The sequence below is a fragment of the Blastomonas sp. AAP53 genome, from assembly GCF_000331245.1.
Taxonomy (GTDB): Bacteria; Pseudomonadota; Alphaproteobacteria; order Sphingomonadales; family Sphingomonadaceae; genus Blastomonas.
The window spans coordinates 1-230,686 of record NZ_ANFZ01000009.1; the positions used below are offsets into that span (position 1 = coordinate 1).

Annotated in this window: 201 protein-coding genes and 3 tRNA genes (1 of these 204 cut by a window edge); 87 read left to right on the forward strand and 117 right to left on the reverse strand. The window is 63.5% G+C overall.

Annotated elements, in window-relative coordinates; genetic code table 11:
* Nucleotides 1-134: 134 nt before the first annotated feature.
* Nucleotides 135-1,010, reverse strand: a complete 876-nt coding sequence (htpX, locus tag D618_RS0106945; RefSeq protein ID WP_193746693.1) for a zinc metalloprotease HtpX — start codon at nucleotides 1,008-1,010, stop codon at nucleotides 135-137.
* Nucleotides 1,011-1,147: 137 nt separating this feature from the next.
* Between htpX and D618_RS0106950 the strand changes: the two genes are divergently transcribed.
* Together D618_RS0106950 and D618_RS0106955 are read left to right on the forward strand one after the other, a co-directional pair.
* A complete protein-coding gene (locus tag D618_RS0106950) occupies nucleotides 1,148-1,327 on the forward strand; it encodes a DUF1674 domain-containing protein (RefSeq protein ID WP_026091388.1) in 180 nt (59 codons plus the stop codon).
* A gap of 88 nt (nucleotides 1,328-1,415) precedes the next feature.
* Entirely contained in the window at nucleotides 1,416-2,195 is a 780-nt protein-coding gene (locus tag D618_RS0106955; protein ID WP_026091389.1) for a Coq4 family protein, read from the forward strand.
* A 3-nt stretch (nucleotides 2,196-2,198) separates the two neighbouring features.
* On the opposite strand, the gene D618_RS0106960 is transcribed toward D618_RS0106955, so the two are convergent.
* From D618_RS0106960 to cysD, 3 genes are read right to left on the reverse strand one after another with little or no spacing between them, the layout of a single operon-like run.
* Nucleotides 2,199-2,939, reverse strand: coding sequence for a 3'(2'),5'-bisphosphate nucleotidase CysQ (locus D618_RS0106960; protein WP_017670783.1), 741 nt, complete (start codon nucleotides 2,937-2,939; stop codon nucleotides 2,199-2,201).
* The gene (gene cysN, locus D618_RS0106965) at nucleotides 2,936-4,840 is read right to left on the reverse strand and encodes a sulfate adenylyltransferase subunit CysN (protein ID WP_017670784.1); all 1,905 of its coding nucleotides are present in this window, start codon (nucleotides 4,838-4,840) and stop codon (nucleotides 2,936-2,938) included. Before cysN ends, D618_RS0106960 begins: the two co-directional genes overlap by 4 nt.
* Nucleotides 4,840-5,754 carry a sulfate adenylyltransferase subunit CysD gene (gene cysD, locus D618_RS0106970; RefSeq protein WP_026091390.1) on the reverse strand — a complete coding sequence of 305 codons (915 nt, stop codon included), beginning with the start codon at nucleotides 5,752-5,754 and terminating at the stop codon, nucleotides 4,840-4,842. Before cysD ends, cysN begins: the two co-directional genes overlap by 1 nt.
* Before the next feature lie 85 nt (nucleotides 5,755-5,839).
* Between cysD and D618_RS0106975 the strand changes: the two genes are divergently transcribed.
* From D618_RS0106975 to D618_RS0106985, 3 genes are all read left to right on the forward strand, one after another.
* Nucleotides 5,840-6,898, forward strand: coding sequence for a helix-turn-helix transcriptional regulator (locus D618_RS0106975; protein WP_017670786.1), 1,059 nt, complete (start codon nucleotides 5,840-5,842; stop codon nucleotides 6,896-6,898).
* 133 nt (nucleotides 6,899-7,031) lie between these two features.
* Nucleotides 7,032-9,425 (forward strand): M1 family metallopeptidase, encoded by a 2,394-nt coding sequence (locus D618_RS0106980; RefSeq protein ID WP_040370377.1) that lies wholly within the window; start codon nucleotides 7,032-7,034, stop codon nucleotides 9,423-9,425.
* Between the two features lie 17 nt (nucleotides 9,426-9,442).
* Nucleotides 9,443-9,913, forward strand: coding sequence for a DUF6702 family protein (locus D618_RS0106985; RefSeq protein ID WP_238550610.1), 471 nt, complete (start codon nucleotides 9,443-9,445; stop codon nucleotides 9,911-9,913).
* Between the two features lie 5 nt (nucleotides 9,914-9,918).
* On the opposite strand, the gene D618_RS0106990 is transcribed toward D618_RS0106985, so the two are convergent.
* The 3 genes from D618_RS0106990 to D618_RS0107000 are packed head-to-tail and all read right to left on the reverse strand — an operon-like array spanning nucleotide 9,919 to nucleotide 15,521.
* Nucleotides 9,919-11,526: a family 43 glycosylhydrolase gene (locus D618_RS0106990; protein ID WP_051041336.1), complete on the reverse strand. Its 1,608-nt coding sequence runs from the start codon at nucleotides 11,524-11,526 to the stop codon at nucleotides 9,919-9,921.
* 35 nt (nucleotides 11,527-11,561) lie between these two features.
* Nucleotides 11,562-12,563, reverse strand: coding sequence for an alpha/beta hydrolase (locus D618_RS0106995; protein ID WP_026091393.1), 1,002 nt, complete (start codon nucleotides 12,561-12,563; stop codon nucleotides 11,562-11,564).
* A 57-nt stretch (nucleotides 12,564-12,620) separates the two neighbouring features.
* The gene (locus tag D618_RS0107000; RefSeq protein WP_017670791.1) at nucleotides 12,621-15,521 is read right to left on the reverse strand and encodes a TonB-dependent receptor; all 2,901 of its coding nucleotides are present in this window, start codon (nucleotides 15,519-15,521) and stop codon (nucleotides 12,621-12,623) included.
* A 299-nt stretch (nucleotides 15,522-15,820) separates the two neighbouring features.
* Between D618_RS0107000 and D618_RS0107005 the strand changes: the two genes are divergently transcribed.
* Both D618_RS0107005 and D618_RS0107010 read left to right on the forward strand, forming a co-directional pair.
* On the forward strand, nucleotides 15,821-17,122 hold the full coding sequence (locus D618_RS0107005; RefSeq protein WP_238550650.1) for a pectate lyase: 1,302 nt from the start codon (nucleotides 15,821-15,823) through the stop codon (nucleotides 17,120-17,122).
* Nucleotides 17,119-17,538 carry a cupin domain-containing protein gene (locus D618_RS0107010; RefSeq protein ID WP_017670793.1) on the forward strand — a complete coding sequence of 140 codons (420 nt, stop codon included), beginning with the start codon at nucleotides 17,119-17,121 and terminating at the stop codon, nucleotides 17,536-17,538. Before D618_RS0107005 ends, D618_RS0107010 begins: the two co-directional genes overlap by 4 nt.
* Here D618_RS0107010 and D618_RS0107015 read toward each other — a convergent pair.
* The 5 genes from D618_RS0107015 to D618_RS0107035 all read right to left on the reverse strand — a co-directional run bounded on the left by D618_RS0107015 (nucleotide 17,507) and on the right by D618_RS0107035 (nucleotide 22,639).
* Nucleotides 17,507-19,051 carry a carboxylesterase family protein gene (locus D618_RS0107015; protein ID WP_017670794.1) on the reverse strand — a complete coding sequence of 515 codons (1,545 nt, stop codon included), beginning with the start codon at nucleotides 19,049-19,051 and terminating at the stop codon, nucleotides 17,507-17,509. The genes D618_RS0107010 and D618_RS0107015 overlap by 32 nt on opposite strands.
* Complete coding sequence (locus D618_RS0107020; protein WP_238550611.1) at nucleotides 19,038-20,060, reverse strand: sugar kinase; 1,023 nt, start codon at nucleotides 20,058-20,060, stop codon at nucleotides 19,038-19,040. Before D618_RS0107020 ends, D618_RS0107015 begins: the two co-directional genes overlap by 14 nt.
* The gene (gene kduD, locus D618_RS0107025) at nucleotides 20,060-20,833 is read right to left on the reverse strand and encodes a 2-dehydro-3-deoxy-D-gluconate 5-dehydrogenase KduD (protein WP_017670796.1); all 774 of its coding nucleotides are present in this window, start codon (nucleotides 20,831-20,833) and stop codon (nucleotides 20,060-20,062) included. The genes D618_RS0107020 and kduD overlap by 1 nt, the downstream gene beginning before the upstream one ends.
* A gap of 34 nt (nucleotides 20,834-20,867) precedes the next feature.
* On the reverse strand, nucleotides 20,868-21,506 hold the full coding sequence (locus tag D618_RS0107030; RefSeq protein WP_017670797.1) for an RpiB/LacA/LacB family sugar-phosphate isomerase: 639 nt from the start codon (nucleotides 21,504-21,506) through the stop codon (nucleotides 20,868-20,870).
* Between the two features lie 116 nt (nucleotides 21,507-21,622).
* The gene (locus D618_RS0107035) at nucleotides 21,623-22,639 is read right to left on the reverse strand and encodes a LacI family DNA-binding transcriptional regulator (protein ID WP_026091395.1); all 1,017 of its coding nucleotides are present in this window, start codon (nucleotides 22,637-22,639) and stop codon (nucleotides 21,623-21,625) included.
* A 168-nt stretch (nucleotides 22,640-22,807) separates the two neighbouring features.
* On the opposite strand from D618_RS0107035, the gene D618_RS0107040 reads away from it, so the two are divergent.
* The 3 genes from D618_RS0107040 (at nucleotide 22,808) to D618_RS0107050 (ending at nucleotide 26,572) form a co-directional block, all read left to right on the forward strand.
* Nucleotides 22,808-24,319, forward strand: coding sequence for an altronate dehydratase family protein (locus D618_RS0107040; RefSeq protein ID WP_026091396.1), 1,512 nt, complete (start codon nucleotides 22,808-22,810; stop codon nucleotides 24,317-24,319).
* A gap of 81 nt (nucleotides 24,320-24,400) precedes the next feature.
* Nucleotides 24,401-25,216 carry a 2-keto-4-pentenoate hydratase gene (locus D618_RS0107045; RefSeq protein ID WP_238550612.1) on the forward strand — a complete coding sequence of 272 codons (816 nt, stop codon included), beginning with the start codon at nucleotides 24,401-24,403 and terminating at the stop codon, nucleotides 25,214-25,216.
* 57 nt (nucleotides 25,217-25,273) lie between these two features.
* The gene (locus D618_RS0107050) at nucleotides 25,274-26,572 is read left to right on the forward strand and encodes an MFS transporter (protein WP_017670801.1); all 1,299 of its coding nucleotides are present in this window, start codon (nucleotides 25,274-25,276) and stop codon (nucleotides 26,570-26,572) included.
* 30 nt (nucleotides 26,573-26,602) lie between these two features.
* On the opposite strand, the gene D618_RS0107055 is transcribed toward D618_RS0107050, so the two are convergent.
* The 8 genes from D618_RS0107055 to D618_RS0107090 all read right to left on the reverse strand — a co-directional run bounded on the left by D618_RS0107055 (nucleotide 26,603) and on the right by D618_RS0107090 (nucleotide 35,907).
* A complete protein-coding gene (locus D618_RS0107055) occupies nucleotides 26,603-28,075 on the reverse strand; it encodes a glycerol kinase (protein ID WP_017670802.1) in 1,473 nt (490 codons plus the stop codon).
* Entirely contained in the window at nucleotides 28,065-28,685 is a 621-nt protein-coding gene (locus tag D618_RS0107060) for a 3,4-dihydroxy-2-butanone-4-phosphate synthase (RefSeq protein WP_017670803.1), read from the reverse strand. Before D618_RS0107060 ends, D618_RS0107055 begins: the two co-directional genes overlap by 11 nt.
* Nucleotides 28,682-29,260, reverse strand: a complete 579-nt coding sequence (locus tag D618_RS0107065; RefSeq protein WP_017670804.1) for an NAD(P)H-dependent oxidoreductase — start codon at nucleotides 29,258-29,260, stop codon at nucleotides 28,682-28,684. Before D618_RS0107065 ends, D618_RS0107060 begins: the two co-directional genes overlap by 4 nt.
* Nucleotides 29,257-30,759 carry a glycerol-3-phosphate dehydrogenase gene (glpD, locus tag D618_RS0107070; RefSeq protein ID WP_017670805.1) on the reverse strand — a complete coding sequence of 501 codons (1,503 nt, stop codon included), beginning with the start codon at nucleotides 30,757-30,759 and terminating at the stop codon, nucleotides 29,257-29,259. Before glpD ends, D618_RS0107065 begins: the two co-directional genes overlap by 4 nt.
* The gene (locus D618_RS0107075) at nucleotides 30,759-31,856 is read right to left on the reverse strand and encodes an LLM class flavin-dependent oxidoreductase (RefSeq protein WP_017670806.1); all 1,098 of its coding nucleotides are present in this window, start codon (nucleotides 31,854-31,856) and stop codon (nucleotides 30,759-30,761) included. The genes glpD and D618_RS0107075 overlap by 1 nt, the downstream gene beginning before the upstream one ends.
* 121 nt (nucleotides 31,857-31,977) lie before the next feature.
* Complete coding sequence (locus tag D618_RS0107080; protein WP_026091398.1) at nucleotides 31,978-32,892, reverse strand: aldo/keto reductase; 915 nt, start codon at nucleotides 32,890-32,892, stop codon at nucleotides 31,978-31,980.
* Nucleotides 32,885-33,901, reverse strand: coding sequence for a LacI family DNA-binding transcriptional regulator (locus D618_RS0107085; RefSeq protein ID WP_017670808.1), 1,017 nt, complete (start codon nucleotides 33,899-33,901; stop codon nucleotides 32,885-32,887). The genes D618_RS0107080 and D618_RS0107085 overlap by 8 nt, the downstream gene beginning before the upstream one ends.
* Nucleotides 33,898-35,907: an alpha-glucosidase gene (locus tag D618_RS0107090; RefSeq protein WP_017670809.1), complete on the reverse strand. Its 2,010-nt coding sequence runs from the start codon at nucleotides 35,905-35,907 to the stop codon at nucleotides 33,898-33,900. Before D618_RS0107090 ends, D618_RS0107085 begins: the two co-directional genes overlap by 4 nt.
* A gap of 178 nt (nucleotides 35,908-36,085) precedes the next feature.
* On the opposite strand from D618_RS0107090, the gene D618_RS0107095 reads away from it, so the two are divergent.
* Nucleotides 36,086-38,425 carry a TonB-dependent receptor gene (locus tag D618_RS0107095; RefSeq protein WP_026091399.1) on the forward strand — a complete coding sequence of 780 codons (2,340 nt, stop codon included), beginning with the start codon at nucleotides 36,086-36,088 and terminating at the stop codon, nucleotides 38,423-38,425.
* 229 nt (nucleotides 38,426-38,654) lie between these two features.
* Nucleotides 38,655-39,080, forward strand: a complete 426-nt coding sequence (locus tag D618_RS0107100) for an SRPBCC domain-containing protein (protein ID WP_026091400.1) — start codon at nucleotides 38,655-38,657, stop codon at nucleotides 39,078-39,080.
* A 96-nt stretch (nucleotides 39,081-39,176) separates the two neighbouring features.
* Here the strand turns inward: D618_RS0107100 and D618_RS0107105 are convergent, their stop codons facing one another.
* Nucleotides 39,177-40,403, reverse strand: coding sequence for an MFS transporter (locus D618_RS0107105; RefSeq protein ID WP_017670812.1), 1,227 nt, complete (start codon nucleotides 40,401-40,403; stop codon nucleotides 39,177-39,179).
* Nucleotides 40,404-40,530: 127 nt separating this feature from the next.
* Here D618_RS0107105 and D618_RS0107110 point away from each other — a divergent pair, with 127 nt between their 5' ends.
* Nucleotides 40,531-41,622: a putative sulfate exporter family transporter gene (locus tag D618_RS0107110; protein ID WP_017670813.1), complete on the forward strand. Its 1,092-nt coding sequence runs from the start codon at nucleotides 40,531-40,533 to the stop codon at nucleotides 41,620-41,622.
* Here the strand turns inward: D618_RS0107110 and D618_RS20025 are convergent.
* The 3 genes from D618_RS20025 to D618_RS0107125 all read right to left on the reverse strand — a co-directional run bounded on the left by D618_RS20025 (nucleotide 41,619) and on the right by D618_RS0107125 (nucleotide 43,826).
* Nucleotides 41,619-41,978, reverse strand: coding sequence for a hypothetical protein (locus D618_RS20025; protein ID WP_017670814.1), 360 nt, complete (start codon nucleotides 41,976-41,978; stop codon nucleotides 41,619-41,621). The two genes, D618_RS0107110 and D618_RS20025, sit on opposite strands and share 4 nt — an antisense overlap.
* The gene (locus D618_RS0107120; protein ID WP_017670815.1) at nucleotides 41,978-43,177 is read right to left on the reverse strand and encodes a molybdopterin-dependent oxidoreductase; all 1,200 of its coding nucleotides are present in this window, start codon (nucleotides 43,175-43,177) and stop codon (nucleotides 41,978-41,980) included. The genes D618_RS20025 and D618_RS0107120 overlap by 1 nt, the downstream gene beginning before the upstream one ends.
* Nucleotides 43,178-43,265: 88 nt before the next feature.
* The gene (locus D618_RS0107125; protein WP_017670816.1) at nucleotides 43,266-43,826 is read right to left on the reverse strand and encodes a YkgJ family cysteine cluster protein; all 561 of its coding nucleotides are present in this window, start codon (nucleotides 43,824-43,826) and stop codon (nucleotides 43,266-43,268) included.
* A gap of 156 nt (nucleotides 43,827-43,982) precedes the next feature.
* On the opposite strand from D618_RS0107125, the gene asd reads away from it, so the two are divergent.
* Nucleotides 43,983-44,834 (forward strand): archaetidylserine decarboxylase, encoded by an 852-nt coding sequence (asd, locus tag D618_RS0107135; protein WP_017670818.1) that lies wholly within the window; start codon nucleotides 43,983-43,985, stop codon nucleotides 44,832-44,834.
* A gap of 20 nt (nucleotides 44,835-44,854) precedes the next feature.
* Here the strand turns inward: asd and D618_RS0107140 are convergent, their stop codons facing one another.
* From D618_RS0107140 to D618_RS0107170, 7 genes are all read right to left on the reverse strand, one after another.
* Nucleotides 44,855-45,937, reverse strand: coding sequence for a YihY/virulence factor BrkB family protein (locus tag D618_RS0107140; protein ID WP_017670819.1), 1,083 nt, complete (start codon nucleotides 45,935-45,937; stop codon nucleotides 44,855-44,857).
* Nucleotides 45,934-46,155, reverse strand: coding sequence for a hypothetical protein (locus tag D618_RS0107145; RefSeq protein ID WP_017670820.1), 222 nt, complete (start codon nucleotides 46,153-46,155; stop codon nucleotides 45,934-45,936). Before D618_RS0107145 ends, D618_RS0107140 begins: the two co-directional genes overlap by 4 nt.
* Nucleotides 46,155-50,411, reverse strand: a complete 4,257-nt coding sequence (locus D618_RS0107150; protein WP_017670821.1) for a translocation/assembly module TamB domain-containing protein — start codon at nucleotides 50,409-50,411, stop codon at nucleotides 46,155-46,157. Before D618_RS0107150 ends, D618_RS0107145 begins: the two co-directional genes overlap by 1 nt.
* Nucleotides 50,411-52,531, reverse strand: coding sequence for a BamA/TamA family outer membrane protein (locus D618_RS0107155; protein WP_017670822.1), 2,121 nt, complete (start codon nucleotides 52,529-52,531; stop codon nucleotides 50,411-50,413). Before D618_RS0107155 ends, D618_RS0107150 begins: the two co-directional genes overlap by 1 nt.
* A gap of 265 nt (nucleotides 52,532-52,796) precedes the next feature.
* Nucleotides 52,797-55,220, reverse strand: a complete 2,424-nt coding sequence (locus tag D618_RS0107160) for a DUF2309 domain-containing protein (protein WP_017670823.1) — start codon at nucleotides 55,218-55,220, stop codon at nucleotides 52,797-52,799.
* A gap of 30 nt (nucleotides 55,221-55,250) precedes the next feature.
* The gene (locus D618_RS0107165) at nucleotides 55,251-56,816 is read right to left on the reverse strand and encodes a proton-conducting transporter membrane subunit (protein ID WP_238550613.1); all 1,566 of its coding nucleotides are present in this window, start codon (nucleotides 56,814-56,816) and stop codon (nucleotides 55,251-55,253) included.
* A gap of 109 nt (nucleotides 56,817-56,925) precedes the next feature.
* A complete protein-coding gene (locus D618_RS0107170) occupies nucleotides 56,926-57,855 on the reverse strand; it encodes a LysR family transcriptional regulator (RefSeq protein ID WP_017670825.1) in 930 nt (309 codons plus the stop codon).
* 302 nt (nucleotides 57,856-58,157) lie between these two features.
* Here D618_RS0107170 and D618_RS0107175 point away from each other — a divergent pair, with 302 nt between their 5' ends.
* Nucleotides 58,158-59,123, forward strand: a complete 966-nt coding sequence (locus tag D618_RS0107175) for a hypothetical protein (RefSeq protein WP_152414584.1) — start codon at nucleotides 58,158-58,160, stop codon at nucleotides 59,121-59,123.
* Nucleotides 59,124-59,126: 3 nt separating this feature from the next.
* On the forward strand, nucleotides 59,127-59,528 hold the full coding sequence (locus D618_RS17970; protein ID WP_017670827.1) for a metalloregulator ArsR/SmtB family transcription factor: 402 nt from the start codon (nucleotides 59,127-59,129) through the stop codon (nucleotides 59,526-59,528).
* Between the two features lie 48 nt (nucleotides 59,529-59,576).
* On the opposite strand, the gene D618_RS0107185 is transcribed toward D618_RS17970, so the two are convergent.
* The gene (locus D618_RS0107185; protein ID WP_017670828.1) at nucleotides 59,577-59,780 is read right to left on the reverse strand and encodes a hypothetical protein; all 204 of its coding nucleotides are present in this window, start codon (nucleotides 59,778-59,780) and stop codon (nucleotides 59,577-59,579) included.
* A gap of 51 nt (nucleotides 59,781-59,831) precedes the next feature.
* On the opposite strand from D618_RS0107185, the gene D618_RS0107190 reads away from it, so the two are divergent.
* Nucleotides 59,832-62,036, forward strand: a complete 2,205-nt coding sequence (locus D618_RS0107190) for a PAS domain S-box protein (protein ID WP_152414585.1) — start codon at nucleotides 59,832-59,834, stop codon at nucleotides 62,034-62,036.
* A gap of 321 nt (nucleotides 62,037-62,357) precedes the next feature.
* On the opposite strand, the gene D618_RS0107195 is transcribed toward D618_RS0107190, so the two are convergent.
* Genes D618_RS0107195 through D618_RS0107205 form a run of 3 tightly spaced genes read right to left on the reverse strand, consistent with a single transcriptional unit; the run spans nucleotide 62,358 to nucleotide 65,680 of the window.
* On the reverse strand, nucleotides 62,358-63,974 hold the full coding sequence (locus D618_RS0107195) for a bifunctional 3-(3-hydroxy-phenyl)propionate/3-hydroxycinnamic acid hydroxylase (protein WP_051041287.1): 1,617 nt from the start codon (nucleotides 63,972-63,974) through the stop codon (nucleotides 62,358-62,360).
* Nucleotides 63,975-63,984: 10 nt separating this feature from the next.
* Nucleotides 63,985-64,845, reverse strand: a complete 861-nt coding sequence (locus tag D618_RS0107200; RefSeq protein ID WP_343207521.1) for a fumarylacetoacetate hydrolase family protein — start codon at nucleotides 64,843-64,845, stop codon at nucleotides 63,985-63,987.
* A gap of 13 nt (nucleotides 64,846-64,858) precedes the next feature.
* Nucleotides 64,859-65,680: a VOC family protein gene (locus D618_RS0107205; protein WP_026091405.1), complete on the reverse strand. Its 822-nt coding sequence runs from the start codon at nucleotides 65,678-65,680 to the stop codon at nucleotides 64,859-64,861.
* Nucleotides 65,681-65,902: 222 nt separating this feature from the next.
* Here D618_RS0107205 and D618_RS0107210 point away from each other — a divergent pair, with 222 nt between their 5' ends.
* From D618_RS0107210 to D618_RS0107230, 4 genes are all read left to right on the forward strand, one after another.
* Entirely contained in the window at nucleotides 65,903-67,366 is a 1,464-nt protein-coding gene (locus tag D618_RS0107210) for a carotenoid oxygenase family protein (RefSeq protein WP_017670833.1), read from the forward strand.
* Nucleotides 67,367-67,395: 29 nt separating this feature from the next.
* Entirely contained in the window at nucleotides 67,396-68,871 is a 1,476-nt protein-coding gene (locus tag D618_RS0107215) for an aldehyde dehydrogenase family protein (protein WP_026091406.1), read from the forward strand.
* 510 nt (nucleotides 68,872-69,381) lie between these two features.
* Nucleotides 69,382-71,706, forward strand: coding sequence for a TonB-dependent receptor (locus D618_RS0107225; RefSeq protein ID WP_152414586.1), 2,325 nt, complete (start codon nucleotides 69,382-69,384; stop codon nucleotides 71,704-71,706).
* A 141-nt stretch (nucleotides 71,707-71,847) separates the two neighbouring features.
* The gene (locus D618_RS0107230) at nucleotides 71,848-72,609 is read left to right on the forward strand and encodes an IclR family transcriptional regulator C-terminal domain-containing protein (protein ID WP_017670836.1); all 762 of its coding nucleotides are present in this window, start codon (nucleotides 71,848-71,850) and stop codon (nucleotides 72,607-72,609) included.
* 283 nt (nucleotides 72,610-72,892) lie between these two features.
* Here D618_RS0107230 and D618_RS0107240 read toward each other — a convergent pair.
* The 6 genes from D618_RS0107240 to D618_RS0107265 all read right to left on the reverse strand — a co-directional run bounded on the left by D618_RS0107240 (nucleotide 72,893) and on the right by D618_RS0107265 (nucleotide 78,751).
* Nucleotides 72,893-72,968: transfer RNA gene (locus tag D618_RS0107240), tRNA-Lys, on the reverse strand.
* A gap of 141 nt (nucleotides 72,969-73,109) precedes the next feature.
* Entirely contained in the window at nucleotides 73,110-74,231 is a 1,122-nt protein-coding gene (gene rodA / locus D618_RS0107245) for a rod shape-determining protein RodA (protein WP_017670838.1), read from the reverse strand.
* A gap of 1 nt (nucleotide 74,232) precedes the next feature.
* Nucleotides 74,233-76,152 carry a penicillin-binding protein 2 gene (gene mrdA / locus D618_RS0107250; RefSeq protein WP_017670839.1) on the reverse strand — a complete coding sequence of 640 codons (1,920 nt, stop codon included), beginning with the start codon at nucleotides 76,150-76,152 and terminating at the stop codon, nucleotides 74,233-74,235.
* Between the two features lie 13 nt (nucleotides 76,153-76,165).
* Nucleotides 76,166-76,681 (reverse strand): rod shape-determining protein MreD, encoded by a 516-nt coding sequence (mreD, locus tag D618_RS0107255; protein WP_017670840.1) that lies wholly within the window; start codon nucleotides 76,679-76,681, stop codon nucleotides 76,166-76,168.
* On the reverse strand, nucleotides 76,678-77,694 hold the full coding sequence (mreC, locus tag D618_RS0107260; protein ID WP_017670841.1) for a rod shape-determining protein MreC: 1,017 nt from the start codon (nucleotides 77,692-77,694) through the stop codon (nucleotides 76,678-76,680). Before mreC ends, mreD begins: the two co-directional genes overlap by 4 nt.
* 13 nt (nucleotides 77,695-77,707) lie before the next feature.
* Nucleotides 77,708-78,751 (reverse strand): rod shape-determining protein, encoded by a 1,044-nt coding sequence (locus D618_RS0107265; RefSeq protein ID WP_017670842.1) that lies wholly within the window; start codon nucleotides 78,749-78,751, stop codon nucleotides 77,708-77,710.
* A gap of 176 nt (nucleotides 78,752-78,927) precedes the next feature.
* Between D618_RS0107265 and mutL the strand changes: the two genes are divergently transcribed.
* Both mutL and D618_RS0107280 read left to right on the forward strand, forming a co-directional pair.
* Nucleotides 78,928-80,727, forward strand: a complete 1,800-nt coding sequence (gene mutL / locus D618_RS0107270; RefSeq protein ID WP_026091408.1) for a DNA mismatch repair endonuclease MutL — start codon at nucleotides 78,928-78,930, stop codon at nucleotides 80,725-80,727.
* A 642-nt stretch (nucleotides 80,728-81,369) separates the two neighbouring features.
* The gene (locus D618_RS0107280) at nucleotides 81,370-81,882 is read left to right on the forward strand and encodes a hypothetical protein (protein ID WP_017670845.1); all 513 of its coding nucleotides are present in this window, start codon (nucleotides 81,370-81,372) and stop codon (nucleotides 81,880-81,882) included.
* 12 nt (nucleotides 81,883-81,894) lie between these two features.
* On the opposite strand, the gene D618_RS0107285 is transcribed toward D618_RS0107280, so the two are convergent.
* From D618_RS0107285 to D618_RS0107325, 9 genes are all read right to left on the reverse strand, one after another.
* The gene (locus tag D618_RS0107285) at nucleotides 81,895-82,359 is read right to left on the reverse strand and encodes a MaoC family dehydratase (RefSeq protein WP_040370413.1); all 465 of its coding nucleotides are present in this window, start codon (nucleotides 82,357-82,359) and stop codon (nucleotides 81,895-81,897) included.
* Nucleotides 82,360-82,401: 42 nt separating this feature from the next.
* Nucleotides 82,402-83,610, reverse strand: a complete 1,209-nt coding sequence (locus D618_RS0107290; protein WP_017670847.1) for an ectonucleotide pyrophosphatase/phosphodiesterase — start codon at nucleotides 83,608-83,610, stop codon at nucleotides 82,402-82,404.
* Nucleotides 83,607-85,166, reverse strand: a complete 1,560-nt coding sequence (locus tag D618_RS0107295) for an alkaline phosphatase D family protein (RefSeq protein ID WP_017670848.1) — start codon at nucleotides 85,164-85,166, stop codon at nucleotides 83,607-83,609. Before D618_RS0107295 ends, D618_RS0107290 begins: the two co-directional genes overlap by 4 nt.
* 96 nt (nucleotides 85,167-85,262) lie before the next feature.
* On the reverse strand, nucleotides 85,263-86,363 hold the full coding sequence (ychF, locus tag D618_RS0107300; RefSeq protein WP_017670849.1) for a redox-regulated ATPase YchF: 1,101 nt from the start codon (nucleotides 86,361-86,363) through the stop codon (nucleotides 85,263-85,265).
* Nucleotides 86,364-86,435: 72 nt separating this feature from the next.
* The gene (locus tag D618_RS17975) at nucleotides 86,436-87,320 is read right to left on the reverse strand and encodes a hypothetical protein (protein WP_017670850.1); all 885 of its coding nucleotides are present in this window, start codon (nucleotides 87,318-87,320) and stop codon (nucleotides 86,436-86,438) included.
* Nucleotides 87,317-87,886 (reverse strand): aminoacyl-tRNA hydrolase, encoded by a 570-nt coding sequence (gene pth, locus D618_RS0107310; protein ID WP_017670851.1) that lies wholly within the window; start codon nucleotides 87,884-87,886, stop codon nucleotides 87,317-87,319. Before pth ends, D618_RS17975 begins: the two co-directional genes overlap by 4 nt.
* Nucleotides 87,887-87,946: 60 nt before the next feature.
* Nucleotides 87,947-88,558 carry a 50S ribosomal protein L25/general stress protein Ctc gene (locus tag D618_RS0107315; protein ID WP_017670852.1) on the reverse strand — a complete coding sequence of 204 codons (612 nt, stop codon included), beginning with the start codon at nucleotides 88,556-88,558 and terminating at the stop codon, nucleotides 87,947-87,949.
* A gap of 119 nt (nucleotides 88,559-88,677) precedes the next feature.
* Nucleotides 88,678-89,595: a TraB/GumN family protein gene (locus D618_RS0107320; protein WP_017670853.1), complete on the reverse strand. Its 918-nt coding sequence runs from the start codon at nucleotides 89,593-89,595 to the stop codon at nucleotides 88,678-88,680.
* Nucleotides 89,596-89,650: 55 nt separating this feature from the next.
* Complete coding sequence (locus D618_RS0107325; protein WP_017670854.1) at nucleotides 89,651-91,987, reverse strand: patatin-like protein; 2,337 nt, start codon at nucleotides 91,985-91,987, stop codon at nucleotides 89,651-89,653.
* A gap of 125 nt (nucleotides 91,988-92,112) precedes the next feature.
* On the opposite strand from D618_RS0107325, the gene radA reads away from it, so the two are divergent.
* The 7 genes from radA to D618_RS0107360 all read left to right on the forward strand — a co-directional run bounded on the left by radA (nucleotide 92,113) and on the right by D618_RS0107360 (nucleotide 100,205).
* Nucleotides 92,113-93,492, forward strand: a complete 1,380-nt coding sequence (gene radA / locus D618_RS0107330) for a DNA repair protein RadA (RefSeq protein ID WP_017670855.1) — start codon at nucleotides 92,113-92,115, stop codon at nucleotides 93,490-93,492.
* A 12-nt stretch (nucleotides 93,493-93,504) separates the two neighbouring features.
* Nucleotides 93,505-94,008, forward strand: a complete 504-nt coding sequence (locus tag D618_RS0107335) for a CvpA family protein (protein ID WP_017670856.1) — start codon at nucleotides 93,505-93,507, stop codon at nucleotides 94,006-94,008.
* Nucleotides 94,009-94,028: 20 nt separating this feature from the next.
* Nucleotides 94,029-94,448, forward strand: coding sequence for an iron-sulfur cluster scaffold-like protein (locus D618_RS0107340; protein ID WP_040370416.1), 420 nt, complete (start codon nucleotides 94,029-94,031; stop codon nucleotides 94,446-94,448).
* Nucleotides 94,393-96,234, forward strand: a complete 1,842-nt coding sequence (locus tag D618_RS0107345) for a monovalent cation:proton antiporter-2 (CPA2) family protein (protein ID WP_238550614.1) — start codon at nucleotides 94,393-94,395, stop codon at nucleotides 96,232-96,234. The genes D618_RS0107340 and D618_RS0107345 overlap by 56 nt, the downstream gene beginning before the upstream one ends.
* Before the next feature lie 89 nt (nucleotides 96,235-96,323).
* Nucleotides 96,324-96,602 (forward strand): hypothetical protein, encoded by a 279-nt coding sequence (locus D618_RS0107350; protein ID WP_017670859.1) that lies wholly within the window; start codon nucleotides 96,324-96,326, stop codon nucleotides 96,600-96,602.
* 123 nt (nucleotides 96,603-96,725) lie between these two features.
* Entirely contained in the window at nucleotides 96,726-99,449 is a 2,724-nt protein-coding gene (gene secA, locus D618_RS0107355) for a preprotein translocase subunit SecA (protein ID WP_017670860.1), read from the forward strand.
* Nucleotides 99,450-99,455: 6 nt separating this feature from the next.
* A complete protein-coding gene (locus D618_RS0107360; protein WP_017670861.1) occupies nucleotides 99,456-100,205 on the forward strand; it encodes a sulfite exporter TauE/SafE family protein in 750 nt (249 codons plus the stop codon).
* A gap of 78 nt (nucleotides 100,206-100,283) precedes the next feature.
* Here the strand turns inward: D618_RS0107360 and D618_RS0107365 are convergent.
* Together D618_RS0107365 and D618_RS0107370 are read right to left on the reverse strand one after the other, a co-directional pair.
* A tRNA-Asn gene (locus tag D618_RS0107365) sits at nucleotides 100,284-100,358 on the reverse strand.
* 93 nt (nucleotides 100,359-100,451) lie between these two features.
* Nucleotides 100,452-101,240, reverse strand: a complete 789-nt coding sequence (locus tag D618_RS0107370) for an NAD kinase (RefSeq protein ID WP_017670862.1) — start codon at nucleotides 101,238-101,240, stop codon at nucleotides 100,452-100,454.
* Nucleotides 101,241-101,523: 283 nt separating this feature from the next.
* On the opposite strand from D618_RS0107370, the gene D618_RS17980 reads away from it, so the two are divergent.
* The gene (locus tag D618_RS17980) at nucleotides 101,524-103,002 is read left to right on the forward strand and encodes a GGDEF domain-containing phosphodiesterase (RefSeq protein ID WP_238550615.1); all 1,479 of its coding nucleotides are present in this window, start codon (nucleotides 101,524-101,526) and stop codon (nucleotides 103,000-103,002) included.
* Nucleotides 103,003-103,025: 23 nt separating this feature from the next.
* Here the strand turns inward: D618_RS17980 and mfd are convergent, their stop codons facing one another.
* Together mfd and D618_RS0107390 are read right to left on the reverse strand one after the other, a co-directional pair.
* Nucleotides 103,026-106,523, reverse strand: a complete 3,498-nt coding sequence (gene mfd / locus D618_RS0107385; protein WP_017670864.1) for a transcription-repair coupling factor — start codon at nucleotides 106,521-106,523, stop codon at nucleotides 103,026-103,028.
* 47 nt (nucleotides 106,524-106,570) lie between these two features.
* Nucleotides 106,571-106,837: a succinate dehydrogenase assembly factor 2 gene (locus tag D618_RS0107390; RefSeq protein WP_017670865.1), complete on the reverse strand. Its 267-nt coding sequence runs from the start codon at nucleotides 106,835-106,837 to the stop codon at nucleotides 106,571-106,573.
* Between the two features lie 101 nt (nucleotides 106,838-106,938).
* Between D618_RS0107390 and recG the strand changes: the two genes are divergently transcribed.
* On the forward strand, nucleotides 106,939-108,996 hold the full coding sequence (gene recG, locus D618_RS0107395; RefSeq protein WP_017670866.1) for an ATP-dependent DNA helicase RecG: 2,058 nt from the start codon (nucleotides 106,939-106,941) through the stop codon (nucleotides 108,994-108,996).
* Nucleotides 108,997-109,002: 6 nt separating this feature from the next.
* On the opposite strand, the gene D618_RS0107400 is transcribed toward recG, so the two are convergent.
* The 8 genes from D618_RS0107400 to D618_RS0107435 all read right to left on the reverse strand — a co-directional run bounded on the left by D618_RS0107400 (nucleotide 109,003) and on the right by D618_RS0107435 (nucleotide 116,565).
* On the reverse strand, nucleotides 109,003-109,341 hold the full coding sequence (locus D618_RS0107400; protein ID WP_026091410.1) for a PilZ domain-containing protein: 339 nt from the start codon (nucleotides 109,339-109,341) through the stop codon (nucleotides 109,003-109,005).
* A gap of 108 nt (nucleotides 109,342-109,449) precedes the next feature.
* Nucleotides 109,450-110,673 (reverse strand): tyrosine--tRNA ligase, encoded by a 1,224-nt coding sequence (gene tyrS, locus D618_RS0107405; RefSeq protein ID WP_017670868.1) that lies wholly within the window; start codon nucleotides 110,671-110,673, stop codon nucleotides 109,450-109,452.
* A 48-nt stretch (nucleotides 110,674-110,721) separates the two neighbouring features.
* A complete protein-coding gene (gene dmeF / locus D618_RS0107410; RefSeq protein WP_017670869.1) occupies nucleotides 110,722-111,717 on the reverse strand; it encodes a CDF family Co(II)/Ni(II) efflux transporter DmeF in 996 nt (331 codons plus the stop codon).
* Between the two features lie 112 nt (nucleotides 111,718-111,829).
* Nucleotides 111,830-112,735, reverse strand: a complete 906-nt coding sequence (locus D618_RS0107415) for a hypothetical protein (RefSeq protein ID WP_017670870.1) — start codon at nucleotides 112,733-112,735, stop codon at nucleotides 111,830-111,832.
* A gap of 97 nt (nucleotides 112,736-112,832) precedes the next feature.
* Nucleotides 112,833-113,642 (reverse strand): DUF1295 domain-containing protein, encoded by an 810-nt coding sequence (locus D618_RS0107420; RefSeq protein WP_238550616.1) that lies wholly within the window; start codon nucleotides 113,640-113,642, stop codon nucleotides 112,833-112,835.
* Nucleotides 113,639-114,214 (reverse strand): lysophospholipid acyltransferase family protein, encoded by a 576-nt coding sequence (locus tag D618_RS0107425; protein ID WP_026091411.1) that lies wholly within the window; start codon nucleotides 114,212-114,214, stop codon nucleotides 113,639-113,641. Before D618_RS0107425 ends, D618_RS0107420 begins: the two co-directional genes overlap by 4 nt.
* A 181-nt stretch (nucleotides 114,215-114,395) precedes the next feature.
* Nucleotides 114,396-114,722, reverse strand: coding sequence for a DUF167 domain-containing protein (locus tag D618_RS0107430; RefSeq protein WP_026091412.1), 327 nt, complete (start codon nucleotides 114,720-114,722; stop codon nucleotides 114,396-114,398).
* A 22-nt stretch (nucleotides 114,723-114,744) separates the two neighbouring features.
* A complete protein-coding gene (locus D618_RS0107435; protein ID WP_017670874.1) occupies nucleotides 114,745-116,565 on the reverse strand; it encodes a DUF885 domain-containing protein in 1,821 nt (606 codons plus the stop codon).
* Between the two features lie 296 nt (nucleotides 116,566-116,861).
* On the opposite strand from D618_RS0107435, the gene D618_RS17985 reads away from it, so the two are divergent.
* Nucleotides 116,862-117,269 (forward strand): response regulator, encoded by a 408-nt coding sequence (locus tag D618_RS17985; RefSeq protein ID WP_017670875.1) that lies wholly within the window; start codon nucleotides 116,862-116,864, stop codon nucleotides 117,267-117,269.
* A 48-nt stretch (nucleotides 117,270-117,317) separates the two neighbouring features.
* Here the strand turns inward: D618_RS17985 and D618_RS17990 are convergent, their stop codons facing one another.
* The gene (locus tag D618_RS17990; protein ID WP_017670876.1) at nucleotides 117,318-118,406 is read right to left on the reverse strand and encodes a PAS domain-containing protein; all 1,089 of its coding nucleotides are present in this window, start codon (nucleotides 118,404-118,406) and stop codon (nucleotides 117,318-117,320) included.
* Between the two features lie 53 nt (nucleotides 118,407-118,459).
* On the reverse strand, nucleotides 118,460-119,197 hold the full coding sequence (locus tag D618_RS0107450; protein ID WP_040370379.1) for a Crp/Fnr family transcriptional regulator: 738 nt from the start codon (nucleotides 119,195-119,197) through the stop codon (nucleotides 118,460-118,462).
* A 367-nt stretch (nucleotides 119,198-119,564) separates the two neighbouring features.
* Between D618_RS0107450 and D618_RS0107455 the strand changes: the two genes are divergently transcribed.
* A complete protein-coding gene (locus D618_RS0107455; protein WP_238550651.1) occupies nucleotides 119,565-121,250 on the forward strand; it encodes a class I adenylate-forming enzyme family protein in 1,686 nt (561 codons plus the stop codon).
* Nucleotides 121,251-121,296: 46 nt separating this feature from the next.
* On the opposite strand, the gene D618_RS0107460 is transcribed toward D618_RS0107455, so the two are convergent.
* Nucleotides 121,297-122,040: a hypothetical protein gene (locus D618_RS0107460; protein WP_017670879.1), complete on the reverse strand. Its 744-nt coding sequence runs from the start codon at nucleotides 122,038-122,040 to the stop codon at nucleotides 121,297-121,299.
* Nucleotides 122,041-122,181: 141 nt separating this feature from the next.
* Here D618_RS0107460 and D618_RS17995 point away from each other — a divergent pair, with 141 nt between their 5' ends.
* Genes D618_RS17995 through D618_RS0107490 form a run of 6 tightly spaced genes read left to right on the forward strand, consistent with a single transcriptional unit; the run spans nucleotide 122,182 to nucleotide 128,364 of the window.
* On the forward strand, nucleotides 122,182-122,826 hold the full coding sequence (locus tag D618_RS17995; RefSeq protein WP_152414587.1) for a hypothetical protein: 645 nt from the start codon (nucleotides 122,182-122,184) through the stop codon (nucleotides 122,824-122,826).
* Between the two features lies 1 nt (nucleotide 122,827).
* Nucleotides 122,828-124,135, forward strand: coding sequence for a DUF4350 domain-containing protein (locus D618_RS0107470; RefSeq protein WP_017670881.1), 1,308 nt, complete (start codon nucleotides 122,828-122,830; stop codon nucleotides 124,133-124,135).
* A complete protein-coding gene (locus D618_RS0107475; RefSeq protein WP_017670882.1) occupies nucleotides 124,132-125,088 on the forward strand; it encodes a MoxR family ATPase in 957 nt (318 codons plus the stop codon). Before D618_RS0107470 ends, D618_RS0107475 begins: the two co-directional genes overlap by 4 nt.
* Nucleotides 125,085-126,407, forward strand: a complete 1,323-nt coding sequence (locus tag D618_RS0107480) for a DUF58 domain-containing protein (protein WP_017670883.1) — start codon at nucleotides 125,085-125,087, stop codon at nucleotides 126,405-126,407. Before D618_RS0107475 ends, D618_RS0107480 begins: the two co-directional genes overlap by 4 nt.
* A gap of 35 nt (nucleotides 126,408-126,442) precedes the next feature.
* Nucleotides 126,443-127,435: a stage II sporulation protein M gene (locus D618_RS0107485; protein WP_238550617.1), complete on the forward strand. Its 993-nt coding sequence runs from the start codon at nucleotides 126,443-126,445 to the stop codon at nucleotides 127,433-127,435.
* A complete protein-coding gene (locus D618_RS0107490) occupies nucleotides 127,435-128,364 on the forward strand; it encodes an RDD family protein (protein ID WP_017670885.1) in 930 nt (309 codons plus the stop codon). The genes D618_RS0107485 and D618_RS0107490 overlap by 1 nt, the downstream gene beginning before the upstream one ends.
* A gap of 86 nt (nucleotides 128,365-128,450) precedes the next feature.
* Here the strand turns inward: D618_RS0107490 and D618_RS0107495 are convergent, their stop codons facing one another.
* From D618_RS0107495 to D618_RS0107510, 4 genes are all read right to left on the reverse strand, one after another.
* Nucleotides 128,451-128,786: a hypothetical protein gene (locus tag D618_RS0107495; protein ID WP_017670886.1), complete on the reverse strand. Its 336-nt coding sequence runs from the start codon at nucleotides 128,784-128,786 to the stop codon at nucleotides 128,451-128,453.
* An 85-nt stretch (nucleotides 128,787-128,871) separates the two neighbouring features.
* A complete protein-coding gene (locus D618_RS0107500) occupies nucleotides 128,872-130,422 on the reverse strand; it encodes a carboxyl transferase domain-containing protein (protein WP_017670887.1) in 1,551 nt (516 codons plus the stop codon).
* Between the two features lie 45 nt (nucleotides 130,423-130,467).
* Nucleotides 130,468-131,040, reverse strand: a complete 573-nt coding sequence (locus tag D618_RS0107505) for a peroxiredoxin (protein ID WP_017670888.1) — start codon at nucleotides 131,038-131,040, stop codon at nucleotides 130,468-130,470.
* A 107-nt stretch (nucleotides 131,041-131,147) separates the two neighbouring features.
* Nucleotides 131,148-131,909, reverse strand: coding sequence for a hypothetical protein (locus D618_RS0107510; protein ID WP_017670889.1), 762 nt, complete (start codon nucleotides 131,907-131,909; stop codon nucleotides 131,148-131,150).
* Between the two features lie 109 nt (nucleotides 131,910-132,018).
* On the opposite strand from D618_RS0107510, the gene lipB reads away from it, so the two are divergent.
* Together lipB and D618_RS19855 are read left to right on the forward strand one after the other, a co-directional pair.
* The gene (gene lipB, locus D618_RS0107515) at nucleotides 132,019-132,732 is read left to right on the forward strand and encodes a lipoyl(octanoyl) transferase LipB (RefSeq protein ID WP_017670890.1); all 714 of its coding nucleotides are present in this window, start codon (nucleotides 132,019-132,021) and stop codon (nucleotides 132,730-132,732) included.
* A 2-nt stretch (nucleotides 132,733-132,734) separates the two neighbouring features.
* On the forward strand, nucleotides 132,735-133,052 hold the full coding sequence (locus D618_RS19855; protein WP_193746695.1) for a hypothetical protein: 318 nt from the start codon (nucleotides 132,735-132,737) through the stop codon (nucleotides 133,050-133,052).
* A gap of 15 nt (nucleotides 133,053-133,067) precedes the next feature.
* Here the strand turns inward: D618_RS19855 and queC are convergent, their stop codons facing one another.
* The 13 genes from queC to D618_RS0107590 form a co-directional block, all read right to left on the reverse strand.
* Nucleotides 133,068-133,751, reverse strand: a complete 684-nt coding sequence (gene queC, locus D618_RS0107525; RefSeq protein ID WP_017670892.1) for a 7-cyano-7-deazaguanine synthase QueC — start codon at nucleotides 133,749-133,751, stop codon at nucleotides 133,068-133,070.
* Between the two features lie 174 nt (nucleotides 133,752-133,925).
* Nucleotides 133,926-134,339, reverse strand: coding sequence for a hypothetical protein (locus tag D618_RS0107530; protein ID WP_238550618.1), 414 nt, complete (start codon nucleotides 134,337-134,339; stop codon nucleotides 133,926-133,928).
* Nucleotides 134,340-134,506: 167 nt separating this feature from the next.
* A complete protein-coding gene (locus D618_RS0107535) occupies nucleotides 134,507-135,403 on the reverse strand; it encodes an Hsp33 family molecular chaperone HslO (RefSeq protein WP_017670894.1) in 897 nt (298 codons plus the stop codon).
* 372 nt (nucleotides 135,404-135,775) lie between these two features.
* On the reverse strand, nucleotides 135,776-136,195 hold the full coding sequence (locus D618_RS0107545; protein WP_017670896.1) for a SufE family protein: 420 nt from the start codon (nucleotides 136,193-136,195) through the stop codon (nucleotides 135,776-135,778).
* A 52-nt stretch (nucleotides 136,196-136,247) separates the two neighbouring features.
* Nucleotides 136,248-136,487, reverse strand: coding sequence for a hypothetical protein (locus D618_RS0107550; RefSeq protein WP_017670897.1), 240 nt, complete (start codon nucleotides 136,485-136,487; stop codon nucleotides 136,248-136,250).
* Between the two features lie 51 nt (nucleotides 136,488-136,538).
* The gene (locus D618_RS0107555; RefSeq protein WP_017670898.1) at nucleotides 136,539-136,808 is read right to left on the reverse strand and encodes a hypothetical protein; all 270 of its coding nucleotides are present in this window, start codon (nucleotides 136,806-136,808) and stop codon (nucleotides 136,539-136,541) included.
* 31 nt (nucleotides 136,809-136,839) lie between these two features.
* Nucleotides 136,840-137,100 carry a hypothetical protein gene (locus D618_RS0107560; protein ID WP_017670899.1) on the reverse strand — a complete coding sequence of 87 codons (261 nt, stop codon included), beginning with the start codon at nucleotides 137,098-137,100 and terminating at the stop codon, nucleotides 136,840-136,842.
* Between the two features lie 31 nt (nucleotides 137,101-137,131).
* The gene (locus D618_RS0107565; RefSeq protein WP_017670900.1) at nucleotides 137,132-137,455 is read right to left on the reverse strand and encodes a hypothetical protein; all 324 of its coding nucleotides are present in this window, start codon (nucleotides 137,453-137,455) and stop codon (nucleotides 137,132-137,134) included.
* The gene (locus D618_RS0107570; protein ID WP_017670901.1) at nucleotides 137,455-137,775 is read right to left on the reverse strand and encodes a hypothetical protein; all 321 of its coding nucleotides are present in this window, start codon (nucleotides 137,773-137,775) and stop codon (nucleotides 137,455-137,457) included. Before D618_RS0107570 ends, D618_RS0107565 begins: the two co-directional genes overlap by 1 nt.
* Nucleotides 137,776-137,808: 33 nt before the next feature.
* Complete coding sequence (gene pspC, locus D618_RS0107575; RefSeq protein WP_017670902.1) at nucleotides 137,809-138,216, reverse strand: envelope stress response membrane protein PspC; 408 nt, start codon at nucleotides 138,214-138,216, stop codon at nucleotides 137,809-137,811.
* Entirely contained in the window at nucleotides 138,213-138,515 is a 303-nt protein-coding gene (pspB, locus tag D618_RS0107580; RefSeq protein ID WP_017670903.1) for an envelope stress response membrane protein PspB, read from the reverse strand. Before pspB ends, pspC begins: the two co-directional genes overlap by 4 nt.
* Before the next feature lie 4 nt (nucleotides 138,516-138,519).
* Entirely contained in the window at nucleotides 138,520-139,215 is a 696-nt protein-coding gene (gene pspA, locus D618_RS0107585) for a phage shock protein PspA (protein WP_017670904.1), read from the reverse strand.
* A 125-nt stretch (nucleotides 139,216-139,340) separates the two neighbouring features.
* Nucleotides 139,341-139,541: a hypothetical protein gene (locus D618_RS0107590; protein WP_017670905.1), complete on the reverse strand. Its 201-nt coding sequence runs from the start codon at nucleotides 139,539-139,541 to the stop codon at nucleotides 139,341-139,343.
* 162 nt (nucleotides 139,542-139,703) lie between these two features.
* On the opposite strand from D618_RS0107590, the gene pspF reads away from it, so the two are divergent.
* From pspF to D618_RS0107605, 3 genes are read left to right on the forward strand one after another with little or no spacing between them, the layout of a single operon-like run.
* Nucleotides 139,704-140,756 carry a phage shock protein operon transcriptional activator gene (gene pspF / locus D618_RS0107595; protein WP_017670906.1) on the forward strand — a complete coding sequence of 351 codons (1,053 nt, stop codon included), beginning with the start codon at nucleotides 139,704-139,706 and terminating at the stop codon, nucleotides 140,754-140,756.
* Nucleotides 140,757-140,767: 11 nt separating this feature from the next.
* Complete coding sequence (locus D618_RS0107600) at nucleotides 140,768-141,577, forward strand: hypothetical protein (RefSeq protein ID WP_152414589.1); 810 nt, start codon at nucleotides 140,768-140,770, stop codon at nucleotides 141,575-141,577.
* 48 nt (nucleotides 141,578-141,625) lie between these two features.
* Nucleotides 141,626-142,789, forward strand: coding sequence for a cupin domain-containing protein (locus D618_RS0107605; protein ID WP_017670908.1), 1,164 nt, complete (start codon nucleotides 141,626-141,628; stop codon nucleotides 142,787-142,789).
* Nucleotides 142,790-142,796: 7 nt separating this feature from the next.
* Here D618_RS0107605 and D618_RS0107610 read toward each other — a convergent pair whose 3' ends face one another.
* Nucleotides 142,797-143,339 carry a pseudouridine synthase gene (locus tag D618_RS0107610; RefSeq protein WP_017670909.1) on the reverse strand — a complete coding sequence of 181 codons (543 nt, stop codon included), beginning with the start codon at nucleotides 143,337-143,339 and terminating at the stop codon, nucleotides 142,797-142,799.
* 97 nt (nucleotides 143,340-143,436) lie between these two features.
* Here D618_RS0107610 and D618_RS0107615 point away from each other — a divergent pair, with 97 nt between their 5' ends.
* The 4 genes from D618_RS0107615 to D618_RS0107630 all read left to right on the forward strand — a co-directional run bounded on the left by D618_RS0107615 (nucleotide 143,437) and on the right by D618_RS0107630 (nucleotide 146,907).
* Nucleotides 143,437-144,570, forward strand: a complete 1,134-nt coding sequence (locus D618_RS0107615) for a zinc-binding dehydrogenase (RefSeq protein WP_017670910.1) — start codon at nucleotides 143,437-143,439, stop codon at nucleotides 144,568-144,570.
* A 197-nt stretch (nucleotides 144,571-144,767) separates the two neighbouring features.
* Entirely contained in the window at nucleotides 144,768-145,268 is a 501-nt protein-coding gene (locus D618_RS0107620) for a glycine zipper 2TM domain-containing protein (RefSeq protein ID WP_017670911.1), read from the forward strand.
* 160 nt (nucleotides 145,269-145,428) lie between these two features.
* Nucleotides 145,429-145,983, forward strand: a complete 555-nt coding sequence (locus tag D618_RS0107625; RefSeq protein WP_017670912.1) for a GNAT family N-acetyltransferase — start codon at nucleotides 145,429-145,431, stop codon at nucleotides 145,981-145,983.
* A gap of 168 nt (nucleotides 145,984-146,151) precedes the next feature.
* A complete protein-coding gene (locus tag D618_RS0107630) occupies nucleotides 146,152-146,907 on the forward strand; it encodes a hypothetical protein (RefSeq protein WP_017670913.1) in 756 nt (251 codons plus the stop codon).
* Nucleotides 146,908-146,913: 6 nt separating this feature from the next.
* Here D618_RS0107630 and D618_RS0107635 read toward each other — a convergent pair whose 3' ends face one another.
* From D618_RS0107635 to D618_RS0107650, 4 genes are read right to left on the reverse strand one after another with little or no spacing between them, the layout of a single operon-like run.
* A complete protein-coding gene (locus tag D618_RS0107635; RefSeq protein WP_081590486.1) occupies nucleotides 146,914-147,885 on the reverse strand; it encodes a DUF481 domain-containing protein in 972 nt (323 codons plus the stop codon).
* A gap of 36 nt (nucleotides 147,886-147,921) precedes the next feature.
* On the reverse strand, nucleotides 147,922-148,398 hold the full coding sequence (locus D618_RS0107640; protein WP_017670915.1) for an RNA pyrophosphohydrolase: 477 nt from the start codon (nucleotides 148,396-148,398) through the stop codon (nucleotides 147,922-147,924).
* Between the two features lie 17 nt (nucleotides 148,399-148,415).
* Nucleotides 148,416-149,150 carry a hypothetical protein gene (locus D618_RS0107645; protein ID WP_017670916.1) on the reverse strand — a complete coding sequence of 245 codons (735 nt, stop codon included), beginning with the start codon at nucleotides 149,148-149,150 and terminating at the stop codon, nucleotides 148,416-148,418.
* On the reverse strand, nucleotides 149,147-150,124 hold the full coding sequence (locus D618_RS0107650; protein ID WP_017670917.1) for an alpha/beta hydrolase: 978 nt from the start codon (nucleotides 150,122-150,124) through the stop codon (nucleotides 149,147-149,149). Before D618_RS0107650 ends, D618_RS0107645 begins: the two co-directional genes overlap by 4 nt.
* A 162-nt stretch (nucleotides 150,125-150,286) precedes the next feature.
* On the opposite strand from D618_RS0107650, the gene D618_RS0107655 reads away from it, so the two are divergent.
* Nucleotides 150,287-151,489, forward strand: a complete 1,203-nt coding sequence (locus D618_RS0107655; protein ID WP_081590456.1) for a cellulase family glycosylhydrolase — start codon at nucleotides 150,287-150,289, stop codon at nucleotides 151,487-151,489.
* A gap of 105 nt (nucleotides 151,490-151,594) precedes the next feature.
* On the opposite strand, the gene bfr is transcribed toward D618_RS0107655, so the two are convergent.
* The 3 genes from bfr to D618_RS0107665 form a co-directional block, all read right to left on the reverse strand.
* The gene (gene bfr / locus D618_RS0107660) at nucleotides 151,595-152,074 is read right to left on the reverse strand and encodes a bacterioferritin (RefSeq protein ID WP_017670919.1); all 480 of its coding nucleotides are present in this window, start codon (nucleotides 152,072-152,074) and stop codon (nucleotides 151,595-151,597) included.
* A gap of 148 nt (nucleotides 152,075-152,222) precedes the next feature.
* Nucleotides 152,223-152,393 (reverse strand): (2Fe-2S)-binding protein, encoded by a 171-nt coding sequence (locus D618_RS19335; RefSeq protein ID WP_081590487.1) that lies wholly within the window; start codon nucleotides 152,391-152,393, stop codon nucleotides 152,223-152,225.
* Nucleotides 152,394-152,476: 83 nt separating this feature from the next.
* Nucleotides 152,477-153,706: a DUF418 domain-containing protein gene (locus D618_RS0107665; RefSeq protein ID WP_017670920.1), complete on the reverse strand. Its 1,230-nt coding sequence runs from the start codon at nucleotides 153,704-153,706 to the stop codon at nucleotides 152,477-152,479.
* A gap of 917 nt (nucleotides 153,707-154,623) precedes the next feature.
* Here D618_RS0107665 and D618_RS0107670 point away from each other — a divergent pair.
* The 6 genes from D618_RS0107670 to D618_RS19340 all read left to right on the forward strand — a co-directional run bounded on the left by D618_RS0107670 (nucleotide 154,624) and on the right by D618_RS19340 (nucleotide 159,923).
* Nucleotides 154,624-155,187, forward strand: coding sequence for a TetR/AcrR family transcriptional regulator (locus D618_RS0107670; RefSeq protein WP_017670921.1), 564 nt, complete (start codon nucleotides 154,624-154,626; stop codon nucleotides 155,185-155,187).
* Nucleotides 155,188-155,336: 149 nt separating this feature from the next.
* Complete coding sequence (locus tag D618_RS0107675) at nucleotides 155,337-156,251, forward strand: haloalkane dehalogenase (RefSeq protein ID WP_040370433.1); 915 nt, start codon at nucleotides 155,337-155,339, stop codon at nucleotides 156,249-156,251.
* 40 nt (nucleotides 156,252-156,291) lie between these two features.
* Nucleotides 156,292-157,200 (forward strand): YghX family hydrolase, encoded by a 909-nt coding sequence (gene yghX, locus D618_RS0107680; RefSeq protein ID WP_026091421.1) that lies wholly within the window; start codon nucleotides 156,292-156,294, stop codon nucleotides 157,198-157,200.
* A gap of 148 nt (nucleotides 157,201-157,348) precedes the next feature.
* The gene (locus D618_RS18000; protein ID WP_017670924.1) at nucleotides 157,349-158,782 is read left to right on the forward strand and encodes a cytochrome ubiquinol oxidase subunit I; all 1,434 of its coding nucleotides are present in this window, start codon (nucleotides 157,349-157,351) and stop codon (nucleotides 158,780-158,782) included.
* Nucleotides 158,779-159,780 (forward strand): cytochrome d ubiquinol oxidase subunit II, encoded by a 1,002-nt coding sequence (gene cydB / locus D618_RS0107690; RefSeq protein ID WP_017670925.1) that lies wholly within the window; start codon nucleotides 158,779-158,781, stop codon nucleotides 159,778-159,780. Before D618_RS18000 ends, cydB begins: the two co-directional genes overlap by 4 nt.
* Entirely contained in the window at nucleotides 159,780-159,923 is a 144-nt protein-coding gene (locus D618_RS19340; RefSeq protein ID WP_017670926.1) for a DUF2474 family protein, read from the forward strand. Before cydB ends, D618_RS19340 begins: the two co-directional genes overlap by 1 nt.
* A 6-nt stretch (nucleotides 159,924-159,929) precedes the next feature.
* Here the strand turns inward: D618_RS19340 and D618_RS0107700 are convergent, their stop codons facing one another.
* Nucleotides 159,930-161,216: an aminotransferase class V-fold PLP-dependent enzyme gene (locus tag D618_RS0107700; protein WP_017670927.1), complete on the reverse strand. Its 1,287-nt coding sequence runs from the start codon at nucleotides 161,214-161,216 to the stop codon at nucleotides 159,930-159,932.
* Nucleotides 161,217-161,230: 14 nt separating this feature from the next.
* Nucleotides 161,231-163,558 carry a TonB-dependent receptor gene (locus D618_RS0107705; RefSeq protein ID WP_040370438.1) on the reverse strand — a complete coding sequence of 776 codons (2,328 nt, stop codon included), beginning with the start codon at nucleotides 163,556-163,558 and terminating at the stop codon, nucleotides 161,231-161,233.
* A gap of 303 nt (nucleotides 163,559-163,861) precedes the next feature.
* Between D618_RS0107705 and D618_RS0107710 the strand changes: the two genes are divergently transcribed.
* The 3 genes from D618_RS0107710 to D618_RS0107720 all read left to right on the forward strand — a co-directional run bounded on the left by D618_RS0107710 (nucleotide 163,862) and on the right by D618_RS0107720 (nucleotide 165,955).
* Nucleotides 163,862-164,263, forward strand: a complete 402-nt coding sequence (locus D618_RS0107710; RefSeq protein ID WP_238550619.1) for a phosphate-starvation-inducible PsiE family protein — start codon at nucleotides 163,862-163,864, stop codon at nucleotides 164,261-164,263.
* Nucleotides 164,264-164,324: 61 nt separating this feature from the next.
* Nucleotides 164,325-164,882, forward strand: coding sequence for a phosphoribosyltransferase family protein (locus D618_RS0107715; protein ID WP_017670930.1), 558 nt, complete (start codon nucleotides 164,325-164,327; stop codon nucleotides 164,880-164,882).
* A gap of 50 nt (nucleotides 164,883-164,932) precedes the next feature.
* On the forward strand, nucleotides 164,933-165,955 hold the full coding sequence (locus tag D618_RS0107720; protein WP_017670931.1) for an adenosine deaminase: 1,023 nt from the start codon (nucleotides 164,933-164,935) through the stop codon (nucleotides 165,953-165,955).
* Between the two features lie 14 nt (nucleotides 165,956-165,969).
* Here the strand turns inward: D618_RS0107720 and gpmA are convergent, their stop codons facing one another.
* Both gpmA and D618_RS0107730 read right to left on the reverse strand, forming a co-directional pair.
* Nucleotides 165,970-166,656, reverse strand: coding sequence for a 2,3-diphosphoglycerate-dependent phosphoglycerate mutase (gpmA, locus tag D618_RS0107725; protein ID WP_017670932.1), 687 nt, complete (start codon nucleotides 166,654-166,656; stop codon nucleotides 165,970-165,972).
* A 94-nt stretch (nucleotides 166,657-166,750) separates the two neighbouring features.
* Nucleotides 166,751-168,073 (reverse strand): cytochrome P450, encoded by a 1,323-nt coding sequence (locus D618_RS0107730; protein WP_152414640.1) that lies wholly within the window; start codon nucleotides 168,071-168,073, stop codon nucleotides 166,751-166,753.
* 341 nt (nucleotides 168,074-168,414) lie between these two features.
* Between D618_RS0107730 and D618_RS18995 the strand changes: the two genes are divergently transcribed.
* The 6 genes from D618_RS18995 (at nucleotide 168,415) to D618_RS20030 (ending at nucleotide 173,431) form a co-directional block, all read left to right on the forward strand.
* On the forward strand, nucleotides 168,415-169,215 hold the full coding sequence (locus tag D618_RS18995) for a hypothetical protein (protein WP_051041296.1): 801 nt from the start codon (nucleotides 168,415-168,417) through the stop codon (nucleotides 169,213-169,215).
* A gap of 71 nt (nucleotides 169,216-169,286) precedes the next feature.
* Entirely contained in the window at nucleotides 169,287-170,279 is a 993-nt protein-coding gene (locus D618_RS0107740) for an LLM class flavin-dependent oxidoreductase (protein ID WP_017670934.1), read from the forward strand.
* 5 nt (nucleotides 170,280-170,284) lie between these two features.
* Entirely contained in the window at nucleotides 170,285-170,995 is a 711-nt protein-coding gene (locus D618_RS0107745; protein ID WP_017670935.1) for an RNA pseudouridine synthase, read from the forward strand.
* The gene (gene arfB, locus D618_RS0107750) at nucleotides 170,988-171,395 is read left to right on the forward strand and encodes an alternative ribosome rescue aminoacyl-tRNA hydrolase ArfB (protein ID WP_017670936.1); all 408 of its coding nucleotides are present in this window, start codon (nucleotides 170,988-170,990) and stop codon (nucleotides 171,393-171,395) included. The genes D618_RS0107745 and arfB overlap by 8 nt, the downstream gene beginning before the upstream one ends.
* 25 nt (nucleotides 171,396-171,420) lie before the next feature.
* Entirely contained in the window at nucleotides 171,421-171,903 is a 483-nt protein-coding gene (locus D618_RS0107755; protein ID WP_017670937.1) for a GAF domain-containing protein, read from the forward strand.
* 193 nt (nucleotides 171,904-172,096) lie between these two features.
* Complete coding sequence (locus tag D618_RS20030) at nucleotides 172,097-173,431, forward strand: RcnB family protein (RefSeq protein ID WP_017670938.1); 1,335 nt, start codon at nucleotides 172,097-172,099, stop codon at nucleotides 173,429-173,431.
* 3 nt (nucleotides 173,432-173,434) lie between these two features.
* On the opposite strand, the gene D618_RS0107770 is transcribed toward D618_RS20030, so the two are convergent.
* From D618_RS0107770 to D618_RS0107785, 4 genes are all read right to left on the reverse strand, one after another.
* Entirely contained in the window at nucleotides 173,435-174,292 is an 858-nt protein-coding gene (locus tag D618_RS0107770; RefSeq protein WP_238550620.1) for a hypothetical protein, read from the reverse strand.
* A gap of 236 nt (nucleotides 174,293-174,528) precedes the next feature.
* Nucleotides 174,529-175,635: a phosphotransferase gene (locus D618_RS0107775; protein ID WP_017670940.1), complete on the reverse strand. Its 1,107-nt coding sequence runs from the start codon at nucleotides 175,633-175,635 to the stop codon at nucleotides 174,529-174,531.
* Nucleotides 175,636-175,743: 108 nt separating this feature from the next.
* On the reverse strand, nucleotides 175,744-176,223 hold the full coding sequence (locus D618_RS0107780; protein ID WP_017670941.1) for a DUF1465 family protein: 480 nt from the start codon (nucleotides 176,221-176,223) through the stop codon (nucleotides 175,744-175,746).
* A 126-nt stretch (nucleotides 176,224-176,349) separates the two neighbouring features.
* Entirely contained in the window at nucleotides 176,350-176,547 is a 198-nt protein-coding gene (locus tag D618_RS0107785; RefSeq protein ID WP_026091422.1) for a DUF465 domain-containing protein, read from the reverse strand.
* Nucleotides 176,548-176,757: 210 nt separating this feature from the next.
* Here D618_RS0107785 and D618_RS19355 point away from each other — a divergent pair, with 210 nt between their 5' ends.
* Nucleotides 176,758-176,913 (forward strand): YdcH family protein, encoded by a 156-nt coding sequence (locus tag D618_RS19355; RefSeq protein WP_193746709.1) that lies wholly within the window; start codon nucleotides 176,758-176,760, stop codon nucleotides 176,911-176,913.
* A gap of 107 nt (nucleotides 176,914-177,020) precedes the next feature.
* Here the strand turns inward: D618_RS19355 and D618_RS0107795 are convergent, their stop codons facing one another.
* Nucleotides 177,021-177,977: a DUF5694 domain-containing protein gene (locus D618_RS0107795; RefSeq protein ID WP_343207522.1), complete on the reverse strand. Its 957-nt coding sequence runs from the start codon at nucleotides 177,975-177,977 to the stop codon at nucleotides 177,021-177,023.
* Nucleotides 177,978-178,278: 301 nt separating this feature from the next.
* Here D618_RS0107795 and ptsP point away from each other — a divergent pair, with 301 nt between their 5' ends.
* The 7 genes from ptsP (at nucleotide 178,279) to D618_RS0107830 (ending at nucleotide 186,611) form a co-directional block, all read left to right on the forward strand.
* On the forward strand, nucleotides 178,279-180,561 hold the full coding sequence (gene ptsP, locus D618_RS0107800; protein ID WP_017670945.1) for a phosphoenolpyruvate--protein phosphotransferase: 2,283 nt from the start codon (nucleotides 178,279-178,281) through the stop codon (nucleotides 180,559-180,561).
* Nucleotides 180,562-180,726: 165 nt separating this feature from the next.
* Complete coding sequence (locus tag D618_RS18020; protein WP_152414591.1) at nucleotides 180,727-181,608, forward strand: RodZ domain-containing protein; 882 nt, start codon at nucleotides 180,727-180,729, stop codon at nucleotides 181,606-181,608.
* A 201-nt stretch (nucleotides 181,609-181,809) separates the two neighbouring features.
* The gene (locus D618_RS18025) at nucleotides 181,810-182,730 is read left to right on the forward strand and encodes a hypothetical protein (RefSeq protein WP_017670947.1); all 921 of its coding nucleotides are present in this window, start codon (nucleotides 181,810-181,812) and stop codon (nucleotides 182,728-182,730) included.
* Nucleotides 182,666-183,676 carry a tRNA lysidine(34) synthetase TilS gene (gene tilS, locus D618_RS0107815; RefSeq protein WP_017670948.1) on the forward strand — a complete coding sequence of 337 codons (1,011 nt, stop codon included), beginning with the start codon at nucleotides 182,666-182,668 and terminating at the stop codon, nucleotides 183,674-183,676. The genes D618_RS18025 and tilS overlap by 65 nt, the downstream gene beginning before the upstream one ends.
* A gap of 116 nt (nucleotides 183,677-183,792) precedes the next feature.
* Nucleotides 183,793-185,748 carry an ATP-dependent zinc metalloprotease FtsH gene (gene ftsH / locus D618_RS0107820; RefSeq protein WP_026091425.1) on the forward strand — a complete coding sequence of 652 codons (1,956 nt, stop codon included), beginning with the start codon at nucleotides 183,793-183,795 and terminating at the stop codon, nucleotides 185,746-185,748.
* Nucleotides 185,749-185,780: 32 nt separating this feature from the next.
* Nucleotides 185,781-186,164: a hypothetical protein gene (locus tag D618_RS19005; RefSeq protein WP_017670950.1), complete on the forward strand. Its 384-nt coding sequence runs from the start codon at nucleotides 185,781-185,783 to the stop codon at nucleotides 186,162-186,164.
* A 63-nt stretch (nucleotides 186,165-186,227) separates the two neighbouring features.
* Nucleotides 186,228-186,611, forward strand: coding sequence for a hypothetical protein (locus D618_RS0107830; protein WP_152414593.1), 384 nt, complete (start codon nucleotides 186,228-186,230; stop codon nucleotides 186,609-186,611).
* A gap of 57 nt (nucleotides 186,612-186,668) precedes the next feature.
* Here the strand turns inward: D618_RS0107830 and D618_RS0107835 are convergent, their stop codons facing one another.
* The 4 genes from D618_RS0107835 to D618_RS0107850 all read right to left on the reverse strand — a co-directional run bounded on the left by D618_RS0107835 (nucleotide 186,669) and on the right by D618_RS0107850 (nucleotide 189,132).
* A complete protein-coding gene (locus D618_RS0107835; RefSeq protein WP_017670952.1) occupies nucleotides 186,669-187,646 on the reverse strand; it encodes a nitronate monooxygenase family protein in 978 nt (325 codons plus the stop codon).
* A 40-nt stretch (nucleotides 187,647-187,686) separates the two neighbouring features.
* Nucleotides 187,687-188,460 (reverse strand): thioesterase family protein, encoded by a 774-nt coding sequence (locus D618_RS0107840; protein WP_017670953.1) that lies wholly within the window; start codon nucleotides 188,458-188,460, stop codon nucleotides 187,687-187,689.
* A gap of 99 nt (nucleotides 188,461-188,559) precedes the next feature.
* A tRNA-Val gene (locus D618_RS0107845) sits at nucleotides 188,560-188,634 on the reverse strand.
* A gap of 120 nt (nucleotides 188,635-188,754) precedes the next feature.
* Nucleotides 188,755-189,132 carry a response regulator gene (locus tag D618_RS0107850; protein WP_017670954.1) on the reverse strand — a complete coding sequence of 126 codons (378 nt, stop codon included), beginning with the start codon at nucleotides 189,130-189,132 and terminating at the stop codon, nucleotides 188,755-188,757.
* Nucleotides 189,133-189,330: 198 nt separating this feature from the next.
* Here D618_RS0107850 and D618_RS0107855 point away from each other — a divergent pair, with 198 nt between their 5' ends.
* A complete protein-coding gene (locus tag D618_RS0107855) occupies nucleotides 189,331-190,230 on the forward strand; it encodes an N-formylglutamate amidohydrolase (protein ID WP_017670955.1) in 900 nt (299 codons plus the stop codon).
* 292 nt (nucleotides 190,231-190,522) lie between these two features.
* Nucleotides 190,523-190,915: a hypothetical protein gene (locus tag D618_RS18035; protein WP_017670956.1), complete on the forward strand. Its 393-nt coding sequence runs from the start codon at nucleotides 190,523-190,525 to the stop codon at nucleotides 190,913-190,915.
* 9 nt (nucleotides 190,916-190,924) lie between these two features.
* On the opposite strand, the gene D618_RS0107865 is transcribed toward D618_RS18035, so the two are convergent.
* The 5 genes from D618_RS0107865 to uvrA form a co-directional block, all read right to left on the reverse strand.
* On the reverse strand, nucleotides 190,925-191,824 hold the full coding sequence (locus tag D618_RS0107865) for a hydrogen peroxide-inducible genes activator (RefSeq protein ID WP_040370380.1): 900 nt from the start codon (nucleotides 191,822-191,824) through the stop codon (nucleotides 190,925-190,927).
* A 352-nt stretch (nucleotides 191,825-192,176) separates the two neighbouring features.
* The gene (locus D618_RS18040; RefSeq protein WP_017670958.1) at nucleotides 192,177-193,661 is read right to left on the reverse strand and encodes a TolC family protein; all 1,485 of its coding nucleotides are present in this window, start codon (nucleotides 193,659-193,661) and stop codon (nucleotides 192,177-192,179) included.
* Nucleotides 193,661-194,761 carry an HlyD family efflux transporter periplasmic adaptor subunit gene (locus D618_RS0107875; RefSeq protein ID WP_017670959.1) on the reverse strand — a complete coding sequence of 367 codons (1,101 nt, stop codon included), beginning with the start codon at nucleotides 194,759-194,761 and terminating at the stop codon, nucleotides 193,661-193,663. Before D618_RS0107875 ends, D618_RS18040 begins: the two co-directional genes overlap by 1 nt.
* Nucleotides 194,748-196,472: an ABC transporter ATP-binding protein gene (locus D618_RS18045; RefSeq protein ID WP_152414594.1), complete on the reverse strand. Its 1,725-nt coding sequence runs from the start codon at nucleotides 196,470-196,472 to the stop codon at nucleotides 194,748-194,750. The genes D618_RS0107875 and D618_RS18045 overlap by 14 nt, the downstream gene beginning before the upstream one ends.
* A 336-nt stretch (nucleotides 196,473-196,808) precedes the next feature.
* Nucleotides 196,809-199,742 (reverse strand): excinuclease ABC subunit UvrA, encoded by a 2,934-nt coding sequence (gene uvrA / locus D618_RS0107885; protein ID WP_017670961.1) that lies wholly within the window; start codon nucleotides 199,740-199,742, stop codon nucleotides 196,809-196,811.
* A gap of 197 nt (nucleotides 199,743-199,939) precedes the next feature.
* On the opposite strand from uvrA, the gene D618_RS0107890 reads away from it, so the two are divergent.
* Nucleotides 199,940-200,392: a hypothetical protein gene (locus D618_RS0107890; protein ID WP_026091426.1), complete on the forward strand. Its 453-nt coding sequence runs from the start codon at nucleotides 199,940-199,942 to the stop codon at nucleotides 200,390-200,392.
* A gap of 33 nt (nucleotides 200,393-200,425) precedes the next feature.
* Here the strand turns inward: D618_RS0107890 and D618_RS0107895 are convergent, their stop codons facing one another.
* The 4 genes from D618_RS0107895 to D618_RS0107910 form a co-directional block, all read right to left on the reverse strand.
* On the reverse strand, nucleotides 200,426-201,802 hold the full coding sequence (locus tag D618_RS0107895) for a HAMP domain-containing sensor histidine kinase (protein WP_017670963.1): 1,377 nt from the start codon (nucleotides 201,800-201,802) through the stop codon (nucleotides 200,426-200,428).
* Complete coding sequence (locus D618_RS0107900; RefSeq protein WP_152414595.1) at nucleotides 201,799-202,752, reverse strand: hypothetical protein; 954 nt, start codon at nucleotides 202,750-202,752, stop codon at nucleotides 201,799-201,801. The genes D618_RS0107895 and D618_RS0107900 overlap by 4 nt, the downstream gene beginning before the upstream one ends.
* A 108-nt stretch (nucleotides 202,753-202,860) precedes the next feature.
* On the reverse strand, nucleotides 202,861-204,054 hold the full coding sequence (locus D618_RS0107905) for a hypothetical protein (protein ID WP_017670965.1): 1,194 nt from the start codon (nucleotides 204,052-204,054) through the stop codon (nucleotides 202,861-202,863).
* Nucleotides 204,055-204,154: 100 nt separating this feature from the next.
* Entirely contained in the window at nucleotides 204,155-204,472 is a 318-nt protein-coding gene (locus D618_RS0107910) for a hypothetical protein (protein WP_017670966.1), read from the reverse strand.
* A 152-nt stretch (nucleotides 204,473-204,624) separates the two neighbouring features.
* Here D618_RS0107910 and D618_RS0107915 point away from each other — a divergent pair, with 152 nt between their 5' ends.
* The gene (locus tag D618_RS0107915; protein ID WP_152414596.1) at nucleotides 204,625-206,910 is read left to right on the forward strand and encodes a hypothetical protein; all 2,286 of its coding nucleotides are present in this window, start codon (nucleotides 204,625-204,627) and stop codon (nucleotides 206,908-206,910) included.
* Here D618_RS0107915 and D618_RS0107920 read toward each other — a convergent pair.
* From D618_RS0107920 to D618_RS0107930, 3 genes are read right to left on the reverse strand one after another with little or no spacing between them, the layout of a single operon-like run.
* Nucleotides 206,907-208,370: an efflux transporter outer membrane subunit gene (locus D618_RS0107920; protein WP_017670968.1), complete on the reverse strand. Its 1,464-nt coding sequence runs from the start codon at nucleotides 208,368-208,370 to the stop codon at nucleotides 206,907-206,909. The two genes, D618_RS0107915 and D618_RS0107920, sit on opposite strands and share 4 nt — an antisense overlap.
* Entirely contained in the window at nucleotides 208,367-211,570 is a 3,204-nt protein-coding gene (locus D618_RS0107925) for a multidrug efflux RND transporter permease subunit (protein WP_017670969.1), read from the reverse strand. The genes D618_RS0107920 and D618_RS0107925 overlap by 4 nt, the downstream gene beginning before the upstream one ends.
* A 4-nt stretch (nucleotides 211,571-211,574) precedes the next feature.
* Nucleotides 211,575-212,771 (reverse strand): efflux RND transporter periplasmic adaptor subunit, encoded by a 1,197-nt coding sequence (locus tag D618_RS0107930; protein WP_026091428.1) that lies wholly within the window; start codon nucleotides 212,769-212,771, stop codon nucleotides 211,575-211,577.
* 285 nt (nucleotides 212,772-213,056) lie between these two features.
* On the opposite strand from D618_RS0107930, the gene folE reads away from it, so the two are divergent.
* A complete protein-coding gene (gene folE, locus D618_RS0107935) occupies nucleotides 213,057-213,671 on the forward strand; it encodes a GTP cyclohydrolase I FolE (protein WP_017670971.1) in 615 nt (204 codons plus the stop codon).
* Between the two features lie 46 nt (nucleotides 213,672-213,717).
* Here the strand turns inward: folE and D618_RS0107940 are convergent, their stop codons facing one another.
* Entirely contained in the window at nucleotides 213,718-214,194 is a 477-nt protein-coding gene (locus D618_RS0107940; RefSeq protein WP_017670972.1) for a peroxiredoxin, read from the reverse strand.
* Nucleotides 214,195-214,415: 221 nt separating this feature from the next.
* Between D618_RS0107940 and ahcY the strand changes: the two genes are divergently transcribed.
* The 9 genes from ahcY to trxA all read left to right on the forward strand — a co-directional run bounded on the left by ahcY (nucleotide 214,416) and on the right by trxA (nucleotide 230,666).
* Nucleotides 214,416-215,834, forward strand: coding sequence for an adenosylhomocysteinase (ahcY, locus tag D618_RS0107945; protein ID WP_017670973.1), 1,419 nt, complete (start codon nucleotides 214,416-214,418; stop codon nucleotides 215,832-215,834).
* Between the two features lie 143 nt (nucleotides 215,835-215,977).
* Complete coding sequence (locus D618_RS0107950) at nucleotides 215,978-219,175, forward strand: amidohydrolase family protein (protein ID WP_152414597.1); 3,198 nt, start codon at nucleotides 215,978-215,980, stop codon at nucleotides 219,173-219,175.
* 131 nt (nucleotides 219,176-219,306) lie between these two features.
* Nucleotides 219,307-221,655: a PAS domain-containing sensor histidine kinase gene (locus tag D618_RS0107955; RefSeq protein WP_017670976.1), complete on the forward strand. Its 2,349-nt coding sequence runs from the start codon at nucleotides 219,307-219,309 to the stop codon at nucleotides 221,653-221,655.
* Entirely contained in the window at nucleotides 221,652-222,113 is a 462-nt protein-coding gene (gene tsaE / locus D618_RS0107960; RefSeq protein ID WP_017670977.1) for a tRNA (adenosine(37)-N6)-threonylcarbamoyltransferase complex ATPase subunit type 1 TsaE, read from the forward strand. The genes D618_RS0107955 and tsaE overlap by 4 nt, the downstream gene beginning before the upstream one ends.
* On the forward strand, nucleotides 222,110-223,096 hold the full coding sequence (locus tag D618_RS0107965; RefSeq protein ID WP_017670978.1) for a phosphotransferase: 987 nt from the start codon (nucleotides 222,110-222,112) through the stop codon (nucleotides 223,094-223,096). Before tsaE ends, D618_RS0107965 begins: the two co-directional genes overlap by 4 nt.
* Nucleotides 223,097-223,125: 29 nt before the next feature.
* On the forward strand, nucleotides 223,126-223,821 hold the full coding sequence (locus D618_RS0107970; protein ID WP_017670979.1) for a nucleotidyltransferase family protein: 696 nt from the start codon (nucleotides 223,126-223,128) through the stop codon (nucleotides 223,819-223,821).
* Nucleotides 223,814-226,789 (forward strand): double-strand break repair protein AddB, encoded by a 2,976-nt coding sequence (addB, locus tag D618_RS0107975; RefSeq protein ID WP_017670980.1) that lies wholly within the window; start codon nucleotides 223,814-223,816, stop codon nucleotides 226,787-226,789. Before D618_RS0107970 ends, addB begins: the two co-directional genes overlap by 8 nt.
* Nucleotides 226,786-230,244, forward strand: coding sequence for a double-strand break repair helicase AddA (addA, locus tag D618_RS0107980; protein WP_017670981.1), 3,459 nt, complete (start codon nucleotides 226,786-226,788; stop codon nucleotides 230,242-230,244). Before addB ends, addA begins: the two co-directional genes overlap by 4 nt.
* 95 nt (nucleotides 230,245-230,339) lie before the next feature.
* Complete coding sequence (gene trxA, locus D618_RS0107985; protein ID WP_017670982.1) at nucleotides 230,340-230,666, forward strand: thioredoxin TrxA; 327 nt, start codon at nucleotides 230,340-230,342, stop codon at nucleotides 230,664-230,666.
* Between the two features lie 4 nt (nucleotides 230,667-230,670).
* On the opposite strand, the gene D618_RS0107990 is transcribed toward trxA, so the two are convergent.
* Nucleotides 230,671-230,686 carry the final stretch of an inositol monophosphatase gene (locus tag D618_RS0107990; protein ID WP_152414598.1) on the reverse strand. The gene runs 779 nt beyond the window's last position, so only the last 16 of its 795 coding nucleotides appear in the window; its start codon lies beyond the right edge, outside the window; the stop codon is at nucleotides 230,671-230,673.

Genomic DNA, 230,686 nt, shown 5'->3' on the forward strand with positions numbered 1-230,686 from the left:
GGGGGGGGGGGGGGGGGGGGGCCAGCGGGGTCGTAATACCGATTGGACGCCGTGCCATCCCGCTTCCCCTCCACCCCCGACCTGCGGCCGGCGGTCCCCCTCCCCGAGACAAGCTCGGGGAGGATTTTTGTGATTCACCCACGCCCTAGGGGATCGAGCGCGCTGCCCTTGCGGCGGGGCGGGGGAACAGCGCCCTGTTCCCGCGCGATCGCCTCCAGCGTGGCGATGCGGTCGCCGGTGTCGGGATGGGTTGAGAACAGCGCGCGCACGCCCGAAGGCACGATGTAGAGCTGTGCCGCTGCCGGATTGCGCTCGACCACCGGGTTGCGGATTGCCTGCGCATGGCCCGAAATCCGCGCCAATGCCGAGGCGAGCGCGAGCGGCTTGCCGCTGATTTCCGCGCCGCCACGATCCGCGCCGAACTCGCGCGTACGGCTGATCGCCATCTGCACGAGCATCGCTGCAAACGGCGCGACGATCACGGCGAGGATCGACGCCCAGGGGTTGCGGTTGTCATCGCGGAAGAACAGCCCGAAATTGGCGAGCATCGAGATCGCCCCGGCGATGGTTGCGACCATGGTCATGATCAGCGTGTCGCGGTTCTTCACATGCGCGAGTTCATGCGCCATCACGCCTTCGACCTCGTCGCGGCTGAGCATGTTGAGCAGTCCGGTCGTGGCAGCAACTGCAGCGTTTTCAGGGTTGCGGCCAGTGGCGAACGCATTGGGCGCGGCCTGATCGATCACATACACGCGCGGCATCGGCAGTCCGCCGCGCTGCGCCAGCCTGGCGACCAGGTTGTAGAAATCGGGGTGGCTCTGCGCGTTCACCTCGACCGCGTTGTGCATCTTGAGCACGATCTTGTCGGCATTCCAGAAGGTGAACAGGTTCATGCCTGCTGCAAATAGCAGCGCGATCACGGCGCCGCGCGGCCCGCCCAGCGTAAAGCCCAAAGCCATGAACAGCGCGGTCAGCGCCGCCAGCAGCATGGTCGTCTTCATTCCGTTCATTTGGGTCGAGGTCCTTCAAAAGCGTTGCTGGCGCACCGCTTCACATTGTGGCGTGCCAGCCCCATATGCCCCTCAACAATGTAGGATCGCAGGGGCCGTTTTCAATCGCGCAGCCCTTGCCAGCCAAGGGAAAACCGATGACCGATACCCCCCGCGCGACGCGCCGTCCGGACCATGTCAAGCCGCCCGCGCACTGGGGCAAATCGGAGCCCGTTCCTGCTCCGCAGCCGATCAATGACGAGCAGGCGGAGGAAGCCGCGCGCGGCCCCACGCGCTTTGGCGACTGGGAGCTCAAGGGCATCGCCATCGATTTTTAAGGTGTTGGCAGCAAGGGTGACATGACTTTGGGCATGGCGCGTGTTATTGACACGGCTGTCAGTGGCCTGCCGACCATGAGGTGCATCGATGTCCGAGCCTGTTTTCCGCCATCCTGAACGGCCTGTGCCGAAGTTTCGCCCGTTCAAGGCAATGCACCACTTCCGCAAGCTGATCGCGGACAAGGAAGACACCGAGCAGGTGTTCCACATCTTCCAGAGTCTGCCGCGGATGGGGCTGGTCGATGAAATCAGGTCCTTTGTGTACAGCGATTACGGCCAGCAACTGCGCGCCAGCGAACCCTATCTGCCCGATCTGCTCGACGACCATGACCGGCTGCGCGCAATGCCTGCGGGCAGCGTCGCGCATGCCTATGTCGATTTCATGGAGCGCGAAGGGCTGTCGGCTGCCGGATTGGTCGAGGAATATGACCGCTTCCAGGGTGGGCGGCGCTTTGGCGACATGATCGAATGGTATGTCAACCGGCTGCGTGACACGCACGATCTGTTGCACATATTGACCGGCTTCGGCCGCGATTCATTGGGTGAGGCATGCGTGCTGGCGTTCACCTACGGCCAGAACCCGGCGCCGGGCAACATCTTCATCGCCTATATGGCCGCGCTCAACATGACGCGGTCAGTCCGCAGCGATGCGCCGGTGTTCAAGGCCGTGGGCGAGGCCAAGCGGCTGGGCAAGGCCTGTCCGCGCATCGCCGAACAGTCGATCGCGGCGCTGCTGGCCGAACCGCTTGTCGCTGCGCGTCAGCGGCTCAGGATCGCCAACCCGCATTATTACGGGCTGGCGCATGACAGGCTGCGCGCGCGGGGGATCGATCCCTACGACCTGCTGGGCAAGGCGCAACCTGCCTGACAGTCAAACCGGCAGCGACCGCATCGCCGCGAGCACCCGCTCGGCCCAATCCGGGCGGCAGATCAGCAGGTCGGGCATATAGGTGTCCGCCTGATTGTAGACGAGCGGTGACCCGTCCGCCCGGCTGACGTGCAGGCCGTGCGCTGCAGCAACCGCGACAGGTGCGCAACTGTCCCACTCATATTGTCCGCCGGTATGCAGGTAGATTTCGGCATCGCCGCGCACCACCGCCATCGCCTTGGCGCCTGCGCTGCCCATCGGCAGCAGCTCTGCGCCCAGCAGTTCCGCCACCGCCAGCGCCTCGGGGGCGGGGCGGCTGCGGCTCACCAGCATGCGCGGAATCGGCGCTCCGGGGGGCAGGGGCTGGGGCTGGTCGCTGCGCAGCACGACATCCATGCCCGGCAGCGCCACCGCACCGATGCTGGCGACGCCTTCGATCGCCAGCCCGACATGCACTGCCCAGTCGGCGCGCGCCTCGCCATATTCGCGCGTGCCATCGACCGGATCGATGATCCAGACGCGGCTGTGCGAAAGGCGCTCGGAATTGTCCTTTTCCTCCTCCGACAACAGGCCGTCATCGGGCCGCTGTTCGCGCAGCGCATGGCACAGGAACTGGTTCGCGGTCTGATCGCCCGCCTTGCCCAGCGCCTGGCCGGTGATCAGCCCGCAATCGCGCACCTGCAACAGGATGCGCCCGGCGGCGGTCGCGAGCTGCGCGGCGAGTTCTGCGTCGGTCATGCTCATTTGAGTGGCATCAGCTGGCGGATGATGAATTCGGCCGCCTCGGCCGGGGTCATCTCGACCGTATTGACGCGGATGTCGGGATTTTCGGGCGGCTCATACGGGCTGTCGATGCCGGTGAAGTTCTTGAGATTGCCCGCACGCGCCTTCTTGTAGAGGCCCTTGACGTCGCGCGCCTCGGCGACCTCGAGCGGGGTGTCGACGAAAATCTCGACGAATTCGCCTTCAGGCAGCATCTGGCGGACCATGTCGCGTTCGGCGCGGAACGGGCTGATGAACGCGGTGAGCACGATCAGCCCGGCATCGGCCATCAGCTTGGCGACCTCGCCGACGCGGCGGATGTTCTCGATCCGGTCGGCCTCGGTGAAGCCCAGGTCGCGGTTGAGGCCATGGCGGACATTGTCGCCATCGAGCAGGAAGGTGTGGCGGTTCATCACCGAGAGGGTCTTCTCGACCTCGTTGGCAATGGTCGACTTGCCCGATCCCGACAGCCCGGTGAACCACAGGACCTTGGCCTTCTGGTTCTTGAGGTCGGCGTGCACCTCGCGGGTGACGTCGGTCGCCTGCCAGTGCACATTCTGCGCGCGGCGCAGGCTGAAGTGCAGCATGCCGGCACCCACAGTGCGGTTGGTCAGCTTGTCGATCAGGATGAAGCCGCCAAGCGCGCGGTTCTGGGCATAGGGCTCGAACACGATAGGCTTGTCGGTCGCGATCTCTGCCACGCCGATCGCGTTCAACTCCAGCGTCTTGGCGGCAAGCTGTTCCAGCGTGTTGACGTTGATCGTGTATTTGGGCTGCTGCACCGTCACGGATACCGTCTGCGTACCCAGCTTGAGCCAGTAGGAGCGGCCCACCAGCATCGCATCGTCGTCCATCCAGACGATTGTCGCCTCGAACTGGTCAGCGGCCTGCGGAGGGTTGTCGGCGGTCGCGATGACGTCACCGCGCGAACAGTCGATCTCGTCCGCCAGCGTCAGCGTGACCGACTGGCCCGCCACCGCCTCGTCGAGATCGCCATCCAGCGTCACGATGCGGCTGACCGTGCTGGTCTTGCCCGACGGCAGGACGCGCACCGTGTCACCCGGCTTGACCGAACCGGTGGAGATCAGGCCTGAAAACCCGCGGAAATCGAGATTGGGCCGGTTGACCCATTGCACCGGCAGCCGGAACGGTTTGTCGGCATCGAGCGAGGACAGCACCTCGACCGTCTCGAGATGGTCGATCAGCGTTGGCCCCGAATACCATGGCGTGTTGTCCGACCGGGTGGTGATGTTGTCGCCCTTGAAGCCGCTGATTGGCATCGCGGTGAAGCTCTCGATGCCGATGCTCTGCGCGAACGCGCGATACTCGGCGACGATCGCGTCGAACCGGGCCTGGTCATAGTCCACCAGGTCCATCTTGTTCACCGCCAGCACGATGTTGCGGATGCCGATCAGCTGGCACAGATACGAATGCCGCCGCGTCTGGACGAGCACGCCCTTGCGTGCATCGATCAGGATCACGGCGAGGTCTGCGGTCGATGCTCCGGTGACCATGTTGCGGGTGTATTGCTCATGCCCCGGGCAGTCCGCGACGATGAACTTGCGCTTTTCGGTGTTGAAGAAGCGATAGGCGACATCGATGGTGATGCCCTGTTCGCGTTCGGCGGCAAGGCCATCGACCAGCAGCGCAAAATCGATCTCCTGGCCTTGCGTGCCGACCTTCTTGCTGTCGCTTTCGAGCGCGGCGAGCTGGTCCTCGAAGATCATCTTGCTGTCGTACAGCAGCCGCCCGATCAGCGTCGACTTGCCATCGTCCACCGACCCGCAGGTGATGAAGCGCAGCATCGTCTTGTGCTGGTGGACATCCAGATACGCGTCAATATCCTCGGCGATCAGGGCTTCGGTCTGGTACACGGCGTCCATCAGAAATAGCCCTCCTGCTTCTTCTTTTCCATCCCCGCACCGCCGGCATCCTTGTCGATCACGCGGCCCTGGCGTTCGGATGTGGTGGTGAGCAAGGTCTCCTGGATCACCTCGCTCAGGGTGCTGGCGGTGCTTTCGACCGCGCCGGTGAGCGGGAAACAGCCCAGGGTGCGAAAGCGGATCGAGCGCTCGGTAATCTCGGGCGTTCTGCCCAGCACCTTGGTCAGTCGGTCGATATCATCGGCCATGAACATCTGGCCCTCCCATTCGAAGGTCGGGCGGACGGCGGCAAAATACAGCGGCACGATCGGCACGTCGTTGAGCTGGATATACTGCCAGATGTCGAGCTCGGTCCAGTTGCTGATCGGGAAGACGCGGATGCTCTCGCCCTTGTTCTTGCGCGCGTTGTAAAGGTTCCACAGTTCGGGGCGCTGGTTCTTGGGGTCCCAGCTGTGCGAAGCGGTGCGGAACGAGAAGATGCGCTCCTTGGCGCGGCTCTTTTCCTCGTCGCGCCGCGCGCCGCCAAAGGCTGCGTCGAAGCCGTGCAGGTCGAGCGCCTGTTTCAGCCCTTCGGTCTTCCACATGTCGGTGTGCAACGGGCCGTGATCGAACGGGTTGATCCCGCGCTCGGTCGCTTCCGGGTTCTGATAGACCAGCAGCTCCATGCCGCTCTCGCGCGCCATCCGGTCGCGCAGCGCGTACATGTCCTTGAACTTCCACGTGGTGTCGACATGGAGCAACGGGAACGGCGGCGGCGAGGGGTAGAACGCCTTGCGCGCCAGATGCAGCATCACCGCGCTGTCCTTGCCCACCGAATAGAGCATCACGGGCTTGTCCGCCTGCGCCACCACTTCGCGCATGATGTGGATCGCTTCGGCTTCAAGGCGCTCGAGATGGGTAAGGCTGCGGGTCATCGCGACAGGCTCCATGATTGCTGATGGTGCATTGGCACAGCAACCTGGGTCTTGAACCTCCCATATGGGAGGGTATAATCCCGCTATGCGATTTGATGACGGTCTGGTTCAGGCGCTGCACGAAGGCCTTTTCGATACACCCCTGTGGGACGGGTTTCTGACGCGTCTGCGCGCTGTGTCCGGAGCCGGTTTCGTGATGCTCGCCATCCGCCCGAAGGGCCAGGTCGAGCTGTCTGCGCTGGCGGCTGGTGATGGGCCAATTGCCGATATGCGAAACATGCTCGCCACTGCCGCGCTGCGGGAAGGGCGTTGCTATGCTCTGGAGGAGCTGTTCGATCAGGTCGATCCGCGCGAGCGCGACCGGTTGCGAGAGACTTTGGGAGCGGATCGGATCACCGCGCTGCGGGCCGTCCGCGTGACCGAAGCCGGCGGGGTGGATGGCTGGCTGGTCTGCGCGGGCGGGCGTTCGCTGGGCTCTGCCGCAGGGGCATTGTTGCTGGGGCTGGCGCCGCACCTTCGGATTGCCCTTCGCAATTTCGCCGCGCTGGAGCGCGAGCGCTTTCGCTCGGCGGTGACCGGAGAGGCGGTCAATCGGCTCAAGATCGCCTGGCTGACGCTCGATGCGCAGGGACGGATCGTCGAATCGAGCGACAACATGGAGCAGATGTTCCAATGGGGCACGCTGCTGCGGCGCGGGCGTTATGACCGGTTGCAGCCCGCGTCTCCCGCGATCGACCGGCAGCTGACCGGCTATCTCAAGCAGGTCGCAGCGGGCAAGGCGATGCGGCCGCTGGCGATCAACCTGAGCCAGGACCCGTGGCTCGACATGCTGGTCGCTCCCTTGCAGGGCGAGACGATCTCGGGCCACCGCTCGGCCACGGTGATCGTCTATGTCAGCGGCGACAGGCGCAGCCAGGCGGATCGGTGCGAGCAGCTCGTCGACCTGTTCGGCCTGCTGCCCAGCGAAGCGCGGCTGGCGTGGTTGCTGGCGCAGGCGACCAGCATCGCGGATGCCGCAGCGACTCTGGGAATCACGGTGGAAACCGCGCGCAACTATTCGAAGAAGATCTACGCCAAGACCGGCGCCAGCGGCCATGCCGAGCTGGTGCGGATCGTGATGACCAGCGTGCTGGCGCTCAGCTGACCCACACGCGAGGCTAAGGCGCTGCAATTAATCGCAAACCATAACGCCGGACCATTGACGGCCATGCGATAGTATCACATGCAAGTGGTCTGTTATCTTTCAGGGGCAACAATGCCCCGAAAAGGGGGTCGTCTTGCGTCGTATTTCCGGAGTTTCCGCTTCTCTTCTGGCGCTCGCCGTCAGCGCCATCACCATGCCTGCGCTCGCCAGTCCGGTCGAACAGACCAAGGGCAATTACGAGGACAAGTTCCGCCAGCTCGAGGGCGAGGAATGGCCGACGCCCACCGATTACCGAAATGCCTCGGGCGCTCCGGGCTATCGCTACTGGCAGCAGAAGGTCGATTACGACGTCCAGGCGCGCCTCGACGAAGCCAAGCGGACGGTGAGCGGCTCGCAGACGGTGCGTTATCAGAACAACTCGCCCGACGCTTTGCCCTATCTGTGGCTGCTGCTCGATCAGAACGACTACAAGCGCGATTCGATCGCGGCGATGACTGAGACGGTTTCGGGCGACAAGATCAGCTTGGGCGAGGTCCGCCGCATCCAGCGCATGCGCGAATGGGAAGGGGGCTTCACGATCTCCGCCGTGCGCGACGCGTCGGGCAAGTCGCTGCCGTTCACCGTGGTCGACAGCCTGTTGCGCATCGATCTGGGCCAGGCGGTCGCGGGCAATGGCGGCGAGACCAGCTTCTCGATCGAATGGTCGTTCCCGATGGTCGAGAACAAGGTCGTCGGCGGCCGTTCGGGTTATGAATGCTTCACCCAGCCGGGCGAGGACGGCAACTGCATCTTCGAAGGCGCGCAGTGGTTTCCGCGGCTCGCGGTCTATTCGGACTATGAAGGCTGGCACAACAAGGCGTTTCTGGGATCGGGCGAGTTCACGCTGGAGTTCGGCGATTATCGCGTTGCGCTGACGGTGCCCGCCGATCATGTCGTTGCCGCCACCGGCGTGTTGCAGAACCCCGACCAGGCGCTGACTGCGGCGCAACGCCAGCGGCTCGAACAGGCCAAGACCGCTACCAGCCCGGTCTATGTCGTCACCCCGCAGGAGGCCGTGGCGGCCGAGCGCGGCAAGGCTTCGGGTGAGAAGACCTGGGTGTTTGCTGCGACCAACGTCCGCGATTTCGGCTGGGCCTCGTCGCGCAAGTTCGCCTGGGACGCGCTGGGCGTGAAACAGGATTATGCCGATCAGCCGCTGGTGATGGCGATGAGCTTCTTCCCCAAGGAAGCGCGCCCCCTGTGGGATGCCTATTCGACCAAGGCGATTGCGCACACCATTGACGTCTATGGCAAGTTCGCCTTCCCGTACCCCTATCCGGTGGCGCAGTCGGTCAATGGGCCTGTCGGCGGCATGGAATATCCGATGATCACCTTCAACGGCCCGCGCCCGGTGAAGGACAAGAAGACGGGCAACCTCACCTATACCGAGCGCGCCAAATACGGGCTGATCGGCGTGGTCATCCACGAGATCGGCCACAACTGGTTCCCGATGATCGTCAATTCGGACGAGCGCCAGTGGACGTGGATGGACGAGGGGCTGAACACCTTCCTCCAGTTCCAGGCGGAGAAGCTGTGGGACAAGGACTATCCCGTGCGGCGCGGCGAACCCAAGGACATCGCCGAGTACATGCTGTCGACCAACCAGATGCCGCTGATGACGCAGTCGGATTCGGTGCTGCAGTTCGGCGCGAACGGCTATGGCAAGCCCGCCACCGCGCTCACCATCCTGCGCGAAACCATCCTGGGCCGCGAGCTGTTCGACCGGGCTTTTCGCGAATATGCCGAACGCTGGCGCTTCAAGCACCCCACGCCGTATGATTTCTTCCGGACGATGGAGGAGAGCAGCGGCGTCGATCTCGACTGGTTCTGGCGCGGCTGGTTCTATTCGACCGACCATGTCGACATTGCGCTCGACAAGGTGGTGCGTGCGACGCTCGAGCCCGCTGATGCGACCGCTGCGGCGGCTGCTCGCAAGAGGCTGCGCGATGGCGAACCCGGATCGCTCACCGCCCAGCGCAACGCAGGCCAGCCCACCGTGATCGAGCGCGACCCGGCAGTGCGCGATTTCTACGACAGTATCGATCCGCTTGATGCGACCGCTGCCGACAAGCGCAAGGCCGCCGAGGCTTACGCAGATCTGACAGCGGAGGAAAAAGCCGCGCGGCAGGTGACCGACAATTTCTACCGCTTCAGTTTCGCCAACCGCGGCGGCCTGGTGATGCCTGTGATCCTGAAAATGGACTTCACCGATGGCACAAGCGAGACGGCACGCATTCCGGCGGAAATCTGGCGCTACAATCCCAGGAACGTGACCTGGCAGTTCGTCACGCCCAAGACGCTTACGCGCGCCGAGGTCGATCCGTTGTGGGAGACCGCCGATGCCGACCGATCAAACAATGTCTACACAGGCCAGATCGACCCCAGGACGTTGAAGATCGACACGCCCGAAGAGGGCAAGAACCGCATGAAGGATTCGGACATGAAGGTGCTGCCCGATTCCCTGCGCACCATCGATGCGCCGAAATGAGGCGGTTTGCGGTGATGATGGCGGCACTGGCGTCGGTGACGCTGGTGCCGCAGGCGCACGCGCACCGAGGCCACGACGCGATGAGCGTGGTCACGCTGCTGCCCGATGGCAAGGTCACGGTGTCGCACCGGTTCGAGGCGCATGATCTGGAGCCAGCGCTGGCGGAAATCGCGCCCAATGCGCAGACCAGCCTGGATGATCCCGATGCGATTGCCGAGCTGAAGACCTATCTGCTCGCGCACTTCTCGGTGAGCGCGGACGGCATCGCGGTACCGTTGACCGTGGCGTCGGTCGAGGTCGGCGTGCGCGATGTCCGGGTGGATTATGCGGGAACGGTGCAGGGCAGGCCCAAGGCGGTCGCGGTCAAATCCACGATTCTGCGCGATATCTACCCGCGCCAGGTCAACCAGGTATCGGTTCGGCGCGGGCAATATGTGCAGACGCTGCGCTTTTCCGGCGACGAGGTGAAGACCGTCGCGCTGCCCTGATCGCGCTAGTCGTCGAGCGCCGTGAAGCGGAAATCGCGAAATTTCGCCTCGCCTGGGCCTGCGGCATAGAGGCCCGGACGCAGCATCAGGAAGCCGCCGCGCACATTGTGGTGATAGCCTGACACTTCCATGCCGCGGTCGAACTTGACCCAGGTCTTGCCGCCATCGCCCGAGGTGTGGAAGCTGACGATGTGCTTGCGGTTGGTCACGCGGATGCGCATGCGGCTGCCATGCGGGTTGGCGGGGCGCGCGCGCTCGATGCCGTATTGGTGGGTCACGAACCGTTCTGCATCGAAACCCAGGCCTGCATAGAGCTTGTCGTCATAAAACAGCACAAGGCCCGCCGTTCCGCTGGGCGCCAGTTCGATATCGCATTCGAACCGGTAAGACGTGTCGCCTGCCGTCACCAGCAACGGCGATCCGGTGGAGGGGGCCAGCCCCTTGCCCTTGAGAAACAGGGTGTTGTTCGCGACCCGTGCACGTCTCACCTCGTCGGGATCGGGACGGAAGAACGACCATTTGGTCCCGATCTGCAAAGCTGCAAAATCGTCCGAAAGCGCCACTCCGTGCGGCAGGATTGCGCCGCCTCCGGGCTTGGCCAATGGCCGCGACAGATCGCCGCCAGTCATCTTGAACCAGCCGTCTTGGGTCCATTCGACCGGATCGAGCAGGCACTGGCGACCCAGCGTCCAGAAACCATTCTCGAAGCCGTGATAAAGGCTCCACCAGCTGCCATCGGGCGCTTCGACTAGGCTGGCATGGCCGCGCGACCACCAGGCTTCGCGGATGTCGGTGGTCCGCACCAGCGGGTTGCCGGGATGCTGCTCCCACGGGCCATGGATCGATCGCGAGCGGGCTGCGATGACCATATGGCCCGTGGGAGGCCCCGCTGTCCCCCCGACGGCGGTCAGCATGTAGAACCAGTCGCCAATCCGGTGGATCTTCGGGCCTTCGGGCGCGAAGCCTTCGACATCCCACTCCTGCGGATAGCGCCAGGGATCGTAGACATGCTCGACCTCGCTCGTGACGCGCATCCCGTCATCGGACAGCCGCACCCGGTCTCCGCCCGACAGGAACAGCCAGCGCGATCCATCCTCGCCCACCGCATGGCAGGGGTCGATATGCTTGTGCAGGCCCAGCGGAGCGGGATCGCTCCACGGCCCATCGATATGGTCTGCCCAGATCACGAAGATGTCGTTCTGAGGACTGGCCTTGACCGGAATGTAGAGAAAGTATCGCCCCTGATGCTTTTCCAGGCTGACCGCCCAGACCGAACCGATGTTGCGGGTGAGCGCCGGCTGACGCGGCTGCCAGTTCACCAGATCGCGCGAGTGCCACATCAGCAGGCCGGGATAGGATTCGAAGCTGGAAAAGGTGAGGTAGTAATCCTCGCCGTCCTTGAGGATGGCCGGGTCGGGGCGATCGCCCGACAGTACGGGGTTGAGAAACGTACCATTGCCCAGATCGGCGATGCGCTGGTTGTCGAGACCCCGGCGCCAGCCTGGGGAGGGCGTGTCTTTAGAAGACTGCGGCGCCGGGGAGAGGCTTGCGGGCAGAGATGTTGCAAGCCCCTGTGTGGTGAGACCCAGGGTCGCCAGCGAGGCCGAGGCCATCGCCGAGCGGCGGGTCAAGATCGGTACGCGGCGCATCACAGCGCCAGCCCAGTGGTGCGGGCCCAGGCGCGCCACAGATCGGGCCAGACCTCGACCGGCTTGCCGATCGCCTTGCGCAGGCCGAAGCCGTGGCCGCCATGTTCGAACAGGTGCGTTTCGACACGGATGGCCCTGGCCTTGAGCGCCGCGCGCAGCAGCAGGGCGTTGTTCACCGGTACCGCGTCGTCATCCTCGGCATGCAGCAGGAAGAACGCAGGCGCATCGGCGGGCACGTTGAGGTGCGGCGAATGCGCGGCTTCCAGAGCGGGGGCAGCAGCCTTGCCGATCAGCAGCTCGCGCGATCCGACATGCGCATCGGGCGCGGTCATGGAGATGACAGGATAAATCGGCGCAGCGCTGTGCGGCTTGGCCGAGAGCCGGTCGAGGTCATCGACAGGGGCATAGACCGGCGCAGCAAAGCGTGTGGCGAGGTCCGCGCACAGATGGCCGCCTGCGGAGAAACCCATCGCGGACACCCGCTCGGGGTCGATGGCGAAGTCGCCGGCGCGCGCGCGGATCAGCCGCATCGCGCGCTGCGCGTCGGCGAGGGCCACGTCCGGCCCCGCCGCCCAGCCTTCGCCCGGCAGCCGGTAGAACAGCACGAAGGCCGTAAAGCCGCGTGCCGCCAGCCAGCGGCCCATCTCATAGCCTTCCTTGTCGACCACCACCCAGCGATAGCCACCGCCCGGCGTGATCAGCACCGCCGCGCCATTGGGCCGGTCGGGCCGGAAAACCGCGAGGCGCGGAACGCTGATGCCGTAAACCGCGCGATCGGTGACCAGCCGGTCGGTCGAACGCTCCTGCACCGTTTCGGTGAGCGGGCGGGCAGGGGCTCCGGGTGCGCCTTTGGGCCACAGGTCGATGGTCTCTGCAGGCTGAGGCAGTCCCGGCGGCAATGCGCCACCCGGCACCTGCGGCACGGCGGTCTGCGCCCAAGCGGTGTTTGCCAGCCCCAAAGCCAAAGGAGCCGCCATAAGGGATCGGCGGTCGATCTTCATGGCGGCTCCTCTTTTCAGTTCAGCGAGAACAGCGGCGAACCGCTGCCCCGGTTGGCATCAGTATTTGAAGCGTGCACCCAGGAAGAAGGTGCGACCGAAATGGTTGTTCTCGTAGTTCCGGTCGGCTTCCAGATCGGTGAAGCGATAGCGATAGGTGTCGGTCAGGTTGTTGCCTTCCAGCGAGACTTCGACCCACTCGGTCAGCTTGTAGCGGATCGAGGCATCGAGGTTGAACTGGCTGCCGAAGCCCTCGAGCACGTTACCGGTGCCGCTCGCGCCTTCATGCCAGCGGCTGCGATACGTGCCCATGACGCGGGCAGAGAACTTGCCGTCGTCATAATAGAAGGTGCCGTTGAACGACCGCTTGGACACGTTGGCAAGCGTACTGGTGACGTTGACGTTGTTCAGAGGTCCCAAGTTGCCATTGGGCAGTGACGCGACCGTGATCGGGCCCTGAAGCTGATAATCGGCGTTGGAAGAGATAAATGTGGCGTTGGCCAATACGCCGAAATTGCCGAGGAAGCCATCGGTGAAGATGGTGAAAGGAATCTGGGCTGAAAACTCCCAGCCCTTGAGAGTTGCGCCTTCACCGTTGACCGTAGTGGCCAGAGTCCAGCGATCTTCCAGCAGTTGTCCGGGATTGAGCGCCGCGGGCGAACTGGGGCTGAGTGCCGAAGCGGGCGCGCCTGTCTCCGCAAAGGTCAGCCCGGTGATGGAGGCACTGCGGGTAAAGGTTGCGATATCCTTCTTGAACCATGCGACCGACAACACCGCCTGGGGTGCAAAATACCATTCTGCCGCGATGTCGTAGTTGGTCGCGCGGAATGGCTCGAGGAAGGGGTTGCCCGAGCTGACACGGTAGTTAAAGCCATCCGCCGTACCTCCCGGCGTCAGCGCGCCGAGCGTCGGGCGGGTAATGACCTCAGCAGCGGCCAGGCGGACGATGACGTTTTCCACTGGAAACAGCGCCAGGTTGGCCGAAGGCAGCCAGTCGTCGTAGCTACGTTCGACCGTGGACTGCACCCCGCTGACCAAGCCGTATGACGACTGTTCGGTCTTCACATAACGCATGCCCGCATTGAGGGCATATTCCAGGCCCAGCAACTCGCCCTTGGCATCGACCTGCAGATAGCCACCCTTGGTGGTTTCCTGCACGCCGCGATTGTTGCCCACGTCAAGCCTAAGCGGCCGGTCGTACAATTTGGTGAAATCTGCTGCCGCAGCCAGATTGGGTACCAGCCAGGCGTTGGTGTTACCCGAAGGCTGGCCGGCCTTGCCAAGGTTGAACAGCTCGGACAGCTGCGGCGTGGCCTGGAAGCCGTACACGGCGGTCGGGCCGAACAGGCTGGTCGGCGAGCAGGTGATCGTGCCCAGCACCCGGTCAAGGCCGCCATTGCCGCACACTGCGGTGTCGCGGGTGAAGGCGACGGTATCAAAATTGAACCGGCGCCACATGGCACCTGCCTTCACTGTGAAGCCTTCACCAACATCCCATTCGGTGCGGAACTGCAGCGTCTTGAAGCGGTTTTCGATTTCCGAAGGCCGGTCGCGGATTTCGGCCAGCTGGAACACCGCAGGGTCGGTCACGCTGGTCCCGAAGGTCAGCTTGGGCGCCTTCATGTTGGTATAGTCGTAGCTATAGCCCTGCGCGTCACGGTCATCGAACACGATGGTGGTTTCCACAGGGATATCGGCATTGGACTTGGAAATGCCGCCCAGCAGCGTGAAGCGCAGATTGTCGGTGACGTCCTGATCCCAGCTGCCGCCAACCTGATAGAATTCGGTGGTGCTCTGGCGCAGGTAATGCTCGGTCCGCACCCACGCATCGTTGAGCGTGGCCGAAATCATGTTGTTGTTGGCGTCGTAGACCGGGTTGACCACGTCGATCGAACGCTCGTTCGAGCGCAGCAGAACTTCTCCCCAGCGTTCGCGGCGATCGCTGTTGAAGCGCGAGAACAGACCGTCGATCGAGAATTTGGTCATGTCGGTCGGGGCGAACTGGATCGATCCGGTGATGCCCAGGCGCTCGCGGTCGTGCTTGACTTCGCCATAGCGCGGAATGCGCGGGTGGAACGAAAGGGCAGCCTGATCGCACACGGCGCTGGGGCGATACGTGCCGCCGCTGTTGGGACGACCTGCCGCATTGGTCGCGCTCTGCTGGAAACAGGAGGTGCCGTTCACCGAGTCAAACCGTGCCTGTGCCCAGCGGACGGTGTTGTTGCCCAGTTCCAGCACCTGAGTCTTCTGGTAGGCCGCCGAAAGCGACACGCCGAAGGTGCCGGCATCGTTGCGCCAGCTCAGCAATCCGGCAAGGCGCGGGCCGAAATATTCGGACAGGTCGTTGTAGCTGGCAACTGCCGATCCGACGGCGGTGAAGCCTGCCTTGGCGGCCAATGGGTTGCCCGTGTTCAGATCGACCACCGCGCCCAGCGAACCTTCGTCCAGGCTGGCTTCGGCAGTCTTGTGGACGACGATCGAGCTGAACAGTTCGGAAGCGAACACGTTGAAATCGAACGCGCGGTCGCGGTTGGCCGACGCGCCGTCGGTCGACGTGGCGACGGTTTCTAGGCCATTGACGCGGACGCGTGTGAACTGGCTCGAGAGACCGCGCACGGTGATCGCGCGGCCTTCACCGGCGTCTCGCGAGATCGAGATGCCAGGAATGCGCTGCAGCGATTCTGCCAGGTTCTGGTCGGGGAATTTGGCGATGTCTTCGGCGACGATCGCGTCGATCGCGCCCACCGATGTCCGCTTGAGGTTGATCGCGGCTTCGAGCGACTGGCGGAAACCGGTGACGACGATTTCGTCTGCGGCAACCTCATCCTCAACCGTGGTCGGCTGGTCGCTCTGTGCGACTTGCGCCTGCGCGGTACCGGCGGCGCCCAGCGCGCATCCGGTCAGCAGTGCTGCCTTGAAAATCGAAATGCCTGAAAAACGCTGCGTATGCTGACTGCGCATGATAAATCCCCTCCTGATCGCCTTTTTCAAGGCAATTGCTACCGGTGTCAAAGGAGAAGATGCGTCCTGCATCCAGCACTCTTCGACACCCCGACTCCCGACCGCGTATGCATTGGCAAAGCCAGGCATCGCTGTTCTTTCCGCTTCCCCGAATCGTCTGGCATGCTCTGCCAGTCGATCACGGTAACCGGTGTCATTATGTATTGCCCTCAAGCTGCGGCTCTGTCAATAACGATGACAACGGGAGAGAAACGATGCACAAGACACTGCAAAAAGCCGTGATTACGGGCGCTTTTGTCATGGCCAGCCTGGCTCCGGCGTGGGCCGAGCCGCACGCTGGCGATCCGACCAAGGGTGGCGCTGGCGGACGAATCATCCGCGTGACCACCCTTGAAAAGGATGGCCCCGGATCGCTCGCCGAAGCTCTGCGCACCAGGGGCAAGCGCACCGTCGTGTTCGAAGTTGGCGGCGTGATCGACATGGGCCGCAGCACGCTGGAGATCACCGAACCGTTTCTCACGATCGCCGGGCAGACCGCACCTTCGCCGGGCATCACCATCATCAAGGGCGGCCTCGATGTGCGCACGCACGATGTCGTCGTCTCGCACCTGCGCGTGATGACCGGCGCCGATGGCCAGGCGCGCATGTCCGGCTGGGAGGCCGACTCGTTTTCCACCGTCGCGGCGCGCAATATCGTCGTCGAGCATTGCAGCTTCCTGTGGGGCGTCGACGAAAACATGTCCGCTTCCGGCCCGCGATTCACCGGCAAGACGGTGGCCGAATGGCGCGCTGGCACCAGCCACGATATCGTTTTCCGCGATAACCTGGCTGCCGAGGGGCTGGCTGTTTCCAGCCACCCGAAGGGCGAACACAGCAAGGGCTCGCTGATCCACGATAATGCAACGAATATAACGTTTTACCGCAATGTCTGGGCGCACAATGTCGAGCGGTCGCCGCTGGTCAAGGGTGGCGCGCAGGTGAGCATGATCAACAACCTGATCTACAATCCGGGGCACCGCGCGGTGCACTACAACCTGATGAATCTCGAATGGCTGGGGCAGGACTATGTCACCGGAGAAATCACCGCGATCGGCAATGTCATGCGCGGCGGCAATGATACCAACGAGGGGCTGCCGTTCCTGATGCTGGGCGGCGACGGCGACCTTGCCTATTTCGGGCAGGACAATCGCGCGGTCGATCGCCATGGCAACCCGCTGCCGCAGTTCGGCCGCTATGGCGAAACGCAGGCGAAGCTGGTCACCGCCCAGGCACCGCTCGCCAATGTATCACCGTATCGCATCCTGCCATCGGGCGAGGTCGAAACATCGCTGCTGCAGACCGCCGGCGCGCGTCCCTGGGACCGCGCGGCAGATGACATTCGCGTGCTGTTCTTCGTCGCCGAAGGGCGCGGCGACATCATCGATGATGAAAGCGAGGTTGGCGGATACCCGAAGATCGCCCCGACCTCCGCGCCGTTCGTCGCGGCACAGTGGGACCTTGAGACGATGACGCCGAAGTCTGGCCGCTATCCGGGCCAGAAGGGCGGGGCGCAGGAATCGCTGTCCACGCGCGACCGGCAGATGCGGCAGGATCGCAATTGAGCGTCCTCGCCGCCCTGCTGCTCGCGGCCGCGCCGCCGATGGCGGTGATCGACGAGTTGGATACGCTGCGCCGCGAACCGCCGCCGCACGGCGCCATCGGCATGAGCAGCGCGTGGCGGATCAGCGACCATGTGCCGCAGCCGCGGCGCATGGAATTCCGGCGCCGCACGCTCGATATCGGCGCGGCGATCGGCGAACACCCGATCGCGCACGACGAGGTCTATTACGTGCTCGATGGCGAAGGGGAGGTCGTCTCCGATGGCCAGCGTGCGACGCTGAAGCCCGGCATGACCGCGTATCTGTATGATGGGGCGGTGGTCGGCATCTGGCAGAAGGGCGACAAGCCTCTCGCCCTGATCATCGCCTATCCGGTGAAGGAACCGGTCAGCTGCCAGGCTGAATGTAAGGCGCCGTAGCCCACAATTGACGCTCGAAGCCGCGCGGGTCGTTGATGGTCGCCGCGCTGCCATCGCCAACCACCAGCGTCGCACGATCGGGCAGGGCATAAGCCTGCCAGTCGGCCAGCCCCGGTGCGCCCGTCTTCGCCAGCCCGGTGAACGCCTGCATCATCACATTGCGCGTTCGCCGTGCGGCTTCGTCGACGCCGCTCATGCTGCCAGGCGCGTCGAGCGTACCGAAAACATAGGGGATGTCGTCGGTGTGCGCTGCGCCGCGCAGCGGATCGATGGGCGAGGGGCGGTCGAGCTGGTACACCCAGGTGTCGCGTGCTCCGGCAAGGGCGCGGGCATCGGCCTCGATCACCTGTCCCGGCCACGACCGGCCCGCCGTGGTCGCGGCGTAGAAGATCTGCTCGGCCGTCCAGTCGGGGTACTGCGCGCGATATTGCGCGACCACCCAGTCGATATCGAGATCGATCTTGACCTCAGGCATGATCCGCGCCGCCAGATTGTCCCAGTTCAGCCCTCGCAGCTTTGGTCCGCGCGGATCGATGAAGGAGCGCGTCTCGTCGCGTGTGTTGCCCAGGATCATCGGGATGCCCAGCGATTGCGGTGCGGCATCGGGCCAGAACGGATGGCGCGACAGGTTGGTCATGTCGAGCACCGGGCCGAAATACAGCGACCCGCCGATCACGGGATCGGTCGCGGTCAGCGCCTCTAGGATGCGCTCGCTTGGCGCGGTGCGCAGGCCCTCGACATCGTCTGCCGCCAAGCCCATCGCCGCCATCAGCGCGCGCGTGCGGGCCCAGGCGTTGATCGGGCCGCTGGCAGTGACCTGCTGCCCGCTCATCGTGGCCGCACTGTGGAACAGGCCCTTGGCGGCGGGCATCGCCATCAGCGTGGCAATCTTCGCGCCGCCGCCCGACTGGCCGAACACCATCACCCGGCCCGGATCGCCGCCAAACTCGCGGATATGGTCGCGCACCCATTGCAACCCCAGAATGATGTCGAGCTGGCCCAGGTTGCCGCTATCGGCAAAGCGCGCGCCAAAGGGCTTGAGCCATGCATAGCCGAAGGCGTTGAGCCGGTGGTTGATCGTGACGACCACGACGTCCCCCGCAGCGGCCAGCGTATGTCCGTGCGTGAGCGGATCGGTGACCGTGCCGTTGGCATAAGCCCCGCCGTGAAAATATACCATCACCGCGCGCCCCGCCTTGGGGTTCGCATCTGGTGTCCAGACGTTGAGGAACAGGCAGTCTTCGGACTGGGCATAGTCCTGACTACCGCGCTGCGGTGCCACCGGAGCAAAACTCTGCGCGGTCAGCTTCGGTCCCTGCCACGGTTCACCGACAGCCCGCTCGAAGCGCGCCGCACGGCCATAGCGGATACCCTTGAAGGCGATGACGCCATGCTCGCGAAGGCCGGTGTAGCGCCCGACCCTGGGATCGCCTGCCGTGGCCAGCGCCGGGCTGGCGATCAGGACCGCGCCTGCGCCCAGCAGGCCACGGCGGGTGACGTCAGCGGCGGACATCGCCGCCGACGGCTGAAAATCCGGCCAGTTCGTCAGGCCGGATCAGGCAGAAATCGCCGGGCAGCGAATGCTTGAGCGCCGCGAGCGCCAGCCCGCATTCGGCCATCGCCTGCTCGCCTGCGCCTTGCAGATACTGGTGCAGCACGCCTGCGGCGAAGGCATCGCCGGTACCGATGCGATCGATGATGCCGGTGACGTCGATCTCCGAGGTCTGGTGCTTGCCCAGCCGGGTATCGACCCGCGCCGCGATCCGGTGATGATCGCTGCTGACGATATGGCGCGCAGTCGAGGCGACCAGCTGCAGATTGGGGAAGGCATCGAATGCGGCATCCACCGCCTCGCGTCGGCGCTCTGCGCCGTCGCCGGAGAAGGTCTTGCCCAGCAGCAGCGAGATGTCGCGGTGGTTGCCGATCAGCACCGTGGCTGCACCGACCAGCCGGGTCAGAATGGTGCGGGGGTCGCTGTCCCAGCTTTCCCACAGCTGCGCGCGATAGTTGCCGTCGAGACAGATCGGTACGCCTGCCGCCTGCGCCGCCGCGATGGCGGCATCGGCCAGCGTGACGCCCTTGGGGCCGAGGGCAGGGGTGATGCCCGACATGTGCAGCAATGCCGCGCCTTCCAGCGCACCTGCCAAGTCGAGAGCATCGGGTTCACACAGCGCGAAGGCAGAGCCCGCCCGGTCATAGGTGATCGACGAAGGCCGCAGTCCTGCGCCAGCTTCCATGAAGTACAACCCCATGCGTCCGGGTGCGCGGGCGATAAAGCGCGTATCCACGCCAGCAGCGCCCAGATCCGCCCGCGCCTTGTCGCCCAGCGGCGAGCTTGGCAGCAGGGTAACCATGCGCGCATCATGGCCGAGCGACGCCAGCGCAGCGGCGACATTGGCCTCTGCGCCGCCCACCACCATGTCGAGCGTCTGCGCCTGCACCATCATCCGCGCAGCTGGAGGCGCGAGCCGCAGCAGCATCTCGCCGAAGCAGACGACGGCACCCTTCATGTCGGACGTCATCACCGCGCGAGCCATCCGCCATCGACCGCGAGCACATGGCCCTGCACGTAATCGGCGGCGTTGCTCGCCAGGAATACGGCAGCACCGCCGATGTCGGCAGGGTCGCCCCAGCGGCCTTCGGGGATGCGCTCCATGATCTGACGGTTGCGGGTTTCATCGGCCTGCAACTGGGCCGTGTTGTTGGTGGCGATATAACCGGGCGCGATCGCGTTGACGTTCACGCCCTTGGCCGCCCATTCGCACGCCAGCAGCTTGGTGAGGCCCGCAACGCCGCTCTTGCTGGCGGTATAGCTGGGCACGCGGATACCGCCCTGGAAGCTCAGCATCGAGGCGATGTTGATGATCTTGCCGCGACGCCCCGTGGCCTCGCGTTGCGCGATCATGTGCCGACCCGCCGCCTGGCTGAGGAAGAACACCGATTTGAGGTTGGTGTCGATCACCGCGTCCCAGTCTTCCTCGGTAAAATCGACCGCATCGGCGCGGCGGATGATACCGGCATTGTTGACCAGAATATCCAGCCCGCCAAGCTCTTCCAGCACCTGCGCAACAACATCGGCGACCGGCGCGATGGTGCCGAGGTCGGCCGAGACCAGCGCGCACCGGCGACCCAGCGCGCGCACCTTGGCCGCAGTATCGTCCGCCGGCGTCCGGCCAACGGCGGCAATGTCTGCGCCCGCCTGCGCCAGCGCCAGTGCGATACCCTGGCCGATGCCGGTGTTCGCCCCTGTCACCACCGCGACGCGGCCCGAAAGGTCGAAGAAGCTGTTGGTCATGTTCGTCCTCTCCCCGCTGGCGGGGTCATGCTGTTCAGGCGGTCAGTTCGCGCAGATAGGCGGCAATCGCCTCGTCCTGGCAATTGGCATAGAAATATTCGGCAAAGCGCTCGCCTGCGACCGCAGCCTTGAGCAGGTCCTGGTCGACCGTCTTCAGCACGGTGAGCATGTCGTGGCAGGTCGCCGCCTTGAGGTCCTTCAGGATGCCGCGATTGGTCGCCATGATCGCAGCGCGCTCCTTGGGATAGCCCAGGCCCCGCTCGCCTTCGAACAGCTTCTTGTACACGTCCTGGAGGTTCAATTCGGCGGCCCAGCCAAAGCCCTTGGCATAGGGCATCGAAATGGCGTTGCCGTCATTGATCTGGCCGAACAGGAAGGCGTCGGTCGGGTCGATGACCAGGCCGCAGAACACGCCGGGCATGGCGTTGCACGCCAGCATCGATCCCATGCCGGTGCCGCAACCGGTGACGACAAAATCGGCCGCGCCCGAATTGAGCAGGATGCCGGTCAGCAGCCCGTTCATCACGTAGGTCAGCGACGCGGAATCCTCGGCGGTATACATGCCGTAATTGAACACCTCATGGCCCAATGGCTCAGCGACAGTGGTCAGGGCTTCGTGGATGATGGCGTTCTTGGCAGCCTGGCTGTTCTCGGTGATCAATGCGATCTTCATCGGGTCTCTCCTGTCCGGGCGTTTGTGCTCCGGATTGTCTCTGGTGAAGTGTTAGCCTGCTTGGTAACCGGTGTCATAAAGGCATGCAAGTCCCATTTGCCGGGGAGCCCATCAGGTCAGGCTGACGCAACCGAGGCTCTTTCGATCAGGTCGGACAGGAAATGCGAAGGCTGTGTGCGTGCTGCGGCGGGATCGATCAGCTTGATGGCGGCGGCCTTGGCCATCAGCTGGATCGGCCATCGCACGGTTGTCATCGGCGGCCAGATGTGGGCGGCAATCGCGGTGTCATCGAACCCGATGATCGACAGGTCTTCCGGTACCGAAAGGCCAATGCTGCGCGCAGCGTGCAGCACGCCTGCCGCCATTTCATCGTTGCTGGCAAAGATCGCGCTGGGGCGGGGGGAGGCGGCGAGCAGTTTTTCGCCTGCCGCAATGCCGGTCTCGAAGGTGTAGCTGCCCTCGGCCATGATCGCCGGGTCCATGGCGATGCCCGCCGTCTGCAACGCGTCGCTGTAGCCCAGCGCACGTTCGGCAGCCGATCTGAAGCCTTTCGGTCCTGCAACAAAGCCGATGCGGCCGTGACCGCGACCGATCAGATAGGCGATGGCCTTGGCCACCGCCTCGCGATCGTTCGATGCGACCATATGCGCGTCTTCGTCGAGCCGTACCGAACCCATGCGAACATAGGTCACCCCCAGTTCGTCGCAAAGCTCGGCCAGCGCGTCATTCTCTGAAATCGGCGGCAGAAGCAGCACGCCGAAAAGCCGTTGCTGCTCAAGGAACGTGCGCACATCATCCAGCATGTCGGGCGACCGGCGATTGACCGGGCGGACGACAAGCGCGAATTCGGTTTCGCGGATCGCCGCCAGAATGCCTTCCTGAACGCCCAGCACCATCTGCGCATTGGGGTTGTCGTGGATCAGCCCGATCAGGAAATTGCGTCGCAGCGCCAGCGCCCGCGCCTGAGGGTTGGGCACATAGCCCAGGTCCGCGATCACGGCCTCGACCTTTTCGCGGGTTGCGCTGTTGAGCAGCGGCGAACGGTTGATCACCCGGCTCACGGTTTTCTTCGAAACTCCGGCGATCCTCGCGACATCATTGATCGTGGGCTTGCCCTCTTTTGCCTTGTTCACGCGCTGATCTGCCCTATCGCCCAACTACACCGGTGTCAGTGCAGCAATTGTCCTAGCCGCAACTCCAGCCCTTAGGCAATCCCGCCATCGTTGACACCGGTTACCATCGCGCTATGCCTTGACAGAACGGACACAGAGAATCGCTGTGCGCAGGAGAGAGAGCCCAACATGACCCCCGCCAGGTCCGCTGCCATGCAGGTCCATGCCGCCGACACGGTGGCCGTGGCGTTGCGCGACCTGCCAGCAGGCGAGACGCTTCAAATCGGTGGGCAGACCGTGACACTGACCGACGATATTGCGCAGGGCCACAAGTTCGCGGTTGCAGCCCATGCCATCGGCGCTGCGGTGGTGAAATATGGCTTGCCGATTGGCAGCGCCTGCATGCCCATCGCGCCGGGTGATCATGTGCACACCCACAATCTGAAGACTGCGCTCGCAGGCGAATTGGCCTATGCGCCGGGACCTGCTGCCGCCGAACGCGTGGCGCAGCAGCCCGCAGGCCCGCTCTGGCAGGGCTATCGCCGTGCGGATGGCCGCGCGGCGACACGCAACGAGATCTGGATACTCCCCAGCGTCGGTTGTGTCGCGCTGACAGCTGAACAGATCGCGCGTGACGCCAATACTCGCCATGGGGAGTTGATCGCGCAGGGGCGCATCGATGGCGTGCATGCCTTTGCGCATCCGCACGGTTGTTCGCAACTGGGTGACGATCTGGCCGCTACTCGCACCCTGCTCGCGGGGCTGGCGCTCCATCCCAACGCGGCGGGCGTGCTGTTGCTGGGGCTGGGCTGCGAATCGAACCAGCTGGCCGGGATCGTGGCAGAACTTCCGGCTGCTGCGCAGCCGAAGGTGCGATGCCTGTCGACCCAAGGTGCGGGCGACGAAATGGCCGAAGCTGCCACGATCATCGATGCGCTGGTCGCCGATGCTGCATTATGCCGACGCGAGCCTCTGCCGCTTGGCGCGCTGGTGGTGGGGCTGAAATGCGGCGGCTCCGATGGTTTTTCTGGCCTGACCGCCAACCCCTTGCTGGGCCGTTTCAGCGAGGCGCTAGCCGCAGCAGGCGGCACGCCGATCCTGACCGAAATTCCGGAAATCTTCGGTGCAGAGCAGGCACTTCTCGAACGCGCGGCCGATGCCGAAACGTTCGAGCAGGCCGCCGCCTTGGTCAACGGGTTCAAGCGCTATTATCTGGATCAGGGCCTGCCGGTGTCGGAAAACCCTTCGCCCGGTAATATTGCAGGCGGCATCACGACACTGGAGGAAAAGTCTGCCGGCGCAGTGCAGAAGGCCGGTACCGCCTTGCTCACCAGTGTGCTGGGCTATGGCGCGCAGGCGCTGCAACCGGGTCTCGCGCTGCTCGAAGCGCCCGGCAATGACGCGGTGTCGTCCACCGCGCTGACCGCGGCAGGTGCCACCCTGGTGCTCTTCACGACCGGTCGCGGCACGCCGCTCGGGTTCCCTGCGCCAACGGTGAAGATTGCCTCGAATCGGGCGCTGGCCAAGGCCAAGCCGCACTGGATCGATTTTGACGCGTCTGCCGTGCTGGAATCCGACCCGGCAGAGGTCGACGCTGCGTTTCTGGCGCATTTGCTGACGATTGCCAGCGGGCAGAAAACGGCGGCCGAACGCGCCGGGCAGCGCGCGATCGCCATCTGGAAAAAGGGAGTGACGCTGTAGCAAGGTTCCTTGCGAAAACGCGGCCACTTGCGAATGACACCGGTTTCCTTTACGCAGCCGGTTACGAGAAGGACTTGAGGGATGGGGATGGATTTGACGGTGGATTCAAGCGTGGATGCAGTGGCGCAGGCCTTTGTCCGCGCGCGGCGAGACGCGCAGGCGCTGAGCCTCTATCCGGGCGTGGCGCCCAGCGCGCTCGACACCGCCTATGCCATACAGGATCGGGCAATCCATATCGACGGACGCGACGTGATCGGCTGGAAAGTCGGCCGCATCATGCCGCCGCTGGATGAAGACCTGGGCGCGAACCGGCTGGCCGGGCCGATCTTTGCCGACCATGTTGTCGATTCGCAACCTTCCGACGTGCCCGATATGCCGGTCTTCGACGGCGGTTTTGCAGCAGGCGAGGCAGAGTTGCTGCTGCACGTCGCGCCCGGTTTTTCAGGCGTTGTGCCGACCGACGATGATGGCACGCGGGCCATTCTGGACGATGTCCGGCTGGGTATCGAAGTCGCCAGTTCACCTTATCCCGGCATCAACATCGATGGGCCCCCCGTGACGATTTCGGATTTCGGCAACAATGCCGGCATGGTGCGCGGCGCCACACTCACCGGTTGGCGCGAGGCAGATCTGTGCGCGATTGTCGTTCGCAGCGAGATCGATGGCGTGGAGGTGGGCAAGGCGACCGCCGCGACGATGCTCGACGGCCCTTATGGTGCGGTGCGGTTTCTGCTGGGCAATCTGCTGCAGCGCGGTTTTGATGTGACGCAGGGCCTGTGGGTTTCCACAGGCGCGATCACCGGCGTGCACGAAATCGCTCCCGGTCAGTCGTTCCGTGCGATCTTCGAAGGCTGCGGCGAAGTCAATTGTCGCGTGGTTGCCGCACAGCCGCGCTGAGGTTTTTCATGAATCGGCGGAACGGCAACAGCCGCGCGCACACCTGGGAGAGGGACAATGGTTGATACCGCCGCACAAGTGACACGGCCTCCGGCGCTGGATGCCGCTGCGGGCAGGGCAGGGCGTTATCGCTGGGTCATCGTAGGCCTGCTGTTCGCCGCCACCGCGATCAACTATATCGACCGCCAGATGATCGGGGTGCTCAAGCCCACTCTGGTCGCCGAGTTCGGCTGGACCGAAAGCGACTTTGCCAACATCGTCTTCTGGTTCCAGGTTGCCTATGCCATCGGCTATATTGGCTTTGGGCGCATCGTCGACGTATTGGGCGCACGACTGGGCTATTCGATCGCGATCGTCATCTGGACCATGGGGCATATGGCGCATGGGCTTGCGGCCGGGGTGACCAGCTTTGCAGCGGCACGCTTTGGCTTGGGCATCGGCGAGAGCGGCAACTTCCCCGCCGGCATCAAGGCGGTGACCGACTGGTTCCCGCAGCGCGAGCGCGCCTTCGCCATCGGCCTCTTTAACGCCGGGGCGAATGTCGGCGCGATCATCACGCCGCTGCTGGTGCCGGCGCTGGTGCTGTGGTTCGGCTGGCGCGAGGCCTTCTACATCACCGGCATCTTCGGCCTGGTGTGGCTGGTCGCCTGGTGGGCCATCTATCGTCACCCGTCCGAGCACAAGAGCGTCTCTGCCGCCGAACTGGCGTGGATCCAGCAGGATCCCGCAGATCCTGTCGAACAGATCGGCTGGAGCCGCCTACTGACGGTGCGCGAGACCTGGGCCTATGCGCTGGGCAAGTTCCTGATCGATCCCATCTGGTGGTTCTTCCTGTTCTGGCTGCCGGGCTATCTGTTCGAACGCTATGACATGGACTTGAAGACCTTTGGTCTGCCGCTGGCCGCGATCTACCTGATCTCCGATGGCGGTTCGATCTTCGGTGGCTGGATGTCGTCGCGATTGATCAAGGCGGGCAAGACCCCCAATTTCGCGCGCAAGACGACGATGCTGCTGTGCGCGCTGGCGGTCACGCCGATCTGGTTTGCGCAAAGCATCGACAGCGTCTGGGGCGCGGTATTGATCATCGGCCTCGCAACAGCGGCGCACCAGGCTTTCTCGGCAAACCTTTACACGCTGCCGTCGGACGTTTTCCCGCGCGGTGCGGTGGGCTCCGTGATCGGCATCGGCGGCACCGTTGGCGCTTTGGGCGGCATGGGCATGGCGCTGTTCACCGGCTATATCCTCGACAGCACCGGCAGCTACGAAATCCTGTTCGCGATCTGTGCGAGCGCCTATCTGCTGGCGCTGCTGGTGGTGCACCTGCTCAGCCCCAGGCTGGAATCGGCCAAGGTCTGACCGGGCTTCAAGACCGGGCTGGGGCCTGCCTCAGCTCGGCTTGAGATTGAGCGCGGTGGTCCACAGCTTCAGCCTGCGATCGCGGGTGGCAGGTTCCATCTGCGGTTCGAAGGTGTGGATCGGCGATACCATGGTCTTCGCATCCTCCAGCGAGGCATAATGCCCGGCACCGATGGCCGCCAGGATGGCCGCGCCGCGCGCCGTGGTTTCGACATCGGTCGGGCGCTCGCACGGGATATCGAGGACATCGGCAATGTCCTGCGCGATCCAGTCGTTGGCGCTCATCCCGCCATCGAGCCGCAGCACCGACCAGCCCGCGCCATCGGCAGCAAACGCCCGTCCCAGATCGTGGAAGACATTGGCGACCGATTCGAGCGATGCCCGCACGATGTGCGCGCGCGTGGTGGCGAACGACAGGCCACTGATGCTGCCGCGCGCATCGGGCATCCAATAAGGCGCGCCCAGGCCTGAAAGGGCAGGGACCACGACGACATCGCCGCTATCGGGCACAGAACGAGCCAGGGCCTCGCTCTCAGCGGCATTGCCCAGCAGGCCGATGCTGTCGCGTAGCCATTTGACGAGGCTGCCCGCGACGAACACCGATCCTTCGAGCGCGAAGCTGCGCACACCGCCGACCTCGCACAGCACCGTGCCGAGCAGCCGGTGTTCGGATGTGGGCGGGGTCTGGCCCATGTTGGCCAGGATGAACGCGCCGGTGCCCAGGGTGGCCTTGGTCTGGCCATGCGCAAAACAGCCCTGGCCGATTGTGGCGGATTGCTGGTCGCCTGCAAGCCCGGTGATCGGGATCGCCGCGCCGAACAGCTCGGGCCTGGTCGTGCCGAATGCGCCGGTGCTGGGTACGATCTTCGGCAGCGCGCCGCGCGGCACGCCGAACAGATCGCACAGGCCTTCATCCCAGCTGTTGCCGGTGAGGCCAAACAGGCTGGTGCGGCTGGCGTTGGAGACGTCCGAGATGTGCAGCCCGCCGGTGAGGTTCCACACCAGCCAGCTTTCGACCGTACCAAAGGCCAGCCGATCGCCAAGCTGGTCAGCACCTTCGATGTTGCGCAGCATCCACGCCATCTTGGTCGCGGAAAAATAAGGGTCGAGCAACAGGCCGGTGGTGGACTGAACTGTTGGTTCGTGGCCGGCTGCGCGCAGTGACTGGCACTGTTCGTCGGTGCGGCGGTCCTGCCACACGATCGCGCGGCCAAGCGGTTTGCCGCTGGTCTTGTCCCAGGCGACGACCGTCTCGCGCTGGTTGGTGACGCCGATCGCCGCGATCCGCTCCGCGCCGCCGGCGCGCTCGATCATCGCATGCGTGCAGGCCAATGTACGCTCCCAGATCTCGGCCGCGTCATGCTCGACCCAGCCGGGCTGCGGATAATATTGCGTGATATCGCGCTGCTCGGTGGCGATCCACTTGCCAGCAAGCGTGTAGAGCATCGCGCGGGTCGAGGTGGTGCCCTCGTCCAGCACCAGGATCAGCTGGTCATCCGCCATGCGCAGGGGCCTTGTCGTTCTCGTCGGATTCCAGCAGGTCGCCGATATCGGCCACCGCCAGGCCGAAGCGTGCGACCAGATCGGCGATGTCGGCGGGGCGCGCCATTTCGCCATCGTCGCGCATGATCGCGCAGATCACGGCGGCATCGCCTGCGCCTGCACGGCGGGTGAGTTCGACCGCAGCCTCGGCAGCCGCAGGGCGCTCGCTCACGCCCCCGCCAGCGCAGATCAGCGGGAAGATATGGCCGGGCGAGACGATGTCGTCGGCCGTCGCATCGGGGGCCACTGCAGCCTTGACGGTCTGCGCGCGGTCGGCAGCGGAAATGCCGGTGGTAACGCCCTCTGCGGCCTCGATCGAGCGGCCCAGGGGCCTGCCCGACTGACGATCGGTGCCCGGGTTCATCAGATCGATTCCCAGACGGATCGCGCGGTCCTGTTGCATCGCGAGGCAGACAAGGCCGCGTCCGTGCGTCGCCAGAAAATTGACCGCTTCGGGCGTGGCGTGCTGCGCGGCGACGGCAAAGTCCATGTCGCCACGGCGATAGCGGTCGCCGGTGATGATGATCACCTTGCCCTGCTTGAGCGCGTCGACGGCGGCTGCGATACTCATGCGGCGGGCCGCGCCATGGCGCTGAGGCTGATGGCGCCCTGCACGACCTGCTGACCGACCATGTCGAGCTGCATGCGCGCACGATCGTCCAAGCATTCGCCATCGGGGGAGTACAGGCCCGCATAGGTGCGGATCGTGGCGCCCATCGGCGTCGGCCAGCCGCGCAGGGCATGGACGATCGAACGCAAGGTCTGCATCGTGCTCATCGTGGCCTGATCGCCATATGCGGTTGCGATCAGCCCCACCGCGCGGCCATCGAGATAGGGCCGCTCATCCTTCGACAGGTCTTCCAGATAATCGAGCGCGTTCTTGACGAGGCCCGAAATCGTGCCGTGATAGCCTGGCGCTGCGAGCAGCAGGCCATCGGCGCTGCGTACCGCTTCCACCAGTTCACGGCCCTCTGCGCCCGCATGCGCGCTGCTGCGATAATGCGGCAGCGCAGCCAGATACGCACCGTCGAACAGCTGCACGTCTGCCCCTTGCGCGGCAGCACTTGCCATTGCGGTACGCAAGGTGAGCTCGGTGGTGCTGCCGACCGAAACGGTGCCGCCAATGGCGACGATGCGGGGTGTCATACTGTGAGTTCCTCTGTAAAAAATCGGTCGAGTGCCTGGGTCTGTTCGGGGGAAAGATGCAGCCCCAGCTTGGTGCGTCGCCACAGCACATCTTCGGCGCTGGTCGCCCATTCGCGGGTCACCAGATGGCGCACCTCGGCCTCGGTCAGGCCATGGCCGAAATGCTGCCCGCACTCGGCCAGTGACTGCGCATCGCCCAGGAATGTTGCGGCGGTCGTCCCGTAGGTCCGGATGAGCCGCTCTGCCCAACCGGCTTCCAGAAACGGGTAGCGCGCGTGCAGCGCTGCGATCTGTTGCGGTACCGCCTCGACGCCGAATTCGCCGCCGGGCAGGGGCCGGGTGTGGGTCCAGTGCGCACCATGCAGCGCCGAAATCCGTTCGCCCATGCGATCGACCGCCTCCTGCGCGAGGGTGCGGAAGGTCGTGATCTTGCCGCCAAAGACCGAGAGCATCGGCGCGCCCTCTTGGGCATCTGTAACGTCGAAGCGATAGCCACGCGTCGCGGCCTCGGGCTTGCCCGATCCGTCGTCGACCAATGGCCGCACGCCCGAATAGGTCCACACGACATCTGCTGGCGTGACGGGCTTGGCGAAGAAGCGGCTCGCGCCTTCGCACAGATAGGCGATCTCCTCGTCGCTCGCGACGATCGGCTCGCCTGCCACATGGTCGCGGTCGGTGGTGCCGATCAGCGTGAAGTCCTGCTCATAGGGGATCGCAAAGAAGATGCGCCCATCGGGCAGCTGGAAGAAATAGGGGTGCGGGTGATCGAACAGCTTGCGCACCACGATATGCGATCCGCGCACCAGCCGGATCGATTGCTTGGGCGTCTCGCCACTGCGCCCAAGAATGCCCAGGACCGAAGGTCCCGCAGCGTTGATGACCGAGCGCGCGGTGAACGGCCCCTGGGGCGTTTCGATACGCCACAGGTCACCCATGCGATCAAGCCGGGTGACGGGGCAGCGGGTGCGGATGTCCGCACCATGATCAGCGGCATCGCGCGCGTTCAGCACCACCAGCCGTGCGTCATCGACCCAGCCGTCAGAGTAGACGAAGCCATGGACGAATTCGGCCTTGAGCGGTGCGCCTGCGGGGTGGTCGTCGAGCCGGATCGTCTCGGTTGCGGGCAGCTTCTTGCGCGCGCCGATATGATCGTACAGAAATAGGCCGAGCCTGAGCAGCCAGCGCGGGCGCAAGCCTTTGACCCAAGGCAGCACGAAACGCATCGGCCAGATGATGTGCGGCGCGATGGCCCACAGGATTTCGCGCTCGCCCAGTGCTTCGCGCACCAGCCCGAACTCGTAATGTTCCAGATAGCGCAGACCGCCATGGATGAGCTTGCTCGAGTTGGACGAGGTGCCGCTGGCGAGATCTGCCGCTTCCAGCAGCAGCACGCTGGCGCCGCGTCCGGCGGCATCGCGGGCTATGCCCGTGCCGTTGACGCCGCCGCCGATCACGGCGACGTCATACACGGTGGCGGAGTTAGGCTGCCTCTGGTCCATCAGATGTCGAGCGGTCCGTGCTGGATGTGCGGCAATACGTAGCGCGCGAACATATCGGCTTCCTGCACGTGCGGATAGCCCGAGAGGATGAACGCGTCGATGCCTTCTGCCTGATAGGCGCGCAGCTTGGCGAGCACCTGATCGGGCGTGCCGACGATCGCCGCGCCGCAACCCGAACGGGCACGACCAATGCCAGTCCACAGATTCTCTTCGACAAAGCCGTCGCCATCGGCCGCGCCGCGCAGCTCCTGCTGGCGCTGCACGCCGTAGTTCTTGGCATCGAGCGACTTTTCGCGGATCGCCTTGCCGGCGTCATCGTCGAGCTTGGACAGCAGTCGGTCGGCATAGGCGCGCGCTTCGTCCTCGGTTTCGCGGACGATGACATGCGCGCGATAGCCGAACTTGAGCGTGCGGCCGAACTTGGCGGCACGTGCGGTCAGATCAGCGATGTTCTCGCGCACCTTGTCCATCGTGTCGGGCCACATCAGATAGACGTCGCAGGCTTCGGCGGCGCACTCGCGCGCTTCGTGGCTCAGGCCGCCGAAGTAGAAGGCGGGGCACTTGCCGGAGATCGTCGTGACACGCGGCGGATCGAGCTTGAGCTTGTAGAAATCACCCTGGAAGTCGAGCGCCTCGCCGTTGAGCAACGTACGCACGATCTTCATGATCTCGGTCGCACGGGTATAGCGGGGTGCGGATTCGATCTTCTCGCCGGGCATGTCGGACGAGATGATGTTGACGTTCAGGCGCCCGCCGGTGCCTGCGGCATTGGGGCCCAGGATACGATCGAGCGTGGCGATCCGCCGCGCCAGCTGCGGCGGCCAGTCCTCGCCCATGCGTGTCGCCCAGAGCAGCTTGATGCGGCGCACCTGTGTGGCGACGGCGGCTGCGAACGCTGTGGTGTCCAGCCCCAGTGCATAGCCCGAAGGCAGCAGGATGTTGTCGAACCCGCCCTCTTCGGCGCGCAGCACGATGTTGCGGCAATGCTCCCAGCTCGATTGCAGATAGGGGTCGGGCACGCCGAGAAATTCATAGTCATCGTCGCACAGCGCCGAAAACCAGGAAATCTCGCATTGTTGGTCGGTAGGTTGAGTCATGTGTTTGTTCCTATGGGCTGGGCTGGCGCGGGGACTTCGACAAGCTCAGGCTGATCGGAGTGGTTTGGAATGCTGCTCCAACCCCGCTCATGCTGAGCTTGTCGAAGCATCCGGCACGGCATCAGGGCAGCGGAACGCCGCGGGCTGCGACCAGCACCGCGTACCAATCCTGCCGCGTCCAGCGGACCTTGAGCGCGCTTGCGCCCTCGGCAATGCGCTCGGCCTGCTGCGACCCGATGATGGGTACGATGCCCGCCGGGTGCGCCATCAGCCAGCTATAGGCCGCAACGCTGCGCGAGACGCCCTGCGCTTCGGCGACCGCGTCGAGTGCTGCGGCGACGGCCTGGTCGCGCGGGCTTTCCGGTGCAGCCAGGCGACCGCCGCCCAATGGCGACCATGCCATCGGGGTCAGGCCCAGCATCATGGCCTGATCGAGCTCGCCGTTTTCAAAGCAGTCGATCCGCAGCGGGCTGATCTCGGGCTGGGTGGTGACGATCTTCTCGGCAAGGAAATGGTCGAGCGCTGCAATCTGCGGCATCGTGAAGTTCGACACGCCGATGGTGCGGATCTTGCCCGACGACACCGCATCGTCAAGCACGCGCGCGGTTTCCTGCGGGTGCGCCAGAATATCGGGGCGATGGATCTGCCACAGGTCGACCATGTCCACCTTCAGGCGGCGCAGCGAATCATCGATTGCCTTGCGCAGATATTCCGCGCCCTGGTCATAGGGCAGGGGGGGCAGGATGCCGCCCTTGGTGGCCAGCACCATGCGGTCGCGCAGGGCCGGATCAGCCGCGATCACTTCACCCAGCAACGCCTCGGCATCGCCAAAGCCACCTTCGCCGTTGAACCCGTAGATATCAGCGGTATCCAGAAACGTGATGCCTGCATCCAGCGCGGCATGGACCAGCGCGGTGGCCTGCGCCACGGTACGGCCGTTCTCGGCAAAGCGCCACATGCCCCAGGCAATCGGGGAGACGGCAATATCGCTGCGGCCCAGGGGACGGAACGCAGGTGGCAAAGGCAATTCACTCATAAAAAGTCCTGTGTGGGGGCGCTACGGAGGCGCGTTCGATGAGGGTATGGGGAAGGCGGCGATGCGCGATGTCGCCACCGGCAATCAGGATTTCGGTCGCGGTGCGCGCCAGTTCCGCCATCGGCTGGTGGATGGTGGTGAGCGGAGGCCAGACGGTGCGCGCGAGCGTGGTATCATCGAACCCGGCAACCGAAAGCTCGGCGGGAACCTCCATGCCACGATCATGTGCCACGGCGAGCACGCCTGCGGCCATGTCGTCGTTCGACGCGAAGATCGCGCTGGGCCGCTGCGGCAGATCGAGCAGCATCCGCCCGCCACGCACGCCCGAATCGAAATCGAATTCGCCATCGCACACCAGCACCGGGTCAAACGGCAGCCCGGCACGGTCGAGCGCACGGCGATAGCCGAACAAGCGGTCGTCCGAGGCCATATGATTGGGGTGACCCTTGATGAAACCGATGCGGCGATGCCCGGCGTTGATCAGGTGCGTCGTCATGTCATCGGCAGCCAGCGCGTCGTCCATGAACACCGAACTCGTCAGCGCGTGATTGGTGCCCGGCGATATGCGCACGAACGGCACGTCAAGCGCTTCCAGCGCGCGCAGCACTGGGTCGCAATCGGTCACCGGCGACGACAGGATGATGCCATCGACATGCGTTTCGGTGACAAGACCGCGCACCTGTTCACCCACTTCCGGATCGGCAACATCGACCGGCTGGGCCAGCAGGCGAATGTTGTTGGAGCGGCAGAAATCCCAGCAGCCGGTCTGGATCTGGAACATGTAATAAGGGCTGTGGTTGTCGTAGATCAGCGCGACCTGGTTCGACTTTCCGCCCGACAGGATGCGCGCGGCGATGCTGGGGCGGAAATCGAGCGAACGCATCGCCTCTTCCACCCGGTCGCGGGTCTGCGCGCTGACATAGGGGTGGCCGTTCAGCACGCGGCTGACGGTCTTCACCGCCACGCCAGCCTTGGCCGCCACGTCCTTGATGTTGGCCCGTTCACTCATCCTTGCAGCACTCCGTTCAGCCCCGCGAACAGCGCGGCATGGGCGCTGTCGGGGCGATAGAAGACTGGCGGCTGACCTATAGGCGCGGCGATCCGGTGCAGGCCCGGCGCATAGTCCACGCCGCTCCACACATGCCGCCACACGCCTGCGCCGGGAAGCACGACCGACCGGTCGACCGCGCCTTGCTCGATCACTGGTGCCACCAGCAGATCGGCACCGTAGAGAAACTGGTCCTGCACCGTAAAGAGGGCAGGATCGTGCGGGTAATGCAGGAACAGCGGGCGCTGAGCGGGCAGGCCGGATTGACGCGCCTCGTGGCAAAGATGGCGCACATAGGGCGCCAGATGCGCATGCACCCGGCTCCACTGCGCAAAGCAGTCGAGCAGCTCGGGCGTGCTGTCGTACTGCAGATTGTCGTCGGGGCGGTTGCCCTCGTGGCTGCGCATGACCGGCGCGAACGCCGCCAGCTCGCACCAGCGCTGCATCAGCTCTTCGGTGCGGATGTTGCCGTGGAGCGAGGTGTAACCGCCGCAGTCCGAATGGCTATAGGCATTGCCGACCAGGCCAGCCGACAGCGCGCCGGTGATCACCGTGCCGATACCGTCGTGCCGGGTGAAATCGACCGACTGGTCGCCCGCCCAGAGCAACGGACAATGCGCCTGCACGCCGGAGAAGCCTGCGCGCATGAAGAACACCGCGTCGCCCGTCCGGCCCCGGCTTTCGACCGCGCGCGCGTTGACCTCGGCCCAGAGAACCGGCCACAGATTGTGCGCCTCCATCGGGTCCGATCCATCGGACAGGCGCAGGTCGGTGGGCAGATACTCGCCGAAATCTGCCATCCAGCCATCGATACCGATATCGAGCATCTCGCGGCCCAATATGCGTTCGGCAAACCAGGCGCGGGTATCTTCGCGGGTGAAATCGACGACGCCGCAATCGAACTCGCCGAAATCGACGAGGTGCACATCATCGCTATCGGTGTGCAGACAGAAGTGTCCGCCCGCGCGGCCCTCTTCGTACAGTTCGCCATCGACCGCGATATAGGGGTTGGCGTACACCATGAAGCGGATGCCGCGCGCGTGCAGATCGGCAATCCGGTCCTTCAATGCCGGGTAGCGTGCCGCGCTGCGGTCGCCCGAATGCCAGTCCCAGAACAGGCGGCGACCGAATGTCGTTTCGCGCACTCCCGCCCAGTCTTCGCACCATACGGCGGAGACGGCGGTGCCTGCCTCGATGAACCGTTCGAGCCGGTCGAAACTCGATGCACCCGACTTCAGCCCGACAATCGCGCCGCCGATCGCCCAGTCGGGCAGTTTTGGCTGGCGGCCGAAGCGCTTCGAGAGCTGCGAGACCAGCCGCAGCGGGCCATCATCGACGAACAGTTCGAACGCGGCAGTGCTGCTCCAAACCTCGACCCGGTGCGCCGCAGGATCGGTGAAATCGAGCACGCTGTAGCAGCTGGCGTCGAGGTGCACGGCGAGCCAGCGCGAGGTCAGGAACGTCGGCTGGGGATAATTGGTGTTCCAATAGTCGCCGCCCGCCATGCCGTCGGCGTCCATGATGCGGGTCAGCTCGGTCGACTTGTCGCGGCCGACGCCGGGCTCGCTCGTCCAGATCGGGAAGGCGCGGCCATTGAGCGCGAGATAGCTCATCTGCTCGCCGCCACCCCAGACGGTTTCGCCGGACACGGCATGAAAATGCACGGTCAGCCGGTCATAGCCAGGCAGCAGGCTGGAGATGGTCAGCCTGTGGCCGCTGACCGTGATGCGCAGGGCAGGGGTGTCGCCGTCGAGCAGATCGACCCCGGCCTCAGTTTGCGCCCAACTGGTCGGCGCGAGCGCGTCGCTGGGCGAATCCATGATGCTGAAATTGCCGCGTACCATCACGACTTCAGGGTTGCCGCGGGCCATGACCACCGCAGGACAATCCCGGCGATGCTGCAGCACGAGCTGCTCCCCCAAAAGGAGGTCGAACCCGTCATTTTCGGCTTCGAGCCGCAGTTTCAAAGCGTTATTCCTCACCTGAATGCGCCACTGTGACTATTTGGTCGCAACCGTCGTTCGTTTTTCTGACACCGCTTGACATATCGAGACAGTCATAGCAGATCAAGCGCCAATCGCGGCGACCATACCAAGGGGCAACAAGCCCCCGCTACGACCGCTAAGTCTCGCAGGGAGAGGTTGAATGAAGTTCACGAAGTATCCGTCCGCACGCGCTTTGGCGCTGTCTGCCACCGCACTGTCGCTCGGCCTGGCCATGCCTGCCCATGCGCAGGAAGCCGCTGAAGAAAACACCGGCGGCATCACCGAAATCGTCGTGACCGCACAGAAGGTCGCGGAAAACGTGCAGGACGTGCCGATCGCGATCACCGCGATCACCGCCGACCGGCTCGAATCTTCGGGTGTCACCAGCCTTGAAGGTCTGACCCAGCTGGTTCCTTCGGTCACCTTCCGCAAGGGCACCACCAGCGCCAACAGCGCTATCGTCATGCGCGGCGTGGGCACCATCACCTTCTCGGTTGCAGCCGAACCCAGCGTCTCGACCGTGGTTGATGGCGTCGTCCTCAGCCGTTCGGGCCAGGCCTTCATGGACCTGGTCGATGCCGAGCGTCTTGAAGTGCTGCGCGGCCCCCAGGGCACATTGTTCGGCAAGAACGCGTCGGCGGGCCTTGTCAACATCATCTCCAAGGGCGGCACCGAAAGCTTCGAAGCCGAAGCGCGCGCCGACATCTTCGAGGGCGACGAATATCGCCTGCGCGCCGCGATCTCCGGTCCGCTGGCCGAAGGCCTGACCGGTCGCATCACCGGCTTTTATGGCAGCTTCGACGGCAACATCACCAACATCAACGGTGGTCGCCGCGAACAGATCAACGGTTACGAGCATTACGGCGCACGCGGCATTCTCGACTATGACAATGGCGGCTCGCGCTTCCGCTTCATCGCCGATTATTTCGAAGCCGACGATGATTGCTGCGCCGATGTCACCGGCGTCAGCCGCGGGGCGGTGCTCGACGCCGAACTCGGCCTGCCCGGCGGCATTGCGCGCGGTGTCGACCAGCGTTTCGTCAACCACAACCTCGTCACCCGCACCGCCGACAAGCAGTGGAGCCTGACCGCATCGGGCGATTTCGATGTGTTCACCAGCCATGTGCTCAGCGTCGTCGCGGGCTATCGCAACTGGGAAAACATCGAAATCCGCGAGGGTGACTTCCTGCCGCGCGCACTGGTCGGTACCGGCGAATTGCACGACAATGGCGCGGTCCGCACCGAGCAGCTTTCGCTCGAAGTGCGTCTGGCGTCGGACCAGTCCAAGCCGTTTTTCTACCAGGTCGGCGGTTTCATCTGGGGTTCGGACAACGAACAGGATTTCACCCGCCGCAACATCACCTGCGCCACATCGACCCTGCCGATCGATCCGATCACCGGTGGCCGTCCGTGCAACGTGAATGACCGCACCAACACGCTGTTCCCGACTGCAACCTCGTTCAGCGACGTGAAGTCGCGCAACTACGCGATCTTCGGCCAGGCCACCTATCGCCTGACCGAGCAGCTCGCGCTGATCGGCGGCCTGCGCTACACCTGGGATGAGCTCGATTTCGTCCATACCCGCGCGCCGGGCGTCAACGCGACAACGGGCCTTCCGGCTACCGGCCCCGGCGTCTCGGGTGCACCGGCTGGCGGCACGATCGCCTCGGGCGGCAACGGCACCAACACTTCGCGCGGGCAGATCAGCAACGGCAACCTTTCGGGTCGCGCCGCACTGCAGTTCAAGCCATCGGAAGACGTGATGCTCTACGGAAGCTACACCCGCGGCTACAAGGGCCCGGCGTTCAACGTGTTCTTCAACCACACCGCGCCGACCAACGCGATCCCGATCGACGAGGAAACCTCTGACGCGTTCGAGATCGGCATCAAGTCGCAGTTCCTCGACAACCGCCTGCAGATCAACGCCTCGGCGTTCACCGTCACCTATGACGGCTTCCAGGCGAACAACTTCGTGCTGCTGAACGGCGCGGTCGTTTCAAACCTGACCAATGCCGGTTCGGTGAAGAGCGAAGGCTTCGAAATCGATCTGCTCGCGGTGCCGGTCGATGGCTGGACGCTGCGTGCGAGCGGCGCCTATGCCGATGCGACGGTCAAGCGCTTCAACCCCAACCCCGCCACCAACGCGCCGGATGCCCGCAACGGCACCCAGCTGCCGCTGGCGCCCAAGTTCACCTGGACCATCGGCACCAGCTACGAGCGTGATCTGGGCGCGGTGAAGGTCTATCTCGACACCGACTTCCGCCACGTCAGCCGCCAGTTCTCCGACCTCGGCGAATCCGGCCCGATCGCGGCTTATGGCATCTGGAACGGCTCGATCGGTGTCTCGGATCCAGAAGACAACTACCGCATCAGCTTCCTGGCGCGGAACATCACCGACAAGGCCTACGCGCTGCTCAACGTGAGCGCCGGCCAGCGCCTGCAGATTCCGCGCGATGCGGACCGCTATTTCGGTGTTAGCTTCCGCGCACGTCTGCGCTGAGGGTTACGACGATAGCATAAGCCCTTCGGGTCACAGGGCAGATATGGGGGCTCCGGGCGCAACGTCCGGGGCCCTTTTTCTTGCCTCAAATTCTCCCCTCGCTCTGCCGGGCTGGATCGCGGATGATAGAAGTGATGGTGCACTCCTCACGGATGCGACACCTTCCTCTCGCGCCCCATCTCGAGTATCGTGGCTCGGCGAAATGGCCTTGAACGATGGAGGAAAACGCATGCCCGCTGAGCAGATAAGTGTCGTTACGACGGTCCCTGTCGCACCCGAACGGGCCTGGGCGCTTTATACGGACGCGGATGCGGTGACCCGATGGAATTTCGCATCTGACGATTGGCAGTGCCCCTCGGCGAGCATCGACCTTCGTGTCGGCGGAACGCATGTGGCCCGGATGGAGGCCAAGGACGGAAGTTTCGGCTTCGACTTCACAGGCACCTATGAGGAGGTCGATATGCCTCGGTCCCTCACGTTACGGCTGGACGATGGGCGCAAGTCACGCACGACTTTCGCGCCATCAGATGGCGGGACGACCGTTGAAACGACGTTCGATGCAGATGATGCTGCCCCGGTCGAGATGCAACGCGATGGCTGGCAAGCGATCCTGAACAATTACGGCAAGCTCGTCGCGCAAATGTCGCAAGGCTGACGGTCGCGTGCCTTGGGTGCCTCCCGACGGAGGGTGACACTTGGCAAGCGGCAATATTTGTTCTCGCCTTCAGTGGCCAACGGCCACGATGCATCGTTACTCCGCCGCCAGCTTCAGCTTCGGGATCATCACCTGGATGAACGCCAGCGCGACCAGATACGCGCTGCCGCAGATCGCGAACAAGGGCACGTATCCCATGCCGCTGCCCAGCGAATAGCCCGCGAACTCGATGATCGCGGTGCCCGACAAATTGCCCGCGACCGCGCCCAGCGCGATCACGCTGGCGACGCGGGTGGCGGGGATGATGTCGGCGGTCATGCCGAAGACGTTGGTCGAAAAGCCCTGATGCGCAAACAGCCCCAGGCCGATCAGCACCGCCGCGATCCACGGATTGCCGGTGGTCAATGCCAGCGGCATCGCGAGCACGACGAGTGCGTAGAACAGCATCGAGGTCTTGCGCGCGGCGTTGACGGTCATGCCTTTGCTTAGCAGGATCGGGTACAGTCCGCCCGAGGTGATCGCGCCCAGCGCGGCCAATGTGAAGATGATCGCGATCGGCCAGCCCAGGTCGCCTTGCGCCATGCCGAACTGCCGGTTGAAGAAATCGGGCATCCAGAACAGCACGAACCACCACACTGCATCGATGCAGAATTTCGCGCCGATCACGGTCCAGGTCCTGCGGTCGGAGAGCAGGGTTCCCCATGGCACGCGCGCGCGCTCGGGCAGGTCGCCCAGCGGCTTCAGGTTCTTGGTGCCGTACCACCAGCCCGCGAGCCAGACAAAGCCCAGGGCCCCAGTGACCCAGAACGCGGCCTGCCAGCCGAAGGCGAGCGCAAACGGCGGGATCAGCAGCGGGGTGATGATAGCGCCGATATTGGGCGCGGTGTTGATCAGGCCAATGGCGAAATTGCGTTCCTTCACCGGCAGATACATCGCCGCAGCCTTGAGGCCGGCAGGCGTGCTCACCGATTCGCCTGCCGCCAGCACGATCCGCGCGGCAACGAACTGCTGCACCGTCTGCGCCAGCGCATGCGCCATGCCGGCGGCGCTCCACACAATCACCGCGATCGAATAGGCAACGCGCACGCCCAGCCGGTCAACGAACCAGCCGACGAACAGCAAGGTGCCCGCTGCGGCAATCTGGAAGGAGGAGCCGAGATGCGCATAATCCGCGTCCGACCAGCCGAACTCGGCCTCCAAAGTGGGCTTGAGCAGCGCCAGCACCTGCCGGTCGACATAATTGAGCGCATTGCCCAGGAACAGCAGCGCCACCAGCGCTATCGCCGCGCCGCGCGCCACGCCCTGCTGTTGTGCCTCATTCATCGCGATCCTCCCGGTAGTGCGCACTTGTGCCGCGCTTCTTGCTTGCACGATAGCCGCTCGCGAGCGTAAGAAAAGCGTTATATGACACCGAAGGACATACTTTTGGGCTGGTTGGGTGGAGGGACGCGTGAAACGGCAGGATATTGACTGGGATTCGCTGCCCGCAGCCGGCGACCTTTTCGGCGAGATGTACCTTGCCGAAACCACGCCCAAGCCAGCACCTGATACGTCGAAGCCGCGCGAAACGGTGTTCCAGGGCCTGGTGATCTGCGCGATTGCCGCTGCGGCGGCGGCCTGGCTGTCGGAACATTACAACTTCCCGATCATCCTGCTGGGCCTCCTGATCGGGCTGTCGCTGAGCTTCGTCGCCAAGGACCCGCGCAGCCATATGGGGCTCGATTTCGCCTCGCGCACCTGCCTGCGCTTCGGCGTGGTGCTGCTGGGGCTGCAGGTGACCTTCGCGCAGATCGGATCGCTGGGCGTTCAGCCTTTTGCCGCGCTGGCGGGGATCATGACGGTGACCTTCCTGTCGGGAATCGTCGGCGCGCGGCTCGTCGGGCAATCGCATTACACCGGCATCCTGGCCGGTGGCGCGACCGCGATCTGTGGCGCGAGCGCGGCGATGGCGCTCTATGGCATCATCGGGCGCGAGCGGGTCAACCAGTCGCAGTTTGCGATCACCCTGGTTGTCGTGTCGCTGGCGAGCGCGCTGGCGATGTCGCTCTATCCAATATTGGCCGAATATCTCGACCTCACCGACGAGCAGGCAGGCTTCCTGATCGGCGCGTCGATCCACGATGTCGCGCAAGCGATCGGTGGCGGTTATGCGTTCTCAGAAGCGGCGGGCAGCTATGCGGCGATCGTCAAGCTGTCGCGTGTGGCGATGCTGGCGCCGGTGGTCATCATCACTGGGCTGGTGATTGGCGGCGCGAACTCGGCGGAGGGCGACCCGCTGTGGAAGCGGCTGGCGCTGCCATGGTTCATCGTCGCGTTTTTCGGCGTAGTGCTGCTCAATTCACTGGTGAGCATTCCAGCCCCGGCGCGCGACATTGCGCTCAGCGGTTCCAAGGGCCTGCTGCTGATCGCGGTGATCGCGACCGCGATGCGCAGCCGCCTCGATCTGCTGATGCAGACCGGCATCCGTCCCGCGATCCCTGTGGCGATTGCGACGCTCGTCAGCCTGATCGCTTCATTCGCGGCGGTGATGCTGATTGCCTAACCGAAGCGGTCGTTCAGGATCTTGGCGATGACCTCGACCTGATCGGGCTCGATCGGCGCGCTATAGACCTTGACCATCTTGGTCACCTCATCGTGCCAGAATTTCTCGCCCATGCCGGGCGGCTGGGTGGTGATGTATTCGAGCGAATGGCAAGCCGAACAGTTGTTCACCACCGCCTCCGCTCCGGCATCGGCCAGCGCTTCTGGCACAGTCTCTTCGGGCAACTGGTAGCTCACTGGCTCCATGCTCATGCCGATTGGGGCAGGGCCATCGCCGCGCTGATAGACCGTCAGCGCCGCGCCGCCTGCGGCCACGGCAAGCAGGCCAAGCCCGATGACCAATCCCTTGCTGCGCATCACACCGCCTCCAGCATCGTTGTTTCAGACACGTTGCGCATATAGCCCGCCGGCTGCCAGCTCGCCTCGAGCGGCTGGATCTCGCCGCTCACCGTCTCGGCGCGCACCCGCACCGGGTAACGGCCTGCAGCGAGCGTGAGGCCGAATTTCCATTCGCGGAAGGAATAGCGCCCCAGATCCTCGCCCAGCTTCGCGTCCTGCCAACTGCGGCCATCATCGGGCGAGACCAGCACGCGATTGACGGGGTCGCCTCCGGAAAACGCAATGCCGCGCAGTTCGGTGGCCTTGCCTGCTGCAACCTGCGCGCCATCGGTGTGGCTGGTGACGAACGAGCGGACGTTGAACCGCGCGATGGGCAGGGTCTTGTCCGGCTTGGTGCCGGGCTCGACGCAATTGCAGTCATTATCGGGGATGCGATAGGCGGTCTTCATCCAGTACCCATCGAAATCCTTGTCGACGACGTTGATTTCATTGAGGTGCTTCACCCAATAGGTGCCGAAATGGCCCGGCACCACCAGTCGCAGCGGATAGCCGTTGAGGAAGGGAAGCTCTTGGCCGTTCATCGCATAGGCGACCATCACCTCTCCATCACTTGCATGGTCGAGATCGAGTGCCTTGACGAAATCGGCGATGCCATCGGCGGGTGGATTGTCGAGACCGTTGAAGGTGACTTGGGCCGCACCTGCGCGCACCCCCGCCTTGGCGAGCAGGTGCTTGAGCGCCACGCCCTGCCAGCGCGCATTGCCCATCGCGCCGTTGCCCAGCTGTCCTCCGGCGACGCGCGGCGTGACAAAGCCACGGCTGTTGCCCGAACACTGGTTGACCGCGACGACCTCGCTCACCGGAAAATCGCGGCGCAGCGCGTCGAGCGAAAGCTCGAGCGGCGTGTCGACATGCCCGCCGATGCTCAGACGGAAGCTGCGCGGGTCGATCTCGGTCGGCAGGCCCGAGAGGTGATAGCGGACGAAAAACGCGTCATTGGGGGTCAGCAGCCCATCGTTGAACACCGAAAACGGCGTTTCCAGCTGCGGTGGGCGGCTGGTGAGCAGGATCATCTCGCGCTTGCCGGGCATTGTGACCAGTGGGCGTTCTCCGTTGCCGAAGGGCAGTATGATGCGTCCGCCGCTCGTCTTCGCTGCCGCGCCGATCAAGGCGACTCCTGCGCCCGCCACGAACAGCCTCCGGTCAATCCCGCTCATCATCCCACTCCTGCATTCCCTGGCGCCCGTTTTACCGATCGCCGATCGTATGTCCACCGTTAGCCATACGATGGTGGCGAGTGCAAGGTTACAGCGGGGGCAGGAAGGCTGAATAGCGCTCGCGCCATGCGGCCACCTCTTCGGCGTGGTCGGGGGGCGGGGGATCGCCCGACAGGACCAGCCGGGCGACGTCATCCTCCGGGTGCATCAGCATCCGTTTCGATCCATCGCTGAACCACACGGCGACCAGCTGGGTGCACAGGATATCGAGCACGCGCGCCGCCAGGCCGCTGGCGATGGCATCGCTGCCGGGCAGGGTCCGGATGTTGATCGCCACACCTTCGAAGCAGTTGCGCGGGGCGCGCTCGAAATTGATCGAGATCAGCAGGCCACTCCTGTCGGGGCGCGCCTCGTCTGGCAGCTGCGCCACCCTGCGCCAGGCGCAGAACCAGGTTCGGCAGATCGTTGGCCGCACCGCATGGATGCTGCATCCTTGCGGCCCGAGCTGCGGGCAGGGGGTTCCGGCAGGCTTCGCAAAATCGGGCGTGTCGACCTTAAGCGTCACACAGCACGCGACGCAGCCGCCGCAGTCGCGCTCTGGCAGCACAGGCCCCAGAAGCAGCGTTTCCAGATCCGTGTCGCGCGTCATGCCGCTGCACTGTGGCGCTGGCCCGCTGCGAATGCAAGCGCGCGGCGGTGGAGGGATCCGACCGCCTGCAGCACTATCGCCTTCGGCTGATCGACATTTTGGTGCCTTCGCGCACGATCATTGATAAGCCCGGCCCATCACGACCGAAGGAATAGCATGTCTGACCGCCTGAAAATTCTGTTGCAACACGGCCTGCCAAAGCAATTGCTGACGCGGCTCGCCGGAAGGGTGGCGCAGGCGGAAGCTGGCGCGACGACGCAGCAGCTCATCCGCTGGTTCGCCAGCCGGTACAAGGTCGACATGACAGAGGCAGCCAACCCTGACATCGCTAGCTATGCCAGCTTCAATGCGTTCTTCACGCGTCCGCTCAGGGCAGGCGTGCGCCCCATTGCAGACGCGGATTTCGTCAGCCCGGTCGATGGTGCGATCAGCCAGCTGGGCGCGATCGACGATCATCACCTCGTCCAGGCCAAGGGACATCGCTACACCATCACCGATCTTGTCGGCGGCGATGGCGCGCTGGCCGAACAGTTCCGCCATGGCAGCTTTGCCAACCTGTACCTTTCGCCCCGGGACTATCATCGCATCCACATGCCCTGCGATGGCCGGCTGCTGCGCATGATCCATGTTCCCGGCGCGCTGTATTCGGTGAATCCGGTGACCGCGCGCGGCGTGACCAACCTGTTTGCGCGCAACGAGCGCGTGGTGTGCGTGTTCGATTCCGCTGAATATGGTCAGTTCGTGATGGTACTGGTCGGTGCGACAATCGTCGGCAGCATGGCCACCACCTGGCATGGTGTCGTCAACGGGCGGCGGACCGGCAAGCTGGCGCAATGGAATTATGCGGATCAGCCAATCATGCTGAAAAAGGGCGACGAGATGGGCCGCTTTCTGCTGGGCTCGACGGTGATCATGCTGTTCAAGCCCGGAACCATCGATCTCAACCCGGCCTGGGCTCCGGAAAGGCCGGTGCGCCTGGGAGAAATGATGGGCATGTCGCCCCGCTGACGCCAGGGGTCGGCTGGTGCTTACCGGCTAGCCTGGCGGCGCGAACGCTTTTCGAGAATGGCCCGCGACGCCTCGTCGAGCGCGACCGTGTCGGCCAGCACCGCACCGCGCTGGCCGATCGGGCGATCGGCTCCGACGGTGGAATCGCAGAAGGTCTGGCGCTCGGTTTCGGCGTTGAATTCCGCGCCGATCAGGACCGAATAGGCCGACAGGAACAGCCACATCTGGAAGATGACGATGGTGGCGAGCGATCCGTACGTCGCATTGTAATTGCCGAAGTTGGACGCGTAAAAGCCGAATCCCACGGTAATGCACAGCCATAGCAGCGTCGAAGCGACCGAACCCAGCGAAAGCCAGCGCCATTTGGCGGCGCGACGATCGGGCGCATAGCGAAAGAAGATCGCGAAGGTGACGCTGACCAGCATCGCCGCGACCACCCAGGTCAGCGTCTGCGCCAGCATCAAAGCTCCATTGCCGATATACCCAGCCAGAAAATTGCGCGCATAGCTGAACAGCGAAATCGACACGAGGCCGACGATCGCGATGCCCGCCATGCCGAGGGTGATCGTGACCGCGACCCAGGTGGTGCGGAAAAATCCCCGCGTCTCATGCTCTTCGTAGATGATGTTAAGCGCGCGCATCATGGCGGTCGCTGCGCGCATCGCGCCATAGGTGGAAAACAGCAGCGCAACGAGAAGGCCCAGGCCCTGCTGCGCCTTGTTGGTGGTCACGATCTGGAGCAGCTGCTCGCGCAGGATCGTAAGGACTTCGCCCGGAACGACATCAGTCAGCAGATCAAGGCTGTCGGCCACTGTGGCGGGATCGGCGATCAGGCCGTAGAGCAGAACGATCACTGCGATCAGCGGCACGAAAGCGAGGAACGCGAAGAACGCAACCCCGGCGGCCAGCAGCGCCAGGTTGTGGAAATCATTCATCACGAACACCCGCCTGGCGATCGCCCACCAGGCCCTGGGGGGCATCTGAAGCGGCGAAAGCGCGGTCGCACCGGGGACATCTTGCGCCATCTGGCTCGCAAGTTCGGGCGTGGCGCGCTGGATCAACTCTGCATCAGCCTGTGCGGGAGGTGGATCGGCCTTTGTCATTTCACGTTGTCCGTTACGGTCTGCTCCTGCTCGGCAGCTGCTTTGTCAGCCTCACGCGCGGCGGAGAGCTGCGCATTAGCTTCGGTTTCGATCTGGCGAGCCTTCTCGCTCAATTCGCGCGATCGCTGATCGAACTTTTCGTCGAAATCGGGTTCTGCCGAACACCCCGCCAGCAGTACGAGGAATGCGCCGATCATCATGCCCAAGGCGCTGCGCATCAATAATCCTTCCGATACTGGACGTTGACGTTCGATCCGCCAAAGCTGCCCACCTGGCTCAGCACCGACAGCGCCTTGCTCAGGCTGATCTCGATCTGCGTGGCGGTAAACCCGCGCGTATCGGTGATGATTTCGACATAGACATCGTTCGAAATATACTGGCCCACGGCCAAGGATGTCCCGCGTCCGGTATCCTCGTCCGCCCCCAGGATCCTGAGCCGATCGATGCCCGATGCCGATTGCAGCACGCCCAGCGGATTGAGACCGCCGCTGCCGCCGCGCAGGGAATTGAGCGACGCCGCCAGCTGCACGGCCTGAATAGGCGTGAGCTCACCGATCGAGTTGCCGAACAGGATGCGCGCCATCACCTCGTCCTGCGGCAGCGAGGGCGTGGAGGAGAAGGCGATGTCCGGGTTCTCCCCGGTGCCGGAGACGTTGATGTTGACCGTCACGTCGCCTGCCTCGCCGCTGGCGCGCAGGTTGATGACCGGGTTGGTGGCACTGCCGCCGTTGAACCGCAGGCGCCCTTCTTCCAGATCGAACGAGCGTCCGGCAAAGCCCAGGGTACCGCGCACCAGTTCGATACCGCCGGTGATCTGCGGACTGCCGGTCGTACCGCCCACACGGATATCGGCCGCCCATTCGGAATCCAGCCCCATGCCCGAGACGTAGATCTGGTTGTCGGCAACCACCTTGACGTCAAGCCGCCAGTTGCTGGGGACGCCCGAAATCGGCTCCGGATCGCCGGTGATGCGTTCCCGGCCCAGCGCGGGTTTGCGGCGCACGCCGGTGAGCTTGGCGACTTGCGCCGAGCCCTGCCGCACGATGCGATAGCGCGTCTCGGGCAGGCGGATCGTGCCCGAGATCAACGCTGGTTGGCTCGCGCTGTTGACGATGGTGAGCTGACCAGTGGCGGTCGCCGCCAGATCATTGCCCTCGGCCAGCCGCGCATTGTCGAGGTTCAGAGCCAGCTGGATGGGGAAGCCCTGCGCCGAGCTCAGCGAGACAAAACCTTCGCCGCTGATCGTGCCGCTGCCTGCGCGCGCCGTCAGCTGTTCGACCTGAAGCCGATCGCCGGTGAAGTTGCCGCGCACCCGCATGTTGGTGAGCCGGGTCCCGTATTGCTCGTTCTCATAGGTCAGGTTGTTGGCGCGGATGATGCCGGTCAGCTGAGGTTGCTGCACCCGTCCCGAGAAGTCAGCGGCAACGCCGATCGCGCCGGACAGGCTCTGGTCGGGCAGCGCCGCGAGCGAGAACAATGTGTCGGCGGGGCCGTTATAGCGCAGGCCACCAGTGAGCGGAGCCGCCAGCAACCGGGTGGTCCAGCTGCCCGCGCCGGGCGCCAGTGGATTGAGCGCCACCTGCAGACGCCCGATCACCGCGCCGCGTCGGCGGATGATGGCGCGCGCATTGCCGCCATCGGGCTGCAACCGCCCAACCACGCTCATGTCCACTGGCTGCGAGACCGATGCCAGGCTGGTGCGAGTGAAATTGTCGATCGCCAGCCGCGCGTCCGCCTCGGGGAAGCTGTCGGCACCGGCTTGGCGGAAGTCGAGACTGCCCGTCGCGGTTCCGCCCAGACCCAGGCCCGGCATGATCGGGTTGATCAGCGCCAGGTCGACATCGCTCAGGCGGGCGTTGATATCCATGCCCGCGCCATAGCGACCGGCCAGCTGGATGGTGCCCCGCGACAGGTCGATGGTCGTCGGCATCAGACGGTATTGTGCCGCTTCAGGAATGATCCGCGCGGCCTTGCGCGTCCTGAAATCGATGCCGTTGGCGCGGCCGTCCAGCGCGACGCGCCACAGTTGGGGGGCCAGCGCGGCATTGGCGGCAAAACGGAACGGGAAGCTGTTGCGTCCTTCTGCCATCACCCGCGCGCTGCCCTGACCGTCGCGGTAATCGACCTTGGCGCGCGCCGCAGCAATCTGCAGCTGGCCCATCCGGGTGCCGGCGATCTGGATATCGGCAACGACCTGCGGCTGTTCGGTCAGTACAATGTCCGCTGCGACGATCGCCCGGCCAATGACTACCCCGGCAGGGCCGGGCAGACGAGCATCATTGGCGTTCATCGCAAGCACGGCGCGTTGAAATGCGCCCGATGCCGATAGCGCCACATTGCCGGAAACCCCCGCGCCATCGGCGACCAGCTGTCCGGCAAACGGGCCTGCCGCCGTCTGGTTGATCCTGCCGGTGATGCCGATATCGGCAAACCGGGTGCCGGGGTTGACGGCAACCGTCAGCGGGCCGTTGCCGGTAAAGACATTCACATCGGCAGTGAACGCGCCATAATCGGTATCACCAGTGCCGGTAACGGCATAGCTGGCGCCATCGCCGCGAAGGGTGGCAACAACGTTGGACATGCCGACACCCAGTCCGGGCCTTGCGGCGGTCACGGTGGCAACGGGACGGGTCACGGTTCCGGTGACGGCGACCGTCAACGGTCCGTACTGGTTCGAACTGCCGCGGGCATTGAAGCGGATCTGGCCATCGGTCGAATAGGAGCCGCTGCCATCCGAAAGCCGGAAAGACGGCGCAGCCACGGTCAGGCGGGTCACCCGGCCGATGCCGTCACTGCCATAGCTGACATTGGCATTGATCAACGAGTTGCCGCCGAGGAATTCGCGAAGCCCATCGTTGAGAATCTGGCTCGAACGGGCGCGGATGCTGCCCGCCAGACGGAAGCCGCCATTGCCGGTGGCTTCCAGGTCTATATCGGTCGACAGGTTGAAGATGCCGACGCTGTCGACACGGTAGCCATTGACGCGGCCATTGAGCGCGCCTGTGTAAACGCCGGTGTTGAGGTCAGCGAGGATGACCGCCGTCGCATCGATGCGATCGGAGCGCATCCGCATATTGTCCGACATCAGCCGGGCGTTCGAATAGGCAAGGTCGCCATCGAGCCGGACGTTTTGCAACAGGCCGCCTGCCGCTGCATTGAGCCCTGCAATCCGGCGCGCGCGAGCGCTCACCGGGATCATCCACGCATCCTTGTCGAGCCGCGCTGCGCCGTTGGCGGTGAGGCCTATCACCGCCATGTCGTTGAACCCCAGCCGTGCTGCGGTGATTTCATAGGCGATCTGCGGCGCGGAGAACGCGCCGTCCAAGGTCAGATTGGCCGCGATGCCTGCACCGCTCAGGTTCTCGGCGATCGTGCCGGGCTGCAACAGCCGGAAGGCAATCGCCAGATCGCGCATCCGGCTCTCGCCCAGATCGACCAGACCATTGGCGTCGAACGCGAAATTGGCGTTGCCGATGTTCGCTGAAATATCGAAGCGTCGGTCGTTGGCGGTCGTCTTGATGTCGATCGCAGTTTCGGGCTCGAACAGCGCGCTGGGCTGTGCGGCAAGCAACAGGGCAGGGCGCAAGTCGCCGCGCGCGGTGAACGTGCCGTTGCGCGCCGTCAGCGCGACATCGGCGAGAGACTGCCCGCCCAGCGTTCCGGTCAATGCACCGTTCCAGGCATCCCAATCGCCCTTGCCGCGCAGATCGACGCGCATCGGCTCGGCGACGCCGGTCAAACCGGCGATGAGGCCCTGCGCAGGCGCGTCAAGGTCGAGAGCGAGATCGAGGGTGTTGGTTTCCGGTACCGCGCGCAGATCGACGACCAGCGTCTCGCCACCGACAAAACCATTGCCGGCCTGGGTTGCCGCACGGGCAGTGACGACGGCGGTGCGGTCGGCAATATGGACCTTGCCAGCCAGTGACGCGCGATGGCGCTGGCCGGTAACCGACTGATCGATATCGATCTGGCGCAGTTGCAGGTCGGCGATGTCGATGTCGAGATCGGGCAGCAGCGGCTCGTCGGTCGGTGGTGTCTCGTTGAACGCGGGCAGGCGGCGCAGGCGCATCTGCGGGACGACCAGCGAGCGGATATCGACATGGCTGTTCACGAACGCGAACGGTCGCCAGTCCACCTCGACCAGCGGAGAGGACGCAAACACGCCCTGCGGATCGCGCAGCGTCAGATCGCGCACCCGCATCTGGCCATAGAGCGAGCCCTCGATCGAGCCGATGCCGATGTTCAGGCCGTTTTCGAACTCCATGCCCGCGATCTGCTTGGCGACGAAACGCTTGCCGCTGCTGCTGTCCAGCCAGATGTATGCAATGGCCAGCAACGCGACGATCGCGCCCAGCAGAACCGCGACACCGATGGCAATCCGGCGCAGCCAGTTCGTGCGCCGGGCAGGGGGCTCGGTCGCCTCAACAGGGGGTTCGGCAGCCGGCTCGGGCGTCATGTCGATCGGGTCCGCCATCAGAATGCCTGTCCGATCGAGATGTAGATCGCGACGCGCGATTCACCCGGTCGCCGGGCGATGGGGGTCGCAACATCGAGCCGCATCGGGCCGAAGTTGGTATAGAAACGCCCGCCCACGCCCACGCCATAGCGCAGGTCGCTGAAGCCCGGGGTCGAGCTGGTCGAAACCTGTCCTGCATCGACGAAGCCGACGATGCCGTAGTTGCCGAAGCGATAGCGCACCTCTGCGGCTGCCTCGACCAGACTGCGCCCGCCGATCGGGCGGTTTTCGGGATCCTTGGGTCCCAGCTCCTGATAGCCAAAGCCGCGCACCGATCCGCCGCCACCGGCGTAATAGCGCCGCGAAGGCGCGATATCGGGACGGTCGGCACCGAAGATCGATCCCACGCGCGCGCGTCCGGCGATGACGATGCTATCGCCGACCGGATAGTAGCCGGTGCCTTCCAGCAGGCCACGCCCGTAGAACAATGTCCCGCTGCCCAGCGAGGCCTCTGGCGACACCTGCGCCGACAGGCGGAAGCCGCGCGTCGGGTCCAGCAGATCGTTCGAGCGGTCCCAGGTGATCTGGCCGGGCAATGCTGCGACGTAATAGGTGCGGCGGTCGCGCTCGCCCAAAATGAAATTGAAATCCTGCTCGTTGGTGCCGAGAAGTTCAAAGCCGTAGCTGTAGGTCAGCCGCTTCTGCCAGATGGGGGTGCTGTAATAGGAAACGCGCCCTGCCAGTCTGCCGGTGAATGATTCATACGCGGCAAAGTCGCTGCGCAGCGCCGACAGGCTCAGTTCCACCGCACGGTCGCGCCGTCCGGCATTCGATCGGCGGAAGGTGGCGGATGCGCCCTGTTCCTGCGTGCCGGCAGTGACGCTCGCGATCAGCGCGCCTTCGGGCGGGAACAGGTTGCGATGGGTCCAGCTGCCCTGTGCGCGGATGCCTTGCCCGGTGCCATAGCCCGCATTGGCAGCGAGCGTGCGCGCCGGGCCAGCGGCCTGTTCGACCGCGAGGTTGGCATATTGGGTGCCGTCGGGAGCGGTGGTGTCCGATGGTTCGGGCTGCACCGCGACCAGCGAATAGAGCCCGGTGGCGACCAGCGCCTTGCGCAGGTCATCGACCAGGCGGCTGTCATAGAGGTCACCCTTGTCGAAGCGGGCGAGCCTGGCGATGTGATCGGCCTCGAACACCGTCGTGCCGCTGGTCAGGATGTCGCCAAAGCTGCTGCGCGCACCGGGCATGACGGGCAGGGTATAGTCGCCGCGCCGGGTTTCGGGATCGAGCAGGATATCGCGCTCGCCCACCCTGGCAAAGGGATAGCCGTATTGCGGCAGGGCGACGCTGATATTGGCCTCGGCGGCCAGAACCCGTTCGGCATCGATCGGTTCGCCCGTCGCGGGAACGAAGTTGCGCGAAATCAGGTCTTCAGGTTCGACCGGAGGCGCATTGAAGGTGATCGATCCAAGCCGATAGCACGGCCCCGGCGAGGCGGTGAGCACGACGACAATCGGACCCGTGCCGCTCTCGGGCATCTCGATCGCCCCGTTGACCGTCGCATCGAAAAAGCACTCGCCGATCAGCAGATCGGCCAGCAGCTGCTGGTCTTCCAGCATTCGCGCAGAAACCATCGCGCCGTTGCTGGCCTTGCCATCGCCATCGTCCAGCGCTGACAGTTCCTCGAACCGCGACCGGACCGATCCGGGGTCGGCAGGCGCTGGTTCGGCGTCAGCAGGGGCCTCCGCTTCGCTCAGTCCTTCGATCCGATAGCTGTATCGTATCGATTGCGAGGCGGCTTCATCGGCCTCGGTATAACGGCTGTCATCGAACGGCTCGACGTCGAAGCTGTTGATCGGCCCCAGGGGTGTTGCGATTTCCGGATCGTCGGCGAGCGGCGCGATCAACGTCTCGTCTGCGTTTGTGGCGGTGGCGGTCCCCGGCTGCCGTCCGGCCTCGCGCTCCAATTGGGCTTGTTCCGCATCCCATTGCTCGACCGTGCCCAAAGGGGCTTCCGGGTCTATGGCCGGGATCGTGGCGTCGAATTCCTCATCGGTGATGATCGGATCGGCCTGTGCGTCATCAGAGCGCCCGCTGGCCGCTCCGTCTTCACGGCTTGCAGGGGCCTGGGGATCCATCTGCTGAGCTATTGCTGGCAGGTTGCTCGCCGAAGCCCATAGAACAACGCACCCCACCGAGCGCAAACGCAAAGACATTCAAGAATCCTGAACTCGGCGCGACAAGCACATCGCACAACATTCTTCTGAATGGTTCAGGACGCCAAAAGGTCCACCTACATAGGTTAAAATTTTTCCACAGGGTCGATTGCGCCCAATTCTTCGCGGTCGCCGCGCCGTGCGCTGCAGGCTGTGGCGCTTGATGAAACGCGCGGTATCGCGTGTTTCAGGCGGCCAGATCGCGCTCGATCGCCACTTGGCCATCGCTGTCGACACGCTGCCAGTGCAGATTGCCGGCATAGCGCCAGGCAAACTGGCCCGCGTCGTCCAGCGCCATCAGGTGAAGCCAGCGGTTATCGAACAGCGCACGCACTCCCGGGTGCCTTTCAAGGATTGCGGTCATGGCCTCCACCGGAGCCTCGATGCACACGGTCAGCCGCAGCGGCTCGTGCACCAGCTCGCTGCCGTCATGCACCGACTGGTGCGGTAGGCCGGCCCGCATGGTGCCGCCATAGCCTTCCACGACGCCGATGCCGCCGATGACATTGTGGATCAGCTTGTTGCCGCCGCCGAACACTGCAGGCGCGACCGCCGACCCGTAATATTGCAGGCTGATCCAGCTGGCGACCACGACGGGTGCAGTCATGATCAGCTCCAGAACGCCGAAGTCCTGGTCCTGCCGCCAATCATAATCGTGCAGGAAGGCACGCCCTTGCAGGCTGTTGCCACGGGTGCGCGCGCGTGGTGCGGCGATGAAGGCCTTGCATCCTGCCAGCGCCCATTCTGGACGAATTTCCGCCCAATCGCGGCTGCGACGGGTCACTCTTGCGGCAGACGCGGCACGCGGCAGGCGCAACGCGCGTTCGCCCCGGGCCACCAGCCCGGCGCTCGCCAGCCATGCGCGCGCGCGGACCAGATCGGCAGCATGGGCTGGCGAGGGGTGATCGCCCTCGTAGATCAACACAGCGTCGGTGGTGGTATCGTGCAATGCGGCCAGGAACAGTGTTCCGTCAGGCACCACGATACCCGCCGCGCCGAGCCCGACGCGCACCGCCGGATCGTTGAGCAGGCTGGCGAGCAACCGGGCGTTGACCTCGCCCGAATATCCACCGCAAGCCCCGCAGTGCAGGCCGCTGGCATGCGGATTGTTGACGACATTGGCACCATGGCCGACCAGCAGCACCAGCGGGGCAAAATCGCGCGTCAGCGACATCGCGCGCAATATCGAGATCGCCGCAGCGATGCGGTCTTCCAGGCTCAGCGCGGGATGGGGGCGCGGCATCGGATCATGCGGCAACTGCTTGCGTTTGAGGCCCAGCCCGTCGCGCAGCAGCTTGCCGAAATAGACCGGGCCTGCCGCCTCGACAAAGGCGAAGGACGATACCGCTGCGAGCTTGAACCGTCCCCACGCCCGCCGCGCGCGTGACAGATAGCGTGCGGCGCGGTCTTGCGCTTCGTGCTCGGGACCACCCGAACAGCTGGTGAGCCGAGCGTTCAGCAATACCGGCAGGCGGTGTTCCGCGACATCCGACGCAAAGCGCCGGTGCGATGCGCCAAGCCCGAAGAATCCGGCAAATCCAAGGGTGCGGATGCCCGGATCGATCGCCTCGAGCGAGCGGCGGAACACCTCCGAGCGCACGTCGATGCAGAACGCCGCCTGCAACAGCGCAGGCGAAGTATCGCCAGCCAAGCTGCTCGCTGCCAGCGTCTGCCCGATATCGCGCTGGCCCGCGCGTTCCGCCGCTTCCTGCAGGATGGCGTCAATGATCTGATCTGCGTCTGGCTCGACCGGGGCGGCATGCGCTGCCACCACATGTGTCCAAGCGTCGATGATGCTGTCGCGATGCTGGGTGAACAGCGCCTCTTCCCACATCAGCCGGATGCACAAAAAATCAGTAAGCGCGCTGTCATGCTCACCCGCCAGCTCGGCCTGCCACAGCCGGAAGCGTGCAAACTGAGCCCAGCCGCCGAGGCTGGTCAGCAGCGCGTGGAAATAGGTGGGCATTGCATTGGCGGGAAGCGTCAGCCGACTGGCGCTCGCAGCCATGGCATCGCGGGGGCTGTCGGGGGCATCGGCGACAAAGGCGGCAAAACCCTTCAGGCCGACGATTTCCGGCGTCAGGTCATGCGTCGCCACCGCTTGCCAGGCGCGCCACGCGCATTTGCCGCGCGGCGCGGCCCACAAAGCCTGACCCTCGTCGCTCCATGCGCCCGCCCAGCTGCCAAAGCGTTCGGCGATGACCGCAGGCCAATCGATTCCCGAGACGCGGGCGGCCAGATCGGCGATCGTCGGCAGCGGATCGGCACGCACATGCGGGCGCTGTGCAGCCAGCCTCAGCTCTGCGACCGAAGCGGGGCGCGGGGTCGCGGTGCTGGCCGCCAGCGCGGCTGCCAGATCGGCATCGCTGATCGCGCCGCTGGCGATCCGTTCTCGATACCAGCTGCGCGGCATCGTCACCGCAGCGTCGCTGACCCGGGCGAGCAGCGCACCTGTCGCCGCCAGATCCAGCTCGGCTTGCCCGAGATAGGGATTGACCGCCACGCTCGATGCCAGCGGCCAGGCAGGCGGGATGGCACGTGCGGCAGCATCGGCCAGCGCGGCGATATCCGGCCCTGCCGGGGTGGGCTCGATCAGGTGTGTGTGTGTCACGGCAATCTCCTCATGGGTCGGCAGGGGGGGTCACAGCGTGCGCCGCAGCGCCCAGCCGCTCAGCAGCCGGTCGAACAGCGCGTTGGCATACAGGCCGTTGGACAGGTGGACCCGCAGGCCCGCCGCAGCCGGGTGATAGGCCCACAGCGGGAACATCGACTGGGCAAAGGCAACCAGGCCAAAGCTTACCACCGCCAGAACGATCAGCACCCATTCCAGCGGGCCGGGGGCAGGGGCGGCGGGCAGGGTCCCCAACATCAACCGATCGGCCAGAATATGCAGCATGAAATAGCCCAGCGACGCGACCAGCGAATATGCGACCATGCGGCGCATCAGCGCGACCGGGGCCGCGCCTGCCAGCCCTTGCGCCAGCAGATAGGCGACGCCGAAGATCAGGATGGCTCCCAGCGCGTTCGATTGGGGCGACTTTTCCTGAAAGTCGAACGCCCAGCCCATCGCGACATAGATGGCAATGGCAGCGATAAAGGCGCTGGTCACCGCCGCCGTACCGGGAATGGCGACCGGTCCCGGCCGCCGCAACGCCGCGATCCGCTCGACCGCGCCGCCCGAAGCGAGGAAGCTGTGCGCCTTGTACAGCGAGTGGGCAATGATGTGCAGCATGGCCAGCGGGAACAGCGCCAGGCCGCATTGCATGATCATGAAGCCCATCTGCGCGACGGTGGACCAGGCCAGCGAAGTCTTGACCGCCGGCTGGGTGAGCATCACCAGCCCGCCGAACACGGCGGTAAACCCGCCCACCATCACCAGCCCCGCCATCACCGAAGGCGACAGCAGCAGGACATCGGCAAAGCGGATCAGCAGGAAGCCGCCGGCATTGATGACCCCGGCATGGAGCAGGGCGGAGACCGGCGTCGGCGCTTCCATCACCTCGGTCAGCCAGCCATGCAGCGGGAATTGCGCTGATTTGAGGGCGGCAGCGATCGCCAGGCCGAACACCGCCAGGGTCACCCTGGCATCACCTTCGCCGGATCGCGCGGCATCGAGGATGCTGCCGATGTCCCCGGTGCGATACAGGGTCGCCAGCAGCACGGCAGCGCCAATCAGCGCGCCATCGGCGACCCGCGCGGTCAGGAATTTCTTGCGGGCGGCGCGCCGGGCAGCGGCGCGGTGCGGATAGAACAGCAGCAGGCGGTGCAGGCACAGGCTGGTGGCGACCCACGCCAGCACCAGCTGCACCAGATTGCCCGAAAGCGCGAACAGCAGAACGCTTGCCAGCGTGAACGCGAGCCAGGCCTGGAAAAAGGCGCGGCGCGGCTCTTCGGCCATATAGGTGCGGGCAAAGCGCAGCACGATCCAGCCGATAAAGGCCACCAGCACCATGATCGGCAGGCTGACCGCATCAAGCCGGACGGAAAGCCCTGCGGTCTGCCAGACCAGAAGATCGGTGGTGACCGGCCCGACCTGCACGATGCGGACGATTGCTGCTACGCCCAGCGCCAGGCAGGCGAGGGCGCCGGCTTCCAGTGCCATTCCGGTCAAGCGCGCATGACGGTCTCCAGCAAGCAGCGCCACCAGACCCAGGCCGGCAAAGGTGGTGATCGCCAGAGCGAGGCAAATCGCGATGTCCATTGTCATTTCCGTCTCCGTGCCGCCCCGTCGGAGGCGAAGCGATCGGCTGCGGATACCGCCAGGCACTCGCTTCGGAAAATTCAATGAAACTAAGATAAGGTTCTCTAAAACAGAACTAGCCGATTTTGGCGATCTCCAGCAGCTGGTCGACGAGGGGATGCGGAAAGCGCCGCGACTGGGTCATCGCGTAGAAGGATTCGGTCAGGCCGGGGATCACCATGATCTCGTGCAGCAGTCCCGCATTCAGTTCGTCGCGGACCACGATCGGCGGCACCACACCGATGCCGGTGCCGGCGCGCAGCAACAGGCGCAGCATCGCCATGTCGTCGGCCTCCGCCACGATGTTGGGCAATATCCCCAGCCGATCGACCATCAGGTCGAAATCTGCACGCACGCCGCTATCCTTGGCCGGGACCACCAGCCGCATGGTCAGTAACATGTCGCGCAGTGCCATCCGCGTGACATCGACACGCTGCGGCCCGATCAGGCTCACCGGCGCCTGATCGACAAGGTGCGCAACCCAGTTCGTGGCACTGTCGCGAAAGGGCAGGCGGTTGGTCAGCAACACGTCCAGCTCGTGCGCCTCCAGTGCCTTGACCAGGTCGCGTGGCGAGCCGGAGCGGATGACCAGATGGACATCGTCGCGACCGACCATGGGGGCCAGAAAACGCATCTGAAAGTTGCGGGACAGCGTGGAAAGCGCGCCGACGCGCAGGTGCCGCCGGTTTGCACCACTGCCGCCGGCAAAGGTCGCCATCATCTCGTTGGCGGTCTCGAACATGCTATCGGCATAATTGAGCGCCACCCGGCCGGCCTCTGTCAGTTCCAGCCTGCGTCCTCGCCGCTCAAACAGCTGATGGCCCATGCTTTCTTCCAGCAGGCGGATCTGGGTCGAGAGCGCAGATTGCGAGACATTGAGCCTGCGCGCCGCGTTGGTCAGGTTGCCATCATGCGCCACGGCATGGAAGTAGCGAAGGTGCTTGAAGTTGAGGTGCATCGATGCGGTTGCCTCACGCAATTCATAAAATACGAACGATATGTCCATTTTATTGAATTTCCGCGAAATCCGCAATCCGTTTAGGCGATCCCTGGTCAACGCCCGATACGAGGTTCACCAACATGGAAGCACGCCCCGAACAGCCTGATCTCCCCACCCATTCCCCTCAGGCTGAACATGGCGGCACCCCTGACCGGATGTCCGCAGGTCCATCCGGTCAGGGGTCATCTGGCCGTCATCGCCCCGCGCTTTCGATTGTCGCCGGTCCCAAGCTGACGCTCGGCCAGACAAGCAGGCCAATGCCTGAAGACTGGCAACAGGCGCTGGGCCAGATTGCCGGTTGGTTGGATATGGACATCCAGATGACACCCGTCCGGCCAGCCGGCGATCTGCGGCGCGCAACTGCATGGGCCACATCGATTGCGCCCGCGCCTTGCGTCTTTGCGCCATGGCAGACAGCCTCGCCGGTGGGGCTTCAGGGCAATGCCAGGACAGCGCTGCCGAACGCTCATTGGGTGGCGAGCTATCTGTGCGATCACGGCGCCGACAAACCCTTGAAAGGTCGCAGGCTGGACGTGATGCTGATGTCGCCGTTGCCAGCGGTCTGCATCAGGGATGATGCGTGCGACGCGCCCATGCCGCGCCCCGTCGTCATGCAGGCGATGCTGCAGGCGGCGCAGCGTGAAGGTCGCCGGCGTGTCGCCATCGTGGTCGATTCGCAGCGCCGCAATCCGATGGTGCGCCGACTGCTGCTGACTGGGCGCGCAGCGTCACGCGACGAGCAGGAAATCGAGGTTCTCTCCATCGAGGAGGCCTTGTGCCATCTGGTGCGGCACGCCGGACGCTGGGATGCCATCATGGTCATGCCCGATCTGCGCAGCCTGATCTTTGCCATGCTGGCAGAGACCACCGGCATCTGGAGCCCCTGGCCGATGCTGTGGCATCAGCGGGGACTGCGCAGCATCGCCAGCGAAGTGCTAGACGATAGCGATGCAGTTCTGCCGCTCAACGCGCCGCTGCTGGTCCAGGCCCTGGCGCTGGCGGCCGCAGATGCGGGGCTGGGCCGTGTCGCGCAGCGTCTGCTGCAGGGCGCTGCGCGTGTCTGGGATCGCGGTATCGTCACCCAGGGCAGGGGGTCGCCCGCACCTTATGTCACCTGCGTGAGCGATGACGAGTTTATCATGCAGCTATGCCGGGACAGGCAGGGGATGCCACGCAATCCCATGGAGTGGCGCGCAATTGCCACAGCCCAGCCCGCCGTTCGGCGCAGCGCCCGCCCGGGCCTGCGCGTCGTTTCCCTCGATGCAGGCCAATAGCCCATGCCAAGCCGCACGATTGTCGCCAACGAACTTGCCACTGTGCTGCGTCAGATTTCGCATCCAGACCGCATCCGGTTGATCCAGAAGCTCCGCGTCGGTGACCAGACCGTCAACGAAATGGCCGCAGCGCTCGATATCACCCCCACACGCCTGTCCCAGCATCTGGCGGTGCTGCGGGCGATGGGACTGGTGGATATCAGGTCGATTGGCCAGAGTCGGTTCTATCGGCTGACTCAGCCGCAACTGGCGTTGTGGCTCATCGATGGCATCGATTTCATCGCGCACCGCATCGGCCGGGTCAGCCAGAGCGATGTCGAGCATGCCAAGCAGCTGTGGGAGGCCGATTGCGCAGACCCTGTCAGCCCGACCGAGCACGACGGCGTCGCTTCCATCGCAGTATGATGCAAATCCATCGCCGTTCTTGCGGCACGTGAGCCATGGCGCCCACAATCAGCGCGGCGAGCGCTGACCCACCCTGACAGGAGCGTTCAGCTGTCCGGGTGGGCTGCACCGCGCCTTGGAATCGCCCATCGTCTTCAGCATCCGTCGCCATGGCGCGACATCGGCCTTGACCATGCAGCGCCTGATCGGCCGCACTGGCGCTACGGCGCGAATGCCGCCATCGCCGGCGCTCCCCAACACGCGAAAAAACACGGCAGCCCGTGTGCGATTTTACCAAATTGTTCTGCAATCCGGTGTGTCCGCATGTCAGGAGCGGTGCTTGTCACCCGTCGAGTTCGAACAGCAGCAGGTCTCTGCCTCGAAAGCGTCTGGGAATTCAGCGGCTGTTCGGTCTTCCAACTCTGCAGCGCGACCGTTACCGTGGCCCATGGCATCCTGATTTCAGCGCGCCGAGAAAATGTGTTTCGAACCTTAGAAGAAAGCCATCGCATGAAGGACGTTATCGGGATTTCAAGCGAACGCCTTGGCCGGATTGTTGAGGACGCAGCCAGCGAAGTCTATCTGTTCTCACCCGACGATTACCGCTTCATTCTGGTGAACCGCGGTGCCCGGGAGAACCTGGGTTTTTCGATGGAAGAGCTTCGGAACCAGACGCCTTGGAACATCAAGCCCGAGATATCGCAAGAGGCGTTTGTGCAACTCGTTCAGCCATTGGTGTCCGGCGAAGTGCCCCAGCTCGACTTCGAGACCGTCCATCAGCGCAAGGACGGCTCCCGCTATGATGTGGCGATACAGCTGCAGCTGATCGAAGCCGACAGCGGATCCGTATTCTATGCCGCCGTGAAGGACCTGCGCGAGCTTCGGCAAACCCAGGCGGCGCTGCAGGAGAGCACCCGGAGACTGGACGCGATCCTCAGCAACACCACCATGGCCATCCTGATGATGGACGAACGCCAGCACTGCGCCTTCATGAATGCGGCTGCCGAAAAGTTGACGGGTTTCACATTCGCCGAGACCCAGGGCAAGACCCTGCATGAGGTGGTGCACCACAGCTATCCGGACGGGCGGCATTTCCCGATCGATGAATGCGCGATCGACCGTGCCTTTCCGGAAAACAACCAGACCCAGGGCGAAGAAATCTTCATCCACAAGGACGGCAGTTTCTACCCTGTCGGGTTTACCGCATCGCCGATGAAGGACGAGCAGGGCACCACGATCGGCACGATCATCGAAGCTCGCAACATCGCGCAGGACCTGGAGGATCGAGCCGCCAGAGAGGCGTTCAACCAGACGTTGAAGGATAGCGTGGAGGCGGCGCTCCGCGAAAGGAAAGTGATCGAGGCGCAGCTGGTACAGTCACAGAAGATGGAGGCTGTAGGCCAGCTGACCGGGGGCATTGCCCATGATTTCAACAATCTGCTTCAAGTCATCGGCGGCAATCTTCAACTTCTGGAGAAGGACCTGGCGGGCGACGAGCGCAAGCTGCGGCGCGTGGAAAATGCCTTGGCAGGGGTGCGCAGGGGGTCAGATCTTGCCTCGCAGTTGCTGGCGTTCGGCAGGCAGCAGGCCCTGAGCCCCAAGCCCGTCAACATCGGCCGCCTCCTGCGCGGCATGGACGACATGCTGCGCCGTGCACTGGGCGAAGCTGTCGAGATCGAAACCGTCATTTCCGGCGGGCTGTGGAACTGTCTTGCCGATACCACCCAGGTCGAGAATGTGATCCTGAACCTTGCGATCAACGCACGCGATGCGATGGAGGGCCGGGGCAAGCTGACGATCGAAGCCGGCAACGCCTCGCTGGATGAGAGCTATGCGGCGCAACATTCCGAGGTCAGCGCAGGACAATATGTCATGCTTGCCATCACCGATACCGGCGGAGGCATTCCGAAGGACATCCTGGAGAAAGTGTACGATCCGTTCTTTTCGACAAAGGCGCCGGGGAAAGGGACCGGACTGGGGCTGAGCATGGTCTATGGCTTCGTGAAACAGTCTGACGGCCATGTGAAAATCTACAGCGAGGAAGGAGAGGGGACGACGGTTCGAATCTATCTGCCGCGCACCCGTCAAAAGGAAGAAGTTACAGTCCCCGAAACGCGTTCGACCCCGCATGCCGCTGCCAATGAGGTCATTCTGGTGGTGGAGGACGACGACGCCGTCAGGGCAACCTCGGTCGCGCTACTCACAGACCTTGGCTACACCATCCTGGAGGCCAGCAATGCCGCCGACGGCCTGGCCATCGTCAACAGCGGGGTCCATATCGACCTTCTGTTCACCGATGTCGTCATGCCGGGCGAGCTCAGGAGCCCCGAACTGGCCCGCCGCGCCAAGCAGAAGCTGCCGGCGCTCGAGGTCTTGTTCACGTCCGGGTATACGCAGAACGCGATCGTCCACGCGGGTCGTCTCGACGACGGCGTCGAGATGATCGCCAAGCCTTTCACGCGCGAACGGCTCGCCAACAAGATCCGCGCCGTGCTTGATCTTCGCAAAGACCCTGACGCTCAGGCCTGAGGCCTCGCCAGCAATGCGCCGGACACCGGAGGCGCGGCGGCAGGAGGCCGGACGTCCAGCGTCTGTGAAGTTGCACGCCTGAACGGCCCACATTCCTGCGGCGAGCTTGGAGCCGTTGCGCAGGGACGAATTCCCGCCAACCCCGGCGATACAGTTCCACAGGTCTTGCACGTGGGGCTGACCTCTCGCCGGGTCTCTGGGCATTTCGGGTCAAATGTTGCCTACCTGCAAGATCGACTACCGCCTAGAAGCGGCTGTGGAAACGCCGGTACCTCGCCAGCCATTCGGCCTTTGGCGCGCAGTGATGCCAGTTCAGGTTCGTCACAGCATCAAGGTATAAAGTCTCGATGCTACGGCATCCATGTCTGCAGCCACAAATGTCGTCAAGACATACCGGTCTGGACGGACCAACAGGACACGATTGCGGTCCCCGCCCGCTGCTGTGAGTAGAATGTCTTTAGCATCGACAATCACGTCGTGTCCGCCACCAACCACTGCGCTACCCGAGGATGATACAAGCACGCTCTTGGGGTTCAGTTTCGCAAATATCGGGTTGCGCTGTTGATCAAAGGACGCCTTGACCGCCTCATCAAAGAAAATGATCGAAAACCCGTCACCCAAGACATCATCGAGCAATGCCTGTGTACCGTTAGACCGCAAAACCAGGGGTTGAGGCAGCAGGCGGCCCACCAGAGTATGGCGCGCGCCGCGCTTGTCCGGAATTATGAAGCCTTCCTCGAACCGCGGCTTGGGTTTATATTTCATCTGTGCGAAGTAATCGCGGCATCGCGGCCACAACCCCATGATCCTGAAGCCTGTCTGGATGAAGTGCCCAACGGCGCGGTTGCGAGGCCCCATGATCCGCCCCATGCGCAGCGCCAACTGGATCATGTCGCGCACATGTTCGCGGCGTTCGCTTTGATAGCTTTCCAAAAGCCGCGCAGGTGAACGCCCCGCTGTTACCGATGCAAGCTTCCAGGCCAGATTGTGTGCATCGCGAATACCGCTATTCATCCCCTGCCCAGCAAAAGGCGGCGTCAGGTGACAGGCGTCACCCGCCAGAAAGACGCGTCCCACGGACCATTTTGGCGCCAATCTTGCGTGGAAGGTATAAACCGTCTTGCGGCAAACACGACTGTTGGGATGCGCGCCATGAGCCGCCAGCAAGGCATTCACGGATTCCGGTTCAACAATCGCTTCCGGGTCTTCGCCGGGTAGCAATTTGAATTCGAACCTGCGCGTCTGGTTCGGCCCGGGAAGCGCGATACAGGGGCGCGCAACATCGCAGAAAACAAGCGTTTCCTTGCTTTGCGTCGGCGAACTATCCAGATCGACGATCAGCCATTCTTCCTGAAACGTTTCACCGTCCAAACTCAACCCTAGTGCGGAGCGCACCGCGCTGCGCGCACCATCTGTGCCAACCAGATAGTCGCACCGCACCGATCGGTGTGCGCCGGTTTGATCGACCAGTTCGACAGCGACGCCAGTCTCATCCTGCTTGAAGGTCCTTAGTTCGCAGCCGAACCACGTTTCGACACTCGCAGAATTGGCAAGTGCATCGCGAAGCTGGGCTTCGAATATCGGTTGGCGAAACGCGTTTCGGCGCGGGTAGCCATATGGCTGTTCGCTGGGCTCGACCTTCAGGAACAGGCGGCCTTTTGGCGTATAATATTCCGATCCATAACCGGCGACAATTTCGGTCAACACCGTGTCTATCACGCCTGCTGCTTGCATTGTCCGCAAGGATTCGTCGTCGATGGAGACCGCGCGTGGCTCCTGGACTGTCGTTGCGTTGCGCTCCACCAGCAGCGCGCGGGTGCCATAGCGTGACAGCAGATTGGCCAGCGTCAGCCCGGTCGGTCCCCCGCCGATCACTATGACAGGATAGTGATCGGCAAGTGGCCCCTGGGAGGCGTCGTTTGAACTTCCGGCGGACATGGGCTTTTTCTTAGGCTTCGGCGTGAACCGGGTTGATCAGCAGGCCAATGCCCGGAATGTCGACTTCCACGGTATCCCCCGGCTTGAGCCACAATGGTGGCTGGCGCTTTGCGCCGACACCCCCCGGTGTGCCGGTGACGATCACATCACCAGGAGCCAGGTGCGTGAACGTGGAGATATAGGCGATGAGCTGCGGTATTGGAAAAATCATGTCAGCCGTTGGCTGAGACTGCACAACGGTTCCATTCAGCCGCGTGGTGACTGATAGCGTTGCAGGGTCGGGAATTTCGTCGGGCGTCACCAGCCAAGGACCAAAAGCGCCGGTACCGGCAAAGTTCTTGCCAGGGGTAAATTGCGTCGTGTGCCACTGCCAATCGCGCACCGATGCATCGTTGTAACAACTGTAGCCGGCGACATGCTGCAAGGCGTCTGCTTGGGCTATATTCTTGCCCGCCTTCCCGATCACAACGGCCAGCTCGCCTTCATAGTCCAGCATGGTTGATACCTTGGGCATGATGATGGGCTCACCATGGCCCATCTGGCTATCGGCAAAACGGACGAAAATGGAGGGGTAGCTGGTCTTCGCGCGACCAGTTTCCTGCCTGTGGCTTTCATAGTTATGCCCAACGCAAAAGATCTTGCCCGCATTGCCGATGACGGGCGCAAACGTCAGGTCTTGCAGCGGGATCCGAGGGGCCTGTGGCGCAGCCAGCTTCACAGCTTCCATCGCGTCGGCCGCAATCACCGCCTTCAGATCGGGGAAGCGCTCCTGCAGAACCGCTCCGATATCGATCAGAAATTCGCCTTCGACGATGCCATAACTTGCCAGGCCGCCGATGCGGACACTTCCCAATTTCATCTTTTTCTCCAAAAATAGTAGTGCTTTAGCTGCGAAGCAGGCCCTGGCCCCAGCTGTTCAATGTGCGCTGTTCGTGCGGCCATTTGCCAACCGGCCGGTCATGCGCGACGGTTTCAAGCTCGGCGGAGATTTCCACCCAGTTGCCATCGGGATCATGGACAAACAGAAACAGGTTGTTGCCGGGACCATGCCGTCCTGGCCCCCACTGGATCGCGATATGCTCCGACGCCATGTGGTCGCCCCAGTCTCGGATCATGTTCCAGTCTGTGGTTTCGTAGCAGTGGTGATCGAGCCGGTCCTGTGCGGCCTTGAACACGGCAAAGCTGTGGTGCTCATCGCTGCACCGCAGGAACGACGTTCGCACACCACCTTCGCTGTCAACAACATCGTCTGACAGGGTGAAGCCGAGCGCATCGATAAAGAAACGCACGATCTTTTCAGGGTCGCGACTTGCAACCACGACATGCTGCAACCGAGCAGGCATGCCATCCGCGACAGGACCGCCGTCAGGATTGTCCTGCGCAACGCCAAACACCAGCCGGTTGCCATCGGGATCGACCGTCTCGATCGCATCGGCCAGCAATACTGACGCGACCTCGTGAAACATGGCGCCCGCATTGCGAATTCTGTCTTTAAGACGCTCCAGTTCGTCCCTGTCGGGCACTGCGAAACCCGCACTGACGAGGGATCTGGCCGGGCCCTCGAGAAAAATCAGGTGACGCTCGGGGCCACGGGCGATGATGGCAGCACCACAAGGTTGAAGGCGATAACCCATGGCCCGTGCGTAGAAGTCGGCTGTCTGATGCGGATCGGGGCTGGCCAGGGCAAGATAGCGCAGGCTCGCCACAAGTGTATCAAGTGGGCGGCCCCACCGAACGGGCGCAGAAGACATACCTTGCTCCACAGACAGAAACCGACGAACGCATCGATTTTCACAACATAATTCCTACATATCCGGAATTATGTTGTCAATCGACGATTGTTCGGTTTATGTCTGCCGCGTGCTGACGGCTTCCATGCCAGCCGCGATAATAGCATGCTCCCAAGGCGGGGCAGATCGGAGAGGTATATGACGGTCAAATTTCCTTCGACGCCGGACTTTGTCGGGGCGCTTTATGCGCCCTCGCGATTTGAAGGCTCCATTCGCGATCTGGAGGTTGAGGGCGAGATTCCCGCCGAACTCAACGGCACGTTCTTTCAGGTTTCGCCAGATCCTGCCTATCCCCCCATGCTGGGTGACGACATTTTCTTCAACGGTGATGGCGCGGTCACAGCCTTCCGGTTTGCTGGTGGCCATGTCGACATGCAGAGGCGATATGTCGAAACCGACCGCTTCAAGGCGCAACGCGCAGCCCGCAAATCACTGTTCGGGCATTACCGCAATCCCTATACCGATGATCCGTCCGTCGCAGGGCTGAGCGGCGGAACCGCCAACACGAACATTGTGCCATTTGCCGGCAAGTTGCTGGCACTCAAGGAAGACAGTCTTCCGGTCGCGATGGACCCCGATACCCTGGAAACAATCGGCAACTGGGACTTTAACGGCCAGATCGGCAACACGCCGTTCACCGCCCATCCCAAACGCGACCCAAGCAATGGCAGCCTGCTCGCCTTCGGGTACGAAGCAGGCGGCCTGGCGTCGCGTGACGTGGTCTATTACGAGTTTTCTGCCGATGGCACCAAGCGGCGGGAAATATGGATCGAAGCACCCTATGCCAGCATGATCCATGACTTTGCGGTCACACCGAATTTTGTCGTTTTCCCGATTGTGCCGATCACCGCCGATGGCGACAGGATGGTCGCAGGCGGGCAGCACTTCGAATGGCAGGACGATCTGCCATTTCAATTCGGCGTCATGCGCCGCGATGGCGATGGCAGCGACATCCGCTGGTTTACGGCGCCTGCCTGCTTCCAGGCCCATGTGCTGAATGCGTTCGAAGATGGTCACAGGATTCATCTCGATATGCCAAGCTCCAGCGGCAATATCTTTCAGTTCGTCCAAAAAATCGGCGCGCCTGCTCCCGCACCACACACATTCCATTTCGAGCTCACGCGCTGGACCTTCGATCGTGCCTCAGACGGTCGGGATGCGACGCGGCAGACCCTGTATGATGCGCCGTGTGAATTTCCCCGCTGCGATGATCGTGTTGTCGGCCTTCCTTATCGTCACGCCGTGATGCTCGGCTGTGACATGAGTTTGTACGCGATAGATCGCCTGGGTCCGCCGCCATGGCAGTTCTTCAACCAACTGGTGCACATCGATGTTGTCGCCGGCACGGCTGAAACCTGGTGCGGCGGAGATGCAGAATGCTTCCAGGAAGCCACGTTCGTGCAACGTGGTGAAAACGCACCGGAAGGAGATGGCTACATACTGGCCCTCCTCAACCACCTCGAAACACACACGACGGAACTTGTCATCCTGGATACGCAGCGCGTTGATGCAGGCCCGGTTGCGCGGGTAAAGTTGCCGGTGCGCATGCGAATGAGCCTGCATGGCAATTGGGTCCCCGGCAAGAACATCGCGGCCGCCTAGCCCCGCCAATCCCATTCGAAAGGCCAACAATGACCACTGAATTTTTGCCGTACAAGGACATGGATGGGCAGTTTATTGCCGGGCAATGGCGCGCAGGACGGTCCGGAAAAGTGCTGCCCAACCATAACCCTTACGACAGCGGCCTGCTGGGCGAGATTTCGCTCGCAAGCGAGTCCGATCTGGACGAAGCCTACCAGGCCGCCGCTGCCGCGCAAAGAAGCTGGGGCAAGTCGCTGCACAGCGAACGCAGTGCGCTGTTCCTCAGGGTTCTTGCGATCCTTGATCAGCGCAAGGACGAAATCATCGGCTGGATCGTCCGCGAAACAGGATCGACCCTCCTCAAGGCAACCGCCGAATGGGGTGCCGTGCGCGCGGGGACAATGGAAGCTGTTGCGCTTCCTTCGCGCGTTGAAGGCAAGATCATGCCGATCGACGTTCCGGGCAAGCAGAGCTTTGTCTATCGCGAACCGCTCGGCGTTATCGGCGTCATCAGCCCTTGGAACTTCCCGATGGTTCTATCCAACCGTTCGATCGCGCCCGCACTGGCGCTGGGCAACGCCGTCGTGGTCAAGCCGGCAGAGGATACGCCTGTTACCGGCGGCCTGTTGCTTGCCAAGATCTACGAGGAAGCAGGGCTTGCAGCGGGCCTGCTCAACGTCGTGGTAGGCGATGTGGCGGACATTGGCGATGCGTTCACCCTTCACCCCATTCCCAAGCTGATCTCATTCACCGGATCGACGCGGGTCGGCAAGCGGATCGCCGAGATGGCGGCAACGGGCACCCGGCTCAAGCACGTCGGGCTTGAACTGGGGGGCAACGCTCCATTTGTGGTGCTAGATGATGCTGATCTTGACCTCGCGGTAGGAGCAGCGGCCTTTGGGCGCTTTCTGCATAACGGGCAGATCTGCATGAGCACCAACCGGATCATCGTCGACGCCAGCATTTTCGATGCGTTTGTCGAAAAGTTCGTTGCACATGTGAAGACCTTCAAGACCGGCGATCCCAGCGACCCTGACACGGTGATTGGCCCGCTGATCAACGGCAAGCAAAAAGCCGCAGCATTGCGTAACATCGCTGCTGCCCGTGCGGCGGGTTTCACCGAGGTGCTGGGAGGAGAGGCGGACGGCTTGATGGTTCCGCCACATATCTTCGTGAACGTCCCCAACGACAGCCCATTTGCGCAAACCGAACAATTTGCGCCGATCGCTCCGATCATCCGGGCAGCCAATGAAGACGATGCGTTGCGGCTGGCGAACGAAACGGAATTCGGCCTGTCCAGTGCAGTTTTTACGCGCGATGTTGCTCGCGGTGTGCGCTTTGCACGTGGAATCGAAGCCGGCATGACCCATGTCAACGATATCTCGGTTCTCGACAGCCCGTTCAACATGTTTGGCGGGGAAAAGAACTCCGGAATCGGACGCTTCAATGGCGATTGGGTTATCGCTGAGATGACAACCGATCACTGGATTACGGTGCAGGATGGAGCACGGCACTACCCGTTCTGATCAGTCCCTGTCCGCGCTTGTGGCTTCGTCGAGGATCGGATGCATGACCGGCGCAGGGTCTGGATCGCCGAAACCAGCCATGAGACCATAATCCGCAAGTTGCGGGCATTGCGGCAACGCGCGGCGCGTTTGCAGGACACCGAAGGCCTCCGGACACTGTGGAGAATAACCCGCGCAGGATAAGCCTGCGCGACCATGGCTCGCAGCGGTCCTAGCGCTCTGGACGGGTAACACCAGCGCGGGATCGTCGCACCGCGCGCTTGCGCATGCGTTGGTGCCAGCACAGCTGCAGACTGGTCATGTCCAGCAAGACCTTGCCGATCTCCCGACATTCCATCCAGCTGGATTTGGGTGTGCACCAGCGCCGTATGGAGGCTCTTCGTTCCTCGGCCGAAATTCAAAAATGACGCCCTGTTTCTCCGAAACGCCAAATTTGTGTTGCATATTTCCGGATATACAGGAATATGGTCATTATAAATGAGGGCCAGAAAGGTTATCAGGGGAGGCATCATGAGCATTCAAATTTCCAGAACCGGGTTAAATTCCTCGTGCGCTGCAATAGCGATATTCATGGCCTCGCTATCGATTGCGCAGGCACAAGACGCATCGGGCACACCGATGGCGGCCAGCGCGGATGCGGCGGAACCAGAGGCCGGATTGAGCGAGATCGTGGTTACGGCAGAGCGGCGTTCCGAAAATTTGCAGAAGACTGCTTTGGCGGTCAGCGCTGTTGACGGCGCTGCGCTTCAAGCAGCCAACATCTCACAACCGCAGGATCTTTCGAAGCTGATCCCGGCGTTGAAGCTCTCCAGCAGTGGTGGCAACGGCACGCAGGTGACGATCCGTGGCGTCGGCAACTTTGCCGGGAACGCCTATTCCGAACCGGCGGTCGCAATCAACCTTGATGGCGTATATCTGGCCCGTTCTGGTGGCCCGAACGGCCTGTTCTACGATCTCGAACGTGTTGAGGTTCTCAAGGGACCGCAGGGCACGCTCTACGGCCGCAACGCGACCGCAGGCGCGATCAACGTGATTGCGCGCAAGCCCACTGACACGCTGTCCGCCGAAGGCGCATTCACTGTCGGCAACTACGATCTGGTACGAGGGGAGGCTGCCGTCAACGTGCCGCTCGCAGAAGGCGCAGCGCTCCGGGTCGCTGGCATTTTCGTGCGCCGGGATGGCTATATGTCGGACGGCTACAACGATGACCGAAGCGAATCCATCCGTGCCCAGCTGCAGCTTGACATGACCGATCGGCTTTCGGTGTTGCTGTCTGGCGATTACGTGCACGTGGGTGGCAATGGCACCGCCGGCGTCTTTGCGCCTTTTCTCAATCCGGATGATCCTTATCTGGGGCCGACACGGGACGGCACCAACGCCATTCTGACTGAAGCGTCCCTGGCCATCAGCCGTGGTGGGAACCCCAATCTTCTGCCCAAGGTGCGTGATGATGGTTTTGTCGACATGGACAACTGGGGGGTTTCTGCAACGATAAGCTATGATCTGGATGGTGTGGATCTGACGGTCATTCCGGCTTATCGTCGCAGCGATAACAGCTATTTGCATTATGCAGCCGGCTTCCCGATCACGGCGAGCGAATTGTCGAAGGCGACTTCGGTTGAAGTGCGCCTGGGATCGTCCGACGCTTCGCCGATCAAATGGCTTGTCGGGGGCTATTATTTTGACGAGGCGCTGAATTTCGATCTGTTCGCCAATCAGGGCGTTGCCTTCAACCGAACTGTCCCGGACCTAAAGACACGCAGTTACGCGGCCTTCGGCCAGCTGACGTACAGCATGACGGACACTTTCCGCGTGACGGCCGGGGGCCGCTATACCAACGAGCGCAAAACGCAAAGCGGCGTGAATGGCGGACCGTTACCACCCGTACCGGCCGGGTTCCCTGGTCCTGCGGTGGCATTCTACAACCTTGCATGCGCGCCCTATGATGCTGCTGCGAGCACATGCTTTGGCGCGTTGGATGGCGTCGTCAGGGACAGCAAGGTGACCTGGAAGGCGGGCGTGGAATATGATGCCGGCGACCGATCGTTGCTCTATGCCAACGTGGCAACCGGCTTCAAGGCAGGCGGGTTCTACGCGTCTTTGACACCCAACACGTTCAAACCTGAAACGCTGACTGCCTACACGGTGGGATCGAAAAACCGCTTTCTGGACAACACATTGCAGTTGAACCTTGAAGCGTTCTACTGGGTCTACAAGGACAAGCAGATCACGCATCTGGGCCCCATTCTGCCAGGCGGGTTTGGTTTGATCACCGAAAATGCAGGCAAGGCAGACATCTATGGTGCCGAGATTGAGCTGCTGTGGCAGCCTGTCGCAAGTGACCGCTTCAGTGCAAACCTGCAGTACCTGAACAGCAAGTACAGTGATTTCACGTACAGGCAAAGCACGGCAACAGGCGTGCCGAACACGGCCTGCGTGACGACGCCAATTGCAGGCGCTCAGGCTGTTCAGGTGGATTGCTCAGGGCGGGTTGCATCGCTCTCACCCAAATGGACGCTGAATGCCAACTACGTCCATATTTTCGAATTGGGCGATGGTTCATCGGTTGATGCGCAAATGGGCACTCAGATCCAGAGCGGCTACTGGGTAGGCGAAGAGTATCTCGCCGGCCAGTTCCAGAAGGCATCGATGGTTTCGAATGCGTCGCTGACGTGGCATGTGTCGAATGATCGTTTTTCTCTGGCGGCCTTCGTCGACAATATCGAAGACCGTGCCATCAAGGCGGCGTCGTTCGTGCAACCGGTGCTGGGAGCGTCATTCGCGCTGCTTCGTGCACCGCGCACTTTCGGCTTGCGCGGCAACTTCAGGTTTTGATCCTTCAACCCATCTCAGAACTGGAATGCACAAGGCTGGGGGGCGAGGTGATTTCACGCCTTGCCCCTTTTGCTCTTCTGGCATTAAGGGAAGCGTCGATGCCTGAGGTGGCGGCAGGCTTGTGACGTGAGGTGAACTGAAATGGCTACCGCCGATCGTGTGCTGTCCATTTTGGGCCTTTTCACGGTCGAAAGACCGGAATGGACGGTCGATGCAGTCGCTCTTGAGCTTGGCCTGTCGGGTAGCACGGCGTATCAATATGTTCGAAGTCTTGTTGATGCAGGACTGCTCGTCAGCCAAAAGGGCGGGCGCTACATGGTCGGGCCTGCGATCATCGAACTCGACCGCGTCACCCGCCGTTTTGATCTGCTGGGAAATGCGGCGCGCGACACGCTCGAAGCGCTGACTGCAAGCGTCGATGCCGAGGCGATCGGGCTGTTATGCCGAATATATCGCCTGAAAGTGATGTGCGTCGATCAATGCGTTCTGCGTCCACCAAGCTTCGCGATCAGCTATGAGCGCGGGCGCCCCATGCCACTCACTCGCGGGGCAGCATCCAAATGTATCCTGGCCCATCTTAAGTCGCGGGCGCTGCGGAAATTCTACGACAGTGAGCCGCAAGCCGTTCGTGACGCCGGCCTGGGCGAAGATTGGGAAGCGTTCAAACTTGCAATCAGGGATCTGAGAAAACAACCCGTACTTGCGACTCGAGGAGAGCTTGACCCCGGTCTTATGGGTATTTCGGCACCGGTGTTTGACGCTGAAAATGTTGTCATCGGCAGTATTGGACTGGTCGTTTCTGCAGCTGATTTTGCCGATCAGTCAAAAATTGCTGTGGTGAGCACATCTGTGGCAGCAGCTGCTTTAGCTGTTTCCAAGCGGTTGAAAGACAGCTCTGAATGATAAGGCCTTAGAGTTACAAGCATCGCCCTGCGTCGCAGACCTGGCAACGATTGACGCCAAACTGCGGCGGGACGACCTGAAACAAGAACCTTCCATCGCTGCTGATCGTCTGGAGCTTGAACAATTCGTTGTCGCGGTAAAGCTCTGCCTGCCACCCGGGAGGCGCACCTCCGACCATGTCCGTTCGATCCATCCGCCCGGCAGCATTGAGGCGATCTCGACCAATCGCTGGCAATGTCGCCGAGCTAACCGATAGCTCAGTCCATGTTATGAATGTTAAAAATGGTGGACGCACTTGGGCTCGAACCAAGGACCCGCTGATTAAGAGTCAGCTGCTCTACCAACTGAGCTATGCGTCCATCCATAAGCAGCGGTTCGAATCGGCCGCCGCCGGGAGAGCGCTGCCTATATAAGATTGGAGCGCGATGAAAAGACCTTTTTTGCGCCGTGCGGCACAAAACATAGGTGCTGCCGTTCCAATCCGTCACTCGGGGGCAGGCCTAGCTAACGACGCGGCCCGCGCTGCTGCCACTTTGCCGGTTGTTGCGGTCGATCGCCATCAGCATTCCCATGCAAATCATCACGGTCATCATCGATGAGCCGCCATGGCTGATCAGAGGCAGGGGGATGCCGATCACCGGGGCAAGGCCCATGACCATCAACAGATTGATCGCCACATAGATGAATACGGTGGTCGCGAGGGTTGCTGCCGCAATGCGCTGGAACCGCTCCGTTGCCGCCAGCGCCACGCCCAGCCCCCACCAGGTGAGCAGGATGAAGCCGACGATCAGGAACAGGCCGCCTGCCAGGCCGAATTCCTCGGCAATCAGGGCGAAGACGAAATCGGTATGGCCTTCGGGAAGATAGTTGAGGTGCACCTGCGTGCCGTTGAGAAACCCCTTGCCGAAGATCCCGCCCGAGCCGATGGCAATTTTTGACTGGGTGATGTGATAGCCAGCGCCCAGAGGATCCGAGGCCGGGTCGAGGAAGGTCATGGCCCGGTTGCGCCAATGATCAAACCCGTAGATCAGGAGCAGCGGCACGCTGACCACGCCGGCCAGTCCACCGATGGCAAACAGCCGGATCGGTGTTCCCGCCAGGAACATTGCCACTGCGCCGCTGGCCAGGATCGTGATGGCGGTCCCCAGGTCCGGCTGCAGGATCACCAGTCCGGTCGGAACCAGGATCATGATCACGGGAGGCCAGATTCCACCGAGCTTGCGCACTTCGCTGGGCGGGACCAGCTCGTAGAATCGCGCCAGTGCCAGCACCAGCGCCGGCTTGGCGAGTTCTGAGGGCTGCAGGCGGATGATGCCCAGATCGAGCCAGCTCTGCGCACCGCCTGCAACATGGCCTACCAACTCTGTGAGCAGCACCATGATGATGGCCACCCCATAAGCCGGAAAAGCCAGATGCCGGTACCACGACAAGGGCAGGCGGGACATCACCAGCGCCACGGTGAACAGGACGGAAAAGCGGATCGCATGGCTGAGCGCCCATGGACTGGCATTGCCGCCCGCCGCCGAATACAGCACGATCACGCCCAGCCCTGCAATCAGCAGCAGCAGCGTGATCGCGCGCCATGGCAGATCAGCAATCGGGCGGGGAACGATGCTGAGCATGTCAGTCTGCTTCGCCTTCGGCCGGCGCTTCAGGCACCAGACCCTCGGCGCGCGCCCGGAACGAGGCGAATTCGCTGGCCATGCGTTCGGCGATGTTGCCGCCCCAGCCGGCTTCCAGCGCGAGCAGGCTGTCCATCGCCTTTTGCGGATCGAACATATAGGTCATGAAATCCTTGGCGACGGGCGCTGCGGCGCGCGACCCGCCCAGGCCATGCTCGATCACGACGGCAGCGGCATAGAGCGGCTGCTCGACGGGGGCAAAGCAGACAAACAGGCCGTGGTCGCGGTATTTCCATGGTACGCCAGCGCCGCCACGGCTGCCTGACCCGAAACCGCGCACCTGTGCGGTGCCGGTCTTCCCCGCCATCGCAATGCCATCCAGCGGCAGCTTGCTGCGTGCGGCGGTGCCCTGGCTGACCACCTGCGCCATGCCCTGTTGCGCGATGGCGAGATGTTCGGGGGAAAAGGGCAGGGTAGGGGCGATCTTGTCGTTGGGGATCAGGTGCGGATAAAGCTTGCGGCCCGAAGCGAGCCGCGCGGTCATCACCGCCAGCTGCAGTGGATTGACGATGACATAGCCCTGGCCGATCACCGCATTCAACGAATCCGACGCGGTCCAGCCCTGCTTGTACTTGCGCATCTTCCATTCGCTGTCGGGAATGGTGCCATAGCGCTGGTTGAGCCCGGCGAGGTCGAATTCCTCGCCCAGCCCCATTTCGCGCGCGACCATGGCAATCTTGTCATAGCCGAGGCGATGCGCCTGCGCGTAGAAATAGGTGTTGCAGCTCTTTTCGATCGCGCGGGTCATGTTGACCGGCCCGTGTCGTCCCAGGCACTGGTAGAAGCGGTTCCCCAGACGATAGCCACCGGGACAGTTGACGGTTTCTTCCGGGTCCACGCCGTTTTGCAGGCAGGCGACTGCCGCCATCGGCTTGAGCGTCGATCCCGGTGGATAGAGGCCGCGCGTCGCCTTGTTGAGCAGCGGAACGCGCTCATCCTGCGACATCATGGCGTATTCCAGTCTGCCGATGCCGTCCGAAAAGCTGTTCGGGTCGAAGCTGGGCATCGATGAGAACGCCAGGATGCCGCCGGTCTGGCAATCGATCACCACCGCCGCACCCGATTCGCGCCCCATGCGGCGAGCAACGAATTCCTGCAAGCCGCCGTCGATGGTGAGTTTCAGCGGCTTGCCCGGCACGTCTTCTTTCACGCCAAGTTCGCGCACGATCTTGCCGCGCGCGGTCACCTCAACCTTGCGCGCGCCGGGCTTGCCCTCAAGCCGTTCTTCGTAATATTTCTCAAGCCCGTCCTTGCCGATCTTGAAACCGGGCGTGATCAGCAGCGGGTTCTTGCTCTGCTCGTACTCTTCGGCATTGGCGATGCCGACATAGCCCAGCAGATGGCCGACCGCAGCCCCGGTGGGATACTGGCGCGAAAAGCCGCGTTGCGGGGCGACGCCCGGAAGATCGGGAAGCCGGACCGAAAGCGTCGCGAAATCCTCCCAGGTCAGCCCTGCGGCCACCGGTACGGGCTGCAACCCCCGGGCGTCCTTCATTGCGACGCGAAGGTCGTCGATTTCGTCGGGCGTCATGCGCAGAATGGTGCCCAGCTGGCTGATCGTCGTGTCGACATCGCGCACCCGTTGCGGGATCAGGTCGACCCGGAAGTCCGCCTTGTTGTTCGCCAGCGGCTTGCCGTGCCGGTCGATGATCCAGCCCCGGCGCGGCGGAATGAGCGTCAGGTTGACCCGGTTGCTCTCCGACAGCATCTTGTAGCGCTCGTTCTCGACGATCGAGATATACGCCATGCGGCCTGCCAGGACGGTGCCCAGCAGCCCCTGCGCACCACCGATCAGCATCGTTCGGCGATTGAACGTGATGTTCAGCGAATTGCGGGTGATGAGCTTGCCGGGTCGTCTCATGGCTTGCCTGCCGTCACCGCTTGAGACGGATATGGTCGAGCCGCGCGACCAGGCGCAGCACCAGCGGATAGGTGAAGATCGCCAGGATCATCTGGGGGAACAGCACCGAGATGCGGGTGTCATTGACGAGAAAATTGTTGATCGCAAGGCCTCCTGCAATCGCGAATATAAGGCACACGGTGGCAATGAACCAGTCCTGCCAGTAATTGCGCCAGATATATCGCTGTTCGATGAGGTCGAGAGCAATCAGGATGATCGACCACAGCAATACTGCGCTCCCCACCGGCTGCCCGCTGAGAATGTCGTCAAACATGCCGAATGGAACGCCAGCCCACACCGGCCAGAGACCAGGCCGAAGGATCTGCCAGCAGATCAGCACGACCAGGCCGAACGGCGGGAGAACCGGAGCAGAGGCCACAATCGGCAACAGCGGTGCCATGGATGCAGCCATTACCGACGCAATGGGCACGGCGGCCTTGCGGAAGGCGGAAGGCTCGCGGTTGAGCCGGGCCCGGTAAAGGTCGTTCATCGCGCAGCCGGACCTTGCACGGGAACAGAGGCTTCAGCCTGGTCTGGGGCGGACGACGTCGGGGCTGGAGCGGTTGCTGGCGGCTGCGTTTCACGCTGACGTGGCGCTGAGAGCGGCGATGCGGGCGATGAATCCGCCGGCGGCAGCCCGCTGGCTTCCGGATAGGCCAGCTCGGGCTCGTACATCTCCTGCACGATCACGAAATCGGTGCCAGCAGGGTTGGCAAGCAGCTTGCCGATGGCGCCATCATTGGTCAGCTTCTCGATGATCGCCACCGGCACGTTGGGCGGATAGATGCCGCCATTGCCCGATGTAACCATCACATCGCCCACCTTGAACGGATTGATGCCGATATCGATCAGCTTGATGTCCACCCGGCCATCGCCACGCCCTTGCGAGAACGCCACCGTACCGTCACGCGCGCGGCGCACCGGCACGACGTTCTCGGCATCGCTGAGCAGAAGCACGCGCGAGGTGTTGGGTCCGGTTTCCAGCACCCGGCCGATCAGGCCACGCTGGGCGCGCACCGGTTGGCCGCGCTGCACGCCCTGGCGCGACCCGACATCAAGCGTGGCATAGCGGCGGCTGCTGGAGGCAGAGGAGTTGATCAGACGCGCGGTCGCGACAGGGCGGCCATCCTGCTTGATCAGGCCCAGCAAGCGGCGCAACTCGCGGTTTTCCTGGCGCAGAGCGCGCGCTTCGATCAGCCGCATCCGGTTGCGTTCGACCTCGCGCTGCAGCGCGGCGTTCTTCGATCCCGCATCGAAATAGGCTGCGACTTCGCGCCAGCCGTTCTGCGTCCCCACCCGCATGCCGGTCAGCAGCCGGGCAGGCGGCGCGGTGACCTCTGCGGTCATGCTGCGCACCGCAGAAAAGGCGGCCGGATCGAAATAGGACAAGGCAAGCAGAAGCAGACCGGCAAACGCGCCCGTAAAGGCCAGCAAATAGCCGGTGAAGATCTGCAGTTGCGCCTTGCGGGAGAACCCGGGGCGCCGGTTCCGCGGCGGCGCCATACTGTGTGCGCCCTTAGGCGGTCATCAGCACGCCCCGGAAGATCGGATCTTCCATGGCGCGGCCGGTGCCGATGGCAACACAGGTCAGCGGATCTTCCGCAACCGAAACGGGCAGGCCGGTCTCTTCGCGCAGATGTGCATCCAGACCCTGGATCAGCGCGCCGCCGCCGGTGAGCACGATGCCCTGGTCGACGATATCGGCGGCCAGTTCGGGCGCGGTGTTTTCCAGCGCGATGCGGACGCCCTCGACGATCGTGCTGATCGGTTCGGACAGGGCTTCGGCGATCTGGCCCTGGTTGATCGAGATTTCCTTGGGGATGCCGTTGACGAGGTCGCGGCCCTTGATCTGGATGGTGTGGCCAATGCCGTCTGCCGGCGCGACGGCGACGCCGAAGTCCTTCTTGATGCGCTCGGCGGTGGTTTCACCGATCAGCAAATTGTGGTGACGACGGACGTAGGAGACGATCGCTTCGTCCATCTTGTCGCCGCCGGTGCGGACCGAGGTGGTATAGGCCAGGCCGCGCAGTGACAGCACCGCAACTTCGGTCGTGCCGCCGCCGATATCGACGACCATCGATCCGATCGGTTCGGTGACCGGCATGTCCGCGCCGATGGCAGCGGCCATGGGCTCTACGATCAGCATCACCTGGCTGGCACCGGCGTTCGATGCCGCATCGCGGATCGCGCGGCGCTCGACCGAGGTGGAGCCCGAGGGAACGCAGATCACGATCTCGGGATAGCTGAACATGCTCCGCTTGCCGTGGACCTTCTGGATGAAATACTTGATCATGTGCTCGGCCACTTCGATGTCGGCGATGACACCGTCACGCAAAGGGCGGATGGCTTCGATCGAATCGGGGGTCTTGCCCATCATCATCTTGGCGTCGACGCCAACCGCCTTGACCCGCTTGATACCGTTGATCGTCTCCAGCGCCACCACCGACGGCTCGTTCAAGACGATGCCCTGATCCTGGACATAGACAAGCGTGTTCGCAGTGCCCAGATCGATCGCCATATTGTGCGAACCGAACCGGAAGAGTTTGGAGATGAACGACATGCAGACTTTCCAAATATCAGGAGCCAGACAGGGCGGACAAAGCGGTGATCCGGATGGATTTTGCGCGAAAGTCCTGAGGGCGGAGGCTAACCCGGGGCACCCGGACATACCAGGCATGAAAAATGCGGGGAACTCGGGAGTCGCGTCCAAGCCGCGCTTGGGCTAGGACCGGGGGCATGTCAATACGAAGGCTTCCAAACGCCCTGATAAACCGGATCGCAGCAGGCGAAGTGGTGGAAAGACCAGCCAGTGCGTTGAAGGAGCTGGTCGAGAACGCAATCGACGCCGGAGCGGACCGGATCGCCATCTCTCTGGAGGATGGCGGGCTGGGTGCGATCGAGGTAATCGACAACGGCTGCGGCATGTCCTCCGACGACATCGCTCTTGCGTTGGAACGCCATGCGACCTCGAAACTCCCCGACGATGCGATCGAACTGGTCTCCACTTTGGGCTTTCGCGGCGAGGCCTTGCCCAGCATCGCCAGCGTCGCGCGGCTCTCGATCGCCAGCCGCACGGCGGACGGCGATGGCTGGCGGAGGGTGGTCGATCATGGTGATGTCGTTGAAGACGGCCCCGCCTCGCTGCCGCCCGGAACACGCATCCGCATGGACAGCCTGTTCGGCCGCGTGCCGGCGCGTCGCAAGTTTTTACGTTCTGCGCGCAGCGAATATGCGGCGTGCAATGATGTGGTGAAGCGTCTGGCGATGGCGCGGCCCGACATCGCCTTCAGTCTCGAATCAGACGGCCGCAGGGTGTTTTCGGTGCAGGCGGGCGAGGCGCGGCTGACGCGCATAGCCTCGCTCACCGCGCGCGGCCTCGCCGACAATGCCGTGCTGCTCGATTTCGAGCGCGAAGGCGTGCGGCTGACCGGGGTGGCGGGGCTGCCGACCTACAACCGGGGCGTTGCAGACCACCAGTTCCTGTTCGTGAATGCGCGCCCCGTCCGTGACCGCTTGCTGGTGGGCGCGGTGCGCGCGGCCTATGCCGAGATGCTGGCGCGCGACCGGCATCCGGTGGTGGCGCTGTTCCTCGATGTCGTGCCGCAGGATGTCGATGTGAACGTGCATCCGGCCAAGACCGAAGTGCGCTTCCGCGATGCCGCGATGGTGCGCGGGATGATCGTTTCGGGGTTGAGGCGCGCGCTCGACGAGGGCGGCTTCCGCGCGGTGCAGCGTCCGGCGGAAGGCGCTCTCTCGCGCTGGCAAAGCGAGCCGGTCGCGCCGCCGCCGCTGCCCGAGCGCGACATGTTCAGTCCCGCACCGATGGCGCTTGCGCCGACGGAGGCGCCTGCCTGGCTCGCCGCTGCCGGGGTGGCCGAACGCAGCCAGCCGTTAATGGCGGCAGCGCCCCTGGGCCGCGCCGAGCCTTCCCATGCGCCGGTGCCGATGGCGGAACGCTATCCCTTGGGCATCGCGCGCGGGCAGATCGCCAAGACCTATATCGTCGCCGAGGCCGAGGACGGTCTGGTGATCGTCGACCAGCACGCCGCGCACGAGCGACTGGTGCTCGAACGGATGCGCAAGGCGGCGGGCGGTGGCCGCGTCGCCAGCCAGGCGCTGCTGCTGCCCGAAGTGGTCGAGTTGGACGAGACCGCGTGCGACCGGATCGATGAGCGCGCCGCCGAACTTGCCGATTTCGGGCTGGAGGTCGAACGCTTCGGCCCGGCGGCGGTGCTGGTCCGCGCGGTGCCTGCGATGCTCGGCGGCGGTGATGTGCACGGCTTGGTGCAGGACATCGCTGATGAACTCGGCGCGTTCGATGCGGCGCTGTCGCTCAAGGAGCGGCTCGATCTGGTCGCCTCGACCATGGCATGCCACGGATCGGTGCGGGCAGGGCGCGTGCTCTCGGTCGCCGAGATGAACGCATTGCTGCGCGAAATGGAAATCACCCCGCACTCTGGTCAATGCAACCACGGCCGCCCAACCTGGGTCAAGCTGGCGCATGGCGATATCGAGCGGTTGTTCGGGCGGAAGTGACAGTCTCAAGCAACTTGCAAGTGTCGCGTCCCTATTATGGCACGCTAGGTGCTGAGGTATGTGAAAGATACGCCAATCTGGATTGGTACGCGCGGTTTGCGGCTATCGATGTTTTGGCTTATCAATAGCGGATGGCTGTAGGTCTAATCTTGGCATGTGGCGCTTTGGCAGCGATCATCGCTTTTTTCACGATTCATAGATTTAAACGCACGGGGTTACGGGTCGGCGCTGTCATCGCTTTGTCGATGTTACCTATTCTACCTTATTCTGTCTGGTTCGCCCTGCTTCCTTCTGCCCAGGAGGGAACTGACTGGGGTTGGTGGTTGACGGGGTTGGTGATGACGTCTCCGCTTCTGATGTCATGGGTAATGGGTATTTTTATCGGCATTTTCCTGAGGAAAGTTTCTGCACGATAATCCTGCGGGAATAGTAGATTGCTTCTCCCCTCCCGCTTGCGGGAGGGGCAGGTTCAGCTTGCTGAACCGGGGTGGGCCGGGAGCACGACGGGTCGCAGGCCCACCCCGACTTCGGCTGCACCTCAGCCACCCCTCCCGCATGCGGGAGGGGAGAGGTGTGAGGCTTTAACCTCGACTGTCCCCGCGCTATACGCCCTCCAACATTCCCCGATCCCGGAGCTTCCCCATGCGCATCGCCCTCCTGTTCCCGCTCGTCCTGCTTGCCGCGTGCAGCAGCGAAATGCCTGCCGATGACGAACTCGTCACGCTCGACGCCGGTACCGGTGCCCAGCAAGGCAGCGTGTCGGCATCGGCGGGTGGGGCCACGTCTTCGTCCATCACCGGCGTGCAGGCGGTCGATGCCGAAGGGCCGAAGCTCGAACCGTTGCTGTCGAGCGCGATCAACGCGGCGGGGCTGGATAGCGGATCGTGCCGGTTCGGCCCGGCTCAGGGTGCGTTGCCGGTGCTGGTGGCCAGCAAGACCGGCGGCAAGGGCATAATGTCCATTGCGGGCAAGCAGATCGATGTGACCGCGTCCGCCACGGTAGCGGACACGGGCGGCAGTTTTGCAGGCCAGGGTGTCACGCTCATGGTGTCAGCCTCAGGCAAGGACGCCGCAGGCAGCACCGCCACGATGCAGGTCAGCGATGCCGACGGGCCGGCGTTTGTCTATCGGGACGGCTTCTGGGCCTGCAACTGAGGCCCAGACGCGTCAATCCTCGATCGGCGCTTCCGGGTTGCGCACCTTGATCAGGCCGTTGCTGCGCATGGTCATCACCGGCTCGTCATTCTGGTTGAAGATCGTGAGGTCGGATTTGAACAGCCCCATGTCCGGGCGGTTCTTCGATCGGCGCTTTTCGATGATCGTGGTTTCGACGCGCAGCGTGTCGCCGGGGTAGACGGGCTTGACCCAACGCAGATTGTCCATGCCGGGCGAACCCAGACCGGCCTGGCGGCTGGTCTTCATGTTCTCGACCAGCATCGCCATCGTCATCGCACATGTGTGCCAGCCGCTGGCGGAGAGCCGTCCGAAGTGCGTCTTCGCCGCGGCTTCGTCATCGAGATGGAAGGGCTGAGGATCGTATTTCTGGGCGAAATCGATCACCTCATCACGGGTGACATCATAACGGCCGAATTTCGAGGTCGAGCCGACCTCCAGGTCTTCATAATAGATCATGGACATGAGTTTTGATCCGCAACCTTGGCTTTGCAAGCAAAATCAGCGGGCGATCAGCGGCGCGAGCGTGTCGGCGTTGCCGTCTGATGGCAACGGAGCGAAGCCGGTGAGGGCTGCAAGCAGCGGATAGACATCGACATTGTCGAACACGCCCAGATGATCGGTCGGCTTGATCGAAGGGCCAAACGCCATGAACAGTGCGTGCATGTCTGGATGCGTGGGGTCATAGCCATGCGCGCCGCCCTTGACCGGATAGGGTGGGGTGCCCGAGAGGATCGTCCAGCCATTTTCGGCGATGCAGATGATCGCGGCGACCCGCGGGTTCTGCCCGTAATGCAGGTGCTGGGGCAGCGCTTCCTTGCGATGGCAGGTCATATGCGGATGCGGTTTCAGAAAGGCAGCGGCAACCCGCTCATCGGTGCCCGCCGCAGGTTCGATGGCGGCATAGGGGCCGGTTTCCACCGGGATGTAGCTGGCGCGGTCGATCAGTTCTTCCAGCTGGATCACGCGGGTTTCGGCGGTTTCGGCCATGCCGTGATCGGCGGTGATGACGAAGTTGGCGCGCACCCCCATCGCTTCCACTCCGCGCACGACATCGCCGATGCGCGAGTCCACATCGGCAATGGCGGCATCCAGTTCGGGCGAGCGACCAGGGCCAAAGCGGTGCCCGGCGGTATCGACGGTGTCGAAATACATCGTGACGAGGCGCGGACGGATTGCTGGCGGGCGGCGCACCCAGTCGAGTACGGTGTTGACCCGCTGCGCATTGCCGATGGCCTGATCGAACCGCATCCAGTCGCTCGGACGAACGCCGTTATGCGCCACTTCGCTGCCCGGCCAGAACATCGTCGCGGTGCGAAGGCCGGCCTTTTCCGCCGTGATCCAGACGGGCTCGGCCTCGATCCACCAGAACGGATCAAGCGCCTGTTTGGCATCGCCCATGCTGAACATCTGCCCGGGGCGGGTCGGGGCGATCATCGAATTGCCGACAATGCCGTTGCGGTCGGGCCGCTTGCCGGTGACTATGGTATAATGATTGGGGAAGGTCTTGCTGGGGAAGCTCGGCCGCATGGCTGTTGCGACCCCGCGCTGCCGGAACTCGGCCAGATTGGGGGTCAGACCGCGATCCAGATAATCGGGCCGCATTCCATCGATCGAAATCAGGATCGTAACCTCGGGCTCGGCGTCTTGCGCCATTGCCGGAGCGGCAATCGTCAGTGCCAGCAGGGCCGCAATCAGCCGGGCGATCATGCCGAAAGACCGGTCATTTGGGCACCGGGCGTGCCGTGGGCAACCTCTGCAGTGGCCCGGCGCTTCATGATGTTGGGGCGCAGTGACACCTTGTCGACGACCTGGAAATGGCTGAGCCAGGCATCCGGCGTGACCTCGCAGACCACATAGCCGCGCTGATCGTTGAGGAACTTGAGCTCGGGATTGTTCTTCATCATCTGCTCGCTGCCATAGCGAAGGTCCGATCCATCGCCGCCGCTGCTGATCGAGGTTGCGACGATCTCGGTGCCAACGACCTTGTCGTTATGAACCAGATCGCCGACGAAGTTCTGGTGCTCGTCTCCGGTCAGCACGATCACGTTGCCCAAGCCCGCCATGCGCGAGAGCATCCGCTGGCGCGGAACTTCATAGGCGGCCCAGCTGTCCATGTTGGCGATGCGCGTGTCTTCGTTGGCGGCGCGGCGACGGTCGAGGCTCATCATCATGATCTGCTGACCAAGGCAGTTCCAGCGCGCCTGATTGCGTGACAGGTTCTTCGCCAGCCACGCTTCCTGCTCGGCGCCCAGGACCTGCGCGGTCTTGTCGCCCACGCCCTCGCACAATGGCTTGAAGCCATCGTCGCAGGCCTGGTCGCTGCGGTAGGAGCGGGTGTCGAGCAGCTGGATCTCGGCCAGATTGCCAAAGCGCGCCGTGCGGTGGAACTGGCCGGTGCCGAAGCGCGGCATGTTGGCGCGGCGGATGGGCATATGCTCGTACCAGGCCTGCAATGCAGCCGCGCGGCGCAGTTCGAAAGCCTCTGCCGGAACGCCCCTGCCGCCGCTGATTCCCGCGACCCAGTTATTTTCAATCTCGTGATCGTCGAACGTCGGAAAGAAGCTGTGGGCTGCGTGCGCGCGCTGCAGATCGGTGTCGGTCTTGTACTGCGCGTAACGCTGGCGATAGTCGGCCAGATCATACAGGTTCTGCCCGACATGCAGCCGCACCGGCACCTGCAGACCACCGCTGAAATAGTTGGCGCGGGTCGGGCTGCCGCCATATTCGTAGATATAGTCGCCATAATGGAAGACGAAATCGAGCTCTTCGCGTGCCAGATGGTTGTAGGCGCCGAAATAGCCATCTTCGAAGTTCTGGCAGCCGACCACGCCGAATTTCAGCTTGTCCATGGTGGCACCCGCCAGCGGCAGCGTTCGCGCTCTCCCTGAGAAGCTGCGCTCGCCGCCGGCGGTGAAGCGATACCAATAGGGCCGGTTGGGCTGGAGTGCTGACACCTCGACATGCACTGAATGCGCCGTCTCGGGCCGGGCGATGACCTCGCCCTTGCCAACGATCGTCGCAAAACGGTCATCGCTGGCGACTTCCCATTCGACCGCCATCGGGGTCATCGGCATGCCGCCATGCGGATCCAGCGGTTCGGGCGCCAGCCGCGTCCAGATCACGAAGCCGTCAGGCGAAGGATCGCCCGAAGCAATGCCCAGCGCGAACGGGAACGTCCGAAATACGCTTTGCGCGCGCAAAATGCCCGGCGCGCCGATCACGGTGAGCGGAGCGGCGGCAATGAACAGGCGGCGGGAAAGCATCGGCAAGTGTCCTTCAATCGGCAGCGGCGTCAGCCGCCTTGCCCGGTTTATCTGACAGGCTGATGACGGCCTGCCAAGCAGTAGCCCCGCCAGCGGTCAGACGTTGAACTTGAAGTGCAGTACGTCGCCGTCGTGGACGACATATTCCTTGCCTTCCTGGCGCAATTTGCCCGCATCGCGGGCGCCGGATTCACCGTTCAGGGCAATATAGTCGTCGAACGCGATGGTTTCGGCGCGGATGAAGCCGCGTTCGAAATCGCTGTGGATCTCGCCAGCGGCCTGCGGTGCCTTGGACCCCACCTCGACCGTCCACGCGCGCGCTTCCTTGGGGCCGACGGTAAAGAAGGTGATGAGGTGCAGCAGGTCGTAGCCCGCGCGGATGACGCGGGCGAGGCCGGTTTCCTCCAGCCCCAGATCGGCGAGGAATTCCATCCGCCCTTCCATGTCCATGGTGATCAGCTCGGCCTCGATCGCGGCGGAGACGACAACGGCTTCGGCGCCTTCGGCCTTGGCCTTTTCGAATACGCGCGCGCTGAAGGTGTTGCCGTCGGCTGCGCTGCCTTCGTCGACATTGCAGACGTACAGCACCGGCTTTGAGGTGAGCAGCTGCGCCTGCGCCAGCACGCGTGCTTCTTCCTCGTCGGCAGGCTCGGTCAGACGCGCAGGCTTGCCTTCGCGCAGCAGCTCGAGCGCCTTGCCCAGCACCGATGCGCCAATCTTCGATTCCTTGTCGCCCTGCTGGCCGCGCTTGACGAGGCCGGGGACCCGCTTTTCGAGGCTTTCCAGATCAGCGAGCAACAGTTCGGTCTCGACCGTCTCGGCGTCCGAGATCGGGTCAACCTTGTTCTCGACATGCTGAATGTCGTCATCCTCGAAGCAGCGCAGAACATGGACGATGGCATCGACCTCGCGGATGTTGCCGAGGAACTGGTTGCCGAGGCCTTCGCCCTTGGAGGCGCCACGCACCAGCCCGGCAATGTCGACGAACGCGAGCTGGGTCGGGATGATCTTCTGGCTGCCGGCGATGGCCGCAAGCTTGTCGAGGCGCGGATCGGGAACGGCCACATTGCCGACGTTGGGCTCGATCGTGCAGAACGGATAGTTCGCCGCCTGTGCCGCCTGCGTCTCGGTGAGCGCGTTGAACAATGTGGACTTGCCGACATTCGGCAGCCCGACAATACCGCATTTGAAACCCATAAATATCCCAGCCTGAAAGATGCGTCAGCGCGCGCTGATCCTGCCAGCGCGAACTTTGGCTGCGCCCTAGCGCTAACGCGTCGGCAATTCCAGTGGCAGCGTGGCGGGGGCGTCAAAATGCGGCGCCGCCAGCAGGGCAGCGCCCAGCCACAGGCCCAGCACGAAACTCATGCCCGAACCGACCAACGGCACCGGAAACCAGCCAAAGGCGGGGGCGAGCACAATGGCAGTGCTATACAGCGCGAGCGAAAGCGCTGCGCGGTCGCAGGGCCGCGATCGCCAGACGACAAGGGGCAGGGCGGCCAGCGCCGTTACCGCCACCGCCGCCAGCGCGGGATGGACCGTCAGCGCCAGCATGATGATCTGCTCGACCTCTGGCACCGGGCCCAAGGGGTCGGGACTGAGCGTGGCGATGGCCGCCAGGGCGATCATGACGAAGCCCTGGGCCAGCGCGCTGGGCGCTTTGCCCGGCCACAGCCAGGCGAGACTGGCCAGTGCAAAGCCCCAGGCCTGCGACGCATCGGGCTGTACCGTGAGAACGGCCGCAACGACAAGTGCGATCGCCTGGGCCACACGGTTGCCGTGGCCCATTCGGGCGAGGGCGACGATGACTGCAGGCAGCATGATGGCTGCGCCGTGGATGAACAGCGGGCCGATTGTCAGCCAGCGGTGGATGCCCAGTTGGTCGGGGCCGACGAGCGTTGCGAGGATTGCAGCAGCGCCGCCAAGGGCGATGAATGTCCAGCCCTTGCCGCGCGGGCGAGCGCGCACGATCGCCAGTGCAAGCAGGGCCCCCACGGCCCAGGCGGCGAGGTTGAGCGCCCAGCGCAGGGCAGGGATGCCGATATTGGCCATCGTCACCGCGCCGCTGACGACGGCGATCAGCGACACAGCTGCGAATGCGAGAATGAACCGGCGACCGGAACGACCGGATCGCGGCTCTGCCGTCGCGATCATTCCTGCAGTCGCAGCGCGACGTCGTTCATGAAACGCGCGTCGTCATCGTTCGCCAGCCAGGCCGCCTCGGCAGCCATCGCGCCCAGCATGTCGGTGAGGTCATCAAGTTCGGTCTTGTGATAGTTGCCCAGGACATGGCCGGTGACCCGGTCCTTGTTGCCGGGGTGGCCGATGCCGATGCGCACGCGGCGAAATTCGGGGCCGATATGCTGTTCGGTCGAACGCAGGCCGTTGTGCCCGGCGGTCCCACCACCGCGCTTGACCTTCACCTTGAACGGGGCAAGGTCGAGTTCGTCATGGAAAAGGGTGACGGCCTCGGGCTCCAGCTTGAAGAAGCGCATCGCCTCTCCCACTGCCTGGCCGGACTTGTTCATGAAGGTGGCGGGTTTCAGCAGCAGCAGCTTCTCGCTGCCCAGTCGCCCTTCCTGCGCCCAGCCCTGAAAGCGGCGCTTGGGGGGCTCGAAACCGTGGACATCGGCAATCGTGTCCAGCGCCATGAAACCGACATTGTGCCGGTGCATCGCATATTCCGCGCCGGGATTGCCAAGGCCGACCCAGATTTGCATGAAAGGAAACTCCGTCTCCCAACCCTCTCCCCACACGGGGGAGAGGGCGAGAAGAATGGATTATTCGCCGGCTTCGTCAGCAGCTTCGCCGTCGCTCGACTTGAGCGCCGAGGGAGCAACGATCGTGGCGATGGTGAAATCGCGGTCGGTGATCGCGGAGCTCGAGCCCTTGGGCAGCTTCACGGCCGAGATGTGGATCGAATCGCCGATTTCGGTGCCGGTGACGTCGATTTCAATCTCGTCGGGAATGTTGGTCGCATCGCAGACCAGTTCCAGCTCGTGACGCACCACGTTCAGAACGCCGCCGCGCTTCAGGCCCGGCGAGGCTTCTTCGTTGGTGAAGACAACCGGAACGGCGACTTCGACGGTCGCGCCCTTGGTGATACGCAGGAAATCGACGTGCAGCGGGCGATCGCTGACCGGGTGGAAGGCGACATCCTTGGGAAGGGTGACAACCGTCTTGCCATCGATTTCGACCTCAACGATCGAGTTCATGAAGTGACCGGTGCCGAGCAGCTTGTTCAGCGCACGTTCTTCGATGTGGATCGCTTCAGGGTCTTTCTTGTCGCCGTAAATAACGGCGGGTACACGGCCTTCGCGGCGGAGTGCACGGGAGGCTCCCTTGCCTGCCCGATCACGCAGCTGGGCCGACAGGGTAAGCGTATCGCTCATGGACTGTCTCCAGATTTTGGGTGTTCGTTCAATTCCCCAGCCACGCCTCCAGGGATGACCATGGCTTCGGGGAACGCGGGCCTATACGCGCAGACCTGCGCAAAAGCAAGCGTTCCCGGCTATTGCACGCGGGTGACCGTGAAGCCGCGCGCTTCGAGCATCGCCTGCACGCTGTCTTCGCCCGCCAGATGCGCGGCGCCCACGGCAATGAACGGGCGTGCGCCCAGGCCGATCAGGTCGGTGATCTGGTTGGCCCAGTCGCGGTTGCGCCGCACCAGAATCTGCTCGCGAATGGGCTTGCGCTGCAACAGTCCGCGGTTGGCGGCTTCGGCCAGACGCTCGCCATCGCCCTCGAGCCAGGCTGTGACCATGTCGCGATAGGCTTGCGGCGCGTTGTCGGCGTCGGCCACCACGCTGGACAGCATCGCGCGCTGTTCCTCTTCGGCCAGTTCGTCGAAATAGGAGAACTGGCGGGCGGCTGTTTCCAGCCCGATCACAGGCTTGTCGCGCTTGCGATAGCGCTTGGCCAGTACCCGCTCGACACCCGCTTCGCGCACCATGGCAAGGTTGGCGGTCGCGGCCCCCGCGAGCGAAAGCGCGGCTGCCCATGTCTCCAGGGTCTCGAACCGGGCAGGGGCGAGGCGACTGGCCGCCCGCAGCTGCTCTGCCCGATCGCGCAATTCGGGTGCCAGCCGGTCTGCAAGCGGCGGCTGGCCGGGGCTGTTGCCCAGTTGCTGGAACGTTTTCGTGATCTCGGCGGGCTGTTCCAGCCCGACGACTTCAAGCACCAGCCGGTCGCTGTCGTCCATCGCCCGCTTCATCTTCGGGCTGATCCATTTGATGTTGGGCGGCAGCGCATGAATACCGCCAAACAGCCACGCTTCGCCCTGCCGCCCCTGGACGTGCCACAAAGCCGGCGTGCCCTTTTTTGGGCCATCCCAGGCGGCGAGCCCGGGCTCCAGAAACGGAAAGCCGCTGCAGGCCTGGATCAGCACAAGCAACGGCAGCAACAGCCAGCGGACAAGGGAAGCATTCATGCTGCCCAAATTAGGGACGCCCCGCTGAAATGGCCAGCCCGCATCGGCACGCTGCCTATTGGCCCAATGCTGCTTCGATCTCCGCGCGGATGCGCGGGACCAGCGTTGCGTCGGTGGTCAATGTCGTCTGCTCTTCATCGCAGATCGCCAGAAACGCGCGGCGTTTGAAGTCGGCCAGGACATCGGGCGGGAAGGCGGCACCCGGCGGCATCGCCGATGCAATGATGTCGATCAGCCGCTCTGCTCCGTGCAGACGGCCCCAGAGATAATCGTTCTCGCGATAGGCGCGGCTGAAGAATGCGCCGAAGCTGTTGAACTCTATGCCCTTCAATGTCGCTTCTGCACCGCCCTGGCGGATCGACTGGCAATCGTCGGGCGAGATACGGTCGACCTTGATCGGGTCATACTCGTTCTGCCCTTCGCCCTGCAGCAGCGGCAACGTCGCGATATCGTAAAAGGGAAATCCCAGATACGCGAGCAGCATCGAGCGGCGGCTGGCCTTGGGCAGCAAGGCGAGGGCTGCTGCCAGCTGCTCGTCGACGATGGCATCGGCACTGCGCAGATCGCGCCGGCTCGCCAGTTCCGCGATGGCCATGCCCGGAGCATCGATGGCGCCCGCTGCGATGTCGGCGAAATTCTGCCCCAGATGGTCAGTTGTCTCGCGGTCAAGATAGTGCGACAGACAAGCGTAGAGCGTGTCGTGCATCGCCACAACGGCTTCGGGCGGCGTTCGCCCCGATTGGGCGATATCTTCGCCCAGCCGCCGTGCCAGAAAGCGCAGGCGGCGAATGCGAAAGCCCAGATCCTGCGTGCGGAAGAACAGGATCGCCTGCTCGCTGGCACCGCCGCCCTTGGCGGAGAGCTTGTCGAGCCCGGTGCGTGCCAGCTCCTGGCGGATGGCATCGCGCAACCGCTCGGCATACAGCGCCTTGGGCCCGCGATGGGCGCGGCGCAGCGTGTCGACGATATCCTCGACGATGGTCGCGAGCTTCAGTTGGCCATAAGAGGCATAGGCAAAGCCCGCCATATGGGCGGCGCGGTCCTGCGCCTTGTTGCGCCATGCGGTGAGCCGTCGGGGCGTGGGGCTGTCCAGAAACAAAGTGTAGCCGAACAGCTTGCCCACGGTCTCTTCGACATCCGTCCGCAACGAATCGGTGATGCTGCGCATCTGCCGGACTCGCGCCGAACGTCGCTCGATCCCCTCCAGATTGTCGCGGATCGGCTGTTCGCGCGGAATGTCCGAAATCGCACCGAAGATCGTCGAGAAAAAGCCCGGCAGCCGCTCGCCCGTCGCATCGCGTTCGCGCGCCTGGTCGAGCCCGCCTGCGACATCGGGCTTGGGATCGATATAGACGAACCGGCGGTCGATCTCGCGATGCGCGGGACGGTTGCGCAGCGCGTCGATCGCCTGGGCAAAGGGGGCGTTGGCAAGGACGGATCCATCGATCAGGATCGCGCGCTCGGCCTGGCCATCGGCATATTGCTGCGGAAACACCCTTGCCAGAAACGCCTCGCGTCCGGGCCAGAGTTTTTCGCGCCGCGTTAGCATCCGGTCCATCTCGGCGACGTTGAACGGCGGAAAGGCACCGGGAAAGCTCGCGGTCGCGCGCGCGGCGAACACCAGCTCGGCCGGATCGGCCAGTGCGTCATCGCGCCCGCGCAGGTAGCGAAACCCAATCGAGAGGCGGTGTTCGGTCTCCACCACCTCGGCCGGGCTGTTGAGCCGCAGCCGCTCGAGATGGCCCTTGAAGTCGGTGACGGTGACGAACAGGTCGAGCGGCTGGCCCAGCGGCAGCAGGCGCGGCCCCGCAGGCGCAGCGGCCATGGCCTCCATGGCGTCATACAGCAGCGCGGAAAAACCGGTGCCGCTGAACGGCGGCGCGAACCAGCGTGCGCGCACCAGCCGCGACAATTTGGTCCGTACCTCGCTGCGCGCCTCTGCTGCGACGCTGCGGTCGAGCGCGCCACCGGGCCGGCGCAGCAGCAGCCACACCAGCGGCTGCGCCCAGAATTTGGTGAAGCGCGAAAAGGGCCGCGCATCGGGATCGAGCAGTTGGTCGATATCGGCGCATTCCAGCCACAGCCGAGTGAGCGGTTCGAGCGACTGGCCGCTGGTCAGTGCCTGCGCCAGGAAGACACCGTTGATGCCGCCGGCGCTGGCGCCTGCGATGATATCGGGCAGCAGGCGCAGCTTGACCTCGCTCTTTTCGGCAAAGGTTTCGAACAGCGCGCGATACACGCCCTGGCTTCCGCTCGCGGGAGGTTCGCCTGCATGGAAACTGCGGCTGGCCCGCGTCGCGCGCCAGATCTCCTTGGTGATGCCGTGCATGTAGACCGCCAGGCTGATGCCGCCGTAGCAGACCAGGGCAAGGCGGAGTTCCTTCTGACGCATGTTCCGGCGCGGACCTTCGGTTCAGTCTTTCGAGGTTAATTCGCCGTCACGCTATCGATGTTACGCCTGATGGCAAGTGCAAAGCCACAATTGCGTTCCAGTTTTGTTCGGGCTATGCGGCGATCATGGCTAAACCGCGCAAAACCTATGTCTGCCAGGCCTGTGGCAGCGTTTCCAACCGCTGGCAGGGCCAGTGTCCCGATTGTGCGGAATGGAACACCATGGTCGAGCAGTCTGCCCCGACGGCGTTTTCCGCGCGGCATGACCTGCAGACCGGCGGCCAGCGGATCGCACTGGCGCGGCTCGACGCGGTGGTGAAGCTGCCGCCGCGCATTTCGACCGGCATTTCCGAATTCGACCGCGCATTGGGTGGCGGGCTGGTGGCGGGGTCTGCCACCTTGATGGGCGGTGATCCGGGCATCGGCAAATCGACACTGTTGCTGCAGGCATCGGCCAACATGGCCAAGGCAGGGCATTCGATCGTTTATATCAGCGGCGAGGAAGCAGCCGACCAGGTGCGGCTGCGTGCGCTTCGGCTGGGGCTCGCCGATGCGCCAATCGATCTGGCGTCAGCGACATCGGTTCGCGACATCCTGACCACTTTGCGCAGCATGGACGCGCCGGTGATGCTGGTGATCGATTCGATCCAGACGATGCACAGCGACCTGATCGAGGGCGCGCCCGGCACCGTCAGCCAGGTGCGCGCCTCGGCGCAGGAGCTCATCCGCTTCGCCAAGGAAAGCGGGTGCGCGGTGATGCTGGTCGGCCATGTCACCAAGGATGGCAGCATCGCCGGCCCGCGCGTGCTCGAGCACATGGTCGACACGGTGATGAGCTTCGAGGGCGAGCGCAGCCACCAGTACCGCATCCTGCGGTCGATCAAGAACCGCTTCGGCGCGACCGACGAGATCGGCGTGTTCGCGATGGAAGAGGAGGGCCTGTCCGAAGTCGGCAACCCTTCCAGCCTGTTCCTGAGCGACCGGGATGCGCAGATGCCGGGGACGTCGGTCTTCCCCGCGCTCGAGGGCACCCGTCCGGTGCTGGTCGAGATCCAGGCGCTCACCGTGCGATTGTCCAGCGGCGCGACACCTCGCCGGGCGGTCGTTGGCTGGGATTCAGGCAGGCTGGCCATGGTGCTGGCGGTGCTGGAGGCGCGTTGCGGCCTGAGCTTTTCGACCGCGGAAGTCTATCTCAATGTCGCAGGCGGCTATCGCCTGTCCGATCCTGCCGCCGACATGGCGGTGGCGGCTGCGCTGATCTCTGCGCTGTCGGAGCGGCCACTGGGCAGCGCGACGATCGTTTTCGGCGAACTGGCGCTGTCAGGCGAGCTGCGCCCGGTTGCGCATGCCGGATTGCGGCTGCGCGAGGCGGCCAAGCTGGGGTTCGAAAAAGCGCTGGTCCCTGCGAGCGTCACCGCCAAGGGAAAAGCCGAGACCGGCGGAATGCGGCTGACATCCTATACCCGGCTGGCAAATCTCGTTGACCAACTGCTGGGTCGCAACTAGCCAGCGGACGACATGACCGCATTCGATATCCTTGTTCTGACGCTGCTGGCCGGTGGGGCGATTCTGGGCTTCCTCAACGGCTTTGTCTATGCGGCAGTCTCGCTGATCGCCTGGGTGGCAGGCATCTTCGCGCTGCGACTGTTTCATGGCCCGGTCACCGCATTGCTCAAGGAACCGGTGGGCAATGACAGCGGCGCTGCTGCGCTGGCTTTGGTCGGGCTGTATCTGGGGGTCTATCTGATCGGCAAGCTGATCGCGTCCTCGCTACGCAGCCGCACGCGCAGATCGGTCCTCGGCCCGATCGATCGGGTGCTCGGCTTCGGTTTCGGCGCGGTAAAGGGATTGATCCTGGCGACTTTGGCCTATCTGCTGGTCACGATGCTGCACGATATCGTCTGGCCGGGCGAGGGGCAGCCGCAGTGGGTGACCGACAGCCGCACCTTCCCGCTGCTCAATGCCAGCGGCACCGCTTTGGTCGACCTGTACGATTATCAGCAGTCGCTCGGCGATGAGTGAGCAGGACTGGCAGCACCCTGGTGGCTAACGTCCTTTACACCCCCCATATCCTGGCGCTGGCGGTTTCGCTGGCGGACTGGCCGCTGGCGGACGACCTGCCGCATCAGGCAGAGCTGCGCTCGCAAAGCTGCGGGTCGGTGGTCCGCGTTGGCCTCCGCCTTGATGAGGCAGGCCGGGTCGCGCATTTCGGCGTGCGGGCGCAGGCCTGCGCGCTGGGCCAGGCGTCGGCGGCGATCCTGGCTGACCGGGCGATCGGGCAGGGGCGTGACGCGCTGATTACTGCACGCGACGCTCTGACAGCCTTTCTGGCAGGCGATCGGACCGACCCCGGTGACTGGCCGGGCATCGACCACATTGCCAGCGCCTTGCCTTATCCGGCGCGGCATGGTTCCATCCTGCTGCCCTGGCGCGCGATTGTCGCCGCGCTCGACCAGCCCTGATCGGACGCATCACATCATGGAACATGGCGGCGATATCTTCCTGTCGGGTACCGTGCTGCTCGCGGCCGCGCTCGCCTTTGTGCTGCTGTTTCGCAAACTGGGGCTGGGCGCGGTGCTCGGCTATCTGGTCGGTGGCATCATCATCGGCCCGGACGTTCTGCAGCTGGTGGCCGATCCCGAGCTGATCGTCGGCTTTGCCGAGATCGGGATCGTGCTGCTGCTGTTTCTCGTCGGGCTGGAGCTTGCGCCTTCGCGGCTGTGGCAGCTCAAGCGCGACATCTTTGGCCTGGGATTTGCGCAGGTGGCGCTGTGCGGGATCGCGCTGGCATTGTTCATCTATTTCGTCACCGGATCGACCTGGGGCGCGGCGCTGGCGCTCGGCCTGCCGCTGGGTCTGTCGTCGACCGCACAGGTATTGCCGTTGCTGCAGTCGCAGGGGAGGCTGAACACCCCGACGGGGGAGCGCGCGTTTTCGGTCCTGCTGTTCCAGGATCTGTCGATCGTCCCGCTGCTGACCATTGTGGCGGCACTATCGCGCGCGCCGCAGACCGGGCCGCAGACGCCGGGCTGGCTGCTGGCGCTTTATGCCATCGCCGCAATTGCCGGGCTAGTGGTGGCGGGGCGATACGGGCTTGCGCCGCTGCTCAAGCTGATCGGCAAGGTGGCGGAACGCGAGCTGTTCATCGTCGCCGGGCTGTTTGCGGTGTTCGGCAGCGCAGCGCTGATGGACTCGATCGGGCTTTCGGCGGCACTGGGAGCCTTCATCGCCGGCGTCATGCTCGCCGATTCGCCGTTCCGGCACGAGCTGGAAGCCGATATCGACCCGTTCCGTTCGATCCTGCTCGGCCTGTTCTTCCTCGGCGTCGGGATGATGCTTGATATCGACGTCATCCTGGCCAACCCGATGTTCATCGTGGCGATGGCGGCTGCGCTGGTGGTGATCAAGGTCGCCATCATCTTCGGCCTCGCCAAGGCGTTCGGCATGGAAAACCGCGCCGCGTTCGTGCTTGGCCTGTTGCTCAGCCAGGGCGGTGAATTCGCCTTCGTGCTGTTCGCCGAAGCGCAGGCAGCACTGTTGATCGAGGCAGAGGCGGCGAGCCGCTTTGGCGCGATCGTCACGCTGTCGATGGCGACGACGCCGTTCCTGATGCTGATTACCCGCCTGTTCGGCGGGGTGCGGGGCTCTGGCACCGAGGACATGGTCGATCCTGAACAGGCGCGTCAGTCCAACGCCATCGTCATCGGTCACGGCCGCTTCGGCCAGGCGGTCGCGCAGATCTTCGCAGGCGCGAACATCTCGGTGACGCTGATCGACATCAATCCCGACCAGATCAGGCTGAGCGGCGAATTTGGTCGCAAGGTGTTCTATGGTGACGGCACCCGTATCGATCTGCTCCGCCGGGCGGGGGCGGAAGCTGCGGGCGCACTTTTGTTCTGCATGGACGACAAGGAATTCGGTCCTGACCAGATCGCGCCGATCGCGCATGCCTTTCCCGAAGCGCAACTGTTTGTCCGCGCCAACGATCGGCGGCAGCTGCTGGCGCTCAAGCATGCCCCGATCGCAGCAGCCCAGCGCGAGCTGTTCGAATCCTCGGTCAAGCTGGCGCACACCGCCTTGCTGCGCACCGGGATCGACCCGATCGTCGCCGACCGGGTGGTGGAAGAGTTTCGCAAGCGCGATTGCGAGCGGCTCGAACTGCAGATGGAGCAGGGCAACATCCGCGCCGGAATGCATCTCAGCTTCGGCGCAGCGGATTCACAAGCCTTTGATCCGCAATCCGATTAATGACCGGATGCGGGCCGCGTCGTGCAAAACCATGGACGAACGCGCCGTCAGTGCCTATGTACCGGGCTCTTCAGGATAATCATGCTCACGTGAAACTGCTTCTCGCCTTGCTCGCTCTGCTCACCGGGTTTTCGGTGACGGATGGCGTGCGCATCGCGAACCCCGCGATGGCGCAGGGCAATGGTGTGGTCCGCGACTCGCAGATTGCAGGCGACGAAGGCCCGGTTGCGGTTGGCGCTGCGATCTATCTGGTTGCAGCATTGGCACCGCCGGTTCTGGCGCTGGTGCCGTCGCAGCATTGGTCGATCAGCTCTGCGACTGCAGCGGCGCCTGTCACCGTGCATCGCGGTGACCGTTCACGGCAATAAGCTGGTTCTTCGCAGCGCGATTTGCTCGTGCGGCCTCTCCTCGCCTGTTCCAGGGCATAGCCGATAGCGGTGCAGACTGCATCCCGGCGTTCATACCTCCCCAAATTTCAAGGAATTCCCGCCATGCTCGGCGCCATTGCCAAATCGCTTTTCGGTTCCGCCAACGATCGTTACGTCAAGGGCCTGCTCAAGGTCGTCGACAAGATCAACGCCTTCGAGCCGCAGATATCGCCGATGTCCGACGATGAGCTTCGCGCCCAGACGCAGAAGTTCCGGGACCTGCTCGCATCCGGCCAGACGCTCGACGACATTCTGCCAGAAGCGTTTGCGACCGTGCGCGAAGCCTCGATCCGTACGCTCGGCATGCGGCACTTCGATGTGCAGATGGTGGGCGGTATCGTGCTCCATCGCGGCGAGATCGCCGAAATGCGCACCGGCGAAGGCAAGACGCTGGTCGCGACGCTTGCCTGCTATCTCAACGCGATCGAGGGCAAGGGCGTGCACGTCGTCACGGTCAACGATTATCTCGCCGCGCGCGATGCCGAGTGGATGGGCCAGGTCTACCGGTTCCTGGGGCTCACCACCGGGGTGATCGTGCCGAATCTGGGCGAAGCGCAACGCCGTGATGCCTATGCGGCCGATATCACCTATGCCACCAACAACGAACTCGGCTTCGATTACCTGCGCGACAACATGAAGCACGAGCGCAACCAGATGGTGCAGCGCCCCTATAACTTCGCCGTCGTCGACGAGGTCGATTCGATCCTGATCGATGAGGCCCGAACCCCGCTGATCATCTCGGGCCCGACCGACGACAAGTCCGAGATGTACATCGCGGTCAACGCGATCGTGCTGAATCTCGACGACAATGATTACGAGAAGGACGAAAAGTCGCGCTCGGTGATCCTGACCGAGGACGGCACCGAAAAGGCCGAACGCCTGCTCGAAGAGGCCGGCCTGCTGGAAGGCAGCAACCTCTACGACGTCGAGAACACCCAGATCGTCCACCATCTCGACCAGGCGCTCAAGGCCATCGTGATGTTCAAGCGCGACATCGACTATATCGTCAAGGACGACCAGATCGTCATCATCGACGAGTTCACCGGTCGCATGATGGATGGCCGTCGCTGGTCGAACGGCCTGCACCAGGCGGTCGAGGCCAAGGAAGGCGTGCAGATCAAGCCGGAAAACCAGACGCTGGCCTCGATCACCTTCCAGAACTATTTCCGCATGTATCCCAAGCTGTCGGGCATGACCGGCACGGCATCGACCGAAGCGGCAGAATTCTTCGACATCTACAAGATGAACGTGGTCACCATTCCGACCAACAACCCCATCCGCCGCATCGATGAAGAGGACGAGTTCTACAAGAACACGACCGACAAGTTCCAAGCGATCGCCAAGGGGATCCGCGAGAAGAATCTGATCGGCCAACCTGTGCTGGTCGGCACCGTCTCGATCGAGAAATCGGAATTGCTGTCCGAATATCTGAACCAGGAAGGCGTACCGCACAGCGTGCTGAATGCCCGGTTCCATGAACAGGAAGCGCGCATCGTGGCGCAGGCCGGGCGCATGGGGGCGGTGACCATCGCCACCAACATGGCAGGCCGCGGCACAGACATTCAGCTGGGCGGCAATGTCGAATATCGCGTCGACGACGAACTGCGCGACATGCCCGAGGGGCCTGAGCGCGATGCGGCGATCGAGCGGATCAAGGCAGAAGTGGCTGCCGAAAAGGCGCAGGTTCTCGAAGCCGGCGGCCTGTTCGTGCTGGGCACCGAGCGGCACGAAAGCCGCCGCATCGACAACCAGCTGCGCGGCCGTTCGGGCCGTCAGGGCGACCCCGGCCTCTCGCGCTTCTACCTGTGCCTCGAAGACGACCTTTTGCGCATCTTCGGACCCGATACGCTGTTCTCGCGGATGATGAAGAACAACCTGGCCGATGGCGAGGCGATCGGTTCGAAATGGCTGTCCAAGGCGATCGAGACCGCGCAGCGCAAGGTCGAGGCGCGCAACTATGACATCCGCAAGCAGGTCGTCGAATATGATGACGTGATGAACGACCAGCGCAAGGTGATCTACGAGCAGCGCGCCGAGATCATGGACGCCGAAGCGGTGGACGATGTCGTGTCCGACATGCGCAGCGACACCGTCAACGCCATCGTCGGCGAAGCCTGCCCGCCGGGCACCTATCCCGAGCAGTGGAATGTCCTTGGCCTCAAGGCGAAGCTGTCCGAAGTCCTGGGGCTCGAACCCGATATCGATGCCTGGCTGCAGGAAGACGCGGTCGATCCCGAGCTGATCGAGCAGCGGGTACGCGAGATGGCCGAAGCCAAGGTGGAAGCCAAGGCCGGCGAGATCGAGACCGGCATGTGGCGCTCGATCGAGAAATCAGTGCTGCTGCAGAGCCTGGACCATCACTGGAAGGAGCATCTGGCGACGCTCGATGCACTGCGCCAGGTCGTGTTCCTGCGCGCCTATGCGCAGAAGACTCCGATCAACGAGTACAAGCGCGAGGCCTTCGGGCTGTTCGAACGGATGCTCGAAGTGATCCGCGAGGATGTCACCGGCACGATCATGAATCTCGAGCTGCGCGAGCCTGAGATGCCCGCGCTGCCCGAACTGCCCGATTTCCTGACAACGCACTTCGATCCGTTCACAGGCGAGGACAACAGTGCCGATATCGACGGCGGTACGCTGGGCACGGTGGCGACGACTCTGCCGCCGCGCCAGTCGCCAATGCCGGAAGCGTCGGGCGATCTGTTCAACGCGGAGATCAGCCGCAATGCGCCGTGTCCATGCGGATCGGGCCGCAAGTACAAGCACTGCCACGGCAAGGCGGCCTGATAGCCCATGTGGGGGCTGGCAGCGGGTTTTGCGCTGACCGCTTTGCTGTATGCTTCGGTCGGCTTTGGTGGCGGATCGACCTATAACGCGCTGCTGGTGCTGGCAGATACCGATTATCGGCTGCTGCCGGCCATCGCCTTGCTGTGCAACCTGATCGTGGTCACGGGCGGAACCATCCGCTTTGCAAGGGCAGGGCAGGTGCCATGGCGACCGCTCTGGCCGATCCTTCTGCTGTCTGCGCCATGTGCCTGGGCGGGCGGGCAGCTGCCCGTCGACAAACCCCTGTTCGTTGCGCTGCTGGGCTGTGCGCTATTGCTGGCGGGGCTGCTGATGCTGGTGCAGCAGGAACCAAAGGCCGAAGGTACGCCCAACCCGCTGGCGTGGATCGGCATTCCCATCGGCATGGGTGTGGGCTTTTTCAGCGGGATTGTCGGCATCGGCGGCGGTATTTTCCTCGCCCCCGTGCTGCATCTGCTGCGGTGGGCGAGCGCCCGCCAGATCGCCGCGAGCGCCAGCGTGTTCATCTTGGTCAACTCGCTGGCCGGGCTTGCCGGGCAACTGATGAAGCAGAACGCTGCAGCCACGCCCGCTGCCATCGCAGCCTATTGGCCATTGTTCGTGGCAGTTCTGATCGGGGGGCAGATCGGCAGCCACGCTGGCGTGCGCGTGCTTCCGCAGCAGATCATACGCACCGGAACAGCCGCATTGATCCTGTATGTCGCCGCGCAGCTGTTGTGGCAGCGGTTTGGCGGATGATGGTGAAGTCTGATGGGCCGCACTGGGCGGGCACGGGCTAAGCGAGACGTTAAGACCGTCGCTGCCGATGAAAGAAGCTGGCTCCCCGAGTAGGATTCGAACCTACGGCCAAGTGATTAACAGTCACCTACTCTACCGCTGAGCTATCGGGGAACGCGCTCTGCCCGGTGGAACACAGGGTGTTCGTCTCGGGAAGCGCGCCTATAGCACCGGGTTTTTTGGTTTGGCAAGCGTCTGGTTGCAGGTTCAGACGATAAATTGTTCGGCAGAAATCCGGTCGTCGAGGCTGTGGCCCGGATCGAACATCAAGGACAGGCGACGGTTGGGATCGATGGCGATCTGGATATCCCGGATATCGCGGACTTCACGCTGGTCGGCGACCGCGCTGACCGGGCGCTTGCCCGGTTCCAGCACCCGAAATGTGATCTGCGACGAATCGGGCAGCAGCGCGCCCTTCCACCGGCGGGGGCGAAACGGGCTGATCGGGGTCAGCGCCAGCATGCCGCAGCCCAGCGGCAGGATCGGCCCGTTGGCAGACAGGTTGTATGCGGTCGATCCGGCGGGTGTCGCAACCAGCACGCCATCGCACACGAGCTCGCTGATTCGCACCGCGTTGTTGACGCTCACCTCCAGCTTGGCGGTCTGGCGCGTTTCGCGCAGCAGCGACACCTCGTTGATCGCCGGATAGGTGATGCGCTCGCCCGACATCGTCGTCGCGGTCATCGACAGCGGCAACACTTCGAACGACTGCGCGCGGTCCAGCCGGTGCTGGATGCTGTCGCCGCTGCGCCACAGGTTCATCAGAAATCCGACCGTTCCCAGGTTCAGTCCGTACACGGGCACGATCCGCCCGCGTTCGAGCATCTGGTGCAGCGTCTGCAGCATGAAGCCGTCACCGCCCATCACCACGACGATGTCGGCGTCTGCCATGTCAGCCCATTCATAGGCCGCGAGCATTTCGCGCGCTGCCTTGCGTGCCCGCTCGGTCGGCGACACAGCCAGCGCGATTTTGCGATCGATAACCGAATTGGTCATGTAAAAATGCGCCTCACAGGATATTGCACTGGGTCTTAACGGATGGATGCTATCGCGCCAATCATTCTTGAAGATAGCGACGACGTGGCAGTGCAGGGCAGCGGCCATGCGATGAACGGCCGCAGATGATGGGAATTGGGGGCAGTCTCTGACCAGCGACGGATATCAACGGCTGCCGACCTGGTGCAGCATGACGACGGGTGTCGTTGCCCCCGCCTTGGCCGCCGCCCTGAAAGATGCGGGCTTTGCGGAAGGTGCAGGCGGGCAGGCCGATTTGCGCATCTTGGATTTGCGGGGTGACGGCGCACAGGCCGTGCCGCCTCGGCCCGCTGCGTCGGGCGAAATGGGCCTGTTGCTGTGTGACCCGGATAGTCTGCAACATCTGCCGGCGGTTCTGCCGGGTATCACCCATGTGCTTGTCTCTCCCGTTGGCGACCGCGTGCTGCGGTTGCAACTGGACTTGATCCATCATCAGATCCAGCAAGGCGCGGTGCCGTCGCCGGATCTGCACCAGCGCATTGCGGCATTTGCTGCGGCGGGCGAGGGCAGGCTGCACGCGATGCTCATCGGATTGCGGCGGATGTCTGCGATCAACGCGACCTATGGTGCTCCGGTGGGGGATGCCGCGCTGGAAGCCGTCGAACAACGGCTCACGCGGCAGGCGGCGCGGCTTTCCGGCGGCGCCTCGCTCACGCTTCGCCTGTCAGGCGGAGATTTCCTGGTCGCGCATATCATGCCCGAGGAGCGGGTGGGCTGGCAGGTGATGGCCGAGCGGATGCTGCGCCTTGTGTCAGATCCGCTCGATGCTGCCGGGCACCGGTTGAGGCTGACGGCACGTGCTGCACTGGCGGTCGCGCGCGCCGATGAAGACCCGGTATCGCTGCTCGACCGGCTTTCGACAGGCCTTGCGGTTGCGCGTGAAAGCCCGGCGGACCCGGTGCGCTGGGCCGACCGGCAATCGGACCATGCGCCGCAAAGCGGCTATCGGCTGGAACAGGAAATTGTTCAGGCGATCGAACGCAACGAGATCACGGTGCTGTTCCAACCCCAGTTCTCGGTGGTGTCAGGGCGGATTACCGGGGCCGAGGCATTGGCGCGCTGGCAGCATCCGCAGCATGGCGAGATCGGGGCAGGGACTCTGTTTGCCATCGCTGACAAGGCGGACTTTACCCGCGCGCTGTCGCGTCACATCCGTTTGCGGGCGATGGAACATGCGTCGTTTTGGACTGGTCCGCTGGCTGGCCTCAGGCTGTCGCTCAACGTCACCGCCGAGGACCTTGGCGAGAGGGGCTTTGCCCGGCGCGAGCTGGCGATGATTGCTGCATCGGGCTTCCAGGCCCGGCGCCTGACGCTGGAGATGACCGAACAGGCCTTGGTTGCCGACCTGAAGCGCGCTTCCGCCCGATTTTCCGCACTCCGCGAGGCGGGCGTCCGGATCGCGGTGGACGATTTCGGCACCGGCTATTCCAGCCTGCTCTATCTCAAGCGGCTTCCGCTCGATTATCTCAAGCTCGACCACGCGATGACGCGCGACATCGGCGGCGCGGAGGCTGACCGCATCATTGTGCGGTCCATCGTTGCGATGGCCAAGGCGCTGAACCTCAAGGTGATCGCAGAGGGCGTCGAGAGCGAGCAACAGCTGGAGGCGCTGCGCGAAGAGGGTTGCGACTATTTCCAGGGATTCCTGCGTGGCAAGGCCATGGAGGCCGATGTGTTCGCGCAGTTTGCAAAGGATGCTCTCTCCCCGTCAGGAGAGAGATAGCAGACACGGGCATGGGCCGTGGGCTAGCCCGCCTTCGCCTTCTTCTTCACGATCCCCGCCAGCCCCTTGGAGAGCTGGATCAATCCGTTGATCCGCGATGCCGGATCTCCCCATACGCGCTGGATCATCAGCTTCTGATCAGGACGCAGCTTGGCGACGCCATTGAGCCGATCCACATAAGCGAGCAGCCCCGACACGTCGGGGAAGCTGTCGTTGTGGAAGCTGACCAGCGCGCCACGCGCGCCGACATCGATCTTCGAAACACAGGCGGTGATGCAGTTGAGCTTGATCTCGATCAGCTTGATCAGATTGGTCGTCGCATCGGGCAGCGCGCCGAACCGGTCGATCATCTCTGCGGCAAACGATTCGATCTCGGCGCTGTTTGCCAGATCGTTCATGCGGCGATACAGCGCCATGCGCACCGCGAGGTCGGGGACGTAATCTTCCGGTATGAGGATCGGCGCGTCGACCGTGATCTGCGGCGAGAACTTCTGGCGCGGCAGGTCGAGCGACAGGCCGCCGGCCTTTGCCTCCAGGATCGCCTCTTCGAGCATCGACTGGTAGAGTTCGAACCCGACCTCGCGGATATGGCCCGACTGTTCGTCGCCAACCAGATTGCCCGCGCCGCGAATGTCGAGATCGTGGCTGGCGAGCTGGAAGCCCGCACCCAGGGTATCAAGGTCGCCGAGCACCTTGAGGCGCTTTTCCGCCGTCTCGGTCAGCACCCGGTTCTCGGGCGTGGTCATATAGGCATAGGCGCGCGTCTTCGACCGGCCCACGCGCCCGCGCAGCTGGTAGAGCTGCGCGAGGCCGAAGGTGTCGGCGCGGTGGATGATCAACGTGTTGGCGCTGGGAATGTCGAGTCCGGATTCGACGATCGTGGTCGACAGCAACACGTCGTATTTGCGGTCGTAGAACGCGCTCATGCGCTCCTCGACCTCGGACGGGGCCATCTGGCCATGCGCCATGATATGCCGAATTTCGGGGACCTCGTCGCGGATGAACTCGCCCAGCTTGTCGAGATCGCTGATACGCGGCGCGACGAAATACGACTGGCCGCCGCGATAATGCTCGCGCAGCAACGCTTCGCGCACCACTACCGGGTCCCAGGGCATCACGTAGGTCCGCACCGCGAGCCGGTCGACCGGCGGGGTCTGGATGACCGAAAGCTCGCGCAGGCCGCTCATCGCCATCTGCAGCGTGCGCGGGATGGGGGTTGCCGTCAGTGTCAGCACATGGACATTGGCCTTTAGCGACTTCAGCCGCTCCTTGTGGACCACGCCGAACCTTTGTTCCTCGTCGATGATCACCAGCCCCAGCCGCTTGAACTCGACCGATTTGGCGAGCAGCGCGTGCGTGCCGATGACAATGTCGGTGGTGCCGTTGGTCAGGCCTTCGCGGGTCGCCTTGGCTTCGCCAGCGGTGACCAGCCGCGACAGGCGGCCGATGATCAGCGGGAAGCCCTGAAACCGCTCGACGAAATTGGTGTAGTGCTGGCGCGCGAGCAGCGTCGTCGGCGCGACGATCGCGACCTGCATTCCGGCCATCGCGGCGACGAACGCCGCGCGCATCGCGACCTCGGTCTTGCCGAAGCCGACATCGCCGCACACCAGACGGTCCATCGGCTTGCCCGAGGCCAAGTCGTCCAGCACCTCGGCGATGACGCGCTCCTGGTCCTCGGTTTCCTCGTACGGAAAGCGGTCGGCGAAGCTGGCGTAGCTGCTGGTGTCGAGTTCGGCGACATCGGCCACGCGCAAGGCGCGCTCTGCCGCCGTCTTCATCAGCTCGCCGGCAATCGCCTGGATGCGTTCCTTGAGCTTCGCGCGCCGCCGCTGCCATGCCTCGCCGCCCAGCTTGTCGAGCGCAACGCCATCGCTTTCGGAGCCATAGCGGGTGAGAACGTCGATATTCTCGACCGGCACGTACAGCTTGTCGCCGCCGGCATAGGTCAGCCATACGCAGTCATGCGGACTTTTGCCGACGGGGATCGAGACCAGCCCCTCATAGCGGCCGATGCCATGGTCGATATGCACCACCAGATCGCCCGCCGAGAGCGACTGCAACTCGGCAAGGAAGGCATCGGCGGACTTGCGCTTCTTGCGCCGCCGCACCAGCCGGTCGCCCAGCAGATCCTGTTCGGAGAGCAATTCATAGCGGTCGGTGGCAAAGCCGTGGTCCTGCGGCAGCACGACCATCGATGCCATGCCGGTGGCTGCCTGGCCCAGCGCCTCCTGCCAGCTGTCGGCCAATGCCATGCGCGCGAGGCCATGGTCCTTGAGAAGGCCGAGCAGACGGCTGCGCGAGCCTTCCGAATAGCTGGCAATGATCGCGCCCTTGCTGGCGGCGCGCAAGGAATCGATATGCGCGGCGGCGGCGGCGTAGACATTGTCGCCGCGCGCACGTTCGGCCCCGAAATCACGCGCGGAGCGATAGGCGAGGCCAAGTACCGTCGCCGACTCCGGCTCGTCCTGACCGCTGACGAGGTGGATCGGCGCTTCGGCCGCCTGCGCGCGCCATTCCTTGGGCACCAGATACAGCGCGGAAGGCTTGAGCGGGCGATAGCTGCCGGTCTTGTCCTCGTTCCCGCGCGTCCGGTTGGCGTGATAATCGGTAATGCTCTCGAACCGCTGATCGGCGGCGGCATCCGCGCCTGCATCACGCAGCACGATGTCGCCATCGTCGAGATGCTCGAACAGCGGCACCAGCCGGTCCTCGATCATCGGCAGCCAGTGTTCCATCCCCGCCAGTCGACGCCCGTCGCTGATCGCCTGGTACAGCGGATCCGATGTAGCGTTGGCGCCGAAGGCCTCGCGATAGGCACTGCGGAACCGCTTGATGCTGTCGGCATCGAGCAGCACTTCGGAGGCGGGCAGCAGGATGTGCCGCTCTACCCGCTCGGTCGAGCGCTGCGTGCCGGGATCGAAGGCGCGCATCGAGTCGAGCTCGTCGCCGAAGAAATCGAGCCTCAGCCCGCTGTCCATTCCGGCGGGGAAGATATCGATGAGGTTGCCGCGGACTGCAAACTCGCCTGAATCGGCGACGGTATCGGTGCGGGCATAGCCCTGCCGCACCAGCTTCTCGATCAGCGATTCGCGCGCGATCGTCATGCCGGGCTTGAGCTCGGCCCCAACCTGCCGCACGCGGAACGGGGTCAGCGTGCGCTGGGTGACCGCATTGGCGGTGGTGACGAGAAGCTGCGGGCCACCGGCGGGCTGTTGCAGCGTCCACAGCGCCTTCAGCCGCCGTGCGGTGATCCCCAGCGAGGGCGAGGCACGGTCATAGGGCAGGCAATCCCATGCCGGAAACTCGATCGCCTCGATGTCCGGTGCATAAAAGGGCGCGGTTTCCGCCACCGCATGCATCAGCGCATCGTCGGGAGCGATGAACACCACGCGCCCGGCCTGCTTGCGCGCTGCAGCAGCCCGCGCCAGATCGGCCAGCAGCAGCGGCAGCGCGCCAGGCGCCACGCCAGCCAGCGTCAGCGGGCCTTTCGCCTGCAATATCCTGCTGATGGTATCCACGCGCGTGCCGCCTTGCAAATTAGTGAAGTGGTTGTTTATTCAGGGTTTCAGCGCGGGATATCGATGAAGTCGAGCTTGCGCATCAGGTCCATCTGCACCCCGGCAAATTGTGCAGGAACTTCCTGCGTGCCGATCGCCCAGGCCATGATGTCCACGTCCTGCTCCTCGATCAGCGTTTCGAACCAGGTCAGCTCTTCGTCCGACCAGTCGTTGCCGTAGCGATCGAAGAAACCACCGATCATGAAGTCGGCCTCGCGGGTGCCCCTGTGCCAGGCGCGGAAGCCAAGGCGGCGCAATCGGGTTTCGCGGTCCATGCCAGATGTTCCTTTGCTTGCGGGGTAGGCCGTGCCTGCCTAAGACGAGGACAGGAATTCAGCCAGCGGACCGATTTGCGGCCGCATTTTTTGCGATAGCCATGCGCCCCCAGATACTCAACCCCGCATTCGCCGAGATCGAGAGCCTGAAAGGCGTCGGTGCAAGCCTGCAAAAGCCGTTTGCTCGGCTGGGAATCGCGCGGGTCAAGGACATGGCCTATCATCTGCCGACCGGCTTCATCCGCAGGCGTGCGGTGGCAACCGCAGACGAGGCCGGGACCGGCGAGCAGATCATCATCGCGCTCACCGCCACCGGCTATCGCAGCAGCCCGGGACGCGGGCCGACGCGGGTGATTGCCGAGGACAGCATCGGCAACCACATCGCGCTGGTCTATTTTGGCGGCAATCCGGGCTGGGCCCGCAAATTGTGGCCGCTGGGTGAGACCCGGCTGGCGGCGGGCAAGCTCGAGATCTGGGGCGAGGCGTGGCAGATCGTCCACCCCGATCATGTCGTGGCACCGGAGGATGCCGACCAGATCGGCGAGGCGGAGCCGGTCTATCCGCTCGCTGAAGGTCTGGGGCAGAAGCGCGTCGCGTCGCTCGCGGCGCAGGCGTTGTCGCTGATGCCGCCGCTGCCCGAATGGATCGAGCCGACGCTGAAGGCCAAGCAGGACTGGCCCGACTGGCACACCGCGCTCGCATCGGCGCATCAGGGCATGGACGAATTGCCCCGCGAACGGCTGGCCTATGACGAGATTTTCGCCAACCAGCTCGCGTTCGCACTGATCCGGCAGAGCAACCGCAAGCGCAAGGGGCTGGCGCTGCAGGGCGATGGCCATCTGCGCGATGCGCTTCGGCTGCCCTTTGCGCTGACGGGGGCGCAGCAGCGCACGATCGGCGAGATTACCGGCGACATGGCGCAGGACGTGCCGATGCTGCGGCTGCTGCAGGGTGACGTTGGCGCGGGCAAGACCTTGGTTGCGGTGATGGCGATGCTCAACGCGGTCGAATGCGGCGGCCAGGCGGCGTTGCTGGCCCCCACAGAGATACTCGCGCGGCAGCATTTCGACACCATCTCGCGGATGCTGTCGGGTCTGCCGGTCAGCATCGCAGTGCTCACCGGGCGCGACAAGGGCCGCGCGCGCGAGGCGACGATGATGGGGCTGGCCGATGGATCGATCCAGATCATCATCGGCACGCACGCGCTGTTTCAGGACGCGGTGAAGTATCGCAATCTGGCGCTGGCGGTGATCGACGAGCAGCACAAGTTCGGCGTGTCGCAGCGGCTGATGCTGCAGGAAAAGGGCAGGGCGACCCCGCATCTGCTGGCGATGACGGCAACGCCGATCCCGCGCACGCTGACATTGAGCCATTATGGCGAGATGGATGTCTCGCGGCTCGACGAATTGCCGCCGGGCCGCCAGCCGATCGAGACGCGTGTCATCGCCGACGAGCGCTTGTCCGAGATCGTCGATGGGCTTGCGCGGCATATCGAACGTGGTGGGCAGGCCTATTGGGTGTGTCCTTTGGTGATGGACAGCGAGACCAGCGATCTGGCCGCCGCCGAAACGCGCGCGGCGCAATTGGGCGAGCGCTTTCCCGGCAAGGTCTCGCTGGTCCATGGCCAGATGCCATCAGAGCGCAAGGATGCGATGATGGCGGATTTTGCCAGCGGCAAAACCGCTCTGCTGGTTGCAACGACCGTGATCGAAGTCGGCGTCGATGTACCCAATGCCACGTTGATGATCATCGAGGCGGCGGAACGCTTTGGTCTCGCCCAGCTGCACCAGCTGCGCGGCCGCGTGGGGCGGGGCGACCAGAAGTCAGTGTGCGTGCTGTTGCGGGGCAATGCATTGAGCGAGACGGCACGCGCGCGGTTGGCGCTGATGCGGTCGAGCCAGGATGGCTTTCACATCGCCGAAGAGGATCTGCGGCTGCGCGGAGGCGGTGAACTGCTGGGTACGCGCCAATCGGGCGATGGTGCATTCCGCATTGCGACGCCTGAACAGGTGCAACGCCTGATCCCTACGGCATCCGATGATGCCCGGCTGCTGATGGACCGTGACGGCGGGTTGGATAGCGAACGCGGCGAAGCTGCGCGGGTGGCGCTCTATCTGTTCGAACGCGATTACGGGGCGAAATTGCTGAGGGGCGGCTAGCCGACGTCAGCGCCGCGTAAACGGCGGTGCCGTCGCGCCCAGCTGTTCGACCATCTGGTTGAATTCGTTCAGGCGGATAACCCGTTCCAGCTGGAACCCGCTGCGTCCGCCCAGCGACCAGATCAGGTGCGCTTCGATCCTGCCGATGACCGGCAGCCGCACCGTGATGCGCTCGCCCTTGGCCAGCGGCATCTCGCCTTCGGTCATGAAGCCGTTGGCAGAGATATTGACGATATGCGTCTTGATGTCGCCCACATGGCGATGTTCGGCGATGGTTGCGTGACTGACCACATGGCGCGCCGCATGGCGCTTTTCCACGACGGCAAGTTTGGCTCCTCTGGACATTTTGACCACCCGTTTGTGCATGATTGCGAAGGCTACAATCGGTCAAAAGTACGAACAAAGTGTAAATCCCAAGGAGACCTCACGCTTTGTCCTAGACAATGGTTCAAGCTAGTCTTGCGCCAGCACCAATCCATGCTTCTTCTGTCCAAGGCTCAGTTTGTCACCCGGTCTGACAATATGATCGAAGGCCAGAATTTTCTCGCCGTTAACCCTGACGGCACCCTCTTCGATCTTGCGCTTGGCCTCCTTGTTCGATGCCGTGAAGCCCAATGCGCTGGTGGCCTGAACAATGGACATGCCATCGGCAGACACGTGGATCGAAGGCAAATCGCCGCCGGCCTGGCCCTGCTCGAAGGTTGCGCGGGCAGTTTCCGCCGCAGACTGCGCGGCTTCGGCGCCGCGGCACAGCGTCGTGGCGGCGTCGGCCAGTATCTTCTTGGCCTCGTTGATTTCCGAGCCCTCAAGCGCTTCCAGCCGGGCGATTTCGTCGAGCGGAAGATCGGTGAACAGGCGCAGTCGCACGCCGACGTCCTTGTCTGCCGTATTGCGCCAGAACTGCCAGTAATCATGATGGGTAAGCTGGTCTTCATTCAGCCAGACCGCACCACCCACCGTCTTGCCCATCTTGCTGCCGTCAGCGTTGGTGAGAAGCGGCGTTGTCAGCCCGAAGACCTGCGTGCCATCGACGCGCCTGGCGAGATCGACGCCGTTGACGATATTGCCCCATTGGTCCGATCCGCCCATCTGCAGACGACAGCCAGCCCGACGTGACAGCTCAAGGAAGTCATAGGCTTGCAGGATCATGTAGTTGAATTCGAGGAACGACAGCGACTGCTCGCGATCCAGGCGCAGCTTGACCGAATCGAAGCTCAGCATGCGGTTCACCGAGAAGTGCTGACCGATGTCGCGCAGGAAGGGGATGTATTCCAGCCTGTCGAGCCATTCGGCATTGTCGAGCATGATCGCATCGGTCGGACCATCGCCAAACGTCAGGAACCGTTCGAACACGCGCTTGATCGACGCGACGTTCGACGCGATCAGATCGGTGGTCAAGAGCTTGCGGGCTTCGTCCTTGAAGCTGGGGTCGCCGATCTTGCCGGTACCGCCGCCCATCAGCACGATCGGCTTGTGGCCGGCCTTCTGCAGCTGGCGCAGCATCATGATCGACACAAGATGACCGACATGCAGCGACGGCGCGGTGGGATCAAAGCCGATATAGCCCGGCACGATCTGCTTGGCCGCCAGCGCATCGAGCGCGGCTGCATCGGTCAGCTGGTGAATATAACCGCGCGCGTCAAGCAGCGCCAAAAGATCGGATGTGTACTGGCTCATGATGGCCGCGCGCTTAGCATCGTTGGGCGCGTGCGAAAAGGTCGCTTGTCACGCGTGCGCAGGAGTTTCGGCCGCGCAGCGCCGGTCGTCGCACGGAATGATCTCGAAGGTGCAGTGCGACAGGTTGGCGATATCGCCGAGCAGCGCGCGGTAATGGCCCGGCGGGCGCGGATTGTGGGTGGCGAGCGACACGATCAGCGCCAGATGCCCGGTGCCGACCTGCCACAGGTGCAGATCGACCACGCGATTGTCGGCATCGGCCTCGATCCGCTGGCGGATGGCACTGGCAGTGGCAGGGTTGGCCTCCATGTCGAGCAGGACGCGCGCCGATTGCCGCATCAGCCCTGCCGCCCACCACAGGATGACCACCGCGCCGATAATGCCCATCACCGGGTCGAGCCATGCGAGGCCGAGCCACAGCCCGCCCAGCAATGCGGCCAGCGCCAGCACCGATGTCAGTGCGTCGGTCAGCACATGCACATAGGCTGCGCGCAGATTGTGATCGTGATGATGGTCGCCATGATCGTGATGGTCATGATCGCCATGATGGTCATGAGCGGCATCGTGATCGTGGTGATGATGGTCGTGCCCGCCCAGCATGAACGCGCTGGCGATGTTGACGGCCAGCCCGATGACCGTGACGATGATCGCGGCGGAATAGTCGATGGTCACAGGCGATGCGAGGCGGACAGCCGATTCCCATGCCATCAGCAGCGCGATGACTCCCAGCAGCAGCGCGCTGCCGAAGGCCGTGAGCGATCCGACCTTGCCGGTGCCCATCGAAAAGCGGCGATCATCGGCATGGGTGCGAGCGAAATGATAGGCGAAGCCGGCCAGGCCCAATGCGGCGACATGGCTGCCCATGTGCCAGCCATCGGCAAGCAGCGCCATCGATCCGGTCCACCAGCCGCCTGCGATTTCCGCGACCATGGTGACGGCCGTGAGTGCGACGACATACCAGGTGCGTCGTTCGCTTTCCGCCTCGCGCTGTCCGGCGAAGACGTGGTCATGGGTCAGTTTTTCGAGCGCGGCATCATGATGCATGGCGTTTCCAGATGACAGGGGAGGCATCCAGGCTGCTTCGTCCCGGTTAGCCGCCTATTTCTGTCAGTCCAGCAGCGTCAGCGCAATCCCCTGCTGCGGATGGTTGCCGCGCTCAGCCTTCGGCCAGGGCCTTGAGCAGGGCGCGCTCCAAAGGATCCAGCGCGCCATCGGCATCGACCATGGCCTGCAACCAGTCCTGTTCGCGCTCCGAAAGGTCAGGCTCCGACGCTGCTTCGGGCTCGGGCGTGCGCGCTGCCGGAGCCGAATCGACGAGAGAGCTGGCCATCCGCCCGAAAAAGCGGCCGACGCTGGAAGAGGTGTCCGCCATGAAGGCATGCAGTCGCGCGGCGTCCCGATGGCTCAGCGCCTCGAAACGCTGGTCGGTGAGCAGATGCAGGCTCAAGGCCTGGACGAACAACGTCTGCCATTCAGGCGCATTCTGGCCGTGTAATGTCGCGTTCTTGATGTCGAACAAGAGTTCGGCCTCGGCCCGGTTAATGTGCGCAGGCGCTGCGCCGCCCGCGGCATAGAGCACCCGCCGCAGCAGGCGCACTTCGGCTGTACCGATGGTGCCCGGCGCCAGGCCGTTACCGCAGCGGGTGGGGCCTTCGCCGTGAAGGACTGCGTGGCGGATCTGCTCGAGGGCATAGAATTTGAGACTGTCGGGTACATTTTCGGCGCGCTCGATCACTTTCACCAGCAGCTCGAGTTCGGCCAGTGTATCGACCCTGCCGTCATGGTCGATCGCCTGCATCAGCCAGGCGGCGTTGCCTTCGCTGACATAGCCGCGGGGCTCGGCCTGTTCGACGAGATAGGCGGTGATGGCCTCGACGAAAAAGTCGACCCATTCGGCGCTGGGGGCGGTGCTGGTGCGGTTGAGTTCGAACAGGATGCCCGCTTCCTGCGGCGTGATCTGGCCATCGGGCCAGACCACCCGGCGCAAGGCCAGCGTTTCATCCGGGCCAAGGCTGCGCGCCTGCGCGATCATCGCGGTCACATCATCAAGGGGCTTGGTCATGGTTTCGCATCGCCTGCAGCTGTCGAAGGCTGTCAGCGTTAACCCCAAGGCCTTAAGATGCGGTAATCAACCCACAGCCAAGCATCCTTGCGTGGCTTCAACCGCGTTTGGGCGGCATGGGAAAAAAGGGCGATGTGCGTGCGATATAGTCCGCATATTCCGGGCGGGTCTTCTTGAGCCCGCGCTCCAGCATCGCTGCACCGCTCCACTTGATCAGCGTGAAGTTGAGGAACACCGGCCCGATCAGGCTGGCAAAGCCGATATCCCATCCGGTGGAGAACGCCACTAGCCAGATGCCCCACCAGGTGCAGGCATCGCCAAAATAATTGGGGTGGCGGGTGTAGCGCCAAAGGCCGGTGTTCAGCACCTTGCCCTTGTTGGCGGGGTTGCCACGGAACTGTTCCAGCTGCCAGTCGCCGATGGTTTCGAACGCGATGCCGATCAGCGCGATGATACCGCCCAGATAGGCAAGAGCCCCCAGCTCGCCGCCCCGCCAGATCCCCAGCTGCGCAGGCAGGCAGACCATGAACAGCAAGGGGCCTTGCAACAGAAACACCTGCAGCAGCGACGTCTTGGCAAAGCTCCAGCCCTTCTTGTCCCTGGCCGAGGCAATGATCTTGGCATAGCGTGGATCTTCGCCATTGCGGCGCCAGCGGATGAACAGGTGCAGCCCCAGCCGCAGGCCCCAGATCGCGGTCAGTGCCAGCAGCACTACCGCTGCGGGTGAGGCAGCGCCGCTGAGCCAGAACGTCGCTGCGGCCAGCAGCACCATGCCCATCGGCCAGACCGCATCAATGAACGAGACATCCTTGATCGCCACGGAGACGCCCCACAGCACGATCATGACGCCAAAGATCAGCGCCAGGTTGTGCAACAGCAGGGGGATGGCGTCGGTCACAGGGGTCACAGGCGGCTGTCCTTGATGATGTCGATACCCGCGCGGTCGGGGTGGCGCGGGGTCACGCTCTTGTAAAATTCCATGATGGCCTTCATGTCCTCGGCATAATCGCCGGTCGGCATGATGGCAGGGCCCAGACCACCGACCTTGCGTCCATAGTCCATCAGCCCGCACACCAGCGGCACGCGCGCGGCCAGCGCGATCTGGTAAAAGCCGGTGCGCCACTGGCGGACATTGCCGCGCGTGCCTTCGGGTGCGATCGTCAGCATGAACTCGTCGCGGCGGGCGAATTCCTCGACCATCTGCTGCACCTGACCGCGGTTGTAGCTGCGCTCGACGGGAACGCCGCCCATGTCGCGCATGAACCGCCCCAGCGGCCAGCGGAACAGCGACGTCTTGGCCATGAAATGCGCCTTGATGCCAAGATCGCCGGTCAGCCCCAGGAAATACAGAAAGTCCCAGTTGCTGGTGTGCGGCGCGGCGATGATGACGAAACGGCGCGGCTCTGGAACAGTGCCCTCGGCCCTCCAGCCTCGGCTGCGATACAGCATCAAGAGCAGGCGCCGGACTACGCGCGACAATAATGTGGGCGGACGGTCGTCCGTGCGCGGCGGCCAGCCTTCGTGCTCAACATCCATGATCTGAAAAACCCGCCCCCGTCTGATCGCTCGCGTCAGCTACGGCGCGAAGAGTGCAGAAGATGCGGCAAACAGGCAAATGTTATTGATGCAGGTTAGGGCGTGATCGGGAATTGGCTGATTGTCAGTGTCCGCACACGGCGGACAGGCGGGCCATCAGGGCAGGGGCTTCGCCTGCAATGTGCACTTGTTTGTTGCGCCCGGTTTCGCCAGAGTGGATCGTGACCTCGCGCTTGCGCAGCGACAGTTCAGCCGCGAGCAGATCGACCAGAGCAGCATTGGCTGCTCCATCCGATGGAGGGGCTGCGATGCGGACCAGCAACACCGCCCGTCCCTCTGCATCGACGCCCATGCCCGCAATCTGGCTGCGTGTGGCGCGAGGGGTGGCGCGCACACAAACCAGAACCCCGCCCGGCGCGGCACGCCAGGGCGGGGTTTCTTGATCGGACAAGGCGGATGGCCCCGTCAGCCGGTCAGCCCTTGCTGGCCAGGATCCACCGGTTGATCTTCTCTTCCAGGACGCTCATCGGCAGCGCGCCGGTGTTGAGCACCTGGTCGTGGAATTCGCGCGGATCGAACCTGGCACCCAGTTCCTTCTCCGCCTTGGCCTTCAGCCGCTGGATGGTCAGCGCCCCGATCTTGTAGGCCAGTGCCTGGCTGGGGATGGCAATGTAGCGCTCGACTTCGGCGGTGGCGTCGGTTTCGCCCATCGACGAGTTGTCGAGCATGTACTTGATCGCCTGTTCGCGGGTCCAGCCCTTCGAGTGGATGCCGCTGTCGACCACCAGACGCATCGCACGCAGCATCTCGTCATCCAGATGGCCAAAGCGCTGATAGGGGTCGGTGAACAGACCCATCGGATAGCCGAGCTTTTCGGAATACAGCGCCCAGCCTTCGACATAGGCGGTGTTGCCGCCAAAGCGCATGAACGCGGGCAGGGCCTCGTTTTCCTGCGCCAGGCTGATCTGGAAATGGTGCCCGGGGGCGCCCTCGTGCAGGTACAATGTGGTCATGCCCGGGGTCGTGCGGCTGGGCAGGTCATAGGCATTGAAATAGAAGATACCGGGGCGAGAGCCATCAGGATTGCCCGACTGATAGCTGCCGCCTGCCTCGAACTTCTCGCGGAATTCCTCATAGGGGCGGATTTCCAGCGACGTCTTGGGCAGGATCTTGAATTGGGTTGCGATGACCGCATCAACCTTCTTGCCAATGTCGTAATAGCCCTGGGTCAGCGCCTCGCGGCTGGGCATCTTGAACTTGGGGTCGGTGCGCAGATAGTTGAAGAACTCTGCCAGCGTGCCCTTGTAGCCGACTTCGGTCTTGATCGCTTCCATCTCGGTGAGGATGCGCTTGACCTCGCTCAGGCCCAGGTTGTGCACTTCATCCGCGGTCAGCGGCAGGGTGGTGGTCTGCTCGATCAGATAGGCGTACAGCTTGTCGCCGCCCTTCATGTACTTCAGGCCCACGCCCTCGCGGGCATCCTTCAGGTAGTCATCGGCCAGATAGTCGCGCAGCCGCTTGTAGGCGGGGTAGATGTCATCGGTGATGACCTTGCGATATTCGGCGGTGAAGCGCGCCTTGTCCGCCTCGCTGAACTCGGCGGGGAACTGCTTTGTCGGGCCGAAATAGGGCGAATCTTCGGGCTTTTGCGCCAGCTGGGTGTCGAGCTGCTCGATGACGTTGCGGATCGTCATCTTGGTTTCCACGACGCCGGACGCCTGGCCCTGCTTGAAGCGATCGATCGACCGGTCGAGCAGAATCACGAACTCCTTGTGACGCTTCAGATTGTTCTCGTAATCCAGCACGGTCTTGAACGGCGCGGTGCCGGTGCCCGATGCGAAATTGGGGTAGAAGGTGTGAAAACCGAAAAAGTGGTTGATCGGGCGCACGGCGGTCAGCGGCAGATACTCGGGTGACAGGCCCTTGATCACATCCTGCTGGTTGCGCTCGAAAATGTCATAGCCGATCTGGTTCGTCGTCGTCAGCCTGGACCGGTCGATCTTCGCCAGCGCGGCCAGATTGTCTTCGGCCGCCTTGCGCTCTGCATTGTAGAATTCATCCGTGACATAATCACCCAGGCGATCGGCATAGCGCAGGTCGCCGCGGAACAGCCCGCCCAGCGGGTTGCGCTCCAGCTGTGCTTCGTCATCGGCCGCAAACAGCGCATTCAATCGCGCATCTTCGGATTGCGATGTAGCCTCGGTTGCAGTCTGGGCATGGGCTGGCGAAAGGCTGAGCGGTGCTGCAAGGGCGGCGCTGGCCAGCAGCAGCATGGTCTGGCGAAATGACGACATGATAAAGGAACCTTCCCGGTCTTATAAAACGCGCGCCTTGCCGCTGATCGATGCGATAAGCGCGAATACCGGGGCGCTATCATGACGTTAACCGTGCGGCAATCGTGGCCTTATGATGCTGGTCGAACAGCTGGATACGTTGGTGGAAATGGTGTCTGGCCCAATCGGATGAATCGAGCCGTTCGATTAACATGCATCAACTTATCGATGAAACTTTATAGCGAACTGGTGGTTTATTGTTCCGAGAGCCGCCCAAAGGGGGCGCCACCCTCTGAAGAAGTGAAACCGTTACCGCCATGAACGCCCGTATCCTTATTGTCGAAGATGAATTCCTGGTAGCGCTCGACATGCAGGTTGGGCTGGAGGACGCAGGGCATGAGGTCGTGGGTGTTGCCGATGACTGGAAATCCGCCATCCGGCTGGCCGAAAGCGGACCGAGCGTCGCATTGGTCGATATCAATCTATGCGATGGTGCCACCGGCCCCTCCATCGGAGCATGGCTGGGTCAGGAAATCGGCTGCACGGTGATCTTCGTGACCGCAAACCCGCGCCAGATCGACATCCCCATTCCCGGTGCGCTGGGCGTGATGATCAAGCCGGTCGATAGCCGGCAGGTCGTCGAGGCCGTGAGCTTTGCCGTGGCTGCCCGCCTGGGCAAGCCTTCGCCGACTCCGCCGCCGGGGCTGATGCTGCTGGCTTCCTGACGCGGCCCCAAAGCTTACTTCACAAGATTGCAAAAATGGCCGTTTCGATCAGACGGGAGCGCCCTCGGCTCGCTTGAGCCGACTGGCTGAAATCCGCATATCCACGCGCAACCCCTCCGCAAGCCAGTGCCGCTCGATAGCCCCGGCCAATTGCTGGGTGACGGCAAGCTGCACCAGCCGTGTTCCAAATCCGGTCTCGTTGGGTTCGCCTTGCAGCGCGGGACCCTTCTGCTCGATCCAGTCGATCAATACGTCATTGCCGTTCTGCGCGATCTCGATGGCGACCGTGCCCAGGTCAGACGAAAGCGCGCCATATTTTGCCGAGTTGGTGGCAAGTTCGTGAAACACCAAGGCCACCGGTGTTGCACTGCGGTCGTCGATCTCGGGGTTGTCTCCCGTCATCGTCAGCCGGCCTGCGCCTAGAGCGGGGTATGCGCTCAATATCTCGCCCAGCAACCCGTGGAGTGTCGAGGCGACGGCAATCGGACGGGATTGTTCGCTGTGCGGACGAGCAAACTCGTGCGCCCGGCCCAGCGCTGCGATGCGATCCTGCAATTCGGCGGCCATCGGGCGCAATTGCGGGTTCTGGCGGGCCGACATGCCGATCAGCCCATTGATGACGGCGAAGATATTCTTGATCCGGTGGCTGAGTTCGCGGCTCAGGACCTCGTTTTCCTCCATCATCATCTTGGATTCGTGAATATCGGTGCAGGTGCCGATCCAGCGCACGATCTTGCCTTGCTCGTTCTTCAGCGGCAGTGCCCGGCCCAGGGTCCAGCGATATTCGCCGCTGTGATGGCGAAGCCGATAGGTGACTTCGTATTGATCGCCGGTCTCGAGCGCATGCTGCCACACCCTGCGGGAATGTTCCTGGTCATCGGGATGGAACATGCCGTTCCAGCCTTCGCCATCGGTCGATCCTTGCGGGACGCCGGTAAATTCGTACCAGCGGGCATTGTAATAATCATGAAAGCCATCGGGCAGCGTCGACCACACCATCTGCGGCATGGCATCGGTCAGGATACGAAAGGCAGAGTTCATACGCTGCAGCGTGTCGCGCGTCGCAACAACGCCTTCTTCATCGGCAGCCTGCGCACCAAAGCCAAAGGCGCGCGACAAAAAATCGAGTTCAGACATCAAGGTGCTTTCTGGCAGGCAATTTCGAGCGATAGCGACTGGCGTTCATAGGGTTACGCCTTGGCGGCGGGAAACCAGCTGGAATCGATGGCGCTGAAGCGATCCACAAACCGGGCCAGCTCGATCAACCGGGGTTCATCGACCAGTGTCAGCGTGCTGCGGTTGCGCGTGATCAGCTTTTCTTCGGTCATCTGCCGGATCAAGCGGTTGACGTGCACCTGTGTGAGGCCAACCGCATCACCCAGATCGCTCTGCGTCAGCGGAATGCGAATCACCGGATTGTTCTCGCCGCTCACGGCACGCATCCTGGCGGCGATCGACAGGAACAGGTTGGCAAGGCGCGCCTTTCCCTCGCTTCGGCCGAGCGCGCGCAGCCGATCGGCAAGATCGATGCTTTCCATCTGACTCATGGCAAAGAACAGCGCGGCGAGCCGGGGATGGGTGTTGAATGTGTCGCCCAGAGCGCTGCGCGGAAAGCGGCAGACAACCACGTCGGTGGCTGCAACGATGCTGGATGCGGCATCACGAAAGGCTATGCCTGAGGCGCCGATCAGGTCGCCTGAAAAGTGGAAACGCAAGATCTGGCGTTTTCCGGCCGGCAATCGCGTTTCCGACAGCGCCCAGCCGTGGTGCACGATCAGCAATTCTGAGACGTCATCACCCTCCTGCCACAGCGTGCTGCCGGAATGATATTCCCGGGGTTCACGCTCCAGATGCGCAATCGCATTCATCTCGGATGGGGTAAGGTCGAGATACCTGTTCAGCCGGACGACGAAACAACTGTCTGACATGGCCGGGCTCCTGCAACAAAAGATATCCGGCAGGCCTGCCAGGATATCCCGTAAATCACTATCGGTCTGGTCCCCGGGAGCCCCGCTTTAGGGCTGAAGAGGTTTATTATCTAGCAAATTCAGAATATTAACATATGTTACACCTGCTAAAAAGCAGGCTTCGCCTACTTACGCTTCACCCCTCAAAACGATCCTGAAAATCAGCCATTGCGCGACGCGAGCAATTCCATAGGGTTAGGGCAATTCATAAAAACTGCATCGAGAGGATCGCCGCATCATGACGCTCACCGAGAGCTTGTCCGACCCCGAAACCGAAGCTGCAAAAGCCGCTGCCCTTGACTGGAGCGCCCCTGCCGGCTGGCCCGCGATGTCGCTGGAGCAGATAGAAGGCATGCTGTGCGCGCCGGGGCAGCCATTCGAGATCGAGACGATCGCGATCGATGGCGTTGCCACGCGCTGCTGGAAGAATGCGCCGCCCAGTCTTGCGGCGCTGGCGCAGGTCGCACGCGCGCATGGCGACAAGACTTTTGTGGTCTATGAAGATGAGCGGGTCAGCTACGATTGCTGGTTCCGCGCGATGGCGACACTGGCGCACCACCTGCAGGCTGTGGGGATCCGCAAGGGGGACCGGGTGGCGCTGGCCATGCGTAACCTGCCCGAATGGCCGGTGGCGTTCTTTGCCATCGTGAGCATCGGGGCAATCGCCGTGCCGCTCAACGCCTGGTGGACTGGGGCCGAACTGGCCTATGGCCTGGCCGATTCCGGCGCAAAGCTGCTGATCGCCGATGCCGAGCGGCTCGATCGGATCACTCCGCACCTCGGCGATCTGGCTGCGCTGGAGGCGATGCTGATCAGCCGCAGCACCGGCGATCTGCCGGCGACGGCATCGCGGCTTGAGGATGTGGTCGGCACGCCGACTGCCTATGCGGCGCTGGAGGCAACCGACCTGCCAGTGGTTGCCATTGCGCCCGACGACGCGGCGACGATTTTCTATACGTCGGGTACCACCGGCAACCCCAAGGGCGCGTTGGGCAGCCATCGCAACATGACGACGAACATCATGACCTCCGCGTATGCCGGGGTCCGTGCCTCGCTGCGTCGGGGCGAGGCTCCGCCCGCGCCCGAGCCTGCGGTGATGCTCACCGTGATTCCGCTGTTCCATGTCACCGCCTGCAGTGCAGGCATGACCGGCATCATGTTCGGCGGATCGACCATGGTCTTCATGCACAAATGGGATGCGCAAAAGGCGCTGGAGATCATCGAGCGCGAGCGGGTGACTGCCACCGGTGGCGTGCCGACCATCGCATGGCAGCTGATCGAGCATCCCGATCGCGACAAGTACGACCTGTCATCGCTCAAGTCGATTTCATACGGCGGCGCGCCGTCCGCGCCCGAACTGGTCCGCAAGATCCGCGAAGTCTTCGGAGCGCTGCCCGGCAACGGCTGGGGCATGACGGAGACGATGGCGACGGTGACCAGCCATACCGCCGAGGATTATCTCAACCGCCCCGACAGCTGCGGCCCGGCGGTGCCGGTGTGCGACCTCAAGATCATGGACGCCGATGGCGTCACCGAAATGCCGGTGGGCACGGTGGGCGAGCTATGGGCGCGCGGGCCGCAGATCGTGAAGGGCTATTGGAACAAGCCCGCCGAGACCGCCGCCACCTTCGTCGACGGCTGGGTGCGCACGGGCGATCTGGCGCGGGTCGATGAAGAGGGCTTTTGCTATATCGTCGATCGCGCCAAGGACATGATCATCCGTGGCGGGGAGAATATCTATTCGTCCGAGGTCGAAAACGTCCTGTATGACCACCCGGCGGTCACCGACGCCGCGCTGATCGGGCTGCCACACCGGACGCTGGGCGAGGAGCCCGCAGCGGTGGTCCATCTGGCACCGGGCACCACCGCCAGCGAAGCCGAACTCCAGGCGTGGGTGCGCGAGCGGCTCGCCGCGTTCAAGGTGCCGGTGCAGATCGTTTTCCATCCCGAAACACTGCCGCGCAATGCGAACGGAAAAATCCTGAAAAAGGACCTTGCCGGGCTTTTCGTCTGATCGCGTGATCCGGGCCCCGGACGGTTCCGGGGCCCCGAATCGCATGTCAGGCAAAGACGCTGGCCAGCTGTTCGCTGCTCGCACCTTCCTTGGTGCCGCGCAGTTCGATGTACACGGCCGCGATCCCCGCCGAGCCGACAGCAGCGCTTGCGGTGCTGATCAGCGCGCTGCTGACCACCGTCAGTGACGCGCTGATCATCGAGATGACGCCGATGGGTATCGCGATGATGAAGCTGAACACGAAGAACACGACGATGAGGCCCAGCAGTCTCAGCCGTGATCCCTTGGTCAGCGCCGAACTGCGGCTGAGTGCCTCGAAAACGCCCAGATTTTCAACCATCAGCGCGGGCACGGCCACCATCCACATCAGGTAGAGGATGATGCCCGGAATGATGAACAGCAAAAGGCCCAGGCTGATGCCTATGGCAACAACGATACCCAGCCCGATCAGCGGTAGCAGTTTCGACACTGCTCGCCCGACGCATTCGCCGAAATTCACTGGCCGACCGGCAAGATCGTTGGCGGATGCCACAATTAGCGAGGCCTGGAGGATGATCGAGAGGAACAGGAAGACAAAATAGCCTATGATGCTGCTGATAATGCCCCCAGGGTTGGAGAATAAGGTGGTGGGGTCCGCAGGTGCAGCAGGCACGACCATGCCGACCCCCAGTTGCGGCAGGCCGACAATCAGCAGCGAAAGCCCTAGAAACAGGGCGGGATTGCGCGCGATCACGCCGAAGGTGTTTGAAAACACATTGGATATGCTGAATTCGGTAGGTTGGCTGGCCATATCGTAACTCCCGGTTGATTGTCCCAAGCGACCGAATCTTGTCTTGGGGACCAGCCTAACATCTGCACACAGGCCGTCCAGTGCGCTTGGTGACCGCAAATCGCCTTGCTCCGACGCGGTGGTTCTGCGATCAAACCGGCTGTGACTGCTGGCCCAGCCCTTTCTGCACCCCGCCGCGACGGTTTTGACGCGGCCTTTGATCAGGTGCGCGGCGATGGCGATATTCAGTTCTCCGCTGCCTTTGCCAAACCTCCCGACCCGCCACCCGAATGGTGGGGCGATGTCACCCGCTGGCTGGGTGAGGCGCTCGAACCGCTGGCACGGGCTCTGGCCTGGGCTTGGCCGTGGCTCAGCAAGCTGCTGCTCGTCGCGCTGGCCATTGGCGTGGTGGCGCTGCTCTGGGTGATCCTGGCCCCGTACATTGCCGATTGGCGTGAACGCCGCGCCGCTGCCGTGCCGGACTGGGCGCCGGACCAGGCACTTGCACGGGCGCTGCTCGAAGATGCGGACAGGCTGGCTGCCGAAGGCCGGTTCGATGAAGCAGCGCATCTGCTGCTCTACAGGTCGATCGAGGACATTGCAGCGACGCGTCCCGATCTGCTGCGGCCTTCGACCACCGCGCGCGAGATCGGCGCGTTTGAAGCGTTGTCGCAACGTGCCCGACAGGCATTCGGTGTGATCGCAGGCCATGTCGAGGCGAGCGTCTTTGCCCGCCGGCCGCTCGACCGCAACGCGTGGGACAGTTCGCGCGAAGCCTATCGCGCCTTTGCCCTGGACGGTGGCTGACATGGCTGGCGGTGAAGGCTCCGGTCCTTTCGCGCGCGGCACCGTGCTGCTGATGATCGCCATCGGCTTTGCCGCGTTTCTGGCACTGCTTTATGCGATCGGCGCGGGCGGGGCGCTGCGGCCCGGCAACAACGGCGAGGCGCATGGCGCATCGTCGAGCGCCATCGGCTATTCGGCGCTGGGCCGCCTGCTGGAGAAAACCGGCACCCCCGTCCGCTACGGGCGTGCGCCGGGTGCGCTGCAGCAGCAGGACCTGCTGATCGTCACGCCGCAGCTGTCGTCCGACCCCAAGGAACTGGCGGCCCTGGTCAACCAGCGCGCCTTTGCCGGCCCCACCATCATCATCCTGCCCAAATGGCACGTGACCCCTGCGCAGGGGTTGAAGACCGGCTGGGTGCAGCTTGAATCCCCGTTCACCGCGCTGCAGGCCCCGCAGATATTGTCGCAGATGCTCGCGGTGAGAACCCGGCTGGAAGGCATGGACGACCAGGACGGAACACTTCCGTTTGTCCAGTCAGCCAAGCCCGAGGAAAAGGCGAAGATGATCAAGCAGGCGCTGAAATCACGCGTTACGATCAGCGGTGCCGGGTTGAAAACGGTGCTGGCCGATCCGCAAACGGGTGGCGCGCGCGTCGCGGTCATCGAGGATGGAGGCTGGTATCCCTCACTCGATCCCGGTGCGTCGACCGATCCTGCGCCAGAGGTGCAGCAGGGGCGCTATCCGGTGGTCATCGTTGCCGATGCCGATCTGATGAACAATCTGGGGCTGGCCAACCGCAAGTCGGCGGCGCAGGCGTTGCAGATCATCGATGCGGCCTGGTCGGGCGGCGGGCAGGGCGTGGTGTTCGATCTGACGCAGAACGGGCTGGGCGCGTCGGAAAATCTTCTCTCGGTCGCGTTTCGCCCGCCGTTTGTCGGCGCGGTAGCCAGCCTTGTGCTGGCGGCGATCGCCTTTGGATGGATGGCATTCTTCCGCTTCGGCCCGCCCTTGGTCGATGAACGCCCTTTCGGCTTCGGCAAGACCGCCCTGGTGCGCGGCAGCGCCGGGATCGTGCGGCGGCTGGGGCGCGATCATCTGACGGCGGATGCCTATGCCGATCTGCTGCGCGACCGCGCGGCGCGCGCACTGGGCCTGCCGCCCTCGCTGCCGCCGGACGAGGTCGATGCGCGGCTGGCTCTGGTCCCGGCGGATGATCAGGGGCAGGGCTACGAAACGCTGATTGCCAATATGCGTGCTGCGCGCGACCGGCCCGCCATCGCGGCTGCCGCGCGCGCGCTCTATCGATGGAAAAAGGAACGGATGGGATGAACATGGCCGATATCAATGCGCTGGGGGACCGCATCCGCGCCGAAATGGGCAAGGCGATCATCGGCCAGGACGAAATTGTCGAACAACTGCTGATCGCTTTGTTCTCATCGGGCCATGTGCTGCTCGAAGGCCCGCCGGGTACCGCCAAGACCTTCATGGCGCAATGCTTTGCCGCGTGCCTTTCGCTCGATTTCGGGCGCATCCAGTTCACGCCTGATCTGATGCCGGGGGACATTGTCGGGTCGAACCTGTTCAACTTCCAGACCAGCCAGTTCACGCTGACGCGCGGCGCGATCTTTACAGATTTGCTATTGGCCGACGAGATCAACCGTACCCCGCCCAAGACGCAGGCAGCGCTGCTCGAGGCGATGCAGGAGCGTAGCGTGACGCTGGATGGCACGCGCCATGCGCTGTCGCCGCATTTCATGGTGGTCGCGACGCAGAATCCGATCGAGCAGCAGGGCGTCTATCCGCTGCCCGAAGCGCAGCTCGACCGCTTTCTGTTCAAGCTGCTTGTTGGCTATCCCGATGCCGAGCAGGAGGCCCGCATTGTCGCCGAATATGGCAAGCGCAGCGGCATGCAGCGCCCGCAGGCGTTCGATATTCAGCCGCAGGTGACGTCCGACGAACTGACGGCGGCGCGCGCTGTGGTGGCAGAGGTCAGGCTGGTCGACGAGGTGGTCGCCTATATCGTTCGGCTGGTGCGCGCGACGCGCGAGACGGCGGACTTCGAAAGTGGCGCAAGCCCGCGTGCGGCGATCATGCTTGCCAATGCGGCGCGCGCGCGGGCGGCGCTGCTGGGGCGCGACTATGTGATCCCCGATGACGTCAAGCAGCTCGCGGCATCGGTGCTGCGCCACCGCACCTTGCTGTCGCCCGCCGCGGAGATCGAGGGCCGCCGGGTCGAGACGATCGTCGCCGATCTGGTCGAACGGACCGAGGCGCCGCGTTGATCGGAGCCTATCCCACGCTGCGCGCCGGTGTGCTGATCGCCGGTGGTGCGCCGCTGGCGATGCTGCTGGCAACAGCCGCGCCCGGGCTGTGGGCGCTGGGCCCGGCGTGGTCGGCAGCGATGCTGCTGCTGGCGCTGCTCGACGCGCTGGTCGCCGGGCGCGCACGCGATATCCGGTTGATCGTGCCCGCGAGTAGCGAATTGGGGCACGATGTCGTGATCGGCCTGGAGGCAGCGCTCTCGTCGCGGGTGCAGATCCGCCATGTAGAGGCGAGCGTCTCGGTGGAAAGCCGGATCGTGCCCGGAGGAAACGGGTTTGCAACTTTGCAACTCGATGGCGGGGCAAGGCTTTTGCATGGCTATATCGCGCTTCATCCGGTGCGGCGTGGGACGCTGGTCATCGAGGCTCTCTGGCTGCGCTGGCAGGGCCCACTGGGGCTGGGCTGGCGGCAGGACCGACGCGCAAGTGGTGAGAGCATCGCAATCCTGCCCGATATCGCTGCGGTGCGCGCGCCTGCGCTGCAAGTCTTCATCAAGGATGCGATCTACGGCATTCTGGCGCGGCAGAGCCGCGGGGAAGGCAGCGAATTCGAGGCATTGGTCGAGTATCAGCCGGGGTTCGACCGCCGCACGATCGACTGGAAAAGCTCCGCGCGCCACTCCAAGCTGCTGGCGCGCGAATATGATACCGAGCGCAACAACCAGATCGTCTTTGCGCTCGATTCAGGCTCGGACATGTGCGAGCCGGTGGCGGGGCTTCCGCGCATCGACCGGGCCGTGTCGGCGGCGTTGCTGACCAGCTATGTTGCGCTGAAGGCTGGCGATCAGGTGCGGTTGTTCTCGTTCGCCGCCAGGCCTGAACGCGCGACACCGTTCGTTTCAGGCAGCCGCAACTTCTTTCGCCTGCAATCCGAAGCCGCTGCCATCGATTACCGTTTCGAGGAGAGCAACTACACGCTCGCTCTGTCGACGCTTGCCGCACAGCTGCAGCGGCGTTCGCTGATCGTCGTGTTCACCGATTTCACCGACCCGACGAGTGCCGAGCTGATGCTCGAGTCGGTCGGTCGGCTCATCGACCGGCATCTGCTGCTGTTCGTGGCGATGGAGGACGAGGAGTTGCTGGGGATTGTCGATCAACCTCCCGACACCAGCGAGAAGGTGGCTGAAAGCGTTGCGGCGGCGAGCCTGCTGGCACAGCGGCGGCTGGTGATCACGCGGTTGCGGCATCTGGGCATCGAGGTCATCGAAGGGCGGCATGACGAAATCGGGACGCGGCTGATGAACGCCTATCTCAAGATCAAGCGCCGGGGGCAGCTGTGAACGGCGCGGTGTTTTCCCCTCAGGGCGAGCGGGCCGTGGCCGACGCCGTGCTGCGCAGCGATCGGTTCCGGCTGGAACGCGAAGCCGATTGGGCGCGGATCGACGCCATGGTCACCGCGATGGAAAAGGGCAAGCTCAAGACCCTGTCCGATGATGACGTCATGGCGTTGCCGGTGCTGTATCGCAACCTGCTCTCCAGCCTGTCAATCGCACGCGAAAGCTCTCTCGATGCAGGGTTGATCGCCTATCTGGAATCGCTGACACTGCGCGCGTATTTCATCGTCTATGGCACGCGCACCACCTTTGGTGGCTGGTGCCGAAGCTTTTTCGGCGGCGGGCTGAGCCGCGCGGTGCGCGCAACCTGGGGCGATATCCTGATTGCACTGGCTGCGATGGTCATCGGCGCGCTGCTGGGCTTCTGGCTGGTCGATGCCGATCAGCAATGGTATTTCCGTCTTGTGCCCGCACAGTTCAGCGACGTACGGGTGCCCGGTGCCTCGCGCGAGGCGTTGCTCGGCACGCTGTTCGGCAAACAGGAGGCAGACGGGCTTTCGGTATTTGCCGCATACCTGTTCAACAACAATGCGCAGGTTGCGATCATGGCCTTTGCGCTGGGCTTTGCCTTTGGCGTGCCGACGCTGCTGCTACTGGTTTACAACATGGTGGGGTTGGGCGCGATGCTGTGGGTGTTCGCCTCGCGCGGGCTGACAGCAGAGTTCATCGGATGGCTGTCGATCCACGGCACCACCGAATTGCTGGCGATCCTGCTGGCGGGAGCCGCCGGGCTGCATATCGGGCGGGCGCTGGCCTTTCCGGGGCGGCGCAGCCATCTGACCGCCTTGAGCGGGGCAGGGCGGACGGCCGCGCAGGTCATGGCGGGTGTCATCGTGATGCTGATCTGCGCCGGTCTGCTCGAAGGCTTCGCGCGCCAGCTCGTCCAGTCGACGGCGCTGCGCTATGCGATCGGCTATGGCGTGCTTGCGGCCTGGCTGACCTATTTCTTCGCCTTCCGCCCGAGGCGCAGCTGATGGTACAAGGGGCGAGCATTGGCCGGTCTCGGGGCAGCGATGCCAAGCTGCAGCGGACGCTGGTAACGCCGGAAGGCGTCGCGTTGGATATCGCGGTTGCCCCCGCCAGTGCGCGCATCGGAGCGTTGTTCATCGATTTGACTGCCTTGTTTGGCTTGTTCCTCGGTTTCGTGCTGACCATCCTGCTGCTCGCCTGGGCCTATTCGCGTGCGGGGCTGCCTTCGGTTTCGGATGGCGTGATGAACTTCCTGTTCGTGCTTTTCATCATCGGCACGTTCCTGGCGCGCAACGCCTATTTCCTGTTCTTCGAGCTGGGCCAGCGCGCTGCGACCTGGGGCAAGAGATCGGTCGGCATCCGGGTGGCATCACGCGATGGTGGGAGGCTGACGGCAGAGGCAGTCATTGCGCGCAATCTGCTGCGCGATATCGAGATGTTCCTGCCGCTGATGTTCATGACATCGGGCGGGGTGCAGGGCACGCTCAGCGAGTTTGCAGCGTGGTCTGGCATCATCTGGGTCGGCGTTTTTCTGGTCTTTCCCCTGCTCAACAAGGACCGGCTTCGCTGCGGCGACCTCATCGCCGGCACCTGGGTGGTAGCAGCGCCCAGGGCAGCCCTGGGCAGCGTCGTAGCCGGTGGTGGGGGCTCCATGGTGCAGGCCGCAGAAGGCCTTGCGCCTGATCGCTACCGGTTCGACGACGCAGAGCTGTCAGTGTATGGCGAGTATGAACTGCAGATGCTGGAACAGGTGCTGCGAACCGCCAATGCCGAGACGATGAAGACTGTTGCCGTCACCATCTGCACCAAGATCGGTTGGACGGCACCAGTCGATGATGAGCAGGCGTTCCTCCAGGCCTATTACACCCAGTTGCGCGCCCGACTGGAACGGGGCATGCGTTTTGGCCGCAGGCGGGCTGACAAGAACGCCTGAGGCGGATACGCCAAGCGCGCCGGGCTGCTGGCCCAGCGTGATGGTGATTGACGGGTCAGGTTAAGCGGGTGCAGCCAGCCCTGGCGTCAGCGGACGCCGATCAGTCCGGTGACGTCTTCCGCAGGGGGCGGCATCTGGGCGCGCATTGCACCGCGTGGATCGCCCAGGATGGCGCGGGCCACCTGGCGCGCGAAGACATCGAGCGACTGAGGCAGCTCAGCTGCGCCGCTGCTTTTGGCGAGCTGCGTCATCGCGCCGCCGGTCGCATTGGGGCGATTGATCAAATTGATCACGCCGTCATTTGCTGGCTTGGCAGGTGCAGGGTCGGTGTCGCGCGGGGCGACATCGTTCACCTGATAATTTGGCCGGATATATACCGTCCGCATCGTCGGCGAGCCCGGAGGGTCTGAATTGTTGATCATGATATGTTGGTCCTAAACAGGAGGTCCCGAACACCATGGCACCAAGGGCGTTAACCCGTGCTTCAAAAGACTGGCGTATGCGATCTTAAGCATGATTACCGCTTAATTTCTGCCGCGCCCCGCTCACGCGTGCCCAGGCCAGATCCGCAAATTCGCACAGCAATGGTCGCGTATCGCGCGGATCGATGATGTCTTCCACCGCAAAATGCTCGGCACTGCGGAACGGGCTGCGCACCTTGTTCAGCCGCTCGCGGATGGCGGCGAGGTGGGCTTGCGGGTCCGCGCTGGCCTCCAGCTCGGATTTGTAGGCGACCTCGACGCCGCCATCGATCGGCAGCGAGCCCCAGTCACCGCTGGGCCAGGCGAACCGATACTGGAAGCGTTCGGCGTTCGACATCGCAGAGCCTGCAATGCCATAGGCGCGGCGGACGATGACCGATGCGAGCGGCACGCGCGCGCGATAGATCGCGTTCATCGCATTGACGCCATAGCGGATCGTGCCCGCGCGCTCGGCATCCGCACCGATCATGAAGCCCGGATTGTCGACGAGATGGACGATCGGCAGATGGAACTGGTCTGCCAGCTTGACGAAGCGCTCGGCCTTCTCGCTGGTCCTGGCCTCCCATGAGCCGCCCAGAAAGCTGGGGTCGCTGGCCAGCACCGCGACCGGCCAGCCGTCCAGCCGGGCAAAAGCGGTAATGACCGCGCGGCCCCAGCGGCGACCCATTTCGAAGACGCTGCCATGATCAAACACCTGGGTCAGCACGCGGCGCATCGCATAAACCTGCGCCGGATCGCGGGGGACAACGGAGAGCAAAGCCTCTTCCCGGCGATCGACGGGGTCCGTGCAGGGCGTGCGTAGGGCCAGCGTATCGACCGATGAAGGCAGATAGCTCAGAAACCGTCGTGCGACCGCGAACGCTTCGGCCTCGCTCGCAACCTCTTCGTCCACCACGCCATTGCGGCAGTGGATTTCAGTGCCGCCCAGCTGTTCCTTGTCCACCGTCTCGCCGATCGCTGCGGCGACCGCAGGGCCCGCTGCAAACAGCTGCGACAGGCCCTTGACCATCACCGAATAATGGCTGGCGACGGTGCGCGCCGCGCCCAGCCCTGCGGTCGGTCCCAATGCGAGCGCCACGACGGGCACGGTTTCCAGATTGGTGACGATATGGTCCCAGCCGGGCACCATCGGCACATAGGTATAGCCCATGGTCTCGAGCGTCTTGACCGAACCACCACCGCCGGTGCCGTCGATCATGCGGATCAGCGGCAGGCGCAACTCGTGCGCCATCGCTTCGCACTGGACGAACTTGCGGTGCAGCGCGGCATCGGCAGAGCCCCCGCGCACAGTGAAGTCATCGGCGCTGGCAACGACCGGACGGCCATCGATGTCACCGCGTCCGAAGATGAAGTTGGAGGCGGCAAGGTCTACAAGGTCGCCTTGCGCGTCATAGCTGCCACGCCCTGCGATCTTGCCGATCTCGCGGAAACTGCCGGGGTCCAGTACGCCGTCGAGCCGCGCGCGAGCGTCCATTTTGCCGCGCGCGTGCTGGCGTGCGACCTTTTCTTCTCCGCCCATTTTGTCTGCCAGCGCACGGCGCCGATGCAGCTCGTCGATCTCTTCCTGCCAACTCATGGCGCAACGCTAGCGCGCCATGCGAGCCAGGTCACGCGGGAAAGATCAGCCCTTTTTCTTGGCCATCGACTGCACCGCGCCCAGCGTCAGCTTGACGTGATCGCGATAGTCCATGTTGTCATGGACAAAGGTGATGCGGCCATTGGGAGCGACCACCATGCTGGTCCGCCCCGTCATGCTCGGGCGACCGGCCAGGCCGACGCCGTACGCCTGGATCATCTGCGGGGTGGCCTGGGCAACGGTGAACTTGCTCTGGCAAGCTTCGGTCGAGAACTTCTTGAGTTCGTCGATCCCGTCCGCTGACAGGCCGATCACGGTCGCGCCGGCTTTCTTGAATTCTGTCATGCGGGTGGCGAATTCATGCGCCTCTGCGGTGCAGCCGCTGGTGAACGCCTTGGGGAAGAAATACAGAACAACCGGGCCTTTTTTCAACTCGCTGGCCAGGCTGAGCTTGTACGCCTTGCCCGCTTTTGCGCCGGTGGTCGTGAACATCGGGGCCTTGCCGCCGATTGCGACCTTGCCGGCATCCGCGGCGAGGGCAGGGGCTTGTACAAGCATCGCGGCAGACCCTGCGGTCATGGCGAGAACGGCGAGAGGAAGAGCAACCTTGGCGCGCATGACTGTGACCCCTTATGTCAGTGATAGTGGCAACTTAGGGGCTGTCAGCGATATTTCCAGAGCGTGTCGCTGTGTTTTGCAGGCAAACCGGGCGCTGCAACGCACAATCAGCTGAATTCGCGTGCGACATCCTGGGCATCCGGCCCTGCAAGCTGGCGGTAGAGCGCTGCATTGACGCAGACCATCAGCACGGTCAGCAGCATGCTCAGCACGGCATCGACAAGCGTGGTCAGCGTGTCGGCGATCTCTGCCGAAAGCGCGAGGCGAATGATCAGGCCAAAGACAGTAACGCTGGTGATATAGACGAAGAACGCCGTGATGCCGACGACGATCACGAACAGCAGGATGCGGCCGCTGTTACCCTTGGTCAGCGCCCAGGACCGGCGCAGCGGGACGTTGATGCTGTGCTTGCGTTCGGCCACCATGACCGCGCCTGCGACGATCAGCTTCACGAAGATGTAGATGCCGGGCAGGATGAAGGCGAGAGAGCCGAGAAAGGTCAGAATCCCGCTCAGCACGCCCATCGCATAATACGGCAGGATGATCGTCAGGCCACGCCGCATGGCCTCTGAGACATTGGGGTTGCTGCGATCGAGCATCAGCACCAGCATGACGATGCTGGCAAAGCCGTTGAGCAGCCCGATCAGCACGATCCAGACGATATTGTCCGAATAGAACTGTTGCAGGTTCTGGTAGATCACCTCGAAGGTCGCATCGGCCGGCGCCGCAGGCTGCGGGGAAAAGAACGCAAAGGCCAGGCTGGGCAGCAGGATGAACACGCCCGCCACACTGAGCAGCAGCTCGCGGTTGGCGCGAAACAGCTGCATCACGTCGTTCCAGCAGGCGGAAAGATCAAGCTTGCGGGTCATGGCGGGATTGGCCTCACGGACTAAAGCGACTAAAGCCGTGCGCTAAACGGCACAGCGGCACGGCGCAAGGCATTTGGCACGCGACGGCCGCTGCAGAAGGCAGGGCGCGATGGCATTGGCAGGTGGTTTGGCAACGACAGCGGCAGCGGCAGGCACAGGTGCGCCCGAGTGGCGCGTGACGCCCGGCCACACCGCCTATCCGGACGCGCTCGCCGAGATGGAGGCGCGCAACCAGGCGATCGAACGCGGCGAGGCCGGCGAGCTGCTGTGGCTGCTCGAACATCCGCCCCTCTACACCGGCGGAACCAGCGCCGACCCGGCGGAATTGCTCAGCCAGCAATTCCCGGTGTTCGATACCGGGCGCGGTGGGCGCTATACCTATCATGGGCCGGGCCAAAGGGTCGGCTATGTGCTGCTCGATCTGCGCAGGCGCGGCAAGGATGTGCGCTGTTTCGTCCATGCGCTCGAAGGTTGGGTGATCGCTGCGCTCGCCGATCTGGGTGTGTCGGCGCGGCGGGCCGAAGGCCGCGTGGGCATCTGGACCGATACGCTGAATGGCCAGGAGGCCAAGATCGGTGCGATCGGCGTGCGCGTGCGGCGCTGGGTGACGATGCATGGCTTTGCGGTCAACGTGAACCCCGACCTTTCGCACTTCGGCGGAATCGTGCCCTGCGGCATTGCCGAATATCCGGTGACCAGCCTGGCAGATCTAGGAATTTCCGCGTCGATGGCTGATCTGGACGCGGCGCTGGCGCGCCACGCCGATGCCTTTCTTGCAGCGCTTGGCGGGGCATGCCAAAGCGCTGACGAAGAAAAGGAATGACGATGATGCTGAGGGTTGTGAAGATCGGGGCGACGATGGCGCTGGCGGGGCTGGCACTGGCCGGTTGCGAAAAGAAGGCCGCCGATGGCGCCACCGTCGCGCAAGGCAGTGCGCCGGTTGGCACGATCAGCGACGAAATGCCGAATCTGGAACTGCTGCCCAACGATGCGGCGCTCGCAGATCCGGCGGATGTGCCACTGGTGCCCGGTGCCAGCCCTGCTGCGCCGCCTGCCCAAGCCGAGGCATCAGCTCCGGTTGCACAAGCCGCTCCACCACCCGCACCCGCCGAACCGGCGCTGGAAGGTTCGATCGCCGAGTAACGTGCGGCTGCGCGGTCAGTCCGCGTAAACGGTCGGATCGATCAATCCGGCATCGGCAAAGCCCTGTTTGCGCAGGCGACAGCTGTCGCAAAGGCCGCAGGCGCGGCCATCGGGCGTGGGGTCATAGCACGACCAGCTCATTCCCGGATCGAGCCCCAGCCGCGCGGCTTCGGCTGCGATCTCGGCCTTGCCCAGAAACTGCAACGGCGCGTGGATGGTGAACGGCTCGCCTTGGTCGCCCGCCTTGGTGGCAAGATCGGCCAGTCGCTCGAAGCCCTGGATGAATTCGGGCCGGCAATCGGGATAGCCCGAGTAATCGAGCGCGTTGACCCCGATGAAGATATCGCGCGCGCCCAGCGCTTCGGCCCAGCCCAATGTCAGTGACAGGAAGATAAGGTTGCGTGCGGGCACATAAGTGACAGGAATATCCGAGCCCACCCCCGTCTTGGGGACGGCGATGTCATCGGTCAGCGCCGATCCGCCGAACTGGCGCAGGTCGAGCGGCAGGATGATGTGCCGCACTGCGCCGATATGCGCTGCGATCGTCTTCGCCGCCTCGATCTCCACCCGGTGGCGCTGGTTGTAATCGATGGTCAGCGCCGCGACAGCGAAGCCCGCCTCCTGCGCGCGCGCGGCGGACACCATGGAATCAAGGCCGCCTGAAAGCAGGACGACAGCGGTTTTCTGCGGATCGGTCATGCGGAGGACGCATATTGCGCTGCGGCATCTGTCGCAAATCAAAAAATCGGGCCGCGCGGACAGGTCCGGCGGCCCAGGAAGGTCTTGCGACCTGAATGGAGGAAAGCGTACCGAATCCGGCACGTTCTCCTTCTACCCCGGTTGTGGTTAAGAAACCGTGTACCTCTGAAAGGACTATCCGCCGCAGGCTCCGGCGTAGCGGGCTTCCTTGGCAAAGGCGAAGGGCGAGTTGTGGGCAATGCCCTGCGAGTCGATCTGGATCAGGCCACGACCTTCGTACTTGATCGTGGTCCGACCCGTCCCGCCGCCGGGGCACCGATAGGTCACGGTCACCTCGTCGGGCTCGTCGGAAACCACAAAGCGGCTGCATTGCAGATCACGGTGCTGCAGTTGCAGCAGCTTGCGGATGTCGCGCACGCACACTTTGTCCGCATCGGCGCCGCCGCGTTCCTTGAGGTTCCACAAGCCGGGCTGCAGCTTGTTGAGCATCGCCAGCTCCGGGCCCTGGGCGGGCGCGGCCACAGACGCCAGGCCGAGCGCCGCGGCGGGCAGCATTAACCATTTCAGATGACGGGGAAATGCGATCATGCGGGTAACCTTATCGTTGGCCCCTGCTGTCTTGGGCAGCAGGAACAGTCAATCGTGTGCGACCCGATTCAGGTTTCTTGCCCCAGGCAATATTATCGCTTTATGCAAAGATGATGGCGAAATCACTTGGCAATTATGGCGGGTTTGCGGCCCGCCGTCAGCCGTGATCACACAGCGGCGGGCGGCTCGATGTGAAAAGCGCGCGAGCAGAAGGCGCAATCGACCACGATCGTGCCGGTATCGCCGACCATCTCGGCCTGCTCTTCGGGCGGAAACCGACCGATGACGTCGCGGATATGGTCGAGGTTGCAGCGGCATCCCTTGACGAGCGCCACGCCATCCTCAGCGCGCACTTCGTCCTCCTCGTGGAACAGCCGCCACAGCAGGTCGCGCCCGGTGAGCTCGGGGTCAAGCAGTTCGGAGTGCTTCAGCGTGCTCGACAGGACGGACACATGTTCCCATTCAGGATGATCAAGTCGCACGTGCAGCCGCTCGCGGCCTTCCTCGCCCTCGGGCAGGTGCTGCACCAGATAGCCCGCGCTGCGGCAGCCGGTGGCATCGCTCTCGATCGCGATGCGGATCAGCGTCGGTACCTGCTCGGACTGGCTGAAATAGCTCTCGCACGCCTGTGACAGCGAATCGCCGTCCAAGGGCACGATGCCCTGATAGCGGCCCTTGCCGAAGCTCTGGTCGAAGGTCATCGCCAGATAGCCCTTGCCGAACAGCGCGAACAGCGAGGGATTGGCGCCCAGCCGGGCGAGCCGTTCGGCATCGAAACGCACATGCCCGCGCAGCTCTCCGCCGCGATAATCGACCACCAGCAGCTCGATGATGCCGCCCTCGGTCTGCGCCTGGATGGTCACTTGGCCGCCATCCTGCTTCATCAGCGATCCGATCAATGCGGCCAGCGTGATCGCCTCGGCCAGCACCAGCTTGATGCAGGTGGGATAATCATGCGCGGCAAGAATCTCGCGCAACACGCTGTCCAGCCGCACGAAACGGCCGCGCGCATCGCGGGCGGGGAGGGTGAAATGGACGGGCAGGGCTTCAAAAGGTGAGGTCATGCGCCGCTATATGGTGCGGGCAGGGGCTGGCGTCAAACCTGCGTTCCGAATGCCCACTCCGTCATTCCCGCGCACGCGGGAATCCCGCTTGGTCGCCAATGTTCGCGCTAAAGCGGGACCCCCGCATGCGCGGGGGTGACGTCAATGTTGTGTTGCTACAAAGTCCTAAGGACGCCCACCGCATCATCGCTCGCGCCGCGTGGCATAAAGCCATCCAATCAAAACAACTGCACCAAAGATAAATGCAGTGACAGCGATCGTTTGCAGCTTATCAGGTCGATGGTCTGCCAGTCCCCGCAACACGAAAAGTGCAGCAAAAATCAATAACCCGGCTCTGATGTACCTTGATCGTTGCAGCAAAGTCCCGATAACCTACCCCGTATACCGCCCCGCCGTTTCCCTGATCAGCGCGATCATGTTCGGGATGCCCTGAGTGCGATTGGACGAGAGCTGGTTTTTGAGGTCGAACGGGGCCAGCGCGCCTTCGATGTCCGCGCTGGCGACGTCGGCCGGCGCCTTGTCCTGCACGCTCAGCAGTACGAGCGCGATGATGCCCTTGGTGATCGCGGCGTTGCTGTCGGCGAGGAAGTGCAGATCGCCCTCGTCGGTGCGGGTGGGATAGACCCAGACCGAGGCGGAGCAGCCGCGCACCAAGGTGGCGTCGGTCTTGAGCGCATCGGGCATCGGATCGAGCGTTTTGCCCAGATCGATGATCAACCGATAGCGATCGTCGGCGTCGAGGAATTCATATTCTTCGGCCAGATCGGCCAGTTGGGGGGCTGTGCTGCTCATGGGCCGCAGATAGGGGCGCGGCGGGGGAAAGTCACCCCGCCGCGCGCTTTTGTTAAAGCTCGACCCCGGCAGCAATCGCTTCGAGCTTGCGGATGCGTTCCTTCAGGTCAGCGATCTCGATCCGCGAATGGGTCGAGGGCGATCCGCCGTCATGCAGCGGTCCGTGCGATTCAATCTCGTGGCGCTTGAACGCCAGCCATTCGCGCCAGCCGCGCAGCACGGTGGAGGAGACGAGGGCAATGCTCAGCAGGGCGCTGGTTGCCACGGTCATGTAGAGATAGGCGCTTTCCATGATATTACCCTTTACGGCCCCCGCCGCCCGGTTGATGGTTCATGCGCCGCGTCAGCGGTCGCGCAGTTTCTCGATTTCAAGGCTGAGGTCGCTGGTCTGGCGTTGATCGGTAATCACGCGCTCCAGCACCTGCACCCGCTCCTTCAGTCCGCGTACTTCCTCGCGCAGGCGCGCAGCCTCAGCGGTGTCGGCAGGCCGGGCGAGCTGCTCATTGCCATGCTCGTCTTCCAGAATGCCGTGCTGGGCTTTGTACCTTGCCTTCAGGACATTGCCGATCATCACGATCAGGACGATGCCGATTACCATTTCAAACGGGTTCATGATGCGATTTCCCTCAAAATCTCAGAACGTCTCAGGTCAATTGCTTGGTCCGCAGGTTCTCGATCTGCTGGGCCAGGTCGTCGCGGCCCCGGCCATCGGTAACGATGCGTTCCAGCGTGCGCAGGCGCTGTTCCATCCGGTCATCGACGGGCGGTCTTGCGACCGCTTGCGCCTTGGCCAGTTCGATCTGCAGTTCCAGCGTCTTGCGCTGATGCTTCGTCCAGATCGCCAGGCCGCCGAGCATGAACGGGGCCAGCGGGATCAGAACCAGAAGCGCGTCGAAATCGAACATTGGTATGCCCCCAGGTGTTAGAGTGTCAGTGTCAGTTCGCGCGCTTGTCGCGCAGGGCTTCGATTTCATGGGTCAGGCGGTGGGAGTCATCAGTGACGATGCGCTCGACATTGCCCAGACGGTCCTTGATCGATCCCAGTTCGGCGCGCAGCTGAGCATTTTCCTGGCTCAGCAGCTTGATCCGCTCGACCGATTCCTGGTCGGTCTTGGGATAGACCGGCTTGCCCCAGCTGTTTTCCAGCGGATAGCCGTTCTTGATCCGCAGCCAGTTGTTCACAAGAACGCCGATCGTGATGATCAGTATGCCAGCTGTCAGCGCAGGGCCCAGTGCTTCAATCAATGCAAGCTTGTCCATCACGCGCGGTCCTTCTGTACTCTCAGGCGTTCGATTTCGTCCGCCAGGCGGCTGCTCGAACTGTTGGCGTCGGTAGCAATGCGTTCCAGCACCGCAATCCGTTCTTCCAGCCGTCCGATCTTGCCGGTTAACTGCTCGTTTTCTGATGTGAGCAGCGATATTTTTCGATCAGCGTCAGGATCTGTTCGTTCAATGACTTTACCGGTCCACTGATCTTCGAGGGGATAGCCATGCTTGGCGCGGATCCAGGTGGTAAACACCCATGCGCTCATCGAAAGCATGACAATCGCGATAACAAAACCTGGTCCACCCCAGCTCATGACAATCTCCTGAAACCTTGTTTCTGTTCTCGTTCAGCGCAGGCTTTCGATCTCGTCGGCCAGCCGCGTGTTCTTGGCGGTGTAGAACAGTTCGACATCAGCCAGGCGACGGTCGATCTCGCGGAACCGGGCCTTCACATCGCGAGCGGTGCGGGTCGGCGACTGGCGTACACCCTGCCAGAACTTCTGGTCCTGATCGTCGGTGTAAAGGTGCGCCGGCTTCTTCTCAGCCAGAAAGCCCATTCCGAGATAGCCAATCAAGGCCCAACCGGTCATCAGCGTGAGCAGGATGGCGGCAACGCGGATCCACACGACATCGATCCCGGTGTAATCGGCGATGCCAGCGCACACGCCCATGAACTTGCCGTTCTGCTTGTTGCGATAGAACTTGGTCTTGCGCGGTGCGGGGGCGTCGTTGCGATATTTGTCCAGGCGGCTCATTTCCTTACCCTTTCCTTCAGCAGGCGCTCAACCTGTTCCAGGGCGTAATCGTCCTGGTCATCCGAACTGGTCAGTCGCGCCGGGCGCCAGTCGGGGTTGTCGGCGGAGATGATCCGCTCGACCGTATCCATGCGATCGTCGAGGCGACGGGCCATCGCGTGCAGCTCTTCCAGCAGGTTTTCATCCGAGCTGGTGAGCGTCGCTGCGGTCTTCCACTTGGTGATGTAGTGAAACACCAGCCAGGGCAGTCCGATGAAGAGCATGCCGACGATGAAGATGGGGACGAGGATCTCTTCCATCGGATCAGCCCTCCTTCTTCATGGCGCGTTTCATCGCCTCGAGTTCTTCGTCGACCTTGTCCGACTGCGCGAGAGCGGCAAATTCGTCGTCAAGGTTGCGCTGGCCCAGCGCCTTGCGCTCGCCGCGCTCGTCCTCGGCCATGCCCAAAGCATCGGCGCGGCCTTCGGCCATGTCGACGCGGCGTTCGAGCAGGTCAAAGCGGCTGAAGGCTTCGCGGACCTTGTCGCCATTGTACATCGTGCGCAGCTTGACGCGGTTCTCGGCGCTTTCGAGGCGGCTCATGATGTTGTTCTGGCGCATGCGGGCCTCGCGCAGCTTGGCCTGCAGCTTGGCAATGTCCTGCTCCGACGCGCGCAGCGCATCATCGAGCACGTTGATTTCGACATTGAGCTGATCGGCCATATCGGCAGCCTTCTTCTTTTCCAGCAGCGCGGCGCGGGCCAGGTCTTCGCGGTCCTTGGACAAGGCGAGTTCTGCCTTGTCGGTCCAGTCAGCCTGCAGCTGCTCCAGCTTGTTCACGTGCCGCTTCATTTCCTTCTGGTCGGCGATGGTGCGCGCGGCAGAGGCGCGGACTTCGACCAGGGTTTCTTCCATCTCGAGGATGATCATCCGGATCATCTTCGACGGGTCTTCGGCCTTGTCGAGCAGCTCGGTAACATTGGCGGCAATGATGTCGCGGGTTCGAGAGAAAATTCCCATGGCGAAAACTCCGTTCGTTAAGGTCGGGTGGACCGGATCCTGATCCACCTTACCCCCTTTTGCATGGCAGTTGAAAGAGATTGGCCGGGACGGGGCAAGGGGGGTAAGCGTCCCGGCCAAATCCGTCAGGCGAGGTACCGGACGGAAACGATTTTGCCGGCATCCCTGTCGTGCTGAACAGGCGAGGCCGCGGCCTCGATGCTGGCGAAGGCGGTGAGGAACAGCGTGGTGACCAGCATCAGTGCAGCAACCGTGGTGATCAGCGTCGACTTGAAGACGCCGTCTTCCTGTGCCGTCTGATCGTTGGTTTGGTTCGCGTAACGCACTGTCTTTCTCCCATGGACCGCTGTGTGTCGGTGTTGCCAATAGCGTTGCAGGGTGCGTGCCAAACTGAAAAACACTGCAATAACAATGTTTTGCAAAATTCAAGGCCGTTGGACGTTGGTTAGGATTGCCATGAGTTGGGATTTTGCACTATCTCTTGGGCCATGCAGAGGGCCAGTCAGTTCATCGGGGAGTCAGGGGCGTTTCTGGATGCGGTCGAACGCGCCAGCCGTGCTGCCATGCTCAACCGACCGGTGCTGGTGATCGGCGAGCGCGGCACGGGCAAGGAACTGATCGCCGAGCGGCTCCATCGCCTGTCCTCGCGCTGGGATGGTCCGCTGATCACATTGAACTGCGCCGCGCTCCCCGAAACGCTGATCGAAGCCGAGCTGTTCGGCCACGAGGCAGGCGCCTTCACCGGCGCAACCCGCGCGCGCCAGGGCCGGTTCGAGGAGGCCGATGGCGGCACGTTGTTCCTCGACGAACTCGCAACCTTGAGCTCCGCTGCGCAGGAACGGCTGCTGCGCGCGGTCGAATATGGCGAGATCACCCGCATCGGCTCTTCGCGCGCGATCAAGGTCGATGTGCGGATCGTCGCTGCCACCAACGAACATCTGCCCGAACTGGTCGAGCAGGGCCGCTTCCGCGCCGACTTGCTCGATCGCCTGTCGTTCGAGGTGGTCACCCTGCCGCCGCTGCGCGTGCGCGAGGGCGACGTGATGGTGCTCGCCGATTTCTTCGGGCGGCGCATGGCGGCGGAGCTCGACTGGCCCGATTGGCCGGGCTTCGGCGCGATGGCGACCGAGGCGATGAAGCGCCACAGCTGGCCGGGCAATGTCCGCGAACTGCGCAACGTCGTTGAACGCGCGGTCTATCGCTGGGACGATCCCGATCGTGCGGTGGACCATATCGTGTTCGATCCGTTCGAATCGCCCTGGAAGCCGCAGCCTTCCAAGCGCCCTGCTTCTGCGCAATCGCCCTGCGATGACGTGATCGATGCGGCGCTGGCGGACTCCGGGGTGCGCGCGACGCTCGACCAGACGATGAACTTCGATAACGTCGATGATCTGCGCGGCGCGGTCGACGCACACGAAAAGCGCATCCTGCAGGCAGCATTGGCACGTCACCGCTACAACCAGCGCCAGACCGCCAAGGCGCTAGGCCTGAGCTATGACCAATTGCGGCACTGTTTGAAGAAGCACGATTTGTTGAACTAGGAGGCCCTGGAATGCCACGTGTTTTGTTGCATATGGTGCTTATGGTCGCCCTCGCTATGGTCTTGAGCGGAACAGCAAGCGCAAAGCCCGATAAACAAGAAGAAGTTGCAACACGCGAGGCTGAGAAAACAGGCGCACTGATCTATGCTTATGATCAGGCTGCATGGCGCAGCACCGACATGTTCATGGCTGAGATGCAGTCAAAAATGCCGCCGAACATGCGTGGCTATATCGTTGTTCCAGAGCAGGGCGGTAGGCTGCGCGCGATCTATTATGCCGAGGATGGCGGCAAGATGGTCGCGATCCGATCCTACAGCGTTGCAGGCAAACGATCCATCCGGCCCTTGAATTCCGAAGCCGGATCACCGTTATCCGCGCTGACGTTGCGAATGATCGCCGCGCGAGATGCAGCCTTGAGGTATGCTAGCGACAATATGCTTCCCATTTGTGCCAAAGCTTCACCTAATACAGTGGTGCTTCCGCCAGATGAAAATGACCGTATCGTTGTGTATATTCTGACTCCCCAGGAACAAAATGTGCAGTTTCCAGCGGGAGGGCATTATCGGTGGGTATTCGACAATCAGAACCAACTGATCTCGCATCGAAAATTGTCTGAAGGTTGTGGGCTTATCAAGGTCCAACAGCAGGGGTTTGGCATCATCATCATCGAACATAAAATGGATGAACACCCCACCGAGATACACGCGTTTCTGAGCCGGTTGATCCCCTTTCCTCTGACGATCGTCACGCCCAAGAGAGATGTCTGGTTCGCCACCAACGGCAAACTTGAATATACCTCCCGGCTCAAACCGGAGGAGTAACGCGCAAAATGCTGGACGCGGCGGCGCTCCGCTGAAATGGGGGGGGGCATGAAACTCACCCATTTCGACCCCGCCGCATTCCTTGCCCAACATTGGCAGCAAACGCCTTTGCAAATTCGCAATCCGTGGGATGACTGGCAGTGCCCGGTCGAGCCTGACGAGCTGGCGGGGCTTGCCTGCGAGCCCGAGGTGGAATCGCGGTTGGTGGTGCAGACGGGCCCGGAAATCTGGGCGCTCAAACAGGGGCCGTTCGATGCCGAGCGGTTTGCGGTGCTGGAGGGCAGCCCATGGACGCTGCTCGTGCAGGCGGTCGATCATCATGTGCCCGAGGTTGCCGCGCTGCTTTCGCAATTTCGCTTCGTGCCCAATTGGCGGATCGATGATGTGATGGTCAGCTTTGCCAGCACCGGGGGCGGGGTGGGGCCGCATTTCGACCAGTATGACGTGTTCCTGATCCAGGGACGCGGGCGGCGGCGCTGGCGGGTGGGGCAGATTTGCGACGAGGCGACCCCGCTGCGGCCGCACCAGGAGCTGAAGCTGCTCGCCGATTTCGAGGAAAAGGCGGTGTACGACCTGGGACCGGGCGATATCCTGTACGTTCCGCCCGGCGTTGCGCATGATGGCATGGCGCTCGACGATGATTGCATGACGCTTTCGATCGGCTTTCGTGCGCCGTCGCGCGCCGAACTGGTCACCGGCTGGAGTGATCATGTCCTCGATCAGTTGACCGACGATGATCGCTATGCCGACCCGGGCCTTGCCGCTCAGGACAATCCCGGAGAAATCACGGCGGAGGCGCTGGACCGGTTACAGGCAATGGTTCTCGAAGCTCTGGGTGACCGCGAACAGTTTGCCCGCTGGTTCGGTGCCTCAAACAGTACGCCGAAATATCCCGATATCGACTGGAAGCCCGAAGAGCCTCTGGCGCTGGGCGATGTTCGCGGTGCACTGGACGAAGGCGTGCCGGTGCTCCGCAACCCTGCCAGCCGCTTTTCCTTTGTGCGGGAGGGAGAGGGCGTTGTGCTGTTCGTCGATGGCGAGACGTTTGAGTGTCTTGCAGAGGTCGCAGATCTGGCTGCAGACATTTGTGGTGCTGACGAGATGACAGTCGAAGGCGCGACGCCTGCCATGGTCGACCTGCTGCTCGCGTTGGCGAACATGGGCAGCATTGCCTTTGCCGGTGACGAGGACGACTGCGATGACGAGGGCTGATTGGGGTTCAGTCCACGTCGAGCGCGCGCCATTGGCCCAGTGAAAGCCCGTCGAGCGACCATGGCCCCACCTGCCAGCGCACCAAGCGCAGCGTCGGCAGGCCCACCGCCGCCGTCATCCGCCGGACCTGCCGGTTGCGGCCTTCGCGCAAGGTCAGGCTGATCCAGGCATCGGGCACCGTTTTGCGAAACCGCACCGGGGGGTCGCGCTGCCACAGTTCGGGAGGCTCGATTTTCCGTGCGTCTGCCGGCCTAGTAATGCCGTCCTTCAGCAAAACGCCACTTCGCAACTTTGCAAGAGCATCCTCAGAAGGCTCGCCTTCCACCTGGACGAGATAGGTCTTGGGCAGCTTGAACTTCGGGTCGGCGATGCGCGCCTGAAGCCTGCCATCGTCGGTCAGCAGCACCAGCCCCTCGCTGTCAGAATCGAGCCGCCCGGCGGGATAGACGCCGCGCACATCGACGAAATCCGCCAGTGTCGGCCGCGCGCCATCGCCGCTGAACTGGCAGATGACGCCATAAGGTTTGTTGAACAGGATCAGCCGGGGCACGTTTGGGGCACTTTCTGCGGGCCATGGGTGGCAATGTCGTGCAAGGCTTGGCACAGGGGTGCATTGCATAACAACCCCAATAGAGAGAGGTCCCACTATGACGCTTCCGTCAACCTATCTGCAGATGATCTCCACCGTCAGCGCCGAGGGCGAACTGACGATGGAGCTGGCTGAAAAACCCATGCCCGAGTTGGGCGACGATGATGTCCTGATTCGCGTCGAGGCAACGCCGATCAACCCGTCCGACCAGGGCGTGATGTTCGGCTGGGCCAGCATGGCCAAGGCGGCATCGTCAGGCAGCGGCACCGCCACCAAGCTCACCGCGCCGGTCTCGCCGCAGGGCATGGCCGTGATGAAGGCGCGTGTCGGCCAGGAACTCACCGTCGGCAACGAGGGCGCAGGTACGGTCGTGGCGGCCGGATCGGGTGAATATGCGCAGAGCCTGATGGGCAAGGTCGTCGCGGTGATGGGCGGCGGCATGTACGCGCATTACCGCAAGGCGCCTGCGATGATGTGCCTGGTGCTGAAGGATGGCCATACGGCCCGCGAAGGCGCTTCGTGCTTCGTTAACCCGCTGACCGCGCTGTCGATGGTTGAAACCATGCGCATGGAAGGGCACACTGCGCTGGTCCACACCGCGGCTGCCTCGAACCTGGGCCAGATGCTCAACCGCATCTGCGCCGCCGATGGCGTCGAACTGGTCAACGTCGTGCGCAAGCCTGAACAGGCGCAGCTGCTGCGGGACATGGGCGCCAAATATGTCGTCGATTCGAGCAGCGAGAGCTTCAAGGCCGATCTGATCGACGCGATTCACGCAACCGGCGCAACGCTGGCGTTCGATGCCACGGGCGGCGGCGAGCTGGCGTCGAACATCCTGGCAGCCATGGAAGCTGCCGCTGCCAGGACTCCCGGCGCCTACAGCATCTATGGTTCGGTCAAGCACAAGCAGGTGTACCTGTATGGCGGGCTTGATACCTCGCCCACCGTGCTCAACCGCGCCTATGGCATGGCCTGGGGCGTTGGCGGCTGGCTGCTGCCCAACTTCCTCGCCAAGGCGGGCGGCGATGTCGCGATGCGGCTGCGCGCGCGGGTGGCTGATGAGCTGACCACGACCTTTGCCAGCCATTATACCGATGAACTGTCGCTGGAGCAGGCGCTGCAGGCGGATGTCGTGGCGCGCTATTATGCCAAGACCACGGGCGAAAAGTTCCTGATCTGCCCGCAGGCATAAGCGGTTCCGGCGGGGGCGGGCGGGCACTTCGGTCTTGCCCGCCTCCGCTACATGCCCATATTGGTCGCGTAGCGGTTGTTCAACAAACCCTGCTGCAGGATGAACGACCACTCCACAATCCGTTCAGTTTCGCTCCCTTATACATGAACACAACAGATGGCGAATCGGCGCTGTCTCGGTCTCAAGGGAGACAGATTATGAAGAAGTTCCTTCTTGCTGCTGCCGCCGCCGGTGCAGCCACCCTTTCAGCTGCGCCTGCCATGGCAGCCCCGCTGACGCATTCCGCCCCCAGCGCCGCCGCTGCCTATGGCATGACCCATGAGGCGCCCATCGCTCACCAGTACAGGGGTCGCTACGACAACGACTGGCAGCGCCGCGGCTATGGCAACGATCGCGGATATGACCGCGCATATGATCGCGGCGGCCGCTACAATGATCGCTATGACGACCGCTATGATCGTCGCGCCGTGCGCGGCTGGAACGGCCAGTCCTGGCGCGGCAATGACGGCCGCACCTATTGCCGTCGCGACAATGGTACCACCGGCCTGCTGATCGGCGGTGCCGCAGGTGCCCTGGCCGGCAGTGAAATCGCAGGACGCGGTGACCGCACCGTCGGCGCGATCATCGGCGGCATTGGCGGCGCGTTGCTGGGCCGGTCGATCGACCGCAGCGGCAACAACGGTTACAGCTGCCGCTAACGAGCTTTCGCCCACGCCCTCTTGCAGGGCGAGGTGAACGGGGAGACCCCTCTCCGCCGACGGGCGGGGAGGGGTTTCGCTTTGGGGGCGTAGCCTTGCCAAGTGTCGGCCCTGTGCTATCCCCTGAGGCCAGAACGGCCACAGGCGAGGGAGCGGCGCGATGATCAATGGACCCATATTGGTAACCCAACGCCTGATCCTGCGCCCGCCTGGCCCCGAGGATTTCGAAGCCTGGGCCGAATTTTCCGCAGATGAAGAGACGATGCGCTATCTGGGCGGGGTGCAGCCGCGCGCGGTAGCCTGGCGCGGCCTATGCGCGATGGCAGGAGCCTGGCACGTTCGCGGTTTCGCCATGTTCTCGCTCGTCACGCGCGACACTGGCGAATGGATCGGACGGATCGGCCCGTGGCAGCCCGATGGGTGGCCGGGTACCGAGGTCGGCTGGGGTGTGATGCGCAGCCATGCCGGCAAGGGCTATGCGCTCGAGGCAGCGGTGGCCACGATCGATTATGCGTTCGATCTGCTGGGCTGGGACAATGTGATCCACACGATCGACCCGGAAAATGCCGCGTCGATTGCGCTTGCCGAACGGCTGGGATCGCGCAACCAGGGGCCAACCCGGCTGCCCGAGCCGTATCAGGATTTTCCGGTCGATTGCTATGGCCAGAGCAAGGCCGAGTGGCAGGAAAACCGGCGCAAATTTGTCCGGTTCTGAAACGGTTAGCCTGAAAATCCCGTTTTGGGACACAGTTGATCGCGATTAGCCTGCGGTTAACCCTCTTTTGGCAGGACAGTGTCGTGCCGACACAGGCATGGCTAACGTAACGCTAACAGCTTCTCTGCCAATGAGGGGCAGACTGCCGACCAATTGAGGATATGAGCCATGGCTAGACCTTCGTTCGCGATCACGCGCAATCTGCTGGTTCTGGGCGGAGCCGCGCTGGCGCTGGCAGCCTGTCAGGACGCAAACGACAAGGCGGCTCAAAGCGAAGACGCAGCCCTGCTCGCCGATGCTGCTGACCCCGCGATGAAGGGTGCGCTGGAAGACCAGATCCTGGTCGATCCTGATCTTGTGGACAAATCGAACCGCAATGCGGTTCTGGCCGAGGGCAGCGATGGCTCGGTCCCGTCTGCAGGCGCGCCCAAGGGGCAGCTCGCAGCGACGGAAAAGGCCGCTGCAGCGGCCATCGGACCGCGCGGGCTGATGAAGGCGCCCGAGCCGACCAAGGTGTCGGCAGAAGAGTGCAAGGATTGCAATCAGGGCAGCACATTGGGGGCCAAGGCTGCGCAGCAGACGGGCGTTTGCCAGGGCAAGCTGGACTATGCGATGGGCTGGGCGAGCCGGATGCCCGCCGATTTCGCGGTCTACCCGCGTGCCAATGTCAAGGAAGCCGCTGGCGTCGACAAGGGCCAGTGCAACATCCGCGTGGTCAATTTCACCACGCCCGCCGCGCTGAAGAACGTTGTCGATTTCTATTACACCAAGGCCCGCCGGGGCGGCTATTCGGCAGAATATCAGCTGCGCGGTGCCGACCATGTGCTCGGCGGCACCAAGGGCGATGCAGCCTATGTGCTGTTCCTCAAGCCGATGGCCAATGGCGGCACCGAAGTTGATATCGTCGCCAATGGCGGAGGCTGAGCGGCGCTAGAAGCCGTAGACCAGCGTCAGCCGGCTCGTCGTATCGGTCGGAGCACGGCCCAGCGCCGGACTGGATTCATACTGGACCGTGTACGACAGGCGCGCCTTGAGCTTGCCGATCAGTTGTGAATCGAGCGCGGCGACCGAAAACAGCGTGCTGCGCTCTTCATCGACATAGGCGCTTGCCGCCTCGGTGAGCTGAATGGTCGGCGTGAGCTTCAGCTTGATATCGACCGATGCCAGCCCCGCGACCACGGATTCGTTCATGCCCGTGACCAACCGCGTATGCCGCACCGCCGGGCCGGCCTTGACGTTGAGCTTGGCATTCTCTCCGGTCAGAACACTGTAGCCGACGCCACCGGACACGCTGTAACGGGCGTGAAATCCTTGAAAACGGTCCTGTTCGAACTGGCCCAGGCCATAGACATAGCCGCGCTCGTTGAACTTGTAGTTCGGTTCGGCGCTGAAACGGTATTGTTCGCGCACCACGATGTTGCTGGTTTCCTGATAGTCTGCCCGGCCAAGGAGCCCCAGTCGCCAGTCCTCGCCCTCGACGGTCAACTTCAGCCCGGCGGCCAGACCGATCCCGGGGGCGTTGCCGGTGGTGGTGAAGGCGCCCAGTTCACCTTCGCCGGTATATTTGGCCGCCGATGCGCTCTTGGCCTCCTCAGCAGCGATTGCGGGCTTCGCCTCGGCGGTGACAACCGGGGACTCGGTTTGGGCCTGTGCCTGCGCCTGCCGAGGTTGCGAGGACGCGTTGGTGTTGCGGAAAGCGGCGACTTGCGCATCGATCGCTTCTGCTGATTGCGGGTAGGCTTGCTTGGCAATGCGGACAACCGCCTCAAGCCCTGCCGCATCGCCCGCACGCAGCGCGGTATCGACCAGTTCGCTTACCCCGGCAGGGGTTTGCGCCGCCAAAGACGGTACGCCAACGCTCGACAGGGCAGTCGCGCCTAATACGGCACGGAAGAAGGTCATTTCGGGCGCGTCCAATCGTATCAATGGGCGCAAAGCTTAGATCAGCGGGCGGAACTCTTCCACCACTGCACGATACAGTCGTCGCTTGAAAGGCACGATCAGTCCCTCGAGGCTGTCGGGATCGGCCCAGCGCCACGAACGAAACTCCTGATGGTCGGTTTCGATGTTGATGTCCTGGTCGGTTCCCATGAAGCGCATCAGGAACCACATCTGACGCTGCCCGCGATATTTTCCGCCCCAGATCCGCCCCATCAGGTCTGATGGCAGATCGTACAGATGCTCCTGCTTGGAGCGGGCAATGACTTCGACCAGCGTGGCGGCAATGCCGGTTTCTTCGCCCAGTTCGCGATAGGCGGCCTGTTCCGGCTCTTCGCCCGGATCGATCCCGCCCTGCGGCATCTGCCATGCATCGGCGCTGCTATCCAGCCGCTGGCCGACAAACACCTTGCCGTCATTGTTGACCAGCATGATGCCCGCACACGGACGATAGGGAAGACTGTCAAATTCGTTCATGCTGCACGCCTTAGCGGTCAGGGCGTGCCAAAGGCAATGGAGCAATCACCAGTTGCCGCCTTGTCGCGACAGAATGCGATCGAGCGAAAGCGGCTCATGATCGCAGGGACCATGTCATCGGTGATGGGTGGCCGGTCATGGGCAAAGCCTTCACCGCGCTCGGCATATTGTAATACAACGATATTCTGTTCGTCGCGCAGCAGCAAGGCAATGAACTGTTCGCCACGACCCGATTGCGCGCCGGGGTAGCCGCCTGCCGCCGTCGATCCGCAGCCGTTGCTGGACAGATTGTACTCCGTGCCATCACCCAGCCTGCCGCTGGCAATGGTCCGAGAGAGGTTTGCAACTTCGCAACCCTTGCCGGTATTGAAGAACCGCTGCTGCATATCGGCGGTGGAGACCGGCGCGGCGCCTGCCCCCTTGAAGGCTGACAGGGTGATCATTCGCGACCAGTCTTCCACCGTTGCGCCCTGGGGAACGAACTCGAGGATCATCTGCCGGTCGTTTTGCGCCTCGTATACAGGTTCGAACGTATCGAACACGCGGAAGGACACGGTCTTGTCGAAGACAGGCGCGGAAAATGCGCAGCACCCGTCCGTGCCCTGCACGCGCTGCTTGCGATATTCCTTCACGACATCAGCGAAGTCGGGGGCGTTGCGGACCTTGGGGGTGCTCTGCGCCGCCAGCGGGGCGGCCAGCAGGCCGCCCAGCGTCAGGGCCCCGAGCGCCAGCAGGCCCGCAAGCCGCCTCACCGTGCCAGCATGGCCTTCATGCCGCGGAAAATGGCGTCGCAATCGTCCTGTGCGCTGGGCACGCCCTTGCGCAGGCAGATGAATCCATGAATTGTTCCCCGCATTTCCATATAGGTCACATCGACCCCGGCCTTGATCAGCCGCGCGGCGAAATCACGGCCCTGATCGCGCAGCGGATCCAGCCCTGCGGTGACGAGCAGCGTCGGCGGCAGCGTGGCGAGTTCACCGTGGATGCAGTCATTGCGCGGATCGCCGGGGGTTGCGGCATAGCTGTCGCCAAACCATTTCATCGCCTCGGCGGTCAGCAGATAGCCTTCAGCAAATTCGGTGAATGATCCGCCAGTCTGGCTAGAATCGACCACGGGGTAGAGCGGAGCCTGGGCGATGACCGGCACGGCGGCAGGCTTGGCCATCAGGGCTTGGCTGACCACGATGGTCAGGTTGCCACCCGCGCTGTCGCCGGTGAACACCAGCCCAGTGATGTCGAGCCCCAGTGTCTTGCCGTTTTCTGCCAGCCAGCGTGCAGCCGCCTCGCAATCTGTCGGCGCTGCGGGGAAGGGGTGTTCGGGCGCCAGGCGATAATCGACCGCAACCACCGGCAGGTCCATCTTGGCGGCCAGTTCGGTGCAATACGGGTGATGTGTTTCCAGATCGCCGATCACGAAGCCGCCGCCGTGAAAGAACATGATGGCCGGACCGGCTTCGCGGCTCTCGCGCGCATCATAATAGCGCAACGGAATATCGCCCGCCGGTCCCGGGCAGGTGAGATCGCGGACGATCGCAAGTTCGGTCGGGTCGGCATCGGCAACAAACCGCATCATGCGATAGGCATCGCGGGCATCGGCGAGCGGCATCTGATCCATCGGCGGTGCGCCAGAAGCCGCCATCATGGCCAGCAGCATCGCCACATCGGGCCGCACAAACGGCGCGCTCATGGTGCTGGTATCACGCTCGATCTCGATGGTGTCGCTCATTGCAGGACGGTCCTCTTCCCGTTGTTTAACCGGGAGGTTAACGCGTTGGCTTCGGCTGGTCCATCGACAAATTATCCAGCTCATCAGAGCCGGAATCCCCATCGCACGCGCGCTTCTGGCGGGTCATTGCGGGTTCAGCTTCGGCACTTTAGCGTCGCCATCATGACCGATGTAACGCCTGAGCCCGCCCCTGCCCCACCGCTGATAGAACCTGTTACCCGCCGCGCGATGATTGCGGGAGCAGGGGCTGCGACCATCGTTGCAGCAGGACAGGGTGTGGCGCAGGCCGTGCAGCGTGCCCCGGATCCGTTGCCGGCCACACCGGTTCTACCGCCACGAATGCGCGGGCTGAACCTTGAGCTTTCGCCCGGCAGCCTGTCGCCGGCGATCTCGCGAGAACTCGCCAGCTGGGGCATCAATGTGGTGCGGATCAATTTTTCCACCGATATCGCCAGCCACATGACCACGGACAAAACCGTGGTGAAGCCGACCCGTACCAATCCGCTTGCGCCCTACCGGCTGGGTCTGGCGATGCTCAAGCAGTTCACCGCCGAATGCGCGCGGCAGGGGGTGGGCGTGATCCTGGGAGCCGCAGGAATCTACGGTCGTGACAGGGTCAACCTGGACGACAGTACGGGCGCTTCCTTTCGCAAGGAGATCGGCGCCAGCCTGATGCAGTTCTGGAATGCCATGGCGCGTGAGCTGCGCAACGATCCAGCGATCGTCGCCTATGACGTTCTGGGCGAACCCAACTACACCTTGCGCCGCGATGTCGATGGTGCGGTATGGTACGAACAGCTGATGCCAGAGGCGATCCGGCAGATCCGTGCGATCAATCCGCATATCTGGATCGCCGTGATGCCCTGGCCATGGGGCTTTGCCAATCGCTACGGGTCGATGCCGTTGATCGATGATCCGGCAATTCTATACTCGTTCCACTTTTACGCCCCGCATAGCTACACGCATCAGGGCATCGGCACGATCGCACGCGGGACCAGCTATCCGGGCCGAATTCGGGAATTCGAAGCCTCGCCCTTGCGCCAGTGGAACAAGGCGGCGCTGGTCGAAGCGATGCAGCCGGCGCTAGATTTCGCCAGGCGGCACCAGGTTCGGCTGATCAACGGCGAATTCGGCGTCGTGCGCTGGGCCGCCGGGCGCGAGCGCTGGCTGGCTGACATGCTGTCGGTGCTGGAAGACAATGGCGTCGATTGGTTCTTCCACACATACAACACGTGGAATGGCTGGAACCCCAGCTTCGCGGCGGACGCACCCGGTATCAGCGTCCATCCGACTCTTTATGGGGGGGTAAACTCTCCGTCGCATCAGCTGCTGCGGCGACACTGGCGCAAGAATATCGGGGTGTGAGCCAGACTGTGCCCGCCAGGCGGCGCTTGGTCGCCAGGTGGGGGATGGTTGCAACACCGCGCGCCAGCCCGTTTTGCGGGCGGCGCGCTGTGTTGCGCATTCGGATCAATCCTCGATCGCGCTCGACTGCAGCTGGATGTAGTTTTCCATGCCCATGCGCGCGATGAGATCGAACTGCGCTTCGATCGTATCGACATGCTCTTCTTCGCTGCGCAGGATATAGGCCAGCAGATCGCGGGTGCCGTAATCGCGGACGGACTCGCAATAGGCGATGCCTTCCTTGAGCAGCGGGATCGCCTCGTTTTCCAGCGCGAGGTCGGACTTGAGGATTTCCTCAACCGTCTCGCCGATCTTCAGGCGGCCGAGCAGCTGAAAATTGGGCAGGCCATCGAGGAAGAGGATGCGATCCGCCAGCTTGTCGGCGTGCTTCATCTCGTCGATCGATTCCTCATATTCGTATTTCGCGAGCTTCTTGATGCCCCAGTTGGCGAGCATCTTGGAGTGGAGGAAATACTGGTTGATCGCCGTCAGCTCGTTCTTGAGCGCGTCGTTGAGAAATTCGATGACCTTCGGGTCGCCCTTCATGGTGATGCTCCTGTAGCCGCATCGCGTGCATGTACGCGATGCGGTCGTGATCGTTCAGGCGCTCAGAATAGGGGATTTGTGGCCAGAATGGAAGAGGGGGTCGGCCCTGAAATCATTGAAATTTTTAGGAAAAACATGTAGGCTATTGCTATGCGCTCGCAGTTTCCCGCGTGATAATGCTTTGCGCGAACGACAGGCACTGGCCACACTTAGGACGCCGACCGAGCCGGGCGTAGACCTCTGCCGGACGGGCTGCGCCATCGCGCAAAGCGTCCTTCAAGTCCTGTTCGCGTATCGCATTGCAGATGCAAACAACCATGGGTCTCTCCTGTTGCAGCAGAGATAGCGATATTGAGAACGCATCGCAACAGTCTTTTTGCGAATTTATCGCAATTCGGTCCATCAGCGGCGCATTGGTTGCAGGCTTCGTCGTGCCAGCGAGCGCCACAGCCACTCCGCAGGGCCGAATCTGTATCGCTCCAGCCAGGGCTTGGACCACAGCAGCATGATTGCCCAGGCGCTCAATACAAACAGCATGGCGCCTGCGCGGCTGACCGTTCCAAACAGGCCGAGGCCCCAGCCATAGAAGATGAAGGTCATGAGCAGGCTTGTGCCCAGATAATTGCTGAACGCAGCGCGCCCGGCGGCGGCCACGCGCGCGACAAGCGGGCTGTCGCGGTGCTGACCGATCAGCCAGAGCAGTCCCGACGCCCAGCCGATCGTCAGCACGATGCGGAAAGGGAAGGAGAACGAGAAGAACGCGGCGAAGGTGATGACGGTGTCGAAGCCGCTGGCAATCACCCACGCTGCCAGTCCGATCATGGGCAGCAATCCGATGGCAAAGGCACGGACTGCGATCTTGGCGTAGATCGCCGGAGCCCAGATCCCGAGAATGAAACCGCTCTTGAGCATCGCCATGCCCACCAGCATCATCGCAAGCGTATCGATCGTGAAGAACATCAGCGTGTTCACCAGCGATTCGGCGAATATGCCCAGATGCTCGTGCATGATGGGCAGCCACCCGCCGCGATAGAGCTCGAGGCTTTCGGTGACCTGGTCGGTACCGGGCTTGCCGAAGCTCGCGAGCATCTTGGCGGTGCTTTGGACCATCTCGGGATCGGCGCCAGGGGCGGCAGCCTGAATCGATTGCCACCAGCCGCCCGCCACGATCAGCGACGCGAGGAGGAAATACAACAGATACAGAATGACGGCCCAGCGCAGCAGCTGCTTCACGTCCTTGTTGATGAAGAACAAGGCGAACGTGCCGCAGATGGCATAGGGGACAAGAATATCGCCCCACCACACCAGGATGAAGTGCGCCGCACCGATAACGAACAGCCAGGCCATGCGGTTGAGGTGGACTGACTTGGCGTTCTGTCCTGACGCTTCGGCGCGCTGGATCACCAGCAGCATGCTCGCTCCGAACAGCACGCTGAACAGGCCGCGCATCTTGCCGTCGAACAGCACGAAGTTGACCGCCCAGACGCCGGCGTTGAGTGGGTCCGTTCCGCCCCAGGCCGCCGGATTCACATAGGCTGCATCTGGCATCGCAAAGCCGACGATGTTGAGCAGCAAAATGCCCATGACGGCAAAGCCGCGCATGGCATCGAGCGATAGATGGCGGTCATTCACTGTCACGTCGCAAGCCCCCTCATGCCAGCCCATGGATGCGCGTGTGCGATTGGACCCGGGCCAGGCGAGTTAGCTTTGTAACACACTGCGCGATGATGGCAACGCACCGTCTGTCCCAGAGACGAGGGTAGGGGAGGGGCATGGCGTTTGTCATCTGCCCCCATCCGTGCCGCCCGATCCAGCGTGTTTCGCCGCGCAGACTGAGCGGTCCAGCGGCCGACGCGCTGGTCCAGCAGCAAACCTTTCGGTCTAGACTTCGTGCGCCGAAACCGGCTCCGAGTGACCCAGTCGGAGGTCTAAATGCGTCTTTTCGAGGGGTGGCAAGGCCTCCCTGGGCGCCAAATCATGCCCCTCTGGACCAGCCGGTCGGATACCAAATCGTTAATGGACCGATCGGATCATCCGCAGCGCGCTTAATGGACCGGTTAGGCGACAGTCGTCATGCCTTGGTCCCGGTAACAGATGGTTCACCCTCATTAACGGATAAATGGCTCGATTTTATCAATTATTAACCATAGTTAATGCCAGAAAATATGCCATCGGATCAACTGCTTGAGTTTGATATCTTATGACCTTTCGAGGAAGGGGCGCCGCTACCGCGCTCAACAACGATCAAATCGTGAAGGACCGCATGGTCCATTAACCAGATGTAGAGGGCAAGTTTCCCAAAAGTGAACGGCGATCGGGCACCTGTTTCGCCTGATGATGACGCCGCAGGAAAAGGTTAACGAAAAATGTTGACATTTTCGGGTTTCAAAAGGCCGGGATCGGGCCTCGGCAAGGGCAAGAAGAGCGGCAAAACAGGGCTCGCTTGACAGTCCGAGGCCCATCGCTAGACTGCTCGGTCTATGTTGGCTTTTCTTCTCGATCAAAACCCCGTTTCTGGCGCCTCAGGTGGCCATGATGGCTCTGGGCAGATGCATCCGACGCGGTCGCGGCTGATCACCGTGGCGACGCGGCTGTTTCAGCAGCGCGGCTATCATGCGATCGGGCTGTCCGAAATTCTGGCCTTGTCCGAGACGCCCAAGGGTTCGCTCTACCACCACTTTCCCGGTGGCAAGCAGGAGCTGGCAGAGGCCTGTATCCGCCGGAATGCGGAATCATCGATGGCCGCCCTGGACAGGGTGTCTGCTACAGGGCTCGATATCATCGGGTTTTTGCGCAACCTGTCCGATGTCACCGAGGCGTGGCTGCAGCGAACCGACTGGCTTGATGGGTCCCTTCTGGCGGCCATCGGGCAGGAGCAGGGCGGGGCGAGCAGCCCATTGGGCGAGGCCGTGCGGATCGCCTATCAGCGGATTGAAATGCGGCTGGCACGCTGGCTGATGGCCGAAGGCGTGGCCGTGGCGCGTGCGCGCGACATGGCCGCGACCATCATCGCCTCGCAGGAAGGCGCCCTGGTGCTCGCACGCAGCCGCCATGATGCGACCCCCGTGCGTCTGGTGACGGACATGCTGTGTGCCATGGTCGATCGTGGATAGCCCGGTTTGTCGAGCTTTTGACCAGCTGGACTGGTTGGTCCAGTCAATCAAATAGGCTGGCATCTGCGCTTCTGGCGGCTACACTCCCCTTCACAGACGCACCGCCGATTGCAGGCGCAATGCGCTGGCTGACACAGGAGAGCCCGGCGATGATCCAAGCCCTGCGGACCCCGGATACGGCATTCGATGCCGTTCCAGACTTCGACTATCCGGTCGAATATGCCGAGGATCTGCCCGGCTACGAAGGACTGCGCGCCGCCTGGATCGATGCCGGACCGCAAAATGCCGACCGGGTGTTTCTGTGCCTGCACGGCGAGCCGAGCTGGCCATTCCTCTATCGCCGGATGATCCCGGTCTTTCTGGCGAGCGGCGCGCGGGTGATCGCGCCCGACCTGTTCGGCTTCGGCCGATCGGACAAGCCGGTGCGGCAGGAGGACTTCAGCTTCGACTTCCATCGTGACCATCTGTTGCGGCTGGTCGAGCGGCTCGACCTTCGCAACATAACGATGGTCGTGCAGGATTGGGGCGGGCTGTTGGGGCTGACGCTGCCCGTCGATCCGGGTTTCGCCGCGCGGCTCTCAAGGTTCCTCGTGATGAACACGGGGCTGGGGCAGGGGGAAAGCCCCGGTCCGGGCTTCGAGGCGTGGAAAGCCTATGCGCTGTCCACCCCGGATATGCCGGTTGGCCGGATCATCGCGCGGGGCACGCCGCATCTGACCGAGGCGGAGATCGCCGCTTATGATGCGCCCTATCCCGGCCCGGAATACAAGGCGGGTGCGCAGGTGTTTCCCGCATTGGTGCCGGTGCGCCCCGACATGGCTGGCGCCAAGCTTGGCAAGGCGGCGGCGCAATTCTGGCGCGAGGACTGGACCGGAGAGAGCTTCATGGCGGTGGGCGCGGCCGATCCGGTGCTGGGCACCGAGCCGATGGCGCGGCTGCGCTCGCTGATCCGGGGGTGCCCCGAGCCGTTGGTCATTCCTGATGGCGGCCATTTCGTTCAGGAATGGGGGGAACAAATCGCACGCGCAGCGCTTGCAAGCTTTGGCGATCTGCCCGCCGAATGATAGCCTGTCCGGGCTATTGTGCAGCATCAAGGATGACCCGATGACAGACCCAGCCGCCCCGCGCCGGATGCGCGCAAGCGATTTTCACCCGCATATCCTCGAAATTTTCGATGGCTATGTGCACGGCAAACTGACCAAGCGCGAGTTCATCCAGCAGGCCGGACGCTATGCCGCTGCAGGGGTCACCGGGCTGATGATCCTCAACCAGCTCAGCCCCGATTACGCGCTGGCGCAGCAGGTCGCGCCGGATGATGCGGCGATCAAGACCCAACGGGTCGAGTATGCCAGCCCCGAGGGCCATGGCAGTGTACGCGGGCTGATGGCCTGGCCCGCCAAGGCCAAGGGCAGGTTGCCGGCGGTGCTGGTGGTGCACGAAAATCGGGGGCTCAACCCGTATATCGAGGATGTTGTGCGGCGGCTCGCCAAGGCTGGCTATCTGGCGCTCGGCCCCGATGGGCTGACCTCGCTGGGCGGCTACCCCGGCACAGATGACGAGGGGCGCACGATGCAGGCCTCGCTCGATCCGGCCAGGCTGATGGAGGATTTCTTCGCCGGGTTCGAATTTCTGCGCGGCCATGAAAGCTCGACCGGCAAGGTCGGCGTCACCGGCTTCTGCTATGGCGGCGGCGTGTGCCATGCGCTGGCGGTGGCCTATCCCGATCTCGCCGCTGCTGCCCCGTTCTACGGGCGGCAGGCGCGCCCCGAAGAGGTGCCGACGATCAGGGCACCGCTGCTGATCCATTTCGCCGAGAATGACGAGCGGGTCAACGCGACCTGGCCCGCCTGCGAGGCCGCGCTCAAGGCGAACGGCAAGTCCTATGAGGCGCATTTTTACCCCGGCACCAGTCACGGTTTCCACAACGACACGACGCCGCGCTACGACGAGGCGGCGGCCAGGCTCGCATGGGACCGGACGCTGGCGTTTTTCGGAAAGCATCTGATGGCATAGGATGGCCGCCAGCATGGGGGCGGCCTTGGACAATGTGTCTCATTGCCGGTATCGTTGCACTGTCATAGAAGCGTGACAGTCGCACAGGGCCGGCAATGTTCTGAGATGCCGTGTCCAGGGCGACCTTGCGAGACAGGAGATCGCGCCGATGTTCGACGGTTTTGACGCGCTGCTGCTGGCGCGGATCCAGTTTGCCTTCACGGTGAGCTTCCACTTCATCTTCCCGGCGTTCTCGATCGGGCTGGCCAGCTATCTCGCGGTACTGGAAGGTCTGTGGCTCAAGACCAACGACAACACCTATCTCGACCTGTTCAAATACTGGCGCAAGATCTTCGCGATCGCCTTTGCCATGGGTGTCGTCTCGGGCATCGTGATGTCCTATCAGTTCGGCACTAACTGGTCGGTATTCTCTGACAAGACCGGTCCGATCATCGGTCCGCTGATGGCGTATGAGGTGCTGACCGCTTTCTTCCTGGAGGCGGGTTTCCTCGGCGTGATGCTGTTCGGCATGGACAAGGTGGGGCGCAAGCTGCACTTCACCGCGACGCTGATGGTGGCGCTGGGCACGTTCATCTCGGCCTTCTGGATCCTGAGCGTCAACAGCTGGATGCAGACGCCGACGGGCTACGAGATCGCCGCCAACGGCCAGTTCGTGCCCGGCGAAAGCTGGATGGCGATCATCTTCAACCCCAGCTTCCCCTATCGTCTGGTCCACACCGTGATGGCGGCATACTTGACCACCGCCTTCGTGGTCGGTGCGGTCGGCGCGTTCCATCTGCTCAAGAACAAGACCGATCATCGTGCGCGGCGGATGTTCTCGATGGCGATGTGGATGGCGGCGCTGGTCGCGCCCTTGCAGATTTTCGCCGGCGACATGCACGGGCTCAACACGCTCGAGCATCAGCCTGCCAAGGTCATGGCGATGGAAGGCCATTACCAGAGTCACCCCGATGGCGCGCCGCTGATCCTGTTCGGCATCCCCAACAGCGCGGAAAAGCGCGTCGACTATGCCATTGAAATCCCCAAGGCATCGTCGCTGATCCTCAAGCATGATCTCAATGCGCCGCTGAATGGCCTCGATACCGTTCCGGAGGCCGAACAGCCGCCGGTGGGCGTGGTGTTCTGGTCGTTCCGCATCATGGTGGGCATCGGCTTTGCGATGCTGGGCATTGGCGTGTTCAGCCTGCTCGCGCGGGTTCGCGGCAAGCTGTATGACTGGTCGTGGCTGCACCGTGCGGCCATGGTGATGGGCCCATCGGGCTTTGTCGCGGTGATCGCGGGCTGGGTGACGACCGAGGTCGGACGCCAGCCCTATACGGTCTATGGCCTGCTGACGACGGCGGACAGCGTTGCACCGCTGGCGGCACCAGCGGTGGGCGCGTCCTTGCTGGCGTTCGTGGTTACCTATTTCATCATGTTCGGCGCGGGCACGCTGTATATCCTCAAACTGATGAGCAAGCCGGCCACCGGCCATGAAGAGGCAGCGGCCTCGGGCCCGCTGCGCAGCGCAGGCATCACGCCGGCATCGGCGGACAGCTCGCGGCGCGGGCAGAGCGCGACCATGCTGGAGAAGGGCGCATGAGCATCGATCTGACGGTTGTCTGGGCGTTCATCATCGCTTTTGCCGTGTTCGCCTATGTGGTGATGGATGGCTTCGACCTCGGCATCGGTATCATCTTCCCGGCGCTGGGACGCGGGGCAGAGCGCGACAAGGCGATGAACTCGGTCGCCCCCGTATGGGACGGCAATGAGACATGGCTGGTGCTGGGTGGGGGAGGGCTGCTTGCGGCGTTTCCGCTGGCTTATGCGATCATCCTGCCCGCGATCTATCCGCCGATCATCGCGATGCTGCTGGGGCTGGTGCTGCGGGGCGTGGCGTTCGAGGGGCGCTGGCGCGACCCCAATCACCAGCCGTTCTGGGATTTCTCGTTCACCGCCGGTTCGTTCGTCGCCGCCTTTGCGCAAGGCGTGACTTTGGGCGCCCTGCTGCAGGGGGTAGAGGTCGAAGGCCGCGCCTATGCCGGCGGCTGGCTTGACTGGCTGAGCGCCTATTCGGTGCTCACCGGCATCGGCACGGTGATCGGCTATGGCCTGCTCGGATCGACTTGGCTGATCATGAAGACCGAAGGCGTGGTGCAGGACCATGCCTTTCGAATGAGCTGGAAGCTGTTTCCCGCGACACTGATCGCGCTGGGAGCGGTGAGCCTGTACACGCCGTTCCTCGACGCGGGCTATTTCGCGCGCTGGTTTACCTTCCCCAATGTGCTGTTCTCCGCCCAGGTGCCGGTGCTGGTCGCGCTGATCACCTTCCTGCTCTACCGCGCACTCAAGCTGCGCCGCGACTACGCGCCGTTCCTGCTGACGCTGGCGCTGTTCCTGCTCGGCATGATCGGGCTCGGGATCAGCATGTTCCCCTACGTCGTGCCCGATGAAGTGACGATCTGGGATGCCGCGACGCACCCCAGCAGCCAGATGTTCATGCTGGTCGGTACCCTTTTCATCGTGCCGCTGATCATCGGCTATACCGGCTGGGCGTACTGGGTGTTTCGCGGCAAGGTCGGCGACGAGGGCTACCATTGATGCTGCCCGATGCGGACGACCCCGATCGCGGCGATGCGCGGCCCCTGGCGCAGAAACTGGGCTGGATGGTCGCGATCTGGCTGATATCCGTGGGGGTGATTGGTGTCGTCGCCTATGCCATCCGCTGGTGGATCAACGGCTGACGCCGCTCACCCCTTTGCCAGCTTCGGCGCAAGCTCGAGCAGCGCCTTGGCCAGCGCGTCGACATCGGCCATCGCGTTGCACAGGCCAGGGGTGACGCGCACGCAAGACCCCTTGGCAACCCCGCCGCGCTGCACGGTGAAGATGCCGTGGGTCTCCAGCAACGCCTGCGCCACCGCGCGATTGTCCGCATCGGTCGTGCACCCGCGCACGCGAAACGAGGTGATCGCGCCGTGCATCCGGGGATCGTCGGGGGTCAGCACCGTGATATCGGGGTGTTCCCGCACCTGCTTCACCCAGCGGTCGCGCAACCCGCGCAGCCTGTTTTCGCGCGGTCCGGCGCCGATCGCCGCCTGAAAATCAAGCGCGGCGGGCAGGGTGAGCAACGCTGCAAAGTCCACCGTGCCGGTGTGCACCCGCGAGCTTATCCGGTCGAGACGGGCGTGATCATCCGCCAGATCGGGGTCGATCGCATCGAGCCGGCCCGCGCGGATGTACATCGCGCCCACGCCCAGCGGCGCGCCGATCCATTTGTGCAGGTTGAAGCCGATGAAATCCGCGCCCAGATCGCGCAGCCGGTAATCCACCTGGCCCAGGCTGTGCGCGGCATCGAGAATGGTGTCGATCCCGCGTGCCCGCGCCATGTCTGCAATTGCGCGCACCGGCAGCATCAGTCCGGTGCGGTGGCTGATATGGGTGAGCAGCACCAGCTTGAGGTCGGGATGGGCGCTGAATGCCGCATCATACGCGGCCAATACGGCATCATGGGTTGCCGGCTCGGGCAGGTCGATCCGCACCACGCGCGCGCCGCGCAGCCGGGCGGCGTTGACGAGGCTCGCCTGCATGCTGTCATAGTCGAGATCGGCGCAGAGCACGGCGGTGCCCGCACCGATCCGGTTATAGCCACCGATCAGTCCCTTGAGCGCTTCGGTGGCGTTGCGGGTGAACACGATCTCGTTCGCGTCCACGCCAAGTTCGGCGGCAAGCCGCTGCTGCGCTGCCATCAGATCGCGGCCCATGCCGCGCCGCGCATAGAAGCTGGTATCGCGGTTCACCCGGCCGACCGCTTGCTGATATTGGGCCAGCACCGGGCGCGCCATCATTCCCCAATTGCCGTTTTCCAGCTGGGTTACGCCTTCGGGGCGATCATATTGCGCGGCAACGCGCGCCCAATAGGCCTCGTCATCTGCTGCAATGGCCCCGATCGGGGATGCGGCACGGACAAGGGGGGAGGTGAGGGGCGCAGCAGCCAAGGCCGCTGCACCCGTCATCATCGATCGGCGGTTGATGGTCATGCGCCGATCATGCCTCAGAACTGCACGCCCAGGCGAACATAATATTGACCGCCGTCGGTGTCGTAAGGCGCGTTGCGCGAGTAGATCAGCCCGCGCACCGCCTGGTTGGTCGCCTCATCCGGATAGGTGTTGAAGATGTTCTCCGCGCCAACCCGGACCGAGAGGTTCTCGGTGAACTGATAGCCTGCCGACAGATCGAACAGCACGATCGATCCGAAGCGCTGGAAGAGATCACCCGTCGCATTGCCGCTCGAGTCGGTCCATGCGCCATAATAGCGGCCATTGGCGGTGACGTTGAAGCCGCCGATCGCATAGGTCAGCGATCCGGTGGCATTGTGCTGCGGCAGCCGCTCCTCGAACAGCCGGCGCTGGGTATCGTTGCCAATCGTGACGCTGGTTCCGTTGGTCACCCTGGTCTGGTTGTAGTTATAGGCCAGCCGCGCGTTGAAAGTGCCGTCCCCCAGCGCCGTTGCATAGGCCAGCACCACATCGACGCCGCGCGTGCGCGTGTCAAAGTCGTTGGTGAAATAGCTGATCGAGGTGAATTGCAGCGGGTTGGGGACGCCTGCGGGCACGGCAAAGGCGTTGGATTGGCCAAAACGGTCGCGCACATCGATCTGATAGGCATCGATGCTTGCCGACAGCCCGAAGCCGGACTGGAAGGTCAGGCCTGCGGTGACCGTTTCGGATTGTTCGGGCTGCAGCGGCTGGGCTCCCAGCGCGATGGCAACCGGGTCGTTGGTCGACAGCCGCCCCCGGGTAAAGATCTGCAGCGTGCGGGTGTCGAGCCCCTGCGAGGTGTTCGAGGTGTTCGACTGGCCCGGTGTCGGCGCGCGGAAGCCGGTCGAATAGGCGCCGCGGATCGCAAGGCCCTGCGCCGGTTCGAAGCGTGCGGAAACCTTGTAGTCGAACGTATCGCCGAAGTTCGAGAAATCCTCGTAACGAGCCGCCACGCCCAGCGTCAGCGGCTCGACCGGACGCCATTCGAGATCGAGATATCCTGCATAGCTTTCCTGGCTGAAAGCGCCTGCCTGGCTGGGCGCAAAGCCCGGGAAGCCGTTCGAATTGGGGGCAAGACCTGCCACTGCGCCTGGGCCAACCGCATAGGATGCCGGGTCGCCTGCACCAACGGTATAGGTTTCCTCGCGGCGCTCGCCGCCAAAGGCAATGTTGACCGGCTCGAACGCACCGACATCCAGCCGATAGACGAAATCGGCGTTGAGGTTGAACTCGCGCTGTTCCAGCCTGCCCAGATAGAAACCGGTCGGGCTGTTGGGGCCCAGCGAGGCATTGAGCGATTCGCTCATCAGATAATCGATCCGGCTGCGGCCCGACGATGCGCTGACATCAAAGGTGAAGTCGCTCGCGCGGTCGGCGCTGCGCAGGCCGGCAACCGCCTGCAGATCCTCATGCTCGGTGCCGAAGCGCGGGGTGAAGCCTGCCGGGTAGATGCTGGCGAAGTTGAAGCCCGGGAACACGGTGGTGTTGGCATAGACATTCGCGGTGCCGACAGGGTTGCGCCAGTTGAAATCGGTCACCCCGTCGCCGCCAGCAGCGGTGCCGAACGCATAGAGCTCCAGCGCGTCGGTCAGTCCATAGCGCATGTTGATCGCGCCGCGCATGATCCGCGATTCCGGCTGGCCCCAGCGCTGCACAGGGTTGGGGATCGCCAGATCGGGACGAGCGGCCTGCAATGCGATCGCATCGGGACGCTGACGGGTGCGCGATGTCGCGGCGTTCTTGCTGTATTCGCCCGAGAATACGATGCTGCCCCGATCGCCCAGCGCCAGCCCGCCCTGGACTCCGACCTGATAGTTATCGCCATCGCCTTCGTAATATTCAGAAAACTGACCGAAGGCTTCCATGCCGGGTTCATCGTCGAGGATGATGTTGATCACCCCTGCAATCGCGTCCGATCCATATTGTGCCGACGCGCCATCACGCAGCACCTCGATCCGCTTGATCGCGATGGTCGGGATGGTGTTGAGATCGGGCGCCTGTGCGCCGCGGCCGCCGAGCAATGCCGAACGGTGATAGCGCTTGCCGTTGACCAGCACCAACGTGTGGTCGGGTGACAGGCTGCGCAGGCTGGCAGGGCGGACGAACGCCTGGCCATCGGCTGCGGGAAGTCGCTGAACGTTGAACGACGGCAGAAGCCTGGCGAGCGTATCGGACAGGTCTTCGGAAATGACGTTGTCCACGACATCGTCCGACAGCACATCGACCGGCGCCATGGTGTCAAACTGGGTGCGGGTCGCATCGCGCGTGCCGGTGACGATGATCATGTCGGACGGGGCGGCATCGGCAGTATCCGCCGAATCTTCGGCTCCAGGTGACTGCATGACGTCAGCAGCATGGGCTGTGGCAGGACACAGCGTAGCGAATTGCAGCGCGACGAGCGCGCACCCGGTGAATTTCGACATTTGGTGTAACCCCATGAAAACTGCCGTTATTTGGCTGTCGCGGCGGATAGGTTGGGGTGACGTCGGCCTCGTGACTGGATTGTATACTATTTATGGCAGTTGGATGGCTGGGGTGTCACAATGCCGATGCTATCGGACCGGCGGCGCACACTCGGCGCTAACCTTTTTTGCGATGCTGTGTTAAGCTTGGTCATGGACGAGCGTTCCGGAGCACATGAAAAGGTGTCCGTACAACCAGCCGATGCATCGGCTGCGCTGCCAGGCGATTCGTTCGCCGTGCGCGGCTTTCACCTGATCGAGCATATTCTGTTGATCCTGGTGGCATTGATGACGTTGGCTGCGGCCGGGATCGAGGTCTGGGGCATCCTGGCGGCACGGACGATTTCGCTCGCCGATATCCTGCTGATGTTCCTCTATACCGAAGTGATCGGCATGATAGCGGTCTTCTATACCGGTCGCGGATCGCCGTTCGTCTACCCCATCTTCATCGCCATTACCGCGCTGGCGCGGCTGATCGTGCTTCAGGGCAAGGATATGGCGCCCGACAAGATCCTGTTCGAAGCCGGCGCGATCCTGCTGCTGGCGATCGCCGCCGTGGTGATTACGCGCGCGGGCAGGGCTTGACCGACGCTGCCACGCTGGCAAGAAAGCCCAATCCCCGTCGCCAGCAAGGCTCCACATCACGATGACCGCCGAAAAGCTCTATATTTCCGCCAACAGCCTGCTGGAGGACAGCTATCGCCTCGCGATGAAGGTTGTCGAAAGCGGTTACCAGCCCACCCATATCGTCGGCATCTGGCGGGGTGGTGCGCCGGTGGGGATCGCGGTGCAGGAGCTGCTCGAATATCATGGCATCGAGGCCGACCATATCGCCATCCGCACCGCCAGCTATTACGGCATCGACCAGCAGAGCAAGGACGTGCGCGTCTATGCGCTGGGCTATCTGATCGATACTCTGTGCCCCGAAGACCGGCTGCTGGTGGTCGATGACGTGTTCGACAGCGGACGATCCATCCGCGCCTTCATCCACGAGCTTGCGGCCAAGTGCCGGTACAACATGCCGCACGACTGGCGGATCGCCACCGTCTATTACAAGCCGTCGCGCAACATGACCGATCTGACCCCCGATTTCTTCGTGCACGAAACCGAACAGTGGCTGGTCTTTCCGCACGAGATTTCAGGCCTGACGGTCGAGGAAATACGCGCGCACAAACCCGGCGCCAGCATCATATTGGGCGAGTGACACTGACGGAAGCGATTGCGCCTCCATCGCCCCGTTGGCATAACGGTGGCATGAACCCAGATCAGCGCGACGCGTATATCGACCGGCTCCCCAAGGCCGAACTGCACCTGCATATCGAAGGCTCGCTGGAGCCCGAGATGCTGTTCGCGCTGGCCCAGCGCAACGGTGTCGAAATTCCGTTCGCGAGCGTTGACGAGATTCGCCAGGCCTATAATTTCAGTAACCTGCAGGATTTTCTGGATATCTATTATCAAGGCATGGCGGTGCTGCTGAAGGCGCAGGATTTCTATGACCTGACCTGGGCCTATCTGGAACGCGCGCATGCCGACCATGTGCGCCATGTCGAGATTTTCTTCGACCCGCAGGGCCATACCGAACGCGGGGTCCCGTTTGCCGATGTCGTCACGGGGATCGGCGACGCGCTGGCCGATGGCGAAAAGCAATGGGGCATCACCTCAAAGCTGATCCTGTGCTTCCTGCGCCATCTCGATGAAGCGGCGGCAGAGGCGACGCTCGACGAGGCGCTGCCGTTTCTGGACCGGATTGCAGGCGTGGGTCTCGATTCGTCCGAGGTCGGCCATCCGCCATCGAAGTTTGCGAACGTGTTTGCGCGCTCGCGCTCGCTGGGGCTGAAACTGGTGGCGCATGCCGGCGAGGAGGGGCCACCCGCCTATGTGCACGAGGCGCTTGATGTGCTGGCGGTCGACCGGGTCGACCATGGCAATCGCGCGATGGAAGATGCAGGGCTCGTGACGCGGATTGCGGCCGAGGGGATGACGCTCACCGTTTGCCCGCTCTCCAACCTCAAGCTGTGCGTGATCGACGAGCTCGGCCAGAGCCCGGTGAAGCGGATGCTCGATGCGGGCATCAAGGCCACGATCAATTCGGATGACCCGGCCTATTTCGGCGGTTATGTGAACGAGAATTACCGGGCCGTGGCCAAGGCACTGGATCTGAGCCGTGCGGAGTTGCGGACGCTGGCCGCCAACAGCTTTACCGGATCATTCCTGCCGCCCGAAGCGGTGGCGCATCTGCTGGCCGAGATCGACCATTACGACGCGCACACCGCCTGAGAGCATCGTCCTGCTCAGCGCTCACTGAGGTAATAGCGCTCCACTTCGGCGAGGTTGTCGTCGAGTTCGGAGACGATCGGCTGGCCGGTGGGGATTTCCAGCGAGGTGATGGCATCGTCGGCGATGCCCGACAGGTGCTTGACCAGCGCGCGCAGCGAATTGCCGTGCGCCGAGATGATCACACGCTTGCCCGCCTTGAGTTCAGGCGCGATGCGGCTCTCCCAATAGGGCAGCACGCGCGCGATCGTGTCCTTGAGGCTCTCGGTGTTGGGGATGGCGATGCCGGCGTAGCGCCGGTCCTGCGACAGGTCGAATTCCGATCCGGCATCCATCGGCGGCGGCGGAATGTCAAAGCTGCGGCGCCAGATGTGCACCTGTTCGTCGCCGTGCTTGGCGGCGGTCTGCGCCTTGTCGAGCCCGGTGAGCCCGCCATAATGACGCTCGTTGAGCCGCCAGTCCTTCTCCACCGGCAGCCACAGCCGGGTCATCTCTTCGAGCGCCAGGTTCAGCGTCTTGATCGCGCGGGTCTGCAGCGAGGTGAAGGCGATGTCGAAATCCAGCCCCTTGTCGCGCATCAGACGTCCCGCCGCGCGCGCTTCTTCGGCGCCCTTTTCGGTCACGTCGACATCCCACCAGCCGGTGAAGCGGTTCTCCAGGTTCCATTGCGACTGGCCGTGGCGGATAAGGACGAGTTGCGGCATCGAAAGCGTCTCCTGTGCTGGTCTGTTGCCGCCACCTAGCGCCGATGCACGTTCGAGAAAACCCGTTTTCCGGCGAGCCGCCGAGTACCAGGGGTTACAGCTTCTCGAACCGCACCTTGAGCCCGTCCTTGGGCTGCGGGATCGGCCAGGCCTGCCATTCGGGGGCATAGCCAGGCTCGGTAACGATACGGTGTTCGCTGAGGATGTGGTGGAGCAGCACCTTGATCTGCATATAGGCAAAGTGCAGCCCCAGGCACATATGCGCGCCGCCGCCAAAGGGCACCCAAGCGTATTTGTGCCGGTTGCGCGTCGCCTCGGCGGTGAAGCGCATCGGATCGAACCGGTGCGGCTCGGGCCAGTGCTCCTCCTGCTTGTGGGTATAGGCGGCGCTGATGCTGACCGGAGTGCCGGCAGGGATGCGATAGCCGCCGAATTCGAACTCCTTGAGCGCGCGGCGCGGGGTCGAGGGAACCGGCGGAATCAGCCGCAGTGATTCCTTGAACGCCATTTCGGTGAGCTCGAGATTGGGGAGCGAGTCGTACGGCATCGGCGAACCGGCAGGCGCCTGCTCGAGCAGTTCGGCACGCAGCTTGTCCTGCCATTCGGGGTGGCGGGCGAGCATCCAGATCAAGGAACTGGCCGACGAGGTGATGGTGTCGTGCGCCGCCATCATCAGGAAGTTCATGTGATCGACCACCTCGTCGGTGGTGAGCAGGCTGCCATCGTCGCGGGTGGCGCGGCAGAACTGGCTGAACATGTCGGGTCCCTGCTGTTCGCGGCGTTTCTGAACCTCTGGGGTGAAGTAATCGACCAGGAATTTGCGGCCCGCCACGCCGCGGCCCATCTTGGTGAACGGCAGCGGACGACGAACCACGCCGATCGAAGCCTGGACCATGTCGACAAACGCCTTGTTGATCTGGTCGGCCTCCGGACCCCAGGGAATGCCCAGGAAAGATGTTGCCGCAAGATCGAGCGTCAACTTCTTGATTTCCGTGTAAAACTGGATGTCCTTGTCGGCCCAGCTGCGGACCCGGGTGGAGATTCCCTCGTTCAGCTTTTCGGCATAATGCCGCATCGGTGCGGGCTTGAAGGCGATCGACAGCGCGCGCCGATCGGCGCGGTGATGGTCGAAGTCCATCAGCATCAGTCCGCGCGGGAACAGCAGGTTGAGCACCGGGCCCCAGCCTTGTTCGGACGAAAACACCTTGTCGCGATCAAACAGCACCAGTTCATTGGCCTCTGCCCCGAACAGCGCGACCTGCTTTCGACCGAAAGCATTGGTGCGATAGACCGGACCGTATTTGGCGCGCATCTCGTTGCCGAACTTTTCGGGGTCGGCGAGCATCTTGAATGTGACGCCGACGACCGGCAGACCGTCTTCTCCCGGAATATGGTCGAGCGAGTTGGGCCCGGGCATCCGCGTCCAATGCGGATTGCCGCTGTCACGCTGGATCGTGTGATCGGGAAACATCTCGCGCGGGGGAGCAATCACGGTAGCCATGGAGAATCCTCTGCACTGATTTAACCGATCCATTAAATATCAACTGACATCAATGTTAGCAAGCGCAGATCGCAGCGTGAGTCTCATTCATCGTTAATTCAACTTGTGGTTTATATGAACAAACCATCGGGGCGTCGCTCCGTTGGCCTGCCGCGCCCGGCTTGCGGCAACCAGGGGATACAAATTTGACCCGAATTCCATTTTTCGCCAACGCGCGCCAGCGTGCTACCCGTATCGCCGCCCTGGCTTTGGGCGCCATGTCCCTGTCCGCATGTGCTTATGGTGATTATGGCGGTTATGGCGGTGTCTCTGTTGGCGTGGGCAGCGGCTATGCGGGGGGATATGATCCCTATTGCGATGGCTTTTCGGCATGGGACAGCTGGTACGGTTGCGACGCGGGCTATGGCTTTGGCCAGATCGGCTATGGCGGCGGCTATTGGGATAATTTCTATTATCCCGGCTATGGCACGTACATCTTCGATCGCCCCGGCGGCGCGCGCTTTGCGATGCAGGACCGGCATCGACGGTATTGGGCGCAGCAGCGCTGGCAGTACCAGCAGCAGCGCAGAGCAAACCGGCAGGATTTCCGCCAAGGGCGGCGCGACGACCGGCGGGATGTGCGCCGCGATGACAGGCGCGAAACGCTCGACGATCGGCGTGATTGGCGGCGCGAGCAGCGCAGCGATAATCCCGAGTTTCCGCGCACCCGGCGTGGTGAGCGCGAACGCATGGGTGGGCTGACCCCTGAAGACCGGCAGCGGCAGCTCGAGCGCTGGCAGCAACGGCAGCAGGGCCAGGCTGGTCAGCCACCACAGCAGCAGCCCGTCAGGCGGGGTCCCGAAGCGAGGGGTGAAGGCCGCGCCCGCCCTGACATGCGACGGCCCGGCGCTCAGCCGCAGCCCAACGTCGTTGCGCCCCCTCGGGCGGAGCGGCCGCCGCGGACCGAGCGTACTCCACGGCCCGACCGTGCGCCGCGCATCGAGCGGCCACAATCGCGCAATACATCCGAGGGGCTGAGGCGCTCGGGTGTGCAGCGGGAGAATGTGCAGGAGGACTAAGGCACAACGCTTTTCGGGGGCGGTTCACGGCTTGGGCTTGTGACCCGTCCCAAAAGGCCTATCCTTAAGGCATGCTGCGTTTTTCCCTTCTCGACCAGTCCGTCCGCTTTGCCGACATTCCTGCCAGCGCCGCGCTGGCTGCTTCGCTGGAGACCGCTCAACTGGCAGACCGGCTGGGCTATCACCGGCTGTGGCTGTCCGAACATCATGCCAGCCGCTTTCTGTGCGGCAGCGCTCCGGAGATCCTCATCGCCGCGATCGGCGCGCAGACAAAGGCCATCCGGCTGGGTTCGGGTGGCGTCATGCTACCCCATTACAGCGCGTACAAGGTGGCCGAGCAGTTTGCGGTGTTGAGCAACCTGTATCCCGGCCGTATTGACCTCGGCGTTGGCCGCGCTCCGGGCGGCGAGATGCGCGTCGCCGCAGCCCTCTCCGCACCGCACCCGCCATCATTTCGCGAGTTTCCGCAGCAGGTGGCGGAGCTTGTCGGCTATATTGACGGAAGCCTGACCGACCCGCGGCTGAGCCCCGAGCCGGAAGGCGACGTGCCTGTCTGGATCCTGGGCACCAGTCCGGACAGCGCGATGCTTGCGGGGCAGCTGGGTCTGCCCTATGCGCTGGCCCTGTTCATCAATCCGCATGCCGATACCAGCCTCACGGACCTGTATCGGCGCAATTTCCGGCCCAGCGCCCAGCTGGCCGAACCTTATGTCATGCTGGCCACCACCGCTTTTGCCTGTGACGACCCCGAAAAGGCAGAGCTGTTGCGCAAGAACTATTTCCTCAACATCGCGCGGTTGCTCGGCGGCGGACAGCAGCCTGCGCTGTCGCCCGAAGAAAGCCGCGACATGGGCTTTACCGAGCGCGAGGCGATGATCGTCGGTGCCCAGGCCCGCATCGCGGCGTTTGGTACGGCAGCGGTGGTGCGCGACAAGGTGCTCGCCCTGGCCGATGTGTTCGAGGCGGATGAGGTGATGATCTCTTGCAACGCCTATCACCAGGCAGACCGGTTGCGCGCGATAGAGCTGTTCGCGCAAAGCTTCGCGATGGCGGAGGCCGGCTGACCGCGATGAGTGCCCCCATTCCCGCATTTTGCGTCGCAGGCACGTTGCCTTTCATTGATGGCGAAGCGATCGTCATCGACAAGCCTGCGGGCCTGCCGGTGACCCAGCCTCGCAAGGGTGGCCGCAGCCTGGACGACTATCTGCCGCAACTGCGCTTCGGTTTTCACAAAATGCCGCTGGCGGTCCACCGGCTCGATCAGGACACATCGGGCTGCCTGCTGCTCGCGCGCCATGCCAAGGCGGCGAAGCGGTTCGGCGCGGCGTTTGAAAGTGGCGAGGTCGAAAAGACCTATCTGGGCATTGTCGAAGGCGATCTGCCCGATGATCATGGCACCATCGACATCGCTCTGGGCAAGACCAGCACCGCAGAGCAGGGGTGGCGGATCGTTCCCGACGCATCGGGCAAGCGCGCGGTTACGCACTGGAAGCGCGTTACAACAGCAGGTGGGCGGACCTTGGTCGAGTTTCGCCCCGAAACCGGGCGTACGCACCAGATCCGCGTGCACGCGCTGCACGGCCTGGGCAGGCCACTGGTGGGCGATCCGTTTTACGGGACGCCTTATCCATCGGGGTTGATGCTGCACGCCGCGGGGCTGATCCTGCCGCGCGGGGCCAAGCCGCCGATCGTCGCCACCGCGCCGATGCCCAAACGCTTTCTCGATCTGGGGTTTGGCATGGCTGAGCCGCTGGTGGACGAGGGGCTGGCCGATGTCTGACATTGCGATCCCCGATCATGCCATCGTCTCCGAACGGTTCATCACCGCATCGGGTCCGGGCGGGCAGAACGTCAACAAGGTGGCGACTGCGGTCCAGCTGCATGTGAACATTTATGCTCTGGGTTTGCCACCTCTCGTCTATAACCGATTGAAATCACTGGCGGGTAGCAAGATCAACCAGGATGGCGAGCTGGTCATCCTGGCGCGCAATCACCGCACCCAGGAAGCCAACCGCAAGCTCGCGCGCGAACGCGTTTCGGCCTTGCTGGCGCAGGCCTATGACCTTCCCGTCACGCGGGCCCGGTCACGGCTCAACCGCGTGGGCAAGACAGAGCGGCTGGCGGGCAAGAAGAACCGGTCGACGGTGAAGAAAAACCGGGGCCGCGTCGCGTTCGACTGATTTTGCATGATCTGGAAGCTATACCATGTATTCGTTTGAAATTGATCAGAATATCCCGAAGCCTCAGCTCTATGACGATCTGCATTCCGCAGCCCTTGCGCTGGTGGACGGCGAAAGCGACGGCATCGCCAACATGGCCAATGTCGCTGCCCTGCTCTGGCAGTTCCTGCCCGATCTAAACTGGGCGGGATTTTATCGCATGGTCGATGGTGAACTGGTCCTCGGCCCGTTTGTCGGCAAGCCCGCGTGTATCCGCATCGCGCTGGGCAGCGGCGTGTGCGGCACGGCGGCGGCGAGCGGGGAGACTCAGCTCGTGGCCGATGTCCATGCCTTTCCGGGCCATATCGCGTGCGATGCCGCCAGCCAGTCCGAACTGGTGGTGCCGGTGATCCATGAAGGTCGTGTGACGCATGTCATCGACCTCGATAGCCCTGATCTGGCGCGCTTCGAACAGGAAGACCGGGCCGGAATCGAGCGGCTGGCCAGGACGCTCGCCGGGCGTATCTGATTCAACGAATTAACCTCTCGTCCGGCTCTGCCCCATATTGAAACACCGCATCGCGATGCACCCGGTTTTACATCGGTCCGATGGTGCGAACTTCCCACAAATGGTAACAATCGCTTAACCACGCCGGATGGGACGGAGGGACATACGCCCTTCTGCCCGCGCGGCGCGCCGGATTGCCCAAGGGGAGTTAACCATGAAGAGCCGCGCTTTTGCTTCACTGCGTCACGCTGCGATAACCGCCAGCGTCCTTGCTCTGGTGGGCACGACCGTGCCAGCCCAAGCCGCCGAATCGGGCGTACGCCACGCCGCACACGGATGGATCGCGCTCAAGACCAGCAGCGCGCTTAACCGCGGACCTGTGGTGCAGCGCAGCTATGGCGCGCGCTTCCCCGCTGGTGCCCCGGCCTATGTGCGGCCCTTCCGAGGCTTCATTCTGCCGCGCGTATGGATTGCACCGAGCTATTACATCGCCAACTGGCAGGGCTACGGCCTGCCGCGTCCGGCACAGGGTTTCGGCTGGTCGCGCTATTACGACGATGCGGTGCTGACCGATCGCAGCGGCCAGGTGTACGACGCGGTGCAGGGCGTCAACTGGCAGGCCGCACAGGCAGGGACCAGCACGGTCGTTACCCAGACCTATTCGCCCGATTACGACCCGTATAACTATGACGAGAGCCTGTTGCTGGGCAGCGACAACGTGATGCAGGGCACGCACTGGGTCCAGGGGCCGGCGGATGCCCCCGGCGCAACCTTTGACCGTAGCATGCCGCCGCCGCCCGCAGCCTATGACAGCAGCTATGATCCGGCGTTCCTGGAGGCCTGTCGTCGCGACAGCGGCCTGGGTGGTGCGGCCATCGGCGCAGCTGCCGGTGGTCTTGCCGGCAATCGCATCGCAGGGCGCGGCAACCGCACCGGCGGCACGCTGATTGGCGCTGGCGTCGGCGCCGTCGCCGGCATGGTGATCGACAAGGCTGAGGACCGCGAGCGCTGCAAGCGTCTGCTCGCGCAGGAAAGAGCGGGAAGCTACGGCACCAGCTACGCTCCGCCGCCGCCCGTCGGTCATCGCGGGTATGCGCCTCCGTCACCTCCTGGAGCCTATGATCGCGATTACGATCCCGCCTTCCTGGAGGCTTGTCGCCGCGACAATGGCCTGGGCGGCGCGGCCATCGGCGCGGCTGCCGGTGGTCTTGCCGGCAACCGCATCGCAGGGCGCGGCAACCGCACCGGGGGCACGCTGATTGGCGCGGGCGTCGGCGCGCTCGCCGGCATGGTGATCGACAAGGCCGAAGACCGCGAACGCTGCAAGCGGGTGCTCGCGCAACAGGGTGTCGCGCCGCGCCAGCCAGGTGGCTATCCGCCGCCCCCTCCGGGCTATTATTATTACTATCCGCCGCCGATCGTGACCACGGTCACGATCACGCCGGGCAGCTGCAATTGCGAGGAAACCGTTGTGGTGACCGAGAGTGCCACGCATCACCGCCCGGTCGTGCATCATCGCGGCAAGAACGTGCGCGTCTATCGCAAGTGATCGCTACTCGCTGACCGGCGTATCGCCATAGCCGGTCAGCCCCCAGGGGTCATAGGGGCCGAGCACGAGCTGCTCGAACGTGCCCAGCCCGGTCTCGCCGGCGCTGGTGGTGACCCGGCACAGGATCTGGACGTGCAGGTTGCCCATGTCCGGGGCCAGCGGATCGAGGGCAGCGAGATCGAAATCCTCGCGCTCGACCGCCAGTTCGCCATGATGCAGGCCGTGCCCCCAGCGTGGGCAGGTATAGCCCAGGCCGCGCATCTGGAAACGTTGCAGCGGCTCGAAGGTCACTGTGAGCGGGCCTGCATCGGTTTCGATCAACAGATCGCCCCCGGCGGGCCAGCGGGTCCCCGCGTGATGCCGGGTCACCATCGTGGCATCGGGCGTCTCGAAAAACCCGTCATGCCCGGCATGATCGGGCGCGATCACCGCTCGCGTGTTCCAGGCCCTGCCGCTGCGGTGCGCATTGAGGTGGAAGAACAGGCTGCGCTCGCCCAGGTTGACCGGGGTCCATTGCCAGAAGAAGCAGGGGGCGCGGCTACCCGAATGCGGTTGCGCATCGCTCGCGCCGACGGGCCGGACGCCCCAGCTCCGGTCGCGGGTGCCCGCGCACCCGTCGGCGACCTGCGTGCGAACGCCATCGACCTCGATCCAGCCGCTGTAATGGCCGTTCTGCGTCATCCGCGTATAGTCCATGAACGTGCGCGGGCCGTTGCGGAACACGAAACGCGGTTCCTCGATCGGGAAGGCGCGCCCGGTGAACAGCAGATCTGCGGCCAGGCCTTCACCCTCGACGACAATGCGCAGCGCCTTGAGCGGTTCGATCACCTCGATACGGATCGGCCCGACCGCGAGGTCCATCCGCTCCATTCCCAGCTCACGCGAAGCATGAAGATTGTGCTGTATACCATTGCGAATACAGCAAAAGCTTGCATCGGCTATGTCGAGATGCGGGTAAACACCAAAGGCTAGAGCGAAAAACCCTGAACCATCGGGATTATACCCGTTGAAGAAATAGCGATCGTAGAAATTCCGGTCGGTCCCCGAATAAGCAATCGGCTCGGGAGTCTGATGCAGAGGAAAGTCATCACCTTTGGTCAGCATAGCGTTGTTTCCAAATGATTGTTGGCCCAATTCAGCAGGGCCCCGATGCTGCCATGGTCGAGTGCCAGGCTGCACGCGCCCCGCGCCATCGACAGGAAATTGGCATCGCCGCGCTCGGTGCGCTCGACAAACGCAGCGCTGAAAACCGCGGTGGAAAGCCCGCTGAGCGCTCCAATGCGGTAATCTTCCCAGATCGTCTCACGCGTACGCGGAACGCCCAGCCGGGTCATTTCCGCGCAATACAGGTCGATCAGTTCATCCTCATGGGCGCGGCGCAGATCGGTGCCGATGCCGGTGCCCAGGAAATAGCCCAGATCGCTGGTGCCGCCGCCGGTGACGCAGGTTTGCCAATCGACCAGTGCCAACGGTTCTGCGCCGCCCCGGATGTCGAACAGGATGTTATCGAGCCTGAAGTCGCCATGGGTGATGCAGCGGGTCGCCGGGGTGAAATGGAACCATGTTGCGCAATGGGCCGCCAGCTGCTCGCAGATCTCGAGATATTCAGGCTCGATCTGCCCCGCAAATCGTTCGGCAAAAGCCGCTTGTGCTCCGGGATAGGCCTGGATGATCCAATCGCGCGCATCGGGATCGCCCTGCAGCCAGTCCTCGTCCAGCACCGGCAAGCCATCGGTCGAGGCGTGCAGCAACGCCGCCTCGCAAACCGCTGCGCGCGCCTGCATCAGTGAACATGATGCCAGTTGATTGCCGACCTGGGCGGGTCCGACATCCTCGAACAGCAAGGCAAAATCGCATCCGGCATCGTCGATCAGTGCGGCATACATGCGAGGCACGCGTGAGGGGATGAGCGGTGCGACTCGGGCGTAGAAGTTCACCTCGCGCAGATACAGCCTGAAATGGGCAGCGGTGGCCCGGCTGGTGGCATCGCGCGACGGCAGCTTGGCGGCGATGGATGCGGGCGCGGTCGGGGAGGGGCGGTCGTACTCCAGCGCAATGCGAACCGTGTCGCCGACCTGGCCAGTGCCTATGGCTGTGGTAGTGTACCCGGTAATCAGTGCGCCATCGAGCACACCCGCCTGGTCCAGCCGGGCTTGCAGCCAGTCGCGATCGATATCCTCCGCCCGGGTCGGGAACATCTGCATATCTGCCCTCTCCGCCGGATCATGTCCGGCTTTTGTTTAATCGAATGATTAAACAACGAGAGTCAGAAAGCAATCGCGCAAATGCGATCCGCGTACGGGGCAGTTGAGTCAGGCCAGTTCGTTCGCCAGACGCGCCTGCATCTGGTGGACCATCGGGTGCATCGCCTGAGCCTCGGCAAAGCCCAGCCGTTCCGCCTCGAGCGATCGCTCGAGCCGGACCAGCCGTTCCAGCAGGTGCTGGGTTTCCTGCACCAGCCGTTGGGCTTCGGCGGGAAGGCGGGCGACGATGAACGCGTCACTGGTGCTGCACTTGCCCAGCGATCGGCTGCGGCTGCGCAACTGGTGTTCGGAAAGTTCGCCGGCGAAAAAGGCCTTCTGGTTCAGCAACCAGGCGATCGAGTGCATCAACCGGGTGGTCACGCGCAGCGACTCGCACGACATGTCTATGCGGATTTCGTCGGACGGGCTGAGGCCTTGTTCATCCGGACCCAGCTCGAAAAAGGCCCGGGCCTCGTCGGCCAGGACCATGGCTTCGACATACAACGACTCGACCAGTTTCGCAGTAAATGGGGATTGGTTGCTTTCCATTCCCCATCCTTGCCAAACTGGCGCACGACTGCACAGGCCAAAGCTATGGTTAAGCCGCAAAACCGGGGCTTTGTGTCAACTCGGAACACTTGCCGTGGCAGATATGAAGGCTGGCAGTAGCGTGGCTCAGGCGATGATATCGGGGATCAGATAGTCTTCCAGCATCGCAATCTGGTCGCGCAGCATCAGCTTGCGCTTTTTCAGCCGGGCGAGCTGGAGCATGTCTGCCGTGCCGCCATTGCTCAGCGCCAGGATCGCATGGTCAAGATCGCGATGCTCGATGCGCAATGAGGCCAGCTTTTGCCGGACTTCTTCCTCTGTCACGCGCGACACCTTTCTCCACCACGGCTCGCGGCTGCAAAGCCAGCGAATTCACCATAGCGCAGGCCCAATGCCTGCCGGTTATCGCGGTTATGGAATGTTTCGCCGCAATGCAAGCGCACCTGTGCATAAAGCCGAGAGACAGGTTAGAAAGATTATGTTTAGATCACGATCCCAAGATGAGAAGGCAACGAGTCGAAGGAGACATACATGCTGCATGACAGTCATACCCAAGCCCTCAAGGCCAAGCATGCCGGTATCGAGCGGATGATCCACGACGAAGAGAGCCGACCCGCGCCCGACACCGCGCTGATCGCCAAGCTGAAGAAGCAGAAACTGCGCATCAAGGAGGAAATCAGCCTGCATTGATCGGCTGATCTAGCGGACCGGATGCAATCCGTCCGCCAATCCCAGCCCGGCGCGTCTGACGAGGGGTCAGATCGCGCGCCGGGTGACGGGAGATAAAGCTGCACGGCCTAGCGCAGCACCATCATGGTATCGGCCAGCCGCACGTCATGCATTTGATGCAGATAGGCTTCATAATAGCCCTTGTGTGATGCCCCTACGATCGTCAGCAGCCGAGTTCCCGGGTTGCGGCCGATGACATCACGCATGTTGGCAACCATGCGCAGGTTGCGCGTTTCCCAGTATCCCACATACTGCCTGCCAAAGCCCTGGGGCGACGGTTCCGCCACGGCGGCGCCAAAGTCAGATCGATAAACCAGCATCGGCGCATCGGGCTCGTTGTAAGCGCGATAAAGGTTCAGCAGTCCGTCTGGCTGATCAAGCTGCGTATTCAGCGTTGCGGTCTGCGCAATGCGCGCATGGGTTGCCGGGTTGTCCCAAGCCTTGGCTATGGCATCGGAACTGGCTTGGGCCTCAGCTGCTTCGGTCCTATCGGGCGTGTCGGCAGAATGATCATCGACGCTCCACAGTCGCTCGAGGCCCAGCTGCGCAGCAAGGGCTGCTGCAATCATGGTGGTTTCGTTGCGACGGGCGCGGGCCCGTTCAAGCGTAGTCACGAGGTCTTGGTTCAGACCATCGCCGACCATGCGCTGGTCTTCCGATAGCCTGAGCCATTGGACCAGTGCGGATCCGGGCTCTCCTGCCGCCAGAAATACAGCCGCAAGTTCGCGACGCTGTGCAGGCAAAGGGTTGGCTGGCCATTGGTGCAACAGTCGTTCCGCCTCGGCATTGGCTTCGGGCACGGTCAATCCGATGGCCTGCTCCGCTGGCATTGGGTCAAAGCAATATATTTTCACCGTTTCAGCATAACGAAATGGATAGCGGCGCAGGGTGTCGCATTGCAGCCCGGACAGATCCTCGGTCGCGATTGCGGTCGGGCGCCATGCAGCCAACCGGTCGAGCAATGGGGCGAGCACATCAGCCGAGAACGTATCGGGCAATTCGGACAAGTGAGGTGTACCCAGCACCAGAACCTCATTCGGTAGTCCGGTGACGGACCCCTTGAGTTCACTCGGCCGAAAGCTTGGCTGATAAGCTTGGGCTGATGCGGGTAGGCACGTCAGCATCAACCCCGATGTCAGCAATGCTATGGTCATTGTCCGGCTTGACCAGCCTGGGCGATCGCAGTTCATCTCACCTCGCAAGAATCAGTGTGTTAGTTATATGATACACCTGACCGGCGCGAAGGTCCATCTGTCTTTTCGATCCCACCAGATCGGATTGAAGCCCCGATGGCGCATGGCGACTGTGCGTGCTAGACCCTGGCTCATGTCAGAAGCCCAGATCAACGCCACGCTCGCCGCCCGTAACATTCTTACCCGTCTGCACGATGTCATGGCCGCGCGTACCCATGCGCAGGCCAAGCTCAACCAGGTGGTCGATATCATCGGGGATTCGTTGAACAGCGAGGTGTGCTCGATCTATCTGCTGCGCGAAGGCGTGCTCGAGTTGTTCGCGACGCGCGGGTTGAATCAGGAGGCGGTGCACGTCACCAAGCTCGCGCTGGGGCAGGGGTTGACCGGCACAATCGCCAAGAATGTCGAGACGCTGAACCTCGCCGAGGCGACCGCGCATCCCGATTTCCAGTATCGCCCGGAAACCGGCGAGGAAAAATTCCACAGCTTTGCCGGCGTGCCCATCGTCCGCATGGAGCGCGCGGTGGGCGTGTTGTGTATTCAGCATGTCGAGCCGCGCCGCTATCTGGAGGTCGAGATCGAGGCGATGCAGACGGTGGCGATGGTGCTGTCCGAGCTTATCGCCAATGCCGGGCTGGTCGATACCCAGGGTGCCCAGGATGGCGGCATGGAATTGACCCATTCGCAGCGCGAGATCGGCTTTACGCTGGTGGCGGGCCTCGCCAGCGGCAAGGCGGTGTTCCACCAGCCGCGCATCACCATCGAGCATGTCGTCGCCGAAGATGTCGAGGTGGAGCGCCAGCGTGTCTATTCCGCCTTCATCAAGATGCGCGAGCAGATCGACAAGATGGCAAGCCAGGCCGAATTCGGCACCGGCGGAGAGCATGACGAGGTGCTCGAGACCTACAAGATGTTCGCCTATGACGAAGGCTGGTCACGGCGAATCAACGAGGCGATCGACAGCGGTCTGACCGCAGAAGCGGCGATCGAGCGGGTGCAGCAGCGCACGCGGATGCGGATGCGCAAGATCGACGATCCGCTGCTGGCCGACCGGATGCATGACCTGGAGGATCTGTCCAACCGCTTGCTGCGCATGGTCTCCGGCCAGATCGGTACGGCGGCGCAGATGGGACTGCGGCAGGACACGATTCTGATCGCGCGCAATCTTGGCCCGGCCGAGCTGCTCGAATATGATCGCCGGCGGCTGAAGGGCGTGATCCTGGAGGAAGGATCGCTGACCGCGCACGTCACCATCGTCGCGCGCGCCATGGGCATCCCGGTGATGGGGCGGATGCGCGACATCCTGCACCAGGTGCGTCAGGACGATCATCTGCTGATCGACACCAATGAGAATTCCGTCCTCATCCGCCCCGCGCCGCAGGTAATCGAGGCGTTTGAGGCGAAATTCCTGCGCAGCCGCGAAAAACAGGCCGCCTATGCTGCGCTGCGCGATGTCGAGCCGCGCAGCAAGGATGGCCAGCGGATCGATCTGATGATCAACGCCGGCCTTCGCGATGATATCGCCCATCTGGCGGTCACCGGGGCCGACGGCGTCGGGCTGTTCCGTACCGAGTTCCAGTTCCTCGTCTCGGCCACGCTGCCGCAGCGCGAGCGCCAGTTGCGGCTTTACCGTGATGTACTCGATGCGGCGGGCGAGAAGCCGGTCATCTTCAGAACCGTCGATATCGGCGGCGACAAGTCACTGCCCTATCTGCGCGAGGATGGTCCGGGCGAGGAAAATCCCGCCATGGGCTGGCGCGCAGTGCGTGTTGCGCTGGAGCGCGACGGTTTGCTCAAGGTGCAGGCGCGCGCATTGATCGAGGCGGCGGCGGGGCGGACGCTCAATGTCATGTTCCCGATGATCGCAGAGCCCTGGGAGTTCGATGCCGCGCGGCAGGTGTTCGAAGACCAGCTGGTGTTCCTGAAAGGCCGCAAGAAGATGCTGCCCGACCGCATCCGCTACGGCGCGATGCTCGAGGTGCCGGCCCTGGCGGAAACGCTCGACATCCTGGGTCCCAATATCGACTTCCTCTCGATCGGCACCAACGATCTTACCCAGTTCCTGCTCGCTGCAGACCGGGCACATCCCAAGCTGGCGCAGCGGTATGACTGGATCTCGCCGGCCATCTTGCGCTTCATCCGCCGGGTGGTGAAATCGGTCGAGCCCTATCACATCGATCTCACCGTGTGCGGAGAGATGGGCGGCCGCCAGCTCGAAGCCCTGGCATTGCTGGCCATCGGCATTCGCCGACTGTCGATCACGCCCGCGGCGGTCGGCCCGATCAAGGCCATGGTGCGCTCGCTCGATCTGGAAGCGGCGCGGGCGAAGCTGGAAGACATGCTGGCTCACCCGCCTGCCGACATGCGCGCAACGTTGCTCGACTGGGCGACCGAGCAGGGTGTGGAGCTGGGCTGACCTGCAAACCTTTGCGACTTTGCGAAAATTACCGCCATTTTACATCTATTGGCATGTGAGTGATGGTTAATATCGGCCTATAACGTTGACTTTCCGCCTTGTTCATGTTTCTCCCAGTGCAGGGGCAACAGTATAACCGGGCAAACCCGGATCGGGAGCGCATACGTGGCAAACACGTCAGATGAAGCAATGGCTGAGCCATCGAACGATGGTGCGACGACCGGAAACCTGTTCCCGCCACCGCCGGTCGGGGAGCGGCTTGCCGAGGCACGCCGTGCGCAGAGCCTCACTCTGGACGACATTGGATCGCGTACGCGCATTCCCCTGCGACATCTGGAGGCGATGGAGGCTGGACTGTTCAGCAGCCTGCCGGGACGCACATATGCGATTGGCTTTGGCAAGGCCTATGCCAGGGCCGTCGAACTGCCCGAAGACGAGATCGCGCAGAGCATTCGAGAAGCGCTGGGTGGAGCCGCCGCCGTGCCGATGCGCGATGCCACGCAATTCGATCTGGATGAACCCAGCAAGGTGCCGTCCGCTCGGCTGGCGCTGATTGCAGCCGCCGTCGGGATGGTGATCCTCGTTGCCGGATTCGGCGTGTGGCGCACGTTTTTCTTCCCCGGTGCCAATGTCGAGGAACTGGCGCAGGCTGCGGACGCGGCCTCGAGCGATGCCGCAGCTCCGGCTGCAAAGCCCTCCCGGCGCCAGACCGCAGCGCCGGCTGTCAGCCCCACGGCCGAGGTGGTTTTCACTGCCACGGAAGACAACATCTGGATCAAGTTCTACGATGGCGAAGGCAAGCAGCTGATGCAGAAGCAGATGGCGCTGGGAGAGCAGTATACGGTTCCTGCCGACGCGGTTGAACCAAAGGTTTGGACTGGCCGTCCCGATGCCTTTGAAATCACCGTCGGTGGCCGCAACGTTCCTCCGCTGGGAACGGCAGAGGTTGCGGTCAAGGACGTTCCTGTCACAGCCACCGCGCTGATGGATCGTCCCCCGGTTGCTGCGCAAAGCGCCGCCGAAACAGGCGACCGGGTCAGCGGCTGAAGCCAAACCCTGCATTTTGATCTGTCAGCCGCCGTTCAGTGACGTCATGACATCCACTTTATTTGCGCCCGGCTTTGACGAACGCTGCGGGGCCCGTATAGATTCGTTGTGAAGTACCAATTTACTGAGCTGGAGCCTGACATGCCGATTGCCCGCCCATCCCCGGCCTTTCCCCGCCGGACCAGCCTGTCCGCGCGGTTATTGGCAAGCACTCTGATTGCCGCGTTCGTCGCGTCGGCCAGCCCTGCTGCCGCGCAGTCTGCTCCGCTGGAACCGCGCGTGAAGAAGCTGGAATCCGAAATGCGCGCGGTGCAGCGCAAGGTGTTCCCCGGCGCATCCGACAGGTTCTTCGAGCCTGAAATCTCCGCGCCTGCTGCCGGTCCTTCGACGACGGGCGTCAGTGCCAGCGCTCCGCTGACCGATCTGCTGCAGCGAGTGGATACGCTGGAAACGCAGATTACCCGGCTGACGGCGCAGACCGAAGAGAACGGCTTCAAGATCGGTCAGCTTGAAAAGCGGATGGTGCTGCTGGAAGATCAGGCCAAGCAGGCAGCTGCTGCTGCGGCAGCCTCGGCGCCCGCAGCCGCGGCAGGAACCGTACCAGCAGGCGCGGCAGGAGCGGGAACGTCGGCTGCACGCCCGGCGGCAACGGGTGCCACATCAGCCGCTGCTGCCGCGCCCAGTGCGGAGCGGGTGGCTGCGGTTTCGAGGATCGAAAAGCCGCAGACCGCCGATGCGGGTGAGGACGCCTATCTCTATGGCTATCGTCTTTGGGAGGCCAAGTTCCTGCCCGAGGCGCAGGCGCAGCTTCGGTTCGCGCTGGAAAAGCACCCCAAGCACAAGCGGACTAGCTATACCCGCAATCTGCTGGGCCGCGCCTATCTGGACGATGGCAAGCCCAGCGCCGCAGCAAAGATGTTCGCCGAAAATTACGAAAAGGAACCCAAGGGGGAACGCGCACCAGAAAGCCTTTATTTTCTAGGTGATGCGTTGATCAAGCTGAACGAGAAAGCCAAGGCCTGCGTCGCATTTGCCGAATTGGCGGAAGTGTATCCCGATGTTGCGACCGGGCGCCTATCCGACCGGCTGGCTGCCGGGCGTCGCAATGCCGGATGCAAATGACGAGCTGCTGACACGGGTGGGGGATGCGCTGGCCGGGTTGACCGGCTCGCGCGATGCCGCCCTTGTGCTGGCCGTGTCGGGTGGTCCCGACAGCATGGCAATGCTGGATATCGCGCGGAGCTGCTGGGCCGGTTCGCTCTATGCGACCACCGTCGACCATGGCCTGCGCCCTGAGAGCGCAGACGAAGCTGCCATGGTCAACGCGTATTGCGCCGCGGCAGGGGTGGCCCACGCAACTTTGCGCCCGCCTGTTCCGATCACCGGCAGTCTGCAATCGGCCGCGCGCGCGGCGCGCTACGCGTTGCTCAATCAGCATGCGAACGACTGTGGCGCTGACTTCATCGTGACCGCGCATCATGCCGATGACCAGCTGGAGACGATGCTGATGCGACTGGCGCGGGGAAGCGGGGTGGATGGGCTTTCCGGCGTGCGGTCGCGCAATGGCCGGATCATTCGTCCGTTGCTGGGATGTCGCAAGGCTGAGCTGATCACCTATTGCGAGCGGACCAGACTGAGGTTCGTGTCTGATCCCAGCAACGATAATATGGAGTTCGACCGGGTGCGGATGCGCGCAGCCCTGGCTAGCTTCGATGCGATTGACCCGCTGATGGCGGTGCGATCTGCCGACGCGCTGGCTGACGCTGCCGAGGCGCTGGACTGGATGGCCGACCGCGAGGCACAAACCTCGATCATCGCGGATGATGACGGGGTTCTGCTGATCCTGACGTCCTATCCGCCCGGCCTTTTGCGTCGGTTGGTGCAGCGCTGTCTGGAGCGTGTTCAGCCAGGAATCGTCCCGCGGGGACCGCAAGCCGACCGATTGATCGCGGCGCTTCACAGTGGCGAACAAACGATGATCGGCGACGTGCTATGCCGACCCGTGCGCGAGGGTCTGGCCTGGCAATTCACAGCCGCGCCAAAGCGCGGGGGCGTGCAACGGCGCTGATCCCTGCGCCACACAGCCGATTAATTTCCCCGAAAGACGAATGCCGGGCAGATTATATTGTCATTCAGGAATAGCAGCCTATCTTGAAGATGGTTTACCGCTTCAAAGGCTTTGTGATGAACGACGATCAGGATCCCGGCTCGAACCAGAACGGCTGGATGAAGAACATGCTCATCTGGGCAGGTGTCATCATCGGCCTGCTCGTTGTGGTTTCGCTTATTGATACGCGCGGATCTGCCGATCGTGGCAGCTCCATCAGCTACTCCACCTTCCGCGACCGCGTGTCCGACGGACAGGTGAAGAATGTGGTGATTTCGTCTGACCGTGTCACCGGCACCTATGTCAACGATGAGCAGTTTTCCGCCGTACGCGTCGAGAATGACCCATCGCTGATTCCGCTGCTCGAGGAAAAGGGCGTCGATTATAGCGGCAAGGCGATCGAACAGCCCAGCCTGCTGGTCGCGATCCTGTTCCAGTCGCTTCCTTTCATCCTGATCATCGCCATCGCGTTCTTCGTGTTGCGCCAGGTGCAGAAGGGCGGCGGCGCCAGCGGCGCGATGGGCTTCGGCAAGTCGAAGGCCAAGCTGCTCACCGAAAAGTCGGGCAAGGTGACGTTCCAGGACGTTGCCGGCATCGACGAAGCGCGCGAAGAGCTCCAGGAAATTGTCGAATTCCTTCGCGATCCCAGCAAGTTTGCCCGCCTTGGCGGACAGATTCCCAAGGGCGCGCTGCTGGTCGGCTCGCCCGGTACCGGCAAGACCTTGCTCGCTCGCGCGATTGCGGGTGAGGCAGGCGTCCCGTTCTTCACCATCTCGGGCTCGGACTTTGTCGAAATGTTCGTCGGCGTCGGCGCAAGCCGCGTGCGCGACATGTTCGAACAGGCCAAGAAGAATGCACCGTGCATCGTCTTCATCGACGAAATCGATGCGGTCGGTCGTCATCGCGGCAGTGGCCTTGGCAACTCGAACGATGAGCGCGAACAGACGCTGAACCAGCTTCTGGTCGAAATGGACGGGTTCGAGGCCAACGAAGGCATCATCATCATCGCGGCGACCAACCGTCCCGATGTGCTCGATCCTGCGCTGCTGCGTCCGGGCCGTTTCGATCGCCAGGTCGTGGTGCCGGTTCCCGATATCGAGGGCCGCGAGAAGATCCTGCAGGTGCACATGAAGAAGGTGCCGCTGGCGCCCGACGTCAACGCCCGCACGATCGCACGCGGAACCCCCGGTTTCTCGGGTGCGGACCTGGCCAATCTCGTCAATGAAGCTGCTCTGCTCGCCGCACGGCGTGGCAAGCGTCTGGTCGCGATGAGCGAGTTCGAAGCCGCCAAGGACAAGGTCATGATGGGCGCCGAGCGCCGGTCGATGGTGATGACCGAAGACGAAAAGCGCATGACCGCCTATCACGAGGCCGGCCACGCCATCGTTGCGGTGCATGAGCCTGCATCCGATCCGATCCACAAGGCGACGATCATCCCGCGCGGTCGTGCCCTTGGCATGGTGATGCGTCTGCCCGAGCGCGACGTCTACAGCTATCACCGCGACAAGATGTACGCCAACTTGGCAGTCTCGATGGGTGGCCGCGTCGCCGAAGAGGTGATCTTCGGCTATGACAAGGTGTCTTCGGGCGCGAGCGGTGACATCCAATATGCCACCAAGCTGGCGCGCGACATGGTCACCAAATGGGGCATGTCCGACGAGCTTGGCCCGCTGCAGTATGAAGAGCAGTCGGAAGGCTATCTGGGCTATGGCCAGAGCCAGCGCCTGATGATGTCGGACGAGACCGCGCGCAAGATCGACAGCGAAATCCGCCGCGTGGTGGACCAGGGCTATGATCGGGCCAAGCATGTCCTGTCCGAGCATGTCGATCAGTTGCACACCCTGGCACTTGCTCTGCTCGAGTACGAGACGCTGAGCGGTGACGAGATCCAGGAACTGATCGAAACCGGCAAGCTTGATCGCCCCGATGGCAAGTCGATCAAGCCCGATATCGCTCCTGGCATCGGTGCGGTCATCCCGCGCGCAGGCAAGCGCAAGGGTCCGTTCCACGATCCCAAGCCGCAGGGCGCATAACCCTCCGGACCTGAATGATCGGTCTCACGAGAATGCTTCCGGCGCTGCTGGCCACACAGGCCGCAGCGCCGTTTGCATTTCAAACCACACCACACACGGTGGCCGAATTCCTGGCTCAGGCTGACGCGCTGCTTTTGTCAGGTCATGAGACCGCTGGCTCGACGGCGCAGGCAGATGCCATTCGCAGTGCCATCCAGCAGGCGGCCATGGCCTATCGCAGCAGCCTGGCTGAGGCGGCGCTGCGCGGCGAGCCAGCTGCCAGCTGCCCACCACCACCGGGCCAGGCGCAGCTCTCGCTGGCGGATATCAGCGATGATCTCCGCGCGTTTCCGCAGGCCCATCGCAGCATGCCGCTGGACACCGCGTTCGCGCTGGTGATGACATTGCGCTACCCTTGCCAGCGGGAGGTAAAGTGAAGTCATCGGGCATTCATCTGGCAATGCTAGGCGGACATAGACACGCCTTCGGGAGGGACGGGCATGAGGATTGGAACAAGGCTGATAGTGTTGGGCATGGCGACGGTCATGCTGACCGCTACGGCATCCGAAATGACGGTGGCGCAGTTTCTGCAAGCTGCGAAAAAGGCAGAGAGCCTTGGCCCTGCCGCGATCCTGTCCAGCGATGTTCGCGCGTTGCGTACTGAAACACAGCGGGTACGCGACCTGTATATCGCCGATATCACGAAGCAGAAAAAGGCGGGCGGCGCGCAACACAGCTGCCCACCGGCCGATAACCGGCCCAAGATGACCGGCGACGAGCTTCGCGATTATCTCACCAGCCTCAGCCCCGCTGCCCAGAAGCAGCCGTTTCGCGTGGCGGTCTATAATCTGATGAAGAAGAAATATCCCTGCAAAAAGGGGTGAGCGGGCTGTCCGGGCTGCCCCTCCCGCCGGTCAGGCCAGCAGGAGGGGGCAGAACGCTCAGGCCGCGAGGAAACCTTCCAGACGGCCGCGAATGATGGCCTCTGCCTCGCGCATGATCCGGTCGATCAACTCCTTGCAGGTCGGAATGTCGTGGATCAGTCCGGCGACCATGCCGCAGCTCCACGCGCCTGCATCCATGTCGCCTTCCATCATGATGCGCGGATAGACACCGGCTACCTGCTCGATGATGTCGGTGAATTGCAGATCCTTGCCCTTTTCACGCTCGATCAGCAGCAGCCGTTCGACAGCCTCGTTGGTCATCACGCGCTCGGTGTTGCGCAGCGGGCGCATCACCAGCCGGGTGTCGAGTTCGGACGCTGCCACGATCGCCTGCTTCACATTTTCGTGCACTGGGGCTTCCTGGGTGGCAATGAAGCGGGTGCCCATGTTGATCCCGTCTGCCCCCATGGCGAGCGAGGCGACCAGCGAGCGCGCATCGGCCTGTCCGCCCGAAGCGACGAAGGGAATGTCCAGCTCATCTGCGGCGCGCGGCAGCAGGATCATGTTGGGCACATCGTCTTCGCCAGGATGTCCGCCGCACTCGAATCCGTCGACCGACACCGCATCACAGCCGATTGCCTGTGCCTTCAGCGCATGGCGCACGCTGGTGCACTTGTGGATCACCTTGACGCCGGCTTCCTTGAGATAGGGCAGCACGGATTGCGGATTGTTCCCGGCGGTTTCCACGGCAGTGACGCCATTTTCGATGATCGCACGGACATAGCCGGGATAATCGGGCGCTGTCAGCACCGGCAGGAAGGTGAGGTTGACGCCGAACGGCTTGTCGGTCAGCGCCTTGCACTTCTTGATCTCGGCATCGAGGTCCGCAGGTGTCTTCTGCGTCAGTCCGGTGATGATGCCCAGGCCCCCGGCGTTCGATACCGCTGCGGCCAGCTCGGCAAAGCCGACATAATGCATTCCGCCCTGAATGATCGGGTGTTCGATGCCAAACAGTTCGGTGATCCGGGTCTTCATGGGGTGCTCTCCTGATTGTCTTTTGTGATTGGCAAAGGGGTCAGACGAACAGCGCGACGCTCTGCATCGCGGCCATCACCGGCTCCAGTCGGCTGTTCCACACGGTCATGTACTGGCTCGATGCACCATGGTGTGCATGGTGGGTCACCGATTCGAGAAGCCACCAGCCATTGTCGGTCTCCGGCGCGTCGGTGAGCATGTTGACCTGCCAGTTCATGCTGCTGATCGGTCCGGCAGCGTCCATCAGTCCCATGGCAGAGGGGGGCAGGCCATCGCCGATGCACATCAGCTCGGTCATCGGATCAAGCCCGTCGCGCGCGGCAAAGCGGTGCCAGTTGGCGAGCCTGGGCGTGTTCATGCCCAGTTCCAGCCGCTTTTCGGGATATTCCATCTGCGAGGTAAAGAATTCGGGCGGACCGCTGCGCGTTGCGCCTTCCGCGGGCGGGGGTGACACATCGGGACGGTGCACGCCTTCAAACTCGATTCGGCTCTCGCGCTTGCTCATGAAGATGAAGGTGCCGATGAAACCCAGGCCTTCCTCGCTGCGAATCTTCACCTCGACAAAGGCCGTGTTGCGGCCCCGGCGAAGCAGTTCGCACGAGATTGTCACTTCACCAGCCAGAGGCCCGACAAAGGCCACCTGAGCAGACCGTAGCGGCGGCGCATCCGGCACCGCCAGCCGCGCGGCGTGGTGCGCCATGGCCGACGACAGCCCGCCATAGGCGGTACGCCCCTGCATCCAGCTGCTGGGGATGGAAACGGTCCAGCCAGTGTCGGCAGGGACGAACGAAGCAAGGGTTTCGGCGAGATTCATCGCGCGATTAAGACCAGAGATTCTGCGACGAATCTACCGGAAATTTTCACCCCGGACGCTGCCGTTACGGATTGCTGATCTCAGGAAAAGGGGGAAGGCTGGTGGGCGTAGGAAGGATTGAACTTCCGACCCCTGCGATGTCAACACAGTGCTCTACCACTGAGCTATACGCCCACTCTTTAGCCTTGCTGCCGGGCCCGAAGGCTGCGGCAAGGGCGGTCCATTACAAAGAGCCTGCGCGTCGTGCAAGCAGTAAATGAAGCCGCGTCAGGTTTATCTGCTGAAAGGCGCTGCTCAAAGGCTCTGGGCGAAGGTGCCGCGCGCGAATACGCGATCGACTTCGAGCACCAGATCCTTGAGGTGAAACGGCTTGGAAAGCACGCGCGCGCTGGGTGCGGCCTGTTCGGCTTTCAGCGTGACCGCCGCAAATCCCGTGATGAACATGACCTTGGTCGATGGGGAAACCTTGGCACAATGCTGCGCCAGCTCGATTCCGTCCATCTCGGGCATTACGATATCCGTCAGCAACAGATCGAAATGCTCCTCCTGCAATAAGGGCAGCGCAGCAGTGCCGCGGTCGACCGAGGTTACGGCGTAATCGGCCTTTTCGAGCGCGCGTTGCAGATAGGTTCGCATCGCCGCATCATCTTCCGCCAGCAATATGCGCAACATAGACCAATCCCTCCACCCGATGCCGTTTCCCTGTTTATGCCCAAGCCGGTTAAGATTTTCCAGCATTTCGACTAACCCTTTTCCGGCCTGCCCAATAGCAGGACACACTGAAGGTGAGGTGTGAACCGTCTGGGATGACCTTGCCTCGCATGGCAGCGGCTTTGACACGGCCCTGCCTTTGGCGCATGTCCGTGGGCCATGGAGAATTCCTTCGCAGACGATAATGCCAGTGCACGGCTGTTCAGCCTGGAAGGGCTTCTGACAGCGCGCCTGCCCGTGGTGGTGGCAGTTCCGCATGCTGGCCGCGATTATCCCGACGAAATTTTGCAGAATCTGCGGGTTGCGCCGCATATTTTGGAACGTTTGGAAGATCGCCACGCCGACATGCTGTTGCCGCAGCTTGAGGCCATGGGCTGCGTGACGCTGGTGGCCCATGCGGCGCGGGCATGGATCGACCTCAATCGCGCGCCGAGCGAAGTCGACCCGCATATGATCAGCGATGCCCCGCGCTCCGCCTTTGCCCAGCCCAGCGCCAAGGTCCGCGGTGGGCTGGGCCTGGTGCCTCGCCGATTGGCGGATCATGGCGAGCTTTGGCGGCGTCCGTTGCCTCACGCAGAGGTGGCGGCCAGGATCGCGAAAATGCACGCCCCCTATCACCAGGCGCTCGCCAGGACGCTTGGCGCGCTTCAGGCCCGATTCGGCTGCGCGTTGCTGATCGATCTGCATTCGATGCCGCCGGTCAGGCAGGAAGATATCTCGCCCTCACCGCAGATTGTGATCGGCGATCGGTACGGCAGGTCGGCAGGAGCGCGCGTGTGCGATCTGGCGATACGCACGGTGGCACGCTCGGGCTTTCAGGTCGCGCTCAACCATCCCTATGCCGGCGGCTATGTTCTCGACCGGCACGGCAGGCCGGCGCGCAGCATTCATGCCCTGCAGGTCGAAGTTGATCGCAGCGTGTACCTCGATGCGCAGATGCGCAATCCGGGCGATGGCATGGAGCGGGTGCGCAGTATGCTGGCAGAGCTTGTTCAGGCGCTGGCGGATGACCTCCTGCATGGAGGCAGCAGCGTCGATCTGGCCATTGCGGCAGAATAGCCTCACTTGCCGTTCCCAACAAAAAACCGCCTCGTGACGGATCACGAGGCGGCCAAGGTTCAGGGAGGAGGTGCACAAGTGCACCTGCCGGACCGCGAAAGGGGGGGAGCGATCCGACACCGACGATATAGGGGAGATCAGGGGGGAGTTCAATGCCCGCAACGGCAAAAATACGCCTGTGTGAAATATCTTGATAATGCGAGTTGATCGCAATAAGCTGCAATCGGTCATTCGGTTGGGTGGCGATGAACCTGCATTGGAAGGAGAGAACATGGGCATTTGGTGGCAAGACATGCTGGATCGGCCCGTCGACCTGGGGTCGGCCAGCTTGATGGAGGCCAGGCTGGTCGTGGCTCTGCGCATTGCCGTGTTCGCGCACAAATCCGGCGCTGACCCGGCACCGCATGTCGCGGCCCGACTTGGCAGCATCGCGCTGTCGAACCAGCTTTCGCTGGTGCTGGAGGCCATGGGCCAGGCCTGGCCTGATCCGTTCAGCGTCTCGCGCCCTTGCTGCGGCCGCCTGTCGCCCGATGAGGTGCTGTTCGTCGGCATGATGCGCAGCGCCATGCGCGGCAACCGGGCGTCTTTCGACCGCCAGACCCGCGAAATGCTGGGCGAGGATGCGCGCTGCCTGATCTACAACCTGATGTGGCAGATGGGCCGGATGGTCCCGGCTTCGGCCTAGCCTGATCCGTCAGGCTGGCTCGTTGATATAGTTCCGGATGAATTCTGCAATGGCATGAAAGCCGTCGCTGAACGCGGCACCGCTGCGCCACAGCGCTGCAATCGATCGTTTCGCGTTCCATCCGGCGATATCGAGCGTCGCCACCACTTCTGCGCTCTGCGTCTCGGCCGCCATATAGCGTTCGGGCAGGAGTGCCAGGCCGATACCTGACCCCACCATCTGCCGGATGCTGTCCAGGCTGGTGCCTTCATAGTCGTGCATGATGTGGGCACCGACCTGTTCGCAGATATCGCGAGTCTGGCGATGGAAATGGTGCCGCCGATCCAGTGTCAGAAACCCTTCGCCCTTCAGTGCATCGGCGGGGATGTTCCTTTGTCCCGCCAGCGGATGATCAGGCGGCGCGATGATGAACATCCGCTCGCTGAACAGCGGCTCGATGACAATGCCCGATGCATCCACGGGCAGGGGACAGAGCATCATGTCCAGCTCGCCGCGCATCAGCTGGCGCACCTGATCGTCGGGAATGCCTTCGCGAATATGCAGGCGCAGATCGGGTTGCTGCTTGTGCAGTCCGGCGACGATCGCTGGCATCAGATAGGGACCCAATGTCGGCGTGACGCCAAAGCGCAGGGTGCCGCCGATGCCCTTGCCCGCGCGCCGGGCAAGATCGGACAGATCGCGCACCTGCACCAAAATGCCCCGCGCGCGCGCTGCAATATCACGGCCCAGGGGTGTCAGTTGCACATCGTTGCTGCTGCGATCGATCAGCGATGCTCCCAGCCTGGCCTCCAGTGTTCGCAATTGCTGGCTGAGCGTTGGCTGCGAAACGTGCACGGCGAAGGCGGCGCGGCCGAAATGGCGGTGGTCGTCCAGCGCCACCAGATATTGCAATTGGCGTAGGCTGGGCATGGCGGCTCCATTGGCTTGATAGGCGTTTACTATCGGCAAGGGGCGAGTCTTTCAAATGGAAACAATGATACATTGTGGCATATTCTTTTCATACCAAGCAGATGAGCCGGTCCCTCCCCGAACCGCTCTTGCCAAAACTGCTTGAGAGATGCCGTGGCTTGAATGGACACCCCAAAGCTGCGGATAGGGTGACGCATCGGTCCGCCGAGGTCGCAGCTTAGCCTCCGGTGCGTCACCCGACTATCTCCAGCCGGCAGGCAATGACAGCTCGCGACCAGCGCGCCAGCGACAGACAGCCGTGCCGCGACGATTGGGCGCGGGTTCCGAAGATGTTATGCGCAATGGAGCGCCATCAGGGCGCCGGGACCTGGCCGAAGTCGGCGCTCAGCCTCAACGCATCCAGATCAGCAGCCACGGCCACAAGGTCGGCACGGGCCTGCGCCAGCCGGAACTCTGCATCCAGTCGCCGAATGGCAGCATTGGCGGCGGCGTCCTCGCGCAGATTGACGAGGAAGAAGTCGCTGGCGCCAGCCTGGAACAGCCTCCGTTCGCCGGCTGCCAGCTTTTCGGCCTGGACCTCTTCGTCGCGCGCCAACACGGCCAACCGTTCGGCGGCAGTCAGGTTGGTGGAAAGCTGCTCCACCTCGGCGATGATCTGTTCCTCGCTCTGCCGACGCCGCCATTCCAGGGCGTTGATATTGGCCTCGGTTGCTGCAACCTGACCCTTGGCGGCCCGGTTCTGCAACGGCATCGAGAAGGTAAAGCCGACGATCGCTTCGAACGGATCGCGCGAGCGCCCGCCCAGGCCCTCCTCGCCGAAATCCTTGCCCGCTTCGGCAAACAGCCGCAGCGAAGGCAGCAGGCGGTTGCGTTCCAGTTCCAGCCGGGTTTCGCCGAGCTCCAGCCGCTGCTCAATCAACTTGATATCGGGTCGCCTTGCCAGGATGGCCGCCGGATCGGTTTCACGCGCGGCAGAGATCATCGGCAGCGCACTGGGCAGCTGAGCGGGCGTTGCCACACGCGGCCTGCCATCATCGTCGCGCCAGAACAGCGACAGGCGCTGCGCTGCATTGGCCAGATCGCGTTCTGCGGCCACCAGCAGCGACTGGCGGCGCAACAGGTTCTGCTCGTTTTCAGTGAGCAGAATGGCCGCGCGCGCGCCCAGCTGGACCTGGCGGCGGATACCCTGCTGCCGATCCTGCGCCAGACCCACGAGTGAACGGTAGACCTGCACCTGCTGCCCGGCAGCGACCCATTGGCCATAGGCCTGGATCGCGCGCTGCTGGACGCCAATGGCGATGATGAGCGCATCGAGACCGGCCATGTCACGTTCGATCAGCGCGCTCTGCTGGCCAAAACGACGGTCATCGATGTACCGATCCCGCAGCAGCGCGAATACACCGCGGACCTTCAGTTCGCCCAGCCGATCGGTGAAGCTGTAATCTTCGTAAGTCGGGAAATCTCCGCGCGAGACGCGATAACTTGCTTCCAGCTGGCCGCCATTGTTGGTCAGCGGCTGGATCGCCTTTCCCTGAAGATAGGTGCCATCATAGAAGCCCGCGACCCGCGAAAACCCTTCGCCGGTGAACAGCAGGTCAAAGGCGCCCTCGCTTGCCAGCACCCGGCCATCGGCGGCGCGGGCCATGGCCAGCGCCTCGAGGATCGCAGGTGCAAACCGCCGCGACGATTCCAGCACTTCGGACAGCTGCAGCCCTTGCGCCGAACGTACCTGATCGGGGACCGTGAGCGGTGCGGGCAGGGACTGGGCACCGGCAGGCGCGGCCAGAGCCGCCAGCGTCGATGCCGCCAGCCCTGCCAGCAGTAATGCCTTGCGCATCACTTCTTCTCCGACCCGCTGCTGGACGACATGCCCTTCTGCCCGCCCGATGATGCGCCCGAAGCATTGCCGGTTCCCGCCTGGCTCTCGTTGATCAGAGCCGGGTTCTGCAGCGGGAAGTCGTTGAGCTGACGCCACAGTTCGAAGCCGACCGAGACCTGCTCCATGGCCACCCAGCCGCGCACGTTCGCGCCCAGCCGGACATAGGGTTCGCGCGGCCATCGCGCCTTGCCCCTGGCTTCCTGCACCAGCACGCGGAACAGGCCGTTGGGCGAGGCGGCAAGATCGACCTGCTGCACCTGTCCGTCGAACAGTCCGCGCGCCACCGAGGGCCAGCCCGAAAACTGGATCGCGGGCCAGCCTTCGAATTCCAGCCGGACCGGCTGTCCACGCCGGATCAGCGGGGCATCGCGACCGTCGACATAGATTTCCACCACGCGTTGCGCTTCGGTCGGGGCGAAGGTGGCCAGCACCTCGCCCTGCGATACCATGGTGGCACGATCGCCGCCGTTGATCCGCTGGATGACGCCGTTGCGCGGCGCGCGGACAAGCTGCAGCGACTGGCGCGCAAGATTGATGTCAATCTGCGTGATGGCGGCGCGGGCTTCGGCCAGCGTCGCTTCCATCTCCGCCACCTTGATCCGCGCCAGCTCGTTCTCGCGCCGCGATGCCAGCCCCTCGCTGAACAGCGTGCCGGTGCGTCCGACATCGAGCCGGGCGGTGCTGAGAGCGCTGGCAGCAGCAGCGGCCTTTGCTTCGGCCAGGCTGCGTTCGACCCGCAGGCGCTGCAGCAGCATGGGGTCGTTATCGGAAATCTGGACGATCGGATCGCCCTCCTTCACCACCGAACCATCCTGCACATACCAGCGCTCGATGCGTCCCGACACCAGAGCGGTCACGTTCTGCAACCGGTCCTGCGGGTTGAGCGCGATCACTTGGCCGGCGCCATAGGCGGTCTGGACCCAGGGCACATAGAACATGAACAGGGTCGCCGCGATCAGGGTCAGCACCACCATGACGGCAATGGCGCGCAGCGGGCGCGGCGTGCGCTGCTTGGCCAGCGTGCGGAAGCGGACGAGGGCGCGATCACGCGTTGTCATGACGTGCCTCCTCTGCCTGGCTGCGGGTGACGTGCAGGAACTCGTCGGGATCGTCGATGATGCGCTGGCCATCGCAACCCAGCCACAGATAGCGGCAGTCCGAAGGGGCATCCGGACGATAGCTGAACTGGATCACGGTCGATCCCTGTTCGCTCATCACCTTGCGGACGTCGGAAAGGATCGCTCCGTCGATCATGTCGAACAGCCCGGTCATGATCAGCAGACGCGGGCATTTGAGCATGGCACCGGCGAGCTTGAGCCGCAGCGACTCAGCGTAGGACAGGGGCCAGCCGCTCATGGAGAGCTGCGTGTCCAGGCCATCGGGCAGGCGCATCACGCGATCTTCCAGCCGGACCATGGCCAGCGCGCGCAGCGCATCGGCCGATGTCGTTTCCGGCCCTGCGAGCCTCAGATAGTCGCGGATGCTGGCCTGGACGATGGTGGGCCGGTCGAGGACGATGATCTCGCTGCGCAGGCGGAACATGTCCACCATCGCAATGTCCTGGCCACCCAGGGTCACGACCCCGGTTTGAGGGGTGATGTACCGCTTCATTGCATGGGTGAACAATCGTTGGACGTCGTGGTTCTGCGCCTGCGCGATCAGCTGGCTGCCGGCGGGAATCGCGATATCCAGCGTGATGTTCTGAGCGGTCGGCGCGTGGCTGACCCGGCGCAGCACAAGGTCGCTGCCGCTGATCGCGTCCTGCCCCTCGCGGGCCTCTTCCTCCTGCTCGATATGGTAGAGCATGCCGATTTCTTCGGCGGCGGCGATCAGGTCGTAGGTCGTATCGAGATACGCGCCCATCTGGCCCAGGCCGAAGAACGCCGCCGAAAGGATCAGCTCGGCGGCTACCAGCTGCCCGATCGACAGCTCGCCACGGATGACCAGCCAGCCGCCCAGCGCCAGAAGGCCGGCACTGGCGAACGCATAAAGCAGCAGAAAAGCTACGGTCTGCGACATGGTGTACCGGAAATGCTTGGACTTGGCGCTGACATAGGCGGCGCTGACGTCTTCGGAACGATCCAGCGCATAATCGACGTGCCGACCCGACTTGTAGAATCCGTTCGAAGCACCGACGTTTTCCAGCCAGCCTGCGGTGGCGTATTTGGCATGGCTCAGCGCGATGCCCGAGCGGATCGCGCCGCGCGTCCAGACCAGCAGGATCAGCATCGCGATGCCGATGACGATCAGGTTGAAGGCCAGGAAGAACGGGTGGTAAAACGCCGTGACGGCAAAGCCGACCGCGGACTGCAGGATGATGGTAAAGCCGCCAATCAACAGGCTCGGCACCGCTTTCTGCACGGTATTGACGTCGAAATAGCGGTTGAACAGGTCCTGCCGCTTGCTGTCCTCGAAAAACGGGTTGCGAGCGTGGATGGAACGCAGCGTGATCTCTGCTACCTGACGGGCATAGAACCGGCGGGCGAACAGCTCCATCGTGTAGATGCGAAGAGCCGAAAGCAGTACCGCGATCAGCAACAGGCCCAGCAGCGTCCCCGCCAGTGTGACCAGGGGTGTCACCAGCGCGGTGTTGGCGACCGAGTTGATCAGCATCTGGACCGAAATGGGTGTCGCCAGCGACAGCACCGAAACCGCCACGCCGTAGATCAACGCCAAGGTGATGAAGCTGCGCTCACCGCTCAGCAGGCTGAGCATCCAGCGGATCGCCTCACGCGCTCCCATGATGTGATGTTCGGAAGATGACGCCATATTCTCTGCCTGCCCGTTAATCCAAGGTCGCTGCCGCACCAATTAGGTCCTTGGGCCGATAAGCCCATTCGAAAGGCAACGTCCAGAACGATTGGTTTTGTCTATCGGGCAAACGCCCCCGCCGGTGCCTGCTTCATGCCGGAGACACCGCTCAAACCGAACGACAAAATCGCAATATTGATCCACGTAAACAAGACAATAGCTGGCACGAGGATGACAAAGGTGCCGAAGTTCGCCTTCAGTTGTTCAGAGGCATTGCCTAAACCACTGTAACAAATGTAATATCTTTTGGCGACACGCAAGCAGGCCCTGCTCGGGCCGGCCTGCGCATGGCGTCTATCGCTTGAGCAAAGGCGCGAGATAATGGCCGGTGTAGCTCGCCTTGACCTTGGCCACCTGCTCGGGTGTGCCCTCTGCGACGACTTCGCCACCCTTGACGCCACCTTCCGGGCCCATGTCGATGATCCAGTCCGCTGTCTTGATCACGTCCAGATTGTGCTCGATCACGACGACGCTGTTGCCCTGATCGACCAGCCGGTGGAGGACTTCGAGCAGCTTGCGGACATCCTCGAAATGCAATCCGGTGGTCGGTTCATCGAGGATGTAGAGCGTCTGCCCGGTCGATCGGCGGCTGAGTTCCTTGGCCAGCTTGACGCGTTGCGCCTCGCCGCCCGATAGGGTTGTGGCCTGCTGGCCGACCTTGACATAGCCCAGCCCGACTTCCCACAGCATCGCCATGCGGTCGCGGATCGGCGGCACCGCCTTGAAGAACTCGACCGCGTCCTCGACGGTCATGTCGAGCACGTCGGCGATCGAGTAGCCCTTGAACTTCACCTCCAGCGTCTCGCGGTTATAGCGCTTGCCGTTGCATTCCTCGCAGGTGACATAGACATCGGGCAGGAAGTGCATCTCGATCTTGATGACGCCGTCACCCTGGCATTTCTCGCAGCGGCCACCCTTGACGTTGAAGCTGAACCGGCCCGGCTTGTAGCCGCGCGCAAGGCTTTCGGGCAGGCCGGCAAACCAGTCGCGGATATTGGTGAACGCGCCGGTATAGGTTGCGGGGTTCGACCGCGGGGTGCGGCCGATCGGCGACTGGTCGATATCGATGACCTTGTCGCAATGCTCCAGCCCGGTGATCTTGTCGTGCGGTCCGGCGATGATCCGCGCGCCGTTGAGCGTGCGCGCCGCGCCGGCATAGAGCGTATCGATGGTGAAGCTCGACTTGCCCGATCCGGATACGCCGGTGATGCAGGTGAAGGTGCCGAGCGGGATCGACGCGGTGACGCCGTTCAGATTGTTGGCCCGCGCGTTATGGACCGTCAGCTTCTTGCCATTGCCCTTGCGACGCTTGGCCGGAACCTCGATCCGCCGTTCGCCGGTCAGATACTGCGCGGTCAGCGAGTCCTTTGATTTCAGCAGCTCCTCCAGCGTGCCCTGCGCCACGATCTCGCCGCCATGCACGCCCGCGCCTGGCCCCAGATCGACGATATAGTCGGCGGTGCGGATCGCATCCTCGTCATGCTCGACGACGATCACCGTATTGCCCAGGTCGCGCAGCCGCTTGAGCGTGACCAGCAACCGGTCGTTGTCCTTCTGGTGCAGGCCGATGCTGGGCTCGTCGAGCACGTACAGCACGCCCGAAAGTCCGCTGCCGATCTGGCTGGCGAGCCGGATGCGCTGCGATTCCCCGCCGGAGAGCGTGCCCGAGGTGCGATCGAGGTTGAGGTAATCGAGCCCGACATTGTTGAGGAAGCCCAGCCGCTCGATGATCTCCTTGAGGATCGCCTTGGCGATCTGCTGCTGCTGCGCGCCGAGCTTGTCGTTCAAGGTTTCGAAGAAGTGCAGCGCGTCGGCGACCGAGCGGCGGGTGGAGATCGAGATATCCTCGCCTGCAATCTTGACCGATCGTGCCTCGGGCTTGAGACGCGCGCCATCGCACACTTCGCAGGGCTGAGCGGTCTGATACTTGCTCAGCTCCTCGCGCATCCACGCGCTGTCGGTCTGCAGCAGGCGTCGGTTGAGATTGCCGATCACGCCCTCGAACGCCTTCTTGACCTCGTACGACTTGCGACCGTCCTGGAACCGCAAGGTCACAGGCTTTCCGCCGGTGCCATGCAGGATGATCAGCCGAACTTCGCCCGGCAGATCCTGCCACGGAGTCTCGAGCGAAAAGCCAAACTCGCGCCCCAGGCTGCTGAGCACCTGCATGTAATAGGGTGAAGGCGGGTTCGATTTGGCCCAGGGCACCACGGCACCCTTCTTGAGGCTGAGTTCCTCGTTGGGGACCACCAGCTGCGGGTCGAAATACATCTTCTCGCCCAGGCCATCGCATGCCGGGCATGCGCCTTGCGGGGCGTTGAACGAAAAGAGCCGCGGTTCGATCGCCTCGATCGTGAAGCCGGAGACGGGGCAGGCGAAGCGTTCGGAAAAGATGATGCGGTTGTCGGGAATGCCGGCATTCTTCATGCCCTTCTTCGGCTTTTCCGCTTCGACCACCGGAATTTCGGATGGCGCTGCAGGCACTGGCTCACCCAAGGCCGCAACCGTGCCGTCCGCCAGATCGACGAATGCCAGTCCATCGGCCAGCTTCAGCGCGGTCTCGAAACTGTCGGCGAGCCGCGTCTCGATGCCTTCGCGCACCGCCATGCGGTCGACGACGACCTCGATGTCATGCTTGTACTTCTTGTCGAGCGTCGGTGCCGCGTCGATTTCGTACATTTCGCCGTCGATACGGACGCGGGTGAAGCCCGCCTTCTGCCATTCGGCTAGTTCCTTGCGATACTCGCCCTTGCGGCCACGCACCACCGGCGCAAGCAGATAGAAGCGCGTGCCTTCGGGCAAGGCCATGATCCGGTCGACCATCATGCTGACCGTTTGCGCGGTGATGGGCAGGCCGGTGGCGGGCGAATAGGGCACGCCCACGCGCGCCCAGAGGAGGCGCATGTAATCGTAGATCTCGGTGACGGTCGCCACGGTCGAGCGCGGGTTGCGGCTGGTCGTCTTCTGCTCGATGCTGATCGCAGGGCTGAGGCCGTCGATATGCTCGACATCGGGCTTCTGCATCATCTCGAGGAACTGGCGCGCATAAGCCGAGAGCGATTCGACGTAGCGCCGCTGGCCTTCCGCATAGATCGTGTCGAACGCCAGGCTGGATTTGCCGCTGCCGGAAAGTCCGGTGATGACGATCAGCTGATCGCGGGGCAGATCGATGTCCACGCCCTTGAGGTTATGTTCGCGCGCGCCGCGCACAGAGATGTGGGTGAGCATGGACGGCCTTATGTTCTAATGATGTTCTGCTGGCAAGCCAGTGTTTGTGGCCAGCCCGGCGGGATCGCTGCGAGGGCTGGAACATGGTGCGCGCGAAGCTGCACTGCAAGGGCACACCTGCCGCGCAATGGAACCGCTTTGCGACCTCTACGTATGCATGTTAATCGAGATCAACTTTGTTTTGAGGGAAACAGATCATGAAAACCCGTTCTTTCCGTGCCGCCACATTGGCCACCATTCTGGCCGCGGGGGCATTGACGGTGCCGGCAGTAGCACAGCAGGCCGCCACGCCAGAGGCTCAAGCGGCGGATAGCGGTTCGATGGAGCCTTCACCGGTTACGCAAAATCCCAGCACCGCCGAAGAACAGGCTGAACGCGAAGCAGCAAACGCGGCACAGGCCCAGATGTCGAGCGCGCAGGTCGCCCAGAACGTAGCCAACCTGGCCAATTACGAGGCGCGCCGGTCCAGCTACGAAAGCCAGATGAAGCTGTACGAGAATACCGTGGAATCGCGTGCGCGGGCCGAGGCTGAATATGCCGAGGTCAAGAAGCTGTACGACGCCATCCATGCGCAATGGGAGGCCGATGTCGCAGCGTGCACGGCGGGCAACCGCAAGCGGTGCGCGCAGTCGCCCGTGCTTCCCCAATAACCGTTTAACTCCCCTCGGTTTAGTAGGAGGGGGCTATTCCTTCGGCAAGATCAAGGTGAAACGCGCGCCCTGACCCGGCGCGCTTTCCACTGTCAGGTCGCCGTTCATGGCCAGTGCCAGTCGGCGCGAAATATAAAGCCCCAGCCCGCTGCCGCCATCGCCGCTCCGGCCGAGCCGTTCCCATTTGTTGAACAGACGCTGCTTGTCCTCATCGCTCAGGCCCGGGCCCTGATCGGCGACTGTAACGCTTGCCCAGTCTGGCCCGTCATCCAGCCGCAACCAGATCATCGAACCGTCTGGCGCATAGTTGATCGCATTGGCGACGAGGTTCAACAGGACCTGCAGAACCCGGCGAAACTCGCCCAATGCCGGTGCGCTGTCATCTTCGGCGGGCTTGTCGATGCGGATCGAGCGGTCGGCGGCCTTCAGCGCGAGCAACCCTGCGGCGCGGCGAGCGAGATCCGCCAGGTCGACGTGTTCGCGCGCCGCGCTGAAACCGGTTGCCTCGATCGCTTCCAGATCCGCCAGATCATCGACCAGTGCGAGCAGATGGCGTCCGGCAGATGCTATATCGCTGGCGTAGTTGGCATAATCGGCGCGCAACGGGCCTTCCAGCCGTCCGCCGATGGTTTCGGCATTGGCGATGATCCGCCCGATCGGCTGACGCAGCGCCGGCCCGATCTGGCTGCCGAACATGCGCGTCAATCGTTCGCCATCGAAAAGCGGCGGTGGGGGCGGGGGCGCCTCGGGTTCGATCTCAGCCGGTGCCGGTGTCAGAACCAGCCGCGCATGACCACCCGCATGATCGGGCTGGAGGCTGGCCAGCCACAGGCGGTCATCGCCAGGCAGACGGACGCGACGTCCATCGGCCTGCGCTGCCCTTGCGACAGGGGCGCCATCGGAACCGGTAACGACACTCGAGATTGGTTGCAGCGTCCACCGTTCTGTCTGGACTTGCAGGCCCAGAGGCATTTGCGTTTGCACTGCCAATATCCGCTCGGCGGCGTCGATGCGGATTGCGATCGCGTCAGGGTCGAGCGGCGGCAGAGTCAAGGCAGTCGCGGGCAGCGGTGCGGTCGGCAGCGGTTGCTCGCGCCACGAGGTGATTGCGATATCCGCGCTCTCGGGCCCAGGTGTGCACTCGCACCACAGGTCGATCAGCGTGTCGGCACCTGCCACTATCACGGGCCGCGACAACCGCATGCCGAGGCGTTGGCCATGACGGACGAAATCCAGCAGCGCGGGCACAGCCAGAATGCCGCCCGGCTCACCCCCCAGGCTGGCATGCAAGGCGGACAGCCGTTCGCCAGCCAACAGCAGCCGTCCATCGCGGTCAACACGGGCCAGGGTTTCCTTGCCGAGGCTGACCTGCGTCATTGCGTGTTCGCTGTTGAGAGGATGCGCGTTCACCAGGCAGGGCCAGCGGTCTGGACCGGGTCCATGTTGCGCCAGCCCGCGACGATCCGCATGGCATCATCGGAAGCAATGGCGCGCAATGCGGCGGCAGAGGGCAGATCATCGACCCGCAGCGAGGCAAGCACCGCAAAGTCCTGAAGCAAGCGTGCAGCGACATTCACTTCAATCGCGCAGGCGCGCAGCACCACCGCAAGCCGGGTCAGATCCGGATCGCGCAGCATGTCTAGCAACAGGTCGCCAGCGACGCCGCTCGATCGCTCCAGCATGGCGATCGCCAGCGAGGGGCCGTTGTCGGCCAACGCCCAATCGTCACCGGCGCGCGGCAATTCGAACAGATGGCAGAACCGCATCAGCCGGTGCGGGCGACCGCGCCGTTCATCGAACTGCGCCAGCAGCACATCGGCGGCGTTGCGCAAGGCCATCGGATCGCTCGCATCGTTATCCTGCAGCCAGGCCACTGCCAGCCGTACCAGCGCATGCAGAATCTCTGGCGGCAGTTCGTCGATATCTATGGCAAAGCCCTGCGCCCGGCTGACGAATCGGCTTTGCGCGATGATCAGCGCCATGGCGCTTTCTGCCAGTTCGTCCTGCGCATCGCCGACTAGGGCTTCAACGCGTGGGGGCAGTTCGGCCGTCGGCAATCCGATCAGCCCGGACTGGTGACACAACCGGGCCTCGATCGCGCGCGCGTAGAGCAGGCGCGTGGCTGGCGGGCACGCGAGCACGGCATGGCGTGCGATGGCGGCAGCATCTGCAGCCCCCAAAGCTTCGGCCAATCGTCTTGCGATGGAATCGACGAACCCGCCAGCAAGGCTCAGATCGTCTTCGCGCAGCGTCTGCGCCGAATCGGGCGACAACCGTTGGCGGACCAACGCCGGCACCGCCAGCGCCTGCCGAGCCTGCGCATCGGCATGGCGCAGCAACGCGCCAGCGTCCCGTAACATCGGGCGTGCGAGGGCCATGTCGGTATTCATCGCCTTTGCCTACCAATTGCTGGTTAAAATGCTGTTAGTTCAAGCTCGCGACGCCCGGATGCAGATATGGGTGGCGCGCTAGTCTGCCGCAAGCGGGGACGGGCGCGTTTGCCACAGCAACAGCGCCACGAGCGCGAGGTTCCACAGCATCAATACCGGCATCAATAGGCCAAAGGGGATCGCCAGCAAGGCGGCCGCGGCGACCATGCTGGGGGAACCGGCCAGTCTGCGCCAGACCCTGGGCAGGGGGCCGTTCACGCGTCCGAGCACGATGGCCAGACCCGGCAGGATCAGTGCGGCAAAAAGCCCGGCAAGCCGGTCAGATGCCGCCACGCCCAGAACGGTGATGACGATGAACGCGGCGGCAAAGGCAATATCGCGCGCGGCCTGCTCCATCTCGCTGGTCAGCATCCCGGCAAATCGACCGAACAGCCGGTTGGCGCCATGGCCTGCACCGCGGCCAGCGATCAGCATTGCGAGCGCCGCCATGCTCCAGCCACCAATGGCAGCTCCGATTCCCAGAACCGGCAGCGCGACCGCCGATATCCGCAGGGCCGGACCGCTCCACCTTGCCGACCAGGCTCGCAATGCCAGGCTGCGCACGGGTGCCGTTTGCACCAGCTTCCCGCCCAGGGTCCCCGAGGACCCGGCAAGCTCCTGAAGCGCCAGGATGTTCACCTCGTGCCCTTCGCGGACCATCGCGATGCGGCCCGCCTCTGCCAGGGCAAAGGGCAGCACCTCGCGCCGATAGCCCTTCTGTATCGCCAGCCTCAACAACGCAGACTGGATGCTCCAGTCCTCGGGCAGGTCGCGGGCATCGACGACGTCGCGCGCGCGGATGCAGGCGAGGCCCGCCCAGACATGGTTGATGTCGATCCGTTCGAACCGCTCTATCAGCACGCGTGCGCCATCCCCGGGCGCGAAGCTGGCAACGAAGGTGCCCGTCTCGCGCGCCATCCGCGCCATGTCACCGGGGGCGACATAGAGCCCGTCGGCGATGATCAGCAGTTCGTCCTCGCTGGCCAGGCGGACGCTGATGTCGGCGATCGAGCGGGCCAGATGGAAGATGACACCGCGCCGGGCAGCATAGGTCTCGATCTGCCGCACGCGATCATCGACGGCGCCGACAAGGCACAGGATTTCGCCGGCGCCTGCCTGCACCGCAAGGTCGATGTGCAGCATCGCCAGCTGGCCATGGGCCAGCGGCAAAGCGCCACGCAGGCCGGTGCCGCCGGGCAGTGTTTCGATCAGCGATATCAGGGCGGCACGCACGTTTGAGGGTCTGCTCCGGTTGGTCGGGAGCGGCCCTCTTATCGGGTGGCAGGTGCTCTGCCAACCGGCAGGACGATTGCAGGCGGGAAGTTAGGCGCGTTTACACTTGAGCGGTGGAGCTATCGCCAAAGTCACGCATCGCCGCGGCGAGGTCGCGCAGCACCACCGGGTCGCCAGGCGCGCCTTCCAGCGCGCGATCGGCGAGATCCACGATTCCCTGAACGCTGAAGCTGGCAGCCAGGCTCTTGAGCCGCAGCGCCGCAAAGTGCCAGTTGGCATCGCATCGCGACCGCCCCAGCAGGTCGATCTGTCGGGCCGCGCTTTCGACAAAGGCTCCCCGCAGTTCGGCGACCAGATCTGGGTCGCTGCCGACAGCGGCGGCCAGCGCCGCATTCAATGCTCCGGATTCATAGGCCATGACCGACTCGATTAGACGAGCCGCCTTAACTTTCGGTTTCTGGCGGGTGAAAATCTGTTAAGCATGATGCCATGGGCGAGGGGAAAAAGATCATAGATCTGCGGCATGGGCGCAGCGACGAAAATCCGACGGCAAATGAGCCGGTTCCGGACATGGCGGCGCCTGCCTTGCCGCTGCGGAGCGACGCATCGGACGCGGATGATTCGGAGATGCGCTGGATGGACGAGGAAGACCTGCCCAGGGCGCAAGCTGCGATCGGTCCCGCTGGCTGGACCGCGATGGGCCTGGGCCTCGCCTGGACCGGCGCGTATGTCTGGGCATTGGTTGGCACGCTGCCCACCGCCGCGACCCCTGCGCTGCTGGTGCTATCGGTTTCGCAATGGGCGGTGCCGATGGTGCTGATCGCGGCGCTCTACCTTGTCTTTCAGCGCAACAGCACCAGCGAGGCGCGGCGCTTTGCCGGCGTAGCGGGGTCTTTGCGCACGGAAAGCGCGGCGTTGGAGACCCGGCTGGCGCATGTGAATGCAGAGCTCTCACTCGCGCGCGAATTTCTGGCCAATCAAAGCCTTGAGCTGGAATCGCTGGGGCGGGTGTCCAGCGACAGGCTGCGCGGCTTTGCCGAGGAGTTGCGCGCCATGATCCAGGCGAGCGATACCGGCATGCGCGCGATCGGTGAGGTCAGCGAAGCGGCATCCGGCAATATGGACAAATTGCGCAACCACCTTCCGGTGATCGCCAATTCCGCCAAGGACGTGACCAACCAGATCGGCAATGCGGGGCGCACGGCGCAGCTCCAGGTCGAAAGCATGGTCTCCGCCTTCGAGAAGCTGAACGCCTTCGGTCAGGCCGCCAGCGCGCAGATTGGTACACTGGTGCAGGAATCGGATGCGGCGACGGTGCGGCTGGCGCAATCGGTCGAAACGAGCGGTGGCGCGCTGTCGCGGCAGGTGGCCGAAGCGAGCCAGGCAATGGATCAGGCGATCGAGACGGTTGCCAGCCGTCTTGCCAATACGCTCAAGAACCTCGACCAGACGTCGGAACGACAGGCCGAACAGCTCAGAGCGCTCATTGCCGATCTGGAGCAATCGCTTGCCAGCATGGCTGAAAAGATTGGCGAACAGGCGGCCTCCAGCCGCAAGGATATGCGGACCGCGACGGATGACCTGGGGCTGACGCTGAACGCGCTGGCGACTTCGACGGGCGAGAGCGATGCGGTTATCCGCCAGATCATCCGTGCCGCCGATGCCCAGATCACGCAGGCCGAACAACGTCTGGAAGCGATGGATCGGCAAAGCAGCGAATCGCTTGCCCAGCTTGCGTTTGCGCTCTCGGCGCTCGACGGCAACGTGGCGTCGCTGTCCTCAAAGCTGGCGGCAGGCAGCGGCCATGCCGAGATTTTCGATGCCAAGTCGCAACGATTGCGCGAGCTGCTCGATGCCATCCAGCGCCAACTGGGCGATACCATCCCTCAGGCGCTTGTCGAACTGGACCGCACCACCGAGTCCAGTCGGCAGCGTGTGGGTGTCCTGCATGAAGGCGTGGCCGAAGTGGATGGCCAGATGATCCGGCTTGGATCTGTGCTGGGCAATTTCGAACAGCGCATCGCACAGCAGACCGGCGAAATCGGGCGGCTGGCGGAAGCGAGTGAAAGCCATTGGAGCGAGCGCGCCGACGAAATCGGCAAATTGGTCAACGCGATGCGCCTGGCGCGTGACGAGATCGATCAGATCAATGCCCATTCTGCGGTGCGGCTGGTCGAAACAATGCGCGACGTGCAGCGCGAAGCCCATGCAGCAGCTGATGAGGCGCGGCGCGCCATGGAGCGTGCGATTGTTGGTGCGACCGACAAGCTGGGCAAGGACACCGGAGCTGCGCTGGAGAAGGTGCTGCGCGGCAAGGCCGAAGAACTGGTCGGCAAGCTGGAATCCGCCATCAACCGCGCGGTGGGCGCAACCAGCGATGCCAGCCTTCACCTCAAGGATCAGCTGGCCCGGGTCGACGATCTGGCAAGCCATCTCGAACGGCGCGTGTCCGAAGCGCGCGAACTGGCCGAAGAGCGCACCGATAACGATTTCGCGCGGCGGTTGGCGCTGCTCACGGAATCGCTCAACTCCACGTCGATCGATGTCGACAAGATCCTGTCGACCGATGTCAGCGACACCGCCTGGTCCGCCTATCTGCGCGGCGACCGCGGCGTCTTTACCCGGCGCGCCGTGCGTCTGATCGACAATGGCGAAGCGAAGGAAATCGCGGCGACCTATGAGAACGATCCGGTGTTCTACGAACTGGTCAACCGCTACATCCACGATTTCGAAAGCATGCTGCGCACGGTCCTTTCCACCCGCGATGGCGGGGTGATGGGCGTGACGTTGCTGTCGTCGGAGACGGGCAAGCTGTACGTCGCGCTGGCACAGGCGATCGAGCGATTGCGCGATTAATCGCGCTTTGTCGCACTGACCTCCTGCACCGCCGGCGCATTTTCCCACCCCCCGCCGAGCGCCCGGAACAGCGAGACCTCTGCTTCGGCGCGAGCCGCAGCGGCCGCTCCGCTGGCAGCGCGTGCGGCCAGCAGGTTGCGTTCGACCTCCAGCAATTGCAGCGCGTTGTCGCGGCCCGCGCGGAAGCGGATGCGGGTGATCCGCGCTACTTCGTCCGCTGCCTTGGCGGCGTCCTGCAGGGCAGCCTCCTGCTCCAGCGCGCCTTTCAGCCGGGCCAGCGCCTGTTCGGTCTCCTGCAGCGCCGTCAGCACGGCGCCGTCGAACGCGGCCAGTCTGGCGTCGGCCTGCGCCGATGCCGCGTTGACACGCGCACGGGCCGCGCCGTCGATCGGGATCGACCAGGAAATCAGCGGGCCGAGCGAAAAGCCCAGGTTGTTCGATTCCGTCAGCGCACCTGGGGACGTCCCCCCTATGGAGAGCGATCCGGCAAGACGGATCGAGGGATAGAGCGCAGCGGTTGCCACACCTACGCGCGCGGTATCCGCCGCAAGGCGGGCCTCGGCTGCGCGGACATCGGGGCGACGGGCAAGCAGCGCTGCGCCATCGCCGACCGGGATTGCAGCTGGCGTGCGTGGCGGGCTGGCGCAGGCCGCCGCTGCGGCGTCCAGGTTGCCCGGCGGGTCACCGGTCAGGGTGGCCAACGCAAACAGGGCCGCCCGCTGCTCTGCTTCGAATTGCGGGATCTGGGCCTGGGCCTGTGCGACGAGCAGCTCGGCATTGGCGACATCGCGCCGCTGCCCGCGTCCGGCAGCCGACAGGCGTTGCGTCAGGTCAAGCGTGCGCAGCTGGGCCGCCAGGGAGTCGCGGGCGATATTGGCCTGCAGGCGGCTCGAGCACGCCAGCGCGTAAGTGCGCGCCACCTCTGCTGCAACGCTGACCCGCGCTGCATCCAGCTCTGCCTGCGCTGCCAGCGCATCGCCGCGCGAGGCTTCGACCGATCGACGGATGCCGCCGAACAGGTCGATTTCGTAAGACGCGTCCGTGCCCAGCTGATAGAAATCGAACGTCAGCGGCTCGGGCGGGGCAAAGCCCACGCCGGCATTGGCCCCCGTGCCCACCTGATTGGTATTGGCCGAAGCGCTGCCGTTCAGGCTGGGGAGCTGGCCCGCGCGCGCTTCGCGTACCAGGGCGCGGGCGCGCCGCAGATTGGCGCTGGCCTCGCGGACGCTCGTATTGCGCTCCAGTGCGCGAGTCACCAGCGCATCGAGCGCCGGGTCCTCGAACAGGCGCCACCAGCCTTCGGGAAGCGGGGTCTGGGCAAAGCGCGGATCCGCACCCTCGACGAACGGCTGCGCCGTTCCACCGGGCGTGGCCGGACGCCCGAAATCCGGGCCGACGGTGCAGGCAGAGAGTGCTGCGCCCATCGCAACGCAGGTGAGCAGGTTTCGTGTCTTGATCATGGCTGATTGCCCTCCAGCACGGGCTGGTCCGGTTCGTTGGGGATGGTGTTGCTCTGCTTGCGGCGGGCCGACCATGCCCTGATCCGTTCCTCCAAGGTGCGCACCATCACGTAGAATGCGGGCGTGAACAGCAGGCCGAAGATGGTCACGCCAATCATGCCGAAGAACACCGCAATGCCCAGAGCCTGGCGCATTTCCGACCCCGGACCGCCAGAGATTACCAGCGGCAGCACGCCCAGGATGAACGCCAGCGACGTCATCAGGATCGGGCGCAGGCGCTGCGCAGCGGCGTGACGGGCAGCCTCCAGCACAGATTGGCCGTGGTCCTCGTTATGCTTGGCAAACTCCACGATCAGGATCGCGTTCTTGGCTGCCAGGCCGATCAGCACCACCAGGCCGATCTGGGTGAGGATGTTGTTGTCCCGCCCCATCAGGTTGACGCCCAGGATAGCCGCCAGAAGACACATCGGCACGATCAGGATCACCGCCAGCGGCAATACCAGGCTTTCATATTGGGCGGCGAGCAGCAGGAAGACGAAGACCACGCCGAGCAGGAAGACCAATGTTCCGGTATCGCCGGCTGCGCGCTGCTGAAAGGCAAGTTCGGTCCACTCATAGTCAAACCCCTGCGGCAGCACCTTGAGCGCCAGTTGCTCCATCGCGTCGAGCGATTGGCCGCTCGAATAGCCGGGCAGCGTATCGCCCTGCAGCTCGGCGGATCGGTACAGGTTGTAGCGAACCACGCGATAGGCACCTGAATCGTTGCGCAGGCTCATGACCGCATCGAGTGGCACCATCTGTCCGCTGGATGATCGGGTGCGCAGGCGACCGATATCGGCGACATCATCGCGATAGGGAGCATCTGCCTGTGCGGTCACGCGGAATGTGCGGCCCAGGAAATTGAAATCGTTGATGTAGCTCGATCCCAGATAGGTGCCGAGCGTCGAGAAGATGTTCTCCACCGGCACACCCAGTTGCTCAGCCCGTGCACGGTCGATATCTGCGAACAGTCGCGGGGTGCGGGTGTTGAACGTGGTGAAGGCGCCGGCAATTCCCTCGGTCTGGTTGGCCGCGCCCATCATCGCGAATGCGGCTCCCTCAAGCGCCTGAAGTCCGGCGTTGCCACGATCCTCGATGATCATCTTGAAACCGCCGCCGGTGCCAAGTCCTGCCACGGGGGGAGGGGCGATGACCAGAATGCTGCCAGCCGTGATGCCCGACATCGCGCCGCGCAGCTCGTTGGCGACGTCATCGGCCGACGCACGGGTTCCCGCCTCCTTCAGCGAAATGAAGATCGCGGCGGCGTTGGGCGCATTGGTGAAGGTCGCGCCATCAAACCCGGCAAAGGCTATGGTATTGACCACCGAGCCATTCTTGAGCGCGATGGCCTGTGCCTCTTCCAGCGCCGCAGTGGTGCGCTGCAGCGAAGCGCCCGGCGGCATCTGGACAACCCCGATCAGGTAGCCCTGGTCCTGCGCAGGGATGAAGCCTGCAGGAGTCGCGGTGAAGCGCCAGCCGGCAATGGCGATCAGGATGAGATAGGCAATGCCCATGAACATCAGGCTGCGAATGGTGCGCGCGGTGAGGCGGCCATAGCGTTCCGAGAGCCTGGCAAAGCCGCGATTGAAGCCACCGGCAAAGCGCTGGCCCCAGCCGCGCCATCCCGCCGGAGCCGCTTGCTCGCTGTGCGTGCGCGGACGCAGCAGCAGCGCGGCAAGCGCAGGCGACAGGGTGAGCGAAACGAAAGCGGAAAACGCCGTCGCCCCGGCGATCGTCACGGCGAACTGCTGGTAGAAGGCCCCCGAGATTCCCGGGATGAACGCGGTGGGAATGAACACGCCGCACAGCACCAGCGCGATGGCGATCAACGCACCGGAGACCTCATCCATCGTCTTGTGTGCGGCATCGAACGGGCTAAGCCCCTCTTCTTCCATCAACCGCTCGACATTTTCGACCACGACAATGGCGTCATCGACGACGATGCCGATGGCGAGCACCATGCCGAACAACGACAGGCTGTTGAGCGAGAACCCGAGCGCGGCAAGCACGGCGATGGCACCTGCCAGCGCGATCGGGATCGCGATGATCGGGATGATCGCTGCGCGCCAGCTTTGCAGGAACAGCAGGACGACGATGGCGACGAGGATGATCGCTTCTATCAGCGTATCCTGCACCGCGGCGATCGAAGCCTCGACATAGGTCGTGGGGTTATAGGGAATGGAATAGGCCATGCCGGGCGGGAAATCATTGGACGCGCGCTTGAGTTCGTCCTCGACAGCCTTGGCAACCGTTAGCGCGTTCGATCCAGGAAGCTGCGATATTGCCAGCGCGACGGTCGGGCGACCGCTGGAAAACGCGTTGATGCTATAGTCCTGCGCGCCAAGTTCGATGCGAGCGACATCGGCAAGGCGGGTCAGCGCAAGGCCATCGCGCTTGACGACAATCTGGCCGAATTCCTCCGGCGTGCTCAGCCGGCCCTGCGTCTGGACACCCAGCTGGAATGCCGTGCCGCCGGTATTGAACGGCGGCTGGCCGATCGATCCGGCAGAGACCTGCGCGTTCTGCGCACGAATCTTGCCGACGATTTCATCGACGGTCAGGTTGCGCGCGGCGGCGAGATCGGGATCTATCCAGACGCGCATGTTATAATCGCGTCCGCCGAACAGACGCGCCGCGCCGATGCCCTCGATCCGCGAAATCCGGTCGATGACCTGCAGTGTGGCGTAGTTTGAAATATAGGACTGGGTAAGCGACCCATCGGGTGAAAAGAAGTTCGCAACCAGCAGCAGGTCAGGCGAGTTCTTGCGCACCGTGACGCCGATCTGGCGGACCTCTGCCGGCAGCCGTGGCTCGGCGCTGCTCACCCGGTTCTGCACCAGCACCTGCGCCTGATCGACATCGGTGCCCTGGGCAAACGTAACGGTGAGGGCCAGATTGCCGTCTCCGGTTGAGGAGGACGACATGTACAGCATGTCTTCGACGCCGTTGATCGATTCCTCTAGCGGCGCGGCGACGACATCGGAGATCGTCTCGGCGCTGGCTCCCGGGAAGCTGGCACTGACCACCACGGTTGGCGGGGCGATCTCGGGATATTGCGATACCGGCAAGGTGGGATAGGCCACCACGCCGAAGATGACGATCAGGATCGAGAGGACCGCCGCGAAGATCGGGCGGTCGATGCAGAAATGGGCAATGCGCATGGGATTATCTCGCCGTCGCCTGGGCCGGAGCCGGGGCCGTGATGGGCTGGGAAATCGGCGCGTCATCCTTGGCGCGAGCCTTGATCTGCCCCTTGCGTGGCGTCACCACCATGCCCGGCTGCATCCGTGCCAGTCCGTCGATCACGATCTGCTCGGTAGGCGCAATGCCCTCACGGATCACGCGCAGCCCTTCGACCATCGGACCGGTCTGCACGGGACGTGGCGCGACCTTGTTATCCTTGCCCAGCACGAAGACGAGCTTGCGGGTCTGATCGGTCATGATCGCCTCGTCGGGAACCAGCATGGCCTTGTAGGTGCCTGACCCCAGCAGCCGCGCTCGACCGAACATGCCGGGAACCAGAAAACCGTTGGGGTTGTCGACCATGGCATAAGCGGTGATCGTGCCCGTCTCGGGGCTGATGCCGTTGTTCAGGAACTCCATCCGGCCACGCCAACGGAAATTCGGTTCGTCGGCGAGCTGTATCTCGACCGGATTGGCGGCGTAGCGCGAGCTTTTGCGTTCGCCGCCGGCATCCTGGCGGATGTATTTCAGGTAAAACGCCTCTGCGCCGTCGAAGCTGAAACGGATGGGGTTGATGCGGACAATCCGGGTCAATTCGGTCTGGCCTGCCGTCACGAAATCGCCGACATCGACCATCCGGTTCGATACGCGACCCGAAATGGGCGCGCGAACCTCGGTAAAAGACAGGTCTAGCTGTGCTGACTGTCGGCGCGCCTGTGCTGCAGCCAGGGAGGCCCGTGCAGTGCGCAGATTGGCCGCCAGAGTATCGGCCTCTTCCTTGCTGATCGCATCAAAATCGACCAGCTCGCGGCCGCGCGTGGCCTGTGCTTGCGCATTGGCGAGGGAAGCGCGAGCACTGGCGACGCTGGCGTCGGCTTCGGCCAAGGCAGCGCGAAATGGTCGCTGATCGATCACGAACAGCAATTCGCCTTTGCCGACATCGCGGCCGTCCCGGAAGGCGACGCGCGAAATCGGCCCGGAAACACGGGCAACCAGCTGGACATCCTCGTCTGCCGTGAAGCGGCCGATATATTCATCCCAATCCACGACTGTCCGTTGTAGCGGCTTTGCAACCGTAGCGGCAGGCGGTGGTGGTGGGGGCGGCGGCTCTGAACTGCAGGCGCTGACCAGCAACGCCAAGGTTGCTGCGATAAGCGCGCATCTGGGGGGGACGCGCATAGATAACTCCGGAGATTGATATTGCACCGCAATAAAATGGGGGAAAGGAGGGAAGGCGTCCAGCGAAAAAAGTTGCAATTAACAACTAATATATGTTTATTTTTTGCAACTACGCTCTCGAAACCCGCAATTCCGGGGATTGTTCCGTTACGGAATGCAGCACAAACGCAATTGACCGATGCGCTAACGGTTGACGCAAGTGCTCGGGCTCCCGACCTAAGGTTGTAGACGTGGCGGGCGGTTCCTATTTGACCAGCCGGTCAGAAATAAATGGGGGATTGCCTGATGCTGTATCACGAAGCCGACGATGACAACGATTTGTCACAGAAGGGCAAGATCCCTGTTCCCCACGAGGTTCAGCAAGCGATCGTGACATTGCTGCGCTGGACGGGCGATGACCCCGAGCGCGAGGGTCTGCGCGACACGCCGCTGCGCGTCGCGCGCGCGTGGAAGGAATATTGCTCGGGCTATGATGACGACCCCAGCGTGCATCTCAGCCGCACCTTTGAAGAGGTTGGCGGCTATGACGAGCTGGTGCTGCTCAAGGACATCCCGTTCCAGTCGCATTGCGAACACCATATGGCACCTATCATCGGCAAGGCATCGATCGCCTATATGCCGCGCGATCGGGTTGTCGGCATCTCCAAGCTGGCGCGCGTGCTCCACGGGTTTTCGCGCCGTCTTCAGGTGCAGGAACGTCTGACTGCGGAAGTGGCAGCGTGCATCTGGGAACATCTGCAGCCGCATGGCGTGGCGGTCGTGATCGAGGCAAGCCATAGCTGCATGACGGCGCGCGGCGTGCGTACGCCTGGCGTTAGCATGATCACCAGCCGTCTGCTCGGCTGTTTCCTTGACGACCACCGCTCGCGCGAGGAAGTCATGAGCCTGATGGGCTATTGAAGTTCAAAGCCCTCCCCCGATCAGGGGAGGGCTTTGGTTCCTTCGATCAAAGCTGGTCGAGCATGTAGTCTGCGCTGCTGACCTTGAAGTCGCCCGGCTCTTCGACAAACAGCTTGTCGACCACGCCATCCTTCACGACCATCGCAAAGCGCTGCCCGCGCTTGCCCATGCCAAAGCCAGTGCCATCCATGGTCAGGCCCAGCGCTTCGGCAAAATCGGCATTGCCGTCTGCCAGCATGGTGATGGCGTCGGCGTTGGCCGACTTGCCCCATGCGCCCATCACGAATGCATCGTTGACGGCCGTGCAGGCGATTTCATCCACGCCCTTTTCCTTCAGCGCGCCGGCCTTCTCAACGAAGCCCGGGAGGTGGCGGGCCGAGCAGGTCGGCGTGAATGCACCGGGCACGGAGAACAGCGCGACGGTCTTGCCGGCGAAATAATCCTTGGCTTCGACCTGCTGGGGCCCTTCTGCGGTCGCGCGCACGAATTTGGTGTTGGGGATGGTATCGCCGACTTTGATCATGTCCGTATCTCCTGCTGGTTTGACAACTGGGCTGCATGTTGTCGCAGCGGGCTGCCATTGCAAGGGGGCATGCCAGTCAGGGAGGCCACGGGCAGCGTCTGCCATGGCGAAGAACATATAAAGCTTTCTTTATATTTGCCTGAAAGACGGTTTTTGGCTAAAGGAGCCGCAGTTTCCTATGGCCCTGTTGGCCAGATGGATGGACATTCAGGAGATATTGCGTGGCCAGTGCCCCGACCCTCGACCAGACCGATTACGTGGTCGCCGACCTTTCGCTTGCCGATTTCGGCCGCAAGGAAATCACCATTGCAGAAACCGAGATGCCCGGCCTGATGTCGATCCGCGAAGAATATCGCAGCGAACAGCCGCTCAAGGGTGCCAAGATCACCGGCTCGCTGCACATGACGATCCAGACCGCCGTTCTCATCGAGACTCTGGTGGCTCTGGGCGCCGAAGTGCGCTGGGCGACCTGCAACATCTATTCGACCCAGGACCATGCCGCCGCCGCCATCGCGGCGCAGGGCATCCCTGTGTTCGCGATCAAGGGCGAGAGCCTTGAAGAGTATTGGGACTATGTCGATCGCATCTTCGATTGGGGTGCTGAAGACGGCAACACCTGCAACCTGATCCTCGACGATGGCGGCGATGCTACCATGTACGCGTTGTGGGGCGCGCGCGTCGAAGCGGGCGAAGAGCTGTTCACGCCTTCGAACGAGGAAGAAGAGTTTTTCGTCAAGACGCTGAAGCGTCGCCTCGCTGCGACGCCGGGTTACCTCACCAAGACGGTGCAGGCGATCAAGGGCGTGTCGGAAGAAACCACCACCGGCGTTCACCGCCTGTACGACCTCGCCAAGAAGGGCAAGCTGCCGTTCCCCGCGATCAACGTGAATGACAGCGTCACCAAGTCGAAGTTCGACAACAAGTACGGCTGCAAGGAATCTTTAGTCGATGGCATCCGTCGCGGTACTGACGTGATGATGGCCGGCAAGGTCGCCGTCGTGTGCGGCTATGGTGATGTCGGCAAGGGTTCGGCAGCATCGCTGCAGGGCGCTGGCGCCCGCGTGATCGTGACCGAAATCGACCCGATCTGCGCGCTCCAGGCGGCGATGGACGGCTTTGCCGTGCAGACGCTGGAAGACGTGGTTGCGACCGCCGACATCTTCGTCACCACCACCGGCAACAAGGACGTCATCACCCTCGAGCACATGCGTGCGATGAAGGACATGGCGATCGTCGGCAACATCGGTCACTTCGACAACGAGATCCAGGTCGGTGCGCTTGAGAACATGAAGTGGACCGAGATCAAACCGCAGGTCGACATGGTCGAATTCCCCGGTGGCAAGCGGATCATCCTGCTGTCGAAGGGCCGCCTGCTCAATCTGGGCAACGCCACCGGCCACCCCAGCTTCGTGATGTCGGCCAGCTTCACCAACCAGGTGCTGGCGCAGATCGAACTGTTCAAGGGCGCCAACAAGTACGAGAACCAGGTCTACGTTCTGCCCAAGCATCTCGACGAGAAGGTGGCACGCCTCCATCTCGAAAAGCTGGGCGTCAAGCTGACCGAGCTGACCAAGGAACAGGCCGAATATATCGACGTGTCGGTGACCGGTCCGTTCAAGAAGGACGAATACCGCTACTGATCCTGCCGGTCCCGGCTTCGGCAGGGAGGCTTAAGCTGACAAGGCCCGCTCCGCTCATCGCGGGGCGGGCTTTTTATCGTTGCGCTCGCGCTGCGCCGGGTTAGCCTAGGAGTATACGATAAGAGACTCCGGGGAACATCACCATGAAAGCACTGCACTTTTCCGTCGCCATGGCGGCGTTGGCGCTCTCCATGCCTGCGCTGGCACAAGACAAGCCTGCGAGCTGGGACATCAACGCCCCGCCGATGAAGACGCGTGCCATCCCGATCAAGGTCGACGAGGGCACCTGGATGAACCTGGATGTCAGCCCCGATGGCAGCCGTATCGTCTTCGACCTGCTGGGTGATATCTATACCATGCCGGTCAGCGGAGGCGCTGCGACGCGGATTGCCGAGGGTCTGGCGTACGAACAGCACCCGCGCTTTTCGCCCGATGGCAGCCGCATCGCGTTCACCTCGGATCGCGGTGGCGGCGACAATATCTGGATCATGAACGCCGATGGATCGGACAAGCGGCAGCTGACCAAAGAGACGTTCCGTCTGCTCAACAACCCCAGCTGGAGCCCGGATGGCCAGTATATCGTCGCGCGCAAGCACTTCACCACCGGGCGTTCGCTGGGCACCGGAGAACTGTGGCTCTACCATGTCAGCGGCGGCAATGGTGTACCGCTGGTCAAGCGACCCAGCGAGGCGCATCAGAAGGAACTGGGCGAGCCGGTGTTCGCGCCTGATGGCAGCGGCATTTACTACAGCAAGGATGCAACCGCCGGGCCGATCTTCGAATATGCGCAGGACAGCAACGGCCAGCTGTTCGTCATCGACCGCTATGACATGGGCACCGGCGAAGTCGAGCGCGTGACCGGCGGTCCGGGCGGCGCGGCGCGTCCCCAGCCATCGCCCGATGGCCGCTATCTGGCCTTCGTGCGGCGGGAGCGCGCCAAGACCAAGCTTTACATCCGCGATCTGAAGACTGGCGAAGAGCGCAAGATCTACGACGCGATGGACCGCGACGTGCAGGAAACCTGGGCGGTGCACGGCGTCTATCCCAACATGGGCTGGACCGCGGACAGCGCCCGCGTGATCTTCTGGGCAGGCGGCAAGATCCGATCGGTCGATGTTGCCAGCGGTGCAGAAGCCATCATCCCGTTCAGCGTCAACGATACCCGGAGCGTCATCGACCCCATCCGTCCGCAAAAGCCGGTCGCGCCTGAAACGGTCGCGGTGACGATGCCGCGCTTTGCCAGCGCGTCGCCCGATGGCAGCCGCATGGTGTTCGAGGCGTTGGGCAAGCTGCACCAGCAGCCCGCCAGCGGCGGCACGGCGCAGCCTCTGGTCACCAATGGCGGCAGTGATTTCGAGCTGTTCCCCGCCTGGTCGCGCGATGGCAGCCAGATCGTCTATGTCAGCTGGGACGATGCCAGGCTGGGCGAGCTGCGCATCGTGGGCGCTGGCGGCGGCGAGGCACGGACGATCAGCAAGACGCCCGGCCATTTCCGACGCCCGCAATTTTCGCCCGATGGCCGCTCGGTCGTGTACGAAGCGGGCGGCGGCGGTGGGCTCACCTCCGATGCCTGGGGCGTGCAGCCAGGCATCTATCTTCTGGATATCGCCAGCGGCCAGACGCGGCGGATCACGCCCGATGGCGGCGAACCGCATTTCGGCGCGACCGGAGACCGGGTGTATTTCAGCAGGGGAACCGACGGCAAGCTAGCGCTGGTCAGCACCGATCTGAATGGTGAGGCAGAACGCACGCATGCCAGCGGCGAGATGGTCAGCGGCTATGCCTTGTCTCCTGACGGCCGCATGCTCGCATTCCGTCAGAATTATGCGGCCTTCGTCATGCCGTTCATGGCAGGCGCGGTCGATCTTGGCGCAGGGCGGGGCGGCGGTGCGCTGCCTGCGGTGCAGGTGAGCGAAGGCGGGGCGACCTTCCTGCAGTGGAGCCATGGCGGCCGGATGCTCAACTGGTCGCTGGGGCCGGTGGTCTATTCCGCCGACGCGGGTAGTGCCATTGCTTCGGGGCCGGTCGCCAAGGCCGACAAGAAATTTGCACCCCCCAGGACCGGCGTGGCGATCACCGTCACCGCGCCTGCCGACAAGCCATCGGGCACGGTCGCATTCACCAACGCGCGTATCGTGACGATGGCGGATGACGCCGGCGGCATCATCGAACGCGGGACCATCGTGGTGCGCGACAACCGCATCGTCGCGGTCGGCGCGAACGTTGCCGTGCCAGCGGGGGCTCGAACGGTCGACGTCGCGGGCAAGACGATCATCCCCGGGCTGATCGACGCGCATGCCCACGGCCCCCAGGGGCAGGACGACATCATTCCGCAGCAGAACTGGCATGCTGTCTCGCATCTTGCGCTGGGGGTGACCACGATCCACGACCCCAGCAACTCGGCGAGCGAGATATTCCCCGCCGCCAGCTACCAGCGGGCGGGCAAATATCTGGCCCCGCGCATCTTTTCGACTGGCGAGGTGGTCTATGGCGCCAAGGCGGCAGGGGTGTTTGCCGAGATCGACAGCCTCGCCGATGCGCGCGCGCACACCACGCGGCTGAAGATGCAGGGCGCACACAGTGTGAAGAACTATAACCAGCCGCGCCGCGACCAGCGCCAGCAGGTCGTGGCGGCAGCGCAAGCCGACGGGCTGGCGAGTGTCGCCGAGGGGGGGTCGCTGTTCGGTCAGGACATCACCATCATTGCCGATGGCAACACGACTTTGGAGCACAACATCCCGCAGGAGCGGCTGTACGAGGATGTCCGCAGCTTCTTCGCGCAGAGCAAGGTCGGCTACACGCCGACCCTGGTCGTCACCTTCGGCGGCATGGGGGCAGACCCGTACTGGCGCAGCCACACCGATGTCTGGCAGCACCCGATCCTCAGCAAGCACGTGCCCCGGCGCCGGCTGGAAGCGACCACCGTGCGCCGCGAGATTGGTCCGGAAGACGATTATGCCGATACCGCGTCTGCGCGCGAGGCGATGGAACTCGCCAGGCGCGGTGTTCCCGTAGGCATCGGCGCGCACGGCCAGGAAGAAGGGCTCGCCTCGCACTGGGAGCTGTGGAGCTTCGTCAAGGGCGGCATGACGCCGCTGGAGGCGCTGCGCACCGCGACGATCAGCGGCGCGCGCTCGCTGGGCTTCGACAAGGATATCGGGTCGATCGAGCCCGGCAAGCTGGCCGACATGGTGATCATCGATGGCGATCCGGTGGCCGACATCCGCCAGTCCGACAAGATCACCCATGTGATGCTCAACGGGCGCCTTTATGATGTGCCAACAATGAACGAGACGGTGACGGGCAGCGCAAAACTGAAGCCATGGTTCTGGGAACAATAGACGAGGCCTTTTCCTTCCCTGCAAGGGGAAGGATTTTGTGCAGCGTCGGTTTTGCGTGCGCGTGAATTTGGGCTACGGCGATCAGCGATGACGCGGGTGATCCATAACAACCAATTTGCGGCGATTCGGCCATGTTGAACGGCAACGGCGGGCTGTTTGCTGTCGCCATCGTTCTGGCGCTGTGGACCGGTGGCGCAATATGGGCATTGGTGACCGGCCTGCAGATGCGCAGGTCGGCCAGCACCGTGCGGCGACAGCTGCGCCGTCTGACCCGGTTGATCGATTCTGGCCCCGCCATTCCGCTGATCGTTCGGTCCGATTCGCGTATCGAGGGGCCAGAGCGGGTCGCGCGCTGGCTGGGGCTTGAAAAGCTGCCGCCCTATCTGGCCGAGCTTTCGCAGCAAAACCGGGGTCTGTCGCGCGAGGCACTCGATGCTCTGGGCGCGCAGATCACGACCGCGCAGAAAAGCGGGGCACCGTTTTCCACCGCGGTCACTGCTTCCGGATCGAACCGGCGGCTGCGCATCGAGGGTCGGCTTGCCGATCCGCAGACGATCGCGCCGGGCGCGGTGCTGTTGTGGCTGTATGACGCAACCGAGAGCGAAACGCGGATGGCCGCTCTGGCAGACGCTGAGGCCGAAGCAAAGCGCGCCTTCGATGCGCTGTCGGGCCTGATCGAAGCGGCACCCATTCCGATGTGGTTCCGGCGCGAGGATCTGTCGCTGCTGCTGGTCAACAGCGCCTATGTCCAGGCGGTGGGGGCCACCAACGCCGCCGAAGTGGTGCAGGCCGGGCAGGAGCTGGTGGAAACGATTGACGGCCTGACTCCCGTTGCGGTCGCGGCCAGGACGATGGAGGCCAATGCCGCCTCGCGCCGTACCGTGACCACCACGATCGCGGGCACCCGCCGGGCCATGGAAATCGTCGATCTGCCCGTGAAGGGCAGGGGCGTGGCAGGCTATGCCATTGATGTCCACGAGCTGATCCAGGCGCGGCAGGCGACCGATCGTTTCCGCGATGCGCAGCGCGACATGCTCGACAATCTGTCGGCGGGCGTGGCGCAGTTCGATTCGCAGCGGCGCCTGATCTTCGTCAACCAGCCCTTTGTCCGCATGTTCTCGCTCAAGCCGCAATGGCTGCAGGATGGACTCGAATTCGAGCGGCTGATCGACCGGATGCGCGAGGCTGGGCGCGTCCCGGAGGTCCGCGATTTCCCCGCCTGGCGCGACGAAAAGCGCGAGTGGTTCCATGCCGCCAGTCCGTCCGAAGAGGTGTGGCTGATCGCCGATGGCACGCATCTGCGCGCCATCGCCCAACCGACGCCCGACAACGGCCTGCTGCTGATCTTCGAGGATCGCACCGAGCAGGTGCAGCTGGCGAGCGCGCGCGACACGCTGTTGCGGGTGCGCACCGCCACGTTCAACAACCTCTATGAGGCGCTGGCGGTGTTTACATCGGACGGCCGCCTGCACCTGTGGAACACGCGCTTTGGCGCCGTGTGGGAAGTGGACGAGGTCGAACTTGCCAAGCACCCGCGCGCCGACGAACTGCTGAAAGCCATCGCGCCTCGGCTCAAGCGGCCTGCGCAGATTTCTGCGCTGCGCGAGGTGATCCGTGCCGCGACGCTGGACCGGGCGCAGCGCGCGGGGCAGCTGGTGATGAAGGATGGCCGGGTGTTCGATTTCGTCGGCATTCCGCTGCCCGATTCGAGCGCATTGTTCACGATGATTGACGTGTCCGACGCCAAGCGGATGGAAGATGCGCTGCGCGAACGTAACGAGGCTCTGGTCGAAGCGGATGCGATCAAGACGCGATTCCTGGCCAATATGAGCTATGAATTCCGCACGCCCCTGACCTCGATTGGCGGCTTTGCCGAACTGCTGGCCAGTGGCGTGGCCGGGCCGCTGTCCGAACAGGGGCAGGATTACGCCAGGGCAATCATCGATTCGGTCGAACGCCTGTCGGCGCAGATCAACATGGTGCTTGATCTCAGCCAGAGCCAGGCGGGCACGCTGCCGTTGAAGCTGGAGCCGACCGACATCGGTGCGCTGCTGGTTGATGTCGCCAAGGGTGCGGCGGGGCTGGCGGGCGGGCGCAACATCGCGCTGGAACTCGACATCAAGGGCGATCCGGGCAGCGCCGAGGTCGATCGCGCGCGCTTTGGCCAGGCGATTGCTGCCGTGGTCGACAACGCGCTGCGTTACACGCAGGAAGGCGGGCGCGTGCTGCTACTGGCGGACCGGTTCCGCAGCAAGCTGCGCATCGTGGTGTCGGACAACGGCCCGGGGCTTGATGCGCGGGCGCAGGCACGCGCGCTCGATGGCGTGCTGCAGGCCGATGAGGCGGGAGGCAAGCCGTTGCCCAAGCGTTCGGGCCTGGGCCTGCCATTGGCCAAGAACCTGGTCGAGGCGCACGGCGGCCGCATGGAGCTGATGAGCGAACCGGGCGCCGGCACCATTGTCACCATCCTGATGCCATGACGTTGCTGATCGCCTCGCTGGACGCCATGGAGCAACTGGGCGCCGCCTTGGCCACGGCGGCTCGGCCCGGCGAAACCATTGCGCTCTCGGGTGATCTGGGCGCGGGCAAATCGACGCTGGCGCGCGCGATCCTCAAGGCGCTGGGCTTTGCCGGCGAAGTTCCCAGCCCCACCTTTTCGCTGATCCTGCCTTACGACCCGCCCGAGGTGCGTATTCCGGTCATTCACGCCGATTTTTACCGGCTCGACGGTGCGATGGAACTGGACGAACTGGGGCTCGATGCCGGCGATCCCGCGCTGCTGATCGCCGAATGGCCCGAGCGCGTCGGCGGCTTGGCTGGGCCTGACACGCTGCAATTGCGGATTGAAGGGACCGATGCTAGCGAGCGGCTCCTGATCGCGCAGCCTGGCGAGAACTGGCAGGCGCGGTGGCAGCAGATTGCAGGTGGCCAGTTTTGAGCGAACGTGATTCGGTAGTCCGTGGTTTTGCAGATGCGCATGGCTGGGGCGCGGCAGAGGTGCTGCCCATTCCGGGCGATGCCTCGTTCCGGCGCTATTTCCGCATCGTCGAGGGCGACCGCCGCGCGATCCTGATGGACGCGCCGCCGCCGGAGGAAGACCCGCAGCCGTTCATCGATGTTGCGCGCTATCTGACGGGGCAGGGGCTGCGCGCTCCTGCCATCCTGGCGGCCGATGCCGCGCAAGGCCTGGTGCTGCTCGAAGACTTTGGCGATGTGCGGATGCGTGAGACGGTGGACGCCGGTGATGCGCAAGCGGAACACGCGATCTATGCGCAGGCGATCGAAACTCTGGTGCAACTGCATGCCAGTTCCCCTGCGGATGTCGCGCCTTACGACCGCGCCGTCTACCAGCGAGAGGCTGGGCTTCTGGCCGAATGGTACTGCCCCGCGCGGGGTCTTGATGTCGATTTGGCGGGATATGCCCGGGCATGGGATGCCGTGCTCGATGGCATGGATGCCACTGCGCCTGCGGTGACAGTTCTGCGCGATTATCATGCGGAAAACATCATGTTGCTGGCCGATGGCGGGCAGGGACTGCTCGACTTTCAGGACGCGCTGGTCGGCGATCCGGCATATGATCTCGTCTCGCTGCTGCAGGATGCCCGGCGCGATGTCTCGCCTGCGCTGGAAGCTGAGATGATCGCGCATTATCGCGATCTTGCCCGTCCGGCCTATGATTTCGACACCGCCTATCACGTGCTGGGCGCGCAGCGGAATGCCAAGATTGTCGGGATTTTCGTGCGGCTATGGAAGCGCGACGGCAAGCCGCGCTATCCGCTGATGATCCCGCGCGTGTGGGGCGCGCTGGAGCGCGATCTGGCGCATCCGGCGCTCGCCCCGGTGGCAGCCTGGTTCGATGCCAACATACCCGCCGAGCTGCGCGATCCTGCGGGTACGCTGGGCGGCGAGTTCGCGCTGTGAGGGCCAGTCCCGCTTTTGCGCGCACGGCCATGGTGATGGCTGCAGGGCTGGGCAAGCGCATGCGCCCGCTCACCGTCACCACGCCCAAGCCGCTGGTGCGCGTCGGCGGCAAGCCCTTGATCGATCATGTGATGGATCACCTGGGCGATGCCGGGATGCAGCGAGTCATCGTCAACGTGCACTATCTGGCCGACGCGCTGGAAGCGCATCTCAAGGCGCGCGATTATCCGTTCGAGGTGTTGATCTCCGACGAGCGTGACCTGCTGCTGGAAACCGGCGGCGGATTGGTCAAAGCGCTGCCGTTGATCGATGAAGACCCGTTCTTCTGTCTGAACAGCGATAATATATGGCTGGAAAGCGCACGATCGTGTTTTGACGAACTGCGCACTGCCTGGGACGACAGCCGCATGGACGCACTGCTGCTGGTGGTTCCGCACAGCCGGGCGGGCAATTACCAGGGCGTTGGCGACTTCCATCTCGACCAGATGGGCCGGATCATCCGGCGCCGCCAGGGGCATGTCGCGCCCTATATCTATACCGGCATCCAGCTCCTCTCGCGCCGCTTGCTGATCGATCCGCCGACGGGTGCGTTTTCGACCAATGTGCTGTGGAATCGCGCCATCGAATCAGACCGGCTGTATGGTATCGCGCATCTGGGCCAGTGGTTCGATGTCGGCACGCCCGCCGCGATCGCACCGACGGCAGAGGCGCTGCTGAATGCCTGACCATCGCCAGCCGGCGGTCTATGCCATTGGGGCGCAGCGCGGGTTTGCGGACGTTCTGGCGAGCGGGCTGCTGCGCCGCTTTGGCGACGACAAGATGGGGCTGGCGCGCGTCACGCTGCTGATCCCCAACCACCGCGCGGGCCGTGCGATCACCGAGGCATTGGTGCGCCACGCGACCGACGGCCTGCTGCTGCCACGCATGGCGCTGATCGGCGATATCGACCTCGACGAGAGCCTCGGCGCGCTGCTCGATCCGCTGGGCGAAGGCGAACAGATACCCCCCGCGATCGATCCGCTGCAGCGCCGCTTCCGGTTGGCCGCGATCATCGCGCGGGAAGGGGCAGGACGGGCAGGCGCGGACGATCCTGCCGAGGCTTTGCGGCTGGCGTGCGATTATGCGCGCGTGCTCGACCAATTGCAGATCGAGGAAAAGTCGCTCGACCAGCTCGACGAGATCGACGTCGAGGCAGACCTTGCCGAACACTGGGTCGCTGCACGCGATCTGTTCATGCGGGTCGGTCGTGCATGGGCGGCGGAGCTGGCGGAGGCAGGCCGGATTGATCCCGCAGACCGGCGCAACAGATTGCTCGACAAGACGGCGCAGAGGTGGCGCGATCATCCGCCGGCCACGCCTGTCATCGCGGCGGGAATCACGACGGCGGCACCGGCCATCGCGCGATTGTTGCGCAGCATATCCACGCTGCCGCAGGGCATGGTGGTGCTGCCGGGGCTCGACCTCGAGATGGACGAAGCACTGTGGGAAGCGATCGGTTCGCCGGTGACCGCACCTGCAGAGCCCGGTTCTCCCCCGACAGAACGACCGGCGATCACCCATCCGCAGTTTCACCTGAAGCAGCTGCTGCATGCAATGAGCGTCAACCGCGCCGAGGTGCAGCCCTGGCAGGCGGAACCCAAGACCGGCCTCGCGGCCGATCGCGCGCGATTGCTGCGCAGCATATTCCTGCCCGCCCGACTCAGCGATCGCTGGGTGACGCTAGAGGCAGCGGACCGGCGGACCAAGGGCATCCGTATCATTGAGGCAGAAAACCCCGATGAAGAGGCGCAGGCGATCGCGCTGCTGGTGCGGCAGGCGCTCGACGTTCCGGCGCGCCGCGTCGCGATCGTCACGCCCGACCGCACCCTGGCCTCGCGGGTCGTGGCGCATCTGCGCCGCTGGGATATCGAGGCCGATGACAGCGCGGGCGACCCGCTGCCGGTGACACCGCCAGGCCGCTTCCTGCTGGCGGTCGCGCAATGCCTTGCCGATGATTTCGCGCCGGTACCGTTGCTTGACCTGTTCAAGCATCCGCTCGCGCAGGCGGGCGAGGGGCGCTTGCGCTGGTTGGATGAGGTACGTGATCTGGACCGACGCCTGCGCGGCCCGCGCCCGGCGCCCGGGCTGACAGGTATCGACGCTGCGATTGGCAATCGCCCGCTGAAAGAATGGTGGACCGATGCGAAGGCGCTTCTGGCCCCGATCGCTGAGTGGCCGCGCGAACCGCAGCCGCTGTCGGTGACGATGACCGCGATCGCTGCCGCTGCCGACGGTTTGAGCGATCAGGCGGTGTGGACGGGTCTTGCCGGGCGTTGCGCGTCCGATCTGGTGCAGCAGCTGCTGGCGCGGTCGCAGGCCCATGATCCTTTGGTAACCCCGTCGCAAGCGGTCAGCATCCTGTCGCGGCTGATGAGCGAGAAAGCGGTCCGCCCGCCTTATGGCAAGCATCCGCGCGTCGCGATCTATGGGTTGCTCGAGGCAAGGCTGCAGAGCGCAGACCTGGTGATCTGCGCCGGGTTGAACGAAGGCGTCTGGCCGCAGATTCCTTCGCCCGACCCATGGCTCGCGCCGATGGTGCGCAATGCTTTGGGCCTGCCGCCGCTGGAAATGCGTGTCGGCCTCGCCGCGCAGGATCTCGCCGGTGCGCTCGCCTCGAGCGAAGTCGTACTCACCCGTGCACGGCGCGATGGCAGCGCGCCGACCGTCGCGTCGCGCTTTTTGTTGCGCCTGCAGGCGGTGGCGCCCGACCGGCACATGGAGGATCACGAGACGCTGGCGCTCGCGCGCAGGCTGGATCGCCGCCTGACGCCGATCAAGATCGATCGTCCTGCGCCGCGCCCCAGCCGGGCGCAGCGTGCCGCTCGGTTGTCGGTGACCGAACTCGACCGGCTGCGCGCCGATCCCTTTGCCTTTTATGCGCGGCGCATTCTCGCCTTGCCGTCGCTTGATCCGGTGGATGCCGAACCCAGCGCAGCGTGGCGCGGGACCCTGGTGCACGAAATCTTGGAGCTGTGGCACCGCGATGATGGGCTGGACGCCGCCATGCTGGTTCCGCGCGCCGAGCGTTTCCTGAAGGCCGCCAACGTCCATCCGCTGATCAAGGCGCTGTGGCGGCCGCGGCTGGTTGCCGCGCTCGACTGGATCGCCGAGCAGACGCTGGCGCTGGCGGCAAGCGGCCGCACGATGATCGATGCCGAGCGCAGCGGGACATTCATCCTCGATGGCGTGGAAATTCGCGGCAAGGCAGACCGGATCGACCGTATGCCCGATGGCAGTCTGGTGATCGTCGACTACAAGACCGGAAAGCCGCCATCTGCGCGCCAGGTCGAGGCGGGCTTTGCGCTGCAACTCGGGCTGCTAGGCATGATGGCCGAACGCGGCGGCTTTGTCGCCGAAGGCACGCGTCCCCCCATCACCGGCACGGCGGGCGGCTTTGAATACTGGTCGCTGACGCGCAGCAAGTCGGGTGATTTTGGCTATGCCGAAAGCCCTGTGGGGCGCAGAGGCAGCGAGTTGACGGCAGATACGATGCTGCCCACCAGCGAGCGCTACCTGCGCGAGGCGCTGGAGACGTGGATCCTCGGCGATGCGCCGTTCGAGGCCAAGCTGGTTCCCGATCAGGCGACCTATACCGAATATGACCAGCTGATGCGGCTCGCCGAATGGTATGGCCGCCAGGCAGGTGGACGATGAGTAGCGGCGCCCCTAGCCTTCATCCGCTGCACGGTGATCAGGCCCGTGCGGTCTCGCCCGCCGAACAGGTGTGGCTCAGTGCGTCGGCGGGCACCGGCAAGACGCAGGTGCTCACCGCGCGCGTGTTCCGTCTACTGCTCGAGCCAGGGGTGAACCCCGATGCGATCCTGTGCCTCACCTTCACCAAGGCGGGCGCGAGCGAGATGGCCAACCGCATCAATGCGCAGCTCGCAGCCTGGGTGCGGATGAGCGATACGGCGCTGGGGGCCGATCTTGCCAATATCGGTGCGCCGGTGGACGAGCAGACGCTGATACGCGCGCGCCGCCTGTTCGCCCGCGTGCTCGATGCGCCGCAGGGCGGGCTGCGGATCCAGACGATCCACAGCTTCTGCCAGTCGCTGCTGGCGAGCTTTCCTGAAGAAGCAGGTCTCGCCCCCGGCTTTCGGCCGATCGAGGACCGCGACCGGGTGCAACTGGCGCGCGATACGCTGGGTGCGATGCTGGTCGATGCCGCGCGGCGCGGCGACATGCGGCTTTCGGACAACCTGGAGGCGATGAGCCTGAGACTGGGCGCAGAACCGACCGAGGCCTTTCTGATGCGCTGCGCCGCCCGGCCCGATGCGATGGATGCACTGGTCGGTGATATCCGCCCCTATATCAACGCCGCATTGGGCCTGAAGCGCGACGAGGACGGCAGCGTCCTGGCCGCGCTGTGCAGCGATGCGCTGTTCGACACCGCCAATCTGGAAGCGCTGCAGGAAAGCAATACGCGCTGGAACACCAAGACGGGCCTCGAGGTCGCCGGGAAAATCCAGGCATGGCTCGACATGGACGATGCCGGGCGACTGTCGCATCTCGACCTCGTCTGGCTGGCGGTCGCCAAGGCGGATGGCGATCCGCGCAAATGGGAAAGCTTTTCCGCCAAGATCGACCCGGATTATGCGCAGAAGGCCGAAAGCCTGTACAGCGATCTGCAATCGCTGCGCGACCACATCGCGCTGGTCGCCTTTTCCTGCGAATATGCCCGCGCGCTCGAAGTTGGGCGCGATTTCGCCTGGCGGTTTGCCGAGGCCAAGCGGCAGGCAGGTCTGCTCGATTTCGACGATTTGATCCGCGCTGCCGCGCAGCTCCTCTCCGGGCGGACGATGGCGCAATGGATCGCGTTCAAGCTCGACCAGCGCTTCGACCATGTGCTGGTTGACGAAGCGCAGGACACCAACCCCAGCCAGTGGTCGATCGTGCGCGGCCTCATCGACGATTATTTCACCGGTCAGGGCAGCAAGGCGGATCGCTACCGCACGCTGTTTACCGTCGGGGATTTCAAGCAGGCGATCTTCGGTTTTCAGGGGACCAGCCCGCAATATTATGCCGCCGCGCGCATTCGCATCGGCCAGCAGGCGATGGATGCGGGCCAGGCGTTTCTTGACCTCAGCCTCGATCGCAGCTTTCGGTCGACGCAGCCGGTGCTCGACATGGTCGATGCAGTGCTGGATCAGCTGGGCCCCTCCAGCCTGGGTATTCTCGACGACGTGTTGCCGCGGCACGAGGGGCGAAAGGGACCCGGCTGCGTCGAGCTGTGGCGTCCGATCGGCGAGGGGCTGGAGGATCAGGACGACGGCGGCGAGGGGGAAGACGCCGAGGAATGGCTGTCGGGCGCCGACCGGCTGTTCGCCGAACGGCTGGCAGAGCGGATCGCAGGCTGGCTCGATCCGGAATCGCCGCACCGGTTATGGCTGGACCGCCGGTCGGATGGCAGCGCGGGCTGGGCCGGGGCGGGCGATATCATGGTGCTATTGCGGCGACGGGGTGACCTGGCCTCGCTCATCGTGGCGCGCCTCTATGCCTCGGGCGTCCCGGTAGCAGGCATCGACCGCTTGCGGCTGGGCCAACCGCTTGCGGTGCAGGATCTGATCGCCGCCATCCGCTTTGCGCTTCAGCCGCTGGATGACCTCACCTGCGCCGCCTTGCTGGTCTCGCCGCTGGGCGGCTGGACGCAGGAAGAGCTGTTGCAACACGGATATCGTCCGGAAAAACGGGCGCTGTGGCCGCATCTGCGCGACCAGGCACAGAGCGACACGGCGCTGCGTGCTAGGCTCGATCCGCTGTACGCGCTGCTCGGCATGGCGGACTATGGCACCGCGTACGATTTTCTGGAGCAGGTGCTCACCGGACCGATGCAGGGCCGCGCGCGGCTGGTCGCGCGATTGGGCGCGGAGGCGCTCGACCCGATCGCCGAACTGCTGAGCCTCTCGCAGAAATTTGCCGCGAGCCATGATGGCGGGTTGCAGGCGTTCCTGCACTGGTTCGATGCTGGCGACGAGGAAATCAAGCGCGAGCTGGCCGGGCAGGCCGATATGGTCCGCGTGATGACGGTGCATGGGTCCAAGGGGCTGCAGGCGCCGATTGTGATCCTGGCCGATGCGTGTGTCGATCCGACGCGCAAGGTGGATTCCAGCTTCGACTGGCCGGTTGAAATCATTGGGGCCGATGTGGCGGTCACTCTGCCGGTTTACTCGCTGCGCAAGGCCGATCGCATCGGTCCGTTGGCGCAGGCGCATGATGCGGCGCGCGAGGCCGATATGGAGGAGCATTGGCGGCTGCTCTATGTTGCGATGACCCGCGCAGCCGAGAGATTATATATCGGCGGCACGCTGGGCAAACGGGCCAAGGAGCCGCCCGCCGAAAGCTGGTACGCCGCGATCGAGCGCAGCTTTGCCGATCTGGGCTGCGACTGGATCGACGATGGCGAGGGGCCATGCCGCCGCTTCGGCAAGGGGGCAGTCCCGGTCCCGAGGGCCGATGAACCTGTGGCGGATAGTGTCCCACCGCTGGCCGCGATCCCGGACTGGGCGCTGACACCTGCTGCGCCCGAGCAGCGTCCGCCCACGCCGCTCGCGCCATCGTCATTGGGCAAGGATGACGTCGCCAGCCCGCCGATCGCCGGGCTGGAAATGGCGCGCGCCGCCGAACGCGGCCTGATCATGCACAGCCTGTTTGAGCGGCTGCCCGCGCTTCCACGCGAGGATCGCCACGAGGCCGCGCGGCGGTGGCTGTCGCGCCAGCACGGGATCACCGATCGGGCTGACGCAGATGCGATCATCGACCCGGTCTGCACCGTGATCGATCATCCAGACTGGGCGGATGTGTTCCGCGCCGATGCACTTGCCGAGGCGCCGATTGCCGCCGTCGTCGGTCCGAACGTCGTCTCAGGCACGGTAGACAGGCTGCTGGTGGAGGACGACCGCGTGCTGGTGGTCGACTTCAAGACCGGCCGCCGCCCGCCGCGTTCCATGGAGCAACTGCCGGTCGCGCATGTTCGGCAGATGGCGGCCTATGTCGCCGCGCTCCAATTGATCTTCCCGGGGCGTGCCGTGCAGGCTGGACTGCTGTATACCGCGATCCCGCAACTTTTCTGGCTGCCGGACGCATTGCTGTCAGCCACGAAGCTGGATTGAACCCCGGCATATGAATAGTTGGGGCATCGCAGCTTGAGCGAGATCGTCCCAACGCTTACATGCAGGGTCAAGTCACGAACGAGGAGTTTTTTACAATGGCAACCACTGCAATCAGCGATGCAAGCTTCGCTGCCGATGTCCTGAACTCGGACAAGCCCGTCTTGGTCGATTTCTGGGCGGAATGGTGCGGCCCATGCAAGATGATCGGCCCGGCTCTCGAAGAGATCAGCGATGAACTGGCCGGCAAGGTCACCATCGCCAAGATCAACATCGACGACAATCCCGATGCCCCCGCCAAGTACGGCGTGCGCGGCATTCCCACGATGATCCTGTTCGACAAGGGCCAGATCGTCGAGACCAAGGTGGGTGCTGCCCCCAAGAGCGCGCTGAAGAGCTGGCTGGAAGCCGCGCTTCCCGCGTAAGTCGTCAGACGATGATCGCC

Coding starts and splice junctions, on each gene's coding strand:
- rodA (WP_017670838.1), bottom strand. CDS start 74,231: ATGCTCAGCATCGTTCCCCGCCCGATTGCTGATCTGCCATGGCGCGCG.
- D618_RS0107640 (WP_017670915.1), bottom strand. CDS start 148,398: ATGAACGAATTTGACAGTCTTCCCTATCGTCCGTGTGCGGGCATCATG.
- D618_RS0107280 (WP_017670845.1), top strand. CDS start 81,370: ATGCGCATCGCCCTCCTGTTCCCGCTCGTCCTGCTTGCCGCGTGCAGC.
- mreD (WP_017670840.1), bottom strand. CDS start 76,681: ATGAACGACCTTTACCGGGCCCGGCTCAACCGCGAGCCTTCCGCCTTC.
- D618_RS0107020 (WP_238550611.1), bottom strand. CDS start 20,060: ATGACGTCCGACATGAAGGGTGCCGTCGTCTGCTTCGGCGAGATGCTG.
- D618_RS0107875 (WP_017670959.1), bottom strand. CDS start 194,761: ATGACAACGCGTGATCGCGCCCTCGTCCGCTTCCGCACGCTGGCCAAG.
- D618_RS0107745 (WP_017670935.1), top strand. CDS start 170,285: ATGAGTGCCCCCATTCCCGCATTTTGCGTCGCAGGCACGTTGCCTTTC.
- D618_RS0107495 (WP_017670886.1), bottom strand. CDS start 128,786: ATGATCAACAATTCAGACCCTCCGGGCTCGCCGACGATGCGGACGGTA.
- D618_RS0107460 (WP_017670879.1), bottom strand. CDS start 122,040: ATGGCCAGCCAACCTACCGAATTCAGCATATCCAATGTGTTTTCAAAC.
- lipB (WP_017670890.1), top strand. CDS start 132,019: ATGGCATTGGCAGGTGGTTTGGCAACGACAGCGGCAGCGGCAGGCACA.
- D618_RS0107045 (WP_238550612.1), top strand. CDS start 24,401: ATGGGGATGGATTTGACGGTGGATTCAAGCGTGGATGCAGTGGCGCAG.
- D618_RS0107720 (WP_017670931.1), top strand. CDS start 164,933: ATGAACCCAGATCAGCGCGACGCGTATATCGACCGGCTCCCCAAGGCC.
- D618_RS0107415 (WP_017670870.1), bottom strand. CDS start 112,735: ATGACCAAGCCCCTTGATGATGTGACCGCGATGATCGCGCAGGCGCGC.
- D618_RS0107390 (WP_017670865.1), bottom strand. CDS start 106,837: ATGGACCGCGAAACCCGATTGCGCCGCCTTGGCTTCCGCGCCTGGCAC.
- ptsP (WP_017670945.1), top strand. CDS start 178,279: ATGTCAGAAGCCCAGATCAACGCCACGCTCGCCGCCCGTAACATTCTT.
- D618_RS0107145 (WP_017670820.1), bottom strand. CDS start 46,155: ATGCGCAGCGCCTTGGGCATGATGATCGGCGCATTCCTCGTACTGCTG.
- D618_RS0107620 (WP_017670911.1), top strand. CDS start 144,768: ATGAAGAAGTTCCTTCTTGCTGCTGCCGCCGCCGGTGCAGCCACCCTT.
- D618_RS0107835 (WP_017670952.1), bottom strand. CDS start 187,646: ATGAAGACCCGGATCACCGAACTGTTTGGCATCGAACACCCGATCATT.
- D618_RS0106975 (WP_017670786.1), top strand. CDS start 5,840: ATGCGATTTGATGACGGTCTGGTTCAGGCGCTGCACGAAGGCCTTTTC.
- D618_RS0107325 (WP_017670854.1), bottom strand. CDS start 91,987: ATGCGTCAGAAGGAACTCCGCCTTGCCCTGGTCTGCTACGGCGGCATC.
- D618_RS0107770 (WP_238550620.1), bottom strand. CDS start 174,292: ATGGACCTCGCGGTCGGGCCGATCCGTATCGAGGTGATCGAACCGCTC.
- D618_RS0107570 (WP_017670901.1), bottom strand. CDS start 137,775: ATGAGCTGGGGTGGACCAGGTTTTGTTATCGCGATTGTCATGCTTTCG.
- D618_RS0107125 (WP_017670816.1), bottom strand. CDS start 43,826: ATGACGCGCGACACGGATCTGGAAACGCTGCTTCTGGGGCCTGTGCTG.
- D618_RS0107755 (WP_017670937.1), top strand. CDS start 171,421: ATGTATTCGTTTGAAATTGATCAGAATATCCCGAAGCCTCAGCTCTAT.
- D618_RS0107105 (WP_017670812.1), bottom strand. CDS start 40,403: ATGAATGAGGCACAACAGCAGGGCGTGGCGCGCGGCGCGGCGATAGCG.
- D618_RS0107450 (WP_040370379.1), bottom strand. CDS start 119,197: ATGTCAGACAGTTGTTTCGTCGTCCGGCTGAACAGGTATCTCGACCTT.
- pspB (WP_017670903.1), bottom strand. CDS start 138,515: ATGGAAGAGATCCTCGTCCCCATCTTCATCGTCGGCATGCTCTTCATC.
- D618_RS18000 (WP_017670924.1), top strand. CDS start 157,349: ATGTTCGACGGTTTTGACGCGCTGCTGCTGGCGCGGATCCAGTTTGCC.
- D618_RS0107155 (WP_017670822.1), bottom strand. CDS start 52,531: ATGGATCCCCAGGCCCCTGCAAGCCGTGAAGACGGAGCGGCCAGCGGG.
- D618_RS0107290 (WP_017670847.1), bottom strand. CDS start 83,610: ATGATCGCCCGGCTGATTGCGGCCCTGCTGGCACTGACGATTGCCGCT.
- D618_RS0107650 (WP_017670917.1), bottom strand. CDS start 150,124: ATGAGCGACACCATCGAGATCGAGCGTGATACCAGCACCATGAGCGCG.
- D618_RS0107600 (WP_152414589.1), top strand. CDS start 140,768: ATGCCACGTGTTTTGTTGCATATGGTGCTTATGGTCGCCCTCGCTATG.
- D618_RS0107955 (WP_017670976.1), top strand. CDS start 219,307: ATGTTGAACGGCAACGGCGGGCTGTTTGCTGTCGCCATCGTTCTGGCG.
- D618_RS0107930 (WP_026091428.1), bottom strand. CDS start 212,771: ATGCGCGTCCCCCCCAGATGCGCGCTTATCGCAGCAACCTTGGCGTTG.
- D618_RS0107370 (WP_017670862.1), bottom strand. CDS start 101,240: ATGACCAATTCGGTTATCGATCGCAAAATCGCGCTGGCTGTGTCGCCG.
- uvrA (WP_017670961.1), bottom strand. CDS start 199,742: ATGCTCACCCACATCTCTGTGCGCGGCGCGCGCGAACATAACCTCAAG.
- D618_RS0107840 (WP_017670953.1), bottom strand. CDS start 188,460: ATGAATCTCGCCGAAACCCTTGCTTCGTTCGTCCCTGCCGACACTGGC.
- D618_RS0107230 (WP_017670836.1), top strand. CDS start 71,848: ATGGCTACCGCCGATCGTGTGCTGTCCATTTTGGGCCTTTTCACGGTC.
- D618_RS0107915 (WP_152414596.1), top strand. CDS start 204,625: ATGGCGGCGCCTGCCTTGCCGCTGCGGAGCGACGCATCGGACGCGGAT.
- D618_RS0107630 (WP_017670913.1), top strand. CDS start 146,152: ATGGCTAGACCTTCGTTCGCGATCACGCGCAATCTGCTGGTTCTGGGC.
- D618_RS0107060 (WP_017670803.1), bottom strand. CDS start 28,685: ATGAGTATCGCAGCCGCCGTCGACGCGCTCAAGCAGGGCAAGGTGATC.
- ychF (WP_017670849.1), bottom strand. CDS start 86,363: ATGGGTTTCAAATGCGGTATTGTCGGGCTGCCGAATGTCGGCAAGTCC.
- D618_RS20025 (WP_017670814.1), bottom strand. CDS start 41,978: ATGCGCAGCAAGGGATTGGTCATCGGGCTTGGCCTGCTTGCCGTGGCC.
- D618_RS0107970 (WP_017670979.1), top strand. CDS start 223,126: ATGGTGATGGCTGCAGGGCTGGGCAAGCGCATGCGCCCGCTCACCGTC.
- cysD (WP_026091390.1), bottom strand. CDS start 5,754: ATGACCCGCAGCCTTACCCATCTCGAGCGCCTTGAAGCCGAAGCGATC.
- pspA (WP_017670904.1), bottom strand. CDS start 139,215: ATGGGAATTTTCTCTCGAACCCGCGACATCATTGCCGCCAATGTTACC.
- tsaE (WP_017670977.1), top strand. CDS start 221,652: ATGACGTTGCTGATCGCCTCGCTGGACGCCATGGAGCAACTGGGCGCC.
- D618_RS0107625 (WP_017670912.1), top strand. CDS start 145,429: ATGATCAATGGACCCATATTGGTAACCCAACGCCTGATCCTGCGCCCG.
- cydB (WP_017670925.1), top strand. CDS start 158,779: ATGAGCATCGATCTGACGGTTGTCTGGGCGTTCATCATCGCTTTTGCC.
- D618_RS0107705 (WP_040370438.1), bottom strand. CDS start 163,558: ATGCAGTCACCTGGAGCCGAAGATTCGGCGGATACTGCCGATGCCGCC.
- D618_RS0107345 (WP_238550614.1), top strand. CDS start 94,393: ATGGTTCCATCCTGCTGCCCTGGCGCGCGATTGTCGCCGCGCTCGACC.
- D618_RS0107655 (WP_081590456.1), top strand. CDS start 150,287: ATGACCGATGTAACGCCTGAGCCCGCCCCTGCCCCACCGCTGATAGAA.
- tilS (WP_017670948.1), top strand. CDS start 182,666: ATGTTGCGACCGGGCGCCTATCCGACCGGCTGGCTGCCGGGCGTCGCA.
- D618_RS0107030 (WP_017670797.1), bottom strand. CDS start 21,506: ATGAAGATCGCATTGATCACCGAGAACAGCCAGGCTGCCAAGAACGCC.
- pspC (WP_017670902.1), bottom strand. CDS start 138,216: ATGAGCCGCCTGGACAAATATCGCAACGACGCCCCCGCACCGCGCAAG.
- D618_RS0107225 (WP_152414586.1), top strand. CDS start 69,382: ATGAGCATTCAAATTTCCAGAACCGGGTTAAATTCCTCGTGCGCTGCA.
- ftsH (WP_026091425.1), top strand. CDS start 183,793: ATGAACGACGATCAGGATCCCGGCTCGAACCAGAACGGCTGGATGAAG.
- D618_RS0107535 (WP_017670894.1), bottom strand. CDS start 135,403: ATGACCTCACCTTTTGAAGCCCTGCCCGTCCATTTCACCCTCCCCGCC.
- D618_RS17970 (WP_017670827.1), top strand. CDS start 59,127: ATGCCAAGCCGCACGATTGTCGCCAACGAACTTGCCACTGTGCTGCGT.
- D618_RS18045 (WP_152414594.1), bottom strand. CDS start 196,472: ATGGCGTCATCTTCCGAACATCACATCATGGGAGCGCGTGAGGCGATC.
- queC (WP_017670892.1), bottom strand. CDS start 133,751: ATGACCGATCCGCAGAAAACCGCTGTCGTCCTGCTTTCAGGCGGCCTT.
- D618_RS0107740 (WP_017670934.1), top strand. CDS start 169,287: ATGCTGCGTTTTTCCCTTCTCGACCAGTCCGTCCGCTTTGCCGACATT.
- D618_RS17990 (WP_017670876.1), bottom strand. CDS start 118,406: ATGTCTGAACTCGATTTTTTGTCGCGCGCCTTTGGCTTTGGTGCGCAG.
- D618_RS0107510 (WP_017670889.1), bottom strand. CDS start 131,909: ATGACCCGCAAGCTTGATCTTTCCGCCTGCTGGAACGACGTGATGCAG.
- D618_RS0107360 (WP_017670861.1), top strand. CDS start 99,456: ATGTGGGGGCTGGCAGCGGGTTTTGCGCTGACCGCTTTGCTGTATGCT.
- D618_RS0107150 (WP_017670821.1), bottom strand. CDS start 50,411: ATGGCGGACCCGATCGACATGACGCCCGAGCCGGCTGCCGAACCCCCT.
- D618_RS0107215 (WP_026091406.1), top strand. CDS start 67,396: ATGACCACTGAATTTTTGCCGTACAAGGACATGGATGGGCAGTTTATT.
- D618_RS0107550 (WP_017670897.1), bottom strand. CDS start 136,487: ATGGAAAGCGCCTATCTCTACATGACCGTGGCAACCAGCGCCCTGCTG.
- mreC (WP_017670841.1), bottom strand. CDS start 77,694: ATGGCGCCGCCGCGGAACCGGCGCCCCGGGTTCTCCCGCAAGGCGCAA.
- addB (WP_017670980.1), top strand. CDS start 223,814: ATGCCTGACCATCGCCAGCCGGCGGTCTATGCCATTGGGGCGCAGCGC.
- D618_RS0107850 (WP_017670954.1), bottom strand. CDS start 189,132: ATGTTGCGCATATTGCTGGCGGAAGATGATGCGGCGATGCGAACCTAT.
- D618_RS0106985 (WP_238550610.1), top strand. CDS start 9,443: ATGGCGGCACTGGCGTCGGTGACGCTGGTGCCGCAGGCGCACGCGCAC.
- D618_RS0107075 (WP_017670806.1), bottom strand. CDS start 31,856: ATGACTCAACCTACCGACCAACAATGCGAGATTTCCTGGTTTTCGGCG.
- dmeF (WP_017670869.1), bottom strand. CDS start 111,717: ATGCATCATGATGCCGCGCTCGAAAAACTGACCCATGACCACGTCTTC.
- D618_RS0107055 (WP_017670802.1), bottom strand. CDS start 28,075: ATGGCGGATGACCAGCTGATCCTGGTGCTGGACGAGGGCACCACCTCG.
- D618_RS0107295 (WP_017670848.1), bottom strand. CDS start 85,166: ATGCTTTCCCGCCGCCTGTTCATTGCCGCCGCTCCGCTCACCGTGATC.
- D618_RS0107470 (WP_017670881.1), top strand. CDS start 122,828: ATGGCTGGCGGTGAAGGCTCCGGTCCTTTCGCGCGCGGCACCGTGCTG.
- yghX (WP_026091421.1), top strand. CDS start 156,292: ATGACAGACCCAGCCGCCCCGCGCCGGATGCGCGCAAGCGATTTTCAC.
- D618_RS0107855 (WP_017670955.1), top strand. CDS start 189,331: ATGGAGAATTCCTTCGCAGACGATAATGCCAGTGCACGGCTGTTCAGC.
- addA (WP_017670981.1), top strand. CDS start 226,786: ATGAGTAGCGGCGCCCCTAGCCTTCATCCGCTGCACGGTGATCAGGCC.
- D618_RS0107175 (WP_152414584.1), top strand. CDS start 58,158: ATGGACATCCAGATGACACCCGTCCGGCCAGCCGGCGATCTGCGGCGC.
- D618_RS0107400 (WP_026091410.1), bottom strand. CDS start 109,341: ATGTCCAGAGGAGCCAAACTTGCCGTCGTGGAAAAGCGCCATGCGGCG.
- D618_RS20030 (WP_017670938.1), top strand. CDS start 172,097: ATGAAGAGCCGCGCTTTTGCTTCACTGCGTCACGCTGCGATAACCGCC.
- D618_RS0107050 (WP_017670801.1), top strand. CDS start 25,274: ATGGTTGATACCGCCGCACAAGTGACACGGCCTCCGGCGCTGGATGCC.
- asd (WP_017670818.1), top strand. CDS start 43,983: ATGTCTGACCGCCTGAAAATTCTGTTGCAACACGGCCTGCCAAAGCAA.
- D618_RS0107780 (WP_017670941.1), bottom strand. CDS start 176,223: ATGGAAAGCAACCAATCCCCATTTACTGCGAAACTGGTCGAGTCGTTG.
- D618_RS0107615 (WP_017670910.1), top strand. CDS start 143,437: ATGACGCTTCCGTCAACCTATCTGCAGATGATCTCCACCGTCAGCGCC.
- D618_RS0107005 (WP_238550650.1), top strand. CDS start 15,821: ATGGCCAGCCTGGCTCCGGCGTGGGCCGAGCCGCACGCTGGCGATCCG.
- D618_RS19335 (WP_081590487.1), bottom strand. CDS start 152,393: ATGGTTGTTTGCATCTGCAATGCGATACGCGAACAGGACTTGAAGGAC.
- bfr (WP_017670919.1), bottom strand. CDS start 152,074: ATGAAGGGCGACCCGAAGGTCATCGAATTTCTCAACGACGCGCTCAAG.
- D618_RS0107940 (WP_017670972.1), bottom strand. CDS start 214,194: ATGATCAAAGTCGGCGATACCATCCCCAACACCAAATTCGTGCGCGCG.
- radA (WP_017670855.1), top strand. CDS start 92,113: ATGGCTAAACCGCGCAAAACCTATGTCTGCCAGGCCTGTGGCAGCGTT.
- D618_RS0107500 (WP_017670887.1), bottom strand. CDS start 130,422: ATGAGTTGGCAGGAAGAGATCGACGAGCTGCATCGGCGCCGTGCGCTG.
- gpmA (WP_017670932.1), bottom strand. CDS start 166,656: ATGCCGCAACTCGTCCTTATCCGCCACGGCCAGTCGCAATGGAACCTG.
- D618_RS0107320 (WP_017670853.1), bottom strand. CDS start 89,595: ATGAATGCTTCCCTTGTCCGCTGGCTGTTGCTGCCGTTGCTTGTGCTG.
- D618_RS0107210 (WP_017670833.1), top strand. CDS start 65,903: ATGACGGTCAAATTTCCTTCGACGCCGGACTTTGTCGGGGCGCTTTAT.
- D618_RS0107170 (WP_017670825.1), bottom strand. CDS start 57,855: ATGGACATATCGTTCGTATTTTATGAATTGCGTGAGGCAACCGCATCG.
- secA (WP_017670860.1), top strand. CDS start 96,726: ATGCTCGGCGCCATTGCCAAATCGCTTTTCGGTTCCGCCAACGATCGT.
- mutL (WP_026091408.1), top strand. CDS start 78,928: ATGTCAATACGAAGGCTTCCAAACGCCCTGATAAACCGGATCGCAGCA.
- D618_RS0107505 (WP_017670888.1), bottom strand. CDS start 131,040: ATGCGCGCCAAGGTTGCTCTTCCTCTCGCCGTTCTCGCCATGACCGCA.
- trxA (WP_017670982.1), top strand. CDS start 230,340: ATGGCAACCACTGCAATCAGCGATGCAAGCTTCGCTGCCGATGTCCTG.
- D618_RS0107100 (WP_026091400.1), top strand. CDS start 38,655: ATGCCCGCTGAGCAGATAAGTGTCGTTACGACGGTCCCTGTCGCACCC.
- mrdA (WP_017670839.1), bottom strand. CDS start 76,152: ATGAGACGACCCGGCAAGCTCATCACCCGCAATTCGCTGAACATCACG.
- D618_RS0107675 (WP_040370433.1), top strand. CDS start 155,337: ATGATCCAAGCCCTGCGGACCCCGGATACGGCATTCGATGCCGTTCCA.
- D618_RS0107490 (WP_017670885.1), top strand. CDS start 127,435: ATGGTACAAGGGGCGAGCATTGGCCGGTCTCGGGGCAGCGATGCCAAG.
- D618_RS17985 (WP_017670875.1), top strand. CDS start 116,862: ATGAACGCCCGTATCCTTATTGTCGAAGATGAATTCCTGGTAGCGCTC.
- D618_RS0107335 (WP_017670856.1), top strand. CDS start 93,505: ATGACCGCATTCGATATCCTTGTTCTGACGCTGCTGGCCGGTGGGGCG.
- kduD (WP_017670796.1), bottom strand. CDS start 20,833: ATGACCAACAGCTTCTTCGACCTTTCGGGCCGCGTCGCGGTGGTGACA.
- D618_RS0107910 (WP_017670966.1), bottom strand. CDS start 204,472: ATGGCCTATGAATCCGGAGCATTGAATGCGGCGCTGGCCGCCGCTGTC.
- recG (WP_017670866.1), top strand. CDS start 106,939: ATGCGCCCCCAGATACTCAACCCCGCATTCGCCGAGATCGAGAGCCTG.
- D618_RS0107190 (WP_152414585.1), top strand. CDS start 59,832: ATGTCAGGAGCGGTGCTTGTCACCCGTCGAGTTCGAACAGCAGCAGGT.
- D618_RS19855 (WP_193746695.1), top strand. CDS start 132,735: ATGATGCTGAGGGTTGTGAAGATCGGGGCGACGATGGCGCTGGCGGGG.
- D618_RS0107015 (WP_017670794.1), bottom strand. CDS start 19,051: ATGTCCGCCGCTGACGTCACCCGCCGTGGCCTGCTGGGCGCAGGCGCG.
- D618_RS0107890 (WP_026091426.1), top strand. CDS start 199,940: ATGAAAACCCGTTCTTTCCGTGCCGCCACATTGGCCACCATTCTGGCC.
- htpX (WP_193746693.1), bottom strand. CDS start 1,010: ATGAACGGAATGAAGACGACCATGCTGCTGGCGGCGCTGACCGCGCTG.
- D618_RS0107085 (WP_017670808.1), bottom strand. CDS start 33,901: ATGAGTGAACGGGCCAACATCAAGGACGTGGCGGCCAAGGCTGGCGTG.
- D618_RS18995 (WP_051041296.1), top strand. CDS start 168,415: ATGTCCCTGTCCGCATGTGCTTATGGTGATTATGGCGGTTATGGCGGT.
- D618_RS0107140 (WP_017670819.1), bottom strand. CDS start 45,937: ATGACAAAGGCCGATCCACCTCCCGCACAGGCTGATGCAGAGTTGATC.
- D618_RS0107000 (WP_017670791.1), bottom strand. CDS start 15,521: ATGCGCAGTCAGCATACGCAGCGTTTTTCAGGCATTTCGATTTTCAAG.
- D618_RS0107830 (WP_152414593.1), top strand. CDS start 186,228: ATGAGGATTGGAACAAGGCTGATAGTGTTGGGCATGGCGACGGTCATG.
- D618_RS0107950 (WP_152414597.1), top strand. CDS start 215,978: ATGAAAGCACTGCACTTTTCCGTCGCCATGGCGGCGTTGGCGCTCTCC.
- glpD (WP_017670805.1), bottom strand. CDS start 30,759: ATGGACCAGAGGCAGCCTAACTCCGCCACCGTGTATGACGTCGCCGTG.
- D618_RS0107455 (WP_238550651.1), top strand. CDS start 119,565: ATGTCGCTGGAGCAGATAGAAGGCATGCTGTGCGCGCCGGGGCAGCCA.
- D618_RS0107700 (WP_017670927.1), bottom strand. CDS start 161,216: ATGACCATCAACCGCCGATCGATGATGACGGGTGCAGCGGCCTTGGCT.
- D618_RS0107560 (WP_017670899.1), bottom strand. CDS start 137,100: ATGTTCGATTTCGACGCGCTTCTGGTTCTGATCCCGCTGGCCCCGTTC.
- D618_RS0107565 (WP_017670900.1), bottom strand. CDS start 137,455: ATGGACAAGCTTGCATTGATTGAAGCACTGGGCCCTGCGCTGACAGCT.
- D618_RS0107265 (WP_017670842.1), bottom strand. CDS start 78,751: ATGTCGTTCATCTCCAAACTCTTCCGGTTCGGTTCGCACAATATGGCG.
- D618_RS0107555 (WP_017670898.1), bottom strand. CDS start 136,808: ATGAACCCGTTTGAAATGGTAATCGGCATCGTCCTGATCGTGATGATC.
- D618_RS0107920 (WP_017670968.1), bottom strand. CDS start 208,370: ATGATCAAGACACGAAACCTGCTCACCTGCGTTGCGATGGGCGCAGCA.
- D618_RS0106955 (WP_026091389.1), top strand. CDS start 1,416: ATGTCCGAGCCTGTTTTCCGCCATCCTGAACGGCCTGTGCCGAAGTTT.
- D618_RS0107195 (WP_051041287.1), bottom strand. CDS start 63,974: ATGTCCGCCGGAAGTTCAAACGACGCCTCCCAGGGGCCACTTGCCGAT.
- D618_RS0107670 (WP_017670921.1), top strand. CDS start 154,624: ATGCATCCGACGCGGTCGCGGCTGATCACCGTGGCGACGCGGCTGTTT.
- tyrS (WP_017670868.1), bottom strand. CDS start 110,673: ATGAGCCAGTACACATCCGATCTTTTGGCGCTGCTTGACGCGCGCGGT.
- D618_RS0107715 (WP_017670930.1), top strand. CDS start 164,325: ATGACCGCCGAAAAGCTCTATATTTCCGCCAACAGCCTGCTGGAGGAC.
- D618_RS19340 (WP_017670926.1), top strand. CDS start 159,780: ATGCTGCCCGATGCGGACGACCCCGATCGCGGCGATGCGCGGCCCCTG.
- D618_RS0107095 (WP_026091399.1), top strand. CDS start 36,086: ATGAAGTTCACGAAGTATCCGTCCGCACGCGCTTTGGCGCTGTCTGCC.
- D618_RS0106950 (WP_026091388.1), top strand. CDS start 1,148: ATGACCGATACCCCCCGCGCGACGCGCCGTCCGGACCATGTCAAGCCG.
- D618_RS0107635 (WP_081590486.1), bottom strand. CDS start 147,885: ATGACCTTCTTCCGTGCCGTATTAGGCGCGACTGCCCTGTCGAGCGTT.
- D618_RS0107865 (WP_040370380.1), bottom strand. CDS start 191,824: ATGCCCAGCCTACGCCAATTGCAATATCTGGTGGCGCTGGACGACCAC.
- D618_RS0107900 (WP_152414595.1), bottom strand. CDS start 202,752: ATGTTACGGGACGCTGGCGCGTTGCTGCGCCATGCCGATGCGCAGGCT.
- D618_RS0107530 (WP_238550618.1), bottom strand. CDS start 134,339: ATGATCGCATTTCCCCGTCATCTGAAATGGTTAATGCTGCCCGCCGCG.
- D618_RS0107065 (WP_017670804.1), bottom strand. CDS start 29,260: ATGACACCCCGCATCGTCGCCATTGGCGGCACCGTTTCGGTCGGCAGC.
- pth (WP_017670851.1), bottom strand. CDS start 87,886: ATGCAAATCTGGGTCGGCCTTGGCAATCCCGGCGCGGAATATGCGATG.
- D618_RS18040 (WP_017670958.1), bottom strand. CDS start 193,661: ATGCGCAAGGCATTACTGCTGGCAGGGCTGGCGGCATCGACGCTGGCG.
- D618_RS0107315 (WP_017670852.1), bottom strand. CDS start 88,558: ATGAGCGATACGCTTACCCTGTCGGCCCAGCTGCGTGATCGGGCAGGC.
- D618_RS0107435 (WP_017670874.1), bottom strand. CDS start 116,565: ATGTCGTCATTTCGCCAGACCATGCTGCTGCTGGCCAGCGCCGCCCTT.
- D618_RS0107925 (WP_017670969.1), bottom strand. CDS start 211,570: ATGCGCATTGCCCATTTCTGCATCGACCGCCCGATCTTCGCGGCGGTC.
- D618_RS0107475 (WP_017670882.1), top strand. CDS start 124,132: ATGAACATGGCCGATATCAATGCGCTGGGGGACCGCATCCGCGCCGAA.
- D618_RS0107040 (WP_026091396.1), top strand. CDS start 22,808: ATGACCCCCGCCAGGTCCGCTGCCATGCAGGTCCATGCCGCCGACACG.
- D618_RS19005 (WP_017670950.1), top strand. CDS start 185,781: ATGCTTCCGGCGCTGCTGGCCACACAGGCCGCAGCGCCGTTTGCATTT.
- D618_RS17975 (WP_017670850.1), bottom strand. CDS start 87,320: ATGATCGCGACGGCAGAGCCGCGATCCGGTCGTTCCGGTCGCCGGTTC.
- D618_RS0107730 (WP_152414640.1), bottom strand. CDS start 168,073: ATGCCCGGGCCCAACTCGCTCGACCATATTCCGGGAGAAGACGGTCTG.
- D618_RS0107775 (WP_017670940.1), bottom strand. CDS start 175,635: ATGCAGATGTTCCCGACCCGGGCGGAGGATATCGATCGCGACTGGCTG.
- D618_RS0107605 (WP_017670908.1), top strand. CDS start 141,626: ATGAAACTCACCCATTTCGACCCCGCCGCATTCCTTGCCCAACATTGG.
- D618_RS0107545 (WP_017670896.1), bottom strand. CDS start 136,195: ATGAGCAGCACAGCCCCCCAACTGGCCGATCTGGCCGAAGAATATGAA.
- arfB (WP_017670936.1), top strand. CDS start 170,988: ATGTCTGACATTGCGATCCCCGATCATGCCATCGTCTCCGAACGGTTC.
- folE (WP_017670971.1), top strand. CDS start 213,057: ATGCTGTATCACGAAGCCGACGATGACAACGATTTGTCACAGAAGGGC.
- D618_RS0107285 (WP_040370413.1), bottom strand. CDS start 82,359: ATGATCTATTATGAAGACCTGGAGGTCGGCTCGACCTCGAAATTCGGC.
- D618_RS18035 (WP_017670956.1), top strand. CDS start 190,523: ATGCTGGATCGGCCCGTCGACCTGGGGTCGGCCAGCTTGATGGAGGCC.
- D618_RS0106960 (WP_017670783.1), bottom strand. CDS start 2,939: ATGAGCATGACCGACGCAGAACTCGCCGCGCAGCTCGCGACCGCCGCC.
- D618_RS0106995 (WP_026091393.1), bottom strand. CDS start 12,563: ATGAAGATCGACCGCCGATCCCTTATGGCGGCTCCTTTGGCTTTGGGG.
- pspF (WP_017670906.1), top strand. CDS start 139,704: ATGCAGAGGGCCAGTCAGTTCATCGGGGAGTCAGGGGCGTTTCTGGAT.
- D618_RS0106990 (WP_051041336.1), bottom strand. CDS start 11,526: ATGGCCTCGGCCTCGCTGGCGACCCTGGGTCTCACCACACAGGGGCTT.
- cysN (WP_017670784.1), bottom strand. CDS start 4,840: ATGGACGCCGTGTACCAGACCGAAGCCCTGATCGCCGAGGATATTGAC.
- D618_RS0107080 (WP_026091398.1), bottom strand. CDS start 32,892: ATGAGTGAATTGCCTTTGCCACCTGCGTTCCGTCCCCTGGGCCGCAGC.
- D618_RS0107165 (WP_238550613.1), bottom strand. CDS start 56,816: ATGACAATGGACATCGCGATTTGCCTCGCTCTGGCGATCACCACCTTT.
- D618_RS0107120 (WP_017670815.1), bottom strand. CDS start 43,177: ATGAGCGGGATTGACCGGAGGCTGTTCGTGGCGGGCGCAGGAGTCGCC.